218 protein-coding genes, 4 tRNA genes and 3 pseudogenes (1 of these 225 cut by a window edge) are annotated in these 227,749 nt (G+C 69.0%); 93 read left to right on the top strand and 132 right to left on the bottom strand.

Translation table 11 applies throughout. From position 1 onward, the window contains the following. Positions 1-102: the end of a MogA/MoaB family molybdenum cofactor biosynthesis protein gene (locus QM708_RS11105; protein WP_415108188.1), read on the top strand. 411 nt of this gene lie to the left of the window's left edge; 102 of the gene's 513 nt are visible here — the last part of the coding sequence; the start codon falls outside the window, past its left edge; the stop codon is at positions 100-102. Between the two features lie 79 nt (positions 103-181). Here QM708_RS11105 and moaC read toward each other — a convergent pair whose 3' ends face one another. The 14 genes from moaC to moaA all read right to left on the bottom strand — a co-directional run bounded on the left by moaC (position 182) and on the right by moaA (position 15,798). Further along, positions 182-649 carry a cyclic pyranopterin monophosphate synthase MoaC gene (gene moaC, locus QM708_RS11100; RefSeq protein ID WP_415108185.1) on the bottom strand — a complete coding sequence of 156 codons (468 nt, stop codon included), beginning with the start codon at positions 647-649 and terminating at the stop codon, positions 182-184. Positions 650-1,585: 936 nt separating this feature from the next. Next, positions 1,586-1,741 (bottom strand): hypothetical protein, encoded by a 156-nt coding sequence (locus QM708_RS11095; RefSeq protein WP_415108182.1) that lies wholly within the window; start codon positions 1,739-1,741, stop codon positions 1,586-1,588. Then, positions 1,738-2,937, bottom strand: coding sequence for a gephyrin-like molybdotransferase Glp (gene glp, locus QM708_RS11090; RefSeq protein ID WP_415108179.1), 1,200 nt, complete (start codon positions 2,935-2,937; stop codon positions 1,738-1,740). Before glp (QM708_RS11090) ends, QM708_RS11095 begins: the two co-directional genes overlap by 4 nt. Before the next feature lie 7 nt (positions 2,938-2,944). Beyond that, a complete protein-coding gene (locus QM708_RS11085) occupies positions 2,945-3,685 on the bottom strand; it encodes a HesA/MoeB/ThiF family protein (protein WP_415108176.1) in 741 nt (246 codons plus the stop codon). Further along, positions 3,676-4,113: a molybdenum cofactor biosynthesis protein MoaE gene (locus QM708_RS11080; RefSeq protein ID WP_415108173.1), complete on the bottom strand. Its 438-nt coding sequence runs from the start codon at positions 4,111-4,113 to the stop codon at positions 3,676-3,678. Before QM708_RS11080 ends, QM708_RS11085 begins: the two co-directional genes overlap by 10 nt. Positions 4,114-4,181: 68 nt before the next feature. Beyond that, entirely contained in the window at positions 4,182-5,570 is a 1,389-nt protein-coding gene (locus QM708_RS11075; RefSeq protein WP_415108170.1) for an MFS transporter, read from the bottom strand. Then, complete coding sequence (locus QM708_RS11070; protein ID WP_415108167.1) at positions 5,567-6,907, bottom strand: MFS transporter; 1,341 nt, start codon at positions 6,905-6,907, stop codon at positions 5,567-5,569. Before QM708_RS11070 ends, QM708_RS11075 begins: the two co-directional genes overlap by 4 nt. Before the next feature lie 33 nt (positions 6,908-6,940). Beyond that, a complete protein-coding gene (gene narI / locus QM708_RS11065) occupies positions 6,941-7,711 on the bottom strand; it encodes a respiratory nitrate reductase subunit gamma (protein WP_415108164.1) in 771 nt (256 codons plus the stop codon). Position 7,712: 1 nt separating this feature from the next. Then, on the bottom strand, positions 7,713-8,387 hold the full coding sequence (narJ, locus tag QM708_RS11060; protein ID WP_415108162.1) for a nitrate reductase molybdenum cofactor assembly chaperone: 675 nt from the start codon (positions 8,385-8,387) through the stop codon (positions 7,713-7,715). Continuing rightward, the gene (gene narH / locus QM708_RS11055) at positions 8,384-10,003 is read right to left on the bottom strand and encodes a nitrate reductase subunit beta (RefSeq protein WP_415108159.1); all 1,620 of its coding nucleotides are present in this window, start codon (positions 10,001-10,003) and stop codon (positions 8,384-8,386) included. The genes narJ and narH overlap by 4 nt, the downstream gene beginning before the upstream one ends. Then, positions 10,003-13,722, bottom strand: a complete 3,720-nt coding sequence (locus tag QM708_RS11050; protein WP_415111392.1) for a nitrate reductase subunit alpha — start codon at positions 13,720-13,722, stop codon at positions 10,003-10,005. Before QM708_RS11050 ends, narH begins: the two co-directional genes overlap by 1 nt. 105 nt (positions 13,723-13,827) lie before the next feature. Continuing rightward, positions 13,828-14,484, bottom strand: a complete 657-nt coding sequence (locus tag QM708_RS11045) for a molybdenum cofactor guanylyltransferase (protein ID WP_415108156.1) — start codon at positions 14,482-14,484, stop codon at positions 13,828-13,830. 4 nt (positions 14,485-14,488) lie between these two features. Next, positions 14,489-14,725, bottom strand: coding sequence for a MoaD/ThiS family protein (locus QM708_RS11040; RefSeq protein WP_415108153.1), 237 nt, complete (start codon positions 14,723-14,725; stop codon positions 14,489-14,491). 53 nt (positions 14,726-14,778) lie between these two features. After that, positions 14,779-15,798 (bottom strand): GTP 3',8-cyclase MoaA, encoded by a 1,020-nt coding sequence (gene moaA / locus QM708_RS11035; protein WP_415108150.1) that lies wholly within the window; start codon positions 15,796-15,798, stop codon positions 14,779-14,781. Between the two features lie 102 nt (positions 15,799-15,900). Between moaA and QM708_RS11030 the strand changes: the two genes are divergently transcribed. The 4 genes from QM708_RS11030 (at position 15,901) to rpiB (ending at position 18,830) form a co-directional block, all read left to right on the top strand. Beyond that, complete coding sequence (locus tag QM708_RS11030) at positions 15,901-16,554, top strand: helix-turn-helix transcriptional regulator (protein ID WP_415108147.1); 654 nt, start codon at positions 15,901-15,903, stop codon at positions 16,552-16,554. A 4-nt stretch (positions 16,555-16,558) separates the two neighbouring features. Continuing rightward, positions 16,559-17,200, top strand: a complete 642-nt coding sequence (locus QM708_RS11025; RefSeq protein ID WP_415108144.1) for a LysE family translocator — start codon at positions 16,559-16,561, stop codon at positions 17,198-17,200. A 128-nt stretch (positions 17,201-17,328) separates the two neighbouring features. Further along, positions 17,329-18,270, top strand: a complete 942-nt coding sequence (locus QM708_RS11020; RefSeq protein ID WP_415108141.1) for an alpha/beta hydrolase — start codon at positions 17,329-17,331, stop codon at positions 18,268-18,270. Positions 18,271-18,344: 74 nt separating this feature from the next. Next, positions 18,345-18,830, top strand: a complete 486-nt coding sequence (gene rpiB / locus QM708_RS11015; protein ID WP_415108138.1) for a ribose 5-phosphate isomerase B — start codon at positions 18,345-18,347, stop codon at positions 18,828-18,830. 90 nt (positions 18,831-18,920) lie between these two features. Here rpiB and QM708_RS11010 read toward each other — a convergent pair whose 3' ends face one another. The 5 genes from QM708_RS11010 to QM708_RS10990 all read right to left on the bottom strand — a co-directional run bounded on the left by QM708_RS11010 (position 18,921) and on the right by QM708_RS10990 (position 24,479). After that, the gene (locus tag QM708_RS11010) at positions 18,921-20,066 is read right to left on the bottom strand and encodes a SufD family Fe-S cluster assembly protein (RefSeq protein ID WP_415108134.1); all 1,146 of its coding nucleotides are present in this window, start codon (positions 20,064-20,066) and stop codon (positions 18,921-18,923) included. Positions 20,067-20,117: 51 nt separating this feature from the next. Then, positions 20,118-20,849: an ATP-binding cassette domain-containing protein gene (locus QM708_RS11005; protein ID WP_415108131.1), complete on the bottom strand. Its 732-nt coding sequence runs from the start codon at positions 20,847-20,849 to the stop codon at positions 20,118-20,120. A gap of 101 nt (positions 20,850-20,950) precedes the next feature. Continuing rightward, complete coding sequence (gene crtI / locus QM708_RS11000) at positions 20,951-22,552, bottom strand: phytoene desaturase family protein (RefSeq protein WP_415108128.1); 1,602 nt, start codon at positions 22,550-22,552, stop codon at positions 20,951-20,953. Beyond that, positions 22,549-23,412, bottom strand: coding sequence for a phytoene/squalene synthase family protein (locus QM708_RS10995; protein ID WP_415108125.1), 864 nt, complete (start codon positions 23,410-23,412; stop codon positions 22,549-22,551). The genes crtI and QM708_RS10995 overlap by 4 nt, the downstream gene beginning before the upstream one ends. After that, positions 23,409-24,479: a polyprenyl synthetase family protein gene (locus QM708_RS10990; RefSeq protein ID WP_415108122.1), complete on the bottom strand. Its 1,071-nt coding sequence runs from the start codon at positions 24,477-24,479 to the stop codon at positions 23,409-23,411. The genes QM708_RS10995 and QM708_RS10990 overlap by 4 nt, the downstream gene beginning before the upstream one ends. Positions 24,480-24,616: 137 nt before the next feature. Here QM708_RS10990 and QM708_RS10985 point away from each other — a divergent pair, with 137 nt between their 5' ends. From QM708_RS10985 to QM708_RS10970, 4 genes are read left to right on the top strand one after another with little or no spacing between them, the layout of a single operon-like run. After that, on the top strand, positions 24,617-25,192 hold the full coding sequence (locus QM708_RS10985) for a MarR family winged helix-turn-helix transcriptional regulator (RefSeq protein WP_415108119.1): 576 nt from the start codon (positions 24,617-24,619) through the stop codon (positions 25,190-25,192). A 38-nt stretch (positions 25,193-25,230) separates the two neighbouring features. Further along, positions 25,231-25,599: a lycopene cyclase domain-containing protein gene (locus QM708_RS10980; RefSeq protein ID WP_415108116.1), complete on the top strand. Its 369-nt coding sequence runs from the start codon at positions 25,231-25,233 to the stop codon at positions 25,597-25,599. Then, positions 25,592-25,966, top strand: a complete 375-nt coding sequence (locus tag QM708_RS10975) for a lycopene cyclase domain-containing protein (protein ID WP_415108114.1) — start codon at positions 25,592-25,594, stop codon at positions 25,964-25,966. The genes QM708_RS10980 and QM708_RS10975 overlap by 8 nt, the downstream gene beginning before the upstream one ends. After that, entirely contained in the window at positions 25,963-27,534 is a 1,572-nt protein-coding gene (locus QM708_RS10970) for an FAD-dependent oxidoreductase (RefSeq protein WP_415108111.1), read from the top strand. The genes QM708_RS10975 and QM708_RS10970 overlap by 4 nt, the downstream gene beginning before the upstream one ends. Here QM708_RS10970 and QM708_RS10965 read toward each other — a convergent pair. Further along, positions 27,506-28,726, bottom strand: coding sequence for a cytochrome P450 (locus QM708_RS10965; RefSeq protein WP_415108108.1), 1,221 nt, complete (start codon positions 28,724-28,726; stop codon positions 27,506-27,508). The two genes, QM708_RS10970 and QM708_RS10965, sit on opposite strands and share 29 nt — an antisense overlap. 228 nt (positions 28,727-28,954) lie before the next feature. On the opposite strand from QM708_RS10965, the gene QM708_RS10960 reads away from it, so the two are divergent. The 4 genes from QM708_RS10960 (at position 28,955) to QM708_RS10945 (ending at position 31,991) form a co-directional block, all read left to right on the top strand. After that, positions 28,955-29,392 (top strand): hypothetical protein, encoded by a 438-nt coding sequence (locus QM708_RS10960; protein WP_415108106.1) that lies wholly within the window; start codon positions 28,955-28,957, stop codon positions 29,390-29,392. Positions 29,393-29,576: 184 nt separating this feature from the next. Further along, positions 29,577-30,338 (top strand): helical backbone metal receptor, encoded by a 762-nt coding sequence (locus QM708_RS10955; protein ID WP_415111389.1) that lies wholly within the window; start codon positions 29,577-29,579, stop codon positions 30,336-30,338. A 375-nt stretch (positions 30,339-30,713) separates the two neighbouring features. Next, positions 30,714-31,346: a hypothetical protein gene (locus QM708_RS10950; RefSeq protein WP_415108103.1), complete on the top strand. Its 633-nt coding sequence runs from the start codon at positions 30,714-30,716 to the stop codon at positions 31,344-31,346. A 54-nt stretch (positions 31,347-31,400) separates the two neighbouring features. Beyond that, positions 31,401-31,991 (top strand): tyrosine-type recombinase/integrase, encoded by a 591-nt coding sequence (locus tag QM708_RS10945; protein ID WP_415108100.1) that lies wholly within the window; start codon positions 31,401-31,403, stop codon positions 31,989-31,991. A gap of 197 nt (positions 31,992-32,188) precedes the next feature. Here QM708_RS10945 and QM708_RS10940 read toward each other — a convergent pair whose 3' ends face one another. Beyond that, positions 32,189-33,805 carry an Eco57I restriction-modification methylase domain-containing protein gene (locus QM708_RS10940; RefSeq protein WP_415108097.1) on the bottom strand — a complete coding sequence of 539 codons (1,617 nt, stop codon included), beginning with the start codon at positions 33,803-33,805 and terminating at the stop codon, positions 32,189-32,191. Positions 33,806-33,909: 104 nt separating this feature from the next. Between QM708_RS10940 and QM708_RS10935 the strand changes: the two genes are divergently transcribed. Beyond that, positions 33,910-35,163, top strand: coding sequence for a hypothetical protein (locus QM708_RS10935; protein ID WP_415108095.1), 1,254 nt, complete (start codon positions 33,910-33,912; stop codon positions 35,161-35,163). Positions 35,164-35,273: 110 nt separating this feature from the next. Here the strand turns inward: QM708_RS10935 and QM708_RS10930 are convergent, their stop codons facing one another. From QM708_RS10930 to QM708_RS10920, 3 genes are read right to left on the bottom strand one after another with little or no spacing between them, the layout of a single operon-like run. Continuing rightward, positions 35,274-36,737, bottom strand: a complete 1,464-nt coding sequence (locus QM708_RS10930; RefSeq protein ID WP_415108092.1) for a ThiF family adenylyltransferase — start codon at positions 36,735-36,737, stop codon at positions 35,274-35,276. Further along, complete coding sequence (locus tag QM708_RS10925) at positions 36,734-37,099, bottom strand: hypothetical protein (RefSeq protein WP_415108089.1); 366 nt, start codon at positions 37,097-37,099, stop codon at positions 36,734-36,736. The genes QM708_RS10930 and QM708_RS10925 overlap by 4 nt, the downstream gene beginning before the upstream one ends. Next, entirely contained in the window at positions 37,099-37,548 is a 450-nt protein-coding gene (locus QM708_RS10920; protein WP_415108086.1) for a hypothetical protein, read from the bottom strand. The genes QM708_RS10925 and QM708_RS10920 overlap by 1 nt, the downstream gene beginning before the upstream one ends. Positions 37,549-37,681: 133 nt before the next feature. On the opposite strand from QM708_RS10920, the gene QM708_RS10915 reads away from it, so the two are divergent. The 3 genes from QM708_RS10915 to QM708_RS10905 all read left to right on the top strand — a co-directional run bounded on the left by QM708_RS10915 (position 37,682) and on the right by QM708_RS10905 (position 40,518). Further along, the gene (locus tag QM708_RS10915; RefSeq protein WP_415108083.1) at positions 37,682-38,215 is read left to right on the top strand and encodes a helix-turn-helix domain-containing protein; all 534 of its coding nucleotides are present in this window, start codon (positions 37,682-37,684) and stop codon (positions 38,213-38,215) included. Then, on the top strand, positions 38,212-38,772 hold the full coding sequence (locus tag QM708_RS10910) for an ImmA/IrrE family metallo-endopeptidase (protein ID WP_415108080.1): 561 nt from the start codon (positions 38,212-38,214) through the stop codon (positions 38,770-38,772). The genes QM708_RS10915 and QM708_RS10910 overlap by 4 nt, the downstream gene beginning before the upstream one ends. A 189-nt stretch (positions 38,773-38,961) precedes the next feature. Next, complete coding sequence (locus QM708_RS10905; RefSeq protein WP_415111386.1) at positions 38,962-40,518, top strand: recombinase family protein; 1,557 nt, start codon at positions 38,962-38,964, stop codon at positions 40,516-40,518. A 167-nt stretch (positions 40,519-40,685) separates the two neighbouring features. Here the strand turns inward: QM708_RS10905 and QM708_RS10900 are convergent. The 4 genes from QM708_RS10900 to glp (QM708_RS10885) form a co-directional block, all read right to left on the bottom strand. Then, positions 40,686-40,758, bottom strand: a tRNA-Ala gene (locus QM708_RS10900). Positions 40,759-40,819: 61 nt separating this feature from the next. Then, positions 40,820-41,590 (bottom strand): hypothetical protein, encoded by a 771-nt coding sequence (locus QM708_RS10895; protein ID WP_415108078.1) that lies wholly within the window; start codon positions 41,588-41,590, stop codon positions 40,820-40,822. 76 nt (positions 41,591-41,666) lie between these two features. After that, positions 41,667-42,281 carry a GNAT family N-acetyltransferase gene (locus tag QM708_RS10890; RefSeq protein WP_415108075.1) on the bottom strand — a complete coding sequence of 205 codons (615 nt, stop codon included), beginning with the start codon at positions 42,279-42,281 and terminating at the stop codon, positions 41,667-41,669. Further along, a complete protein-coding gene (gene glp, locus QM708_RS10885; RefSeq protein WP_415108073.1) occupies positions 42,278-43,594 on the bottom strand; it encodes a gephyrin-like molybdotransferase Glp in 1,317 nt (438 codons plus the stop codon). Before glp (QM708_RS10885) ends, QM708_RS10890 begins: the two co-directional genes overlap by 4 nt. Before the next feature lie 18 nt (positions 43,595-43,612). Here glp (QM708_RS10885) and QM708_RS10880 point away from each other — a divergent pair, with 18 nt between their 5' ends. From QM708_RS10880 to QM708_RS10860, 5 genes are all read left to right on the top strand, one after another. After that, positions 43,613-44,251 (top strand): 5-formyltetrahydrofolate cyclo-ligase, encoded by a 639-nt coding sequence (locus QM708_RS10880; protein ID WP_415108070.1) that lies wholly within the window; start codon positions 43,613-43,615, stop codon positions 44,249-44,251. Between the two features lie 55 nt (positions 44,252-44,306). Continuing rightward, positions 44,307-44,582, top strand: a complete 276-nt coding sequence (locus QM708_RS10875; RefSeq protein WP_415108067.1) for an FmdB family zinc ribbon protein — start codon at positions 44,307-44,309, stop codon at positions 44,580-44,582. 59 nt (positions 44,583-44,641) lie between these two features. Next, positions 44,642-45,241, top strand: a complete 600-nt coding sequence (locus QM708_RS10870; RefSeq protein ID WP_415108064.1) for an SAF domain-containing protein — start codon at positions 44,642-44,644, stop codon at positions 45,239-45,241. A gap of 88 nt (positions 45,242-45,329) precedes the next feature. After that, positions 45,330-45,713, top strand: coding sequence for a large conductance mechanosensitive channel protein MscL (mscL, locus tag QM708_RS10865; RefSeq protein WP_415108061.1), 384 nt, complete (start codon positions 45,330-45,332; stop codon positions 45,711-45,713). 345 nt (positions 45,714-46,058) lie between these two features. Then, positions 46,059-46,352 carry a DUF1540 domain-containing protein gene (locus QM708_RS10860; protein ID WP_415108058.1) on the top strand — a complete coding sequence of 98 codons (294 nt, stop codon included), beginning with the start codon at positions 46,059-46,061 and terminating at the stop codon, positions 46,350-46,352. Positions 46,353-46,562: 210 nt separating this feature from the next. Here QM708_RS10860 and QM708_RS10855 read toward each other — a convergent pair whose 3' ends face one another. The 3 genes from QM708_RS10855 to QM708_RS10845 form a co-directional block, all read right to left on the bottom strand. Beyond that, positions 46,563-46,925, bottom strand: a complete 363-nt coding sequence (locus tag QM708_RS10855) for a hypothetical protein (RefSeq protein WP_415108056.1) — start codon at positions 46,923-46,925, stop codon at positions 46,563-46,565. Next, positions 46,922-48,298, bottom strand: coding sequence for a UTP--glucose-1-phosphate uridylyltransferase (locus tag QM708_RS10850; protein ID WP_415108054.1), 1,377 nt, complete (start codon positions 48,296-48,298; stop codon positions 46,922-46,924). Before QM708_RS10850 ends, QM708_RS10855 begins: the two co-directional genes overlap by 4 nt. A gap of 202 nt (positions 48,299-48,500) precedes the next feature. Beyond that, positions 48,501-49,376, bottom strand: a complete 876-nt coding sequence (locus QM708_RS10845) for a MurR/RpiR family transcriptional regulator (protein WP_415108051.1) — start codon at positions 49,374-49,376, stop codon at positions 48,501-48,503. A gap of 135 nt (positions 49,377-49,511) precedes the next feature. On the opposite strand from QM708_RS10845, the gene murQ reads away from it, so the two are divergent. The 3 genes from murQ (at position 49,512) to QM708_RS10830 (ending at position 52,991) form a co-directional block, all read left to right on the top strand. After that, the gene (murQ, locus tag QM708_RS10840) at positions 49,512-50,408 is read left to right on the top strand and encodes an N-acetylmuramic acid 6-phosphate etherase (RefSeq protein WP_415108048.1); all 897 of its coding nucleotides are present in this window, start codon (positions 49,512-49,514) and stop codon (positions 50,406-50,408) included. Between the two features lie 30 nt (positions 50,409-50,438). Then, positions 50,439-51,893: a PTS transporter subunit EIIC gene (locus tag QM708_RS10835; protein ID WP_415108045.1), complete on the top strand. Its 1,455-nt coding sequence runs from the start codon at positions 50,439-50,441 to the stop codon at positions 51,891-51,893. Positions 51,894-51,962: 69 nt separating this feature from the next. After that, positions 51,963-52,991 carry a MupG family TIM beta-alpha barrel fold protein gene (locus QM708_RS10830; protein WP_415108042.1) on the top strand — a complete coding sequence of 343 codons (1,029 nt, stop codon included), beginning with the start codon at positions 51,963-51,965 and terminating at the stop codon, positions 52,989-52,991. A gap of 136 nt (positions 52,992-53,127) precedes the next feature. On the opposite strand, the gene QM708_RS10825 is transcribed toward QM708_RS10830, so the two are convergent. The 6 genes from QM708_RS10825 to QM708_RS10800 form a co-directional block, all read right to left on the bottom strand. Then, positions 53,128-53,203: transfer RNA gene (locus tag QM708_RS10825), tRNA-Arg, on the bottom strand. A gap of 379 nt (positions 53,204-53,582) precedes the next feature. Further along, a complete protein-coding gene (gene trxA / locus QM708_RS10820) occupies positions 53,583-53,978 on the bottom strand; it encodes a thioredoxin (protein ID WP_415108039.1) in 396 nt (131 codons plus the stop codon). A gap of 74 nt (positions 53,979-54,052) precedes the next feature. Beyond that, entirely contained in the window at positions 54,053-54,835 is a 783-nt protein-coding gene (locus QM708_RS10815) for a class I SAM-dependent methyltransferase (protein ID WP_415108036.1), read from the bottom strand. Next, on the bottom strand, positions 54,832-55,872 hold the full coding sequence (locus QM708_RS10810; RefSeq protein WP_415108034.1) for a hypothetical protein: 1,041 nt from the start codon (positions 55,870-55,872) through the stop codon (positions 54,832-54,834). Before QM708_RS10810 ends, QM708_RS10815 begins: the two co-directional genes overlap by 4 nt. Further along, a complete protein-coding gene (locus QM708_RS10805; RefSeq protein WP_415108031.1) occupies positions 55,872-56,552 on the bottom strand; it encodes a metal-dependent transcriptional regulator in 681 nt (226 codons plus the stop codon). Before QM708_RS10805 ends, QM708_RS10810 begins: the two co-directional genes overlap by 1 nt. Before the next feature lie 111 nt (positions 56,553-56,663). Further along, positions 56,664-57,614: a hypothetical protein gene (locus QM708_RS10800; RefSeq protein WP_415108028.1), complete on the bottom strand. Its 951-nt coding sequence runs from the start codon at positions 57,612-57,614 to the stop codon at positions 56,664-56,666. Between the two features lie 53 nt (positions 57,615-57,667). On the opposite strand from QM708_RS10800, the gene QM708_RS10795 reads away from it, so the two are divergent. Continuing rightward, positions 57,668-58,315, top strand: a complete 648-nt coding sequence (locus QM708_RS10795; RefSeq protein WP_415108025.1) for a hypothetical protein — start codon at positions 57,668-57,670, stop codon at positions 58,313-58,315. 11 nt (positions 58,316-58,326) lie between these two features. On the opposite strand, the gene QM708_RS10790 is transcribed toward QM708_RS10795, so the two are convergent. The 3 genes from QM708_RS10790 to QM708_RS10780 all read right to left on the bottom strand — a co-directional run bounded on the left by QM708_RS10790 (position 58,327) and on the right by QM708_RS10780 (position 61,062). Further along, complete coding sequence (locus tag QM708_RS10790; RefSeq protein ID WP_415108022.1) at positions 58,327-59,808, bottom strand: NCS2 family permease; 1,482 nt, start codon at positions 59,806-59,808, stop codon at positions 58,327-58,329. A gap of 91 nt (positions 59,809-59,899) precedes the next feature. Beyond that, positions 59,900-60,673: a DUF3027 domain-containing protein gene (locus tag QM708_RS10785; protein ID WP_415108019.1), complete on the bottom strand. Its 774-nt coding sequence runs from the start codon at positions 60,671-60,673 to the stop codon at positions 59,900-59,902. 2 nt (positions 60,674-60,675) lie between these two features. Next, positions 60,676-61,062 carry a cold-shock protein gene (locus QM708_RS10780; RefSeq protein WP_415108016.1) on the bottom strand — a complete coding sequence of 129 codons (387 nt, stop codon included), beginning with the start codon at positions 61,060-61,062 and terminating at the stop codon, positions 60,676-60,678. Between the two features lie 118 nt (positions 61,063-61,180). Here QM708_RS10780 and QM708_RS10775 point away from each other — a divergent pair, with 118 nt between their 5' ends. The 3 genes from QM708_RS10775 (at position 61,181) to QM708_RS10765 (ending at position 63,709) form a co-directional block, all read left to right on the top strand. Next, positions 61,181-62,125, top strand: coding sequence for a hypothetical protein (locus QM708_RS10775; protein ID WP_415108014.1), 945 nt, complete (start codon positions 61,181-61,183; stop codon positions 62,123-62,125). Further along, positions 62,122-62,697, top strand: a complete 576-nt coding sequence (locus QM708_RS10770; RefSeq protein ID WP_415108011.1) for an NUDIX hydrolase — start codon at positions 62,122-62,124, stop codon at positions 62,695-62,697. The genes QM708_RS10775 and QM708_RS10770 overlap by 4 nt, the downstream gene beginning before the upstream one ends. A 61-nt stretch (positions 62,698-62,758) precedes the next feature. Continuing rightward, on the top strand, positions 62,759-63,709 hold the full coding sequence (locus tag QM708_RS10765; protein WP_415108009.1) for a cation diffusion facilitator family transporter: 951 nt from the start codon (positions 62,759-62,761) through the stop codon (positions 63,707-63,709). A gap of 18 nt (positions 63,710-63,727) precedes the next feature. Here QM708_RS10765 and QM708_RS10760 read toward each other — a convergent pair whose 3' ends face one another. From QM708_RS10760 to QM708_RS10750, 3 genes are all read right to left on the bottom strand, one after another. Further along, positions 63,728-64,435 (bottom strand): copper homeostasis protein CutC, encoded by a 708-nt coding sequence (locus QM708_RS10760; protein ID WP_415108007.1) that lies wholly within the window; start codon positions 64,433-64,435, stop codon positions 63,728-63,730. A 227-nt stretch (positions 64,436-64,662) separates the two neighbouring features. Beyond that, positions 64,663-66,294: a chaperonin GroEL gene (gene groL, locus QM708_RS10755; protein WP_415108005.1), complete on the bottom strand. Its 1,632-nt coding sequence runs from the start codon at positions 66,292-66,294 to the stop codon at positions 64,663-64,665. A 161-nt stretch (positions 66,295-66,455) separates the two neighbouring features. Continuing rightward, positions 66,456-66,740 (bottom strand): DUF3263 domain-containing protein, encoded by a 285-nt coding sequence (locus QM708_RS10750; protein ID WP_415108002.1) that lies wholly within the window; start codon positions 66,738-66,740, stop codon positions 66,456-66,458. Between the two features lie 152 nt (positions 66,741-66,892). Between QM708_RS10750 and manA the strand changes: the two genes are divergently transcribed. From manA to QM708_RS10730, 4 genes are all read left to right on the top strand, one after another. Continuing rightward, positions 66,893-68,080, top strand: a complete 1,188-nt coding sequence (gene manA / locus QM708_RS10745) for a mannose-6-phosphate isomerase, class I (protein ID WP_415107999.1) — start codon at positions 66,893-66,895, stop codon at positions 68,078-68,080. Between the two features lie 3 nt (positions 68,081-68,083). Further along, positions 68,084-69,103, top strand: coding sequence for a DUF808 domain-containing protein (locus QM708_RS10740; RefSeq protein WP_415107996.1), 1,020 nt, complete (start codon positions 68,084-68,086; stop codon positions 69,101-69,103). A gap of 55 nt (positions 69,104-69,158) precedes the next feature. After that, positions 69,159-69,231 (top strand) — tRNA-Thr (locus QM708_RS10735). 1 nt (position 69,232) lies between these two features. Beyond that, the gene (locus QM708_RS10730; RefSeq protein ID WP_415107993.1) at positions 69,233-69,835 is read left to right on the top strand and encodes a class I SAM-dependent methyltransferase; all 603 of its coding nucleotides are present in this window, start codon (positions 69,233-69,235) and stop codon (positions 69,833-69,835) included. 7 nt (positions 69,836-69,842) lie between these two features. Here the strand turns inward: QM708_RS10730 and QM708_RS10725 are convergent, their stop codons facing one another. After that, positions 69,843-70,565 (bottom strand): DedA family protein, encoded by a 723-nt coding sequence (locus QM708_RS10725; RefSeq protein WP_415107990.1) that lies wholly within the window; start codon positions 70,563-70,565, stop codon positions 69,843-69,845. Between the two features lie 253 nt (positions 70,566-70,818). Here QM708_RS10725 and QM708_RS10720 point away from each other — a divergent pair, with 253 nt between their 5' ends. The 4 genes from QM708_RS10720 to rlmB are packed head-to-tail and all read left to right on the top strand — an operon-like array spanning position 70,819 to position 75,859. Continuing rightward, positions 70,819-71,916, top strand: coding sequence for an ABC transporter ATP-binding protein (locus QM708_RS10720; protein ID WP_415107987.1), 1,098 nt, complete (start codon positions 70,819-70,821; stop codon positions 71,914-71,916). Positions 71,917-71,972: 56 nt separating this feature from the next. After that, the gene (locus tag QM708_RS10715; RefSeq protein WP_415111383.1) at positions 71,973-73,385 is read left to right on the top strand and encodes a DUF4032 domain-containing protein; all 1,413 of its coding nucleotides are present in this window, start codon (positions 71,973-71,975) and stop codon (positions 73,383-73,385) included. Between the two features lie 22 nt (positions 73,386-73,407). Then, positions 73,408-74,853, top strand: coding sequence for a cysteine--tRNA ligase (gene cysS, locus QM708_RS10710; protein WP_415107984.1), 1,446 nt, complete (start codon positions 73,408-73,410; stop codon positions 74,851-74,853). A gap of 1 nt (position 74,854) precedes the next feature. Then, positions 74,855-75,859, top strand: coding sequence for a 23S rRNA (guanosine(2251)-2'-O)-methyltransferase RlmB (rlmB, locus tag QM708_RS10705; protein WP_415107981.1), 1,005 nt, complete (start codon positions 74,855-74,857; stop codon positions 75,857-75,859). A gap of 996 nt (positions 75,860-76,855) precedes the next feature. Here the strand turns inward: rlmB and QM708_RS10700 are convergent. Continuing rightward, positions 76,856-78,172, bottom strand: coding sequence for a S49 family peptidase (locus tag QM708_RS10700; protein ID WP_415107979.1), 1,317 nt, complete (start codon positions 78,170-78,172; stop codon positions 76,856-76,858). A 147-nt stretch (positions 78,173-78,319) separates the two neighbouring features. Here QM708_RS10700 and QM708_RS10695 point away from each other — a divergent pair, with 147 nt between their 5' ends. Then, positions 78,320-79,762 (top strand): glycine hydroxymethyltransferase, encoded by a 1,443-nt coding sequence (locus tag QM708_RS10695; protein ID WP_415107976.1) that lies wholly within the window; start codon positions 78,320-78,322, stop codon positions 79,760-79,762. Positions 79,763-79,876: 114 nt separating this feature from the next. On the opposite strand, the gene QM708_RS10690 is transcribed toward QM708_RS10695, so the two are convergent. The 4 genes from QM708_RS10690 to QM708_RS10675 all read right to left on the bottom strand — a co-directional run bounded on the left by QM708_RS10690 (position 79,877) and on the right by QM708_RS10675 (position 83,201). Next, complete coding sequence (locus tag QM708_RS10690; protein ID WP_415107973.1) at positions 79,877-80,971, bottom strand: hypothetical protein; 1,095 nt, start codon at positions 80,969-80,971, stop codon at positions 79,877-79,879. Positions 80,972-81,447: 476 nt separating this feature from the next. Further along, the gene (gene ispF, locus QM708_RS10685; protein ID WP_415107970.1) at positions 81,448-81,918 is read right to left on the bottom strand and encodes a 2-C-methyl-D-erythritol 2,4-cyclodiphosphate synthase; all 471 of its coding nucleotides are present in this window, start codon (positions 81,916-81,918) and stop codon (positions 81,448-81,450) included. Next, positions 81,915-82,709, bottom strand: coding sequence for an IspD/TarI family cytidylyltransferase (locus QM708_RS10680; RefSeq protein ID WP_415107967.1), 795 nt, complete (start codon positions 82,707-82,709; stop codon positions 81,915-81,917). The genes ispF and QM708_RS10680 overlap by 4 nt, the downstream gene beginning before the upstream one ends. A gap of 6 nt (positions 82,710-82,715) precedes the next feature. Then, on the bottom strand, positions 82,716-83,201 hold the full coding sequence (locus tag QM708_RS10675) for a CarD family transcriptional regulator (RefSeq protein WP_415107964.1): 486 nt from the start codon (positions 83,199-83,201) through the stop codon (positions 82,716-82,718). Positions 83,202-83,420: 219 nt separating this feature from the next. Between QM708_RS10675 and QM708_RS10670 the strand changes: the two genes are divergently transcribed. After that, the gene (locus QM708_RS10670) at positions 83,421-84,005 is read left to right on the top strand and encodes a hypothetical protein (protein ID WP_415107961.1); all 585 of its coding nucleotides are present in this window, start codon (positions 83,421-83,423) and stop codon (positions 84,003-84,005) included. 82 nt (positions 84,006-84,087) lie between these two features. Here QM708_RS10670 and QM708_RS10665 read toward each other — a convergent pair whose 3' ends face one another. Continuing rightward, complete coding sequence (locus QM708_RS10665) at positions 84,088-84,765, bottom strand: response regulator (RefSeq protein ID WP_415107958.1); 678 nt, start codon at positions 84,763-84,765, stop codon at positions 84,088-84,090. Continuing rightward, the gene (locus tag QM708_RS10660) at positions 84,762-85,901 is read right to left on the bottom strand and encodes a sensor histidine kinase (protein ID WP_415107955.1); all 1,140 of its coding nucleotides are present in this window, start codon (positions 85,899-85,901) and stop codon (positions 84,762-84,764) included. Before QM708_RS10660 ends, QM708_RS10665 begins: the two co-directional genes overlap by 4 nt. A gap of 160 nt (positions 85,902-86,061) precedes the next feature. Between QM708_RS10660 and phoU the strand changes: the two genes are divergently transcribed. Then, positions 86,062-86,727, top strand: coding sequence for a phosphate signaling complex protein PhoU (phoU, locus tag QM708_RS10655; RefSeq protein WP_415107952.1), 666 nt, complete (start codon positions 86,062-86,064; stop codon positions 86,725-86,727). Positions 86,728-86,796: 69 nt separating this feature from the next. Here phoU and QM708_RS10650 read toward each other — a convergent pair whose 3' ends face one another. Both QM708_RS10650 and QM708_RS10645 read right to left on the bottom strand, forming a co-directional pair. After that, a complete protein-coding gene (locus tag QM708_RS10650) occupies positions 86,797-87,546 on the bottom strand; it encodes a phosphoglyceromutase (RefSeq protein ID WP_415107949.1) in 750 nt (249 codons plus the stop codon). A 78-nt stretch (positions 87,547-87,624) separates the two neighbouring features. Continuing rightward, complete coding sequence (locus tag QM708_RS10645) at positions 87,625-89,811, bottom strand: ATP-dependent DNA ligase (RefSeq protein ID WP_415107946.1); 2,187 nt, start codon at positions 89,809-89,811, stop codon at positions 87,625-87,627. 229 nt (positions 89,812-90,040) lie between these two features. Between QM708_RS10645 and QM708_RS10640 the strand changes: the two genes are divergently transcribed. From QM708_RS10640 to dapA, 6 genes are all read left to right on the top strand, one after another. Beyond that, entirely contained in the window at positions 90,041-90,994 is a 954-nt protein-coding gene (locus tag QM708_RS10640; RefSeq protein WP_415107944.1) for a Gfo/Idh/MocA family protein, read from the top strand. A gap of 19 nt (positions 90,995-91,013) precedes the next feature. Next, complete coding sequence (locus tag QM708_RS10635; RefSeq protein ID WP_415107941.1) at positions 91,014-91,772, top strand: SDR family NAD(P)-dependent oxidoreductase; 759 nt, start codon at positions 91,014-91,016, stop codon at positions 91,770-91,772. 11 nt (positions 91,773-91,783) lie between these two features. Continuing rightward, complete coding sequence (locus QM708_RS10630) at positions 91,784-92,548, top strand: DeoR/GlpR family DNA-binding transcription regulator (RefSeq protein WP_415107939.1); 765 nt, start codon at positions 91,784-91,786, stop codon at positions 92,546-92,548. A gap of 274 nt (positions 92,549-92,822) precedes the next feature. Further along, complete coding sequence (locus QM708_RS10625) at positions 92,823-94,244, top strand: Nramp family divalent metal transporter (protein WP_415107936.1); 1,422 nt, start codon at positions 92,823-92,825, stop codon at positions 94,242-94,244. Continuing rightward, on the top strand, positions 94,241-95,197 hold the full coding sequence (locus QM708_RS10620; RefSeq protein WP_415107933.1) for a phosphoglycerate dehydrogenase: 957 nt from the start codon (positions 94,241-94,243) through the stop codon (positions 95,195-95,197). Before QM708_RS10625 ends, QM708_RS10620 begins: the two co-directional genes overlap by 4 nt. Before the next feature lie 14 nt (positions 95,198-95,211). Further along, positions 95,212-96,111: a 4-hydroxy-tetrahydrodipicolinate synthase gene (gene dapA / locus QM708_RS10615; protein WP_415107930.1), complete on the top strand. Its 900-nt coding sequence runs from the start codon at positions 95,212-95,214 to the stop codon at positions 96,109-96,111. Positions 96,112-96,723: 612 nt separating this feature from the next. On the opposite strand, the gene pdxA is transcribed toward dapA, so the two are convergent. From pdxA to QM708_RS10600, 3 genes and pseudogenes are all read right to left on the bottom strand, one after another. After that, the gene (pdxA, locus tag QM708_RS10610; RefSeq protein ID WP_415107927.1) at positions 96,724-97,731 is read right to left on the bottom strand and encodes a 4-hydroxythreonine-4-phosphate dehydrogenase PdxA; all 1,008 of its coding nucleotides are present in this window, start codon (positions 97,729-97,731) and stop codon (positions 96,724-96,726) included. Between the two features lies 1 nt (position 97,732). Then, positions 97,733-98,287 (bottom strand): nucleotide-binding domain containing protein, encoded by a 555-nt coding sequence (locus QM708_RS10605; protein ID WP_415107924.1) that lies wholly within the window; start codon positions 98,285-98,287, stop codon positions 97,733-97,735. A gap of 172 nt (positions 98,288-98,459) precedes the next feature. Then, positions 98,460-98,987, bottom strand: a pseudogene (locus QM708_RS10600) (four-carbon acid sugar kinase family protein); the annotation flags it as partial. A gap of 216 nt (positions 98,988-99,203) precedes the next feature. On the opposite strand from QM708_RS10600, the gene QM708_RS10595 reads away from it, so the two are divergent. Both QM708_RS10595 and QM708_RS10590 read left to right on the top strand, forming a co-directional pair. Then, positions 99,204-100,196, top strand: a complete 993-nt coding sequence (locus QM708_RS10595; protein WP_415107921.1) for an aldo/keto reductase — start codon at positions 99,204-99,206, stop codon at positions 100,194-100,196. A 241-nt stretch (positions 100,197-100,437) separates the two neighbouring features. Further along, positions 100,438-100,791 carry a helix-turn-helix domain-containing protein gene (locus QM708_RS10590; protein WP_415107915.1) on the top strand — a complete coding sequence of 118 codons (354 nt, stop codon included), beginning with the start codon at positions 100,438-100,440 and terminating at the stop codon, positions 100,789-100,791. Between the two features lie 5 nt (positions 100,792-100,796). On the opposite strand, the gene QM708_RS10585 is transcribed toward QM708_RS10590, so the two are convergent. Further along, a complete protein-coding gene (locus tag QM708_RS10585) occupies positions 100,797-101,255 on the bottom strand; it encodes a hypothetical protein (RefSeq protein ID WP_415107918.1) in 459 nt (152 codons plus the stop codon). A gap of 213 nt (positions 101,256-101,468) precedes the next feature. Here QM708_RS10585 and QM708_RS10580 point away from each other — a divergent pair, with 213 nt between their 5' ends. Further along, positions 101,469-101,822, top strand: a complete 354-nt coding sequence (locus QM708_RS10580) for a helix-turn-helix domain-containing protein (RefSeq protein WP_415107915.1) — start codon at positions 101,469-101,471, stop codon at positions 101,820-101,822. Positions 101,823-101,827: 5 nt separating this feature from the next. On the opposite strand, the gene QM708_RS10575 is transcribed toward QM708_RS10580, so the two are convergent. The 5 genes from QM708_RS10575 to QM708_RS10555 all read right to left on the bottom strand — a co-directional run bounded on the left by QM708_RS10575 (position 101,828) and on the right by QM708_RS10555 (position 110,981). Continuing rightward, complete coding sequence (locus QM708_RS10575; RefSeq protein WP_415107912.1) at positions 101,828-102,286, bottom strand: hypothetical protein; 459 nt, start codon at positions 102,284-102,286, stop codon at positions 101,828-101,830. Between the two features lie 8 nt (positions 102,287-102,294). Further along, entirely contained in the window at positions 102,295-105,921 is a 3,627-nt protein-coding gene (locus QM708_RS10570; RefSeq protein WP_415107909.1) for an RHS repeat-associated core domain-containing protein, read from the bottom strand. Positions 105,922-105,997: 76 nt separating this feature from the next. Further along, a complete protein-coding gene (locus QM708_RS10565; protein ID WP_415107906.1) occupies positions 105,998-108,679 on the bottom strand; it encodes a hypothetical protein in 2,682 nt (893 codons plus the stop codon). A 50-nt stretch (positions 108,680-108,729) separates the two neighbouring features. Then, the gene (locus tag QM708_RS10560) at positions 108,730-110,802 is read right to left on the bottom strand and encodes a hypothetical protein (protein ID WP_415107903.1); all 2,073 of its coding nucleotides are present in this window, start codon (positions 110,800-110,802) and stop codon (positions 108,730-108,732) included. A 44-nt stretch (positions 110,803-110,846) separates the two neighbouring features. Beyond that, on the bottom strand, positions 110,847-110,981 hold the full coding sequence (locus QM708_RS10555; protein WP_415107900.1) for a hypothetical protein: 135 nt from the start codon (positions 110,979-110,981) through the stop codon (positions 110,847-110,849). Positions 110,982-111,197: 216 nt separating this feature from the next. Between QM708_RS10555 and QM708_RS10550 the strand changes: the two genes are divergently transcribed. Together QM708_RS10550 and QM708_RS10545 are read left to right on the top strand one after the other, a co-directional pair. Next, complete coding sequence (locus tag QM708_RS10550) at positions 111,198-112,256, top strand: sensor histidine kinase (RefSeq protein ID WP_415107897.1); 1,059 nt, start codon at positions 111,198-111,200, stop codon at positions 112,254-112,256. A gap of 3 nt (positions 112,257-112,259) precedes the next feature. After that, on the top strand, positions 112,260-112,976 hold the full coding sequence (locus QM708_RS10545) for a response regulator transcription factor (protein WP_415107894.1): 717 nt from the start codon (positions 112,260-112,262) through the stop codon (positions 112,974-112,976). 215 nt (positions 112,977-113,191) lie between these two features. Here QM708_RS10545 and QM708_RS10540 read toward each other — a convergent pair whose 3' ends face one another. Genes QM708_RS10540 through QM708_RS10525 form a run of 4 tightly spaced genes read right to left on the bottom strand, consistent with a single transcriptional unit; the run spans position 113,192 to position 117,947 of the window. After that, complete coding sequence (locus QM708_RS10540; protein WP_415107891.1) at positions 113,192-114,526, bottom strand: lanthionine synthetase LanC family protein; 1,335 nt, start codon at positions 114,524-114,526, stop codon at positions 113,192-113,194. 9 nt (positions 114,527-114,535) lie between these two features. Then, positions 114,536-115,447, bottom strand: coding sequence for a T3SS effector HopA1 family protein (locus QM708_RS10535; RefSeq protein ID WP_415107888.1), 912 nt, complete (start codon positions 115,445-115,447; stop codon positions 114,536-114,538). A 36-nt stretch (positions 115,448-115,483) separates the two neighbouring features. Continuing rightward, complete coding sequence (locus QM708_RS10530; RefSeq protein WP_415107885.1) at positions 115,484-116,362, bottom strand: phosphotransferase enzyme family protein; 879 nt, start codon at positions 116,360-116,362, stop codon at positions 115,484-115,486. 1 nt (position 116,363) lies between these two features. Continuing rightward, positions 116,364-117,947: a hypothetical protein gene (locus QM708_RS10525; protein ID WP_415107882.1), complete on the bottom strand. Its 1,584-nt coding sequence runs from the start codon at positions 117,945-117,947 to the stop codon at positions 116,364-116,366. A gap of 205 nt (positions 117,948-118,152) precedes the next feature. On the opposite strand from QM708_RS10525, the gene QM708_RS10520 reads away from it, so the two are divergent. Genes QM708_RS10520 through QM708_RS10505 form a run of 4 tightly spaced genes read left to right on the top strand, consistent with a single transcriptional unit; the run spans position 118,153 to position 123,142 of the window. After that, positions 118,153-119,682 carry a S8 family peptidase gene (locus QM708_RS10520; protein WP_415107879.1) on the top strand — a complete coding sequence of 510 codons (1,530 nt, stop codon included), beginning with the start codon at positions 118,153-118,155 and terminating at the stop codon, positions 119,680-119,682. 5 nt (positions 119,683-119,687) lie between these two features. Next, complete coding sequence (locus QM708_RS10515; RefSeq protein WP_415107876.1) at positions 119,688-120,272, top strand: RNA polymerase sigma factor; 585 nt, start codon at positions 119,688-119,690, stop codon at positions 120,270-120,272. Beyond that, positions 120,269-120,760, top strand: a complete 492-nt coding sequence (locus QM708_RS10510; protein WP_415107873.1) for a hypothetical protein — start codon at positions 120,269-120,271, stop codon at positions 120,758-120,760. Before QM708_RS10515 ends, QM708_RS10510 begins: the two co-directional genes overlap by 4 nt. Positions 120,761-120,775: 15 nt before the next feature. Further along, entirely contained in the window at positions 120,776-123,142 is a 2,367-nt protein-coding gene (locus QM708_RS10505; RefSeq protein WP_415107870.1) for a CHAT domain-containing protein, read from the top strand. Here the strand turns inward: QM708_RS10505 and QM708_RS10500 are convergent. The 4 genes from QM708_RS10500 to QM708_RS10485 form a co-directional block, all read right to left on the bottom strand. Next, entirely contained in the window at positions 123,127-124,575 is a 1,449-nt protein-coding gene (locus tag QM708_RS10500; protein WP_415107867.1) for a GH32 C-terminal domain-containing protein, read from the bottom strand. The two genes, QM708_RS10505 and QM708_RS10500, sit on opposite strands and share 16 nt — an antisense overlap. Before the next feature lie 100 nt (positions 124,576-124,675). Further along, positions 124,676-125,512 carry a carbohydrate ABC transporter permease gene (locus tag QM708_RS10495; RefSeq protein WP_415107864.1) on the bottom strand — a complete coding sequence of 279 codons (837 nt, stop codon included), beginning with the start codon at positions 125,510-125,512 and terminating at the stop codon, positions 124,676-124,678. A 12-nt stretch (positions 125,513-125,524) separates the two neighbouring features. After that, positions 125,525-126,448: a carbohydrate ABC transporter permease gene (locus QM708_RS10490; protein WP_415107861.1), complete on the bottom strand. Its 924-nt coding sequence runs from the start codon at positions 126,446-126,448 to the stop codon at positions 125,525-125,527. Continuing rightward, on the bottom strand, positions 126,448-127,830 hold the full coding sequence (locus QM708_RS10485; RefSeq protein ID WP_415107858.1) for an ABC transporter substrate-binding protein: 1,383 nt from the start codon (positions 127,828-127,830) through the stop codon (positions 126,448-126,450). Before QM708_RS10485 ends, QM708_RS10490 begins: the two co-directional genes overlap by 1 nt. Before the next feature lie 172 nt (positions 127,831-128,002). Here QM708_RS10485 and QM708_RS10480 point away from each other — a divergent pair, with 172 nt between their 5' ends. Next, positions 128,003-129,037 carry a LacI family DNA-binding transcriptional regulator gene (locus tag QM708_RS10480; protein ID WP_415107855.1) on the top strand — a complete coding sequence of 345 codons (1,035 nt, stop codon included), beginning with the start codon at positions 128,003-128,005 and terminating at the stop codon, positions 129,035-129,037. Here QM708_RS10480 and QM708_RS10475 read toward each other — a convergent pair. From QM708_RS10475 to QM708_RS10460, 4 genes are read right to left on the bottom strand one after another with little or no spacing between them, the layout of a single operon-like run. Continuing rightward, positions 129,034-129,396 (bottom strand): biotin/lipoyl-containing protein, encoded by a 363-nt coding sequence (locus tag QM708_RS10475; RefSeq protein WP_415107852.1) that lies wholly within the window; start codon positions 129,394-129,396, stop codon positions 129,034-129,036. The two genes, QM708_RS10480 and QM708_RS10475, sit on opposite strands and share 4 nt — an antisense overlap. 17 nt (positions 129,397-129,413) lie before the next feature. Beyond that, positions 129,414-129,680, bottom strand: a complete 267-nt coding sequence (locus QM708_RS10470) for a hypothetical protein (protein WP_415107849.1) — start codon at positions 129,678-129,680, stop codon at positions 129,414-129,416. Between the two features lie 11 nt (positions 129,681-129,691). After that, positions 129,692-131,251, bottom strand: a complete 1,560-nt coding sequence (locus QM708_RS10465) for an acyl-CoA carboxylase subunit beta (RefSeq protein WP_415107846.1) — start codon at positions 131,249-131,251, stop codon at positions 129,692-129,694. A gap of 5 nt (positions 131,252-131,256) precedes the next feature. Next, on the bottom strand, positions 131,257-132,750 hold the full coding sequence (locus QM708_RS10460) for a methylmalonyl-CoA carboxytransferase subunit 5S (protein ID WP_415107843.1): 1,494 nt from the start codon (positions 132,748-132,750) through the stop codon (positions 131,257-131,259). 94 nt (positions 132,751-132,844) lie between these two features. Here QM708_RS10460 and QM708_RS10455 point away from each other — a divergent pair, with 94 nt between their 5' ends. Genes QM708_RS10455 through QM708_RS10445 form a run of 3 tightly spaced genes read left to right on the top strand, consistent with a single transcriptional unit; the run spans position 132,845 to position 135,897 of the window. Then, a complete protein-coding gene (locus QM708_RS10455) occupies positions 132,845-134,779 on the top strand; it encodes a DUF6541 family protein (RefSeq protein ID WP_415107841.1) in 1,935 nt (644 codons plus the stop codon). Between the two features lie 60 nt (positions 134,780-134,839). Next, complete coding sequence (locus tag QM708_RS10450) at positions 134,840-135,550, top strand: glycosyltransferase family 2 protein (protein ID WP_415107838.1); 711 nt, start codon at positions 134,840-134,842, stop codon at positions 135,548-135,550. Continuing rightward, positions 135,550-135,897, top strand: a complete 348-nt coding sequence (locus tag QM708_RS10445; RefSeq protein ID WP_415107835.1) for a DUF2304 family protein — start codon at positions 135,550-135,552, stop codon at positions 135,895-135,897. The genes QM708_RS10450 and QM708_RS10445 overlap by 1 nt, the downstream gene beginning before the upstream one ends. On the opposite strand, the gene QM708_RS10440 is transcribed toward QM708_RS10445, so the two are convergent. Then, positions 135,873-136,988, bottom strand: coding sequence for a glycosyltransferase family 4 protein (locus QM708_RS10440; RefSeq protein ID WP_415107833.1), 1,116 nt, complete (start codon positions 136,986-136,988; stop codon positions 135,873-135,875). The two genes, QM708_RS10445 and QM708_RS10440, sit on opposite strands and share 25 nt — an antisense overlap. Next, the gene (locus QM708_RS10435; RefSeq protein WP_415107830.1) at positions 136,985-137,848 is read right to left on the bottom strand and encodes a glycosyltransferase; all 864 of its coding nucleotides are present in this window, start codon (positions 137,846-137,848) and stop codon (positions 136,985-136,987) included. Before QM708_RS10435 ends, QM708_RS10440 begins: the two co-directional genes overlap by 4 nt. Before the next feature lie 378 nt (positions 137,849-138,226). Between QM708_RS10435 and QM708_RS10430 the strand changes: the two genes are divergently transcribed. From QM708_RS10430 to QM708_RS10390, 9 genes are all read left to right on the top strand, one after another. Beyond that, on the top strand, positions 138,227-139,111 hold the full coding sequence (locus tag QM708_RS10430) for a glycosyltransferase family 2 protein (protein ID WP_415107827.1): 885 nt from the start codon (positions 138,227-138,229) through the stop codon (positions 139,109-139,111). After that, a complete protein-coding gene (locus QM708_RS10425; protein ID WP_415107824.1) occupies positions 139,108-140,280 on the top strand; it encodes a hypothetical protein in 1,173 nt (390 codons plus the stop codon). The genes QM708_RS10430 and QM708_RS10425 overlap by 4 nt, the downstream gene beginning before the upstream one ends. A gap of 10 nt (positions 140,281-140,290) precedes the next feature. Further along, complete coding sequence (locus QM708_RS10420; RefSeq protein WP_415107821.1) at positions 140,291-141,172, top strand: glycosyltransferase family 2 protein; 882 nt, start codon at positions 140,291-140,293, stop codon at positions 141,170-141,172. A gap of 138 nt (positions 141,173-141,310) precedes the next feature. Continuing rightward, on the top strand, positions 141,311-143,038 hold the full coding sequence (locus tag QM708_RS10415; RefSeq protein WP_415107818.1) for a phosphotransferase: 1,728 nt from the start codon (positions 141,311-141,313) through the stop codon (positions 143,036-143,038). Continuing rightward, on the top strand, positions 143,035-143,970 hold the full coding sequence (locus QM708_RS10410; protein ID WP_415107815.1) for a DMT family transporter: 936 nt from the start codon (positions 143,035-143,037) through the stop codon (positions 143,968-143,970). Before QM708_RS10415 ends, QM708_RS10410 begins: the two co-directional genes overlap by 4 nt. Next, the gene (locus tag QM708_RS10405) at positions 143,967-144,845 is read left to right on the top strand and encodes a LicD family protein (RefSeq protein WP_415107812.1); all 879 of its coding nucleotides are present in this window, start codon (positions 143,967-143,969) and stop codon (positions 144,843-144,845) included. The genes QM708_RS10410 and QM708_RS10405 overlap by 4 nt, the downstream gene beginning before the upstream one ends. A gap of 26 nt (positions 144,846-144,871) precedes the next feature. Next, positions 144,872-146,116 (top strand): lipopolysaccharide biosynthesis protein, encoded by a 1,245-nt coding sequence (locus QM708_RS10400; RefSeq protein ID WP_415107809.1) that lies wholly within the window; start codon positions 144,872-144,874, stop codon positions 146,114-146,116. A gap of 163 nt (positions 146,117-146,279) precedes the next feature. Further along, positions 146,280-148,145, top strand: a complete 1,866-nt coding sequence (typA, locus tag QM708_RS10395; protein ID WP_415107806.1) for a translational GTPase TypA — start codon at positions 146,280-146,282, stop codon at positions 148,143-148,145. Positions 148,146-148,158: 13 nt separating this feature from the next. After that, complete coding sequence (locus QM708_RS10390) at positions 148,159-149,157, top strand: Gfo/Idh/MocA family protein (RefSeq protein WP_415107803.1); 999 nt, start codon at positions 148,159-148,161, stop codon at positions 149,155-149,157. A gap of 119 nt (positions 149,158-149,276) precedes the next feature. Here the strand turns inward: QM708_RS10390 and QM708_RS10385 are convergent, their stop codons facing one another. The 3 genes from QM708_RS10385 to QM708_RS10375 all read right to left on the bottom strand — a co-directional run bounded on the left by QM708_RS10385 (position 149,277) and on the right by QM708_RS10375 (position 151,596). Then, positions 149,277-149,969 carry a DUF4240 domain-containing protein gene (locus tag QM708_RS10385; protein WP_415107800.1) on the bottom strand — a complete coding sequence of 231 codons (693 nt, stop codon included), beginning with the start codon at positions 149,967-149,969 and terminating at the stop codon, positions 149,277-149,279. A gap of 110 nt (positions 149,970-150,079) precedes the next feature. Then, positions 150,080-151,093 (bottom strand): YgfZ/GcvT domain-containing protein, encoded by a 1,014-nt coding sequence (locus tag QM708_RS10380; protein ID WP_415107797.1) that lies wholly within the window; start codon positions 151,091-151,093, stop codon positions 150,080-150,082. 8 nt (positions 151,094-151,101) lie between these two features. Then, complete coding sequence (locus tag QM708_RS10375; RefSeq protein ID WP_415107795.1) at positions 151,102-151,596, bottom strand: FABP family protein; 495 nt, start codon at positions 151,594-151,596, stop codon at positions 151,102-151,104. A 271-nt stretch (positions 151,597-151,867) separates the two neighbouring features. Between QM708_RS10375 and QM708_RS10370 the strand changes: the two genes are divergently transcribed. The 5 genes from QM708_RS10370 (at position 151,868) to QM708_RS10350 (ending at position 158,865) form a co-directional block, all read left to right on the top strand. Further along, a complete protein-coding gene (locus QM708_RS10370; protein WP_415107792.1) occupies positions 151,868-152,803 on the top strand; it encodes a DUF559 domain-containing protein in 936 nt (311 codons plus the stop codon). After that, complete coding sequence (locus tag QM708_RS10365; RefSeq protein WP_415107789.1) at positions 152,800-154,386, top strand: hypothetical protein; 1,587 nt, start codon at positions 152,800-152,802, stop codon at positions 154,384-154,386. Before QM708_RS10370 ends, QM708_RS10365 begins: the two co-directional genes overlap by 4 nt. A gap of 17 nt (positions 154,387-154,403) precedes the next feature. After that, positions 154,404-154,844, top strand: a complete 441-nt coding sequence (gene dtd / locus QM708_RS10360; RefSeq protein ID WP_415107786.1) for a D-aminoacyl-tRNA deacylase — start codon at positions 154,404-154,406, stop codon at positions 154,842-154,844. Between the two features lie 81 nt (positions 154,845-154,925). Next, positions 154,926-155,609 carry a response regulator transcription factor gene (locus QM708_RS10355; RefSeq protein ID WP_415107784.1) on the top strand — a complete coding sequence of 228 codons (684 nt, stop codon included), beginning with the start codon at positions 154,926-154,928 and terminating at the stop codon, positions 155,607-155,609. Positions 155,610-155,694: 85 nt separating this feature from the next. Beyond that, the gene (locus QM708_RS10350; RefSeq protein WP_415107781.1) at positions 155,695-158,865 is read left to right on the top strand and encodes an SNF2-related protein; all 3,171 of its coding nucleotides are present in this window, start codon (positions 155,695-155,697) and stop codon (positions 158,863-158,865) included. A 100-nt stretch (positions 158,866-158,965) separates the two neighbouring features. On the opposite strand, the gene QM708_RS10345 is transcribed toward QM708_RS10350, so the two are convergent. Beyond that, positions 158,966-159,826 (bottom strand): EamA family transporter, encoded by an 861-nt coding sequence (locus QM708_RS10345; RefSeq protein ID WP_415111380.1) that lies wholly within the window; start codon positions 159,824-159,826, stop codon positions 158,966-158,968. 281 nt (positions 159,827-160,107) lie between these two features. Here QM708_RS10345 and mshD point away from each other — a divergent pair, with 281 nt between their 5' ends. The 4 genes from mshD to QM708_RS10325 all read left to right on the top strand — a co-directional run bounded on the left by mshD (position 160,108) and on the right by QM708_RS10325 (position 163,801). After that, entirely contained in the window at positions 160,108-161,028 is a 921-nt protein-coding gene (gene mshD / locus QM708_RS10340; RefSeq protein WP_415107778.1) for a mycothiol synthase, read from the top strand. A 93-nt stretch (positions 161,029-161,121) separates the two neighbouring features. After that, the gene (locus QM708_RS10335) at positions 161,122-162,516 is read left to right on the top strand and encodes a mycothione reductase (RefSeq protein ID WP_415107775.1); all 1,395 of its coding nucleotides are present in this window, start codon (positions 161,122-161,124) and stop codon (positions 162,514-162,516) included. Further along, positions 162,516-162,983, top strand: coding sequence for a hypothetical protein (locus tag QM708_RS10330; RefSeq protein WP_415107772.1), 468 nt, complete (start codon positions 162,516-162,518; stop codon positions 162,981-162,983). Before QM708_RS10335 ends, QM708_RS10330 begins: the two co-directional genes overlap by 1 nt. A 26-nt stretch (positions 162,984-163,009) precedes the next feature. After that, on the top strand, positions 163,010-163,801 hold the full coding sequence (locus QM708_RS10325) for a glycoside hydrolase family 3 N-terminal domain-containing protein (protein ID WP_415107769.1): 792 nt from the start codon (positions 163,010-163,012) through the stop codon (positions 163,799-163,801). A 3-nt stretch (positions 163,802-163,804) separates the two neighbouring features. Here the strand turns inward: QM708_RS10325 and QM708_RS10320 are convergent, their stop codons facing one another. The 17 genes from QM708_RS10320 to QM708_RS10240 all read right to left on the bottom strand — a co-directional run bounded on the left by QM708_RS10320 (position 163,805) and on the right by QM708_RS10240 (position 178,434). Further along, complete coding sequence (locus QM708_RS10320) at positions 163,805-164,710, bottom strand: DUF2510 domain-containing protein (protein ID WP_415107766.1); 906 nt, start codon at positions 164,708-164,710, stop codon at positions 163,805-163,807. A 73-nt stretch (positions 164,711-164,783) separates the two neighbouring features. After that, complete coding sequence (pstB, locus tag QM708_RS10315) at positions 164,784-165,563, bottom strand: phosphate ABC transporter ATP-binding protein PstB (RefSeq protein WP_415107763.1); 780 nt, start codon at positions 165,561-165,563, stop codon at positions 164,784-164,786. 19 nt (positions 165,564-165,582) lie between these two features. Beyond that, positions 165,583-166,647, bottom strand: coding sequence for a phosphate ABC transporter permease PstA (gene pstA, locus QM708_RS10310; RefSeq protein ID WP_415107760.1), 1,065 nt, complete (start codon positions 166,645-166,647; stop codon positions 165,583-165,585). Then, positions 166,647-167,615, bottom strand: coding sequence for a phosphate ABC transporter permease subunit PstC (pstC, locus tag QM708_RS10305; RefSeq protein WP_415107757.1), 969 nt, complete (start codon positions 167,613-167,615; stop codon positions 166,647-166,649). The genes pstA and pstC overlap by 1 nt, the downstream gene beginning before the upstream one ends. A 34-nt stretch (positions 167,616-167,649) precedes the next feature. Further along, positions 167,650-168,750 (bottom strand): phosphate ABC transporter substrate-binding protein PstS, encoded by a 1,101-nt coding sequence (gene pstS, locus QM708_RS10300; RefSeq protein ID WP_415107755.1) that lies wholly within the window; start codon positions 168,748-168,750, stop codon positions 167,650-167,652. A 204-nt stretch (positions 168,751-168,954) separates the two neighbouring features. Then, on the bottom strand, positions 168,955-169,854 hold the full coding sequence (locus tag QM708_RS10295; RefSeq protein WP_415107752.1) for an NUDIX hydrolase: 900 nt from the start codon (positions 169,852-169,854) through the stop codon (positions 168,955-168,957). Positions 169,855-169,960: 106 nt separating this feature from the next. Next, positions 169,961-170,818, bottom strand: a complete 858-nt coding sequence (ccsB, locus tag QM708_RS10290; RefSeq protein WP_415111377.1) for a c-type cytochrome biogenesis protein CcsB — start codon at positions 170,816-170,818, stop codon at positions 169,961-169,963. A gap of 23 nt (positions 170,819-170,841) precedes the next feature. Beyond that, complete coding sequence (locus QM708_RS10285; protein WP_415107749.1) at positions 170,842-172,401, bottom strand: cytochrome c biogenesis protein ResB; 1,560 nt, start codon at positions 172,399-172,401, stop codon at positions 170,842-170,844. Beyond that, positions 172,401-173,180, bottom strand: a complete 780-nt coding sequence (locus QM708_RS10280; RefSeq protein ID WP_415107746.1) for a cytochrome c biogenesis CcdA family protein — start codon at positions 173,178-173,180, stop codon at positions 172,401-172,403. The genes QM708_RS10285 and QM708_RS10280 overlap by 1 nt, the downstream gene beginning before the upstream one ends. Beyond that, the gene (locus tag QM708_RS10275; RefSeq protein ID WP_415107743.1) at positions 173,177-173,734 is read right to left on the bottom strand and encodes a redoxin family protein; all 558 of its coding nucleotides are present in this window, start codon (positions 173,732-173,734) and stop codon (positions 173,177-173,179) included. Before QM708_RS10275 ends, QM708_RS10280 begins: the two co-directional genes overlap by 4 nt. Before the next feature lie 4 nt (positions 173,735-173,738). Beyond that, positions 173,739-174,389 (bottom strand): histidine phosphatase family protein, encoded by a 651-nt coding sequence (locus QM708_RS10270; protein ID WP_415107740.1) that lies wholly within the window; start codon positions 174,387-174,389, stop codon positions 173,739-173,741. Between the two features lie 18 nt (positions 174,390-174,407). Continuing rightward, the gene (locus QM708_RS10265) at positions 174,408-174,674 is read right to left on the bottom strand and encodes a glutaredoxin family protein (protein WP_415107737.1); all 267 of its coding nucleotides are present in this window, start codon (positions 174,672-174,674) and stop codon (positions 174,408-174,410) included. Further along, a complete protein-coding gene (locus QM708_RS10260) occupies positions 174,671-174,772 on the bottom strand; it encodes a 30S ribosomal protein bS22 (protein ID WP_002550589.1) in 102 nt (33 codons plus the stop codon). The genes QM708_RS10265 and QM708_RS10260 overlap by 4 nt, the downstream gene beginning before the upstream one ends. A 168-nt stretch (positions 174,773-174,940) precedes the next feature. Then, the gene (gene proC, locus QM708_RS10255) at positions 174,941-175,744 is read right to left on the bottom strand and encodes a pyrroline-5-carboxylate reductase (protein WP_415107734.1); all 804 of its coding nucleotides are present in this window, start codon (positions 175,742-175,744) and stop codon (positions 174,941-174,943) included. Continuing rightward, positions 175,741-176,778: an aspartate-semialdehyde dehydrogenase gene (locus QM708_RS10250; RefSeq protein WP_415107731.1), complete on the bottom strand. Its 1,038-nt coding sequence runs from the start codon at positions 176,776-176,778 to the stop codon at positions 175,741-175,743. The genes proC and QM708_RS10250 overlap by 4 nt, the downstream gene beginning before the upstream one ends. A gap of 58 nt (positions 176,779-176,836) precedes the next feature. Continuing rightward, complete coding sequence (locus QM708_RS10245; RefSeq protein ID WP_415107728.1) at positions 176,837-177,604, bottom strand: CPBP family intramembrane glutamic endopeptidase; 768 nt, start codon at positions 177,602-177,604, stop codon at positions 176,837-176,839. Beyond that, a complete protein-coding gene (locus QM708_RS10240; protein ID WP_415107725.1) occupies positions 177,601-178,434 on the bottom strand; it encodes a sugar phosphate isomerase/epimerase family protein in 834 nt (277 codons plus the stop codon). The genes QM708_RS10245 and QM708_RS10240 overlap by 4 nt, the downstream gene beginning before the upstream one ends. A gap of 144 nt (positions 178,435-178,578) precedes the next feature. On the opposite strand from QM708_RS10240, the gene QM708_RS10235 reads away from it, so the two are divergent. The 5 genes from QM708_RS10235 (at position 178,579) to QM708_RS10215 (ending at position 184,867) form a co-directional block, all read left to right on the top strand. Continuing rightward, positions 178,579-179,217: a VOC family protein gene (locus tag QM708_RS10235; RefSeq protein WP_415107723.1), complete on the top strand. Its 639-nt coding sequence runs from the start codon at positions 178,579-178,581 to the stop codon at positions 179,215-179,217. 170 nt (positions 179,218-179,387) lie between these two features. Further along, complete coding sequence (locus QM708_RS10230) at positions 179,388-181,298, top strand: hypothetical protein (RefSeq protein ID WP_415107720.1); 1,911 nt, start codon at positions 179,388-179,390, stop codon at positions 181,296-181,298. A 91-nt stretch (positions 181,299-181,389) separates the two neighbouring features. Continuing rightward, entirely contained in the window at positions 181,390-182,796 is a 1,407-nt protein-coding gene (gene radA, locus QM708_RS10225; RefSeq protein WP_415107717.1) for a DNA repair protein RadA, read from the top strand. A gap of 110 nt (positions 182,797-182,906) precedes the next feature. After that, entirely contained in the window at positions 182,907-183,950 is a 1,044-nt protein-coding gene (gene disA / locus QM708_RS10220; protein ID WP_415107715.1) for a DNA integrity scanning diadenylate cyclase DisA, read from the top strand. A 2-nt stretch (positions 183,951-183,952) separates the two neighbouring features. Beyond that, on the top strand, positions 183,953-184,867 hold the full coding sequence (locus QM708_RS10215; RefSeq protein ID WP_415107712.1) for an A/G-specific adenine glycosylase: 915 nt from the start codon (positions 183,953-183,955) through the stop codon (positions 184,865-184,867). A gap of 107 nt (positions 184,868-184,974) precedes the next feature. Here the strand turns inward: QM708_RS10215 and QM708_RS10210 are convergent, their stop codons facing one another. The 9 genes from QM708_RS10210 to ftsH all read right to left on the bottom strand — a co-directional run bounded on the left by QM708_RS10210 (position 184,975) and on the right by ftsH (position 193,934). Beyond that, entirely contained in the window at positions 184,975-187,485 is a 2,511-nt protein-coding gene (locus QM708_RS10210) for an ATP-dependent Clp protease ATP-binding subunit (RefSeq protein WP_415107709.1), read from the bottom strand. Between the two features lie 176 nt (positions 187,486-187,661). Beyond that, complete coding sequence (locus tag QM708_RS10205) at positions 187,662-188,003, bottom strand: histone-like nucleoid-structuring protein Lsr2 (RefSeq protein ID WP_415107707.1); 342 nt, start codon at positions 188,001-188,003, stop codon at positions 187,662-187,664. A gap of 247 nt (positions 188,004-188,250) precedes the next feature. Then, positions 188,251-188,931 (bottom strand): hypothetical protein, encoded by a 681-nt coding sequence (locus tag QM708_RS10200; RefSeq protein ID WP_415107704.1) that lies wholly within the window; start codon positions 188,929-188,931, stop codon positions 188,251-188,253. 5 nt (positions 188,932-188,936) lie between these two features. Next, positions 188,937-189,449 carry a DUF3180 domain-containing protein gene (locus QM708_RS10195; RefSeq protein WP_415107701.1) on the bottom strand — a complete coding sequence of 171 codons (513 nt, stop codon included), beginning with the start codon at positions 189,447-189,449 and terminating at the stop codon, positions 188,937-188,939. Next, positions 189,446-189,955: a 2-amino-4-hydroxy-6-hydroxymethyldihydropteridine diphosphokinase gene (gene folK, locus QM708_RS10190; protein ID WP_415107698.1), complete on the bottom strand. Its 510-nt coding sequence runs from the start codon at positions 189,953-189,955 to the stop codon at positions 189,446-189,448. Before folK ends, QM708_RS10195 begins: the two co-directional genes overlap by 4 nt. Further along, the gene (gene folB / locus QM708_RS10185) at positions 189,952-190,329 is read right to left on the bottom strand and encodes a dihydroneopterin aldolase (RefSeq protein WP_415107695.1); all 378 of its coding nucleotides are present in this window, start codon (positions 190,327-190,329) and stop codon (positions 189,952-189,954) included. Before folB ends, folK begins: the two co-directional genes overlap by 4 nt. Next, a complete protein-coding gene (folP, locus tag QM708_RS10180; protein ID WP_415107692.1) occupies positions 190,326-191,135 on the bottom strand; it encodes a dihydropteroate synthase in 810 nt (269 codons plus the stop codon). The genes folB and folP overlap by 4 nt, the downstream gene beginning before the upstream one ends. Before the next feature lie 11 nt (positions 191,136-191,146). Then, positions 191,147-191,710, bottom strand: coding sequence for a GTP cyclohydrolase I FolE (folE, locus tag QM708_RS10175; protein WP_415107689.1), 564 nt, complete (start codon positions 191,708-191,710; stop codon positions 191,147-191,149). A 1-nt stretch (position 191,711) separates the two neighbouring features. Next, positions 191,712-193,934 (bottom strand): ATP-dependent zinc metalloprotease FtsH, encoded by a 2,223-nt coding sequence (ftsH, locus tag QM708_RS10170; protein ID WP_415107686.1) that lies wholly within the window; start codon positions 193,932-193,934, stop codon positions 191,712-191,714. A 331-nt stretch (positions 193,935-194,265) separates the two neighbouring features. Here ftsH and QM708_RS10165 point away from each other — a divergent pair, with 331 nt between their 5' ends. Next, the gene (locus tag QM708_RS10165) at positions 194,266-194,499 is read left to right on the top strand and encodes a hypothetical protein (protein WP_415107683.1); all 234 of its coding nucleotides are present in this window, start codon (positions 194,266-194,268) and stop codon (positions 194,497-194,499) included. Between the two features lie 11 nt (positions 194,500-194,510). On the opposite strand, the gene QM708_RS10160 is transcribed toward QM708_RS10165, so the two are convergent. Continuing rightward, complete coding sequence (locus tag QM708_RS10160) at positions 194,511-195,797, bottom strand: IS110 family transposase (RefSeq protein WP_415107680.1); 1,287 nt, start codon at positions 195,795-195,797, stop codon at positions 194,511-194,513. Positions 195,798-196,078: 281 nt separating this feature from the next. Between QM708_RS10160 and QM708_RS10155 the strand changes: the two genes are divergently transcribed. Next, positions 196,079-196,516, top strand: coding sequence for a hypothetical protein (locus tag QM708_RS10155; protein WP_415107677.1), 438 nt, complete (start codon positions 196,079-196,081; stop codon positions 196,514-196,516). Continuing rightward, a complete protein-coding gene (locus QM708_RS10150) occupies positions 196,513-196,821 on the top strand; it encodes a winged helix-turn-helix domain-containing protein (RefSeq protein WP_415107675.1) in 309 nt (102 codons plus the stop codon). The genes QM708_RS10155 and QM708_RS10150 overlap by 4 nt, the downstream gene beginning before the upstream one ends. An 85-nt stretch (positions 196,822-196,906) precedes the next feature. Here QM708_RS10150 and hpt read toward each other — a convergent pair whose 3' ends face one another. The 4 genes from hpt to dacB are packed head-to-tail and all read right to left on the bottom strand — an operon-like array spanning position 196,907 to position 200,837. After that, positions 196,907-197,458: a hypoxanthine phosphoribosyltransferase gene (gene hpt, locus QM708_RS10145; RefSeq protein ID WP_415107672.1), complete on the bottom strand. Its 552-nt coding sequence runs from the start codon at positions 197,456-197,458 to the stop codon at positions 196,907-196,909. A gap of 10 nt (positions 197,459-197,468) precedes the next feature. Then, positions 197,469-198,404, bottom strand: a complete 936-nt coding sequence (tilS, locus tag QM708_RS10140; RefSeq protein ID WP_415107670.1) for a tRNA lysidine(34) synthetase TilS — start codon at positions 198,402-198,404, stop codon at positions 197,469-197,471. Further along, the gene (locus QM708_RS10135) at positions 198,404-199,402 is read right to left on the bottom strand and encodes a zinc-dependent metalloprotease (RefSeq protein ID WP_415107667.1); all 999 of its coding nucleotides are present in this window, start codon (positions 199,400-199,402) and stop codon (positions 198,404-198,406) included. The genes tilS and QM708_RS10135 overlap by 1 nt, the downstream gene beginning before the upstream one ends. A 10-nt stretch (positions 199,403-199,412) precedes the next feature. Next, positions 199,413-200,837, bottom strand: a complete 1,425-nt coding sequence (gene dacB, locus QM708_RS10130) for a D-alanyl-D-alanine carboxypeptidase/D-alanyl-D-alanine-endopeptidase (RefSeq protein WP_415107664.1) — start codon at positions 200,835-200,837, stop codon at positions 199,413-199,415. A gap of 118 nt (positions 200,838-200,955) precedes the next feature. Between dacB and QM708_RS10125 the strand changes: the two genes are divergently transcribed. Continuing rightward, complete coding sequence (locus QM708_RS10125; protein WP_415107661.1) at positions 200,956-201,561, top strand: inorganic diphosphatase; 606 nt, start codon at positions 200,956-200,958, stop codon at positions 201,559-201,561. A 208-nt stretch (positions 201,562-201,769) separates the two neighbouring features. After that, entirely contained in the window at positions 201,770-202,816 is a 1,047-nt protein-coding gene (locus QM708_RS10120) for an adenosine deaminase (RefSeq protein ID WP_415107658.1), read from the top strand. 149 nt (positions 202,817-202,965) lie between these two features. Here the strand turns inward: QM708_RS10120 and QM708_RS10115 are convergent, their stop codons facing one another. The 8 genes from QM708_RS10115 to QM708_RS10080 form a co-directional block, all read right to left on the bottom strand. Then, a complete protein-coding gene (locus QM708_RS10115) occupies positions 202,966-203,580 on the bottom strand; it encodes a DNA-3-methyladenine glycosylase (RefSeq protein WP_415107655.1) in 615 nt (204 codons plus the stop codon). Then, positions 203,546-203,827 (bottom strand): DUF2277 domain-containing protein, encoded by a 282-nt coding sequence (locus tag QM708_RS10110; protein WP_415107652.1) that lies wholly within the window; start codon positions 203,825-203,827, stop codon positions 203,546-203,548. The genes QM708_RS10115 and QM708_RS10110 overlap by 35 nt, the downstream gene beginning before the upstream one ends. A 39-nt stretch (positions 203,828-203,866) precedes the next feature. Then, positions 203,867-205,702: a DUF2207 domain-containing protein gene (locus QM708_RS10105; protein WP_415107649.1), complete on the bottom strand. Its 1,836-nt coding sequence runs from the start codon at positions 205,700-205,702 to the stop codon at positions 203,867-203,869. Between the two features lie 55 nt (positions 205,703-205,757). Next, positions 205,758-206,468 (bottom strand): ABC transporter ATP-binding protein, encoded by a 711-nt coding sequence (locus QM708_RS10100; protein WP_415107646.1) that lies wholly within the window; start codon positions 206,466-206,468, stop codon positions 205,758-205,760. Continuing rightward, positions 206,461-207,264, bottom strand: coding sequence for an ABC transporter ATP-binding protein (locus tag QM708_RS10095; protein WP_415107644.1), 804 nt, complete (start codon positions 207,262-207,264; stop codon positions 206,461-206,463). The genes QM708_RS10100 and QM708_RS10095 overlap by 8 nt, the downstream gene beginning before the upstream one ends. Further along, the gene (locus tag QM708_RS10090; protein WP_415107641.1) at positions 207,261-209,042 is read right to left on the bottom strand and encodes a branched-chain amino acid ABC transporter permease; all 1,782 of its coding nucleotides are present in this window, start codon (positions 209,040-209,042) and stop codon (positions 207,261-207,263) included. The genes QM708_RS10095 and QM708_RS10090 overlap by 4 nt, the downstream gene beginning before the upstream one ends. Then, positions 209,039-209,998, bottom strand: a complete 960-nt coding sequence (locus tag QM708_RS10085; protein WP_415107638.1) for a branched-chain amino acid ABC transporter permease — start codon at positions 209,996-209,998, stop codon at positions 209,039-209,041. The genes QM708_RS10090 and QM708_RS10085 overlap by 4 nt, the downstream gene beginning before the upstream one ends. A gap of 82 nt (positions 209,999-210,080) precedes the next feature. Further along, the gene (locus QM708_RS10080; RefSeq protein WP_415107635.1) at positions 210,081-211,298 is read right to left on the bottom strand and encodes a branched-chain amino acid ABC transporter substrate-binding protein; all 1,218 of its coding nucleotides are present in this window, start codon (positions 211,296-211,298) and stop codon (positions 210,081-210,083) included. A gap of 415 nt (positions 211,299-211,713) precedes the next feature. Between QM708_RS10080 and QM708_RS10075 the strand changes: the two genes are divergently transcribed. From QM708_RS10075 to QM708_RS10065, 3 genes are all read left to right on the top strand, one after another. Continuing rightward, on the top strand, positions 211,714-211,905 hold the full coding sequence (locus QM708_RS10075; protein ID WP_415107632.1) for a hypothetical protein: 192 nt from the start codon (positions 211,714-211,716) through the stop codon (positions 211,903-211,905). Continuing rightward, positions 211,896-212,441, top strand: a complete 546-nt coding sequence (locus QM708_RS10070; protein ID WP_415107629.1) for a transposase — start codon at positions 211,896-211,898, stop codon at positions 212,439-212,441. Before QM708_RS10075 ends, QM708_RS10070 begins: the two co-directional genes overlap by 10 nt. Positions 212,442-212,692: 251 nt before the next feature. Then, positions 212,693-213,187, top strand: a complete 495-nt coding sequence (locus QM708_RS10065; RefSeq protein WP_415107626.1) for a hypothetical protein — start codon at positions 212,693-212,695, stop codon at positions 213,185-213,187. Between the two features lie 79 nt (positions 213,188-213,266). On the opposite strand, the gene QM708_RS10060 is transcribed toward QM708_RS10065, so the two are convergent. The 3 genes from QM708_RS10060 to QM708_RS10050 are packed head-to-tail and all read right to left on the bottom strand — an operon-like array spanning position 213,267 to position 215,761. Then, entirely contained in the window at positions 213,267-214,223 is a 957-nt protein-coding gene (locus tag QM708_RS10060) for a hypothetical protein (RefSeq protein ID WP_415107623.1), read from the bottom strand. 47 nt (positions 214,224-214,270) lie between these two features. Then, complete coding sequence (locus tag QM708_RS10055) at positions 214,271-215,506, bottom strand: ATP-binding protein (RefSeq protein ID WP_415107620.1); 1,236 nt, start codon at positions 215,504-215,506, stop codon at positions 214,271-214,273. A gap of 6 nt (positions 215,507-215,512) precedes the next feature. Further along, positions 215,513-215,761: a hypothetical protein gene (locus QM708_RS10050; RefSeq protein ID WP_415107617.1), complete on the bottom strand. Its 249-nt coding sequence runs from the start codon at positions 215,759-215,761 to the stop codon at positions 215,513-215,515. Between the two features lie 335 nt (positions 215,762-216,096). On the opposite strand from QM708_RS10050, the gene QM708_RS10045 reads away from it, so the two are divergent. Further along, positions 216,097-216,777: a PIG-L deacetylase family protein gene (locus QM708_RS10045; RefSeq protein WP_415107615.1), complete on the top strand. Its 681-nt coding sequence runs from the start codon at positions 216,097-216,099 to the stop codon at positions 216,775-216,777. 18 nt (positions 216,778-216,795) lie between these two features. On the opposite strand, the gene QM708_RS10040 is transcribed toward QM708_RS10045, so the two are convergent. From QM708_RS10040 to tmk, 5 genes and pseudogenes are all read right to left on the bottom strand, one after another. After that, positions 216,796-217,290: an NUDIX hydrolase gene (locus tag QM708_RS10040; protein ID WP_415107612.1), complete on the bottom strand. Its 495-nt coding sequence runs from the start codon at positions 217,288-217,290 to the stop codon at positions 216,796-216,798. 68 nt (positions 217,291-217,358) lie between these two features. After that, positions 217,359-217,434: transfer RNA gene (locus tag QM708_RS10035), tRNA-Thr, on the bottom strand. Between the two features lie 84 nt (positions 217,435-217,518). Continuing rightward, the gene (locus QM708_RS10030) at positions 217,519-218,280 is read right to left on the bottom strand and encodes a DoxX family protein (protein ID WP_415107609.1); all 762 of its coding nucleotides are present in this window, start codon (positions 218,278-218,280) and stop codon (positions 217,519-217,521) included. A gap of 80 nt (positions 218,281-218,360) precedes the next feature. After that, a complete protein-coding gene (locus QM708_RS10025) occupies positions 218,361-219,542 on the bottom strand; it encodes a DNA polymerase III subunit delta' (protein ID WP_415107606.1) in 1,182 nt (393 codons plus the stop codon). 140 nt (positions 219,543-219,682) lie between these two features. Then, positions 219,683-220,306: pseudogene (tmk, locus tag QM708_RS10020) on the bottom strand (dTMP kinase); the annotation flags it as partial. Between the two features lie 134 nt (positions 220,307-220,440). Between tmk and QM708_RS10015 the strand changes: the two are divergent. After that, complete coding sequence (locus QM708_RS10015) at positions 220,441-221,892, top strand: catalase (protein ID WP_415107603.1); 1,452 nt, start codon at positions 220,441-220,443, stop codon at positions 221,890-221,892. A 171-nt stretch (positions 221,893-222,063) separates the two neighbouring features. Then, positions 222,064-223,191: pseudogene (locus QM708_RS10010) on the top strand (NUDIX domain-containing protein); the annotation flags it as partial. Positions 223,192-223,281: 90 nt separating this feature from the next. Here QM708_RS10010 and QM708_RS10005 read toward each other — a convergent pair. The 5 genes from QM708_RS10005 to QM708_RS09985 form a co-directional block, all read right to left on the bottom strand. Beyond that, positions 223,282-225,498 (bottom strand): FlgD immunoglobulin-like domain containing protein, encoded by a 2,217-nt coding sequence (locus QM708_RS10005; protein ID WP_415107600.1) that lies wholly within the window; start codon positions 225,496-225,498, stop codon positions 223,282-223,284. Between the two features lie 160 nt (positions 225,499-225,658). Beyond that, complete coding sequence (locus QM708_RS10000; RefSeq protein WP_415107597.1) at positions 225,659-226,045, bottom strand: type II toxin-antitoxin system death-on-curing family toxin; 387 nt, start codon at positions 226,043-226,045, stop codon at positions 225,659-225,661. Then, entirely contained in the window at positions 226,045-226,242 is a 198-nt protein-coding gene (locus QM708_RS09995; protein ID WP_415107594.1) for a hypothetical protein, read from the bottom strand. The genes QM708_RS10000 and QM708_RS09995 overlap by 1 nt, the downstream gene beginning before the upstream one ends. Before the next feature lie 57 nt (positions 226,243-226,299). Next, a complete protein-coding gene (locus QM708_RS09990; RefSeq protein ID WP_415107591.1) occupies positions 226,300-227,298 on the bottom strand; it encodes an SRPBCC family protein in 999 nt (332 codons plus the stop codon). After that, positions 227,295-227,540 (bottom strand): helix-turn-helix domain-containing protein, encoded by a 246-nt coding sequence (locus QM708_RS09985; protein ID WP_415107588.1) that lies wholly within the window; start codon positions 227,538-227,540, stop codon positions 227,295-227,297. Before QM708_RS09985 ends, QM708_RS09990 begins: the two co-directional genes overlap by 4 nt. Between the last annotated feature and the right edge of the window lie 209 nt (positions 227,541-227,749).

Genomic DNA, 227,749 nt, shown 5'->3' with positions numbered 1-227,749 from the left:
GGCGCCCGGGATGCCCTGGCGGTGCTCTCCCCCTTGCTCACCCATATCGTCGAGCAACTGGACGGCGCCGACCACGACCTCAACCGCCCCGCATCGAGCTAGCGCCGAAACATCGGGCTCGCTCCGCTGGCATCACCCGGCCGAGCACATACCCACACCACAGGTCACGCCCCGGCATCGTCTATTCGCGGGACCAGTCGCCCGAGCGTCCTCCGGACTTCGAGGTGACGCGGGCCGAGGTGATCTCGGCACTGCGGTCGACTCCCTTGACCATGTCAACCACGGCCAGGGCGGCGACGGTGACCGCGGTGAGTGCTTCCATCTCGACGCCGGTGCGGTCGGCGGTCCTGACCTCGGCCCGGATCTGAACGCCGGCATCGACGACCTCGACGTCGAGCACCACCCCGTGAACACCGATCACGTGCGCGAGCGGTAACAGGTCGGGCACCTTCTTGGCTGCGGCGATGCCGGCGACCCGAGCGACGGCGAGGACATCCCCCTTGGGGACCGTGCCCGAGCGCAACGCGCCGACAACCTCAACCGAACACGAGACGAAAGCCTCCGCGCTCGCGGACCGAACCGTCGGCTGCTTGGCGGTGACATCGACCATGCGGGCGTGTCCGCGCGCATCCAGGTGGGTGAACTCCATGCCTCCATCCAACACCCTCGCATGCGCGTGTCCCACTCGGAAGCGCTCGCCTCCCACTCGGTGCCGCCGCCAACACCTCGCTCATCACAGATCACCGTGGACGGCCTCTCGTGGCCGCGCGTCACGCACCGCCCTACCCCACCCCGCGCTCAGGCGCACGAGTTGCACGGATGCGCACGAAATTCCGTAGGCAACGGTGCAACTCGTGCGCAACAGCGAAACCCGACCGCTCCAACCGCCAGGCAGACGCGCTGAGACGGTGAGGCCCGCGGCCGCCGAACACGGTGGCGGCGTTCACGTCGACCCACCTCGGCGAGGGCGACGGAGCGTACGCTCGGTGACGTTGCCCTGCTTACCGCGGCGTGGCGCATGCTGCAGCATGCGCGCAGCGACCCTTTCCCACGCGCGGCGACGGAGCGTACGCTCCATCACCGGTCAATCGGGCGGATGCGACCACAGCGGCAGCAAGGCGGCGCCCCAGACGCCGACGCCCTGGTCGGACGTGTTGAGCGCCGCCCGGTCTCCGAACCGTCGCCCGGTTTCCTACCAGGGCGACGGCGACTACACCGGGCGCCTTGCCGGGCGAACGTGACTAACCCAGGCGGCATGGCCGGACCCTTGGTCGTGAACATTCCATCAACAGCCAGCTTCGGCCAACCCGGGCGACATGGTCGGACCACTTGTCCCAGACCGAGTTTGCGATGACCTCCTGGACGTGGACCACGAAGTTGTCGTTTTCACGGTGGTGATCGCGCGGAAAACAGTGATGGGCTGAGAAGTGGTCGCTATGAGACGGCCTGGAGGCCTGAAAACGACCACTTCATAGCCCGAGCCGAGTTCAGCGCCGACGACGCCTCTGAAAACGACAATATCTTGGCCCGATCCTCCGAACTGCCCGCCGACGATGATCGAGAGCGCGAACTCATGCCTGCGGGGCTATCGAATCGGGAACACGTCCACCAGGCCACCGGCAGCGACGGTCCCGGCCTCGGCCGGAATGACCGCGAGGGCCTCGGCGAGGTGCAAGGACGCTACCAGGTGCGATCCCGAGCCCAAGCGGTTGGCGGGACGCACGCCCTCGGGGGTGATCACCACCGGCATGTACTGCCGGCGCCCGGGCGGGGTCTTCCATCCCTCCGCGACCGGGAGGCGGCGCGGCTCCCAGGGGCGTCGACCCCTTGAAAGGCCGCCAGCAGCGGGCGCAGGAACACCCAGGCCGACACGAAGACGCTCACCGGGTTGCCGGGCAGCGCCAGCAAAGCCTGCTCGCCAAGACGCCCACACGCCTGGGGTTTGCCGGGTTGCATCGCGACCCGCACGAACTCGATCTCTCCCTCGACGACCTGGCGCACCACCTCGAAGGCGCCCACCGAGACGCCGCCGGAGGTGACGATCAGGTCGGCGCCGGAGGCATCCGCCAAGGCGTCGCGGAACTCGCCGGGATCGTCGCCGACCGCGCGCGAGACCACGACCTCGCCGCCGAAGCCCTCGATCAGGCCGGCGAGCAGGATCGAGTTGGAGTCCGGGATCTGGCCGAAGCCGAGCGGCTCCCCGGGGGCGACGAGTTCGGATCCGGTAGCGAGCACCGCGACCCGCGGCCGCCGGCGCAGCCGGACCGTTGCATACCCGATCGAGGCCGCGGCACCCGCCGCGGCCGGAGTCCAGATCTGACCGCGACGAAGAACCACCTCGCCGACGCGAACATCCTCGCCAGCCCCACGCACATTCCGCCCAGGGGCCACCGCTGGCACTTGAACGAACCCGGGAAGCGGCGCGTCGCCGAGCGGCTGATCGGTGTCCTCGACCGGCACCACCGTGTCGGCGCCAATCGGCATCGGCGCGCCCGTCATGATCCGGGCGGCCTCCCCCGGCCCGACCTTCGGAGCACTCGATGCGCCGGCCGGGATGTCGCCAACCACCCGCAACATCACCAAGCCGGCCGGGCTGTCATCCCCCACCGAACTATCGGCGCTACCTACCCTCCGTTCCGTCGCCGAGTCCACGTGCGCCAAGCGAGTATCCGCCCTCACGGACGTATCGGCGCTACCCACCCTGCGTTCGGTCGCCGGGTCCGCTTGCGCGAAGCGAGTATCGGCGCCCGCCGAGGTGTCGGCGCTGCGCACGGCGAAGCCGTCCATCGCCGAGTTGTCGAACGGGGGCACCGCGAGGCGGGCGACCAGGTCTTCATCCAGCACCCGGCCGAACCCGGACGCAACCGGGCACTCCTGGGCCGGCAAGGGCGTCGCCAGGGCGAGCACCCGTTCCAGATATTGCTCGACGGTGATCATCAGACTCCTAGGATTTGCGCAGCGGCAGGACCGACCAGCGGGCGGTGCGGGCGTCCAGCACCATCACCCGCCCGACCAAGGGTTCGCCGAAACCGGCCAGCAGTTTGATCGCCTCGCATGCTTCCAGGGCGCCGATCTGGCCGACCATCGCGCCGAGCACGCCGATCTCGGTGGCCATCGGGTAGTCGCCCGCGGCGGGTTCTTCCGGGAACAGGTCGCGCAGATACAGCCGGTCACCGAAGGCATCGGGGACGCCGAACACCGAGCACTGGCCCTGCATGCCGACCGCCGACGCCCACACCAGCGGCACCCCGACGGCGGCGGCGGCGTCCGAGAGCAGGTACTTGGCGCCGTAGGTGTCGGTGCAGTCGAGCATCAGGTCGTACTCGGCGAACAGGGTGCGGGCACGGCCGGGCGTGAGGTACTCGGGATAGGCCGCCACCTCAACGTCCACATTGAGCAGCCGCAGCCGCTCAGCGGCAGATTCGGCCTTGTTGCGGCCCAGGTCGGTGTGCAGCACTTGGCGCTGCATATTCTTCAACTCGACGACATCACCATCGACGACACCGATCCGCCCCACTCCGGCGGCGGCCAAGTAGGGCAACGCCGCCGATCCGAGCCCGCCGGCGCCGATCACCAGCACCGAGGAGTTCAGCAGCCGCAGCTGCCCCTCCTCACCCAGTCCGACGACATCGACATTGCGCAGGTAGCGCTCGCGCTGCTCGCCGGTCAGTTCGGTCACGGGCATTGCGACCACTCGTAGCTTCCGTCGGCGAGGTACTGCTTCTTCCAGATCGGCAGGCGTTCCTTCACCGCGTCCACGAAGTCGGACGCGCATCCGAAGGCTTCGCCGCGGTGCGTGGCGGCGACCGCGACGAACAGGGCGATGCCGCCGATGCCGAGCGAACCGACCCGGTGCTGGGCGACGATCGCATGGACGCCGTCACGCCCGGCGAACTCCGCCACCACGTCTTTCAGCACCTGATCGGCCGAGGGATGCCCGACGTAGTCGATGCCGGTCACCGACTTGCCATGATCGTGGTCGCGGACGACGCCGGCGAAGGTCACCACCGCCCCGGCCCGGCGGGAGGCGACCGCGGCCTCCACGGCGTCCGGGTCGATGTCGGACTCGACGACACCGCTCAACTCCAGCAGCGGCAGTTCTTCTCGACTCATGAGTTCCTCCCGGGTCGTGAACTCTTCTCGAGTCGTCACCTCTTCTCCGATGAGTATCCCTGGTGCCATCAGCTCTTCTTCGGTGCGCCGGGTCGCGCGTAGCGGGTCCAGGTGATGGCGATGCACATGACCGCCCAGACGGCGCCGATGATGTAGAAGGTGGTCGGCGGCATCAGGGTCAGGCCGACGCCGAACAGGAACGGCCCGAAGGCGGCGATGGCGCCGGTCCAGCCGATCACGCCGCCGGCCTGGCGGCGCTCGAAGATCATCGGCATCTGCTTGAAGGTGCTGGCGTTGCCGATCCCGGAGAACAGGAAGATCGCCAGCATGCCCCACAGGAACTGGTTGAACCCGGCGGTCAGCGCCTCGGCGCTGCTGGTGTCGGGCACCAATCCACCCAGGGTGTAGAGGATCGAGGCGAGGATGCCCACCCCCGAGATCAGGCTCCACACGGCCCCGCCCATCCGGTCGGTGAGCGGCGAGAACGCCACCCGCGCGCCGGCGCCGATCAGCGGGCCGAGGAAGACGTATTTCACCGGGTCGGGCAGCGCGTAGCCGTCCACCAGCAGGGTGGCGGACGCCCCCGCGCCCTGGACGATCTCGGGGTTGCCGGAGCCGTACAGGTTGCTCATCAGCAGGCCGAACTGGGCCGAGAGTCCCGAGAAGGTGCCGAAGGTCATGATGTAGAGCAGCGTCATCCACCAGGTGTCCTGGTTGGAGAAGATGTCGAACTGCTGCTTGATGTTGGCCTTGACCGGCACCGACTTGAGCACCAGGTAGGCCCAGATCGCGCCGACGACGATGAACGGGATGTAGACCAGCGCCGAGTTCTGGTACCAGACGATCACCGACTCCTTGCCGGGAACCGCCATCTGCTGCGAGCCGAGGAAGCCGAACATGCCGAACGAGATCAGCCACGGCGTCAGCAATTGCACCAGCGAGACGCCGAAGTTGCCCACACCGGCCTGGACGCCGAGCACGGTGCCCTGCATCCGCCGCGGGAAGAAGTAGGAGGTGGACGGCATGAACCCGGAGAAGGCGCCGCCGCCGATGCCGGCCAGGAAGGCCAGCCCCATCAGCCGCCAGTACGGCACATCGGGGTTGGTCACCTCGAAGCCCCAGCCCAGCACGGGCAGGATCAGCAGCAGCGTGGTGAGGGTGACCATCTTGCGGGTGCCCATGATGGGCGGCACCACCATCCACACCAGGCGCAGCAGGCCGCCGGACAGGCCGGGCATCGCCGCCATCCAGTACAGCTGCGATTGGGTGAAGGTGTAGCCGAGCGCGGTCAGCTTGGGCACGATCGCGCTGGGCAGGAACCAGGCGACGAAGCACAGCGTCAGCGTGAACGTGGTGACGGTCAGCGTGTTGTAGGCGAGTTTCTTGTCCCATTTCTGCGGATCTTCGGGATCCCAGGATTGGAGCCAATCGCCCTTGGTTTCGAGTGCGGCGCTCACGTAGCTGCCTCCAGTTCGGGTTCGATGAGCCCGGCCGTCTCAGGAGTGGCCCGGGTCATCATGCGGTGGATGGTGACGTGCATCCAGACGGCGCAGATGGCCACCAGGATGAAGACGCAGAAGAAGGTGGAGCTCGGGAATCCCGACCAGGTCTTGGTGTAGGCGAACATCGGCGGCAGGAAGAATCCGCCCAGGCCGCCGAGCATGCCGACCAGCCCGCCGACCGAGCCGACGTTGTCGGGGAAGTATTCGGGGATGTGCTTGAACACCGCGGCCTTGCCGAAGCCCATCGCGCAGCCGAGCAGGAAGACCAGGATCACGAACCAGACCAGCTGGATCTCATAGTGCAGGTGGGTGGTCTGGGCACCGTCGGGGTGGGTGATGGTGATGAAGCCGTTGGGCATCATCAGGATGCCGCTGGTGACCAGCATCAACCCGAAGGTGAAGTACATCACCCTGCGCGCGCCCCAGCGGTCACTCATCCAGCCGCCGACCGGCCGCAGCAGGGACGCCGGGAAGATGAAGGTGGCGGTCAGCAGACCGGCCACGGTCAGGTCGACGCCGAAGTTGTCGACGTAATACTTCGGCAGCCAGGCCGACAGCGCCACATAGGCACCGAACACGGCCACGTAGTAGAGGCTGAACCGCCACACCCGCAGGCTGGACAGCGGCGCCGTCATCTGGCGCAGCGTCCGCGACGAGCCGGGCGCACGATCCACGCGCGGCACGATCACCCAGGTGAGGACGCCGACGATGACCAGCAGCACCGCGTAGATGACCGGGATCAGCCGCCAGCCGCCCTGGATGCCGAGGATGTAGGTGCTGCCCGCGGTGGCGGCGATCAGCGGCGGCCCGATGAACTTGGTCACCGAGGCGCCCACATTGCCGGCGCCGAACACGCCCAGCGCCAGCCCTTGGCGTTCCTTGCTGTACCAGGCCGAGTTCCAGGTGGTGCCCACCGAGAACAGGTTGCCGGCGAAGCCGACCAGGAAGGCGAGCACCAGCAGCCACATATAGCTGTCGGCGAAGCTGACCAGGTAGGCGGGGATCGCGGTGGCGAACAGCAGGAACAAGGTGACCTTGCGCCCGCCGATCCGGTCGGCGATGATGCCGGCCGGCAGCCGCCACATCGAGCCGTTCAGCACCGCGACCGCCGAGATCCAGGACAGTTCTTCGTCGGTGAGGCCCAACTCTTTCTGGATCGGGATGCCGAGGATGCCGAACATCAGCCAGACCGCGAACATCAGCGTGAACGCGATGGTCGACATGGTCATCACCCGGCCGGCGCCCTTGCCGGTCTCGTGGACGGGCGGGACCTCGATGAGGTTCTTGCTCACGGGAGTGGTCGTTTCCTTCGTGTGGGGACGCCGTCAGCGCCGGTTCTGGTGGGGGTTCTTCTGGTTGTCGGGGGTGCCGATCGGATCCCAGCCGCGTCCCTTGACCGTCTGGGACTGCCGGTTCTGGTCGTCCCGGGAGCGATAGACGATGTAGGGACGGAACAGGTAGTGCAGCGGCGCGGAGAAGGCGTGCACCAGCCGGGTGAACGGGATCATCGCGATCAGCAGCAGCGCGATGACGATGTGCGCCTTGAACTGCCAGGTGGCCGCGGCCATCGCATCGATGTCGGGCTGGAAGGTGACCAGCGAGCGGAACCAGATCGACACGGTTTCGCGGTAGTTGTGCTCCTCGCCGGACGGCGTCTTGTCACCGGTCAGCGTCGCGACCATGCCGAGCCCGACGGCGAGCGCCAGGATCAGGTACATGATCTTGTCGTTCCAGGTGGTGGCCCGGAACACCGCCGACTGGGTGCGCCGCCGGTAGATCAGCAGCCCGAGCCCGACCACCAGCGCCACCCCGGCCAGGCCGCCGCCCCAGAAGGCGCCCAGGTGGTACATGTGCTGGTCGAGCCCGACCCAGTCGGTGAACGCCTTCGGGATGATCAGCCCGACCACGTGCCCGAGGAAGACCGCGAGCAGCGCGAAATGGAACAGCGGGGACGCCACCCGCAGCATCCGCGATTCGTACAGTTGCGAGGAGCGGGTGGTCCAGCCGAACTGGTCGTAGCGGTAGCGCCAGACCAGTCCCCCGACCAGGATGAGCGCCACGATGTAGGGCAGCACGCCCCAGGCGAAGACGTCCATGTCAGCCTCCTTGCTTGACGGTGGCCGGGGATTGGCCCACCGGGAACGGAGTGGTGGAGATGAAGGAGTCCAGGCCGACGAGTTCGGTCGGCGGGGAGTCGACCAGCTTCTGCACCTCCGCGCGGGTCTGCGGCGAGGGCCCGCCGAGGGTGTCGCAGACCGCGGTCAGGACGCCGACCTGCGGCAGTTTGTCCTCGCGCAGGCCGATCCGGAGCAGTTCCAGCGAGGCCCGGTAGGTGTTCAGCAGCGCCACCCCCAGCGCGGGCGCGCCGTTGGCGGCGAACTCCAGCACCATCGGCAGGTAGTCGGGCAGTTCCCCGTCCAGATCGACGACCAGCCCCGAGTCGCGGTAGGTCTGCTTGATGGACGCCAGCACCTCGCCGCGGCGCCGGGTGTCGCCATCGGTCCAATAAGTGAGGTGCAGGGCGTGCCGGCGGGACAGGTCGAACTCCTGCACATGCCAGGCCTGCACCTCCATCAGCGGCATCGAGCGCAGGTGCGCCAAGGTGTCGGCGAAGCCGTCGAGCGCGCCGGCGTCCGCCAAAGCCTGTTCGACCAGCGGCAACCGGTCGATCACCTCGGCGTCGGGGTAGGACAGCACCACGGACGCCGCCGCGTAGATCACGCGGGCCCGCTTGCTGGGCGGCACGGTCAGGTTCAACGCGGCCGGACTCATGCGCTTTGCGCCTTCTCGCGGTCGGTGCCCTCGCGCCCCGCCATTTCGCGTTCGGCTGCCTCGCGCTTGGCCTTGACCGCGGCGAACGATTCGATCGCGACCGGCACCAGGCGCCCGGAGGATTCACCGAAGCTGCCCGGCATGCTCGGGTCGTCGTCGAAGTTCACCGAGCAGCCCATCTCCTCCAGGTTGTGCGCCTGCTCCCGGTGCGCCTTCGGGATCACGTAGCGCTCGTCGTATTTGGCGATCGCCAGCAGGCGGTACATCTGTTCCATCGCCGCCCCGGTCATCCCGACCGCGGCCGCCAGTTGCTCATCGCGCGGACGCCCCAAGGTGATGTCGCGCATATAGGACCGCATGGCGGCCAGCTTCTGCAGCACCAGCCGCACCGGCTCGACATCGCCGGCGGTGAACAACTCCGCCAGGTATTCCAGCGGGATGCGCAGCGCGTCGATGGCGCCGAACAGGTTGCCGCCGGCCTCGGCGTCATGGCCTTGGGATTTGAGCAGGTCGACCACCGGCGACAGCGGCGGGATGTACCAGACCATCGGCATGGTGCGGTATTCCGGGTGCAGCGGCAGCGCGACCTTGAAGTGCTTGATCAGCGCATACACCGGCGACTTCGCGGCGGCGTCCAGCCAGTCCGACGGGATGCCGGACGCGCGGGCGTCCGCGATCACCTGCGGGTCGGACGGGTCGAGCATCAGATCGAGCTGGGCCTCGTAGAGGTCCTGGTCGTCGGCGAGTGCGGCGGCGGTCACCTTGTCGGGGTCGTACAGGATGATGCCGAGGTAGCGCAGGCGTCCGACACAGGTTTCGGAGCACACCGTCGGCAGGCCGACCTCGATCCGCGGGTAGCAAAAGTGGCACTTCTCGGCCTTGCCGGTGCGGTGGTTGAAGTAGATCTTCTTGTACGGGCAGCCGGTGATGCACTGGCGCCAGCCGCGGCATTTGTCCTGGTCGACCAGCACGATGCCGTCCTCGGCGCGCTTGTAGATCGCACCCGAGGGGCACGACGCCATGCAGGACGGGTTCAGGCAGTGCTCGCAGATGCGGGGCACGAAGAACATGAAGCTCTTCTCGTACTCCATCTTGATCTGCTGGTTGGCCTCCTCGCGCAGCTTGCGCAGGATCGGGTCGCCGGCCTCGGTGGCGGCGACGCCGCCCAGGGAGTCGTCCCAGTTGGCGGAGGCGCCGATGGCCATGTTCTCGCCGGTGACCAGCGACTTCGGGCGCGCGACCGGGAAATCGTCGCCGAGCGGCGCGGTGACCAGGTTCTCGTAGTCGTAGGTCCACGGCTCGTAGTAGTCGTCCATGCCCGGCTGCACCGGGGAGGCGAAGATGGTCAGCAGCTTCTTGAACCGGCCGCCGGAGCGCAGCTTGAGGCGTCCGCTCTTGGTGCGGACCCAGCCGCCCTGCCACTTCTCCTGATTCTCATACCCGCGCGGATACCCCTGGCCGGGGCGGGTTTCGACATTGTTGAACCAGACATATTCGATGCCGGCCCGGTTGGTCCAGGCCTGCTTGCAGGTGACCGAACAGGTGTGGCATCCGATGCACTTGTCGAGGTTCATCACCATGGCCACCTGGGCCATGACGCGGCGTTGCTTCGCCATCAGTACTGCACCTCCTGCGAGCGGCGGCGCACCGTGGAGACGATGTCTCGCTGGACGCCGGTCGGGCCGATGTAGTTGAAGGCGTACGCCTGGTGCGCGTAGCCCCCGATCAGGTGGGTGGGTTTGAGCAGGATCCGGGTGACCGAGTTGTGGATGCCGCCGCGGCGTCCGGTCGCCTCCGACTTGGGCACGTCGATGGTGCGCTCCTGCGCGTGCTGCACGTAGCAGATGCCGTCAGGCAGCTTCGAGGTGACGACGGCGCGGGCGACGAAGACGCCGTTGGCGTTGGTCAGCTCGATCCAGTCGTTGTCCTTCACCCCGATGGACGCCGCGTCCGCCACGCTCAGCCACGCCTGAGGACCACCGCGGCCCAGCGACAGCATGAACAGGTTGTCCTGGTATTCGGAATGGATCGACCACTTGTTGTGCACCGTCAGGTAGCGCAGCGTGATCGTCTTCTCCCCCGAGGGGCCGAGTTCGGGCTCGCCGTAGGCCTTGGTCATGTCCAGCGGCGGGCGGAAGGTGGGCAGCTGCTCGCCGGCGTCGATCATCCAGTCGTGGTCGAGGAAGAAGTGCATCCGGCCCGACAGGGTGTGCCACGGCTTGAGCCGTTCGGTGTTGATCGTGAACGCCGCATACCGCCGTCCGCCGGTCTCCGAGCCGGACCATTCCGGCGAGGTGATCACCGGTTGCGGCGCCTGCTGGGTCTGGGCGAAGGTGATCAGCTTCTCCTCCGATCCCTCGGCGAAGTCGGCCAGCTTGCGGCCGGTCTTCTTCTCCAGGTCGTGGAAGCCCTGGGTGGCCAGTTCGCCGTTGGTGGTGCCGGAGAACATCAAGATCGCCTCGGCCAGCCGCTGGTCGGTGTTGATCGCCGGACGCCCCTCGGCGGGCCCGCTCGGGTAGACGCCGTGCAGCTTGCCCAGCTTCTCGACCTGGTGGCCGACCCGGTAGGTGATGTTCTTCACCGTGAAGCCGAGTTTCTCGGCCAGCGGACCGACGGTGGCCAGCTTGTCGGCGATCGCGGTGTAGTCGCGCTCGACCACGGCCAGCACCGGCATGTTCTGCCCGGGCACCGCCGGAATGTCGGTGCCCTTCCAGTCCCGGACGACGCCGCCGGGCTGCTGGATCTGGCCGGGGGTGTCGTGCTGCAGCGCGACCGCGACCAGGTCCTTGCGGGTGCCGAGGCGTCCCTTGGCCATCGCCGAGAGCCGGTGCGCGAGTTCGGTGAACACCTCGAAGTCGGTCTTGGCCTCCCAGGGCGGGTCGATCGCCGGCGAGAAGGAGTGCACGTAGGGGTGCATGTCGGTGCTGGACAGGTCGTGCTTCTCGTACCAGGTCGCCGCCGGCAGCACCAGGTCGGACAGCAGCGTCGAGGAAGTCATCCGGAAGTCGGCGGTGATCAGCAGATCGAGCTTTCCTTCCGGAGCCTCGTCGTGCCAGGTCACGTCTTTGGGCCGCTCGTCGGCGCCGTGCTGGTTCGGCAGCAGATTGTGATGCGTGCCGAGCAGGTGCTTGAGGAAGTACTCGTTGCCCTTCGCGGAGGAACCGAACAGGTTCGAGCGCCACAGGATCATCGTCCGCGGCCAGTTCTGCGGGGCGTCCACGTCCTCCATCGCGCTCTTCAGCTCGCCGCTCTTCAGCCGGGCGGCGACGTATGCCTGGACGGTGGGCGCCTCGCCGCGGTCGACCGCCGCCTGCGCCTCGTCGGCCAGGTCGAGCGGGTTGACGTCGAATTGCGGGTAGAACGGCATCCAGCCGAGCCGGTTCGACTGGGCCAGGGCGTCCGCGGTGTGCATCCCGTCCAGCGCGCCGGTGGACAGCGGCGACTTGACCCGGTCGGCGGAGAAGCCGTCGGTGCGCCACTGGTCGGTGTGCATGTACCAGTAGGCGGTGCCGATCATGGTGCGCGGCGGACGCTGCCAGTCCATCGCGTTGGCCATGTTGAACCAGCCGGTCATCGGACGGCACTTCTCCTGGCCGACGTAGTGCGCCCAGCCGCCGCCGTTCTTGCCGATGCAGCCGGTCATCATCAGCAGCGCGATGATCGAGCGGTAGGTGACGTCGGCGTGGAACCAGTGGCAGATGCCGGCGCCGATGATGATCATGGTGCGGCCCTTGGATTCCTCGGAGTTCGCCGCGAACTCGCGCGCGATCCGCAGGCAGGCCTCGGCGGGCACCGAGGTGATCTCGGCCTGCCAGGCCGGGGTGTAGGGGGTGTTCACGTCGTCGTAGCCGGACGGCCACTGCCCCGGCAGCCCGTCGCGCTCGACCCCGTACTGGGCCAGCATCAGGTCGAACACGGTGGTGACTAGCCGGTCGCCGACCCGGCGGGCGGGCACGCCGCGCCGGATGATCGAGCCCTCGCCGCGCGGATCCTCGAAGCAGGGCAGCGCGACCTCGACGGCCTCGGCGTCCGCCTCGCCGTGGAAGGTGAGGGTGGGTTCGATGTCGCCGAGATCCAGGTTCCACTGGCCGGCGCCGTCCTCGGAGTAGCGGAAGCCCATCGAACCGTTCGGCACCGCCGTCCGGCCGGTCGCCTTGTCCCACATCACCGTCTTGAAGGCGGCATCGCTCAACCCGGCATGCTCGGGCAGATCGGCGGCGGTGATGAACTTGCCCGCGGTGAGGCCGTGGCCGTTCGGGTGGTCGACCAGGGTGATCAGCATGCCCAGATCGGTGTACTGCTTCACGTAGGAGTCGAAGTACTCCACCTTCTTGTCGACGAAGTTCTCCTTGAGGATGACGTGCCCCATCGCCATGGCGAGGGCGGCGTCCGTGCCGGCCTGGGCGGGCAGCCATTCGTCGGCGAACTTCACGTTGTCGGCGTAGTCGGGGCTGACGGTGACCACCTTGGTGCCGCGGTAGCGCACCTCGGCCATCCAGTGCGCGTCCGGCGTCCGGGTCAAGGGCACGTTCGACCCCCACATCATCAGGTAGGACGCGTCCCACCAGTCGCCGGATTCGGGCACGTCGGTCTGGTCGCCGAACACCTGCGGGCTGGCCACCGGCAGGTCGGCGTACCAGTCGTAGAAGCTGGTCATCGCGCCACCGATCAGGTGGGTGAACCGGGTGCCGACCGCGTGGCTGACCATGCTCATCGCCGGGATCGGCGAGAACGACACGCAGCGGTCGGGACCGTAGTGCTTGATGGTGTTGACGTAGCTGGCCGCAGCGATCTCGAGGGCCTCGTCCCAGGAGATGCGGACCAGGCCGCCCTTGCCGCGGGCCTGCTGGTAGCGGCGGCGCTTCTCGGGGTCGGTGGAGATCTCGCGGAACGCGGCCACCGGGTCGCCCAGCCGCTTCTTGGCCTCGCGGTACATCTCGACCAGGACGCCGCGGGCGTACGGGTAGCGGACGCGGGTCGGCGAGTAGGTGTACCAGGAGAAGGCCGCGCCGCGGGGGCAGCCGCGGGGCTCGTACTCGGGACGATCAGGGCCGGTGGTCGGGTAGTCGGTCTGCTGCGACTCCCAGGTGATGATGCCGTCCTTGACGTAGACCTTCCACGAGCAGGAGCCGGTGCAGTTGACGCCGTGGGTGGAGCGGACGACCTTGTCGTGGCTCCAGCGGTCCCGGTAGAAGACGTCGCCGGCCCGCCCGCCGTGCCGGAAGACGGCGCGGCCGTCGTCGGTCTCGTCCCACTTGGTGAAGAACCGGCCGAGCTTCAGCAGAGCATCCGAGGCAGTGCCGTCGAGTCGCGCAGTCTGATTCATGCCGCACAGCTTTGCACAGATTTTTCGGAGAAATAACCGAAAGTGGGGGTGCCTACGACAACTCGTCGGAGAGGGTCGCGGCTGCTTCGCACCTGCGGACTCTGACTAGCCCATTTACCGCAGATGCGGAGCCTTTGCGCCCCATAATTTCGCAACTTCGGGAGTATCTAAATCGGTCAGCGCGGGCTGCGGCGCCCGCACCCGGGCCAGGTCGAGCCCGCCCAGCAGCCGGCGCACCGAGACGTCCCGGCACTGCGCCAGATCCCGGACGGCCGCGGCCAGCGCCTCGGTCCGGTAGCGGCCGGCGAGGTACTGCGGCCAGCCCTCGTCGTCCTCCAGGACAACGCCGTCGACGCCCGGAGCCGCGCCGGCGAGCAGGTGCACCACGGCGTCCGGATCGGCCAGATCGCCGGCCAGCAGCATCACCTCACCGGGCCGGACGCCGCCGAGCGGAGCCTCCTCGGCACCGGGCTTCGGCAAGCCGCCCTGGCCTCGCCCGACCCGGCCCGCGATGCGCCCCTCCCAGATCTCCAGCGCGGCGGCGATGCCGGCCACCGGCCCGCCGAACGGCGGATCCTCGCGCCGGAATCCGACTCGCGCGTCGTCGCGCCAGCCGTCAGGACGGTCGCCGGCGATCACCACCGCGTCCGCCCAGCCGAGCGCGGCGGTGACCACCCGCTCCAGCACCGGCCTGCCGTCGAGCAGGAGCGCGAGCTTGTCGGTGCCCATCCGGCGGGAGCGCCCCCCGCCCAGCACGATGGCCGCGCGCACCGGCCTACCCGCCGGCGAAGGGCGGCAGCACGTCGACGCAGGCGACGCCCTCCAGGCTGGCCGACGGGTCGGCGACCCGGGCGCCGTCGGCGAGCAGGGTGCTGACCCGCAGCACGGCGGCCAGCCGCTCGTTGCCCTCGCCCAGGCGTGCGAGAAGGGCGGACGCCGTGGCCACCCCGTCCACCGAGGTGGCCTCCATTCCGGCCGCCTCGGCGGCACCTGCGAAGAATCTGACCTGCATGCGCTCTCTCCTTGCCTCGTCCACTTCGTTATACCGCTACCTCGCCGTAGCGCTCAGCCGCCGATGGCGCTCATAGTGCGGGCCGGCTGCACGAAGCCGGCCTCATCGATGCCGTGCGCGCGCGACTTGCCCCATTGGGCCACGCTCCACGCCTCGGCCAGGTCGTCGTCGCTGCCCCCACCGCGCAGGATCGCGCGCAGGTCGGATTCCTCGCGCGCGAACAGGCAGTTGCGAATCTGCCCGTCGGCGGTGAGCCGGGTCCGGTCGCAGGCCCCGCAGAAGGGGTGCGTGACCGACGCGATCACGCCCACCGAACCGGCCGGACGATCGCCGCGCGCCTCGATGCGCCACAGTTCGGCGGGCGCGGCGCCCCGGGGTTCGACCGCGGGCGCGAGGTCGAACGCCCCAGCGAGGGCGGCGAGGATCTCGGTGGCGGTCACCATGTCGTCACGGCTCCATTCGCCGGACGGGCCGAGCGGCATCTGCTCGATGAACCGCAGCTGGTAGCCGTGGCGCAGGCAGAACTCGGTGAGCGGCACGATGTCGCCCTCGTTGACGTCGCGCATCACCACCGCGTTGATCTTGACCGGCAACAGGCCCGCCCGTTCGGCGGCTTCGATGCCGGCGAGGACGTCCGGCAGCCGGTCGCGGCGGGACAGCCGGGCGTAGCGGGCCGGATCGAGCGAGTCCAGGGAGATGTTCACCCGGTCGAGGCCGGCGCGGCGCAGCCCGTCGGCGCGGCGGTCCAGGCCGAGGCCGTTGGTGGTGAGCGCGAGCTCGGGGCGTCCGTTCGGCCCGGCCAGCGCCGCGGCGACCGCGACGATGCGCTCCAGGCCCTTGCGCATCAGCGGTTCACCGCCGGTGAACCGGATCCGGGTCACGCCCAGGCGGGTGACCGCGACGCCGAGCAGCCGCACCACCTCGTCGTCGGTCAGGGTGTCTTCGGTGGGCAGCCACTGCAGCCCGTCGGCGGGCATGCAGTAGCTGCACCGCAGGTTGCAGCGATCGGTCAGCGAGACGCGCAGATCGCGCGCCACCCGCCCGTACCGGTCGGCCAATTCTCCAAAGAACACGGGCAAACCCTACCCCGGCATCTCCGGCGGCCGGCAGAGGCCGGAGGGTCATCTGACGATTTCCTCGGCGAAGAACGTTATCGGAATGACACAATGGCTTGCGTGACCGCCACCCAGCCCCATGGCTTGGGACCAACTCGCGCTCAGGTCCTGGCACTGCTGCAGGGCGCCACCGACCCGGTCTCGGTCAACGAGATCGCCGAGAAACTCGGCGTGCATCGCAACTCGGCCCGCTTCCACCTGGACGCCCTCGTCGCCGCCGGCTACGCCGAACGCGCCTCGGCGCCCGCCGGGGCCCTGGGGCGTCCGCCGCTACTGTACGGGCCTACCGCGTCCGCCCCCTCACTCACCAACAGCCACCTGCTCGAACTCGCTGACACGCTGCTGGCCTATGTCACCACCACGGCCTCCGATCCCGTCGCGGCCACCGAAGAGGCCGGTCGCACCTGGGGAGCCCGCGCTGTACCGGCCGGCGTGCCGCCCTGTGCGGTCCGCGAGGGCCTGACCCGGGAGTTGCGCGAGCGCGGCTTCGGCACCGAACGCGACGGAGACACCCTCGTCTTCCGGCGCTGCCCGTTCCGGGGATCGATCTCGCCCGAGCAGATGCCCCTGGTGTGCGCCATCCACCAGGGTTTTCTCGAGGGCTATCTGGCCGCAAGCGGCGACGAGTTCCACGCGGGCAAGCTGGCCGTCGGCCCGGCGCTCTGCACGGTCACGGTGACCCCGGACGCCGCGACCACCGCCGTGGTCGCCTGACCCCATGACGATCACCGAAGCCCTGCTCGGGTTCGCGATGATGGTGGCGCTGCTCACCGTCATTCCCGGCATCGACACCACCCTGGTGCTGCGCAGTTCGCTCACCCGCACGCGCGGCTACGCGTGGGCGACCGCGCTGGGCATCTCGACCGGCACCGTCGTGTGGGGCGTCGCCGCAGCGGCGGGGGCCACCGCGTTGCTGGCCGCGTCCTCGCTCGCCTATCAGGTGGTCAGCCTCGCCGGGGCGCTCTACCTCGCCGGGCTCGGGGTGTCGTTCATCCTCACCAGCTTCCGGACGCCGCCGGCGTCCGAAGCCGAGGCCCGGTTGCCCGAGCCGACCGGGGGCGCCTGGCGCGCCTGGACGATCGGCCTGACCACGAACCTGCTCAACCCGAAGGTGGGCGTGTTCTACCTGGCCACCATCCCGCACTTCATCCCGCCCGGCACTTCGCCGCTGTTGATGGGCGCGCTGCTCGCGCTCACCCACGCGGTGCTGAACCTGCTGTGGAGCGGCGCGATCATCCTCGCCGGTTCGGCGATCGGACGCCGCATGCGCACCCCCGGCGTGCTGCGCTGGCTGGATCGCGTCACCGGCGGCGTGCTGCTCGCCTTCGGCGTCCGGATGGCATTCGACTCCCGGGCGTGACGAACGCGACGGCCCGGCGGATGCCCGGCCCGTCCTGCCTGGCCGAGGTGCGGCGTCCTCCCCGAGAATGGGAGGTATCGCCGGTGCGCTTGGCACCGACCGCCCCATCCCGAACAGGAGCGAGGACCATGGCAGAGGCCACCATCAAGCACGTCACCTTCCGCAATGCCGACATGTACTGGGATATCGCGGCCGACCTCTACTTCCCGCCGAACTTCGATGAGGGCTCCAGCTACCCGGCCGTCGTGGCGGCGCACCCCATCGGCAGCTGCAAGGAGCAGACCGCCGGCAACGTCTACGCGACCGCGCTCGCCGACGCCGGTTTCGTGGTGATCGCGTTCGACGCGAGCTTCCAGGGCGACAGCGGCGGCACGCCGCGCCGCCTCGAAGACCCCAACCAGCGGGTGGAGGACTTCAGCCGTGTCGTCGACTATCTGGTCACCCTGCCCTACGTCGACGCCGACCGCATCGACGTCCTCGGCGTTTGCGGTGGCGGCGGGTACGCGTGGGCGTCCGCGAAGACCGAGAAGCGCTTCAAGGCGGTCGCCTCGATGACCGGCGTGAACTGGGGACGCCTCTCCCGCGACAACTCCGCCCAGCAGGGTGGGCCGCTCGCCGCGCTCGCGGGCATCGCCCGGCAGCGCAGCGCCGAGGTGCGCGGTGAGACCGGCGGCGCAGTGAGCGCGGCGTTGCCCCCGTCGGCCGAGGTGGCGCAGCAGATCGGTGACATCGACGTGATCGAGGCCTACGACTACTACTGCACGCCGCGCGCGCAGCACCCGCACGGCACCGCAACCTTCGACATCGCCCACGGCGCCACCGTGATGAGCTGGGACGCCTTCCACCTCGCCGAGGAACTGCTCGACCAGCCGCTGCTGGTGGTGATCGGCGACAAGAAGGGCGCCTTCGGCGCCTACGGCGACGGCCAGGAGATCTACCGCCGCGCGAAGTCGGAGCACAAGCAGCTGCTCGAACTCGAGGGCGTCTCGCACTACGACCTCTACGACCAGCCGGTCGGCGCAGGCCAGGCACTCCAGACGGCAATCCCCTTCTTCCAGAAGTACCTCTGATCCCGCCGGCCTCGCTTCGGTGCGCACGGGCATCCGAAGCCGCCCCGGTCTCCGCGGCGTCCTAAGGTGAATCCATGAAGATCGTTGCGCACAGCGACCATGCCGGGATACGGATCCGACTGGAGATGATCGAGCAGGCCCGTGAGCTCGGACACGAGGTGGACGACCTGGGTCCGGTCGAGGGTGAGCGGGTCGACTATCCCTACGCGGGCGCGGTGGTCGGGCACAAGGTGGCCGCGGGTGAGTACGACCTGGGCATCCTCGTCTGCGGCACCGGCGTCGGCATCTCGATGGCGGCCAACAAGGTGGCCGGAGCGCGTGCGGTGGTGTGCTCGGAGCCCTACACCGCGCGGCTGTCGCGGCAGCACAACGCCTCCAACATCGTCGCGGTGGGTGAGCGCGTCGTGGGGCCGGGCGAGGCCCGGATGATCGTGGAGGCGTTCCTGACCACCGAGCCGGCCGGCGGACGCCACGCGCAGCGGGTCGAGATGCTGAAGGCACTCGACGCGAGCATCGACCTGGAGGAGCTCCGGAAGATGGGGCCGGCCTGCGCCGGCTGAACGGGACAACGTCGGGTGCACCCCGCGGGGCTTTCCCCCGGGACGCACCCGACGTTTCTGTCGGCGCGGCGCGATCACCCCGGCGTTGTGTCACATTTCGGCACTGCGCGCCTGGGCGACCAGGTCGGCAACTCTCTCCTTCAGCGGCGCGGGCAGGGACTGCTCGTCGAGATCGAGGAATCCCTGGACGATCAGGTCGCGTGCGGCGTCCTCGTCCATGCCGAGCGCCATCAGGTAGTCGACCTTCTCGTTGTCGACCATGCCGACCGAGGCCTCGTGAGACAGTTCGGCGCGATCGGTGCGGGCCTGCAGCGAGGGCACCGAATCGATCGATCCTTCACCCGACAGCATCAGGCCGTCGCATTCCAGGAACCCGCTGCACCCGGGTGCGGTGCCGACGAGCGTGGACGCGTTGAGGATGTGACCGCCGTCGGAGACCATCCGGGCCACCTGTTCGGCGTGGGCTCCGTCACCGGCGAGATCGGTGGTCAGGTGCATCTCGCGGTGCGTGCCCTTCGGGGCGAAGACGACCGAGTGGGCCGACTCCACGCCACGGGCCGCGACTTCGGTGGTCGAGGTCGACACATGCCGGCGAATCGCTGAGACCGCCACCGATACGCCTGACACCACGGCGTCCTCGCCGATCCTGGTGGCGCCGTAGCTGTGCACCTCCATCTCGCGGCCCCAGCGCTCGACGCTGAGCGAGCGCATCCGCGCGCCCTTGCCGACGAAGGTCTCCGAGATCGACACGTGCTTACCGTGGGTGAGCTTGGGCGTGACACCGGATCCACTCAGGCAGTCCACCTCCGCCCCCTCGCCGATGACGGTGATCGAGTGCACGAACTGCCGTTCCTGCGGCACCGTCATCAGGTCGAAGGATTGCAGCGGGCGGGTGAGCCGGGCGCCGTCGTGCACCCAGGTGAACACACCGAACGGACGCCGCGACGACTCGAACGCGCGCCGCAGCGTCTCGTCGCTGGTCGGGTCGATCAGCGAGAACATCAGGTCTTGCACCCAGGGATAGGTGACCAGGGCGTCCGCGAGCGGCATCACTTCGACATCGCCGTCGTGCGACACGATGCGCTCGAAGTGGTGATCGACGAGCACGGTGGTGGCGCTCGCCTGATCTTCGGAAACGTAGCCGATGCTCTCCAGCAGGTCGGCGGTGACCGAGAGGTGGCCGAGTCCCGCGATGGGCGTGATCTCGGTACTGGTGGGTGGTGCGTAAGTCGTCATCGTTCTTGTCCCTTCACAACGGTGTGATGCCGGATCGCTGGGCAGGTCGCGCTACGCGGCGAAGCCCTGCCGCCGCATCCGCTCGAACATGGAGTGCGCGTCGCCGGTCTCGACGATGCGGCCGTCGGTCATCGTGTGACCGATGGCGGTGTCGAGATGGTCAAGGATGAATCCGGTGTGCGTGATGATCAGCGCGCCGCGCGGACGTCCGTCGGCCGTCGGCGTATCGAGGAGTCCACGGATGGCCTTGCCGACCACGGCGACGTGTTCGAGATCGACGCCCGATTCCGGTTCGTCGAAGAGGCAGAGCGTGGGCTGCTGCAGCAGCAGCTTCATCACCTCCCAGCGCTTGGTTTCACCTCCGGAGAAGCCGACGTTGACGTCGCGGGGGACCAGCTGGCCGAGCCTCATCGTCTCGGCCGCCGCCTGCAGGTGTTCGTCACGGCCGATCGCGTGCGCGAGCTTGGCGACGGTCACCCCCGGCAACTGCGGCGGACGCTGCGCGGCCATCCCCAGCCCGAGCCGTGCCCGTTCGGTGACGGACGCCTCGGTGATGTCGATGCCCGCGAACTCGATCCGGCCCGAGCTCACCTGGAACGGCCCGGTGCCCATGATCGCGTTGAGCAGCGACGACTTGCCCGAGCCGTTGTGGCCGAGCAGGACGTGGGTCTCCCCTTCTCTGACGGCGATGGACACCTCGTGGCACACCGTCGTGCCACCGACGTTCACACTGACGCCGTCAAGGCGCAGCAGCGGATGCTTCCCGGTCTGTTGCTCGGTCATCGATCTGCCGTTCTCGTCGTTCGTCGCGCCCAGCGCGAAAGCGCCGAACGCCTTCCCACGACCTCACCGCCAAGCCTCCCGTACAGCGAGGTAAGGCAAGCCTAACTCTGATGCCGCGGGTTGTCCGGCGTTTCATCCCTCTCGCGGGAAGGCTCCGGCAGCGGCCCGGCGGTGCGGTCGCCGCGGAGCCGTTTGATGACGAGTTCGGCCGAGATCAGGCACATCGGCAGCCCGATGCCGGGCAGCGTCGTCGCGCCCGCGTAGAGCAGTCCCTGCACCGTGCGGGAGGCGTTGCGCGGCCGGAACGGGCCGCTTTGCGGGAGCGTGTGCGCGAGCCCGAGCGAGTTGCCGCGCCAGGCGTGCAGGTCGGCGGCGAAGTCGGCGGGTGCGACGGTGCGGCGCACCACCACGCGGTCGGCCAGATCGGGGATGCCGCACCAGGTCGCGAGTTGCGCCAGCACCCGGTCGGCCGCCTGCTCGATCACCGGGTCGCCCGCGCCGTCCACGCCACCTCGACCCAGACCAGGGTCGGCCGGGACGGGGACGAGGATGAACAGATTCTCATCACCCGGCGGTGCGACGGAGGGATCAGTGGCGCTGGGCCGGCAGACGTAGACCGATGCCGGATCGGGAATGCGCTGCTCCGGGCCGAAGATCGCATCGAAGTTGGCCTGCCAGTCGGCGGCGAACAGCAGCGTGTGATGGGCGAGTTGCGGCAGTTCGCCGCGGACGCCGAGCATGAGCAGCAGCGCGCCGGGGCTGGGCGTGCGGCGATCCCACCATCGTGGCGGGTAGGTGCGCTCCGCCTCGTCGAGTAGCACGGTCTCGGTGTGATGCAGGTCGGCGGTGGAGACGACGAGGTCGGCGGGGACCTCACGGCCGTCCGCCACGCGCACGCCGCGGACGCGTCCGCCCTGGGTCAGGATGCGGATGGCGGGAGCGTTCGTCTCGATCTGCACCCCGGCCGCGACGGCGAGGCGTTCGATGGCGGCGATCACGGTGGTGAAGCCGCCTTGGGGGTATAGCACGCCCTGGTTCAGATCGAGGTGGCTCATCAGGTGGTAGAGGCTCGGCACCCGGTCGGGGGAACCGCCCAGGAACACGGCCGGGAACCCGAGGATCTGCCGCAGCGCGGGGTCGGTGAATCGCCGGTCGATGTGCCTGGCGAGCGGCCGGAGCAGCAAGGGGGCCAGGGCGGGCAGACGCCGGATCAGGCGCGGGTCGAGTAGGCCGCGCATCGTCTCGTAGCTGTCGTACAGCAGCCGCGAGACGGCCAGATCGTAGGCGTCGCGGGCTGAATCCAGGTAGGCGTCCAGCCGGCGCCCCGCGCCGGGCTCGATGCGTTCGAACAGGGCGGTGGCCTCGTCCCGGCCGGACAGCACGTCCACGGCTTCGGCGGCGCCGCCGGACGCCGGCTCGCGATAGACCCGGTAGGCGGGGGTGAGCCCGATGAGGTCGAGCTCACGGTCGGCGCTGGTTCCCATCAGGCGGAAGAAGTGCTCGAACACCTCCGGCATCAGATACCAGCTCGGGCCGGTGTCGAACCGGAAGCCATCGGCCTGCCACGATCCAGCCCGGCCGCCGGTCTCATCCCTGGCTTCCAGCACGGTGACGGCGAGGCCCTCCCGGGCGAGCAGCGCCGCGGTCGCCAGACCGGCGATACCTGCCCCGATCACCACCGCACGACGGCCCGGCGCGCTCACGACGCACCGCCCGTGAACGGATCGAGCAGCAGGACGCGGACGGCGAGCAGCGCCTTGTGCGGGGTGCTCACCCGGACGCGTTCGTCGCCCCCGGCGGTGGCCAGGCGGGCGGCGAGCGCGGAGAACAGCGCGTGGGCGAGTGCGACGGCTCGCCGGCAGTCGGGAGGAAGGAGCGGGATGCACCGGGCCGCGGCGTCGAGGTCCTGCTCGATCCGGGCCAGCGATGCGGCTCTGGCTCGGGGCGTGGCGGAGGTGCCCAGATAGTCGCGTCCGAGCCGGCTGCGGTCATCCGCGGCGTCGCGCAGGAAGTTGATCTCCTGGAAAGCCGCGCCGAGCCTGCGCGCCCCCTCCCGGACCAGCCGATCCGGCAGCACCCGATCGCGACGGCCCGCGTTGACGAAGACCTGCAGGCACATCAGCCCGACGACTTCCGCCGAACCGTAGATGTAGCCGATGCGGGACGCCTCGTCGTGCTCACGAGTGTCGAGGTCGGTGCGCATCGAGGCGAAGAAGGGCCGCACCAGATCGGCGCCGATCCCGCACTCGCGTGCGGTCCGGGCAAAGGCATGCACGACGAGGTTGGCGCTGAACCCTTCGTCGAGGGCACGCAGCGTCTCGGCCTCCAGGTCGTCGATCGCCCGGCGCGTTGCGTCCCGGTCGAGGCCCGCTTCGGCGGCGGGGCCGTCGACGATCTCGTCGGCGATGCGCACCAACGCGTAGATCACCCGCACATGGGTGCGCACGCGGCGTCCGAGCAGCCGGCAGGCCAGGCCGAAGGACGTCGAGTATCCGGCGATCACCGTCGAGGCGGCACGGTCGGCCGTCCGGTCGTAGAGGCTAAGTCCGGTCGCGGCGGTCATGGGATGCGTTTCCGGATCGATACGGCGATGTCGTCGAGTATGTCGCGCGCCGCGGCGGGCAGCGCAGCCGTGGTGGATGGGTCCTGCGCCGCCTGGAGGTTGTCATCGATCAGTGCCCGGACGACCGAGCGTGCGCCGGTCGCCTCGACGGCCGCCTGCGCGACCCTGACCGCCGCCGGGCCGTTGCCGGCCAGCGCCACCGCTGCTCTCACCTCGGGCCAAGAATCGTCCTGGCGCGCAAACGCGATCAGCGCGGTCTGCTTGCCTTCCCGCAGGTCTGCCCCCGGCTCCCGGCCGGCCTGTTGCGTCGTGCCGAAGGCACCGATCAGGTCATCGACGAGCTGGAAGGCGAGCCCGAGCAGGCGTCCGGTCTTCGCCAACGCCTCCAGAGCATCGTCGGGAGCGCCGCCGAGCAAGGCCCCGGCCCGCAAGGGGGCGCTGAAGGAGTAGAGGGCGGTCTTGTCCCGGGTCGCGGCGAGCACCGCATCCGCGGCTGCCTCATCCGGCAGCGTCGCGTGTTCGACGTCCGCGAGCTCACCGGTGGCCGATACCAGGATGGCCTCATCGAGCAGATCGAGCAGGCGATGTCGCTGCCCCTGCAACACCTCGGCGCCGGCGATAAGCCGCGTCGCTTCGTGAAGCAGGATGTCTCCGGCAAGGATCGCTGCCGCCTCCCCCAGTTGCGCGGCCCGGTCCGGATCCGCCCCGGCCTCGCGCGCCCGCTCCCGGAAGAGGCCGGACACGTTGGGTAGTCCGCGACGTTCCACGTCCCGGTCGATCACATCGTCGTGAAGCACGAACGCCGTGTGCAGCAGTTCGAAACCGGCCGCCACATCGGTCACCGCACTCGTGAAGGGGGCGCCGTCGCTGAATGCTTGGAAGGAGGCCAACACCAGCCGGGGACGAAACCGTTTCCCTCCCCTGGCGGCCTCACAGGCGGCACGCACGATCCGGGCGGCGCCAGGACCGTGGCGCTCGGCACGCTCGGACAGTCGCCGCAACGCGCTCTCGACCGCCTCGTCAACGGCGTCCCCCGCCAACGCGGGCAGATTGGTCAGCGCGAGCATGAGTCGTCCACCGCCGTCACCCTCCTCGACCGATCCACTCACTACAAGTTAGAAGAAGGATACTGTCACCTTCAAGCGATAGTAACCCTGAGTTGAATATCTACCAATCTTCAGTGCTTGGGCTTACCATGTCTGCCATGGAGGAGCAGGACGCACGGTCGGCTCACGACCCGATCGTGGAGCGCCTCTACGATCTCGACGCCAGGTCGCCGGCCCGCTCGGTCGTCGAGGGGACCGACCTCTCGGAAGGGGATCTCGCCCAAATCACCCGCCTGATGAGGGCGCTGGCGGAACTGCGAGAGACAGAGAAGGCGATCATGGAGGCGTCCGAGAAGTACATGAAGCTCAGCGCCCAAGACATGCGCGCGCTGCACTACCTGATGGTCGCCAAGAGCCGTGGCGAGACGGTCACCCCCGGCATGATCGCCGCATTCCTGAAGATCTCCGCGGCGTCCACCACGAAACTGTTGAACCGGCTGGAGCGCGGCGGTCATGTGGTGCGCCGGGTGCATCCGACCGACCGGCGCGCGTTCGCCATCGAGATCACCCCCCACACCGAGGAATCCGCGCAACGAACCGTGGGCAAACAGCACGCCAAGCGCCTGCATGCCGCCGCCCGCCTGACCAGCGAGGAACGCGAAACCGTCACCCGCTTCCTGCAGGAGATGGCCCGCGACATCTCCATCACCAATGCGGAGTGGGCTCATGATTGACGCGCACCCCGCCGGCCCGCACCAACCAGGGGCCTCCGATGACCTTCGCCTGGGACCAGTGGCAGTATCTGATCCTGATGGCAGGATGCCTCGCCATCACCCTGCCGCTGGAGTGGCTCTTGGACGCCCGCGTCTATCGCCGCCCGCTGCGGGCATTCCAAGCCGTCCTCGTCACCGTGATCGTGTTCTCGGTGTGGGATGTCATCGCGATCGGGTTCGATCTGTGGACGTACAGCCCTCGGTTCACCACCGGGATCATGCTTCCCTTCGACTATCCGGTCGAAGAGCTCGTCTTCTTCGTGGTGATCCCGCTGTGCTCGCTGCTCACCTACGAAGCGGTGGGCACCGTGCTTGCCTGGCTCTCGAAGCGGCGCCCCTCACGCCGGAAGGAGGGCGACGATGCCTGAGTACACCGTGGCCACCCTGCTCAGCATGCTCGCGGTCATCGCGATCGAGGTCTTCTGGCTGCGCACCGGCGTGTTCGGCAGCCTGCGCTACTGGATCTCGATGGGGATCATCTTCTTCTTCCAAGCCCTGGTCGACGGTTGGCTGACGAAGCTCTCCGACCCGATCGTCCTCTACCACCCCGACCGGATGACCGGCATCCGCTGGCCCTGGGACATTCCGATCGAGGATTTCGGCTTCGGCTTCGCCATGGTCACGCTCACGATCATCGTGTGGAGGTTCTTGACCCTGCGCGACACCCAGCAGCAGGCCTCACCGTCCGAGCAGCACCGCGCCGGACGCCGGACCTCGAAGAGGAACCGCACATGACACCTCCCTACCCCGGCCGGGACACCCGGGCCGTCCGGCTGCGAGCCGAGACCGGCGCCGACCACGTCGGCAGCCCACGCTCAGTGCTGGTCGTCGGCGGCGGCATCGCCGGCCTGGCCGCAGCGATGGGCCTGGCCGAACGCGGCGTGCAGGTACGCCTGGTGGAGCGCGAACACGAACTCGGTGGTCGGGTCCGCGCCTGGCGCACCCAGATCGGTGCCGATCCGGTGACGATGAGCCGGGGCTTCCACGCCTTCTTCCGGCAGTACTACAACCTGCGCGCCCTGCTGAGCCGAGCAGGGTCACTCGACAGCCTGCTACGCCCGATCGAGGACTACCCGGTGGTGAGCGGTGGCGGCGATCGCGACTCGTTCACCAGCATCCCGCGCACGCCACCGTTCAACTTCATCACCTTCGTCGCGAAGAGTCCCACCTTCCAGATGCGCGAATTGCGCCGGGTGAACCTCGACTCCGCACTCTCCCTCCTCGACGTCTCCTTCCCCCAGACGTTCCGAGAACTCGAGAACCAGAGCGCCGCGGAGTTCCTCGACCGGCTGCGTTTCCCGCCGCGTGCCCGGCATCTGGCACTGGAGGTCTTCGCCCGGAGCTTCTTCGCCGACCCACGGGAGTTTTCCGCCGGCGAGCTGGTGGCCATGTTCCATAGCTACTTCCTCGGCTCGGCCGAGGGCCTGCTCTTCGACGTGCCCCGCGACGACTACGACACCTCGCTGTGGTCGCCGCTGGGGAAGGCGTTGGAGCGCGAGGGTGCGCAGCGCGTCACCGGCGAGGTCGTCCGGCTGGAACGATCGGACGCCCGCGACCTGCCCGGAGCATCCCCCAGATGGCGTGCGCTGCTGGCCGACGGCTCCCCTCTCGAGGCGGACGCGGTGGTGCTGGCCGCGGGCCCGGATCAGACCCCGGGCATCGTCGCGCGCTCACCGGAGGTCGGCGACCAGGACTGGCGCCGCCGGGTTGCCGGCGTCCGGCTCGCCCCTGCCTTCGCCGTGTGGCGGCTGTGGATCGACCGTCCGCTGCACCCGGATCGTGCCCCGTTCCTCGGCACGGCGGGCTTCGGCCCGCTCGACAACATCAGCGTGCTCGATCGCTTCGAGGACGGAGCTGCGGCGTGGGCCCGTCAACGCGGCGGCAGCGTGATCGAGCTGCACGCCTACGCCATTGCTGAGGATCGCGATCCGGAGGCGCTGCGCACCGAACTACTGCATCAGCTCGCGCGGGTCTACCCCGAGGCGGCGCAGGTGCGCGTGCTCGGCGAGCAATGGCTGGTGGAACGTGATTGCGCGCTCGCCGGGATCGGCCCGTGGGATGACAAACCCGGCGTCTCGACACCCGAGCCCGGCATCAAACTCGCCGGTGACTGGGTGCGCAGCGATCTGCCGATCGCGCTGATGGAACGCGCCGCCACCACCGGCTGGATGGCGGCGAACCAGCTGCTCACCGGCTGGGGCGTCGCCGGGCACGACCTGTGGAGCGTGCCGCTGAATGCCCGCCAGCAGTGGCCGGGTCAGCTGAGGAGGCTGCTCACGCACCGCTCGCGAAGCCGATCCTGAACTCCCGCAGCTGATAGCCCTCCAGCAAGGTGTCCCACTGCACGACCGGCTCCGTCACCACCGTCGCGCCGGCCGCGAACAGCTCCAGCAGCAACGCATCGGTCTCCAGCAAGGCCAGCGGCGCCCCCGGGCAGCGGTGCGGGCCATCGCCGAAGCTCAGCCCTGAACGGTCGGACGCACGCAAGTCGCGGTCGGGACAGATCACGCCCGGACGCTCCCCGAAGCGCTCGGGATCAAGGTTGGCCGCGCGCACGTCGATGTCCACCAGGGTGCCCGCGGGGTAGGGGCAGCGCTGTGGCTCGGCGCGCGCCTCGTCCGGACCGTCATCTGCGACGACGCGGCGGTAGAGGTGACCGACCGGCGGCTCGACACGGATGATCTCGTGCAGCAGCCGATGCCTGGTGCGCTGGTCGGCGCCGAGATAGCGATCTCGGAGCGGCTCATTCCTGGCGAGATGCCAGAACGCCGCGCAGATGAACTCCCGGGTCGTCACCATGCCCGCAGTGCCGTAGGTGAGGCATTCCATCAGCACTTCGCTCGGGCGGTAACCCTGATCGAGCAGGAAGCTGATGATGTCGTCCGCTCGTTGTTTCCGGCGTCGCTTGATCGCCGGGCGGACGTCGCGCAGATGGAAGTCGAGCAGCGGGACGAGCGCCCGCCGCGCGGCCTCGATCCACTGCTTGGTCGTGCGACCATGACCGAGCTTGGTGTGATCGACCGGCGGCTGCTCGAAGAAGCGGGTGAGCCGCTGCGCCAGTTGCTCGACCGGGCTTTCGGTCAACCCGACGATCGCGGACGCGACCGCCACCGAATAGTGCAGCGCGAGTTCGTCCAGCAGGCAGCCGCCGGCCGCGCGAGCGCGCCCGACCCGCTCCTGGGCGGTCTGCCGGATGAACGATCCATGCCGTCGTTGCAGGACCTGTGGGGCGAAGAAGCGCGCCAGTTCGCTGCGATGGCGGTCATGAGCCTCCCCATCATCGAAGAGAATCGGACGCCGCCGGAACATCCAGTGCGGGATCCGCTCTGAGGTGAACCCCGCCTGCCTGGTGCGCGCGGCATCGCGCAGCACCCGAGAGGCGGACTCGATATGGTGCAGCCGCACCAGCCGCGGCTCGTCCTCACCGTCCATCGCGGGCACGTCCGGCCGGGTGATCAGGCGGTCGCTGTCGGCGTCCCACCGCCCTGCGCTCATATCGCCACCTATGCGCGTCCGTCCGCTTGCCGCGAGCCAGTCCCGAGACTTCGAAAGCCCCGAGAATACCCCTCCCGCCGAAGTGGTTACCATGCAAGCGCGGCACACTGCTCGACGAGATCAAGGCGAGGCTGGCCCCGCCACCCGCACCCTCGCTGACAGAATGGAGAGAGTCGAATGAGCGGAACCCATCCCACTCCCGTCCGGCCTCGGGCTGAGTCCTGGCGGATGACGAAGAACCGTTTCCTGCTGATCCAGATCTTTCGCGCCGGCCTATGGCTCCCGGTGATCCAGACCATTCTTTGGGTCGCCGGCGGGGTGCGTGACGGCGATTTCGTCGAATGGGCCACCGGCGAACTCGGCCCTCGCGGGGACAATACCGCCCTCCTTGTCTTGGCAGGGATGTTCGCCGTGCTCGCGCTGCTACCCGTGCTGATCGCCGCCAGCGATGCCCGCCCGGTCCGGATCGCGGTGTTCGTCATCAGCATCGCGTTGGTGTTGTTCGCCACGAAGGACTGGATCGGCTACCAGAGCCCGCTGCCCTACCAGCTCTTGCTCAAAGCTCTTCACACACCGCTGGCGCTGCTCGGCTGTTGGATTGCCTGGTCCTGGATGCGAGAAGGCGCCGAAGACTCACCCCACCGCAGCCCTGGATCTGCGCGGTGAGCGTCGTAGCGACATCCTGATCGGGTCGCCCCCGAAGAGACCTTGCGACTGATCGAGACAAAGTCACCGACAGAGTCGGCCAGGCCAGGCCAGGCCCCAAGCGGCGCGGCCACACACGACACCGTGACGCGCGACGCGACAGCCTGCCCGTCTGAGGGCGGCACGTATCGTGATCTGAGTGACGATGTTCGACGACCTGGGCGTGCCGGTTGAGGTGCGGACCAGCCCGCGACGGGTGGTCAGTTTGGTGCCCTCACTCACCGAGGCGATCGCGGCAACCGTGCCCGGCGTGCTGGTGGGGGCGACCGATTGGTGCACGCACCCGGACGGCCTGGACGTCGAGCGCGTCCGCGGCACGAAGAATCCCGACCGGGCAAAAATCGCCGCCCTGAAGCCCGATCTGGTGATCGCCAACGAGGAGGAGAACCGCAAACTCGACGTCGAACGACTCCGGGACGCCGGCATCACGGTGTGGGTGACGAAGATTGACAGCGTGGACGAGGCATTCCGAAGCCTTGAGCGACTCTTCCGTGACGCGTTCGGGCTGACGGCGCTCCCCCACTGGCTGCACCAAGCCCGCGACGTCTGGGATGCTCCGCCGAGGCGTCCGGGACTGCGGGTGGCCGTGCCGATCTGGCGCGATCCGTGGATTTGGGTGGGCGCGCACACCTACGCGGGCGACGTGATGGAGCGCCTGGGGTGGACGAACGCCGCCGCCAGTCTGGGCGAACGCTATCCACACGCGGACCCAGCGCGGACCGTGGCCGCATCGGGCGGTATGGACGCCGTCCTACTGCCCGACGAGCCGTACGCGTTCGGTCCTGACGACGGACCCGATGCCTTCCCGGCAACGCTCCGGACGGTCGCGGTCCCAGGGCGAGCGCTGTTCTGGTATGGCCCGGCGATGATCGAGGCCCGCGAAACCCTGGAGGCATCAATCAACTGAGCACCTCGGTTAACACCTCGGTTTCCATCTTCCGAGCGCCCGTGCCGCAAGGATGAGGGCAAGAACCAGCATCGCCGAGGAGGTCAATGCGTAGGCTCCGAGCCCGGCGCCGCCGGTTCCTGCAAGGGAGATGACAAGAGCGGCGAGTGGTGTGCCGATGCTTGCCGCGGGTGGCGTCGCGAAGAGACCCTGGGCTGTGTCAGCCGCCACGTGGTTCTTCATTGTCAAGTCCCCGGGAAACGGCTACTTGTGGATGGCATTGGACTCTTGTACTGTCGAACCATAGTTCCCCACCGTCCCTCGCGGGATTGGTGGGGTTTTTTCGTAGGAGCCCACGTGACAGCCGTACCTGGACCGCCGCCGCTCAAGACCGCGGTGATCATCGACTACCAGAACGTGCACCTAGTCGGACACGATGCCTTCCCGTCCACAAGGTACCTGGAGCGCCACACATCCCTGATCGACCCCCTCCTGTTCTCCTACGAGTTGATCAAGCAGCGCAACGCACGCCAGCGACCCGGCTACTCGAGCGCGATCCTGCAGGAGGTGTGGGTGTACCGAGGCTTGCCGTCGAGCGAGTACGATCCGGACGACAACGCGCGCAGCATGGCCCAACAACACCACTGGGAACGGGACCGTCGCGTCCACGTCCAACTCCGTCCGCTGCGGTACCGGCTGGAGCGCGATGCCACCGGCCGGCCCATGTTGGACGTGAACGGGAACGTGACCATTGTGGAGAAGCGTGAGAAGGGCGTCGACGTTCTGTGCGCGCTCGCCGTCGTTCGCGAGGCAGCCAGGCAGGACATCGACCTGGTGATCCTCGCCTCCCACGACAGCGACCTTGAGCCTGCGATCGATGAGGCGCGCGAACTCACGCAAGCCAAGATCGAGACCTTCCGGTGGAACTCGCCGGATTCGTTCGTCTACCAACTGCGGTCCGGCGATCGATCTCGTCCGATTTGGTGCACGAAGCTCGATGAGCGGTCATTCAGGCCAGTTGGGATCTGACGCCCTACTGACCCGTCGCACGCGGCTGCGCCGCGAGGACCGCACAGGAACGGGGTGCGCAGCGGACCGCAGCGGTGCCGGCATCAGCCGGCGCCTTGGCTGGGGGGCCACTGCTGCTGGCCGCCGTACCACGACCTACGACACACGGCTGCCTGCCTGTGGTTGGCCCGCGGAGTGAACCCGGGGACCGTTCAGGCATGGCTGGGGCACGAGTCGATCGCGACCAGGAACCGGTACCTGCATTACCTGGGCACGGGTGCCCATCGGGCCGGTCTGGAGCGCCTCAACGCCCCGCGGGGCAATGCGGGGGCAATGGGGACAAGCAAAACGGACACCCGAAAACGAGTGTCCGTCCTTGTGGACTCTAAGGCACCCAACTTGAACCACATGCGCAGGCTGGATCGCCTTGATTCCGCGTGGATACAGGGATCTCCGACTCTCCTGGCGTCGCCGCCACTCGCGTTCGCCGAGGGTTTCGATGTCGTCGAGAACCCTAGTAGACCCAATAGAACCCCTCTGACGGAGAAGGAAGTAGAAGCTATTCAAACCGCTCGGGCGGGCGGCGAGAGCGTGCTGTCGATCGCCAAGCGATTCGGTATCCATCGCGCGACGGTGTGGACGCACACGAGGCACTCAACTAAGTGATCTGTCGCCTCCTCCGTGGGTTCCGCACACGCGGCCTTGACAGTCCACTCATCGGGGTCAACGTGGAGTGGGCTTGTGATTTCAATCGTGACAGCAACACCGGCGGCAATACGGCGGCCGCCCGCTACCCGCCCGATCCGACGCCGGTGCGAGCCCGAGCCGGGTCAATTGCCTGCGAACAGCCTGAGGTGCAATGCCTATCCGTAGAACTTCAGGTTCGTCCGCTGGAGTCGGCGCTCCATGAGGTCGTGACGAGCTTCGCTCAGCTCACCGAGGACCTCGCGGTCCAACGCGGGCATCAGGCGCGACAGCATCTCGTCCGTGGCGGTGATCAATGCTTCGGGATCCTCGGATGACCGTGAGATCTTGTCCAGTCGACCCAGTTCAGCGTCCGCGTGAGGGGCGATCGGGACCAGTAGTGAGTTGACTTCGCTCGGGACGAGCTCCAGCACCCCACCGCCAAAGCTGCGGCCCTCTACCTCGGCCGAGAGCATCGTGAGGGAGTTGTGGAACGCAGCGGTGAAGGCGTCTGGAGTCGTGGGCGATCCTGCGAGCACCTGGCCCCGGTAAATCGTGTCGGTCGTGATGACTTCGGCGTGGTTCGAGATCACTCGCGGGAAGCGGTTCGAGCGCTTGGACAGCAGGAGGCTTCCGGCCGGAACGACGGGGACGCGGTACCAGGGAGTGCGCACCCGGCACTTGAAGCGCTGGTCGATACCCTGCTCGACACCAGAGGCGAGATACTTGCGCGGACGCGGACGGGATTCGGGCGAGGCTTTGTCGGCCGAGAAGCTGAGCAGCCAGGCGGGCTGGCCATCATCGACGAGCGCCTGGTGCTCTTCCTTGGTGAAGACGAGCCCCTCGGCATTGCGCGAGCGCGGTAGGAGCGGAACGGTCCAATCGTGGAGTGCGAAGGCTCCGGCCTGATCCTCATCGACGCAAAAGTACCCGTTGGCTCCCGTGACCGTCGAGACGCTGAATCTCGCCACTTCACTGAGACGCTTAACGTCGATGATCGAACGGGCCGCATCGAGCGCGCTGTTCTGACCTGGCGTGAGGAGGAAGTTCGTCCATGTCCCCGTCCCCGGGTTGACCTCGTGAGACCACGATCGCGTGCCGCCGTTGTGGTCGTGGAAGTCGATCGTCCTCGCCGCTGCGGCCGCGTGAGCTGCGGCACGACCGCTGAGGATTAGGACCTCCTGGAGGACGGAGGGGAACGACCCCGGCTTGAACAGGTCGATGGTGAGCTCGGTCGTGTTGGCCAGGAGCCAGTTGCGGACCGCGCTGGCCGAGATTCCGGTGAGGAACTCCGTCGGAAGGATGATCGAGAACACGCCGCCGTCACGAAGCTTGGAGATGGCCAGCAGGAAGACTGGGATCCAGAGGTTCGACACGGCGGTCCCGGCCGTCCCGAGCTCGGCGCTGATCGCCTTGGCCCGGTGCTTGTCAGCTTCGGCAATGAACTGGAACCTCACGTAGGGAGGGTTCGCCAGCACCAGGTCGAAGTCGGCCGCTCGGCCCTGGGACCAGTTGAGGACGTTCTCATTGAGGACGGTGCCTGGCAGACGAAGTGAGCGGAGGGCGTCCTCCGCCTTGCTTGCTTCACCGCCGAGCAACTCAACCGCCTCGACGTGCTCGATGTCGTGGCTCAGACCGTTGCGCTCAATGCCACGGAGGAAAGCCCCGTCTCCGGCGGCAGGCTCCAGCACGCGGAGTCGACTCCTTCCCCTGAGCAGCGCTTTGGCTCGCCTGAGGCACATGTCGACGAGAACGTCGGGTGAATAGAAGCCTCCACGCAGCTTCTCGTCGCTCACTTCGTCTCGGGTACGCACATCGCTCCTAGTACTTCAGTTACTGAAGCAGTATACTCGGGATGTCTCGTCTCGTCCACCGGGAACACGCATGCGATCCTGAAGGCATGCGAACCCGCTTCATCGGCCAGCCCTTCGCCGAGCACTCCAACCTGATTGACTTCATCGAGCACGCCAAAGGCGGCGGTTTCGACGAGCTCAAGATCGCGGTGGCCTGGGCGAAGCGTTCTGGGCTGGGTCGCGTGTGGGATTCTCTCGGCGAGTTCCGCGATCAGGGCGGCAGGATCGTTCTGATTGTCGGAGTCAGCGAAGGCGGGGCCACCAAGGAAGGCCTGGAACTCGCGCTCGACGTCGCCGACGAGGGTTACGTCTTCCACGATCCGCGCCGCACGTTCCATCCAAAGGTATACTTCGCCTCCTCTGTGTCCGGCGATCGTTCGCTGCTCACCGGCTCGAGCAACCTCACGGCAGGCGGGCTCAGCTGGAACTATGAGGCATCGATGTGGATCGACTGGAACGCCGGCGAAGGGGAGGACGTCACCGGCAGTGTCAATGCCTGGTTCGACGCCCTGATCGCGGCGAGCGAGACCTGCACGCCCCTCACGGCCGACCTCATCAAGAAACTCGAGGCCAGCCGCGACATCGCGCTTGGATCGGAGGCCAGGGGCCGGCGAGTCCAAAGGAGAAAGTCGGACGCGCCGGAGGACAACGACAGCGCGATCACGGCAACGATCAGCGGGTTGTTCAAGCCAGTTCTCTCTGGACTCCGAAAACTGCCCTCGCTCAGCACCAAGATCGCTGCATCGAGCGCGTCGCCTCCGCCCGGCGCACCCGAGCGAACAAGCAGGGGCACGTCGTCCAGCGGAACGGTAGATATCGGGCAGCCTGCCCTCGCCGGCGCGGCTCCATACCCGCTCGATGACGTGCAGCGTCGCTGGGTGAAGAAGTTGGACCATACGGCAGCACAGCAAGTGAAATCGCCCCGGAGCAACCCAACCGGCAACCTCCGGTTGAGCCAAGAGGACGCTGCTATCGATCATAAGGTCTACTTCCGAGAGGACTTCTTCGGCGACCTCCCATGGACGCCGACTGAAGGCAAGGAGTCGGAGCAGGAGGTCGTCGTCGGCTTCCGTACCTGGATCGACGGCCAGGACCTGGGCATCCAAGACCTGCGTCTCAGCCACGACCCGCGGCGTATCTCCGGCCAGGGCAACGTCCCGACGCTCATTCACTGGGGAGTCCTCGGCAGTACCCTGCGTGACACCAACTTCATCGGCCTATACGTCAGCATCGAGCGCACAGTCGAGGGTGAATACAACCTGATCATCTCCGAGCATCCTCGCGGCGACGTCCAGGTCTAGACGTGGGGTGCCCTGGGCACGCATGGACGTGAACATCGATCCACCGCCGCGTGCTTCGGCGGGGTCGGAGGACGCACGAGGCGCGTTCCAGCGGGGCAGAGAGAAGCATCTCACTGCCGCTGACGGACGATCGCGCCTCTGATGAAGGCTGTAAGTCGCTGCCATAGTGGTGACTTTGCTGCGTTTGACGCGTGTGGGGGCAGGCGAAGGTCGTCAGCGAGAGCGGGGCGCTGGTCACCGCGGGCGGTCTCGTTCTCGTAGACGCAGAAGGCGCCGCTCTTGGCAGGGATGTGCTCGAGTTGATGGATGGCGAGCATGTAGCGGAGCGGTGCCGGTACGCCCATTCCGCCGGGCGCGGCGACCAGGCTGACGAACTGAGCGAGTAGCCCCGCGCTGACCGACGCGGCGAGCGCAGCGACGTTCGGGCTGCCCGTGCCGGGGTTGATCCCGGATTCGCGGATGTACTCGGGATCGTCGAGGAGGCCGGCTCGGTCGAGGCTGAGCTCATTGAGGCGAAGCTGTCCGCTGCACACCATGCATGGACGTCCGGGGACGAGGGTGTGGGCTCGCCATGTCCCGCCTCGCATCTCGCCCGTGGGCAGGGTGTCGAGAGCGATACCGCCGTCGATGACCGGGATGAGATCTGCGTAGGCGACGGCGTTCAAGACTCCACGGGGCCAGGGGCGGTCAACGCAGGAGAAGATGATGTCGTAGTCAAGAGCAGCTGCTAGTCCCTGCGGTGTCGTGACGCTGAGGTCATGCACTGCCACCGTGAAGTTGGCGGCCGTGGCGGCCTGTCGGGCGATGCGCGCGGCGACCTCGGTCTTGCGTCGACCAGCGCGGGCGTCCTCGCGTGTGGCGCCGATCATGCGGTCGAGGTTGAGGTCTTCGACGATGTCGATGTCCATCACGCCGACGTGCTCGATGCCTGTGGCGGCGAGACGTGCGACCACGTCAAGCCCGACGCTGCCAACTCCTATCACGAGGATCTTGAGGCGTGCGATGCTCGCGTGCCGGCGATCGCCCCAGGCGGCGATCGTTCGACGCTGGAAGGCGGTGGCGACCGGGCGGCGACGAGCCTTGTCGTTCCAGGTCACGTTGAGCCGCTCTCCGACAACACGCACGGATTCGGCGAATGTCGGCGTGGTTCGGTCGTACCAGACCCGGGCTGACCATGCCTGTTCGGCGGTGGCGAGCGTCATCCCGACGAGGGGCATTCCTGTGATCGCGCGAGCTACTCGTTCGTACTCGGACTCGGTGTTGTGGTCGGGGCCGCTGAGCCCTTGCCAGCCATGCGCCCCCGGATGCGAGTGGAGAAGGACGATGCCTTCGCCCCGCTCACGCGCCTCAGTAGCTGCCCTAACCACGTATGCCCCGGTGAACTCGGCGTTGCCGCGCACGAACCGCTCGCCGTCACGGGGCAGGATGATGTCGCGGATCAGGGCCGACTTGCGCTCAGTGCCGGTGGACCAGACATAGGTGGCGATGCAGACGTCTTCTTGGCCGTCGTCGCGATTGAGGTGATGGTCGAGTTCGGCCACCGCCTCGGAGGTCATGGCGACGGAGAGGTTCATGCGATTGCGTCCTTGATCACGCCGCGCACGTGTGCGAGCCAGTTGACGATGGGTGGTCGATCGGTGCTCCAGGCACCGATGTCGCGAGAGTGGCGAAGCCAGCCCTCGAGACATTCGAGAGTGTCGGTGTTGGTGGTCGCAAACCGCACGGTGTTCTCGAAGTGAAGCCAGTGCGGCGGCACGGCGGGCCATCCGGCAAGCTCACTCGCACTGACCGCCGTGGGAACCTCCGTTCCCGCGAGCGCTCCGGCTACGGCATACACCGAGTAGACGACGGCGAGTCCCTCAACGCTGGCCTGGATCCCTTCGCCAGCAAGGTCAGCGATGAAGGCTGCAACCGGAGCGATCAGTTCGGGAGACATTAGGCGACAGGACTGCTCTGCTTGACGGAAATGAAGGTGTCGCCCTCGCGGAGATCGAGGACCTTCTCGTCCTTGAAGACTTTCGGTTCCTGCCCGGGACGGACGCGGGCGAGGTCGTACTCGTCGGGGTTGAGGCCCGCGAGGCGGAGAAGCGCGGCAGCTTCCTGATCGTCGTCCTTGGTGCTGTAGCTGACGCCGTCGATCGTGAAGGTGATCTTGGTGCGCTGCTTGATGGAGATGAACGCGTCGCCGTCCTGGAGGTCGAGGACCTTGCCGTCCCTGAAGACCTTCGGCTCGCCGCCCGGACGAAGGCGGGCGAGGTCGTACTTCTCAGGGTCACGTCCGGCGAGACGGAGCAGGCTCGCAGCTTCCTGGTCGTCGTCGCGGGTCGTGTACTCCTTCCCGTCGATCGAGATCCGGAGCTTCTTGCGGATGTCAGTGGCGCTCATAGTCGCCTCCTTTCTGCCCGCGGCGCGGGCTGTTGCTGTCTTCTAACTGTATCAGCAAAGCGGCAATGACAAACTACAGGCGCGCGTGTCTGAATCATCGAAGCGTCACTCAGTGCTATGCTGGGGGTATGCCATGGACCGATCGAGCAAGACGGAAATGAGCAACGAGGGCCTTCCCCAAGCGGCCGCCGGAGAGATCGAACGCCTCGATCTGGCGCGCCTCGGAGCCATGCTGCGGGAGCGCCGGGGTTCGCTATCCCTCCGCCAGGCCGCCGCGGATGCCAACGTGAGTTTCAGCACGTTCTCCCGAGTCGAGGGCGGATCGCAGCCCGACCTCACATCCTTCATGCTGCTGTGCGCGTGGCTTGGAGTACCCCCAAGCGACTTCTTCGCGCCAATCGCGCCCCGAGAGCAGAGCGGCGTCGACGCCGCCATCTCCCACCTTTCGTCCGATCCACGGCTTGCACCCGAAGCCGCAGGAAAGATCGCGGACGTGCTTCGGACGATGTACGACGCACTCGCTCAGAACATCGCCGGCCCGCCTGTCGTCGCGTGCCATCTCCGCGCCGCAAGCGTTCTTCGTCCTGGAGTTCCCGAGCGCCTGAACAAGATGCTGAGCTCCATGAACTCGGAGCTCGAGCGGCTGGTGGACGCGGGAAGACTTTGACTCTCAAACACGGGTTCAAGGCGAACGCAGAACGAACGGCCAAGCGCTACCGCCAGGAGCTCTCCCTCTCGCCGGCCGATCCACTGGACCCGCGCACGCTCGCGGGGCACCTCAACGTGGCGATCGTCGATGCCGCGACGCTCGTGTCCATGGCTGAACTCGAGGAGCTGGAGCGCATCCAGGCATACGCCTTCTCAGCCGCGACGTTCGAGGTGCGCCATCGCAAGATCATCGTCGTCAACCCCATACGGGGACGAGGGCGCCAGAACAGCGACATCGCCCACGAGCTCTCACACATCATCTTGGAACACGACCTGTCCGAGGTCCGAGAGATCGCCGGTATGCCCTTTCGAACCTGCAAACCGGACGAGGAGGAAGAAGCGACCGCGCTGGGTGGAACACTCCTTCTTCCGCGCGATCTGCTCGTGTCCGCTGCCCGTCGCGGCGCCAGCATCGACGCGATCGCTGAGCAGTACGCGGTGACCATTGAGATGGCCCGGTTCCGGTACAACACCACCGGCGTCGCCAAGCAAGTCGCTGGCGCGGGCCGTCGCTAATCTACAGTGAGCAACTCTTGGGTGGTTCATGCTGCCCTTCTCCTGAGTCATCTGTTACGCGAGGCGTGAGGCAGACCTCGCGGGAGCAGATGACTCTGATGGCATCATGCCTGGATCCTGTGTTCAGCCAGGGTGACGCTGCTCCCCCTTGCCAGTGACACGCGTCTGCGCTCCACGAGCGTTAGAGGCATGACTACTACAACAACAGATTGTCCGTTGTGTCCGCTTCGGGCCGTGTCCTATGTCCGTGTCTCCACCCTCGATCAAGCCCGGCGGGGTGCTGAGCCGGAGGGGTTGTCGATCCCAGCGCAGCGGGAGGCGAACCGGCGGCGAGCGTTGGAGATGGGCGCCCTCGTGGTCGCGGAGTTCGTCGAGCGTGGCCGCTCGGGCAGATCGCTGGAAAGGCCAGAGTTGCAGCGGATGTTGGAGTACATCCAGAACCGGCCGGTGGACTTCGTGATCGTGCACAAGATCGACCGTCTCGCCCGCAACCGGGCCGACGACGCGGCCATCACGAAGACGATCCAGGGAGCGGGCGCGTACCTGGTCTCTACAACTGAGGCGATCAGCACGACACCGAGCGGGAGGCTGCTGCATGGGATCATGGCGTCCATCGCGGAGTTCTACTCCCAGAATCTCGCTACCGAGGTGATGAAGGGGATGCGGCAGAAGGCCATCCAGGGAGGAACGCCGGGGCGGGCGCCCCTCGGCTACCTCAACGAGCGTCGCTTCGACGACGGCCGTGAAGTGCGCACCGTCACGGTCGACCTGGAACGCGCCGAGCACGTCGTCTGGGCATTCCACGCCTACGCCACCGGTGAATGGAGCGTCACCCGCCTGACCGCCGAGCTAGGGTCTCGTGGCCTGACGACCAGGCCGGGACCGGACACGCCGGCGGGGCCGTTGACGGTGAACGGGCTACACCGCCTGCTCCGGCATCCGTACTACAAGGGCGTGGTCACCCACAACGGCGTCGAGCATCCCGGACGGCACGAACCACTGATCGACCAGGTCACCTGGGCAACAGTGCAAGACATCCTCACCAGTCGTCGTAACGGGGAACGCTCACGCGAACACGACCACTACCTCAAGGGCACCGTGTTCTGTATCGAGTGCGGCAGGCGGCTGATCGTGCAGCACACCCGCACCAAGAGCGGCCGGGTCTACGAGTACTACGTCTGCCACCGACGCCGCGATGCCACCTGCCAGCAACGCAAGGCCCTGCCGATCGCCCTGGTCGAGCAGCGGGTCGAAGATCTGTACAGCACGACCGAGCTGAATCCCGGCCAGCGTGAACGCATCGAACAGATTGTGCTCATGAAGCTCTACCGACAGCAGGCAGTCAACGACGACCGGCTCGAAGCGATCACCGTCGAGGCCCAGACCGTCGACGCGAACCAGCCCAAGCTGCTCGAGGCCTACTACACCGACGCCATTCCTCGCGAGCTGTTCCTCACCCACCAGCGACGGCTCAATACTGAACAGGCGAGCCTCGTGCGCGAGAGGGCGAAGCTGAAGTCTGAGAACACCGAGATTCGGCAGCGCGTCCGCGACGCCCTCGACCTGCTGCAGGACGTCCACGCTACCTACGCCGATGCGCCAACGACCGCGCGGAAGCAGCTCAACCGCGCCATCTTCGCCGGGATCTTCCTCGGCCCAGATCTCGCCCAGATCCGCGCCGAGCTCAACGAGCCCTTCGCCAGCATCACCCAACCAGGACGAGACCTGGCAACCAAGGCGCCGTAGTAGAACCCCTCCGGCGATGAAGCAAGGAGAACTTACTCAAACCACGTGCTGTCGCCTGCAAAACTCCCGGTCAGCCCAGGGTTTCCCGCGCGTCCGGAGACGACTGAGGCCGCTCTCTCGGGCGGCCTCACAAGCGTCGATCTGCACTTTTGATAAGAGCAACTGGGTGGAGCTAAGGGGATTCGAACCCCTGACCTTCTCATTGCGAACGAGACGCGCTACCAACTGCGCCATAGCCCCATGCTCGATGAGCGTGAACGATCTTAGCACGCAGCGAGCCTTCTGGCGAACGAGCGAGGGGCTACTCGCCGACCGCGCGGGCGCGTTCGTCGGGGTTTCCCCACTCGCCGGACGCCTCCGCGGAGGCCTCGGCGTCCTCGGGCAGATCGGCGGTGATGGGCACCGCCGACACCGCGGGAACGGGGGCGGCCAGGTCGATCGTCCGTACCGTGCGCGAGGCCAGCGGACGGCTCACGTAGGTGGGCGCGGTGATCGGGATGGGCTCCCACAGCGAGCCGGTCACGATCGGCACGGTCAGCTCGACCGAGTGCTCGTAATCGTCCAGCGGAGCCTCGTCGATCATCACGATCGGGACGGTGTCCTCGTTGACGCCCTCGCCGCCGCGGATGATAGTGGCGCGGGCGTCCAGGTTGCGGCGCATCGTGCGCACCGAGAAGCGCGCGATCAGCAGGAAGACGCCCATCAGGCCGACCGGCACCGCGAGCGTCCACCATGCGGCCCAGCCGATCACGGCGAACACGGCGACGACGGTGGCGGTCACGCCGAGGAAGGCCAGCACGAGGCGGCGGCGGCGGGCGGCGCCGCGGTCGAGTTCGTTGAGTTCGCGCAGGGCGGCGCGGCGGTTGAGCGGGGTCGACACGAGCGCGGTGCCGTTCTCGGCCGAATCCAGCGGATGGCCGCGGCGCACGATGGTCACCGACGGGCTGAACGGTTCGCCGGGCTCGACCTCGTCGAGCAGCCCGTTCTCCTTACGGTTGAGGATCAGGGGAACGAGATAGATCAGCCAGAACGCCGCGAGACCACCAAAGATAAGACCTGTCACATCCCCCATGGGTCGAACCTTAAGGTGCCCGCAACCACGGGCGCGTGAGACGCGCCGTCCGCCTGAGAAACGGCGAAAAAGACGCTCAGCCGAGGCGTCCGATCAGCCCCTCGGGGCCGACTTCCTCAGCGTGCAGCGCGAACATCAGATGGTCGCGCCAGGCGCCGTCGACGTGCATATAGGACTCCCGCAGCCCCTCGCAGCGGAAGCCGAGTTTCTCGACCACGCGCAGCGAGTTGTGGTTCTCGGGACGGATCGCCACCTCGAGCCGGTGCAGCCGCAGCGGGCCGAACATGTGGTCGCCGGCCAGCGCGAGCGCCGTCGGCGCGATCCTCCGCCCGGCCAGCGCCTGGTCGACCCAGTAGCCGGCCATGCCCCAGCGGGCGGCACCATAGACGATCCCCGAGATGGTCATCTGCCCGGCGAAGACCGGACGCCGCCCGGCCTCGGTCCAGGTGATCGCCCACGGCAGAGCACGGCCCATCCGGGCCTCCGCGCGCCCGCGGCGCACCATGTCCTGGAACGACAGGCCCTCCCCGGACGCCTCGGGCGGCCGGGTGGCGTCCCAGGGCGCCGTCCACGCCATATTGCGCGCGCGGGACTCGTTCCATTCCCGGAAGTCGCGCGGCCGCAACGGACGCAAGCCGATCGGCCCGTGCCTCAGCGTGACGGGCCAGCGGCGCGACCCGAAGTGCCTCACCGAGCGGCGGGGGGTGTGTGCGCGTCGTCCAGCACCAGGCACTCGAGCAGGCTGCCCGGCTCGGCCCCACCCCAATGCTCGGGAATCAGGGCGAGCACGTTGGCGCGCGCCAAGTCCCAGGCGAGTTCGGAGTCGGTGCCGGCCACCGCGCGCACGACGCCCTCGGCGTCCAGGACCCCGGGCACGAAATGGGTGATGCCTTCGGACGACTCCAGCCGGTCGGCCAGCCGCGCCTGCACCCGCGGCGCCCCCAGCGGGTCGACATCGTTGAGCTTGTTGATCACCGGACGCACCAGCGCGTGATAGGCCACGTACGAGCTGACCACGCCCGAGGGCAGGCTCAGCAGCGGCGTCCGCTCGGCACCGAGCCCGGCGTACGTCACGCGCGCCTCGCCGTTGATCGCCACCTCGGCCTCGTCGACCTCGCCCAGGCTCGCGACCGCGTCGCGCACCAGGTCGCCGCCGCCGACGACCACGATGAGGTCGGCGCGGATCTGCTGGTCGGCGATCGTCTGGCGGACGACCTCGGGCGAGGACTCGACGATGCCCAGCGGGTAGACGGTGGCGCCGTCGGCGCGCGCGGCCGAGGTGAGCAGCGCGGTCGCGGCGTCGTAGCGCTGCTGGGGTGCGGTGAGCGGACGCCCGGGCGCGACCAGGGTCTCGCCGACGGTGAAGACCACGATGCGCGGACGCGGACGTGCGAGCACCTTGTCGAGGCCGACCTCGGCCAGGACGGCGACCGAGCGCGGCGTGAGCACCTCGCCGGCGCGCAGCAACGGCGTGCCGTCGGCCAGCTCGGAGCCCGCGCGGCGCAGGTTCTGGTAGAGCCGGGTCTCGGTCTCGAAGTCCACATAACCGTCGGCGGCCAGCGTGCCCGCCGAGGGCGGCAGCACGGCGTCCACGCCGTCGGGGACGATGGCGCCCTTCTCGATCTCGATCACGGCCCCCGCCACCAGTGGACGGCTCACCCCGTCGGACACGCTGATGCTGTCGACCAGGAACAGCCGGCGCGGATCACCGGGGCGCGCGCCCACCAGATCGGATCCACGCACCCCCCACCCGGCGATGCGGGTGGTGGTCACCAGGGGAAGGTCGAGGTCGGAGACGATGTCTTCGCACAAGACGAGCCCGGGCACGTCCCAGATCTGCATGCCGAACGGACGCAACGCGTTCACCCGCCGGAGCAGGAATTCCCGCTCCTCCTCGAGCGAGCGACGGGTGGGAACGACCACCGGGGCGGGCGCCGCCACCGGTGCTTCGGGTTCGACGTCGACGACGTCGACGTTGCTCGTGTTGCGTCCAAACAGGGCCATGAAGCCTACGATAAGCGAATGTGCCCATCGACTCCGGGACCGGTCTCGCGAGCCTCGCAAAGTGACGCGCCGGCCGCGAAACGTGCCCTGCGCACGCGCATCGCGAACGCCCGGATTTCCGATCCGCAGCGCGCGTTGGCGGACGCCGCACGCCTGGCTCGCGCGCTGGAGGCGTGCGCGGGCCACCGCGTGCTCGCCTGTTACGCCTCCACCGCTCCCGAACCCGACACGCTCGCCCTGATCGAGGCGCTCGCGGACGCCGGCGCACGCGTCCTGCTGCCCGTGCTGCGCTCGGCGCGGGAACCCGCCTGGGCTTGGTACCAGGGGCCGGATTCGCTCCGGCCGGGCTGGCGAGGCATTCCGCAGCCGCGCGGCCCCGTGCTGCCGGCGCCGGCCCTGGCCGAGGCGACCTTCGTGTGGGTGTCGGCGCTGGCCGTCACGCCCGCGGGCGTCCGGCTGGGCACCGGCGGCGGCTGGTACGACCGAGCCCTCACGCATGCGTCCCCACGGGCCACCCTGGGCACCCTGGTGGGTGACGACGAGGTGGTCGCCGCCCTTCCCGCCGAGCCCTGGGACATCCCGGTCGACCTCGTGGTGACACCCACCCGGACGCTGACCACCACGGCGCGGCGTCCGGCGTCCGCACCGCCGGAATAGGGCGCGCGGAGGCGGCGTTAGAATCGGTGGCCGTCACCGGATCGCAAGGAGACCCATGCCCACCTATCAGTACCGCTGCGCCGACTGCGCCCGCGAACTCGAGGTCGTTCAGCGGTTCACCGATCCCTCTCTCACCGAGTGCCCCACCTGCGAGGGAAACCTGCGCAAGGTGTTCAACGCGGTGGGCGTCGTGTTCAAGGGCTCGGGCTTCTACGCCACCGACAACCGCACCAAGGGCAAGACCGAGGCCGCCAAGGGCAAGACGGACGCCGCCAAGCCGGCGCCCGCGGCGTCCACCCCGGCCCCTGCCGCGAAGGAATCCGCCGCCTGATTCCGCCCCACCGGGCCCGATCTGGGGCCGAGGTGACAGGCCGTGCCTAATGCCTAGGTATGGCTACTCGTTCCGCACCCGCGACGATCCGTCGCGTCTTCCACCTGCGCCGCCGCACGCTGGCCGCGGCCTTCACCTTCCTGGCCGTGCTGGCCTGCCTGCTCACACTGCGTCCGCCTCAGGGTGAGACCGCCAGCGTGGTGACTGCCTCCCGGCCGCTGGCGGCGGGCACCGTGCTGGCCTCAGCCGACCTGGCACGGGTCGAGTTTCCGGTCGGTACCGTCCCTGAGGGAGCCTCCTCCGACGAGGCCGCCCTCCTCGGGCGCACCCTCGCCGGCCCCGTCGACCAAGGGGCGCCCCTCACCGCCGCGACCGTCGGTGCCGCCGAGCGGCTCGCTCGCCCCGGCCACCTCATCGTGCCTCTGCCTCTGCCCGGGGATGCCGTCGGCTCGCTGCTGCGTCCCGGCTCACGCCTGGACCTGCTGGCGCCCGACGGCAGCACACTGGCCGCGGACGTCCGCGTCGTCGGGCCTGCCGCCACCGACGTTGGCCCGGGATTCACCTCCGCCTCACGCTCGGCATTGGTCGAAGTACCGGACGCCGTCGCCGCCGACATCGCCGCCCACGGCGGATCGGGCGTGACGATTGCGCTGCGCTGACTCAGGGAGCAGGCTGGACTCAAGAGGCGGCACGCCCGGCGCCCGCTCGCACGCCGGGCCGCCGCACCCTACAGAGAGGACATTTTCCATGAAGGGTTTCCGCGACTTCCTCATGCAAGGCAACCTGGTCGAACTGGCCACGGCCGTCATCATCGGCACCTCGTTCGCCGCCGTGGTGGAGTCCTTCACCCAGTTCATCCTTGACTTCATCGGCATGTTCGGCGGCCAGCCGGACTTCAGTCAGGTGACCATCCCCTTCACCGACCTCAACATCGGCGTCTTCCTCACGTCGCTGCTGTCGTTCATCATGGTCTCCGCGATCGTCTACTTCTTCGTGATCAAGCCCTACACCGCGATGAAGGCGGCCTCCGACGCACGCCTGAAGGCCGACAAGGCCGCCGAGCCGGCCGCCCCGACCACGGACGAGCTGCTCGCCGAGATCCGCGACCTGCTCAAGGCCCGCAACGGCTGAGCCGGTGCGCCCCGCAGACGGCCCGCCCCCTCGGGGACGGGCCGTCTTCACGCTCCCAGCCATTCATAAATAGGCGATCTACGTGTTTCGTAAATGCTATTGTTGCTTTTGTCAGCGCGAGCCGCCAAACCGGACTCCGCATCTTCGAGGCGACAAGGCCGGACGCAATAAAACCTCGCTGACAAGCCATGACACAGTTAGGCAACCCTCACACCCCTCAGGCTCACCTCAGTAATATCGCTCAGGAAAAACTGGGCTTAATGGACGCCTGAGAGCGTTGTGTAAACACGGATCCGGTGTTTCAATTGTTGTTGTCAAGGTCACTGACAACCACAGGAGGACACAATGACTGAGCTGCGTGAGCTGCCGACCGTGAGCGAGTGCTCCGTCGCAGGTTGCTCCTACAACGATCACACCCACTGCAAGGCGCCCGCCATCACCGTTGGCCAGCAGGCCTCGTGCGTCACCTTCATCCCGCTGGCCACCATCAGGGGCGGCATGGACAAGGTCGTCTCGCACATCGGTGCCTGCCAGCGTGCCGAGTGCACGCACAACTCGCACCTGGAGTGCACGGCCGCGTCCGTGATGATCGGTTCGGCTGCCGACAAGGCGGACTGCCTCACCTACAGCCCGCGCTGACGCTGCACCTTTCGGGCCCGCCCGTGTTTCGACCGCCAGGTCGGGGCGCGGGCGGGCCCTCGCATGCGTGGGGACGCGACCCGCGCCCACGGCGAGGTCGCCACGGACGCTAGCCGCGCCCACGGCGAGGTCGCTACGGACGCTAGCCGCGCCCACGGTGCTGGTCGCTACGGACGCTAGCCGCGCCCACGGTGCTGGTCGCTACGGACGCTAATCACGCCCGTAGTGCGGCGGGACGTCCGCCAGCAACCGGCGCTCGTCGGCGTTCAGGCTCGTCCGGCGCGAGGGCGCGCGCACGCTGAGCACCGCCAGGCCGAGATGCTCGCGCGCGCTCCGGATCGCGGCATGCAATTGGGCCGCACCCAGGCCGGCGCGGACGGCGTCCGGGATCGGATGCGGCCACACCCCGGACGCGGACGCCTCGCGGGCATGCTCGGCGAGACGGGCCTCGTCCCAACCATGATCGGCCAACCCGGCCGCCAACGCCTCGGGATCGGGAGCATCCTGGTCACCCAGGTCCATCGACTCCCCGGTCAGCGCCCAGGCGATGGCGGCGTGCCAGCGTCCGCTCATCGCCGCCCGATGACCTCGTCGGTGACCACGCTCGGCTCACCGCGATCGGGCAGGTGCGCATCGCCGACGACCGTGACCGGATCGGGGAAGGACCAGTCGCCCTCCACCGTCAGCGAACGCGCCTCTCGCAGCGACGGGACGTACTCGACGCGCCGGTCGAAATCGGGAAGCAGACTGTAGAACCGCTTGTCGAGGGAGACCTCGGGCAGCCGCTCGGTCGTCGCCAGCAGCCGGGCATCACCGTCGAGCGCGAAGGCGTCCGAACGAACCAGCATCAGCTCATTGGTGGTCTTCACCGGCAAGAACCGGTCCCGCTCGACCGCGATCGCGCGCGCCCCCGGGAACACCTCGATGGCCGCGCCCATTGCCGTCTCCAACTGCACCACCGGGGTGGACGCCTTGTCGGCGGGATCGACGGTCTTCAGGTTGCGGATCAGCGGCAACCCCAGCACGTTGCGGCGCTCGGCCATCAGCCGCTTGAGCGCCTGCAGGTCGACCCACAGGTTGTTGGCATGGAAGTAGGGGTGCCGGTACTCGTCGGTGAAGTACTTCATCTCCTCCGGCGCGGTCTGCGCGGTGTCGCGCAGGATCAGCTGGCCGTCCGCCTTGCGGATCGCCAGGTGGCCGCCCTTGCGGTCATTCGGCGTCCGCGGGCACACCTCGGCGGCGTACGGGGCGCCCGATTGGGCGAACCAGCCGGCCAGCGCCGCGTTCGGGCCGGCACCGAGGTTGTCGCCGTTGGCGATGCTGACGTAGCGGAATCCGGCATCGAGCAGCTGATCGAGCAGCCCCGTGCCCACCAGCGAGGTGTAGATGTCGCCATGGCCGGGCGGGCACCACTCCAGCGCCGGGTCGGCCGGCCACGACACCGGCTCCAGCCCATCGACGGTGAGCTTGGGCTCGAAGCCCTGCAGGAAGTCGACCGGGAGCCCCCCGACGGGGAGTTCGTCGTAGCGGGACAGGTGATCCAAGGTGGCTTCGCGGGTGCGGAAGCTGTTCATGAACAACAGCGGCAACCGCGCCTCGTAGCGCTCGCGGGCGCGCAGCACCTGCGCCACCAGGATGTCGAGGAAGGTCTTGCGTCCCCGCACGGGGAGCAGCGTCTTGGGTCCGTCCAGGCCCATCGAGGTGCCGAGCCCGCCGTTGAGCTTGATCAGCACGGTGCGGGCGAGGGCGTCGCGGGCGGCGTCCGGATCGATATCGACCGAGGCCAGGCGCGGCGGATCGGTCAGCGCCTCGATGTCGTCCTCGCGGATGTAGGCGCCGGACTCGTCGCCGGCTTGGGCGTAGTAGTGCGTGAACACATCGATAGCCGCATCGGTGGCTCCCGCCTCCGCCATCTTCGTCCGGGCACGGTCAAGACCAGTTGTCATGGGTCCGACTCTAGCGGCGGATGCGCCGATCCCCCCAAGACGTTAAAGAGAGCGACGCCGGTCGAAGGGCTTGAAGCCGTCTACCCACCCCCAGGAGACATCATCTACCTGGCGTCGCTCTCATTCTTTAGTATAGGCGACTCGGACGAGGTTGTACCCCACCGGGATGACCGGTTTCTCTCATACCCCTCGTCCTAACTCTTCAATCCCTAGTCCCAGGCATATGCTGCGGCCGGACAGCATCCCTGGTCCGCTCCAGCAACGGGTCTAAAGTGCTACCCAGCCTCTGGGCGACGAGCACGAAGAGGAAGTCGACGACGGCGAGTTGCGCCGTACGGCTGGCCAGGGCACCGACCCGCAGTTCGGCCTCACGCGCGCTGATCAGCAGCACCTTCTCGGCGGCCTCGGCGATCGGCGACAGCCCACTGCCGGCCACCGCCACGGTCAACGCACCCCGCTCACCGGCCAGCACGAGCGCCCGGTGCACCTCGGTGGTCCGGCCGCCGAAGGAAAACGCGATCACGACCGCCTGCCCGCCGGCCAGCGCGGCATGGGTGAGCTGCATGTGCGTGTCAGGCGAGAACGAGCTCACCAATCCGATCCGTTGCAGCTTCTGGTTCAGGTCGGACGCCGCCAGCGCGCTCGCGCCGACGCCCAGGCTCACCGTCGGGCGTCCGGAGGCGATCGCGTCGGCCACCTCGCCGAGAACCTGGTGGTCGATGAGGCGTCCGGTCTGCTCGATCGAGCGCGCCTCGTGGAAGGCGAGCTTGGCGACCACGTCGGCCAGAGTGTCGGCCGGGTCGATCCGCCCGTGCGCGACGCTGGAGCGCTCCAGTTCCATGGCACGGCGGGTGAGGTCTTGGGTGAGCGCCACCCGCAGGTCGGGCAGTCCGTCGAAGCCGAGCGCGCGGGCGAACCGGACCACACTCGCCTGGGACACGTCCGCCTCGTCGGCGAGCCCGGCCACCGTCGCGATGCTGGCCGATTCCGGGTCCTTCAGCACGGCCGCGGCGACGCGCCTCTCGGCCGGCCTCAGCGTGGGCTGCGCGGCGCGGATCCGCCCGATGATGTCGACCATGCACACCTCCTCGTCGCCCCCAGTGTGCCGAACGACAACGCCGTGTTGCAACGCTTCACAAATACTCTTTGTTGTGTAATGATGCGCCATCGACGTTGTGCGACAGACCGACGTCGTCAGACAGGGAGGATCTCGATGACGGACGCCATGGCCACCACCGAGGCGCGCAACCCGGCCACCACCCAGCTCGACGAACTGACGACGCTCGAGGTGCTCCGGGTGATGAACGACGAAGACCGCCGCGTCGCGGACGCGGTGGCCGAGGTACTGCCCACCATCGCCGCCGTGGTGGACGCCGCCGCCGAGCGAATCGCCACCGGCGGACGGCTGATCTACGTGGGCGCCGGCACGTCGGGACGCCTCGGCGTCCTGGATGCGGCCGAATGCCCGCCCACCTTCAGCACCCCACCCGGGCAGGTCGTCGGGCTGCTCGCCGGCGGCGAGGGGGCGATGTTCACCGCGGTGGAGGGCGCGGAGGATTCGGTTCAGCTCGGCGCCGATGACCTGGCCGCGATCGGTGTGACCGAGCGCGACCTCGTCGTCGGTATCGCCGCCTCGGGCCGGACGCCGTACGTAATCGGCGCCCTCGACCATGCCCGCGCGGTGGGGGCGGCCACCGTCGCCTTCTCCTGCAATCGCGGCGCCACCATCAGCGGGCACGCCGAGGTGGCGATCGAGGTCGATAACGGACCCGAAGTGGTCACCGGCTCGACCCGGCTCAAGGCGGGCACCAGCCAGAAGATGGTGCTGAACATGATCTCGACCGCCACGATGGTGCGCCTGGGCAAGGTGTACGGCAACCTCATGGTCGACGTCTCGCCCACCAACGAGAAGCTGCGCGACCGGGCCGTCCGGATCGTCCGCAGCGCGACCGGCTGCGACGAAGCCCAGGCCCGCGCAGCCCTGGCCGAGGCCGGCGACCACGCCAAGACGGCCATCGTCATGATCCTCTGCGGCGTCGATGCCGACGGCGCCCGCGACCGGCTCAGCTCCAGCCACGGCTTCGTCCGCGCAGCCGTCGGCCCCCGCTGATCACACATCCCGCATGAAACGGAGACTCGCATGGACTACAAGGCCCTGAGCAGGGCGATCCTCGATCTGGTGGGCGGCAACGACAACGTGGCGTCGTTCACCAACTGCATGACCCGCCTGCGCCTCAACCTCATCGACACCGAGAAGGTCGACCTCGACGCGATCAAAGAACTCGACGGCGTCCTCGGCGTGGTTCCCGGCGACCAGCTGCAGATCGTCGTCGGTCCCGGCCACGCCGACCGGATGCGCGCCGCGTTCGCCGAGGTCAGCGACGCCGCACAGCTCAGCTTCGACGGGCCGCAGCCCGAGGACGACCTGGTGCGCGACGTCGCCGACGAGACCCGCGCCAAGGTGAAGGCCCGGCAAAGCACCTCGGTGCATGCCGGATTCCGGCACATCGGCAACATCTTCATCCCGATCATCCCCGGCTTCATCGCCGGCGGCCTGATCGCCTCCATCGCCAACTTCTGGAAGATCGCCGACCCGTCCATCGTCAAGAACCCGTGGTTCCTGGCGTTCGCCGCCCTCGGCGGCATCGTCACCGGTGCGCTGCACCTGATCGTCGGCCACAACACCGCCAAGGAGTTCGGCGGCACCCCGGTGCTGGGCTTCATCGCCGGCGGCGTCCCCTATATGCCGGCCCTGGCCGGCATCGCCGCGGTCAAGGCCGCCGACGGCAGCATCACCACCGCCGCCGCACCGCTCGTGGTGCCGCTGTTCGGCCAGCTCAGCCCGGCGCTGGGCGGCGTCATCGGCGCCATGATCACCGCCTGGCTGTTCACCGTGATCGAGAAGTGGCTGCGCCGGTTCATCCCGGCCACGCTGGAATTGTTCATCATCCCCGTCGTCACCGTGCTGCTCGGCGCGGTCGCGGCCGTCCTGGTGATCATGCCGATCTCGGCGCTGCTGATGCGCGGCCTGACCTGGCTGCTGGTCGACTTCGGTCTGGAGCAAGGCGGCATCGTCGGCGGCTTCCTGATGTCGAGCCTGTTCCTGCCGATGGTGATGCTCGGCGTCCACCAGGGACTCACCCCGCTGCACGCCCAGTTGATCGCCGACCACGGCTACACCCAGCTGCTGCCGATCCTCGCCATGGCGGGCGGCGGCCAGGACGGCATGGCCATCGCGGTCTACCTGAAGACGCGCAGCAAGAAGCTGCGCACCATCATCAAGAGCGCCCTGCCGCTGGGCTTCCTCGGCATCGGCGAACCGCTCATCTACGGCGTCTCGCTGCCCCTGCTCTACCCGTTCATCACCGCCTGCCTCGGCGCCGGATTCGGCGGCGCGTTCATGGCCTGGGGCATGCAGGCCGGCGGACCCTTCGGCGCCCAGGCCCTCGGCCTGTCCGGTCTGTTCATGACCGGCGTCATCTCCCCCGGAGGCGTCGCCTGGTACCTCGGCAGCCTCGGAATCGCGGTGCTGATGGGCTTCGTGCTCACCTACTTCTTCGGTTTCAAGGAGTCCATGGTCGAGCGTCTCGGCTGACGATCTCGGCGGGTCCGCAGCAGGAAAGCGGGCCCGCCTTGTCGTTTCCTCACTCTCTCGGAGGTCGCGTTGCTGTTCTCGCTGTATCCCACCGACTCCGCCGAGGTACGCACCTCGGTGCTGGACGCCGCCCGCCTCAGCAGCGAACGCACCTTGTTCACCTCGCTGCACATTCCCGAGGCGGACGGCCTGCGCACCTTCGTCGATGAACTGCGTACGCTGCACGAGGCCGACGGATTCACCTTCTGCGCCGACATCTCACCGCTCACTCTGGACCGTCTCGGTCTCGGTATCGAGGAGGTCGGACGCCTCCGCGAGGCCGGCGTCCGATGGGTGCGGATCGACTTCGGGTTCGACGCCATCCAGATCCGGCGGATCGCCGACACCAGCGGGCTGACCATCGCCGTCAACGCCAGCACAGCGGACGCCACCCTGCTGGACTCACTCGCCGGGCTGGAGGTGGCCGGATGGCACAACTTCTACCCGCGTCCCGAAACCGGCTTGACTACGGATTTCTTTCGCGCGCAGAACGCTTTGTTCGGTGAACGTGGGCTGGGATTGTTCGCGTTCATCCCCGGTGAGCTGACCTTCCGGGCGCCGCTGCATCTCGGATTGCCAACGCTAGAAGGTCAGCGCCACCGCAACGGGTGGATCAACTATCTGCAGATCGCCTCGCTGTGCCCGCGGGCAAAGATCGTCGTCGCCGAAGGCACCATCCACCCCCGGCACCTGGAGTGGATCGACCACTACGAACACACCGGAGAGATCACGGTGCCGCTGTCCGAGGCCGAGGACGCCGCGTCCTTCCTGCTGGACGGCACCTGGGGCGTCCGCGTGGAACAAACGGATTTCTCCGAACGCCTGGAGAACACCCGTGGCGCCCCCACCCCATCGTCCTGGATCAACGCGGACGTCCGCGCCCGCGGCAGCCTGCAGATGGATCTGCCCGCCCTGGGCCGCTACGCCGGCGAGGTGCACGTGATCATCCGCGATCTACCCCTGCACCCTCACCAAGCCCGCATCGGCCAGATCGCCAGCCCCTACATGGCCCTCGTCGACCACGTCCGGCTGACCCGCCGCGTCCGCTTCATCACGTGAACGCCGGACGCCGCCACTCCCGCGCACGACTTGCACCGTTGCCTACGAGATTTCGTGCGCAACGGTGCAAGTCGTGCGCGGGAACATCAGCAAGGGCGGGCGGACGCGGCGAGCGCGCCGGGCGGGGTAGTGGTGGTGGCGGCCCCAGCAAGATTCGAACTTGCGACACAAGGTTTAGGAAACCTCTGCTCTATCCCCTGAGCTATGGGGCCAGCGACGCATCAGGCTACTCGCCCAGTGCGATACCCGACAAACACGCACCATACGGAGGCGGACGCCCCTGACACCGACGACGATCACGGCGTCCGGGCCGGCACGCATCAGATCGGCGCACGAGGCACCCGGGCGACCGACCGGCGCACGCAAGTGAAACCGTACGCTCACAAGTGAAAACGTAGCGCCGTCGCCACCACCAAACTAATTGACACCTCAACCATCTGAGTGGTGAGATTAAGTCATCCCGGGTGACGGGGCCTTGATTCTGGGGGGAATACACAAGGCTCGACGTCCCAGGGCTCACACGGGCGGCGGTCCCTCATCTTCTGGGGGGAACATGCGGTGACCGCGCCCGGTAAGCCCTCACGAGATATCTCAGTTGGCCTCGGCGGCCTGCGCCGCTTCATGCGCTGCGCGGGCCTCCGCGGCCTGCTGACGAGCTTCCTCGATGTCGATCGCCTTCACGGCCTCGACGAGCTGGTCGAAGCTGGATGCATTCATCGCGCCGGCCTGGCGGAAAACAAGGACGCCACCGCGGAACGCCATCAGCGTCGGGATGGACTGGATCTCCAGCGCCATCGCGATCTCCTGGTTCGCCTCGGTGTCGAGCTTGGCGAAAATCGCGTCGGCATGCTTGTCGGACGCCGCCTCGAACACGGGCGCGAACTGGCGGCAGGGGCCGCACCAGGCCGCCCAGAAATCGATGAACAGGGTCTCGGTACCCTCGATCAGCGAGGCGAAGTTGTCGGCGTTGAGTTCAACGGTGGCCATGGGGTTCCTCTCGTGCGTTGCGCCCACCTCAACACAGCCGGTGCCGTCCCCATTCCCTCCGGTCCCACGCGCGCTCAGCGACGCGGCGGCTTCAGCACCACGAACCGGCGCATGGCGATCGAGATGCTGACCGGACCCTCGTCCGCGGCCCGCCCGGCGAGCCAGCTGATCGCCGCCCGCCGGCGCTTCCACGAAGTGGTGGGCAGGTACAACGCGCCGACGATCGCCTCGGCGTCCGCCAAGGTGGCGACCTCGAAGTGATAACGCTCGCGGGCGTCCTCGACCTTGCGCAGTCCGGTGCCCACCAGAGCATCGACGTAGCCGGTCACCTCGGTGGGCCCGGGGAACTTGGGCAGGCTGCGGAGCCGGCCCACGATGCGCAGCGAAGTCACCAGGTCGCGCGGGTGCAAGGGCACCACGGTGGGTGCGGTGAAGGCGAAGACGCCGCCAGGCTTGAGCACGCGCGCGACCTCCAGGAACAGGGCCCGCACCGGCTGGATGACCACGGTGCCCATCGAACTCACCACGGCATCGACCGACTCGTCGGCGAAGGGCAGGTGCAGGCCGTCCGCGCAGATCCACGGGCCGGACGAGCGCTCGGCGGCGAGCGCCAGCTCGGACTCGGCCAGGTCGACGCCCAGCACGGTGCGGCCGGGGCGTGCCAGTTCGCGGGTCATGGCGCCCGATCCGCAGGCCAGGTCGATCACCAGGCTCGCCCGCGGCGAGACGGCCCGCCCCAGCCAGCGGTAGGGCGTATGCCCGCCCGACAGCGTCCGCGACAGCACGGACTCGGTGATGCCCGGGCGATTCTGGTGGAAGGCGGCCAGATAGCCCTCCCAGTCGAATTCACCTCTCATGTCAGACCCTTCAGCGCGGCGATCTCAGCTCCGATGGTACGCAGCAATCGCCCCGGTCCGAGGGGTCGCCCCGCCACCGCTGAGACGAGATCGGCCATGCCCGGCAGCGCCTCGGTGGGTTCTGGACGCCCCACGACATCGCCGCGCAGCAGCGGATTGGAGCCATCAGGCCACGGCGTGACCAGCCGCTCCCAGGTCGCCAGCCAGGCTGCGGAGATCTCCGAGGCGCTCGGCACGCCGAAGAAATGACCCACCGGCGCGTGATGACGCAGGCCGACGATCGGCGAACTCTTGTAGATCAGCGCGAGCCGGACGCGGGCGTCCAGGTCACGCTGCTGGGCCCGGTCGCCGCGCAACGCCCACGAACAGGGATGCGGGCAGGTGTCGCCCACATCCGGACGCTCCCCCGCCTGGGTCGCCTGGTGGTGCATGGCACACACCGCCAACGCCGCCCCCTGGCGGGAGTGGAAACGATCCAGATAGGCGGTGTACCCCGGCACGTCGCCCGCACAGGCGTGCACCGCGCGCCGCGCGGTGGCGCGCAGCCCCGGGGTGTGCGCGCACGCGGGATCGTCGCTGCCCCAGCGCTCCCCCACCTGGTCGCGCAGCAACAGCGGATCCCCGCCGTGGCCCAGCGTCGACTCCCAGGCGAGTTGCGGCAGGTATTCGCCGATCAGATGCGCGGTCACCACCACCTGCAGCGGCTCGGTGCGCATCGCACGCAGGTCGAGCACCTCGAGCATCAACCCGTACAGCGGCATCAGCGAGGCGAGCGCGCCCCGGTTCGGGTCGCGCGGCTGCAGCGGGAAGCAGGCCCCGTCGAGATCCCGCCGCCACCGGGCCCGCGGAAAGGACTCCGCGATCACGCCGAAGTCCTCGGCGTCCAGGTCGAGAACGCGTTTAGCGGCCACCGCCAACTCCCGCGCGGTGACCAGATCCGGATCGTCCGCACCGCTACGGATCTCGGCGTCCAGGACCGCCGCGAGGGCGTCGTACCAGTGACCGGTCAGCAGGGGCCGCAGCAGCGCGGCATCCATCACGCGAGCCGGACGAACAGGTGCGCAGCCGCCTCCACCGGCAGCCAGTGCTCGTGACCGGACGCCTCCAGCCGGACACGCCGAGCCACCCGCTGGGCGCTGAACGACGCGCCGGGCGTGATCGACGCGGCCACGAGTGCCGCCATCGCCGGCGGATCGTTCTGCAGCACCTCGCCGATCCGCTCCAAGATCACCTCGGCGGCATCCTCGCCGTGCAGCGCATCGGGCAACGCCAGCAGACCGTCGTCGGCGGCCGGGCGGGGCCGGACCGCCCCCTGCCCCGGGATCGGATTGCCGTACGGCGATGTCGCCGGTGCGTTGAGGAGTTCCATCAGGCGCTGCTCCACGGCGTCGGAGATCACATGCTCCCAGCGGCAGGCTTCGGCGTGCACCAGGTCGAGCGGCACGCCGATCACCTCGGTGAGCAGCACCTCCGCCAGCCGGTGCTTGCGCATGACCGAGGTCGCCTTCTCCCGTCCGGACGCCGTCAGCACGATCTGCCGGTCGTTGGCCACCCACAGCAGGCCGTCGCGCTCCATACGCTGCACCGTCTGGCTCACGGTCGGCCCACTCTGGCTCAACCGTTCGGCGATACGTGCCCGCAGCGGCGCAATGCCCTCTTCCTCCAACTCGAAGACAGTACGCAGGTACATCTCGGTCGTATCGATGAGGTCGCTCACCCTGCGCCCCTTTCCCATTTCAAAGAATCGATTAACTCGCCCGCCGTCACCCTATCGGCAGCGACCACCCCAGGGAGAAAAGGAAAGGATAGGGATACGTAACGAAAATACTCAGCGCCGGGCGAGCACGGTGATCCCGGCCAAGACGGCCACCACGAGCGCGGCGACCAGCGACAGGACGGTGCCGGTCTGTTCCAGCGGGCGGACACCGGGCGGCGTCCCGCCCGGCGGGCTGGCCGGCGTCGGGGTTGGCCGTGGCTGGCTTGGCGCCGGAGCCGCGCCCGGAACGGCGACGGCGCTCACCGTTCCATCCGCCGCGGCGGCGAGGAGCACCTCGCCCGCGGTCAGCGCCTCGGTCAGCGCGAACCCCTGCTGCGTGGGTTCGGCCGGCGCCTCGCCGAGGACGGCGAAGTTCGCCGGGTCCACGGTGATCACCGACGCCTGCGTGCGCAGCACGACGCGGCCGTCGCGGAGCGCCGCGGCGTCCGTGACCCCGTCGGGAGCGTCGGCGACACGTTCCAGCATCCCCGGCTCGCCGTTCGCGAGCTGGGCCGGCGCCCGGTACACGCCCGCGCCGGGCCCGTTCGTCACCAGATGGATCCGGCGCCTGCCGTCGACGAACAGGGCGGCCGCATCGTGGGTGCCGTCGGGATAGCTCAGCGGGTAGGCCACCGCCCTGAGGATGTCGGTGCCGGGCCAGGGCTCGGTCACGTCGTAGACCGTCACGGTGGCACGGTGTCCGCCGATGTCTCCGATGTAGGCGTGCCCGTCCAGGTAGGCGAGCGCCTGCGGGCTGCCGAGACTGTCCTGGGAGACGAACTCCCCCTCGACGACGCCGGCCTTGACCGCGGTCAGCCTGAGGCGTCCGGGCGTCGAGCCCAGCACCCAGTACCGCTCACGCGCGTGGTCGGTCGCCATGCCCGCCGGCACCAGCCTGGCCGGCAGCTGGAACGTGTCGGCCGCCCGCGCCGGCAGCACGTTGAACAATGCCCCCGCGACGACGAGCAGGACCAGGAGCAGCAGAGCCGCGGTCACGATCCGGGTGCGCGTCCTGAGATTCACCGATCCAGTCTATCCGGGCTTCGCGTCGCCACCGGCGCTGTAGTGTGCCGGGCATGGGCACCGTCAGCCTCCACGCGCTCGGGATCGACGAGTTCCGCGACGTGTTCGCGGGTTCCGAGGCCGTCGCCGCTCGCCTGCGCGCACTCGCCGCCGCCACCTGGCCGCCCTCCCCTGAGCCGCGCACGCTGCTGGGCAAGCTCGGTCCCTTCTCCCGCCGGGGGGTCGGCGCTCCGGTGATGCGTCCGGGTGTCCCCACCGGTCACGACCTCGACGATGTGGTCCACGGACGCGACGTGTCTCCCGCACGACTGAGCGCCGCGTGGGCTCTGGTCGACCTCTGGCTGACCAACGCCGCGTGGAGTGCGGTGACGCTGACCGCGACCGAGGCCGACTTCGACGCCCTCGACTTCGCCCTGGCCAAGGTGGGCGTGCCCGCGCGCCTCGGACTGCGGAACCTGTTCAACGACGCGGTCGGCGTCCCCCTGAAACGCCAACCCGGGCAGGCGACCGGCTACGTGCGCGGAACGCACGCCACGGCCATGGCCTCGGCGTGGGCCCAGGCGCTCCCCGACCTGGAGGACGGTCCGCGCGCCCACGCCGAACGCCTCGCCTCCTGGCTGTCGGGATTCCCCGAGTGGGCCCGCAAAGCCGAGGAGGCCGGGCGCACCGCGCCCGACCTCCTCGCCGACTACCGTCCCTGACGGCCGGGGCCTCAGCCGATGGCCGCGTTGATCAGCCCCTGGGCGAAGTAGACGACGAACGCCGCACCGACCACCCACAGCAGCGGGTGCACCCGGGAGGCCTTGCCGCGGACCACCTTGATCAGCACGTAGAAGATGAAGCCCGCACCGATGCCGGCGGTGATCGAGTACGAGAACGGCATCACGACCATGGTGAGGAAGGCCGGCACGGCGTCCTCGGGGTCGTCCCAGTCGATGTGCACGACCTGGCTCAGCATCAGGAAGCCGACGAACACCAGCGCCGGCGCGGCCGCCTCGGACGGCACCAGAGCGACCATGGGCGCCAGGAACAGGCTCAGCAGGAAGGCGGCACCGGTGACGACGGAGGCGAAACCGGTCCGTGCCCCTTCGCCGACGCCGGCGGCCGACTCGATGAACGAGGTGTTCGACGACACCGAGCCCACACCGCCCGCGATCGCCGCGACGGAGTCGACGATGAGGATCTCGCGGGTGCGCTCGGGATGGCCGCTCTCATCGAGCAGGCCGCCCTCGGCGCCGACCGCGACGATGGTGCCCATCGTGTCGAAGAAGTCGGCCAACAACAGCGCGAACACCGTCATCAGCATGGCGATCATCACGTCCGGCCCGGCGGAGAAGGCGCCGAACAGGTCGACGCGGCCGATCAGGCTGAGATCGGGCAGGCTGACCAGGCTGCCGGTGATGGCCGGCACGTTGAGCGCCCAGCCGGTCGGCGTCTCGCCCATGTTCTGCCCGCCGATGCCCAGCACGGCCTCCAGGACGATCGCCAGCACCGTCATCGACACGATCGAGATCAGCATCGCGCCCCGCACCCGGCGGACGTAGAGCAGGATCAGCAGCAGCAGGCCGACGACGAAGACGGCGATCGGCCAGCCGAGCAGATGCCCACCGACGCCCATCTCCAGCGGCGTGCCGGCGCCCTTGCGGACGACACCGGCGTCCACGAAGCCGACCAACGTGATGAACAGGCCGATGCCGACCGCGATGCCGGTGCGCAACGCCGGCGGCACCGCGCGGAAGACGGCCTCGCGGAAGCCGGTGAGCACCAGCAGAAGAATGATGACGCCTTCCCACACGACCAGGCCCATCGCCTGCGGCCAGGTGACGCGGGGCGCGATCACATAGGCGAGCATCGCGTTGAGGCCCAGGCCGGTGGCCAGGGCGAGCGGGAAGCGCCCGACGACGCCCATGGTGATCGTCATGATGCCGGCGACCAGCGAGGTGGCGGCCGCGACCATCGCGATCGTGACGCCGACGTTCGCCGGATCGGCGGCGGACAGGCCGCTGATCAGGTTGCCGTCACGGTCGGGCGTGGTACCGATGATGAGCGGGTTCAACGCGATGATGTAGGCCATCGTGAAGAACGTCACGAGGCCGCCGCGGACCTCGTTGGCGATGGTGGAGCCCCGGCGAGTAATCCCGAAGTAGCCGTCGATCCCAGACGGCGCGGGCGGAGCGGAGGTGCTGGAAGACATACCGTCAGGCTAGGGCGTTCACCCGGACGCCACCGGCGGCGTCCACCCAATCACCCTCGGGCACCGCCGAGGGTCGCACGTGCGAGGATCGTCAGTCGAACAGCAGCTCGTCGGTGGCGATCGTGTCCCACACCGGACGCGGCAACTCGACGCCGCGCGAGGATTCGACGACATCCGAATGGGCACCGCAACCGTGGTCGATCGATACCACCCGGCCGTCGCTGGGCGAATGCTCGTTGGCGCAGGCACCGAACTGGCGTCCGAGCGTGCCGGACAGCCGGACGAAGTAGGCGCATTCCTGGCAGACGCCGGGCGCCTGCTTGGTCATCGCGTTGCGCGGCCCGCCGTCGCCGTCGATCCAGCGCTCCGCGGCCTCGTCGCGGCCGTAGACGCTGAGCACCCGCTCGCGGCCCAGCCCCAGTTCGGCGACCACGGCGCGGGTGGCCTGATACTGGGCCGGGTCGGTGTCGCGGGCGCCGTCGCCCCCGGTGAATCCCGGCTCGACGCGCGGGTCGTTGTCGGGGGTCGGCACCAGGACGCCGGGGGTCAGGTCGTCGGGTTCGATCCGGTCGGCCCACGGCACCCAGACGGGCGCCACCAGCGCACCCTCGCCGGGCAGCATCACCACCTCGGACACCGTCACGACGCGAGCACGCGAGGCCCGGACGACCGTGACCGCCCAATGCCATCCGACGTAGCCCGGATGCTCGGCCACGAAATAGTGGGTGGCGACGCGCGCGCCCTCGGCGACGACCCGGACGTGCTCGCCCACGCCGATCACGTCGGCGCGCCGCATCGCCGCATCACGCGCGATGTCGACCGCGGCAGCGCAGGCCGCGTCCAGTTCGGGGGTCTTGACCGCCACGCTCACAACTCCAGTTCGTCGGCGACGGCGCGCAGCACCTGCGCGGTCTTGGCGGCATGCTTCGGATCAGGGTGCCGGCGGTGGCGATAGCTGTTGCCGACGCCGTCGAGCATCTTGATCAGGTCCTCCACGATCACCGCCATCGTCTCGGGCGACTTGCGCGCCGCCTTCGACAGCGACACCGGCGTCTCCAGCAGGCGCAACGAGATCGCCTGGGCGCCGCGGCGTCCGTCGATGATGCCGAACTCGACGTGCTGGCCCTTCTTCAGGCCGGGAAGGCCTGCGGGCAACGCGGAGGCATGGACGTAGACCTCGTCACCGCCACCATCGGGGGCGATGAACCCGAAGCCCTTGTCGGCGTCGAAAAACCGCACGCGGCCGCTCGGCATGGCACTCAACTCTCTCGATCGGCGGGAACCTGGACCGCACCAGCCTAGCCGACGCGGGGCCGCGCCGGGCCTCGGGTAGCCTGGGGGCCCCGACTCCAGCAGCGCGAAGGAGGCGCCCGTGGCCGATTGGACCGACGGACCCGAGTACGCGCCCATCCAGCGCCCGATGGCCTTCGTCGAGCCGGACGCCGCTCCGCTCGACGCACCCGCCCACGGTGACTCGGCCGTGGGCGCGCCCGCCGCCCCGGGCCGTCCCGACTACGCCCCCGTGCAGGCACCCGAACTGGAGGCGCTGGCCGCCCCGCCGCCGCCCGGGCGCGATCCGCGCGAGGCGTTCGAGGTGGTCGCCACGCCGATGACGTCCTGGACGCCGCCGTCGGGGCACCTGCCCCGATCGGTGCCGACCGACCCCGCGGCACTGCCCACGGATGCGCCACCGCCCGCGTTCTCGGTTCCCGGCTCCTCGGCGCCGGCGGCCTCGCCTTGGGGTGCGGCGCACGCTGCACAGACCCCGCACGGCGGCTATCCGCCCCCGTCCGGGCCGGCGCCGGCCTGGACTCCCCAGAGCCCGTTCCCCAGCGCGCCCCCGCCGGCGGTCTCGCACATTCCCGGGCCGCAGGCGCATCCGCCGTCGGTGAATCCGCCCGGGTTCCCCCAGCCCGGCCCGCCGCCCTGGCAGCAGCCCGCGCCCCCGGCCCCGTTCACCCCCGTCACGCTCAAGGACGCGGTGACGGCCGCGACCCCCGGCGTTCTGATCTGCCTGCTGCTCGGCGGGCTGATCGGCCCGCTGGCGATCCCGATGCTGGCGGTGGCCTCGCTGCTCGCTCAGCGCATCCGCTACCGCCGGCGCGCGGTACGGCGGGCGTTCTCGTACGCGTTCTACGCCGCCGTCGGGCTCGGGCTGATCGGCTCGATGCTCGGCCCGGGCGCCATCGGCAACTTCCAGATGTGGGACAGCATCACCGGCGTCGCGCGCTGGGGTTGCCTGGTGCTGCTCATCGCCATCCCGCTGATCGTCGGCGACGCCCTGCGCCGCCGCGAACGACCCGAGGACCTGCCATGACCTCCGAACCCTTCCGCACCCGCACCTTCGCCGCGGTGCCGGCCCACCTGCGCCCGCACAAGACGCGCCGGGGCGTCCGCGTGGTGGTGACCGATGGGGCGAGCGTGCTGCTGTTTCACGACACCGATCCGGGCGTGCCCGGTTCCCGCTGGTGGATCACGCCGGGCGGCGGGATGGATCCGGGCGAGACCGAAGCGCAGACCGCTGTGCGCGAACTGGCCGAGGAGACCGGGCTGATCGCTGAGGAGTCCGCGTTGATCGGCCCGGTGATGCGGCGGGTGGTGCTGCACGGATACTCCGACCAGGTCTGCGAGCAGACCGAGTCGTTCTACGTGCTGCGGGCCGAACGCTTCGAGGTCGACATCTCGGGGCACACGGCCGATGAGCAGCAGACCATCGCTGGGCACGCCTGGCTGCCGCTGGACGAACTCGACCGGCAGTCCGAGCCCGTCTGGCCGGCAGGCCTGGCCGCACTGGTGGCGTCCGCCCCGGACCCTCAGTCCTGGCCCGGCGACATCGGCCTCGTGGAGGAGTCGACGGTCCCGGTGTCCCCGCCGCGACCGCTCCCCTAGGCTGGCGGTACGCCCCCACCGTCCGTACGTCCGCCGAACGCACCGTGAGGAGGAATCAGCCATGACGGCCTCCGAGGGCAGCACCCCGGTCTCGACGCGGTACCTGATGCGCTTCATCGCCCTCTCGATCGCCGCGGCCGTGATCACCGTGACCACCAAGGCCGTCGCCGCCTGGCTCACCGGATCGGTCGGCCTGCTGTCGGACGCCTTGGAGTCGGTGGTCAACCTGGTGGCGGCACTCGTCGCGCTCTGGGCGCTGGCGGTGTCGGCCAAACCGGCCGACCACAACCACGACTTCGGCCACGGCAAGGCCGAATACATGTCGAGCCTGGTCGAGGGCGGCCTCATCTTCGTCGCGGCCTTGGCCATCGTGATCTCGGCGATCCAGCGATTCATCACCCCGCAGCCGATCGAGGAGCTCACCTGGGGCCTGGTGTTGTCGGTGGTCGCGAGCGCGGTGAACCTCACCGTCGGTCTGGTGCTGATCCGGGCCGGGCGCCAGCACCGCTCGATCACCCTGGAGGCGGACGGCCACCACCTGCTCACCGATGTGTGGACGACGGTCGGCGTCATCGCCGGCCTGGGCCTGCTCGTGCTCACCGGCTGGCAGTGGATCGACCCGCTGATCGCCTTCGTCGTCGGCCTCAACATCCTGGTGACCGGCGCCAAGCTCGTCCGCCGCTCCGCGGTCGGCCTACTGGACGCCGCCCTGCCGCCCGAGGACGTCGACGTGATCCGGCGGGCGGCGTCCTCGGTCACCGACGACGCCCGCGTCGTGCTGAAAGACCTGCGCACGCGCGAGTCGGGCCGTCAACGTTTCGCCCAGGCGACGGTGGTGGTGCCCGGGCACTGGACGGTGGCGCGCAGCCACGACCTGGCCGACGCGATCGAGGACGCCGTGCGCGCGGCGCTGCCGGAGACGGTCACCGTGGTGCACATCGAACCCGGGCCGTCCTCGTTGCCGCCCTCAGGCCCGTTCGGTCCGCACGGCGACGGCCCGGATCCGGTCTGAGCCGGACGCCGCGACCGCTCAGCCGCGGGCGTGCCGGACCTCGGTGTCGATCAGCCGGCGCCAGGAACGCACCAGCGCCTCATCGACGTAGGCCTTCCGCGAACCGCCGGGACGCACCTGGTCGTCCACGTGGAAGGCGCGCACGCCGGCACGCGCCAGCCAGGGGACATGATCGGGGTGCAGATCGCCGTCGGCGACCATCAAAGACGCCACCGCCGGCTCCTCCCGCGCGCGGCGCACCAAGGCGTCCAGGCCGTGCTCGAGGTCGCGGGCCGAGCCCGCGGTGCGGACGCCGTCCAGCCCCGGCAGCCGGCGGGCCGTCCGCCAGGCCGCGTCGGCGTCCAGGATCGCGTCGAAGGCCCGCGAGAACGTCCACGGGCAGGTGAAGCCGTCGAGCAGGGCGCCGATCACCTCGGCGTCCACCTCACCCAGACCATTGAGGAAACCGAGGGTGAGCCCGTCGGCGCCCGCATCCAGGTAGGCGGCGATCAGCCCGCGCAGCCGGACCAGCTCGCCGCCGTCGGTGGAGAACCCCTCGCGCAACCGGACCACGGGGCGCAGGTGGATGCTGGTGCGTGACCGCACCGCGGAGACCAGGCGGGGTTCGGGCGACAGCGGCCCGTCGTGGGTGAGTTCGCCGACCAGTTCGAGGCGGTCCGCGCCGCCGGCTTCGGCGGGGGCCGCGTCAGGGGCGCCCAGCGCACGCACCTGGAGTACCGCGGTCATGCCCCCATGATGCCGTCGCTGAAGGCGGACGGCCAGGACGCCACGCGGCGCCGCGCCGGTCGATTCCCCCGGCGCCCTGCGCATCGTCCGCGGCCTGGCCGGCCTGCTCGGCGCGCTGCTGATCACCCTCGGCGCCGTCGCGTTCGGGTGCGCCGCCTGGCCGGGGTGGCGAACAGGGCGCCCCGCACGAATGCGGGACGCCCTGTTTCGACCTGGGTCGCGGTGGATCAGAAGTCCATGCCGCCCATGCCGCCGTCGCCACCGGGAGCGGCCGGAGCCTTCTCGGGCTTGTCGGCGATCACGGCCTCGGTGGTCAGGAACAGCGCCGCGATGGACGCCGCGTTCTGCAGCGCCGAACGGGTCACCTTCGCCGGGTCGGGAATGCCCGCCGCCAGCATGTCGACGTACTCGCCGGTCGCCGCGTTGAGGCCCTTGCCCGGCTCGAGGCCGGCGACCTTCTCCGCCACGACGCCGCCCTCGAGGCCGGCGTTCTCGGCGATCTGCTTCAGCGGAGCGGACGCCGCGGTGAAGACGATCTGCGCGCCGATCTTCTCGTCGCCGGACAGCGCCTCGGTCACGGCCTGCTTGACCGCGGCCGCGGCCTGCAGCAGCGCCACGCCGCCACCGGCGAGGATGCCCTCCTCGACGGCCGCCTTCGCGTTGCGCACGGCGTCCTCGACGCGGTGCTTGCGCTCCTTCAGCTCGACCTCGGTGGCCGCGCCGACCTTGATGACGGCCACGCCGCCGGCCAGCTTGGCCAGCCGCTCCTGCAGCTTCTCGCGGTCGTAGTCGGAGTCGGAGTTCTCGATCTCACGGCGGATCTGCGCCACGCGACCGGCGATCTGGTCGGCATCGCCGGCACCGTCGACGATGGTCGTCTCGTCCTTGGTGACCAGCACCGAGCGGGCGCGGCCCAGCAGCTCGAGGGTGACAGCGTCCAGCTTGAGGCCGACCTCCTCGGAGATGACCTGGCCACCGGTGAGGATGGCGATGTCGGTCAGCATGGCCTTGCGGCGGTCGCCGAAGCCGGGAGCCTTGACGGCGACCGACTTGAAGGTGCCGCGCAGCTTGTTGACGATCAGGCCGGCGAGCGCCTCGCCGTCGACGTCCTCGGCGATGACCAGCAGCGGCTTGCCCGACTGCATGACCTTCTCCAGCACGGGCAGCAGGTCCTTGAGGTTGCTGACCTTGCCGTTGACGATGAGGACGTAGGGATCCTCCAGCACGGCCTCCATCCGCTCGGCGTCGGTGACGAAGTACGGCGCGATGTAACCCTTGTCGAAGCGCATGCCCTCGGTCAGCTCGAGGTCGAGCCCGAAGGTGTTCGACTCCTCGACCGTGATCACGCCCTCCTTGCCGACCTTGTCCATCGCCTCGGCGATGATGTCACCGACGATGGTGTCGGCGGCCGAGATGGACGCGGTGGCCGCGATCTGCTCGCGGGTGTCGACCGAGGTGGCCTGGGCGGCCAGCTCGTCGGCGATGGCGGCGACGGCCTTCTCGATGCCTCGCTTGAGGCTCATCGGGTTGGCGCCGGCGGTGACGTTGCGCAGGCCCTCACGGACCATCGCCTGCGCGATGACCGTGGCGGTGGTGGTGCCGTCGCCCGCGACGTCGTCGGTCTTCTTGGCGACCTCCTTGACGAGCTCGGCGCCGATCTTCTCGAACGGATCCTCCAGCTCGATCTCCTTGGCGATGGAGACGCCATCGTTGGTGATGGTGGGGGCTCCCCACTTCTTCTCGAGGACGACGTTGCGGCCCTTCGGGCCGAGCGTCACCTTCACCGCGTCGGCGAGGGTGTTCATGCCCCGCTCGAGGCCACGGCGTGCCTCGACGTTGAATTCAATCAGCTTTGCCACTGCGGCAATCCTTTCGGATGTCTGCGTACGCACCCGTCGGTGCCCGCGACGGACGGCCTGATCGGCAGGCCTCACCTGGGATGCTGGTAGCACTCGCCTGCGGAGAGTGCTACATCATGTTTAGCACTCGACCCCTGCGAGTGCAAACACCCGGGGTGATCTCAGACGGTGGAGCGCACGCTCAGGTGGCGTGCCGAACGGTCGCGCTGCCGGCGCTCGCGCAGGCGGCGCATCCTCTTGACCAGCAACGGCGCGTACGCGAGCGCCTCGGGCCGGTCGATCAACGCGTTGAGATGCTGGTAGTAGCGGGGTCCGGACAGGCCGAACCGGGCCAGGATCTCGGCGTCCTTGGAATCGGACGCCGACCACCAGCGCGCCTCGAAGTCGAGCATCGCCGCGTCGGCGGCGCTGAGGCCGGCTTCGGGCTGAATCATCGCTTCGGACATGCGCCCATGGTAGGCGAGAAATCACAGCCATGTCATTTGCCCGGCCGTCCCAGTGATCAACACATCGGTTTGTCCAGGACCACCGCACCGGGTTGAATAGAATGAGCGCCCGCTGCACCCCAGGCCACCCACCGACAAAGGAGGCGCACAGCATGGACTACCTACGGGGAGCCGTCGTCAATTACCCGTGGGGAACGTTCGACGCCATCCATCGTCTGCTGGGAACCGAGCCCGACGGGGAGCCCGTCGCCGAACTATGGCTCGGCGCCCACCCGTTGACTCCGTCCACGATCGGAGACACGACGCTCGACCGCCATCTCGCCGCGCACCCCGACCTGCTCGGCCAGGCCAGCGTGTCCGAGTTCGGTCAACAGCTGCCGTTCCTGATGAAGGTGTTGTCGGCCCGCCATCCTCTGTCGTTGCAGGCCCATCCTGACCGTGTCCAGGCCGAAGAGGGATTCGCCGCGGAAGAGGCGGCAGGCGTCCCCCGCACGGCCCACCACCGCACCTACAAGGACAACTGGCCCAAGCCCGAGATCCTGGTCGCTCTCGACGAATTCCACACCCTCGCCGGGTTCCGCGACCCGCACCGCACCGCGCTGCTGTTCAGCGCGCTCAACGCCGGTCCGCTCGTCGAGAGGCTGGTCGCGCCGCTGCGCGGACGCGGAGGCGAGGCGGCGCTGCAGGAGGTCTTCCTCGACGTCCTGGCCCTGCCGGTCGACAAGCGCCAGGTCGTGGACGCCGTCCTCGCCGCCGCCGAGGCCCGCCGCGATGACGAGGACGAGGTGGGCGCGCTCGCCCGCACGGCACTGGAGCTGAACGTCACCTTCCCCTCCGACCCGGGCATCCTCGCCGCGCTGCTGATGAACCGCGTCGAATTGCAGCCCGGCCAGGCGATCTACATGCATCCGGGCACGATGCACGCGCACCTGCACGGCACCGGCATCGAGGTGATGGCGTCCAGCGACAACGTGCTGCGCGGCGGCCTCACCAATAAGCACATCGCGGTCGACGAACTCGTCCGCGTCGTCGACTTCTCCTGGGGCGAGCCCGAGATCCTCACCGGCATCGAGACCACCCCGGGCGTGTGGGACTACCCCACCTTCTGCCACGAGTTCGATGTGGCGCGCCTCGAGGTCAGCGAGCACGCCCCCGTCGCGTTGCCGCCGGCGCACAACGCCCGCATCGCGCTGGTCACCCGGGGCGAGGTCGCTCTGACCAACGGCACGCAGTCGCTGCCGATCAAGGCGGGCCAGTCGGCCTTCCTGCCCGCGGAGGACGCCCAGGTGACCGCCACCGGCGACGCCCAGGTGTTCCTCGCCTCGACCGGGCTGGGCTGAGGCGTGGCGGGCGGGCTCGCCGCGCTCCTCGACGACATCGCGGCGCTCGCCAAGGCGGCCGCGGCGTCCGTCGACGACGTGGCAGCCGCGGCGGGACGGGCCAGCGCGAAAGCGGCCGGCGTGGTCATCGATGATGCGGCCGTCACCCCGCGCTACGTGACCGGCATCACGCCGGCACGCGAACTGCCGATGATCAAGAACATCGCGCTCGGATCGCTGCGCAACAAGCTGGTCTTCATCCTTCCCACCATCCTGCTGCTCAGCCAGTTCCTGCCCTGGGTGCTGACCCCGCTGCTGATGTGCGGCGGGCTGTACCTGTCCTTCGAAGGTGCCGAGAAGATCTGGGAGAAGGTGTCGGGTCACGGCCATGGCCACGCGCCCGCCGCCGGCGCGGCCACGCAGGTGGCACACGCCACCGAGGTGGACGATCCCGCGATGGGGCCCCATGACGATGAGGGCGAGCCCGCGGCGTCCACCGATCACGACACCGAGAAAGCGATGACGGCAGGTGCCATCCGCACCGACTTCATCCTCTCGGCCGAAATCATGGTGATCGCCCTCAATGAGGTCGCCCAGGAGCCGCTGCTCAGCCGGGCGATCATCCTGGTCGGAGTCGGCATCGCGATCACCCTCGGCGTCTACGGCGTGGTCGCGCTGCTGGTCAAGACCGACGACATCGGGCTGCACCTGGTGCGCGACGGACGCGCCCGCGCCCTGGGCCACGCGCTGGTCACCGCCATGCCGAAGGTGCTCACCGCGCTCGGCATCATCGGCACGATCGCGATGCTGTGGGTGGGCGGCCACATCCTGCTGGTCGGCGCCGATACCCTGGGCTGGCATGCGCCCTACGCGTTCGTGCACCACGCCGAGGAATGGGTCGCCCATGCCACCGGCGCCCTCGGCGCCTTCCTGGGCTGGACCACCAACACCTTCTTCTCCTTCGTCGCCGGCCTGGCCGCGGGCGCGGTCGTGGTGGCCGTGATGCACCTGATCCCGCGCCCACGTCCGTCGGCGCAGCACTGACCGGCGTTCGCGCCGGTCGTACGGCACAATGGCCTTTCGGGCCGCCGTGCCCAACGCCTCCGTAGCTCAGCTGGTAGAGCGTCCGCCTTGTAAGCGGAGGGTCGCGGGTTCGAATCCTGTCGGAGGCTCGTGAATCACCGCAGCAAGTGGGCCGACGCCGTCGCCGCCAATCCCGGCCATTCGTCCTGGTACGTCGAACGGTTCCGCCAGATGGCCGCCGGCGGTGCCGACCTGGTCGGCGAAGCGCGGCTCATCGACGCGATGAACGCCCGGGCCGCGACCATCCTGGACGCCGGGTGCGGTCCCGGCCGGCACGCCGGGCATCTGCACGCGGCCGGGCACACCGTGGTCGGCATCGACCTGGACCCGGTGCTGATCGAGGCTGCCGAACAGGACTTCCCGGGGCCGCGCTACCTGGTCGGCGACCTCACCCACGTCACCCTTCCCCCCGATGCGCCGCAGTCGTTCGACGCGATCCTGTGCGCCGGCAACGTGATGGGCTTCCTGCACCCGGCGACGCGGCGTCCGGTACTCGCGCAGTTCGCGCGCTGGCTCAACCCCGAGGGCCGCGCGGTGATCGGCTACGGCGCGGGCCGTGGCTACGACTTCGCCGAATTCTTCGCCGACGCCGAGGCGTCCGGCCTGGCGCTGCACCAGGCCTACTCGACCTGGGATCTGCGGCCCTACACCGAGGGGTCCGGCTTCCTGGTCGCGGTGCTCGGGCGCGCCTGAGCGCGGGTCAGGCGTCCGCCTTCTTGCGGCTGCGGTACCAGAACACGGCCAGCATGCCGACCAGGATCGCGATCGACACGTACCACAGGTAGCGGCCGTAGGTGTCGACCACCTGCACCGCCGGCTCACCCAGCCAGTAGCCGAGCGCCAGGTAGCCGGCCGTGCTGGCCAGCGCGCCGACGGCGTCCACCAGCAGGAAGGTGCGCAGCCGCGTGCCCGCCGCCCCGAGCGCGGCGTAGATGACCCCGGCGGGCAGCGGGAGCGGCAGATAGGTGAGCAGGATCGCCGGCACCGCGTAACGGCGGGCGCCGTCCCAGACCCGCTGCCAGTAGCGCTGGGTGCGCGGCGAGCGGTTGGTGGCCCAGACGTCCATGATGTTGCGGCCCCACAGCTTGCCGGCCCACCAGTAGATCCAGTCGAACTTCATCGCCGCCGCCGAGGCGAGCACCAGCACCAGCGGCCACCACGGGTCGCCCGTCGCCGCGAGCGCACCCACCAGCACCATGCCGGTGCGGTAACCCAGCGAGCCGAGCAGATGCGGCGCCAGGCCGAGCATCACCGGGCGCAGCGGCAGCATCACCAGCCCGTAGATGGCCACCACGCTGAGCCCGCCCATGCAGATGAAGTCGGCGCGTTGCGGCTCGTGCCGCCACGGCAGGGCAGGGTCGTCCCACCACTCGGGTTCGGGGGTGGTTGCCTCCGGCTCGTGCGGGGACGGCGCATTCGTCACCCGGCGAGGATACCGGCCGCGCCTGGCCCGGCCCTTGCCCTCTCCCCTGCCGGCAACGCGGCCCAGGCGCCCAGGAGTCGGGAAAACCACACGTTCGCGTCCGCACAACACAGTTTCGCGTCCGAAAAGCGCGCGTTCGGTTGCGGCAGATGCCCGGTACCTGTTGAATGCGGGGTGTAGCCGCAACGACCGCGGCCACAATTTCCACAACGGATCGTCGGGCACGTACCTGCCCGTGGGAAGGATGTGTGGCATGGCCACCGTTTCGTTCAAGGACGCTACGCGCGTCTACCCTGGAGCCGATCACCCGGCTGTCGACAAGCTCAACCTCGAGATCGGTGACGGCGAGTTCATGGTTCTCGTCGGCCCCTCCGGCTGTGGCAAGTCCACCTCGCTGCGCATGCTGGCCGGCCTCGAAGAGGTCAACGCCGGTGCGATCCACATCGGCGACCGCAACGTCACCGACCTGCCGCCCAAGGATCGCGACATCGCGATGGTCTTCCAGAACTACGCGCTCTACCCGCACATGACCGTCGCCGACAACATGGGCTTCGCCCTCAAGATGCAGAACGTGCCGAAGGCCGACCGCGATGCGCGCGTCGCCGAGGCCGCCAAGCTGCTCGGCCTGGAGTCGTTCCTCAACCGCAAGCCGAAGGCCCTCTCCGGTGGCCAGCGCCAGCGCGTCGCGATGGGCCGCGCCATCGTCCGCCAGCCGCAGGTCTTCCTGATGGACGAGCCGCTGTCGAACCTCGACGCCAAGCTCCGCGTGTCCACCCGTACCCAGATCGCCGCGCTCCAGCAGCGCCTCGGCGTCACCACCGTCTACGTGACCCACGACCAGGTCGAGGCCATGACGATGGGTGACCGCGTCGCGGTCATGAAGGACGGCCTGCTGCAGCAGTGCGACTCGCCGCTGACCCTCTACGATTCGCCGAAGAACCTCTTCGTCGCCGGCTTCATCGGCTCCCCGGCCATGAACCTGCTCCAGGGCAAGGCCGTCGACGGCGGCGTCCGGATCGGTGACTACACCGTCCCGGTGTCCCGCGAGGTGCTGGCCAAGGCCGGCAACGACACCGACGTGACGTTGGGCATCCGCCCCGAGCACTTCGAGAGCAGCCACGACGGCCAGGGCATCGCCATCGACATCGCCGTGGTCGAAGAGCTGGGTGCGGACTCCTACCTGTACGGCACCCTCGCCGGCCTCTCGCCCGACGAGAAGCTGACCGCGACGCAGATCGTGGCCCGCCTGCAGTCGCGCCACCCGCTCAGCAAGCAGAGCGTCGTCCGCCTGCTGCCGGATCTGGAGAAGATGCACGCCTTCAACACCAAGACCGGCGAGCGACTGAGCTGACGCTGTCTGACCGACACTCGTGACGGCCCGCGGCACTGCGCTGCGGGCCGTCACGCATTTCTGGGAGGATTTCCGTCATGCCCCGCTTCTTGGCCGCCCAGCCGGACGCTCGACTCCTACCCCTGCCCTGGCACCTTCCGCTGGCCGAGTGGCCGCTCAAGCACCTGGTCGCCCTGCCGCGCGGCATCTCCCGCCATGTGGTGCGGTTCATTCAGGTCGGTGGTGAGGTCTTCGCGGCCAAGGAAGTCCTGGAGCACGCCGCGCTGCACGAATACCGGATGCTCACCGACCTCAACCGGCTCAACACTCCGGCGGTCGAGCCGACGGGCGTGATCACCTCGCGATTGTCGGCAGACGGGGAGCCGCTCGACTCCATCCTGCTGACCCGTCATCTGCAGTTCTCGCTGCCGTACCGCTCGCTGTTCTCCAAGGGAGTGCGGCCCGAGACCGTTACCCGGCTGATCGACGCCATGGCGGTGCTGCTGGCGCGCCTGCACCTGGTCGGCTTCCTGTGGGGCGACGTGTCGCTGTCCAACATCCTGTTCCGCCGTGATGCCGGCGAGTTCGCCGCCTATCTCGTCGACGCCGAGACCGCGGAGATGCACGACCAGCTCACCGACGGCCAGCGGCTGCACGACCTCGACATCGCCATGGTCAACCTGTTCGGCGAATTCACCGACCTGGAAGCCGGCGGGATGCTGGACGAGGCGCTCGACCCGATGGTGCTGGTCGAACAGATCTCGCACCGCTACCGGGCGCTGTGGCACGAACTCACCGGGGTGGAGGAATTCTCCGGCAGCGAGCTGGCCCGGATCGAGAGCCGCGTCCGCCGGCTCAACCAGCTCGGCTTCGACGTCGCCGAACTCGACATCCGCACCTCCCCCACCGGCGACACGGTCACCATCCAGCCCAAGGTCGTGGACGCCGGCCACCACAGCCGGCGCCTGCTGCGGCTCACCGGCCTCGACACCGAAGAGAACCAGGCCCGCCGCCTGCTCAACGACCTCGACACCTACCGGGCCCGCACCAACCAGACCCACGTCGAGGAATCGGTGGTGGCCCACCAGTGGCTCACCCAGTCCTTCGAGCCGGTCGTCACCGCGGTGCCGTCCGACCTGCGCGGCAAACGCGAGCCCGCCCAGATCTTCCACGAGGTGCTCGACTACCGCTGGTACCAGAGCGAACGCGAAGGCCGCGACGTCCCGCTCACCGAGGCCGTGCACGGCTACATCCGCGACGTGCTCAGCGTGCTGCCCGACGAGGTGCTGTCCTCGACCGCGCTGGCCCCGATCGAGGAGGGTGGCCGGGCGCTGCTCAACCCGTTCGACCCGTCCCAGGGCTTCGCCGACGAGGACGACGAGGGATTCGCCGACGATCCGTGGGAGGCGGAGGCCTACGCGCCCGGCTCCGAAGTGCTGCCCGACCATCTCGACATCGAGGCGCTGCGCAGGCGCGCGGCCAAGGAGTGACCCACGCCGCTACGATGAGCGGGTGACTTTCCGCCTCTACGACAGCGCCCGGCGCGCCACGGTCGACTTCACCCCCCTCGTCGAGGGGCAGGTGTCGATCTACTGCTGCGGGCCGACCGTCCAGTCCGCGCCGCACCTGGGGCATGTGCGCAAGGAGGTCAACTTCGACGTGCTGCGCCGCTGGCTGGAGGCGTCCGGCTACGCGGTGACGCTGGTGAGCAACATCACCGACATCGACGACAAGATCCTGATCAAGGCCGATGAGGCCAAACGCCCCTGGTGGGCGCACGCCTTCTTGTTCGAGGGCGTGTTCAACACCGCCGCCGCCTCGCTCGGCGTCCGCCCGCCCAGCTACGCGCCGCGCGCCACCGGGCACATCCCCGAGATGCTGGAACTGGTCGCCGAACTGATCGAGGCCGGGCACGCGTACCCGGCCGAGGACGGCACCGGCGACGTCTACTTCGACGTCGCCAGCTGGGCGTCCTACGGTGAACTGTCCGGCCAGAAGGCCGACGACATGGAGCCGTCCGAGGACGCCGAGGCTCGCGGCAAGCGCGACCCGCGCGACTTCGCGCTGTGGAAGGGCACCAAGCCGGGCGAGCCCGCGACGGCGTCCTGGAACTCGCCGTGGGGCCCCGGACGCCCCGGCTGGCACCTGGAATGCTCGGCGATGGCCGGCAAATACCTCGGCGACTCCTTCGACATCCATGGCGGCGGCCTCGACCTGCGCTTCCCGCATCACGAGAACGAACTCGCCCAGTCCCGCGCGGCCGGGCGAGGCTTCGCCTCGTACTGGATGCACAACGCCTGGGTGACCATGAAGGGCGAGAAGATGTCCAAGTCGCTGGGCAACACCGCCGACGTGGCGGGCGCCGTGGCGACCTACGGTGGGCGCGCCGTCCGGCTCTACCTGGCCGGGCCGCACTACCGCTCGATGATCGAACTCTCCCCCGAAGCGCTGGAGGAGGCCGCCGCGCAGCTGGCCCGGATCGATTCGTTCCTGGTGCGGGCCAAGAAAGAACTGGACGCCGCCGGCCAGGCTGATACCGCCGCGGGAACCCCGGCCGAATCGAAGCACCGGGACGCTTTCGCCGCGGCGATGGACGACGACCTGGCCACCCCCGTCGCGTTGGCCACCATCTTCGGACGCGTGCGCGAAGGCAACCAGGCCCTCGCTTCGGGCGACCTCGCCGCCCTGAAAGCGACCCTGGACGACGTGGTGTGGATGCTCGACATCTTCGGGCTCAACCCGTGGGCGCCCGAATGGGCGGACGCCCAAGCCTCGGCGTCCGACGACCTCACCGGCGTCGTCGACGCCCTCGTCCGCACCCTGCTCGACGAACGCGCCGCTGCACGCGCCGCCAAGGACTGGGGCCGCGCCGACGCGATTCGCGACTCGCTGGCATCCGCGGGCCTGAAGATCACCGATACCCCCGACGGCGCCCGCTGGTCGCTGGACAGGAGCTGACATGCCCGGAAACAGCCAACGCAAGGGAGCCGTCCGCAAGCGCGGCAAGGGCACCGGTAACCAGGGCAACACCGCCGGCTCCGGCGGGCGCGTCCGCCGCGGCCTCGAAGGCAAAGGCCCCACGCCCAAAGCCGAAGATCGCCCGTACCACAAGGCCTATCGCAAGCGTCACCCCGACGCGAGCCCCATCTCGGACGGCAAGCCGCGCGGACGCCGCCACGTGCCCGGCGAGGAACGCGTCCGCGACCGCTCCGCCAGCAAGGGTCCCGGCGCCGAATGGGTGATCGGGCGCAACCCGGTGCTCGAAGCCCTGGAGGCCGAACTGCCCGTTCGGCGCGCCTACCTGATGGAGGGCGCCGAACGCGACTCGCGCGTCTCGGAGATCCTCAAGATTGCCGCCGCCCGCGGCATCACCCTGCTGCAGGCGTCCCGCAGCGAACTCGACCGGCTCACCAACGGCGCCGTCCACCAAGGCGTCGCGATCCAGCTGCCGTCGTATGAGTACGCGCACCCCGGCGACCTGCTGGCCGACGCCCTCGCCGACCAGGAGGCGCCCATCGTCGTCGCCTGCGACTCGATCACCGACCCGCGCAACCTGGGCGCCATCATCCGCTCCGCCGCCGCCTTCGGCGCCTGCGGCGTGATCGTGCCCGAACGCCGCTCCGCGCACATGACCGCCGCCGCCTGGAAGACCTCCGCCGGCGCCGCCGCGCGCATCCCCGTCGCGCTCGCCACCAACCTCAACCGGGTGCTGCGCGAATACGCCGAAGCCGGGTTCATGGTGGTCGGGCTGGCCGGCGAAGGCGAAACCGACATCTCCGAAACCCCGGGCATGGACGGGCCCTTGCTGCTCGTCGTCGGCTCCGAAGGAGAAGGACTCGCCCAACTCGTCCGCAAGAACTGCGACGTGCTGGCGTCCATCCCGATCGCGTCCGAAGTGGAAAGCCTCAACGCGTCGGTCGCCGCATCCGTGGCCCTCTACGAGATCTCCCGCGCCCGGCGCTGACTGATAACCGTGGTGCACCGTCTCGGGCACCACGGTTCCAGCGCAGTCCGTCTCCGGCATCCCGCTTCCGGCGCAGTCCGTCTCCGGCATCCCGGTTTTCGGCGCAGTCCGGCCCGAGCACCACAGTTCCGGCGCGGTCCGGCTCGACATCCCGGTTCCGGCGCAGTCCTTCTCCGGCATCATGGTCCGGCCTGAGCACCACAGTTCCGGTGCTGTCCGGCGGGGTGGGAGCAGGATCGGCCGCCGCCAACCACCCTGCAGCGCGCAAGCGCGCCGCAGGGGGCCAGGCCCATCCACGGCTGCGGCCGGTCCTGCTCCCACCCCGCCTCGCTTGTTTGGTGCGGTCGGTGCCCGGTCCGTGTGCTGGGGGTGCGGTCGGTGCCCGGTCCGTGTGCTGGGCCAAGTCCCCTGGCGTGGTGGGGTTCTACCCCACCGCCCGCCTGCCGGAAACGTCACACGAATCGTTCCCCGACGCGGCTCACCGCGCGATTTGTGTGACGTTTCCGGCGTTACGGACGATCGGCGTGCCTGCACGCCCTCAATCCGACGCTCGGTCGCGGGGTCGATGCCGCTCGAGCTCTGGTCGGTGGACCAATGTCGCCGAGATTCCACGACATAGCACCGTGCTGCCCAGGCCGGCGGACCGCTGGCCGAGGCGATCACGAGGGCGCGTGCCTTTCGCTTCCACGGGATCACCTCGTGCACCGTCTCGCGGAGCACGTCGTGTCTTTGCCCGCCCCGTTCGATCACGAGAATCAACCACTCGACGTCACCCAAGCGGTGTCACCCAAGCGGGGGCTTGTGGCCCTTGAGTGGCAGATCCTTGCGAATCCGGAGGCCAAAGCATCGGCGTCCGGCGGACCGTGACTGCGGAGAGGGAAGGACGGCACCGGCCTGAGCCGACGCGGGCGTCCTGGCGGGACTCGGCGTCCGGGCTTCAGCTTCTTGTGTCTCCGCGCCGACGCGGGCGGCCTGGCGGGCGCCCGCGTCCGGAGGTCAGCCGCAGACGCTGTCGAGGGTGCCGTGCAGGACGAGCGGCGTCGTCGGATCGGCGCAGAGCTTGGCGGTGACCTTCGGGGTCTGGCCCGCCGGGGCGGTCGCTGCCGGCGAGACGCCCCACGGGCGCTGCTGGATGCCGAACAGGCTCGTCCACGAGGCGGGACCGCTCGACTCGACCATGTTGGTGTTGGCCGGGTCGAAACCGGCCTCGGTGGCGAAGTTCCGCAGGGCTTCGTCACGATCCATGATCGCGTCGAGGTAGCCGATGTCGATGGCGCGCTGGCCGGTGAACATGGCCGCGCCCGCCTCACCGACGATGCGCTCGCGCGGGATGTTCCGCTTCGTCAAGACATGGGTGACGAAATCCTCGTACATGTCGTCGACGATCTGCTGCTCCCGGGCGCGTTCCTCAGGGGTCATGTCGCGGAACGGATTACCGGCGTCCTTGCCCTTGCCTGCGGTGATGTACTCCGACGTGATCTCCCGCGCGGTCACCGACCCGCCCAGCATGCTGCCGCTGCTCGTCACGTCGCGGTAGCGCAGGTACGGTCCCGACCTGACGCCGATGCTGCCCACCAGGCTGCCGGGAGCGCCGATGATCTTGTCGGCGCCCGCCATCGTGTACATGCCGCCGGAAGCCGACATGTCTTCGACGAACGCAAAAACCTTGTGCCCGGTGCGCTCGCGGTACCGGTCGATGGCCTTGGAGATGGCCAGCGATCCCGGAACCGAACCGCCGGGGGTGTTCATCATCAACACGACGCCGTCCGCATCGTCGGTGGTCAGCGCGTCCAAGACCTCCGCGACCTCGTAGCCGTAGACGCCGCCTGAGGAGAACAACCCGTCGCTACCACTGGCCTGGATCGCGCCCCGGACGGGGATCGCACGGAAGGTGCTGGCGGCACCATCGGCACCCCACACGGTCTTCAAGCTGTCGACCGAGCCGGGCGAGGAAGACGCCAGGGAACTCGCCATCGCGCCGAACGCCATCATCGAGATCATGCCCAGCACGGTGCTCACCACCGTGAGCACGAGCATGGACGCGCCGAAGCCGAGCCCCACGCCGGCACCCAGCCCGAAGCCGTGCTTGAAGCCGGACGGCCGCTTCCCTGCGGCCTGCGGAGCGGAAGGGAACTGCGACGGCACCGGCGGATAGCCGAAGGGCGGCATCGGCGGCAGGGCGGACGCCTGCGCCGACGGACGAGCAGCGGCCTCCTCACGCCCCGGCACGCGCTCGGGTTCGGGCCTTGGAGTAGGCACGGGATCAGGCTGCGGGGTGGGCGTGGAGTCCTCGGGAGAGGATGGGTCAGACATGGAGTGCCTCCTGGCAGGGGGGTGAACTACTTCGAACCTACCCCACGGCGTCCACTCGCCCACCTGTTTTCGCCGGGCCCACCCGGGAACGACGGCAGGCGTCCGGAGCGGTATCTTGGGGGAACGCCGATCCAAGGAGACCCTTCCGTGAGCGACCTCGCCGCCACCGCCTCGAGCGCCTTCAGCCAGGCCCTGTCCGTCATCGCCAGCGTCGAACCGCGCATCAGCGACGCCATCCGTTCCGAACTGGACGATCAGCGCGCCTCGCTGAAGCTGATCGCGTCCGAGAACTACGCCTCACTGGCCACCCTGCTCTCCATGGGCAATTGGATGAGCGACAAGTACGCCGAGGGTACCGTCGGTCACCGCTTCTACGCGGGTTGCCAGAACGTCGACACCGTCGAGGCGGTCGCCGCCGAGCATGCCCGCGAACTGTTCGGCGCCGAGTACGCCTACGTGCAGCCGCACTCGGGCATCGATGCGAACCTGGTCGCCTACTGGGCGATCTTGAACACCCGCATCGAGTCGCCGGCACTGGCCCGCCTCGGCGCCAAGAACGTCAACGAGCTCAGCCACGACGACTGGGAGGCGCTGCGCCGCGAGTTCAATTCCCAGCGCGTGATGGGCATGAGCCTGGACGCCGGCGGTCACCTCACCCACGGATTCCGGCACAACATCTCAGGCAAGATGTTCGAGCAGCACAGCTACGGCACCGATCCCGAGACCGGGCTGATCGACTACGACCAGTTGCTCGCCGACGCCCGCGAGTTCAAGCCGCTGATCATCGTCGCCGGCTACTCGGCCTACCCGCGCCGGGTCAACTTCGCGAAGATGCGCGAGATCGCGGACGCCGTCGGCGCCACCCTGTTCGTCGACATGGCCCACTTCGCGGGCCTGGTCGCCGGCAAGGTGTTCACCGGCGAAGAGGACCCGATCCCCTACGCCGACGTCGTCGCCTCCACCACCCACAAGAGCCTGCGCGGCCCGCGCGGCGGCTTCGTGCTCGCCACCAAGCAGTACTCCGACGCCGTTGACAAGGGCTGCCCGATGGTGCTCGGCGGCCCGCTGTCGCACGTCATGGGCGCCAAGGCGGTCGCGTTCGCCGAGGCGCACACCCCCGACTTCCAGGCGTACGCGCAGAAGGTCGCCGACAACGCCAAGACCCTCGCCGAGGGCCTGATGAAGCGCGGCGTCAAGGTCGTCACCGACGGCACCGACAACCACCTGGTGCTGCTCGACGTCACCACCTCCTTCGGCCTCACCGGACGGCAGGCCGAGTCGGCGCTGCTCGATTCCGGTGTGGTCACCAACCGCAACTCGATCCCGCGCGACCCCAACGGCGCCTGGTACACCTCCGGCGTCCGCGTCGGGACGCCGGCGCTCACCTCGCGCGGCTTCGGCGCCGCCGAGTTCGACCGGGTCGCCGAGCTGATGGTCGACGTCTTGAAGAACACCACACCCGTCACGGCGTCCACCGGCAAGCCGGGCAAGGCGAAGTACACCCTCGCCGACGGCGTGGCCGACCGCACCAAGGCGGCTTCCGCCGAGTTGCTGGACGCCAACCCCCTCTACCCGGGCCTGGAGCTCTGAGGGTTTCTTCAACCATCCCGATTCCCGCGCACGAGTTGCACTGTTGCGCACGGTATCTCGTGCGCAACAGTGCAACTCGTGCGCGGGAGTACGTGATGGCCCTCGCGGTCGGGGTCAGGGGGTGACGAGCCCCGCCGGGTAGCGGTGACCGACTCCCCGCGGTCTCGGAATGTCAGTCCGCGACCTCAACTCCATGGTGCCGGCGTCATACACCAGCAAAGACACCTGCTCCGCGTTGTCATCGGCCGTGCCGAGGACGAACAGCGTGGTGTCGGTGGCGGCGATCGTCATCACGCCGAGACCTGTCGGTGTCCCGATGTCGAACGTCTGCTTCTCGCCCGTCGACGGTACGTAGCGGGTGACCCAGACGTACTGGTTCATCGGACGGAAGCTCGGGTTCATGAACGTGTGACCGACGATGATCGCATCCCGGCTCGCCGCGAGCAGGTAGGGGGAAGAGGCGTCCAAGGCGACCTCGACCGACCGGAGCGTGGCGAGGTCGATCATCCCCAGGCGCTGCCCCTCACGGGAACCATCGGAGGGACCCGGGAGCGGGTAGTAGAGCGTGCCATCCCTAGCCAGGGCGTCCATGATGAAGCCGGCATCCTCCGGCAGTGGCATCCGGGCGATCTCCTCGAGCGTGGTCGCATTCAGGACGAGCAGCCAGGGGGCGTCGGCGGCGTTCATGTCGTTGGCGAACGCGTAGACCCGGCCGTCGTGCACCACCGGTTTGTTCACCATCCAGTCCGGGAAGTGCGCCGCGGCGGTGACGACCCCGCCGCGATCGTGTCCGCGAACCCAGCCGACGCCGTTCAGCCAGCCCGTGGTGAACACCACCTCGGGTGAAGCGTCCATGCCCATCACCGCGATCTCGTCGACCCTCACACCCGTCACCGCACAAGTCGCGGAGACGGTGACGAGGTGAGTCTTATCGCGCTTCATATTGCCGTTGGAGACCATCACCGTCTCGTCCCCGCGGCGTGCCACGGTGCCCAGTCCCGCGGACGAGAAGCCGATGTAGGGCAGGTCACGTTCCTCGATCGAGCCGTCCGCGGCCACGTAGGACAACGTGCTGACCATCCCGTTCTGCGTCGACCACACCACCGCCGCCTGCCAGTCCCGCGGGCACGGCCCGTTGGTTCGCACCGGCCGTGGCAGAACACTGCAGGCGGCCAGCATCATCACCGCCGACGCCGCGAGGATCCGCATCCCTCGGCGCGTTCTGGTGCTCGTTCCGCCGCCCATGATCCTGCCCTTCGCTACGGGCCCGCCCTCGCCGGCGCGCCGGTCGATCAGGTGATCTCTTCAGCATGTCACCAAGACCGCGCCGCCGCGGCAAGTTGGGCGCCTGATCGTGTCCGCCAGACGTGATGGCCGGGTGCCCAATAGTCGATTTCTATGTCCAGATTCGAACCTGCCCGCATCACCCCTTGTCACAACGGCCCCCCTCCGAACTGGACATAGAAATCGACCACCGATGGACGGACTGCGACCGTCACCAGGCAGAATCCGTGACCGTCGCTGGGAAGGGGGCGGCCCTGCCCGCAGGCACAAGCCGATCGCCTTCGAGGCCGTCAGGAAGCAACACACGGGGCCATCCACCAGAGTCAGCCTCTAGGCGGTCTTCGGCCTCGCGTGTGAGCAGAACATCATCGGTGCGTGCGGCCGACACCGGCGCGGTGCTGCTAGCGCGCGAGCGTCACCAGGGCGGTGGCGATGGCGGCCACGCCCTCACCTCGGCCGGTCAGGCCAAGCCCGTCGGTGGTGGTCGCCGACACGCTCACCGGGGCGCCGAGCGCCTCCGACATCACCGTCTCGGCTTCTGCGCGGCGGGCGGCCATTCGTGGCCGGTTGCCGATCACCTGGACGGCCGCATGCTCGATCTCGAATCCCGCGGCACGGACACGGCGCGCGGTCTCCACCAGGAAGGCGACACCCGAGGCTCCCGCCCAGACCGGATCACAGGTGCCGTAGTTGGAACCCAGATCACCCAAACCGGACGCCGACAGCAGCGCGTCGCAAACGGCGTGCGCGGCGACATCACCGTCGGAGTGACCCGACAAACCCGCGGGCTCGTCAGGAAAGAACAAGCCCGCGCAGTGCATCGGCACCCCTTCGACCAAGGCATGCACGTCGGTGCCGATCCCCACCCTCATCGGCGTTGCTCCCCGGTCGAGGCGGCGAATGCTTCGGCGATCAGCAGGTCGAACGGATCGGTCACCTTGAAGGAATAGCGTGACCCCTCGACCAAGGTCACGTCGTGACCCAGATACTCGGCGGCGGCAGCATCATCGGTGACGATGGTGCCGGTGTCGGCCAAGGCGGCATGCGCTTCAACCAGGACGCCGCGGGCGAATCCCTGCGGGGTCTGGATCGCGCGTAGCCGGGAGCGGTTCACCACCGTGGAGCCGGCATCGTGAACCTCGCGGATCGAGTCAGACACCGGGATCACCGGAACCACCGCAGAGGACCCTGAGCGAACCGCGTCGATCACGCGCGCGACCACGGCGGCGGGCACGAAGGCCCGTGCGGCGTCGTGCACCAGCACCACCAGGTCATCGAGCGGGTCACCGCTCGCGTCGGGCAGAGCCGCAGCATCAGGCAGGACACGGGGCGAGGGCATACCGGCGGGGCTCGAGGCATGAAGGGAGTCCAGCGCGGCGAGACCGTTGGCCACCGAATGCTGGCGCTCGGCGCCACCGGCAACGATCGTCACCGGGATCGGCGCCGACGCCAGCACGGCCTCGAAGGCCGCGCGCTCATCAGCGGGAACGACCACCACCACGGCACCGACGCCACCCGCCGCCAATTGCCGCACGGAGCGGACCACCAGCGGGACGCCCGCGACCTCGACGAGCGCCTTGGGCATGCCGGCGCCCAGCCGGGAACCGGAACCGGCCGCCACCACGATGGCGACGGCCGGCTGAAGAACAAGCGGTTGAGGCATGTCTGGCTAGGAGGCCAGCACCTCGTCGAGCATGATCTCGGCGCGATCGTCCGACACCTTCTCGGCCAGTGCGAGCTCGGAGACGAGGATCTGCCGTGCCTTGGCCAGCATCCGCTTCTCGCCCGCGGACAGGCCACGCTCACGCTCACGGCGCCACAGGTCACGGACGACCTCGGCAACCTTCATCACATTGCCCGAATGCAGCTTCTCGAGATTCGCCTTGTAGCGGCGTGACCAGTTGGTCGGCTCTTCGGCGTGCGGCGCGCGCAGGACGCTGAAGACCCGTTCCAGGCCGTCGGCGTCAACGACGTCACGCACACCCACCAGGTCGAGGTTGCAGGCGGGAACCCTCACCACCAGATCAGTCTGGCCGACGATGCGCAGAACCAGATACAGTCGTTCCTCGCCCTTGATCGTCCGGGTTTCGATGTCTTCGATGACGGCCGCCCCGTGATTCGGGTAGACAACCGTTTCGCCGACTGAAAAAGTCATATCGTTGACCCCTTTCCCAGCTGCCATCATATCATGTGCCTGCGACCGCAGTCTGAGCGTCCTCCCTTGCCAGGCGGACCTCAGCAGTCTTGACATCCGTCGGGATCTGTGATCCGCGGGGTGCGCACCCCACGAGGGGCGCCATCGGCGCTAACGCTTGCGGTCGCCGGTTCGTTATTGTGTGCGCCAGCGAGACGTTTCGATCGAGGAGGCTCCGACATGGAATCCAGCACCCGCCGCCGTCGCCGGGCTGTCCGGGCACTGATCGCGGGCGTGGGCGCCACGCTCGTCCTGACCGGGTGCGGTTTCGACATGCAGACGCTCCAGCCGTACACGCCGGCGCACGGCGTCAACATCGACGTCAAGACCGACGACAACAACCGCCAGTTGAAGGTGCGCAACCTGCTGGTCATCTCCGACACCAAGGGCCAAGGGGTCCTCTCGGCGTCCATGACCTCACCCGTCACCGACCGCCTTGTCTCGGTGAGCGGCACACCGTTCAAGGCCGACAACAGCGCGGGGACGCCGCTGACCGTGACCCAGGGGGCCGCGGTGGAGCTCAAGGCCGACCAGATCGCCGTGCTGACGAATCCCGCGCCGGTCATCAAGGTGTCCAGCCCCGACCTGCGTCCGGGCCTCACGGTCGACCTCACCCTGACGTTCGCCTCGGGCCGCACAGCCCACGCCGTCGCGCCGGTCATGTCGTACGACGACCCGATCTACACGACGGTCAGCCCGGCCCCGGCGTCCGCCTCCGCGACTCCAGCACGCACGGCCACACCGACACCCACCGCGACGCCGTAACGACCACCTCGACGAAGCGAACCGCCGCGACGCCCATCCGGGTATCGCGGCGGTTCTGTCTGTGGCCGGTGCTGGCCTGCGGTCAGCCCTCGAACTTGTAGCCGAGCCCACGCACGGTGAGTAGCCGCTGCGGATTGGCGGGGTCCTTCTCGATCTTGCCGCGCAGCCGCTTGACGTGAACGTCGAGGGTCTTGGTGTCGCCCACGTAGTCGGGGCCCCAGATCCGGTCGATGAGCTGCCCGCGGGTGAGCACGCGCCCGGCGTTGCGCAGCAGCATCTCGAGGAGTTCGAACTCCTTCAGCGCCAGCTTCACCGGCTCGCCGTCCACCGACACCTCGTGCCGTTCGACGTCCATCCGGACGCCGGCCTCCTGGATGACGTCGGGCAGCAACTCCGCCTCCACCCCGCGCCGCAGGACGGCGCGGATGCGCGCGACCAGCTCGCGATGGCTGAACGGCTTGGTCACGTAGTCGTCGGCACCCAGTTCCAGGCCGACCACCTTGTCGATTTCGGAATCCCGGGCGGTGACCATGATGATCGGCACCGTGCTGATCTGGCGCAGCCGCCGGCACACCTCGGTGCCGGACAAGCCCGGCATCATCACGTCCAGCAGCACGATGTCGGCGCCGTGGCGCTCGAACTGGGCCAGGCCCTCGGTGCCGTCCGCCGCCAGGATCACGTCGAAGCCCTCACGGGTCAGCATGAACCGCAAAGCGTCGCGGTAGCTGCCTTCGTCCTCGACGATCAGCACCACACTCATGAAGCGTCCTCCTCGGTTTGTTCATCAAAGACCGCCAGCGGCAGGCTGATGGTAAAGGTCGATCCGGAACCCGGTTTGCTCCACACGGACACCTCGCCGCCGTGCACGTCCACGATCTCGCGGACGATCGACAGGCCCAGGCCCGTGCCGCCGGTTTGCCGGCTGCGCGCGTAGTCGACGCGATAGAAGCGCTCGAAGATCCGTTCCTGGTCGTCGGGATGGATCCCGATGCCGTTGTCGGTGACCGCGATCGCGACCCGGTCGCCCGCCTCGGCCCGGGCTCGGAGCACGGTGACCACCACCCGGGTCTTGGCGTCGGAGTAGGCGATCGCGTTCTCGATCAGGTTCACCACGGCGGTCACCAGGGACTCACGCGAGCCGCGCACGCGCATCCCGGTCACGCCGCCACAGGTCAGGCTGATCTGGCGCTGCTCGGCGGCGACCCGGCAGCGATCGAGCGCGTCGCCCACGACGTCGTCGACGTAGACATAGTCCGGGTGAAGCGTCGTTCCATTCTGCAGCTGTGACAGCTGGACGATCTGGGCCACCAGTTCGGTCATCCGCCGGGCTTCCTGCTGCACCAGGCCGCTGAAGTGCAGGACGGCCTCGGGGTCGTCCGCGGCCTGTTCGGTCGCTTCGGCCAGCAGCGTGATGGCCCCGATGGGCGTCTTCAGCTCGTGGGTGGCGTTGGCCATGAAGTCGCGTGCGGACGCCAGCACGCGCAGCGCGGCGCTGCGGTCGTCCACCACGACGAAGACGGTGCCGTCATCGAGCCTCAGCACGCGGGCGGCGAGCTTCTGCTCCACGCGCCCGGGGCGACGCTGGTCGATATTGGCCGAGGCGTCCTCACCAGTGCGGCGCACGTGACGCACCAGATCCAGCAATTCGGCGACGGCGATCCGGTCGCCGCGGACGACACCCAGGTCGACCGCCTGATCGTTGGCGGCGAGGATCTCGTCCATATTGCCGACCAGCGCCGCAGCGCTGCGCAGCGAGTCGAGGATGCGGCGGCGCTCCGGCAACGGATCAGGCGGCGGGACGGCGGCCATCCGGCGATGCACGATCGTCGCGCCCGCGGCCATGCCGATCAGCGCGCCGAAGACCAGGCCGGCCAGAGCTGCGATCGCGGGAGACACGCCGCCAGCATAGGGTTCTCCACGCGGGACGGAACGCGACGGGCGTAGGTTCATCGACTGTTCACCACACGTTGGCCTCGGTGCCCGCCTATGCTTCCACCGAGCCGTAGTGTCCAGGTTGGTCCTACCCCGGGCCGACCTACGAATGCGAAGGAGCGCTATGCGCGCGAGTTACCACGAGGCATTGTCGTCGGTCGTGGACGACTTGGTCACCATGACCCAGAAGGTGCAGGTCGCCGTCGGCGACGCCACGCAAGCCCTGCTGTCGGCCGACCTGGCATCCGCCGAGCGGGTGATCACCGACGACGCCGAACTCGACGCCCTGCACGACGACCTCGAGAGCCGCTGCTTCAACCTGCTCGCCCGGCAGGCGCCCGTCGCCGGCGAGCTCCGCACGGTCGTCGCGGCGCTGCGCATGGTGGCCGACCTGGCCCGGATGGGCGACCTGGCCGCCCACGTCGCCAAGATCGCCCGGATGCGCTACCCGCGCCAGGCCGTGCCGGAGTCGATGCGCGGCAACTTCCAGCGGATGGCGAAGCTGGCCGCCGAAATGGTCGAACTGGCCGGGCGCACGCTGGACGAGCGCAATGTGCTGGACGCCGAGAAGATGGCCGACCACGACGAAGAGATCGACGACCTGCGCACCCTGCAGTTCCGCGTCATGCTGGACGATTCGTGGGAGCACGGCGTCGAGGCCGCGATCGACTGCGCCCTGCTGGGCCGCTACTACGAGCGCATCGCCGACCACGCCGTCCTGATGGGCAGCCGGGTGATCTACCTGGTCACCGGCCTGCACCCCGAGGGCGACAACTGGACGATCGCCTGATCACCTCCCCACGAAACCGCTGATGCCCGGCCCCCTGGAGGGACCGGGCATCGTTGCGTGGTAGCTGATCTACTTCTTGCCCTGATTCTTCACGGCCTCGATCGCAGCCTTGGCCGCCTCGGGATCGAGGTAGCGACCACCCGGCGTGACCGGGTTGAAGTCCTCGTCGAGTTCGTACAGCAGCGGAATGCCGGTCGGGATGTTGAGCCCGGCGATGTCGGCGTCCGAAATGTTGTCGAGGTGCTTGACCAGCGCGCGCAGCGAGTTGCCGTGCGCGGTGACCAGGACGACCTTGCCGTCGGCGAGGTCGGGCTTGATGTCGGACTCCCAGTAGGGCAGCATCCGCACGACGACGTCGGCGAGGCACTCGGTCTGCGGGCGCTCCTCAGCGGGGATGTCGGCGTAGCGCGGGTCGTTGTACTGGCTGTACTCGGCGTCCTGCTCGAGCACGGGCGGCGGGGTGTCGTAGCTGCGGCGCCACAGGGTGAACTGCTCTTCACCGTACTTGGCGAGCGTCTCGGACTTGTTCAGGCCCTGCAGACCGCCGTAGTGGCGCTCGTTGAGCCGCCACGAGCGCTGCACCGGGATCCAGTGACGGTCGCAGCCGTCGAGCGCCAGGTAGGCGGTGTGGATCGCACGGCGCAGCAGCGACGTGTGCAGCTTGTCGGGCAGCAGGTCTTCGGACGCGAGCAGTTCGGCGGCCTTCTTCGCCTCGCCGATGCCCTTCTCGTTGATGTCGACATCCACCCAACCGGTGAACAGATTCTTCTGGTTCCACTCGCTCTCGCCGTGGCGCAGCAGGATCAGCTTGTACGTCATGGGCGTGAGCCTAGCGTTCCGGGGCGAATCAGGAGGCCGGTTGCCGACCTCCGTCTCATCGGCTCCGATTCCGCCCGGTCAGGCGCCGGCGTCCGGCACCGCCAGGACGTCGGCGAGGTCGTAACTGACCGGCTCCTCGAGTTGGGCGTACGTGCAGGTGTCAGGGGTGCGATCCGGACGCCAGCGCACGAACTGGGCGGTGTGCCGGAACCGGACGCCCTCCATGTGGTCGTAGCGCACCTCGACGACGAGTTCGGGCGCGAGCGGGATGAAGGAGAGATCCTTGCTGGCGTTCCAGCGCGAGTGCGCGGCGGCGGTCGGCGTCCGCGGGATGGACTGGTCACGGTTGTCGGGCGCGACCTCCTCGGGCTGCGCCCACGCCCATGGATGACCCTCGAAATCGGTGACCAGCGGCTGGAGTTCGGTGAACAGTTCGCGGCGGCGCGCCATCGGGAAAGCGCCGATCACGCCGACCGAATTGAGCACGCCTTCGTCGGTGAACAGGCCGAGCAGGAGCGAGCCGATCGCGTCGGTCTCGCCCCGGTAAAGCCGGTAGCCGGCGACCACGCAGTCGGCGGTGCGCTCGTGCTTGATCTTGTACATGACCCGCTTGTCCTCGGCGTACGGGGCGTCCAGCGGCTTGGCGATCACCCCGTCGAGGCCGGCCCCCTCGAACCGCTCGAACCACTGCTGCGCGGTGCTGCGATCGGCGGTGGCCTGGGTAAGGTAGATGGGCGGACGGGCGCCGGCGAGGGCACGTTCGAGGGCGGCGCGGCGTTCGCGGAACGGCTTCTCGGCATAGTTCTCGGGGCCGAGGGCGAGCAGGTCGAAGGCGACGAAGCTGGCCGGGATCTCGGCCGACAGCCGCTTGATCCGGGACGCGGCCGGATGGATGCGCTGCTGCAGCAGGTCGAAGTTGAGCCGGTCGGCGGCGTCCGGGTCGATCATGATGATCTCGCCGTCGATCACGCACGGATCGGGGAAGTTCTGCTTGACCGCCTCGACCAGTTCGGGGAAGTAGCGGGTCATCGGGCGGGAGTTGCGCGAGCCGAGCTCGACCTTGTCGCCGGAACGCCAGATCAGGGTGCGGAAGCCGTCCCACTTAGGCTCGAAGAGCATGTCTCCGGCGGGGAAGTTCTTCACCGATTTGGCCAGCATCGGCCCGAACGGCGGCACGATCGGGGTGCCCCATTCGGCGTCCCGTTCGGCCTTGGGCGCAAGATAGTCGGCCTCGGCGCGGTCGGCCTTGCGCTTGCTCGGCGGCACCCGCGGCGGCTCGCCGGGCATCTTCGGGTAGTCGGGCGGGAAGTTGAGTTCGCCGAGACCGCGGGCCAGATCGGCCTCCCAGAGGGCGAGCGCACCCGTGACGTCGCCGGGTTCGTCGCCGAAGGACGCCCACGCGCAGCCGCGCTCGGCCAGGATCGCCGGCACGGTGTGCACGGTGAAGGCCTGCGGGTCGGCGCCGGCGAGATCGTCCCAGCGCAACGGCATCGAAACCGGCGCACGCGGGGCCCGGCGCGGTGAGTAGGCGCCGGCGATGGTGCGGTCACGGTTGGCCTGGTTGAAGTCGACGAAGACGCGTTCGCCGCGCTCCTCCTTCCACCAGCTGGCGGTGACCAGATCGGGCAGCCGTCGTTCGAGTTCGCGGGCGATGCCGATCACGCCGTGGCGGACGTCCTGGAATTCGTGGGTGGGCTTGATCCGCGCATAGACGTGCACGCCCCGGTTGCCGGAGGTCTTCGCGTAGGCGGTCAGGCCGGCCTCGGCCATCACCTCGCGCAGCGCGAGGGCGGCGCGGGCGGCGTCGGTAAAGGTGCGTCCCGGCTGCGGGTCGAGATCGATGCGCAACTCGTCGGGATTGTCGAGGTTCGCGGTGCGGACCGGCCAGGGATGGAAGGTGATCGTTCCCATCTGCGCGGCCCAGGCGAGCGCGGCCGGCTCATCGAAGACGAGCTGATCATGACGGCGCCGGCTCGGATAGGTGCAGGTGACCCGGCGCAGGAAAGCGGGCGTGCCCGCGGGCGGGCGCTTGGAGAAGAACTCCTCCCCCTCGACCCCTTCGGGGAAACGCTGCAGCGTCATCGGCCGATCGCCGTTCAGCGCGAGGAACGGCCCGGCCACCGCGAGCAGGTACTGGGCCAGGTCACGTTTGGTGACCGCCACCGAGGTATCGGTGGCAGGCCACAGCACCTTGTCGGGGCTGCTCAGCTTGATCGCCCGCAGGCCGTCCGGCCCGGGCACCTCGATGGTCTCGGCCTCGCTCATGGTGGGTAGTAAACACCGGCCGCGCACGCCAGGGAACGGGGATGCGTAGTCGTTTTCTATGTCCAGATCGACACCACCACGCATTACCCCTAGTCGCGAGACATCGCCTTCCAACTGGACATAGAAATCGACCACCACCCGCCGCCAGGGCCACGCACGACGAGGCCCCCGGCCCATGCCTGCAGCGACCTGGAGGCCAAGAGGGGCCCCGCGATGCAAAGATGGGGCCATGCGATTCGGGATCATCGGGACCAACACGATCAGCACCTGGTTCGTCGAGGCATGTTCGAGCACCGACGGTCGGGCCCAACCGGTGGCGGTGCTCTCCCGCGATCTGGACCGGGCACGCGCCTTCGCCGACCAGTACGGCATCGAGCATGCGGTCGACGATCTGGACGCCCTGATCGAACTGGTCGACGCGGTTTACATCGCGAGCCCCATCTACGCCCATCACGATCAGGCGATGCGCGCCATCCAGGCCGGGCGTCATGTGCTGGTCGAGAAGACGATGGGCGCCTCCGCCGCCGAGGTCCGCGCTCTGCTGGAGACTGCCCGCGCGCGGGGCGTCGTGGCGATGGAGGCGATGCGCAGCGTGCACACCCCTTATCACCGGGTGATCCGCGACGCGCTCCCCCGCCTGGGAGCGCTCCGGCACGCGCACATCGAGAAGCTGCAGTATTCCTCGCGTTACGACGCCTTCCGCAACGGCGAGATCCTGAACGCGTTCAACCCCGCTCTCGGCAACTCGGCGCTGGCCGACATCGGTGTCTACTGCCTGGAGCCCGCGCTCGACTGGTTCGGACGCCCCCGCGGCGTCAGCGGCGCCAGCGTGTGGCTGCACAACGGCGTCGAGGCCGGTGGCTCGATGACGCTGGCCTATGACGGTTTCGTCGCGACGCTCACCTGGTCGAAGATCGCCACCGGGGTCGCCCCGAGCACCATCGCCGGCGAGGACGGCGCGCTCAGCTTCGATGACCCCTCCGAGCCCAGCTACATCCGCTGGCATCCGCGCGGCGGCGAACCCGAGACCCTGTGGGAGTGCCCGCGCGGCCCGCTGGCCGGAACCATGCACCACGAGGTGCTCGACTTCGTCGACCAAACCGACGCCGGCGCGCTCGACGAACGCTGGGCCACCCTCACCCTGACCGCCCGCAGCCTGATGGACGCCCATCTCGCCCGCTGACGCCGATACGATCGGCTCCATGAATAGCCGCATCGCTGTCGTGACCGGCGCCTCGGGTGGGATCGGGGCCGCTACCGCCCGGAGGCTGGCCGCCGAGGGGTTCACCGTGGTCTGCGCCGCGCGCCGCCTCGATCGGGTCACCGCGCTGGCCCACGAGATCGGCGGCATCGCGGCGGCCTGTGACATCACCAGCGACGCCGACGTGGCCGGGCTGGCCGAGGCAGCGGGCGAGCGGGTCGATCTGCTGGTCAACAACGCCGGCGGCGCCGTGGGCCTGGAGCCGATCGCGAACGCGGACATTGACGCCTGGACCACCATGTATGCCACCAATGTGCTCGGCACCGGCCGGGTCACCCAGGCGCTGCTTCCCGCGGTCAAGGCCGCCGAGGGAACCATCGTCTTCGTCACCTCGACCGCCGCGGACGCCGCCTATGAGGGCGGCGCTGGCTACAACGCCGCCAAGGCCGGCGAGCGGATGCTGGCCGGGGCACTGCGGCTCGAACTGTGCGGCGAACCGGTCCGGGTCTGCGAGATCGCGCCGGGCATGGTGCACACCGAGGAGTTCTCGCTGGTCCGCTTCGGCGGCGACCAGGCCAAGGCGGACGCCGTGTACGACGGTGTCGCCGAACCGCTGATCGCGGAGGACGTCGCCGACGCGATCGCCTGGATGGCGACACGTCCGTCGCATGTGAACATCGACCGCATCGTGATCCGCCCGCGCGCGCAGGCGGCGAACCACAAGGTGCACCGATCTCACCCGGCACCCGGGGCGCGCTGAAGGAGTCTGCGGTGAAGGCATCCCAGCGGCGCGACGCCATCGTGCGGATGGCGCGCAACAAGGGCCTCGCGAGCGTCGAGGAACTTTCGCGCGCCTTCGAGGTGACGCCGTCCACGATCCGCCGCGACCTCGCCCTGCTCGGCCAGAACGGCCAGCTGGCGCGCACCTACGGCGGCGCGATCGCGGTGTCGACCACCCATCACGAGGCGACTTTGCAGGAGCGCTCCGCCGAGGGTCATCTGGCCAAGGAGACGATCGGGCGCTGGGCGGCGCGCCAAGTCGAGCAGGGCGAGACGGTCCTGCTGGACGCCGGCACCACCACCGCCCGCGTCGCCGCTCATCTGCGCGCGCTCACGCCGCTCACGGTGGTGACGAGCGGGCTCACCCCCTTCATGGAGCTGGCCGGCGCGACCGGCATCGAGCGGGTCCTGCTCGGCGGCTCGTACCGCGAGGTGTCCCAGGCGTTCGTCGGGTCGCTCACCGAGGCCGCCCTGGAACGCTGGACCTTCGACCGCGTCTTCCTGGGCGCGGACGCCGTCACCGCCGATCGCGGGCTGTGCGAGGCGTCGCCGGCCCAGACCCGGCTGAAGGAACTGATGGCGCGCGCCGGCGCACGGGTGTACCTGCTCGCGCACGCCGACAAGATCGGCGCCACCCCGTTCAACGCCTGGGTACGCCTGCCCGGGCACTGGACCCTGGTGACGGACGCCGGCGTGACGGACGCCCAACTCGACCCGTTCCACCGCGCGGGCATCCCCGTCGTCATCGCCGACTGACGCTTCCCTGCCCGGCTCGCACCCACATCCGGGCACGAGCAACCCCACGTCAAGTCCGAACTACGCGACCGGACCGGGGTGCGTAGGGCACCACGACGAGCAGAGCCACCGGCTGGTACCCAGATCCGGCGCCGTCGGTCGCGCACATCGCGCAACACTGCACACTTCGCGCAGGAATTCGGCCGAATATCGTCCATCTACTTGCGCAGTTAGCGCGTTGGGGTTTCAATAGTGCGTACTACACGCAGTACAACGCTGTACGAAAGGCCCAACGATGAGCTCCGCACCCGCCGCGTCCGCGGCCGCAACGTCGGCGCCTCCCGCCGACCTCTACGCCCTCGACCCAGCCGAGGCGATGAATGCTCCCGCCACGATGAAGGAGCGCTGGCGCTACCTCGGCCCCGGCATGATCATGTCGGCCGCGGTCGTCGGATCGGGTGAGTTGATCACCACCACCACGATGGGCGCCACCGTCGGCTTCGCGCTGCTGTGGCTCATCGTCATCTCCACCACCGTCAAGGTGTGGGTGCAGATGGAACTGGCCAGCTACACGATCATCAAGGGCATCCCGGCGATGCAGGCCTATGCCCGGGTGCCGTTCAAGATCGGCAAAGCCAGCTGGATCAACGTGCTCTGGTTCATGATGGACGTCTGCAAGATGTTCCAGCGCGGCGGCATCATCGGCGGCGCGGTGGTCGCCTTCTCGATGCTAGCACCCGTCTTCGGCGAGGCACTCAGTCACGAGTCGATCATCTTCTGGCTGGTCACGCTGGTGATCATCACCGTCGCGCTCAACGTGGCCAACCGGTACAAGCTGCTCGAACAAGGCTCGTTCATCATGGTGCTCGTCTTCACGCTGATCACGCTCGGGCTGGCGCTGTCGCTGCCGTTCACCAAGTTCGCGTTCACCCTCGGCGATGTCCTCGAAGGCTTCAGCTTCCAGATCCCGGCCGGCGCGCTCGCCATCGCCATCGCTGTCTTCGGCCTGACCGGCGTCGGTGCCGACGAGATGACCACCTACACCTACTGGTGCATGGAGAAGGGCTACGCCCGCTGGACCGGTCCCGACGACGGCTCCGAGGAGCGCGCCCAGCGCGCCGAGGGCTGGATCAAGGTGATGCGCCTGGACATCTTCGTCTCGTGGGTCGTCTGCACCACCTGCACCATGTCGTTCTACGCGATCGGCGCGGCGATCCTGCACCCGCAGAAGCTGGTCCCCAAGGGTAACGACGTGATCGCGACCCTGTCGCGGATGTACTCCGACATTCTCGGCATGCCCGGCTACTACATCTTCCTGATCGGCGCCATCGCGGTGCTGTGGTCGACCTTCGTCGCCTCCGGGGCGTCCGTGCCGCGGCTGTGGGCCAACAACCTGGCCACCTTCGGCGTCTTCGACTGGCACAACGTCAAGCTGCGCAACCGGCTGATCCGCATTTTCATGATCGGCATGCCGGTTATCTGGTCGGCCACCTATCTGGGCCTGAAGTCCCCGGTGATCATGGTGATGATCGGCGGCATCGGCGGCGCGATCTTCCTGGTCGCCGTGGTGATCGCCACCTGGGTGCTGCGCCGTGAGCTCGACGCCCGCTTCCGCTCGAACACCTTCCTGACGCTGATGCTGGTGATCAGTTCGCTCGCAGTCGGCGCGCTCGCGGTGTTCTCGCTGCTCGACGTCTTCGGCATCAAGATCGGATGACGATGACCGGTCACGACGTACTCGTGCTGTCCCCCAGTTTCGGCCAGTGGTCGCCGGCCCCGCGCGCCCGCATGGACGCCCTGGGCCTGACCGCGCGCGCCACCATCGCCCGTTCCCCGCTCACCTCGGCGCAGCTTCAGGCCGAGATCGGCACCGCCGAGGCGCTCATCGTCGGCCTCGACGAGGTGGACGCCGCGGCGATCGCGGCCGGCGAGCACCTGAAGGTGATCGCCAAGCACGGGGTCGGCGTCGACAACATCGACGTCGCGGCGGCGAAGGCGCACGGCATCACCGTCGTCAACGTGCCAGGCGCCAACCATGCGGCGGTCGCCGACCTGGTGTTCGGGCTGCTGCTCGGCCTGGCCCGGCACATCGTCGAGGCGCACCGGTCGGTGGTCGCCGGCGAGTGGGCGAAGTTCCACGGACCGGAGCTGTCCGGCAAGCAGCTGGGCATCGTGGGCCTGGGCCGGATCGGCTGCGAGGTGGCCCGCCGGGCGCGCGGTTTCGGCATGACGCTGCTCGCCTACGACCCGTACGCACCCGCCGAGCGGTTCGAGGCCGAGGGGGCCGCCCGGGCCGATGACCTGGATGCCCTGTTCGCCTCCAGCGACATGGTCACCCTGCATTTGCCGTCGTCCGGCACCACCCTGGTCGACGAGCGCCGCCTGGCGCTGATGCGGCCCGGAGCCCTGCTGATCAACGCCGCCCGCGGCGATCTGGTCGATGAGGACGCCGTGGCCGCGGCCTTGGCGTCCGGACGGTTGGGCGGCTACGCGGCGGACGCCTTCGCGTCCGAACCGCCGGTGGGCAGCCCGCTGCTCGCGGCGTCCAACGTGCTGCTCACCCCGCACATCGGCGCCTTCACCGACCGTGCCAACGAACTCATGGGGGTGTCCGTCGTCGAGGACATCGCGGCCGTCCTCGATGGCCGCAGCCCCCGCAACCCCGTGTGAACAACAGGAGCGACATGAAGACCAACCAGATCCGGGGCATCATTCCCGCGATCGTCACCCCCTTCCACGACGACGAGTCGCTGAACGAGGCCGAACTGCGCGCCCACACCCGGCGCATGCTGGACGCCGGCGTGCACGGCGTGTTCCCCGGCGGCACCAATGGCGAGTTCTTCGCCATGTCGGCGTCCGAGCGGCTTCGGGTGCTCGACGTCGTGCTGGACGAAGTGGACGGGGCGGTGCCCGTCTATGCCGGCACCGGCGCGGTGACCACGCGCGAGGCGATCGAGCTGTCGGTAGCCGCCGAGAAGGCCGGAGCCAGCGCGTTGTCGGTGATCACACCCTATTTCGGTGCCGCCTCGCAGCCCGAACTGATCGCGCATTTCACCGCGGTCGCCGAGTCGGTATCGATCCCGGTGATCTTGTACAACATCCCGGCCCGGACCGGGAATGCGATCGCGCCGGCCACCCTCGGCGAGCTGAGCAAGGTGCCGAACATCGTCGGCATCAAGGATTCCTCGGGCAACTACGACACCATCCTGCAATACCTCGACCGCGTCGAGGGCCAGGATTTCGCGGTGCTGTGCGGCAACGACGCCCTCATTCTGTGGGCGCTGCTCGCCGGGGCGTCCGGATCGATCACCGGCGTCGCGAACGTCCACCCCGAGACCATGGTCGGCATCTACGAGTCGTGGAAGGCCGGCGACCTGGAGGCGGCCAAGCGCTACCAGAGCAGCATCCGCGCGCTCCGCACCGTGTTCCGGCACGGCAACCCGAACACGGTGGTGAAGATCGCCACCGGTTTGCTCGGACGCCCCGTCGGGCCCTGCCGTCGTCCGTTCTCGAGCCTGTCGGACGCCGGCCTGGCCGAGTTGCGCGAGGTGCTGGACGCCGACCAGGCGCGCGGCATGCGCTAACGCTTTCCTGGTGGGGAAAAGCGAGAGGGGGACGCCTGCAGGCGTCCCCCTCTCGTCGTCCTTTCGGCGTCCTCATGCCTCCAACCCCCGAGCGGATCATCGACGGCTGCCTTCTTCTCCGGCGTCCGGGCACGGTGATGACGGGGCGTAGGCTCCGTCGCCTGGCGTAGGAAGTTGTCACCGCGCGAGTGTTGCAGCATGTGCGCGACGACAGTTGGATGCGCCACGTCACCGAGCCTACGCTCCGTCACCCGTGGTCACCGCGGGCTGGACCTTGGTCACCGCCACTGGGGTGACGCTAGCCGCTGGGTACCGCTCGTCGCCCGGGCAAGTCACCGTCGCCCGGGTTAAACACAGTCCCCCGGCCTGTCGCCCGGGGTACGCACCGTCGCCCGGTTAGCGCCCCGGGCGACGGTGCGTACCCCGGGCGACAACGTGTGAAGGGGAGGCTCGGGGCTTGTTCGCGGACGACCTGACCGCGAAAGCCGTCGAGGACTTCGAAGCCCACATGACCGACTGTCTCTGACCACACTCCCCGCCGTGAAGGCGGACGACACCGGCAGCGCCATCATGGTGACGGAACGACACGACCGCCCCCACCGTGATGACGGGCTACACGGCGGCGAGGGTGACCGCCTGGCGCATCGCCTCGATCATGCTGGCGGGGTTCACGATGCCCCGGCCGGCGATATCGAAGGCGGTGCCGTGGTCGACCGAGGTGCGGATCACCGGCAGTCCGACGGTGATGTTGACGCCTTCTTCGATGCCGAGCACCTTGATCGGGCCGTGGCCTTGGTCGTGGTACATGGCGACGATCAGGTCGTAGTCGCCGCGTCCGCCCAGGTAGAAGGCGGTGTCGGCGGGCAGCGGACCGACCGCGTCGATGCCGTCGGCGCGCACCACCTCGATCGCGGGGGCGATCTTGGTCTCCTCTTCGCCGTAGCCGAACAGTCCGTTCTCGCCGGCGTGCGGGTTGATCGCGCACACGCCGATCTTCGGATTCTCGATGCCGACGCGGCGCAGCGCCTGCCAGCCGCGGCGGATGACCCGTTCCACGAGCCCGGGTTCGATCATGGCGATCGCATCGATCAGGCCGACATGCGTGGTGACGTGGATGACGCGCAGTTTGGGCGAGGACAGCATCATCGACACCTCCGGCGTCCCGGTCAGGTGCGCGAGCAGTTCGGTGTGGCCGGGGAAGGCATGGCCGCCCAGCTTGAGGGCCTCCTTGTTCAGCGGCGCGGTGCAGATGGCGCTCACCCGGCCGTCCACGGCGAGTTCGGCGGCCACCTTGATGTAGTGGTAGGCCGCGTCGCCGGCCACCGCCGACAGTTGCCCCCAGGGCAGGTCGGCGGGCAGCAGGCCGAGGTCGATCACGCAGACGCGTCCGGGTGCGGGCGCCACCTCGTCGACGCCGGCGATGCTGACGATCTCGGCGTCCACCCCGAGGGCGGCCGCGGCCTGGCGCAGCCGTTCGGCGTCGCCGATCACGAAGGGACGGCACCGGGCCAGCACCTCGTCCGACAGCGCCGCCGCCACCGACACTTCGGGCCCCACTCCGGCACCGTCGCCCATGGTGATCGCGATCAGGGGCAGCGCGCTCGTCTCGGTCTTGGTCATGTCAGTCCTTCGGGTCGGGCTCGGGGTGAGCGGAGGATAGTGCGGAACGGAGGCGGACGAGGGAGTCGGGGCCGCCGAAGCTGCCCGGCCGGGTGCCGATCAGGCGTCCGCCGTCGGTGCGGCTGACCACCGCGCCCGGTTCGGCCTCGGCGACGACGCGCAGGCTCCGGACGCCGAGGGCGGTCAGCACGGCGCGCGCGGTTTCGCCGCCGGTGAGGATCAGGTCGGCCGTCGGTCCGCCGGCGGATGCCACCGCGCTGCGGGCCACGATGCCGGCCAGGGCATCGGTGAGGGCGCGCCTCGGCGCCGGACGCCCCGAGGCGAGCGGCGCCAAGGTCACCAGCACGTCGCCGCGCGCGAGCGCTTCGGAAATGCGCCCCGCCCACTCGTCGCGCCGGGATTCGTCGAGGACGGCATCGATCGGCGCATGCACGCGCGCCGCGCCGGTGGCGGACGCCAGACGCTCGGCCTGCACCACGGCGCCCGGGTGCGCGGTGCCGACCACCGTCACGCACCGGGCGCCCGCGAGATCGGGTCCAGGTGTGGCCGCCGGCATGCCCGGCGGATGCGCGCACCGGCCCGGACGCCCGCACGCCCTTGGCGTCCGGCTCGGCCCGGTCACCCCCCTCGGCGGGCCTGTCCGCATCGGAGGCCGAGACGGCCGCCACCGCATGACACAGGGCGGCGGATCCGGCGAGCACCACCTCGTCGAGCACGGACGCCGCCCGCGCGATCGCGCGCAGGTCGGCGTCGGTCTCGGCGTCGCAGACGATCAACCGGGCGCGGCTGCGCTGTTCGCGCAGGATCGCGGCCAGCTCGGCGCTGCGGACGGCGTCCAGGCCGACCAGCGCCGACGGCAATCCGGGCACGAGTGAGGCGACCGTGCGCGGTGGCTCGGCGCCCTCGGCGTCCCACAACCCGGTGCCGGCCAACGGGACGCCGTCGATGAGCACCGCGCCGTGGCGGGTGGTGCGGTGTAGCGCGGGCAGGGCGGGGCAGAGCACGATCGTCCGGTCGCCCACGAGCGCGGTGAGTTCGGCGCCGAGGTTGCCGCGCAGCAGCGAGTCGATCTTCTTGACCAGCACGCCCGGACCCGCCAGGTGTGCGAGCGCCGCGCGGGTGACGGCGGCCGCAGCGTGCGGCGTCCGCACGCGCGTGTCGAGGTCGATGACGGTCACCGGGCCGGTGGGTGAGGGCACGGTGCCCGCGGAATCGGCTGGCCAGAGCAGCACCTGGGTGCCCGCGCCGAAGGCCACGGCGGACTCTGCGGCACCCGAGAGGTCGTCGGCGAGCACCAGCTGCGGTGCGCTGCCGGCTGCATATTTCACGGTGGCCCCTGTGACGCGTGAGAAGGGTGGACTCGACGATGTCCGCTGGCCTCAGCGTAGCAGTTTGTGCGCAAATCACGCTATTGGTTGCGCGAAACACGCAGTTCTGTGAAACTGGCCGTGCCGCACAGAAAGGCCAGCATCATGGGCGTATCCACCGCACTCCCCACCTTCCGGCTCCCGGGCGTCGACACCCCGCTGACGAGCGTCGTCATGGGCACCATGTCGATGGGCGACACCGCGGACGCCGCCGCGTCCGAGGCGCTGCTGGAGGCGGCGATCGAGGCGGGCATCACCGGCATCGACTGCGCCAACGGCTACGCCCGCGGCACCACCGAGGCCCTGATCGCGCCCTTCGTGGCACGGCACCGCGACGAGATCGTGCTCGCCACCAAGGCGGGCATGCCGCACCCGGACGCCGGCGAGCACGCTCCACTGTCGTCCGCAGGATTGACCGCCTGCGTCGAGGGATCGCTGCGCCGCCTCGGCGTCGAGACGATCGACCTGTTCTACCTGCACCAGCCCGACCGCCGCACCCCGATCGCCGAGACGATGCAGACGATCGCCGCCTTGCACCAGGCCGGCAAGATCCGTGCGCTGGGCGTGTCCAACTACGCCGCCTGGCAGACGCTCGACGTGATCCAGGCGGCGCGTGAGATCGGCACTCTCGTCCCGGTGGTCGGCCAGAACGTGTACAACCTGCTCGCCCGCCGCATCGAGGACGAATGGGTCGAGTTCGCCGCCACCCACGACGTGATCACCATGTGCTACAACCCGCTCGCCGGCGGGCTGCTGGTGCGCGTGCCCGACGAGGCCGCCACCCCCGCGCGCTTCGCCGAGGGATCGAGCCTCGCCGAGATGTACAAGAAGCGCTACTGGACGCCCGAACTGCTGGCCGCCGTCGCCCAGATCGGCGAGATCGCCGCCCAGGCGGGTTTGAGCATGCCCGAGTTGGGCATGCGCTGGCTGCTCAGCCAGCCGGGTGCTAACGCGGTGCTGGTCGGCGGCGATCAGGTTGAACACCTGCACGCCAACCTCGCCTCGCTCGCCCAGGGACCGCTACCCGCCGACGTCCTCGACGCCTGCCAGCGGATCAGCGAGCCACTGAAGGGCGTCATGCCCGCCTACAACCGCTGAAGATCCGGATCGCAGGCGATTTGGCCAGCCCCCGAGTCGGATTCATGCCGTCAACCGGGCCAGCTCGGCGTCAGGGATGCGTGCCACGCCGACCTCCTCAAGAATCTCCGACTTACACTCGCAGGCAACATGATATGCTAGATAGTGCATCCTTGCGCAAGGCGACAGGACAGCGGAGGCAACCACGACCGTCATCGACGCAGCAGAATGGGCATCCCCACCCCCAAGCGGAGGACACCAGATGCCCAGCCCCTTCCACGGCGACCGCCTCAAGGCGCTGCGTACCGAAGCCAGCTGGTCCCAAGCCGAACTCGCCGCCAAGATCGGCTCCGACGCCCGCCAGGTTTCTCGCTACGAAAACAACAAGGTCGCCCCCGGCCTCGAAGCCGTCATCCGCATGGCCCAGGTCTTCAACGTCACCGTCGACTACCTCCTCATCAACGACGCCGAACGCAGGCCCCTCAACGCACCCAGCAGCCATGTCGACGTCCGCCTCGCCGACCTCGACCAACTCACCGACGACGAACGCGCCACCATCACCAACGTCATCGACGCGATGGTGACCAAGGCCAAGCTCCGCCTCATCACCGGCTGAGCCGGCTACGCGATCAAGCGCGCACCGTCGACTCGTAGCTCGAGGATCTCGCCAGCGGCATCGCGTACCTGCAGGACGCCACCTTCCCATCTGGCAACCTCGACCACGTCGCCCAGTTCAACTCGAGCCGTTTCGACCTCGTCGACGAGCAGGCGAATCGATGTCTCACAAACCAAGAGCCAACCCTCATCAACGCGGAACACAGACAGCAGATCCTCGTCGACACTGATGACCTGCAGCTCCGCCTCAGCGGCGTGGGGCAGGACGGCCAACTGCCGAGCGGACCACAGGTAGCCGATCTCGCCCGAAGCGCCTAGGGACACCGCACGCCAACCGGGGGCCGTCAGTGACCACTCGAACCGCCCGTCCAGCGTCACGGTGACAACCGCCGTGCGCAGGTCTTCCGCGGGCGACACTCGGACCTCGTAAACACGGTCTCGAAAGACGAAGGTCTCGTCAGTCATGACGGCGCTCATGGCGTTGCCGTCAACCGGGCCAGCTCGGCGTCAGGGATGCGTGCCACGCCGACCTCCTCAAGAATCTCCGACTTACACTCACAGGCAACATGATATGCTAGATAGTGCATCCTTGCGCAAGGCGACAGGACAGCGGAGGCAACCACGACCGTCATCGACGCAGCAGAATGGGCATCCCCACCCCCAAGCGGAGGACACCAGATGCCCAGCCCCTTCCACGGCGACCGCCTCAAGGCGCTGCGTACCGAAGCCAGCTGGTCCCAAGCCGAACTCGCCGCCAAGATCGGCTCCGACGCCCGCCAGGTTTCTCGCTACGAAAACAACAAGGTCGCCCCCGGCCTCGAAGCCGTCATCCGCATGGCCCAGGTCTTCAACGTCACCGTCGACTACCTCCTCATCAACGACGCCGAACGCAGGCCCCTCAACGCACCCAGCAGCCATGTCGACGTCCGCCTCGCCGACCTCGACCAACTCACCGACGACGAACGCGCCACCATCACCAACGTCATCGACGCGATGGTGACCAAGGCCAAGCTCCGCCTCATCACCGGCTGAGCCGGCTACGCGATCAAGCGCGCACCGTCGACTCGTAGCTCGAGGATCTCGCCAGCGGCATCGCGTACCTGCAGGACGCCACCTTCCCATCTGGCAACCTCGACCACGTCGCCCAGTTCAACTCGAGCCGTTTCGACCTCGTCGACGAGCAGGCGAATCGATGTCTCACAAACCAAGAGCCAACCCTCATCAACGCGGAACACAGACAGCAGATCCTCGTCGACACTGATGACCTGCAGCTCCGCCTCAGCGGCGTGGGGCAGGACGGCCAACTGCCGAGCGGACCACAGGTAGCCGATCTCGCCCGAAGCGCCTAGGGACACCGCACGCCAACCGGGGGCCGTCAGTGACCACTCGAACCGCCCGTCCAGCGTCACGGTGACAACCGCCGTGCGCAGGTCTTCCGCGGGCGACACTCGGACCTCGTAAACACGGTCTCGAAAGACGAGGGTCTCGTCAGTCATGACGGCGCTCATGGCGTTGCCGTGATCAGCCGTACGGTGCCATCGACATCGACGCCCCACGCTGTCGTGATGTTCCAGGTCTGACCGCTTGGACCCGTGAGCGGCCCTCGAACGACGAACTTCGTCCCACCGCCAGTCATGGGCACCGACGCTGAGGCATTCCCGAAATTGGTCGTCAGGTGACTTCGGAGAGCAGAATCAAGACCCGCTTGGTCGAAGCCCATCGAATCCTTGAAGACGCCCGACTTGCTCGGATTCTTGAGCAGGTAACCGAACTTACCCTCGGGGATCGTCACCCGTGTCGTATCGAGAATGCCGCCGGCACTGTTCCCGATGAACCGCGGAGCTGCGCCGTTTGTGGCAGTGTAGCTTGCCGGTGACAGCGCTTTACCAGCCCCAGCGCCCGCGACTGCTATGAGGATGCTTCCTCCGGTATCGCCCACTGTGTATCCGACCTCTGTGGGCTGGATACCCATGCTTCGGGCGAGGTTGTCGAACCACTGCTCGACCGGGCCGGCGAAGGTGGCGGCCGCCCAACTGTCGGACTGACATTCCTCTTGGAACTGGTTCCCCATGCACGCCCCGAAAACGATCGCACGTGGTGGCGCCATCACCATGCTCTTCATGACGCCTGCATGTACCGCGGGATCGCCGTGATCCAATGTGCCACCCCACGCCTTGAGGAACGTCGCGCCAGCGTCGAAACGTGGCTTGGATCTCCCGCCAGAACTAGGGGGCTTGCTGTTCGATGCCGCATGCCCCTTCGACGGGCCTGACGAACGCCCACTCCCAGCGCTCTTGCTTCCGCCTGCCACCAATGACGCCAAGTACCGACCTGCCTTGACCACCGAGCCGATTGGATCCTGGAAAAATGCGATAACTCCGTTGATCACATCACCGATCGTCGGCCAAAGCCCGGTGGGATCACTCAAAGTGGTCGGGTTGTTGTTCGCGTAGCTGTACGCGTTCAACGACGGCACGACGAACGGATCGATCAGCGGATCCGTCGTAATGAAACGGTTCAGATGCGCATCGAAATCGCGCGCACCGATATGAATCAGCCCGACAGCGTCATCTTTCGTTCCACCCACGAAATCACGCTCACCAGACCATCCGCCGGTCGTGCCCCGCGGCACACCATACGGAGCCGACCACCGCGTCGACGTCACACGCGTCTGTGCATTCACCTGAATATGCGTCGTGCCCTGATGATCCCCCAGCGTGTACGTCACCTTGTCCAACGACGCCCCCGACCGGAGCGCGACCACCTGACCGTTGAACGAGTAATAGCGATTCGCCGACAACGCGCCCGACGCGTGAGCCACCGTCAACTCACCCACCGGCGTGTACAACGTCGTCCTGCCCGACTCACGACGCAGCACCCGCGCACCACCGGCGTCATACACGTTCGTCTCCAGCGCGTTGCCGGCCACGGACACGGAACTCAACTTGCCCTCGGTGTCCCATGCCAGCGTCTGCGTCTGCCCGGCCTCAGCCCGCGAGATCGTGTTCCCGACAGCATCCGCACCATACGAACGCGTTGCCGCCACAGAACCCGTGCTCACCGCGCCAGTGGTGAAGTGCGGGCGCGGCTGCCCCGCCGCCCCATACGCGAACGCGGTCGTGGTCGACGTCGACACCGTCCGGTCAATCCGCTTGGTGATGTTCCCCACCACATCGGCAGTCCACGACTTCCAGTACGGCGACGGCCCGCCCAGACCCGCCTGAGTCGGATTCGTGGCACAGTTACCATTCGCGGGCGTCCACGCCTCCGACAACTGCTGCAACGAGTCGTACCGGTAGCACTGCGTATCAGTCGCACTGCCCTGCTTCGCGGTCGCCTTCGTAATATTGCCCGCCGGATCATAGGCCAGGGTGCCCAACTCAAGATCACCGACGCTGTCGAGCACCGCATTCATCGTCGTCAACCGGCGCGTCGACGCCTCGTAGAACGTCTGCTGCCCCAGCCAACCATGAGAACTCAAACCGAACCACACCGTGTCCGGTTCCCCCAATGCGGTGTAGTACGCATCGGTCACATACTTCGTCGACGCACCAGTCGCCGGCTGACCAGTCAGACTGAACGGGTTGTTTCGCGCGTCATATCCGTGCGTCAGCGTCTCCGCGGGAACCGGACCCAACGCGGGCAAACCCTGCGTCTTCGCCGAACCATCGACGTTGAACGCCTGCGTGGTCGTATACGTTCCCGCCAACTGTGATGGCACCAGATTCGTGATCGCCGGCACCACCATGCTGTTACTCGTCGCACGCCCCGCTGCGTCGTAGCTGTTGACCTTGCTGACGATCGCCGCTCCCTGAACATGCCGGGTCGAGGAGGTCACCAGCCCTTTCTTCACCGTGTCCCACACCGTGCTGGTCAGCGTGGTGCTGCCGGCAAGATTGGTGGTCTTGATCGACCGGTTCAGGCCGTCGTAGGTGGTCTTCACTCCCTGGCCGCGCGCATCCGACGACGACGTCACGTTCCCCAGCAGATCGTAGGTTGACGTGCTCAACCCCTTATCCGGATCGCTCGACGTCAGCCGGTTCCCGGCCAGATCGTAGGTGTAGGTCCACACGTTGCTCTGCGCGTCGGTCACCGTGCGCAACTGCCCCGCAGGCGTGTACGTGTACGCCGTCGTCGTACCAGTCGCCGCCGGGCTGGCGCCCATGTGCCTGGTCAACGCCGTCGTCCGGCCGTGAACGTCCACCGCGGTCGTCGTCGGCACACCACCCGCAGGCGGTGTGACCTTCACCAAGTCACCGGTGTACTCCATGCTCGTTTTCGACTTCTCATGACCGTATTCCCGCAACGTGGCCACCAGTGCACGCTCCAAAGCATCGAACGTCATCTGCGTCACTGCGGGAATATCCGCCAACTGCTTCGGCTCGACCAACTTGCCATCCGGAGAGCCCGACACCGTCCAATAGCTGGAAGCAAAAGTCGGCAAGCCACGCGAGTCATACCGCTGGTCGGTGATCACTCGGCCGCCGGCCTCGTTCGCGGAAAGCTTCTGCGACTGCCTCTCGCGAAGCAAACTGTCAGAGATCGCGTAGCTCACCGCGTAGCTGCTGTCTACCCGCAAAGACTCAGTCTTCACCCAGTTGACCCCGTTGATGTTCACGCCGTAGCTGAACTTTTGCGAAGCACTCTCGCTACGAGCTCGTCCCGGCGCCCACACGCTGGTCGTCCGGCCCAAAGCATCCGGCACAGCTTCCGTTGTCTGTCCGCCTGCCTCGACACGCTTGATGGCCGTACCCCAGCGAGGGTCGTATGCCGTTGTCGACACCAGCGGCGTTGCGGGCCCAGCGCCGTCCGGATCGGCCGAGGTACTGGTCACCGACGTGACCGGTCCTGTCGCCGGTGCATAGGCGACGCTGTTGACTTGGCCGAGCGCGTTGGTCGTAGTAGTGGGCCGGCCATGCTGGTCGAACCCGCCCGTGGCCGTCGTCGACCATACCCGGGTCGACGAACCGGTCAATTCATCCACTCTGGTCGGCAGACCACGCGTCGGCGCCTGGCCCAGAGCCGTCGAACCGTCGTAGAAGGTTCGTTTGCGCGCAAGAAGGGTTGAGTCGCTCAACGGCGTCGCACACAAGTTCGGCATCGTGCTCGACTCTGCGACCAGGCCGATCATCCATGACCCCGCGTTCGAGGCAAAGCTCGATCGAACACACGTCTCATCACCGGTCACGTCCAGGTCACCAGTGTTCTCAGCGGAGGTGACCAACCAGGGGTAGGTGGCGTCGCGTGAGACGACCTTGCTGGTATGCTTCCGCGCGGGCTTGCCAGTGATCGTTCTGACGCGAGCGAGACTCAGCGACATCAACCACACGCGCGGCCGAGCGACCGTCGTTCGCGGTGGGCCCGCTCACGTAAGGGTCATGAATCGCACCGCTGAGCTCACTTCCGCCGCTGGCCGCGGTGAGTTGCCGGGACTCGCGTACCGCACCGGCCAGATGATCCTCATCCGGCCAGGTGGCGCCTGTTGAGTCGGTGACCGACACGGACTTGGTTGCCGATGTGGCGGTCTTGTCGCCGTTCATGCCGCGGAAGAACAGGGCCTCGCTCACCGTCTGCGTGGAGCCCGGGTCTCCAACCGCGGTGACCACCTTCTCGAATCCGCGCCAAATGTTCCAGGTTCGGTACTTCGCCGGCGTGAGCAGAGAGTCGTCGTACCGCCAAGCCGGAGCGCCCTGGTAGGTGTAGGTGGTCCGCTCGGCTACCGCACCCGCCGCCGACACCTGATTGTTCTGGTCGACCACCTGCGCGGTGTCCTGCTCAAGCACCGTCTTCACGACGTACTTGTTGAACCACTGCAGCGTGGGCGGGCTGCCGTTCTCGGAGTAGTAAGCCGGGAAGCAACGCTTGCCGTTCGTCGCCGGGGTCGGCAACGAACTCGAGGTGCAGTCGGATGCCTGATAGCCGACCTCAATCTTGCCGCCGCTCTCCAGCTTGATGGTGGTCAGACGGGCACGGGTCAGCGGTGTTCCGTAGTTGAGTCCGGTGACGCGGTTCACCATCATCGACGGCGTGAACGTCGTCTCCGGCAGTGTGATGCTGCCCCCACCGAGGCCGAGGTGTTGCACCTTCTCCAGCCACAGCGCGTTCGGGGACCCGTCACCGGAGTCCGGATAGCCGGCCGTGAGCACCCAACGGTCAACCGGGTCGTATCCGCTGGCGGCATTCCGGATGAACGTGTTGATCTGCGCGAGCCGCTTACGGGTGAAGAACGTCGGAGATACCTGCCCAACCGCACAGGTCGTGCCCGTGCAGATCGAGTCCACCGGAACGTCCGGCCAGTGATAGGCGTTCGTCGCCGTCGGAGTCGCCGACGCACAGTTGGAGAGCTTGCCGTCGTCGAAGCAGCGCTCATCCACTGTGAAGGTCACCTTGCCCGCCGGCGTCGCCGTCTCAACTCCACGCCGTTCGCCGTACCGGATCTCGGTGAGGTGCCCGCCGCGGGTGTAGCTGGTGACCGTCGACAGGTTCTGCTTGTATTTGTTCGACTCCGCCGCGTAGTAGTAGGTCATCGAATCGCCGTGCGGCGACACCACATAGTCGAGATTCCAGCGCCACGGCACCGAACGGAATGATGCCCCGAACGATGATGCGCGGGCCGGTTCCCCGGCATGGTTTCCGGCCACCGGCACCGTCCAAACAGAGTTGGTCGGCGTGCCGGGTTGCCCATCTGAGGCACCCTTTCCGAAGAAGTACTGGGTGCCGTCGGTGATGGTCACCTTCCACGACTCACCACTCGCAGCGCCCGCCGTGCCCAGCTTTTCCACCCGGGTTCCGTCGTCGGCCTTCAGTCGCCACACGGCAGAGTTGCCGATGCGCACCAACTCGCCCGAATGCCCTGCCAGGCTCAACGTCGCGTTGTCCCACTTCGCGTCGTTCGTCCGCGCACTATCGGTAAGCCAACACAGATCTCCCGTCTTCTGGGTGTTGTTGGCACCCGACGTGCCCACCTCGTCGGAACACGAGACGTACTTGCGCTCGATGAACCCGACCCCGATATCGAAGCCCTCCCCGAGCCAGGACGGTTGATTGTTGCTGCCCGAAGTGCGACCATCGGCCTCCTCTGACGAGTAGCTGAGGCTGAGACCCGGAGCCAGTCCGCCGGGCATCGGCGGCGTACGCATCGGATAGCTCCACGAGAACCCGCCGGACTGCCCGCCCGCAGTCCACGATGATGCCGACGACAAGCCGGTCGCCGTGAAGTCGCCCCCGGCACTCGTCGGTGCACCGGCCGCCATCACCACGACCGAGCCATCCGTCAATGTCACGTCCGCGGATACCGTCTGCGCCTCAGTGTCATTACGCGAATCGAGAAGCCGCACCTGCTGGCACTCGGGCGCGTCAGGCCGCTCGAGCACGCATGCCGGCGCGGCCACCCACCGCAGCCGGCCCGACCAGTCGGCACCGACAGCCTTCGCGAACGGGGCGTAGTCGAGCTCAACGTGCAACGCACTATCGGGCTCGCCCTCCAACAAGTAGCCAACGCCCATGCCGGACAGCCCGCCGGACTCGGCGCCCTCCAGCGGGCGAACCTTGACCGGCTTCCCCTTGCCAACCTCAGAAAGTGCCCCGATCCGCAGAGGCGTGCCAGTTACCTCCGTCGCCTGCGCGGCAGGGGTGAGCTCAGAGACGCGCGCCATGCGGCCTTCCGGCCACGACACCTTCGGCGCGGCGACCTGCTTCACCTGTGGCACGTCTTGGCCGGCGGCGCGAACCGCGGTGACGTCGACGCTGGTCAGCACCTCACCGGGCCGCGCGGTCGGCCGCGCCTTGGTCGGTGCCGCCGCCGCGACCGTCGCCGCCGAGCCCCAACTCGCCATCAGCACCGCCATCGTGACGATCCCCGCGAGGATCGTCCTCCACAGACGAGTCATAGCAATCCGGCCTTTCCTTCAGCAGTTCACACGCGACCTGACAAGGCCACTTAAGGGATGTGGGGGTAGACGTTCACCGGATTGCTCGCCCATGCCCATTCTCCGGTGGCGTACTGGACGCCCACCTGGACCGGCCGGAACCGATGGGTGGCATCGAACGTGAGAGGCCCGGCCGACAGCGTCTTCTGTTGGCTGGTACTGGCGACGCACTGGTTGGAAGGAAGCAAGTTCCCTTCGATCTGCCCGGTGCCCACAGCCCAGCAGTACTTCGTCACATACGGGGTCGTGGTGGCCGCAGTCACCGACCAGCGCCCGGAAGCATCGGCGCGTCCGCTTCCCGCGCCATGTTCGGCGAAAGTCAGGGTCGGTTTGGCGGGCGGCCCGATCGACACACGCACCTTCTTGGGCGCAGACACGGCGGTTTCGGAGCGCATCCAGTAGTGGGTGTTCTCCACCCAAGCACGCACCTGATAGGCGGTCCCCTCCGCAAGCGTCATCGATGTGGCCTGAACGGTGGCACCGGGTGCTGCGACCGGGGACAGCCCCCACCAGAGCATCGATGTTCCCGCCTCATTCCAGATCTCGAAGACGGCTCGCTGACACAGGCCGTTGGGGCAATCCGCACTCGTGGGCATCACCGCTTGCAGCGTGGGCGTCTTCGTCGGCGTGAAAATCGCCTCGGAGGTCTGGGTCAGAATGCTCGACGAGGCCAGCGACACCGACTGCGCCGCAGCCGGACGTGTGACGTACTCGATCGACAAGAGCGGTCGCGAAGCGGATCCGGCACCGAACTGGTTGTAGAACTCCCGCCAGGTGTACTTGTCGTTGCCACCAGTGCCTCGCATGCCGATCGTCAGATCCCAGTCCATGTGGATCGACCCATGGATCGACTGGAAGGGGCCCGTCAGGTCCCAAGCCACCGTCGCCCGCGCCGCACAGGTGCTTTCGTTCCCGACGCCATAGTCGTTGGCGATCGGCCACCCAAGCCAGGCTGGACGATTCGACCAGCTGGTGTTGGCATCCACCCAGTTGGTGATGCCGACCTCGATCGGATGCCCGTAATGCTCCATGTAGCACGGCGAATACTGGACCGAATGCACGTTGTCGTGCCGGAAGACGAGGCTGCGCACCGCACCGGTGTCGAGAGAACCGACGCCGAACCGGTAGTACATCTCGGAGGGGTAGTACGGCGACGACCACCCGTTGTAGCCGACGCGCGCCGCGTCGCCGGTGTGGTTCGTCTGCGTGAAGCTCGGCGTGACCCGCTGCGACAACGTGGCGCTGTTCGCATAGACCACCGGGTCGATGGTGACCGGGTATACGGTCGCCGGATCGTCCAGGAAGGCCGCGTCCGGAACGACCGCCAGTTCCCGCGTCGTCGCCGACAGTTCCATCTTCCGCATCCGCACATCAGGCCCCGGCTCGACCAGTTCGGCCGGCTCGGCCCCCATCTCGCGGCCGGTCGCGTCCCACATCGTCGCGACCGAGACACCGAAAGCGGCCTGCCCGGAGGCGGTGCGATAGGCAACACCCCCAGCGTCGTCCGCACGCACCTCCGGCAGGCCGCTCGTCTCGACATCGAGCACGACGCGGCGCACCTCCGGGTTCGCAGCCGCGGCCCGGTCATGCACGATCAAGTAGGTGCCGACCATGTCGGCCCCCACCCGCACCACCAGGTCCACTCCCGGATAGACCCCTTCGTAGGTGGCGGTGTCACCATCAACCACAGGCTCGGGCAGCGAACCGCGCCAGCCCAACGCCAGCCGCTCGGCTCCCGACTCGAGCGAAGCCAACGCCGCCTCTCCGCCCGTCGATACCGAAATCGGCACCCGCGACGCCACCGGGCTCAGACGGCCGTCCGGGCCCCGGCGCAGAGTCGGATCGGGGTCTCGCCAGCTACCTCGCCCGTCACGCACACGCGCCACCCCGACCGTGTACTCACCCGACAGGACGCCGGACGGTCGCGCGACCACCCGTCGCCATTCGTTCGTGAGACTGGTCACCTCGACGTCCTGCGTCAGCGAACGGGCACGCACCAGCGCGTCCTGCTCGCCCAGCATGCTCGGTGACTCCGCGTGCGCCGAGCGAATCCCGGGCACGCACAGCCCGAGCATCACCGCCACAGCCACCACCGCAGTGAGAAGACGATGTGCGCCCCCAGCCCTGATCATCGAACGATCGCCGCCGGCGGACGGCACCCCGGTGCCCACGGGAAGAAGTCGCAGAACCCCTGCGGCCCGACCGATCCCGACAACAGGATGCTCACCAACGACACCACACCGACAGCCACCACACGACGCATCTATCCGACTCCTTCATCAGCGCTCACCGCGCTCCCCCGGCGAGTAGATTCCCGTGATGCCAGAGCATCCTCGACCTTTTGGACACCTCTCCGTCCACATGGCCACCCAATTCCGTCCACTTGGCCGGGAGAAGGAGCCGCCGGGCATCGTGTGTCACCCTGTTCCCCGTGCGGAAACTCCTCGACCGGATCAACACGGCCAATCCGGGCGCAACGATGCAGACGCTGCTCGCCGTCGCGATGGGAATAGCCTGCATTTCGCTCCATGCCGTGCGGGGAGCGCCGTGGCACACCTTCTTGTTCGATGCCGTCTCGTTCGCCTGGGTTGCTCTCACTCCTCGCTGGGCGGTGCGGTCGGCCTGGATTCTTCTCGCGGCATGGGGAGTCCAACTGGCCCTTGCGCCCGTCGGTGCTTCGCTCGGCGAATACTCGTTACTGCTGCCGATCCTGGGCGGCGTTCCCGAAGGCTCGCGGCGCCCATGGGCCGGATACAGCGTCGCGGTGGTCGTCCTGCTCACCGCGCTCAGCGTCCATCACGACGGAGCGGACGTGCTCGTTCCGGCCGCCGGGCTATGGGTCTTCCTGGTCTTCGCGATGTGGATCATCGCCTACGGCTTCCGGGTAGTCAGGCAAGTTCACGACAACACCGTGCGCCGCACCGTGGCCGAGGACCGTCTCGAACTCGCGCGCAACCTGCACGACACCATCGCGCACGACCTTTCCCTGATCGTGATGCGCACCGAGGAAGCGAAGATCCGGGGAACAACGGAGGACGACCTCGACTACATCGCACACAAGGGGCGAGAGGCGGTCAGCGACATCCGCGCGCTCCTTCACCAGCTTCGAGGCTCCACCCCTGCCATCGACTCCACCGACACGGCACCTGCTCTCACGCAGATCCTCACCACAGCCCAGACCCGCCTTGTGGGAGGAGGTTTCTCACCGGACATCGCCTCAGACGACGTTGTCGCTGATCTGCCCGCCAACGTCAGAACGACGCTCGCGGTCATCCTGCACGAGGCCATCTCGAACATACTCAGGCACGGCGATGCGCAGCTTCCGTGCAGCCTGCTCGTGCAGTCAGACGGCACACGAACCGTTGTCGTACTCACCAACGTCGCCCGCCGAGCGTCCGCCAGCAGCGGGGGCGGCCTGGGCATCGTCGGCATGACCGAGCGCGCAGCCGACTCCGGAGGCGTCCTTCACTCAGGCCGGGACGGGCACCTGTGGCGTACTGAGATCGCGCTCCCCCACCACCGCGCCCAGAAGGAGTAGACCATGACCCGCGGAGAACCGGATCCTCGCCCCATCCATGTTCACGTCGTCGACGACGATCCCCTCGCGCGCCAATCGATCATCGCCTACCTGAAGACAGCTCCGGAGATCATCGCCACAGGTGCCACCGCGGACGGCGCCGAGGCCCGCAGAATCCTCGACGCCTCACCTGCCGACGTCGTGGTCATGGACCTTCGCCTGCCCGGTCTGGATGGAATCGAAACCACGAAGCTGATCCGCGCCGCCCACCCGGACACCCGCGTGCTCCTCATGACCGGCATGGATGATCCGACAACCCTCAACCGAGCGATGACAGCGGGCGTCAGCGGATACGTGTTGAACACCATCACCCCTCAGGCGCTCATCCAGGCGGTTCGAGGGGTAAACGCCGGCCTTCGCGTCATCATGCACGATGTCGTCGACAGCACATGGCGCGATCCCCGCCTGTGGCAACTCGCACCCAGCCCTCCTGTGCCTCGACCTGTTCCCGAGATGACCGTGCGCGAACGCGAAGTGCTCAACCTTTTGCTCACCGGCGCCAGCAACACGGACATGGCCAGCCGGCTGTTCGTCTCCACGACCACGGTCAAAGACACACTCAGCAGCCTGATGCGCAAGTTCGACGCCAGGTCACGCACCCAGTTGGCGATCATCGCGATCGGGCGGGGCGTACCGGCGCCCTCGGCGTCCGAACCCCCATCGTCGGCGGAACAGTCCTGAGTTTCAGGTGTCACAATCACCTCCGTAGTGACCGAAAGGCCGTCAGTGATTTTCGGCGCGTGATTCGACCCGGATGTGAGAAGAACCGGGTCGGTAGTCCGGCCCGGTTCTTCTCACATCCGAGGGCGGTCATCGGAAACCACGCGAGCCAGGGCTCGGATGCCGGCGCATCGGCGTCCGAGCCACCATCTCGACAGACAGCGGACTGAACGGCGCTAGCGCAGCAGCACCACCGACGAGGCGGCGTCCGGGGCGGCCAGTTCGGCGAGCAGCAGGGCGGTGCCGGCCAGGCCGTTCGCCCAGGACAGGTCTCCGTCGGCGCCGCGCAGGCCGCAGGGCCAGTCGCTCGGTTCCTCCGGCAACACCTCCAGCACCGCACAGCAGGCTTCGCGTGCCGTGCGCAGGTGCCGGGGCTCATCCAGCACGCGGGCGGCCAGCGCCAGGACGCCGAGGGGGCCGCCGGTGCCATGGCAGAGGGTCAGCCCGAGCGCGGGAGCCTCACCGGCGCGGGCGGCGTCCGTCACCTTGACCACCTCACGGCCGCACGCCTGCACCGCCACCTCGGCCTCGGCGCGCACCGAATCCAGCGGCCAGGGAAGGGGCACCCGATCGGCGAGTTCCAGCATCCGCAGCCGGACCGCACCCGCCCCGGCGGAACCATGGCACCACAACGCCGGATAGCTGATCCCGCCCTCGCGCAGATCGGGCCAGCCGCCACGCTGCGGATCGAGATGGGCGGCCTCCCAGCGCCACGCCTGGTGGGCCAGCGCCAGCGCCTCGCCGGCCAGCGACGGCCACGCCGCGGACGCCTCGACCAAGGCGAGCAGCATTCCCGAATTGCCGTGGCTGAGCCCGCACAACGGGCGCTCGCCCAGCGCCCGCTCGGGCCAGCAGACACCCCACGGGTGCGGCACGGCCGCCTCCGTCAGCGCGGCGAGTAGCGCCGTCGCGTGCTCGTACCCGTCCGCCCCGCTCCCCGCCGCCCCGCTCCCCGCCGCTCCGTTCCCAGCCGCCCCGCGCTCAGCCGCCAGGCGCGCCCACGCCAGCAGCGAGCCCGCGGTGCCCGCGGTCAGGTCGGTCAAGACGGACGCCTCGGGCGCCGGCCACTCCAAGCCTGCGGCGTCCAGCGCCAGCGCGACACCGCCACGCCCAGACAGCAGTCCCCCGGCCTCCACTTGCCCGGCCAGCCGCGCCACCCGGCGCGCGCCACGCGCGGCGGCCCGGCCGGCGTCCGGGCGACCGAGGGAGGCCGCGAGCTTGCCCAGCGACCAGACGATGCCGGCGTCCGCACCGTAGAACCCGATCGGGCCGGTGACGACGCGCTCGGCACCCTTCTCGCCGATCTCCCAGGACGGCCACAACGTCTCGTTGCCGATCTCGATGCCCGCGGCGAGCAGGACGTCCACGCACGCGTGCGCGGCGCGGAGCAGTCGCGCCGACCGCGGATCGGCGGCAGGACCGGACGCCGGTGCAGCATCGCGCGGCGTTCCCGGGCGGTTCGTCGGTTGTTCCGGACGGTTGAACGGTGCAGGACGGAGGACGGCGGTCATGGCGGGCTCCTATCGGTCGGCGCTAGAGCGCAGGTGCGGGGCGGACGGGTCGAGGCCGTGGTCGGCGAACACCCGGGCGGCGACCGCCACAGGGTCGGCGCCCGAGCCGCGTAGGCGGTGCGCCCGGGCGAGCAACCGGCAGCGGGATTCGCCGAAGCTGAGCTCGCCACCGGGGTCGTCGGCGAGCCCGATGCCGGGTGCGACGGGCGAGGTCAGCGGCGGTACGGCCGGGCGCAGCAGGTCCGCACAGGCGGGCACGAGCAGCGGGGCGACCGCGTCCCAGGCGCCCGTGGGCAGGTAGGCGACCGCGGCGTCCGCGCGGGCCAGGGTGGCGGCGTCGACGCCGATCTTGAACGCCCACGGCTCGGCCGAGCGCACCAGCACCCCGGTGACGCGGGCGACCAGTTCGGGCGCCTGGGCGAGCCGGGCGGCGAAGTAGACCCGGACCAGCCCGGGCGGCGTGCTTCGCCGGTCCCAGGCGGGGCCCCAGGTGCGCCACCAGCCGTCGGCGACCATCGCCCCGTGCCGGGCACAGGCACGCACGCGCGAGCCGCGGCGGGGTGCGAGCCCGGCACCGCCGGCGCTGACGTAGTCGCCTTGGCACAGTGCCCGCGGGCCGGACGCCGATCGCACCACGGCGACGCCGGCGATCCCGCCCGTGACCACCTCGGCGTCACGATCGGCCCACACGGTCCCGCCGGCGTGCGCGGCGCGAAACATGCCCGCCAGCGGCGGCCACCATTCCTCGACCGGTTCGGGCGTGACCGGGCCGACGTACCAGTGCCGGTAGAGCGCCAGGGCGAGATCGTCCTCGGAGAGCGGCGCCCCGGCGGACGCCTCGATCTGCTCGGCGCACGCCAGTGCCGCCCGCACCTGCGCGGCGGTCGCGCCGGCGAAGGATGCGTGGGTCGTGATGGTCATCGAGCACTCCTCACGGATCAAGAGGGTGGCAAGGGGTCAGGCGGCGAGGGCACGCGCCCGGTCGAGATAGTGCGCGGACAACTCCTCGTCCGGGTTCGCGGCGGCCAGCTGCCAGGCGGTCATCACCGTGCGCAGCGTCCACCACACCGGGGCGGGTTCCGGCCGGCCGTAGGCGTCCAGGAAGACTGACGCCGCGGGCGCCTCCGGGCGCGGATCGAGGCCGGCCAGGGTGTCGAGGGCGCACACAACATCCCAGTCGGGATGGCCGAGTCCGGCGTCCTCCAGGTCGATGAACGTCACCCGGGGGCCGTCCACGAACACGTTCAGCGCGGACACGTCGCCGTGCACCCAGCCCCGTGGGGTCCAGGCGGACGCCGCGGCGGCGAGTGCCGAGCGCAGCGGTTCGGCGCCGAGCGCGTCCAGCACCGCCGCGACGCCGGGCGTCCGGACCGCCCCCACCCACGCCGGGCGGCGGGATGCGAGCGGCCACGGAACCGTCGCGGCGGGCGCGGCATCGACCGGAAGGCCGTGCAGCCGGGCCAGCGCCCCGCCCAGGCCCCGGGCCGCCGCGTCCAAGGCCGCCACCGAAGAGACGGCCTCGAGCAACGGACGCCCCGGCGCGGGCCGCGTCCATACCGTGCGCGGATCGCGCTGCGGAAGGAGGGCGGGCACCAGGCCGGAGCCGGCCAGCAGGCCGAGCACCCGGGATTCGACGGCGACCGGATCGGCGCCGGCCAGCCGGGCCGCGAGCCCGGCCTGCTTCACGAAGGCCACCGGGACGCCGCCGGCGTCGATCCGGTGGACGGGATTACTCCGTGCCGTGCTGGCCACACCGATCTGTCCCCGACCAGCCAGGTCGACCGGCACGAGGCCCGCGTGGATGGCTGCGGCCAGCAGGCACGGAGCGCTCACCATCTCAGGACTCCGCGCCCTGAGCGCCGGAGGGGTCCACGCCGAGTTCTTCCAGCGCGGCCAGGTAGCCGGCCCAGAAGGCATCGTCGTACTCGTTGCCCCCGGTGTCCTCGCCGTAGCCGGTCTCCGACTTCGGGCCGACCACGATCTCATCGATCGGGGGCAGCTCGAGGAAGTCGCGGATCTTGATCAGCGGCTCGCAAAGCTGCCGGATCCGGGTGAACCGGGTGGAGTAGATCAGCTTGGTGAACCGCAGACCGTCGACGAAGGCCGCTTCGAAGTCCAGTTCGGGCTCCGGCTCGTCCTGCCCCAGGCCTTTGATCGGCCCGGGCAGATCGCACGCGCGGCTGACCAGCTGGTCACCGCAGATGCGCGTGTTCAGGTCGCACAGCGGACGGGTCACTTCCGGGCACAGCGGACGAGTCGGCGGCAGCTTGATGCACGCCGAGATGGGACGCGTGCACACCGACAGCCGCGAGTCGCAGATCACCTGCTTGGTGATCAGCGGGCAGTTGACCACCGGGCGGGTGAAGCACCGCAGCTGGCGCGTGACCAGCGGCGGGCAGCCGAGATCGCGGGTGACCAGCACCGACGGCCGGGTCTGCATCGTGATGTCCAGCTCCGACAGCGCGGCCGCGATCGGGTTCGCGAACGTCGCCGTCCCGTCGTTCGCACCGGCGAACAGCAGGCCGACGGCGTTGCCGTGGGAGTCCATGATCACCGAGCCGGAGTCGCCACGATCGGAGAAGCGGGCGTTCCGCGCGGTGTCGGGACTGATCCGCACCTGGTTGCGCAGCGTCCGGTTGCCGATGGTGCCGCCATAGTTCACGGTCACGGTGGCATCCACCGAATGCACCGTCCCGAAGGTGTGATCGGTGGTCCGGCCGCGCTTCTGGACGGCCATGCCGGCCGTCGCCGTCGCCGTGCCGGTCACCCAGCCGACGTCCTGGACGCGGGCTTCCCAGGCCTGGCCGGCATCGAGGGTGACGACGGCACCGTCCACGTTCTCCGACAGCACCGCACGGGTGAGGGTGCCGAATTGGGCTCCGGTGTTGCTGGAGTCGGGCATGCTCGGCTGCGTCATCCGGTCCGCGGTGGTCCAGGCCAGGGTGCGGGCCGCGACGTGGAAGTTGGTCAGCGCCATCGTCGCGCCGGTGGCGTTGTCGCGCACCAGTGCGCCGAGGGTGCCCGAGCTGTTGTAGTAGCCCGCGGTCGGCACCTCGGGCGGGGTGAGGTAGATGGGCGCGTGCGGGCCCATGCTGATGCCGCCGACCAGGGTCGGATAGGCGGACGGGTCGAGCTGGAGGGCGCCCGGTTCGACCGGGGTGAGCACCTGCAGTTCGATCACCATCTGCTGCACGTCGGTCTTGATGCCGTCGATCTCGACCGGGACGCGATCGGATTCGGCGATCGTTTCCAGGGGCCGCTTCTGGTCGACGTAGACGACGATGCTGAGCTCGCCGGTGGGGACGCCGTCGACGATCTTCTCGGCGATGTCGACGCCGGTGACGCCGTTGCGGCCGAGCAGCTCGTCCTCGATGCGCTGCTTGACGGGACGGATCTGTTCCCGCGTGAGATGGGCAGCCATGATTGCTCCTTCTGCGATCGGTTCGCCCCCTTGGATGCGGGAGCCGAACGGTTGTGATGAAGGACGCCGCACGCCGGCCCGGTGATACATCGGGCCGGCCATGTATCAAGAGGGAGGATTCGTGCTCCTGTTAACTGTCCGAGGTCCGCCGTAGGCTGACCGCCACCATCTCCGGAGCCCCGCTCCACGCCCGCAGGAGACGCCGATGAGCACGTCAGCCCCCATGCCCGCCTTCCCACCTGGCGCCGCTCGTGCGCTTAACGCCCGCGTCCTCGACCCGGCCACCGCTCGGCCGGCCGCCAGGAGCACCCTCAAGAAGGGCAGCCTGCAGCCGACCGCCTACGTCGCCGATTCCCTGCTCCTCCACGGAAGCTCCGCAGATCATGCGGTGACGCTGAGAATGATGAACGCGGTCGGCTCTGAACTGGGGCTCGTGCTCCGAGAGCCGGATCGATCCCCGGAGGATCCGGAGCGTCCGCAGACCGTGCGGACGGCCCTCGAGCCGGCCGAGCCTGCCCAGGACGCCGTTCAACCCGTGATCGTCGACGCCTGGACGCTGATGCAGCATGCGCTTGAGCGGTATCCGGAGTTGGAGGGAAAGGTCTTCCTCAACCACATCGTGTCGATGACAGCCCCCACCTACGGCTCCGTCGACATGTGGGTGTACGTCGGCGGCATCTCGGGCCACGTCGGGCGCGGACTGTCCGAATACGGCCCTGGCTTCGGCGGACGGACCCCGTTGGCCTACTGCGGCCCTGACCCGCGATCGCTGGCGGCCGAGGTGGGCGAGAACGCGCCCGTCGTCGCGATTCTCGACACCGGCATCGGCGTCCACCCCTGGTTCACCGACAGCCATCACACTCCGCTCCCCGGCGTCCTGATCAACCCGGATCTACCGGGCGGGAAGGCCTGCGCCGGCTTCCTGCCTGAGGAGGATCCCGAGAACACCGGCGTGGTGAGCGATCGGCTCAACGGCGCGCTCGACAACGCCGCAGGGCACGGCACCTTCGTCGCCGGCATCGTCCGGCAGCGCTGTCCGCAGGCAAGCATCCTGGCGATCCCGCTGCTGAACTCCTGGGGTCTGTGCGAAGAAGCGCAGGTGATCATCGCGCTCGAACGCCTGGCCGCGGCTCGGCGGGCCTTCAATGAGGAGCACCAGAAGAACGCCTATCGCGTCGACGTGGTCAATCTCTCGCTCGGGTACTACCACGAGTCATTCGACCCGTTCGTGCCCCTGGACCCAGCCAACCCGTTCGATCCTTTCGATCCGAACACCCCGCTGGCGCCGGTAGCGCCGCTGGTGATGGCGCTGCGAGGGTTGACCGATCTCGGGATCGAGATCGTCGCGGCCGCGGGCAACGATGCCACCGAGGCACCGTTCCTTCCTGCCGCACTCGCCCCCGCGTTCGCCGCGATGAGCGAGCACACCCAGGGAACGCTGCATTCGGTCGGCGCGCTCAACCCGGACGGTGAGACCGTCGCGCTGTTCTCCAACGGCGGGGCATGGGTGCACGAGTACGCCCCCGGCGCGGCCGTGGTCAGCACGGTTCCGGTGACGCTGAGCGGTTCGGCCCAGCGGAGCGTGGCCAGCCACGACCCGGTGCACCAGGCCCATCCCGTCCGGGCCACGATCGATCCCGACACGCACACCTCGGGATTCGCGCTCTGGTCAGGCACCTCGTTCGCCGCACCCCACGTCGCCGGCGATCTGGCCGCGACGATCGTCAGGGGGTAGAAGTCATGACCGAGCCGTTGACCAGCCCCGCCACTCTCGCCGCGCGCGCGGGCCAGGCCTTCCAGGCCTACCGGGACGATCCGGGAACACCGATCGACGACTTGGTCCGCCTGGTGACGCCCATCCTGTGGCACTGCGCCCGGGGACAGGGGCTGGATGAGGCCAGCGCCGGCGATGTCGTCCAGACGGCCTGGATGCGCCTGGTCGAGCGGGCGTCCACCATCGCCGATCCGCAGGCGGTGCTCGGCTGGCTGCTGTCGACCACGCGCCGCGAGGCCTGGCGGGTGGCGGCCGCGCACCGGCGGGCGAGGGGCGAACTCGACGAACGGACGCCCGCCACCACCCCCGATCCGGCGGCCCAGGCCGGCCTGGACGAACAGAGCCAGGTGCTATGGGCCCACGTCAGCGCATTGTCCGAGCGCTGCCGCGCGCTGCTGCGCGTGATCGCTCATGCCGACCGCCCCGACTACGCACTGCTGAGCGAAGCTCTCGGCATGCCGGTCGGGAGCATCGGACCCACCCGAGGCCGATGCCTCGCCAAGCTGCGCGCGGCACTCGCCGCCGATCCTCGATGGGAGACCGCATCATGACCCGACCCGACATCCCCCCTGACGCGGGGGCCGAACTCGACGCGGTCGATGCGGCGCTACTGTCCCAGATCGCCGCGCTGTACGACCGGATCGATCCCGCCCCGGCCACATTGGCCGACGAGATCTGCCTGGCCCTCGCTCTGGCCGAACTGGACGCCGACCTGGCCGCTTTCGAACGGTCCGACCAGGGTGTCGGCGTCCGCTCGCACGACTACCAGCGGGTCAGTTCGCTCACCTTCTCGGTGGGCACCTGGTCGATGCTGGTCACGGTGACGCCGCTGGATGGCACCTTCGTGCGGCTCGACGGCTGGCTGACCGGTGACGCGTCCGCCCGGGTGGAGTTGCGCGAGCGCGCGCGCAGCACGGCGTTGACCGCCGATGAGGGCCGCTTCACCTTCGGGCGGGTCGAGCGAGGGCTGGTCCAGTTCCTGGTCACCAGTTCGGATCCGGGCGCCCGCCCGGTGATCACCCCCCACGTCGAGGTCTGACCTCCGCGGCTGCCGATGACCGCTCCCTCGACTCCGGCCGATGCCGTCGCCACGCTCGTCCAGCAGGCGCTGGGCGAGCTCGGGTCTGGGCGCGTCGCCACCGCGCGCCGGCTGCTGCGCCGCGCCGTCGACCAGGCCTCACGCGCCGGTGGCGACGAGGCCCGGGTGCTGCGCGGGCGCACGCTGGTCACCCTGGCGGCCGCCGAGCACGACCGGATCGGCTTGGACGGGGCGTTGGCACTGCTGGACGAAGCCGAAAAGCTCGCCGTCATCGGACACGCCCACCCCGAGGCGGCAACGGTCGGCGTCCTGACCCGCGTGCAGCGTGCCGCGCTGCTCGGACGTTCGGGCCGCTGGCAGGAGTCGGTGACGCTGTACGACGGGCTGGCCGGCCACCCCCTGCTGCCGTCGCGCGCGGCCTGCGCGGTCGAACTCAACCGCGGGCTGGGCCGCCAATTCCTCGGAGACGAGTCAGCCAGCGAGGAGCCGCTACGGCGCGCGGAGGAGATGGCCGCCTTGTACGGCCACCTCGACATACAGGTCGCCGCCTTGCACAACCGTGGTGCGCTCGCCCTGAGGCTCGGTGACGTGCCGACCGCACTGGAGTTGATGGCGCGGGCCTCCGCACTCGCCCCCGACGTGCAGCCGGTCGCCGCGCTGCTCGGCCACGCCCGGGCACTGATGGAGGTCGGCCTGACCGACGAGGCGGGCCCGTTGCTCAGCGAGGCCGCGGGCGTGGCCTCCGCGTCCGGCGGGCGGCTCGACCTGGCTGAGACCTGGATGGAGCAGGCGCGGCTCGCCCTGTTACGCGACGACCCGGCGCACGCCCGCGCCCTGGCCCGCCGCGCCGCACGGTCGTTCGAACGCCTGGGCGCCTCCACGTGGGCACGGCGCGCCCGCCTGGTCGCTCTGGAGGCCGGCTTGATGGACGCCGAACGCCCCGGATCCCGTGCCGGCAGCAGCCGGCTGGTGGCCGAAGCCAGGAGCCTCACCGACGGCAACGACCCGATGGCACGCGCCTTGCTGGCCACCGCGCTCGTGCACGCCGGGCAGGACCAGGCCGCGGCCGTGGCGCTCGGCCGGTTCTCACGCGGCGCCGCACCGCTGAGCGACACCCTGCGCACCGGCCTGGCGCGGGCACGCGTCCATGCCGCGCTCGGACGCCGGCGCAGCGCCGACGCCGCCCTCGCCGCGGCGGCCGAACTGCTGGCCCGGCATCAGGCCGGGCAGAGCGATCTCGAGTCGCGCACCGCGCTCGCCGTGCACGGCCGGCGGCTGCGGGAGCTCGACGTGGCGCTCGCGCTCGCTGACGGCGGCGTCCCCGCGGTGTATCGGGCCAGCGAGCGCTGGCGCAGTGTCGCCCGGCGGTTGCCGTGGATCGTGCCCGGGGCGCCGGTGACCGAGACCGATCTGCGCCCGGCCTCTCTGGCGGCGATGCGCGCGGCGCTGCGCAGCCGGCGCACCGGGCTGATCAGCCTGATCCGTCATCGCGGCGAGGTGCTCGCCCTCACCCTGGGCGACGGACGCGAGCGACTCAGCCGGCTGGGCACCGAGGAGTCCTGGCGCGAGGCGGCCTCCCGGATCGCCGCGGACGCGCTGGCGCTGTCCCGGGTGGCCGATCCCGCGCTGCACGCCGTCGTCCGGGCCTCGCTGGAGGCCTCGGCCCGGCACCTGGGCGATCTGCTGGCCCCGGCCGTTCCGGCGTCCGCCTGTGACCAGGTGGTCGTGATTCCCTCCGAGATCCTGGGACCGGTGGCCTGGCGTCTGGTGCCCGGCCTGGCCGGGCGGCCGATCGTGGTGGCGCCGGCGGCGACCGCCTGGCTCGAACGGGCCACCACCCCGGCGGCAGGCCCGGACGCCCGCACTACCGCCCTGGCCGGCCCCGGCCTGGAGCGGGCGAGCGCCGAGGCGACGGACGTCGCCGCGCTGCGCGGCGGGATGCTGCTCACCGGCCCGGACGCCGACCGGGCTGCGCTGCTGGACGCGGTCGCCGCGCCCGGGGTGGTGCACGTCGCCGCGCACGGCACCCATCACGAGCAGAGCCCGATGTTCTCCTCCATCCGCCTGACCGACGGGCCCGCCTACGCGCACACCATCCAGCGGGTCGGGGTGCGGGCCGGGCTGATCGTGCTGTCCGCCTGCGAGGTGGGCCGGTCGCAGCCGCGCCCGGGCGATGAGGCGCTCGGGCTCACCGCCGCGTTGCTCGCCTGCGGTGGCCGCACCGTGGTGGCGGCCTGCGGGCCGGTTCCGGACGCGACCGCCGCCGCGATGATGCCCGCGCTGCACGCGGGCCTGCTGGCCGGCCTGGACGCCGCGACCGCGCTCGAGCGGTGCGCGGGCGACGATCCGGCCTGGCTGTTCTGCGCCTACGGCGCGGCGTGAGCCCCGGCGGTGGCCTTCTCAGCGGTGGCCTTCTCAGCGGTGGCCTTCTCAACGGACGCCGCACGCGGGCGTCCCCAGCGCAGCGACTCGATCGCCACGTCGCCCGCGGCCGCGCCGAGCGACGCGGACCGGTGATCGGCCTGGGGCAGGATCAGGCTGGTGATCGACACGGTGCCGCCGTCGGCGAACACCTCCAGTGAGAACTCGCTGAGCACCACCAGCAGGTCGGCCTCGGCGCCGGCGCGCGGGCGCGGCACGCGGTGCACATTGGTCCAGGCCGGATAGACGCCGCCGGCGGCGTCCGTGCGATCGAGCAGGATCTCATCACGGGTCACCGTCACGACCACGCCCCCGGAGCCGTCGGGTGCGGTCCGCAGCCGGAGCTCGGCGCGGGCGTCCGCCCCGAGGCGCAGCCGTGCCTGCAGCACCCGATCGCCTTCGACCGGTTCGGGCGCTGCCCACCGATCGGACGCCACCGCCTGCGCCCAGTCCAGTGCGGGCAGCACCGGCAACTGGGTGACCCGCGGCCCTGAGGGCGTCGAGGCCAGGGCCAGCCGGCGCGCCAGCGTCATCGCCCCGCGGGTGGCGTTGCGCAGCGGGGCGTCCCGGGCGTAGACCCAGTTGTCCATCCAGGCGATCAGGGTGCGATGTTCGGCGGGCAGGTTGTCGAAGGTGACGCCCGCGTAGTAGTCGGGGCCGTGATCGAGCCACCGGTGCCCGGCCTCGTCGGCGGTGAAGGTCGTCCCGTCGAAGTCGCCGACGAAGTACTGCATGCCGGGCACGTCCGGATCGCCGGTCGGCCCGAGGCTGACCAGCAGCACCCAGCGGGTCTCGCCGGTGCCGTCGATCTGCAGCGGGAACAGGTCGGGGCATTCCCAGATGCCGTTGACCGATCCGGCCGGGCCGAAGGCCGACAGGTAGCTCCAGTGCAGCAGGTCGTCGGAGCGGTAGAGCACCACCTGGCGGTCGATCGCCTCCACGGCCAGCATCACCCAGTAGGAGCCGGTCTCGCCCTGCCAGCGGAAGACCTTCGGGTCGCGGAAGTCGGTGGAGCCACGATCGGCGACCGGGTTGCCGTCGTACATCGTCCAGGTGAGACCGTCGTCGAGGCTGTAGGCGATCGACTGCGCCTGGTGCCGGGGCTCGCGGCGGTGCGCGGTGTAGATGGCGACCAGCGCGGGATCGGCCGCGGTACCCAGGCCGCTGGTGTTGCCGTGGTCGACCACCGCCGACCCGGAGTAGATCTGCTCCTCCTCGGTGCACCACAGCGCCACCGGATGGTCCTGCCAGGTGACCAGATCGGTGCTGGAGGCGTGCCCCCAGCTCATGTGCGCGTGGGTGTTCCCGTACGGGTTGTACTGGAAGAACAGGTGATAGCGGCCCTTGTGGAAGACCAGACCGTTGGGGTCGTTCAACCAGTTGGCAGGCGGCACGTAGTGCATGGCGGCGGAAGGCTCTCTCGATCAGGAACAGGGGAGGGAAACAGCGACGGAGGCCCGCCGGAGCACATCCGGCGGGCCTCGTCAGACCACTTTACTTGCCGACGCCGGCGGTGAGGCCGTCGCGCAGCGGCTTCTGGCCGAACACGAAGACCACCAGTGCCGGGATCATCGAGATGATGACGCCCGCGAGCACGGTCGACACGCTGCCGGTGCCCAGGTTGCCCTGCAGGGTGACCAGGCCGAGCGGCAGGGTGAAGTTCTGGTCGCTGATCGTCATGATCAGTGGCCGGAAGAACTCGTTCCAGTGGTAGTTGAACGCCAGGATGCCGACGATGGCCAGACCCGGGGTCGACAGCGGCAGGTAGATCTTGAAGAAGGTCCCCCACGGACCGGCTCCGTCGATCTCGGCCGCCTCGCCGAGTTCGGCCGGCAGACCCATGAAGTACTGCCGCATCAGGAACGTGCCGAACGCGGTCGGCAGCGCCGGGATGATCAGGGCCAGCAGTGTGTCCGCCAGGCCCATGCCGCGGATCAGCATGAACACCGGGACGATGGTGACCTGCATCGGCACCATCATCGTCGCCAGGATCAGGCTGAACAGGATCTTCTTGCTGCGGAACTCGAACCGGGCGAACACGTAGCCCGCCATGGCCGCGCTCAGCATCTGCCCGACCGCGACGATCGCGGTGACCAAGGCGCTGTTCCAGATGTACAGCCACACCGGGATCTTCTTGAACACGTCGGCGAAGGCCGCCAGGCCAAAGGTCGTGACATTGGTCTCGACGTCGCTGGGGGTCAGCGACACCCACAACGTCCACACCACGGGGCCGAGCGTCAGGAAGGTGCCCAACGCCAGGATCAGGTACTTGCCTGCGGTGCCGACGGCGTACAACGGAGAACGCTTCTCAACTGCTTCGATGCTGCTCATTGGTTCTCCACCTCACCCGTAGAAGACGTAACGCTGGCTGAGCTTGAACTGGATCCCGGTGACCACCATGATCAGCAGCGTGAGCACGATGCCGATGGCGGAGGCGCCACCGAAGTTGAGCTCACGGAACGCCGATTCGTAGATCACCATGACCGCGGTCCGGGTCTCGTCACCTGGGCCACCGCGGGTCAGAACCCACGGCTGATCGAAGATCTGCAGCGCGTTGATGATGGCCATCACGGACGCCACCAGCAGCGTCGGGCTGATCAGCGGCAGGGTGATGTTGCGGAACTGCGCCCAGCCGGTCGCGCCGTCGATGGACGCCGCCTCGTAGACCTCCTTGGGGATGCCCGCGATGCCACCGATGAACAGCAGGAAGGTCAGCCCGAAGTTCTGCCACACGTACACGATCAGCACGACGACCTTGGCACCGAAGCCGGTGGTCAGCCAGCCGACCTTGCCGATGCCCAGCAGGCCGAGGAACTGGTTGATCAGGCCGAACTCCTGGTTGAACAGGTAGGCCATGATCAGCGAGACCGAGGCGGCCGACAGGATCAGCGGGAAGAACAGCGCCGAGCGGAAGAAGGTCCGCAGCCAGTTCGGCATCTTGGACTGCACCAGCAACGCCAGCAAGAGCGCGACGGCCAGCTGGACGATGACCGCGACGACGACGAAGCCGATGGTGTTCAGGAACGATGTCGCGACGGTCGGGTTCGTCACGAGTTCGGCGAAGTTGTTCAGGCCGACGAACCGGGGCGCGGTGATGATGTCCCACTGGAAGAACGCCAGCACGGTGGAGATGATGATCGGCAGGAAGTTGAACAGGCCCAGACCGATCACGGTGGGCGCGAGGAAGACCCAGGTCAGCGTGCGGTTCTTCCTCGACAGCGGATCGGAGCCGGGCTTGGAGGCCTTGGGGGTTGGGGTAGTGGACATCATCGTCCCTTCAGTGCGAGTTCGAGGTCACGCTGCATCGTCTCCAGACCGCGACGGACGCCGTCGGGGCCGTTGGTGATCGTCGTGACGACGTTCTTGATCAGCGCGGATTCGACGGCAGCCTGCTGCGGCGGTGCCGGCATGGGTCCGGTGTCGGGGAACTTCTCCAGCGTGTCGTAGAACACCTGCCAGTGCTTGGGACCGACGCCGGCGTTGTAGCGCTCGGTGTTCAGCGACCGGCGCGGAATCGACGAGTCCGGGTCGGGGTGGGCGATGGCCATGCCCTCATACGACACGCAGTACTTCAGCCACTGCCAGGCCTCGTCCTTGCGCTCGGAGGTCGCCATGATGGCGTAGCCGCCGGCACCGAACTGGTGCCGCTGGCCGCGCATCTTCGGGAAGAAGGTGACGTCGTAGTCGTCGTTGCCGACGCCGGCCTCCTTGAGGCCCTTCACCCAGAAGCCGCCGGCCGGGGTCATGCCGACCTGGCCGGTCGAGAACAGCGCCACCAGCTCGTTCCCGCCGCCCTGGGCCGGGTTGGCCGCCAAGCCCTCGGAGACGAGCCGCTGCAGCACCGAGAAGCTCTCGACGGTGCGCTCGTTGAGCGCGTCCGCGTTCTCCCACAGGTAGCCGCCGCCGCGCGGGGGGATGCCGGGGTAGAACTTCTCCCAGAACCACTCGCCGCCAGGCGCCTTCTCTTCGGTGAGGAAGCTGGTCTGGTTGACATAGAGCCACGGCACCACGCCGCCCCACAACCGGTTGTTCCAGAAGTACGGCAGGAAGGTGCCTGAGGCCCCCTTCTTCATCGCCCGGGCGAGGGTGAAGAAGTCGTCGATGTCCCAGTTCTCGTCGGGGCGCCCCATGCCGGAGCGCTCCAGTGCCTGGGTGTTGTAGAACACGTTCGCGGCGTTGAAATTGTCGGGCAGCTGGTACAGGTGACCCTTGTAGAGGAACGACTCGATCAGTGAGGGGTGGACGTCGTCGAAGTACTCCTTCATCTCGTCGGCGTCCCGCTGGACGTACTCGTCGATCGGGTGGGCCATCCGCGAGGCGAACAGCTGCGTTCCCTCGGTGGCCACGGTGACGACGTCCGGCGGTGTTCCGGCCGCGATCATGGTGAGGATCTTCGCGAAGTACTCGCTCCAGTCCTGGCCCTGGATCGCCACGATGCGCACAGCGATGCCGGGGTTCTTCTTCTGGAAGCCGTCGACCAGCTTCTGGCGCGCGAGGGCGTCCTGCTGGGTTCCGAACAGCGCGACGGTGAGCGCTTTCTGCCCCCGTCCTGGAATATCGGCGCCGGTGAGGCGTGGCCAGGAGACGGCCGTGCCTATCGCGCCGAGGCCGGCCAGCCCGATGACTGCCCGGCGACTGAGATCAACCACTATGTTGCTCCCCTGCGGGTGGAGGCTCCGTGCCCGGTCGCGGGTTACGACGGGCCGGTTGCCACGGATGCTAAATCCTTTTAGCAGCGGAACGTTAACACCACCCCGCGCGCGGCGACAAGGCTATGTGCTGAAATGGGCCCCGGGTTCTCAGCAAGGGAGATGATTCGCGATGCGCAGAAAGTCCGGCTCGCGCGTGACCCTCGCCGACGTGGCCGAGCGCTCGGGGATGTCGAAGTCCGCGGTGAGCATGATCCTCAACAACAAGCCAGGCTCGCGGTTGTCCGCCGAGGCCATCGAGCGGGTGCGCGCGGCGGCGTCCGAACTCGACTACCGGCCCAACCCGGTCGCCCAGAGCCTGCGCTCGGGCAAGACCCGAGCCATCGGGTTGATCAGCGATCAGGTGACCATCACCCGCTACGCCACCAATATGATCGTCGGCGCGCTGAACGCCACCCGGGAGCACCGCCACACGGTGTTCATGGCCGAGACCGGCAGCGAACCGGACGCCCTGGGCGAGGCCATCTCGGCCATGCTCGACCGCCGCGTGGACGGCATCGCCGTCGCCCTGATGGGCGCGCGCATGGTCGACGTTCCCGAGGTGCCGACCGACACCCCCCTGGTCATCATCAACGGCACCACCTCCGACGATCACCCCAGCATCCTGCCCGACGAGGCCGGCGCGGGGCGCGCGGTCGCGCAGAGCATCCTGGACGCCGGGCACCGGCACATCGGCGTCCTGGGCGAACTCGATGCGACCATCACCGTCGATCCGCGCCGCACCGTCACGATCGGTTCCCGCTTCCGGGCCATCAACGAGACCCTCGCCGCAGCGGGAGTCGAGCCGGCCTGCGCACCGATGGAGCTGTGGTCGCCGCCGACCGGGTACGAGACGACGCTGCGGCTGATGGCCGAGCGCCCCGGCCTCACCGCGCTGATCGCCGCCAACGACAATGTGGCGTTCGGCATCTACCAGGCGCTGACCGAACTCGGGCTGCGGATTCCCGAGGACGTCTCGGTGATCTCCTTCGACGACGAAGAGGTGGCGGCCTACCACCGGCCCGGACTGACCACCGCGCGGCTGCCGTACGAGGAGATGGGCAGACTGGGCGCCGAGATGCTTCTCGGCGCCCAGGAGCTGCGTCACGCCGTCCTGCCCATGCCGCTGATCTGGCGGGGCTCGGTGCGCGACCTGTCGGCGAACTAGCCCAGTTCGATCAGGGCCTCGCCACCGGCGACGGAGTCGCCCTTCGCGACGAGGATGCGTGCCACCTTGCCGTCGGCCGGCGCGGTGATCTCGGTCTCCATCTTCATGGCCTCCAGGACGCACAGCACCTGGCCGGCGCTGATCTCCTCACCCTCCTCGACCAGGATCCGCGACACCGAGCCCGACAGGGGCGCGGTCACCGCGTTGGCGGAGGTCGCGCGCACCGACGCCGTGGTCGCCACCGGCGCACCGGTACCACCGCCGCCGATCACGATCGCGCCGACATCGCGCTTCTCTTCTTCCTGAACGTCGACCTCGATGGAATACGGGATCCCGTTGACGGTCACCTTCAACTTCATGGGTTGTGCCTTTCAGATCACCGCAGGTGCAGCGGTGCGTGGACGTGCTGAGAGCGACGGGTCGTCGACTGCCAGGCGGAGGACTGGGTGAAGTGCGCCTGGCGGCGCTTGGCGCGGTGACCGAGGTAGGCGGCCACCGCGGCCGCGATGGCGACGATGGTCTCCTCAGGCACATTCTGCGCATTCAGCAGCTTGATGCCCTTGATCTCGGTCTCCAGGGTCACGACCCGCTCGGTCAGCAGCTTGACCGCTGCCAGCAGTTCGGCATTGACATCGTCAGACATGAGCGCTCCGATCAGACCGGGCCGAGGCCGTGCTTCTTGGCCGGCCGCAGTTCGCGCTTGTTGATCAGCACCTCAAGGGCCATCGCCACCTTGCGGCGGGTGTCCTCGGGGTTGATGATGTCGTCGACCAGGCCGCGGGATGCGGCGACGAACGGCGTGGAGAAGGTGTTGCGGTACTCCTCGACGAGTTCCTCGCGCTTGGCCGCCGGATCCTCGGCTGCCTCGATCTCACGGCGGAACACCACGTTGGCCGCACCCTCGGCACCCATCACCGCGATCTCGGCGGTCGGCCAGGCGAACACCTGGTCGGCGCCCAAGTCCTTGGAGCACATCGCCAGGTAGGCGCCGCCGTAAGCCTTGCGCAGCACGACGGTGATCTTCGGGACGGTCGCCGCCGAGTACGCGTACAGCATCTTCGCGCCGTGGCGGATGATGCCGCCGTGCTCCTGCGCGACGCCGGGCAGGAAGCCGGGGACGTCGACCAGGGTGACCAGCGGGATGTTGAACGCGTTGCAGAAGCGGATGAACTTGCTCGCCTTGTCGGAGGCGTTGATGTCGAGCACGCCCGCCATCACGTTCGGCTGGTTCGCCACCACGCCGACGCTGCGGCCGTTGATCCGGGCGAAGCCGATCACGATGTTCATCGCGTAGCCGGCCTGCACCTCGAGGAAGTCGCTGTGGTCGACCAAGCGGGCGATCACCTTACGGACGTCGTAGCCCTTGGTGCCCTCGACCGGGACGATGCCCAGCATCTGCTCGTCGGGGTCGACGTAGGGGTCGGGGTCGATGACCGGCGGATCCTCGGTGTTGTTCTGCGGCAGGAAGCTCAGCAGCTTCTTGGCGATCAGGATCGCCTGGGTGTCGTCGTCGGCCACGAAGTGGTTGACGCCCGAGACGCCCATGTGCGCATCCGCGCCGCCCAGGGCGTCCTGGGTGACCTTCTCACCGGTGACCGAGGCGATGACGCCGGGGCCGGTGATGAACATGTGCGCCTTGCGGGTCTGGATGATGAAGTCGGTCAGCGCCGGGCTGTAGGCCGCGCCACCCGCGCACGGGCCGGAGATGATCGAGATCTGCGGCACCGCGCCCGACAGCTTCACATTGCTGTAGAACACCTGGCCGTAGCCGGACAGCGAGTCAATGCCCTCTTGGACACGCGCGCCGCCGGAGTCATTGACGAACACGAACGGGGTGCCGCACTTGAGCGCGGACTCCATCATGTCGACGACCTTCTTGGAGTGGGTCTCACCCGCGGAGCCGCCCACGACGGTGAAGTCCTGGCTGGCGATGTGCACCGGACGCCCCAGCACCGCGCCGGTGCCGGTGATGACGCCGTCGGCCGGCATGTCCGCGACATCCATACCGAAGGTGACGGTGCGGTTGCGGCGGAACAGCCCGATCTCCTGGAAGGTGTCCTCGTCCAGCAGCGCGTCGATGCGCTCGCGCGCGGTCAGCTTGCCGGCGTCGCGCTGCTTCTGCAGCCGCGCCTCGCCGCCGCCGAGCCGGTCCTTGTTGCGCCGCTTGTGGACGGCCTCGACCTGCTCTTCCATGCTCAATGGCTTCTTGGCCATGACTGTCACGCCCTTTCCACGGTGACGGAGTGGTCGCGTCCACCGAGGGACACCTTGTACGTGATCGGACCGCGGACCGCGCGGTCGGAGTCACCCTTGGCAGCGGCCTGCTCGGCCATCTGCTCGGCGGTCTTACCGACGTTCTTGGGGCCTTCGCCGCGCTTGGCGAAGAAGCCCGGCGCCACCGACGGGAACATGGCGTAGGTCAGCACGTCCTCATCGGTTCCGTCGGCACCCTCCAGCTTGGCGGCGTCGGCCACCAGCGTCTCCCACTCGGGCTCGAGCAGGTCGGCCGGGCGGACCTCGATCGGCTCCTTCTTGGTCTGCGCCTGCGCGATCTCGATGACCTCGGCATTGCGCTCGCCGATGCATTCGCCGTAGTAGCCGAGCATCAGGTCGGCGAACTCACCGGTGAGCACCTTGTACTTGCCCATCAGCACGTTGAACACGGCCTGGGTGCCGACGATCTGGCTCGACGGGGTGACCAGCGGCGGGTGGCCGGCGTCCGCCTTGACCAGCGGCACCTCCTCCATCACCTCGCGGATGCGGTCGCCCGCGCCCTGGGCCCTGAGCTGGCTCTCCATATTGGAGAGCATGCCGCCGGGGATCTGGCTGGAGAAGATGTCGGTGTCGACCAGGGTCGCCGACTCGAACTCGGCGTACTTGGGGCGCACCTTCGCGAAGTGGTCACGGATCTTCAGCAGGCGATCCATGTCGAGGTTCGTGGTGTATTCGGTGCCCTCCAGCATCGCCACCAGCGACTCGGTCGGGTTGTGGCCCGGGCCCAGGCTCATCGAGCTGATCGCGGTGTCGACCACGTCGGCGCCGGCCTCGATCGCCTTCATCAGGCTGACCAGCGTCACGCCGGTGGTGGAGTGGCAGTGCACGTTGATCTGCACGTCGCCGTAGGTGTCCTTGATGCCCTTGACGATGTCGTAGGCGGGCTGCGGCTGCAGCAGCGCGGCCATGTCCTTCAGCGCGATGGACTCAGCCCCCATGTCGAGCAGCTGGCCGGCGAGCTTGATGTAGCCCTCGGTGGTGTGCAGCGGGGAGATCGTGTAGCAGATGGTGCCCTGGGCGTGCTTGCCGGTCTTCTTGACCGCCTTCATCGCGCGCTCCATATTGCGCGGGTCGTTGAGGGCGTCGAAGACGCGGAAGACGTCCATGCCGTTCTCGGCGGACTTCTCCACGAAGCGGTCGACGACGTGGTCCTCGTAGTGGCGGTAGCCGAGCAGGTTCTGGCCGCGCAGCAGCATCTGCAGGCGGCTATTGGGCATCAGTTCACGGAAGGTGCGCAGGCGCTTCCACGGGTCCTCGTTGAGGAAGCGGATACAGGAGTCATAGGTGGCCCCGCCCCAGCACTCGACGCTCCAGTAGCCGGCCTGGTCGATATCGGTACAGGCATCGACCATGTCCTCCATGGCCATGCGGGTGGCCATCAAGCTCTGATGCGCATCGCGGAGCGCGACCTCGGTCACGCCGATGGTTCGTGCAGTCATGGGGATCATCCTGCCACCTTTCCTCCTACAATGCGTAGGAGAGACCAATAACCCAGGAATACCGCACTAAAAATTGTCTGGGAAGATGGACGTCATGTCTTGGCTCGCCTTCGCTGGCCCGCTGCTGTTCGCGGTCGCGCTCGTCCTCCTGCCGGGCCTGGCGATCGCGCTGGCCGCCGGACGCCGCGGTTTCGGCGCTGCCGCCCTGGCCCCCGCGCTCTCGTTCACCGCGATCAGCGTGGGCGCGATCGCCGGGGCCGCCGCGGGTATTCCGTGGGGGTGGTGGACGCCGCTGGCCACCGCCGCCGTTCTGTCCGGCCTCGCCTGGGCGCTCCGCCGGGCGCTGGCCCGCTGGCTGCCGCCCGCCGAGACCCGCACCCCGCTGCGCGAGCAATGGCCGTGGTGGGCCGCCGCCGCGGTCGCCATGGTGCTGTGGCTACGCCATCTGCGCAACGTGTTCGACCGCCCGGACGCCTTCTCGCAGACCTTCGACAACATCTATCACCTGTCCCTGACCCGCTTCATGGCCGCCAGCCACAACGGCTCCTCCCTCGCCGCCGGTGGCCTGGAGGGCCCAGGCGTCCACACCTTCTACCCGGCCGCGTTCCACGATCTCGCCTCGCTGGTGCTCCTGGCCTTCCCCGGCAGCATCACGGTCGCGCTCACCGCCGCGGTATGGGCGATCGTGGCCGTGGCCTGGCCGCTGGGGGCGCTGTTCCTGGTCCGGACGCTGGCCCCCACCGGCCCGGCCGCCGCCCTGGGCGCCGGCGTCCTGGCCGCGTCCTTCACCGGCTTCCCGCTGCTGCTGATCAAGTTCGGCGTCCTCTACCCGAACCTGACCGGCCTGACGCTGCTGCCCGCGGCGGTCGGGCTGACGGTCGAGGCACTCGGACTGGGACGCGAGGCCCGCTACGACCCGCGCGCGCTGCTGCTGGGCGGGCTGGCACTGCCGGGGCTCTTCCTGAGCCACCCGTCCGCGGTGCTCTCCCTGTTCGCCATCGCCACGCCGATGCTGCTGGTCCAGATCGTGCGCGAGACCCGGGCACTGGTCGCGAAACAGGTGGCGCCGGCGGCCGGCTGGCTCCGGATCGTACTGATGGTGGCCTGCCTGCCCGTGTTCGGCTACGCCTGGCAGGTCGGACGTCCCGACGATCTGCCCTGGCCGCCGCGGATGCCCCGCACCGACGCCTTCGGCCAGGCGTTGCTCAACGCCCCGCTCGGGTGGGGGCCGGCCTGGGTGGTGAGCCTGCTCGTGGCGCTCGGGATCGTGGCCGCATGGCAGCGCCGCCAGGCCTGGCTCGTCGCATCGTGGGCGGTCACGCTCGTGCTGTGGCTGGTCGCCGCGAGCGGCCCCGAGGGCGACCTGCGCGACCTGCTCACCGGCGGCTACTACAACGACCCCTTCCGTCTGGCGGCGTTGCTCACCGTGGCTGCCTTCCCGCTGGCGGCGGTGGGGCTGGAGGCCGTCACCGGCTGGCTCGCCGGCAGGTTCACGGCGGCGTCCGCCGGCACGAGCGCGACCGCCACGGTCGTGGCGGGAGTGCTCGTCGTCGCCACGGTGGCCGGCACCACCCAGCGCACCCGTTACCTGGACGAAGCCGTCGACGAGACGTCGTCCACCTACGCGCTCACCGCCGACGCGCCCCTGATCAGCACCGACGAGTACGCGCTCATCCAGCGGGTGCCGTCTCACGTCGAGCCCGGGGCCGTGGTCGCGGCCAACCCGTGGAACGGCTCGTCACTGCTGTACGCGTTCACCGGCGTCCCGACCACCACCAAGCACATCTTCTACGCCTCCGGGCCTGAGCTCGACCTGCTCAACCTGGCTCTGGACGACGCCGCCACCGATCCGGCGGTCTGCCCCGCCGCGCGGGCTCTCGGCGTCCGCTACGCCCTCGACTTCGGCGACCGCGAGGTGCACGGCGCGCACCACCCGTTCCCTGGCCTGGAGGACCTCGCGGTCAACCCGGGCGTCACCGAGGTCGATCGCGAGGGCGAGGCGGTCCTGTACCGCATCGACGTCTGCTAGGCGCCTCACCCGAGCACACCGCTCACGGCTGCGGACGCCCGATCCGCTAGGGTGGGCGCCGTGGCCGGCGACAACCAGGCGCATTCCGCGCGCGACGATGTCGTATTCGTCATCCCCGTCTACAACGAGGGCCAAGTCGTCGGTGAGGTGATCGAGCGGGTACGCGCGCACTACACCCATGTGGTGTGCGTGAACGACTGCTCCAGTGACGACTCGGCGGCGCAGATCGTCGCGGCCGGAGGCTACCTCGTCGATCATCCGATCAATATGGGCCAGGGAGCCGCCCTCCAGACCGGCTTCGAATTCGCCCGGGTGATTCCCGGCATCCGTTACGCGGTGACCTTCGACGCCGACGGTCAGCACCGGCTGGAGGATGTCGCCCGGATGCTGGAGGTCATCGAGGAGAAGGGCACCGACTTCGTGCTCGGATCGCGTTTCCTCGGCACCGAAGCCGTCGGCATGTCCGGCGGCAAACGCTGGCTGCTGCGCGCCGCCATCGCCTTCAGCAACGCCACCTCGGGCGTCCATCTGACCGACACCCACAACGGCCTGCGCGTGTTCACCAAGCGCGTCCTGGATGAGATCCAGCTCACCATCCCCGACATGGGGCACGCCTCGGAGATCCTGGAGATCATCCGCAGCCACCGCTACACCTACACCGAGGTGCCGGTGGAGATCATCTACACCGATTACAGCCGGGCCAAGGGCCAGTCGATGATCAACGCCGTCAACATCGCCTTCGACACGCTGTTACGGAAGGTGAGCCGCTGATGTTGGTGCAGGTTCTCGTCGTCCTGGTGGCGCTGTGGCTGCTCTTCTTCGCCGCCCGCCAGAAGGCCAGCGCGGTCAGCGCGCTGAAGAAGATCGGCATCAGCCTGCTCGCCGTGGTCATGGTGATCACCGTGCTGTTCCCCAGCCTGACCACCACGCTGGCGAACCTGCTCGGGATCGGGCGCGGCGCCGATCTGCTGCTCTACGGCCTGGCCGCCACCTTCGTCGTCTACGCGATCACGCAGTACGCCCGCGCCCAGGCGAACCGCCGGGTGCTGTTCGGCCTGGCTCGCCGGATCGCGCTGCGGGACGCCCGCGCCCGCTACTTCCCCGGCGACCGTCCCTGACCCACGCCGTCGGCGGCGGCACGTTCGAGCGAGGCAATCGTGCCGCGCGCGGTGGCCTCCCATGAGAACTCCGCCGCCCGCGCGATCCCGGACGCCGACAGTTCCGCCCGGCGCGGGGCATCGGCCAGCAGCGCGGTGATCGCCTCGGCCAGGCGTTCCGCCGAGGTCGTGTCGACGTAGGCGGCGGCGTCCGCACCCACCTCGCGCAGCACCGGAAGGTCGGAGCACAGCACCGGGCAGCCGGCCGACATCGCCTCCAGCACCGGCAGGCCGAAGCCCTCGAACCGCGTCGGGAAGACCAGCGCGGTCGCCCGCGCATAGAGCCGGTCGACCTCGGATTGGGCGAGCCAGCCCGCCAGGCGCACGCTGCCGCCCAGGCCGAGCCGCTCGACCAGCGGCGCCAGCGGATCCTCCGCTCCCCCGCCGGGCAGCACCAGACCAGGGCGGGCGGACGGCTCGATCAGGGCGAGCGCCTCCAGCAGCAGCGGGAAGTTCTTGTGCGGCAACCGGTTGCCGAGACTGAACAGCAGCCGGTCCTCACGCTCGCCTGGCTCCGCGTGGCGTCCGCTGCCGGCCGGCGGCACCACGTCGATCTTCCCGGGCGCGACCCCGAGATAGCCGACGATGTCGGCGGCCGAGGCCTCGCTCACGGTGATCACCCGACTCGCCGCGCGCGCGGTGCCCCGGAGCAGGGCCCGCTGCACGGCGGCGAGGCGTCCGGGAACGTACTCGGGGTGCCGGAAGCTCAGCAGGTCGTGGATGGTGACCACGCGCGGTGCCCGCGTCAGCCAAGGACCGAAGTTCGCCGGGGAGTGGATCACGTCCGGCCGCACCCGCCGCTCCCAGGCGCCGGCCAGCAGTTCGGCGACCGCCCAGACCGGCGCCGAGGAACTCGGGATCCGGGAGTCGATCAGCTCCCCGGGAAACCAGTCCGCTCCCTGCCTGGCGAGTTCCCTCGACGCGAGCCCGACCAGTTCGACCCTCCCGAGGACGTCGTCGGGCAGCGAGGAGTAGAGCCGGCGCGCGACCGTCTCCATGCCGCCGCGCGTGCCGGTGAAGAACAGCAGGTCCACCAGGATCCGTGTGCTCATCGGCGACGTTTCTCGAGGGCGTCCAGGATGCCCTGCGCCGTCCGGGCGATGGTGCGGGTGCGGATCGCGTCCTCGTACCAGGCGCGCGTCGAGCGGCGCAGCGCCTCACCGCCGGCGTGCACGCGGCCGATCGCCTCGGCGAGGTCCTCGGGCGAGGCGGACGCCGCGACGAACCCGTTGACCCCCTCGGCGATCAGCTCGGTGGAGGCGTTGGCGGGGTGGGCGGTGACGATCGACGGCGTCCCGTGCGCGGCCGCCTCGACGACGACCAGCCCGTACCCCTCCCGCCGTGACGGATTGAGCAGGCAGGACGCCTCGCCCATCATCCGGGCCAGCTCATCCTCCGCGACGAACCCCGGAAAGCTGACCGCGTCCTCGACACCCGCCGCGCGCGCGGCGCGCTTCACGGCGTCCGTCTCGGGGCCGCTGCCGCCGATGACCGCCCGCAGTCCGGGCTGGTCGCGGCGGGCCAGCGCCAGGGCTGGCGGGATCGTCTCGACCCGCTTGTCTTGGATGTGACGACCCACGAACAGCACCGGGCCCGGCTCGGCGGCGACGCCGAGGCGAGGCGTGACCTGGTCCATCTCGGGGACAAGCCCCGGGCTGCGCAGGAACCGGCCCGCCGGCAGGCCGCTGCCGAGAATGCCGTCCTGAGTACGGCGGCTGTGCCCCGTCGCGAGCGGCGACAGCCGGATGGCCAGCGCCTGCAGCAGGTTCGCGACCCGCCCGACGAGCGGGCCGGAGTACTCCCGCCATTGCCCCGGTGTCCACACCTCGAGCCAGTCGGCGGCGAGCACCGTGCGGGTGCCGGCCAGCGCGGCCCGGGCCGCGAACACGTTCAGCACTGGCGTGGCGGACACCACGACCGCGTCGTAGTCACGACGGTGCGCGAGCAGGTAGCGGCCGAGCCGGGCGGCGAAGAGGGCGGCCGTGGACGGGATACGGACGCCGTCGGCCCGGTACAGGGTCAGCGGCCCGCTGACATCGACGGCACGGACGCCGTCCAGGACCGGTGCGGGACCGTCCCATTGGCGGCGGGTGAGGTAATCGACCTGGTGGCCGGCTTTTCACGAACTCGCGCGCGAACTGCATGTACTGCTTCTCACCACCGCCGGTGGTGAAGGGGTACAGGCAATCGAAGGCCACCGCGATCTTCACGCCTCGATGCTAGCTGGCGGCCCCGCGCCCACCTCCGCCGGGGTGCCTAGACTGAACCGAGCCGAATCTGGAGGACCCGCATGTCACCCGCCGTCACCCCGCTCGCCCTGGTGGTCACCACCCTCGGGCGCGTCGGGGCCCTGCGCACCCTGCTGGAGTCCCTGGACGGCCAGCTGACCGCCGACGATCAGGTCGTCCTCGTCGCACAAGACCATGCCGACGAGGTGCGTGCTCTCGCCCAGGAGTACCGCGGGCGCGGCATCCCGGTCTCGGCGATCACCTCCCCGCGCGGGGCGGCGCGCGGCCGCAATGCCGGCGTGCGGGCATTGCGCGACGGCGATCCGCTGCTGCTGTTCCCCAACGACACCACCTGGCTGCCCAGCGGCGGTGCGGACGCCCTGCGCGCCCTCGGCCCCGCCCTGGTGACCGGCGCCCTGACCGTGATCGATGAGCACGGCCCCAAGTTCACCCTGCCGGCCCCCGGCACCCCCGTGGACCAGCGCACCGTGTGGTCGGTGATCGAGATGGGCCTACTGGTGCGCCGCTCGGCGTTCGAGGCGGTCGGCGGCTTCGACGAGCAGATCGGCACCGGGGCCTCGACGCCCTGGCAGGCCGGTGAGGTCACCGATCTGCTGCTGAGGCTGCGCCGCGACGGCTACACCGACGCGTTCGTGTGGTGCCCGCCCGAGGTGCACGTCCGCGGCATCGGCGAGGCCACCGGCCTGTCGGACGCCGAACGCCGCCGCAAACAGCGCGGCTACAACCGCGGCACCGCCCGGCTGCTGGCCCGCTGGCACTACCCGTGGTGGTGGCAGGTCGCGTTCCTGGGCGCGGGGCTGCTCAGCGGCGTCCTGCACCCGGCCACGCACCGGATCACCGACGGCTGGTGGGTCTTCCTCGGCCGCCTCGAAGGCCTGCTCGGGCGCACGTTCGGGGCATCCCAGGCGACCGCGGTGGCGCGGTGAGCGCGCGCTCACCGCTGGCCGGGGCGCTGCTCAGCGCCGGATCGATGGCCGGCGGCGCCGTGCTCGCGATCCTGCCCACCGTCGCGCTGGCGGTGTCGGCGGGGCTCGCCCAGCGCGGGCTGATGACGCCGCAGCAGCAGGGCCTGATCGCGAACGCCGTCACGATCGGGCTGTATACCGGGCAGTTGTTGTTCGCCTGGATCGTCGAGTCGCGGCTGAGCTCGACGGGCACCGCGCGCCGGGTGGTCGTGCCGCACGCCGTCACCGCGATGGGACTGGTGGCGGGCGCCCTGATGGCCGCCTTCCCCACTCAGGGATGGGCGATCATGCTCGCCGTGCCGCTGGCCCTCGGCTGCTTGGAGGTCGGGCGAGGCGTGTCGGTCGCCGAACGCCGCGACCACCGCGAGATCCTCAGCTCGGCCGCCGTCGGTCTCGGCGCGGCGGCCGGCCTGGGCGCATCGATCCTGGCGGGCCAGTCGTGGGGTTTCGTGCCGGTCGGTATCGGCATCGCCGCGGCGGCGCTGGTGCGCGGGCGTCCGGTGGGGCACCGGGCCAGCCCGGTGGTGCCGCAGATCCGGCGCTGGGTGGTGGCCGACACCGCGATCACCGGGGCGGCGCTGCCGGCGATCAATATGCTCACCCTGTTCCTGCTCGGACCCCAGGCGTCGGTGCTCTTCGCGGCCGTCAGCACCGTGACCGGGCTGCTGGCCATCCCGCTGACCTTCCTGCGGCTGCGCCTGCTGAAGGCGCATGCCGGCCGCGACATCGTGCTTGCGTCCTCGGCAGTCGTCGCCGCCACGGTCGCACTGCTGATCCTGGACGTCACCGGCGTGTTCGGCCTTCTGTTCGGCGCGGCCTGGCAGGCCCAGTCACTGCTGGCGCCGCTGCTGGTCGCCTCCGCCTGGCGCGCCGCCGCCTTGGCGACCACGCTGCCGTTCGCGGCCTTGCGCCGCGCCGGCCGCGCCAAGCTGCTCACCTTCCTGCGCGCGCTGGTGACGCTGATCACCCTCGGGCTGTGCGTGCTGGGCGTTCTCGCGGGGGCGCTGGTATGGGTCTTCGCCGGGCTGCTGGCCTCCGAACTCGCCTCGGCGGCGATCTACGAGGCGGCCCACCGCCGAGTGGCCGGCGCCTCGTCGTGGCGCTCGGATGGCGAGGCGCGGGTGCGCTAGTCTCGCCCGCATGACTGTCGACATCCTGTTCCCCTTCTACGGCGACGTGGAACTGATGAAGCTCGCGGTGCAGTCGGTGCGGCAGCAATCCGATCCCGACTGGCGCATGGTCGTCGTCGACGACGGCTACCCCGACGCGTCCATCCCCGGCTGGTTCGCCTCGCTGGGCGACGACCGGATCACCTACCTGCGCAACGAGGTCAACCTCGGCGCGAACGGCAACTACCGCAAGGCACTCGGCTTCGTCGAGCACGAACTGGTCGTGGTGATGGGCGCCGACGACATCATGCTGCCCAACTACGTGGCCTGGCTCGTCGACCGGGCCGCCCGGTTCCCCGAGGCGGACGTGTTCCAGCCCGGCGTGTTCGTCATCGACGAGAACGGCGCCCCGTCGCGCACGCTGGTGGAACAGATCAAGGACGCCTACCGCCCCAAAGGCCGCGGCCCACGCCTGCTGCGCGGCGAGAAGCTGGCAGCGTCCCTACTGGCCAGCAACTGGCTCTACTTCCCCTCGATCGGCTGGCGCGCGGAACGGATCACCGCGGTCGGGTTCCGCGAGGACTACCACGTGGTGCAGGACCTCGCCCTCGTCCTTGACATCGTCAGGCAGGGCGGCTCGCTGCTGCTCGACGACACCGCGGCCTTCCTGTACCGCCGGCACTCGGGTTCGGACTCGTCGGTCAAGGCGCTGGACGGCGTCCGGTTCGAAGAGGAACGCCGCTTCTTCTACCAGATGGCCGAGGAGATGGCCGCGAACGGATGGCCGAAGGCGGCCAGGACGGCACGCGCACACCTCACCTCGCGCCTGCACGCGCTGACGCTCCTGCCCAAGGCGGCGTTGCACCGCAGGACCGCCGGCGTCCGCAACCTCGGCGAGCACCTCGTCCGCTGACCCCCGCCTGGAGGGGCCACCTGCGCCTCGACACACAGGTCGTGGACAGCCAAACCACAGAAAACTGTTCATCTTCCGTTAGCCTTTGCTCGGCGTCGGGGACGCCGATCGATATCTTTTCGGCGAAACGGACGTGAGATGACACTGACACGCGAGGAATTCGCGACGCTGCGCGCCGCGATGGCCGAGCGCGAGCTCAGCGACGACGAACTGAGCGCGCTGGCTCCCTACCAGGTGGACAACGCGGTCATCATGGCCGCCGGCATGTCGGAGCGGTTCGCGCCCATCTCGTACGAGAAGCCGAAGGGACTGCTGCGGGTGCGCGGCGAGGTGCTGATCGAACGGCAGATCCGGCAGTTGCACGAGGCCGGCATCACCGACATCACCGTGGTCGTCGGCTACAAGGGCGAATACTTCTTCTATCTGGCCGCCGAGTTCGGCGTCAGCATCATGGTCAACCCGGTGTACGCGACCCGCAACAACCACTCGACGCTGTGGGCGGCCCGCGCCCGGCTGGGCAACACCTTCGTGTGCTCCTCCGACAACTACTTCGCCGAGAACCCGTTCGAACGCTACGTCTACGAGGCGTACTACGCCACCCGGTACGTCGAGGGCGACACCGACGAATGGTGCGTCACGACCGGCGACGACGAGGTGATCACCGAGGTCACCGTGGGCGGGCGCGACGCCTGGGTCATGCTGGGCCATGTCTACTTCGACCGCGCTTTCTCGGCCACCTTCCGGCGCATTCTCGAAGAGGAATACGACCTGCCGACGACCGCGCCCAAGCTGTGGGAGTCGCTCTACCTCGACCACATCGACGAGTTGCGCATGATCGCCCGCCGCTACCCGTCCACGGCCATCCACGAATTCGACTCCCTCGACGAACTGCGCGGCTTCGACGACACGTTCATCGAGAACGTCGATTCCGAGGCGCTCGACAACATCGCCGCGACCCTGGGGTGCGCCAAGACCGAGATCTCGGACTTCTACCCGCTCAAACAGGGCATCACCAACCTGTCCTGCCACTTCTCCGTCGACGGCGCCGAGTACGTCTACCGGCATCCCGGCGTGGGCACCGAGAAGATGATCGACCGCAAGGCGGAGGTGAAGGCGCTCAAGCTCGCCCGCAGGCTGGGCCTGGACAGCACCTTCCTGCACGCCGACCCGAAGCGGGGCTGGAAGATCTCCCGATTCCTGCCCGACGTCCGCACCCTCGACCCGCAGGATCCAGGCCAGCTCCGCGCCGCGATGCGAATGGACCGGCTGCTGCACGAGAGCGGCAAGAAGCTGAAGCGGCGCTTCGACTTCTTCGACGAGGGCGAGGCCTACGAGCGTCTGCTGGCCTCGCACGGCCCGATCGATGTGCCGGGCTATTTCGAGCTCAAAGAGAAGGTGATCCGGCTCAAGCGGCACGCGGACGCCGACGGCTACCCGCAGGTGCCCAGCCACAACGACTTCTTCCCGCAGAATCTGCTCATCGACGCCGGCGGCGATATCCACCTGATCGACTGGGAATACGCCGGCATGTCGGACATCGCGAACGACTTCGGCACCTTCGTGGTGTGCAGCCAACTGCCCCTCGACGCGGCGTCCGAGGCGCTGGACGCCTACTTCGGGCGTCCGGCCACGCCCGCCGAGCGGCGGCATTTCTTCGCCTACATCGTGCTCGCCGGCTGGTGCTGGTACGTGTGGGCGCTGGCCAAGGAGGCCGAGGGCGACAACGTCGGCGAGTGGCTCTACATCTACTACGTGCACGCCGCCCACCACGTCGACCGGGTGCTGGCGTGGTACGAGCAGCCCTCGGGCGACTGGTTTGAGGATCTGAGCGGCCAGGCCGCCTCGACGAAGGGTGTCACCGCATGAAGTTCGGTCTGGCCAGCGGCATGCTGTGGGGCCTCAGCACCGTGGTCCTCAGCATCGCGCTCGGCATCGCGCCGTTCCTGGACGCCCCCGAGGCCGCCGTGGCGAGCGCGTTCCTGCACGACGCCGCCTGCGCGATCATCCTCTTCGTCTACATGGGTGCACGCCGCCGGCTCAAGGACACCTGGGCGGCCGTCAAGACCCGCAGCGGCCGCGCCGTCATGCTCGGCGCGATCCTCGGCGGACCGCTCGGCATGACCGGCTACCTGATCGCCATCAACAACATCGGCCCCGGCTACACCGCGGTGATCTCGTCGTTCTACCCGGCGGTCGGCTCGCTGCTGGCCTATGTCTTCCTCAAGGAGAGGATGCGCGTCGGCCAGATCGTCGCCCTGTTCGTGGCGCTCACCGGCGTCATCGTGATGAGCTGGAGCTCGACGGACGCCGCCTCGGGCGGTGCCGCGCTGCTGGGCGTTGCCGCGGCCCTGCTGTGCGTGGTCGGCTGGGGTTCGGAGGCCGTCATCCTCGCCTGGGGCATGCGCGACGAAGCCGTCGACAACGAGACCGCGCTGCACATCCGCGAGACGACCTCCGGCGTGGTGTACGCGCTGGTCGTGCTGCCGATCTTCAGCGTGGCCGGATTCGCCGTCAAGGCCGGCACCTCGCCCGCGATGGGCGTCGTCGCGCTGGCGGCCGTCGCCGGCACGGCGTCCTACCTCTTCTACTACAAGGCGATCGACACGATCGGCGCCTCGCGCGGCATGGCGCTCAACATCTCCTACTCGGCGTGGGCGGTCCTGTTCGGCCTGATCCTGATCGGCACCGTCCCGACACCGCTGGTGATCGTGTGCTGCATCGCCATCCTGATCGGCACGGTGCTCGCCGCCTCGCCGAACTGGCGGGAGCTGAGCTGGCGGGAGCTGAGCTGGCGATGACGACCTCATCCCGACGCCCCCAGGGTCAGTACAAGAGCTACGACCCGGCCGTCCTGCGGCAGACCCAACTGGCGCTGACCCGGATCCTGGCCGAGGTCGACCGGGTGTGCCGGCTGCTCGACATTCCCTACGTCGTCTACGGCGGCACGGCGATCGGCGCGGTGCGGCACGGCGGTTTCGTGCCCTGGGACGACGACGCGGACGTCTGCATGAGCCGCGCCGCCTACGAGCGGTTCCTGCGCGAGGCGCCGGCGGTGATCGGGCCGGAGTTCACCGTCGACAGCATGCGCACGCACGCCGACTTCCCGGCCACCTACGCCTACCTCGGGCAGAAGGGGACGGCGTTCGTCCCCGAGTTCTACCGCACCCTCAGCTACCGGCGTCCGCTGGCGGTCGACATCTTCCCGCTGGACAATATGCCCGGCGATGAACGCGCCTACCGCCGGCAGAGCCGGCGCACCTGGCTGTGGGGACGCCTGCTGATCCTGCGCGCCACGCCGACGCCGCACGTCGAACTGTCCGGGCCCAAGCGCGCCCTGGTGTTGACCGCGACCCGGATCGCGCACTGGGGGCTGCGGACCCTCCGGGTCTCCCCGCGCTTCCTGCAGGCTCGGTGGGAGCGCGCGGCCCGTCAGTACGAACACGAGTCCACCGCGCAGATGGCCGACTACTCCGACCGCGACCCGCGCGCCTGGGCGGCGAGCACCGACGATCTGTACCCGGCGTCCGATGCCCCGTTCGAGGACATCACCGTCAAGCTGCCCCGCAACGTGGACGCCGTGCTGCGGCGCGGCTACGGCGACTACATGACGCTGCCGCCCGCTGACAAGCGGAAGAACCACTATCCCTATCTGCTGGAACTGCCCGAGGGCTGACCTGCGGCGTCGCGTACGCTGACCGGGTGCAACTCACCTCGCAGGTCGGGCGGGACTACTTCTGGAACACGGCCAGCAGCGTCATGGCGGCTGCCTCCACCGTGATCATGCTGCTGGTGGTCACCCGGCTGCTCGGCGAATACGCCGCCGGCACGTTCGCGTTCGCGTTCGCGCTCGGCCAGCAGTTCCAGATGCTCGGCGCCTTCGAGGTCAGGCCGCTGCATGCCACCGATGTGGAGCACCGGTTCGGCTTCGGCAGCTACCACGCGGCACGGCTGGTGACCACGGGGCTGATGATCGCCGGCATCGTCGTGTTCGCACTGGCCTCCAACGGGTTCACCCTCGACTCGCTGCTCATCGTGCTGGTCGGCTTCCTGCGGGTGTTCGATGCGTTCGAGGACGTCTTCCACGGCGAATTCCAGCGGCTGGGACGCCTCGACGTGGCCGGTCGCGCCTACTTCTACCGGACGCTGATCACCACGGTGCTGTTCACGGCCGCGCTCGCCGCCACCGGGGACCTGCTGGTCACCTGCGTCGTCACCATCGCCGGCTCGTTCGTCGCACTGATCGCACTCAACCTGCCGGCGGCGCGCGCCCGGTACGCCATCGCTCCCACCTTCGTGGCCAGCGCGGTGGGCTCGCTGCTGCGCACCTGCCTGCCGCTGTTCTTCGGCGCCTTCTTGTCGGTATTCCTCAGCAGCGCGCCCCGGTTCGGCATCGAGCACTTCCTCTCGCGGGAGGAACAGACCTACTACGCGATCCTGTTCATGCCGGCCCTGGTGATCAACCTGCTCGGCCTGGCCATCTTCAAGCCGCTGCTGACCACGATGGCGGTGCACTGGAACGGCCACGACCGCGCGGCCTTCCTCGGCGTCGTCCGCCGGGGCCTGCTCGCGGTCGTCGCCGCCACCGCGGTCACCTTCGGGATCAGCTGGGCCATCGGCCTGCCACTGCTCGGGTTCATCTACGGCGTGGACCTGTCCGCATTCTTGACCGAACTGCTCGTCCTGGTCGCGGGCGGCGCGTTCAACGCGGCGGGCGTCGTGCTCTACTACGCCCTCGTCACCATGCGCAGCCAGCGCCACGTGTTCGTGGGCTACGTCGCCGCCGCGGCGGCCGTGGCCGCGATGGTGCTGCTGCTGATCCCCCGCCTCGGCATGCTCGGCGCCTGCCTCGCCTACGGCGGCGCGATGGCGCTGCTCGCGGCCGTGTTCGCCGGGTTCTTCGTGGTGGGAATCGGGCGTTCCCCCGCCTCGGCCTCCGCCCGCTGATCCCCCGCGCCTCGGCATCCGTCCGCTGCCCCGGGCGTCCGCACGGGAGGCCGGAGGTGCCCCGCGGCGTCCGATCGGTGGAGACCGACGGGGCCGGTTAACGTGTTGACGGCGTCCGCGCGTAGAGTGAAGCGTCTCCCACTGTCGCCCAGAGAGTTCTTGCATGCCCACACGCGCCGACCTGCGTAACGTCGCCATCATCGCCCACGTCGATCACGGCAAGACCACGCTGGTCGACGCCATGCTGTGGCAGTCGGGAGCCTTCCGTGAGAACCAGGACGTGGAGAAGCGCGTCATGGACTCGATGGATCTGGAACGCGAGAAGGGCATCACCATTCTCGCCAAGAACACCGCCGTCGAGCACACCATGGCCGACGGGCAGACGGTGACGATCAACATCATCGACACCCCCGGCCACGCCGACTTCGGCGGCGAGGTCGAACGCGGCCTGGAGATGGTCGACGGCGTCCTGCTGCTGGTGGACGCCTCGGAGGGCCCGCTGCCGCAGACCCGCTTCGTGCTGCGCAAGGCGCTGGCCAAGAAGCTGCCGATCATCGTGGTGATCAACAAGGTCGACCGTGCGGACGCCCGGATCAGCGAGGTCGTCGACGAGGTCTACGCCCTGTTCATGGATCTGGTCGATGACGACCAGGCCGACCTGCTCGACTTCCCGATCGTGTACGCCGCCGCCAAGGCCGGGCGCGCCTCGCTCACCCAGCCCGCGGACGCCGGCATGCCCGACTCGGAAAACCTCGAGCCGCTGTTCGAGGTGCTGATGCAGAACATCCCCGCACCCACCTACACCGAGGGCGCGCCGCTGCAGGCGCACGTCACCAACCTGGATTCCTCGCCCTACCTGGGCCGGCTCGCGCTGTGCCGCATCGTGGAGGGCACCATGAAGCGCGGCCAGCAGGTGGCCTGGATCCGCCGCGACGGCAGCACCGCGACGGTGAAGCTGTCGGAGCTGCTGATGACCAACGCGCTGGAGCGCGTCCCGGCCGAATCGGCCGGCCCCGGCGACATCGTCGCGATCGCCGGCATTCCCGAGATCACCATCGGCGAAACCCTGTCCGACCCGGCCAACCCGCAGGCCTTGCCGCTGATCCATGTCGACGAGCCGTCCATCTCGATGACCATCGGCATCAACACCTCGCCGCTGGCCGGCAAGTCGGGCAAGAAGCTCACCGCTCGCCTGGTGAAGGCCCGCCTGGACGCCGAACTGATCGGCAACGTGTCGATCAAGGTGTTGCCCACCGAGCGTCCCGACACCTGGGAGGTGCAGGGCCGTGGCGAACTACAGCTGGCCATCCTGGTCGAGATGATGCGCCGCGAAGGCTTCGAGTTGACGGTCGGCAAGCCCGAGGTGCTCACCCGCACCATCGACGGCAAGCTGCACGAGCCCGTCGAGCGGCTCACCGTCGACGTGCCCGAGGAGCATCTGGGCACCGTCACCCAGCTGATGGGCACCCGCAAGGGCCGGATGGAACAGATGATCAACCACGGCACCGGCTGGGTGCGCCTGGAGTTCGTCGTGCCCGCGCGCGGCCTGATCGGCTTCCGCACCGAATTCCTCACCGAGACCCGTGGCACCGGCATCATGCACCACGTCTTCGAGGGCTACGAGCCGTGGGCCGGCGAGATCAAGACCCGCCTCACCGGTTCGCTGGTCGCCGACCGGATCGGCGCGGTCACCGCCTACGCCCTGTTCAACCTGCAGGAGCGCGGCGTCCTGTTCGTCGCGCCCGGCGAAGAGGTGTACCAGGGCATGATCGTCGGCGAGAACCCGCGCCCCGACGACATGGACGTCAACCCGACCAAGGAGAAGAAGCTCACCAACGTGCGCTCCTCCACCGGTGAAGAGCTCGAACGCCTGGTGCCCCCGCGGCTGCATTCGCTGGAGCAGGCCCTCGAATTCTGCCGCGCCGACGAATGCCTGGAGGTCACCCCGTCCGCGGTCCGGATGCGCAAGACGATCCTGGACGCCCACGAGCGCGCCCGCACCCGCAACCGCGCCAAGAAAGACGCCTGAGTAGGCTGACCGGATGGATCGTGTGCGGTGGGGCATCATCGGCGTCGGCGACGTGACCGAGCGCAAGAGTGGGCCCGGGTTCCAGCAGGCCGAGCGGTCAGCGTTGGTGGCGGTCATGCGCCGCGACGGTGAGCGGGCCCGCGACTACGCGCGGCGCCACGGCGTCCCCCGGGCCTACGACGATGCCGACGCGCTGATCGCCGATCCCGAGGTGGATGCCGTCTACATCGCGACACCGCCGGATTCCCACTGCGACTACGCCGTCCGGGTCGCCCAGGCAGGCAAGCCGGTGTACGTCGAGAAGCCGATGGCGCGCACCGGCGCCGAGTGCCGGCAGATGCTGGAGGCGGCGTCCGGGGCGGGCGTGCCGGTGTTCGTGGCGTACTACCGCCGGACGATGCCCCGGTTCGAGTTGGCGCGCGAACTGATCGCGACCGAACTCGGCGAGGTGCACGCGGTCGCGGTGAAGCTGGAGCAGACCGACCGGACCAGCACGCCGGGACCGCTGCCCTGGCGGCTCGACCCGCGGGCGGCCGGCGGAGGGCTCTTCGTCGACCTGGCCTCGCACACCCTCGACTGGCTCGACCATGTGTTCGGCCCGATCAGCCGGGTCAGCGGGCATGCGGGGCACCCGCTCCGCGGCCGCGGTTCGGCCGAGACCAGCGTCGCGGCGTCCTTCACGTTCGCCAACGGCGTGCTCGGGACCGGACTGTGGGAGTTCGCGTCCTCGCGCCGCACCGACATGATCGAGGTCATCGGCACGGCAGGCACCCTGCGGATGCCGTGCTTCGGTGAGGACCCGATCCAGTTGATCCGCGGCGGCGAGTGCACCGCGATCCCCGCGCCCTACCCCGCGGTCGTGCAGTTGCCACTGATCCAGCAGATCACCGACGTGCTCACCGGCCACGCCTCAGCGGCGTCCAGCACCGGCGCGACAGCCCTGCGCACCGCCGATGTCGTGGACGCCGTCCTCGCGGACTACCGAGCCGAGCACGGCATCGTTTTCTCCTGAGCCCGCGACCGACACCTCATATCATCGACCATCACCTACCGCCGTATATCATCGACCATCACCTACCGCCGTGCGTCGGCCGATCAAGGGTAGTACCGGAAGCGACCTTGTGATGAAGATCAGGCTTCCAACTCAGCCAGCCACGAACCATCAAACTCCGGCTCCCGTTCTTCAAAGACCGCTAGCTGTTTGACGAGCGCCGCCTCATCCTTGACGAACCGGTGGTACTTCCGCTCGCCCTGTAGCACCAGCCAAACCAGAATGTCCTCCCACACGTCATCACTGATGAACCCGAGAACACTCTCTCCGCACGCACGATGACGCTCGGTGTCCAGCCCCGCCATGAGAAGTCGGCACCTCTCAGAGAAACGCGCCCCCGCAGCGCTTGGCCGAGGCGAAGGGAGCCGATGCTCATCGACACGTCGCCAGAACTCCGCCGCGCTCATCAGACGTGGCTGTGGCACGATCGTGATGTCGCGGGGCTCGGGAGCACGTTCCGGACGCGAGTATCCAGCCTCGCACTCACGCTTCGTCCGCCCCAGAAACCAGGGGCACGGCGGCGACGTCGTGCGCTGTACGGATACCAACACCTCCTCAAGCAATTCGACAGCCCGCGCCGTGAGCCTTGCCCCCGACAGACCCTCGAACCGCCTCACCGAGACGCAGAGATCCACCTCCACGACGTCGTGCCGCACACGAAGCCGTGGCTTCGCGTGATCTTCACGAAATGAAACCATGAGACTCAGGAATCCCGAGCCGAAGGAGTGCTTCCACCTCACCCAGTCGCCGTCCGTGGCAGCGAACTCGCGCACCACCGCATAACGTTGACTGACAGCGACCAACTGTTCTCGGGGGAAAAGACTCCGCCCATCGCCATCAAAACTCAGCGCCAACGCTCGATCAGACATCTGGGGAGGCCGCTTCAGGTGAGACGCGCCCGGAAGTGCTGGCCGACGTCCGGATCGACGACCACCTCTTGCGAGGCGGCGATGCCGTCGACCGTCAGCGGCGCGTCGACCGGGGTGTTGCGCTTGAACAGCGCCAACCCGATCGGGCCAAGCTCGTGGTGAATCGCGGCGGTGCCCATCCGGCCGACCACGCGACCCTCGGCCAGCACGTCGGTGCCGACCTCCGGCAAGCGCTCGTCCGAGCCATCCAGGTGCAGCAGCACCAGGCGGCGCGGGGGACGTCCGAGGGTGTGCACGCGGGCGACCGTCTCCTGGCCGCGATAGCAGCCCTTCTTCAGGTGAACCGCGTCGCCGAGTCGATCCCCGTCGGGCACCGCGATCTCGTTGGGGATCGCGCGAGCATCCGTGTCGAGGAAAATCCGGGGTTGACCGGCGGCGATCCGCAGCGCCTCGACGGCCCAGGTTCCGGCGCGAACCTCGCCGAGCGCCGCCTCCAGTTCAGCGCGTGGCACCACCCGGTATCGCAGCGGTGCATGCGCGGTGCCGAGTTCGCGCGTGGCGTTCGAGGCATCGTCGGAATCCTCGACATCGGCCCCAGCTGCACCGTTCATCAGGACTGTCCCGATGACGCCATAGGTGTCGCTCACGTCGGCGATCTCGACGCGGGAGGCGAACACCATCCGCCGCAGCCATGCGAGCAACGGCTCCAGGCGACCCGGCTCGGTGTGCGCCCAGAACGTCTCCCCGTCATCAATGCCCGCAAAGGCGTGCTCGATGTGGCCCTGCGGGTCGAGGATGAACGCGGACACCGGCGTTCCGGGCGCGAGGCCCTCGAACGCCTGCGAGGTGATCGCGTGCAGCCAGGTCAGCCGGTCGGGGCCGCCCACGGTGAAGACGGGCCGGTGCGAGAGGTCGGCGGCCGCCTTCCCCGCCTGCAACAGGCGCTGCTCGCGCAGCGGATCGCCGTAGTGCCAGATCGCTCCCGCGTCGGGGCCGTCGGTGTGGGCGACCGCGCCGTCGATACTCACGGGTCGCCTCACATCCGCCGCAACGTCGCCCACATGTAGGGGCGCAGCGGCTGATCGGTGGTGGCCCGGTCGAAGCTGTACATCAGCTGACCGTCGACGTTGCCGTACAGGCGCCGGCCTGCGGTGTACTCGACGGTCGCCAGCGGGGAGCGGACCACCGCGTCGGTGGTCAGGTCGAGCCGGCCGGGCGTGACCGGGCCGTACCAGATCTCGGAGTAGCCGTCGGGGCTGCACATCACCACGTCGGCCTTCGCATCGGGCGTGGCGCGCCAGAAGCCGGTCTCGATCGTGAGCGGGCGCTCGGGGCGGCCGTCGGCATCGAGGATGAACATCTGCGCGAGATAGTGCAGGTAGTCGCCGCCGTTCTCGGTGAAGTCGATCTGCACGCCGAACTGGATCTTCTCCTCCCCCGGCCATTCGCGGTAGCCGGTGCCTTCCCAGCGGCCCCGCAGCCAGGCCAGGCCGGCGAGGGCGGGGTTCAGGTCGGCGGGAATCTCGAACACGGTGTCTCCTTGCGTCGTCTCGGGTGCTCAACACTCAATCGGTCCCCATTCTTCCCCGTACCTATGCCTGATGCCGTCGCCCGACCTCAATGCGGTCGGCTGCGGGTCTGCGGGCATCGATGGTCGATTTCTATGTCCAGTTGCCGGCACCCCTCCCACGACAAGGGGCGATGCGTCGGCCTGTGGATCTGGACATAGAAATCGACCACCATCATCCACAGCCACCGACAACGAGTGCCTCGATCGAGCACTGCCCGCCGACCGTCAGGGCATGAATCACCGTTTCGATGACCTCGCCGACGACCACGGACTCGTGGTCGCGCGCACCGCGGCTGACCGACGCCGTCTCGTCAGGGCGGTTCGCGCGGGCCGCATGATCGAAGTCGCCCCCGGCGTTCACGCCGCCGCCGATCGCAGCATCACCCCGGCGCTTCGCGCACTCGCCTTGAGCCGGCGCGATCCCGACGGCGTGATCGTGGGCGCCGCCGCGGCGCAGTTGCTGTGGTGGCCGGGGGTGTCCGCCGAGGAGATCGTGGTGTCACGGTCCACGGTTCACCCGCCCTTCCCGGGGTTCCGGTGGACCCAGGCCGGCGTTCCGGCCGAACTGATCGCCGAACGGCACGGCCTCCGCCTGGCCAGTCCGGCGCTCAGTGCACTCCAGCTCGCCTCCACCCTGGGAGGCCGGGCGATCGACGAGGCATTCCGGCGCCGCGCCTGCTCCCTCGCCGACCTGCACGGCGCGCTCGACCTGATCCCGGGCCGGCCCGGCAACACACGCCTGCGGGCACTGTTACGCGATTCCCGCGACGAGCCATGGTCGGAGGCTGAGCGGGCGCTGCACCACGAATACCGGAGCCTCCGCCTCGGACTGGAGTACCGGACCAATCACCCGGTCGCGCTCCTCGACCGATCGCGCGCCTACCTCGATCTCGCCCTGCCCGCGCTCATGCTCGCCCTTGAGGTCGATGGCTACGCCTTCCATCACGACCGGGTGGCGTTCGAGCGCGACCGCGACCGGGATCTGCAGCTCACCTGCCTGGGCTGGCAGGTGGTGCGGATCTCCGCCTCCGCCTTTCTCGACGATCCCGTCACGACACGCGCGCGCATGCTCCAGGTCATTGGGGTCCGCGCCGAGACGCAGGGCTTGCGGATCGCCGCGCGCAACGCCCGGAAGGCTGCCCCACATATGACAACCTGGACGCCATGATCTCTCGCCGCCTCCTCCTCACCGGAGCCACCTCGGGCGCGGCACTGACGATCGCCGGGTGCACCCTGCAGCCCCGCGATGACGACACCCCGCCCCGGCTCCCTCCCAACGAACATCGCATCGTGGCCTCCCGGCTGACCGCCGACCTGGTCCTGCCACCGGGCCCCGACGGGGCGCTGGCAACGAGCCGTGCGCTGCTGGCCGCGGCCACTGCCGTCGTGGTGATCGGGCCCGGGGCCGGCACCACCACCCCGACCCCGGCGACCCCCACCCCGACAGCCAAACCTGCGCGCACCGCGACACCGGCCGCGAGTCCGAGCGCGCAACCGGCCCGGCCCGACCCTCACCTCACCGCCACGGCCGCGCAGGTCGCGCGCGACCTGGGCCTTCCCTTCTTCGCCTGGTCGCCCGGCCTGATCGCCGAACTCGACCGGCTGCAGACACGCACGGTGATCGCCTACGACGCCGAAGGTCTCGACTTCGGTTCCCGCGAGGTGATCCCCGGCCCGGCCGAGGCCGCCGAGGTGTCGCTGCCGGGCCTGCCCGCGACGCCGCCCGGCAGCGACGGGCTGTCGTTCGCCCACGGCGAGATCGCCGCACCCACGGCGACCACCCTGGCCGCGGCCGGCCTGCGGCCCCTGGGCATTCCGGTACCGCACCCGGGCGCCGACCTCACCTCGACCGCTCACGTCCGCGCCCACCAGGGACCGGTCGTCGCGATCGGCGAGGGATTCGGCGACGACCAGCAGTTCGCCACCCAGGTAAAGGTCACCCGCACCGCGCCAGAGTTCCCCGGCGGCGGAGTCGTCCCCTTCCCCGGCCGCCACATGATTGCGCTCTACGGCCACCCGTCGACGCCGGCGCTCGGCATGATGGGCGAGCAGCCGCCCGCCGCGGCCGTCGCCCGGCTCACGAAGCTGGTCGATCAGTACAAGCCACTGATCACCGACGACGAGGTGATGGGCGCGTTCGAGATCATCACCACGGTCGCCTCGGCGCAAGCCGGCGGCGACGGCGACTACTCCCACGAGACCCCGATCGAGCAGCTGATGCCGTGGATCGAGGCCGCCGAAAAGGCCGGGATCTACGTCGTGCTCGATCTGCAGCCGGGCCGCACCGACTTCCTCACCCAGGCCAAACGCTACGAGGAGCTGCTGCGCCGCCCCCGCGTCGGCCTCGCGCTCGACCCCGAGTGGCGGCTGCGCCCCGACGGGCGCCATCTGGTCAGCATCGGCCAGGTCGGCGTGGACGAGGTGAACCGGGTCGGCACCTGGCTGGCCGACCTGGTTCAGGCGCACGAGCTTCCGCCGAAGGTGCTGATCCTGCACCAGTTCCAGACCCGGATGATCACCGAGCGCGCCCGCCTCGACACCACCCGGCCCGAAGTGCAATACCTCGTGCACGTCGACGGCCAGGGCAGCCAGGGCGACAAGCAGAACACCTGGGCGGCGATCCGCGCGAACCTGCCCGCGCGCACCTGGCTGGGCTGGAAGAACTTCGAGGACGAGGACGCCCCGATGCTCACCCCGGCGCAGACCGTCGCCCAGGTGCGCCCCACCCCCCAGTTCATCTCCTACCAGTAGCCCGCAGAGAGGGACCCATGAAGCTCGTCATTCAAAGGGTGGCCCGCGCATCCGTCCGCGTCGGTAACGAGATGGTGGGCGCCATTGACGGCCCCGGCCTGTGCATCCTGGTCGGCGTCACGCACGGCGACACCGCCGCGGACGCCGACAGGCTGGCCGAGAAGGTCTGGGGCCTGCGGATCTTCGAAGGCGAGGTGTCGGCGTCCGATCTCGGGGCACCGATCCTGGCGGTCAGCCAGTTCACCCTGTACGCCGACGTGCGCAAGGGACGCCGCCCGTCCTGGTCGGCCGCCGCACCGGGTCCGGTTTCCGAGCCGCTGGTGGACGCCTTCGTCGCGGCGCTGCGTGCCCGGGGCGCCACGGTCGAGACGGGACTTTTCGGGGCGCACATGCAGGTCGAACTGGTCAACGATGGCCCCGTCACGCTCATCCTCGACAGCACCGTTTGGTCACGCTGAACATTCCGGGGATGGTCCGCACGACCTGACAACGCGGGACGGGCATAGAATGTCCGCGATCGAATCCCGCAAGGAGGGCCGATGGGACGCGTGCTCGCCGTGAGTTCCCGCGCAGCATCCGGCATCGGTGAGGCCGCGTTCGCAGCGCTCGGACTGCTGCCCCATGCTGTCCGCGAAATATTGCCCGATGCCCAAGTCGCAACCGAGGCAGGCAAGGTCGACATCGTCGTCCTCGACGGACGATCGGATCTCACGGTCGCCCGGCAGATGTGCCGCCTGCTCGCCGCCGCCGGCAGCGAGACCCCGATTCTGCTGGTGCTCAGCGAGGGCGGATTCGCCGCGGTCAGCCCCGATTGGGGGGTGACCGACATCGTGCTCGACTCCGCCGGACCGGCCGAGTTCGACGCGCGGATCCGGCTGGCGTTGCGCTCGGCGAAGGACGACGGCGTGGTCAGCGCCGGTGGCCTCACCATCGACGAGACCACCTACCACGCCTCGCTGAACGGGCGTCCGCTCGACCTCACCTACACCGAGTTCGAGTTGCTGAAGTATCTCGCGCAGCATCCGGGCCGGGTGTTCAGCCGCGAGACGCTGCTGGCCGACGTGTGGGGCTATGAGTACTACGGCGGCACCCGGACGGTCGACGTGCACGTACGGCGGCTGCGCGCCAAGCTGGGCGTCGAGCACGAGTCGCTGATCGGCACCGTCCGCAACGTCGGCTACCGGTTCAGCCCCGAGGCCTCGCGCCAGGACGCCAACGCTTGAGCACCCCGGCACGGCCCCCGGGCACGGGCGTCCACACGCGGGCGCACGCCGGAACTGTCGGAGCCCCGAGCTACGATCGGACGCCATGACATCGTCCCCCGCGTGGGTCGCCACTTTGAGCGACACCGATCTGTTGCGGCGCTTCGGCGCCGAGACGATCGCGCGCGGCCAGGCGTACTGCGACGAGAACAGGGTGGGCTCGATCAGGGCGGCGGGCAGCCTGGTGATGGCCACCGTCAGCGGCAGCCGCGCGAACCACTACCAGACTTCGGTGGTGTGCACCGCGGGCCCGGCCTCGCTGGTCGCCACCTGCACCTGCCCGGTGCGCCGCGACTGCAAGCACGCGGTCGCCCTGCTCGCCCGCCTGCGGCGCAGCAACGATCACCAGGCGCCCGCGTTGTGGCGCCAGGCCTTGGCGCCGCTGGTGCCACAGGCGTCCGGACGCCGTGGCGGCACCGCGCTGGCCCTGCAGTTGAACCTCAGCTACCACGAGTACTCGCTGCGCCCGCTGCGGCGCGGCGCCCGCGAGGCGTGGGTGAAATCGGGCGCGACCTGGGACGACATCCGCCTCAGCGTCGACACCTTCGACCCCAAGCAGCGCGAGGTGCTGCTCGCCCTGCTGGAGTCGCGGCGCCGCAACGAGTTCGCCTGGGGTCACCGCACCGACGCCCTGCCGCTCGGCGAGCTGCGCCCGGACGCCTGGGCGCTGCTGCGCCGCGCGCGGGATCTCGGCATTCCGCTGCTGTCGGGGGACAATTCGACGCGCTCCCTGCTCGCTGAGGAGGTGCTGCTCGCCGAGCCCGCCGAGCCCGCGGTGAGCCTGCAACCGGCGGGCGGCGGCGTCCGGCTGACCACCTCGATCCTGGTCGACGGCGAGCCGGTGACGGTGCCCCGGACGAGCTGGCTCGGGCGTCCGGCGCACGGGGTCGCCCTCGAGCGCGACGGACGCCTCGTGCTCGCGCCGCTCACCCGCCCGCTGGATCAGTCCGAGCACGGGCTGTTCGTGCACACCGGCGCGCTCGACGTGCCCGGCGCCGACCTGCCGTTGTTCGCGGCCGGCTACCTGCCGGCGCTGCGTCGCCGGGTTCATGTCGAGGTGGATCCGGCGGTCGATCTTCCCGCGGCGGCGCCGCCGGTGCTGGTGTGCCGGGTCGAGTTCGGCGAGGGCTCGGCGACGCTGCGCTGGAGCTTCCGCTACCGGCTCGGCGACACCGCCCACGAGTTGGGGCTCACCCCAGCCGCCCACGAGCCGCCCCTGCGCCAGCCGGACGCCGAGGCCGCACTCGCGGCGTCCGTACCGCCCGGACCGTGGGTCGAGGCGGGCGCGCAGGACGCCCCCGAACTGCGGCCGGCGTTCCTCACCGGGCGGGCACTGTTCTCGTTCACGGGGCGCACGCTGCCGCAGTTGGAGGCGCTCGACGGTGTCGAGGTGATCCTGGCCAGCGAGGCGCCGGTCTACACCGAGGCCGCCGAGGCCCCCGAGGTGCTGGTGCGGATCACCGAGCCCGAGGCCGGCGACTGGTTCAACCTCGACGTGCAGGTCGTCGTCGACGGCGAAGTGGTGCCGTTCGCGTTGCTGTTCGGCGCCCTGGCCACCGGCCGTGATCACCTCCTGCTCGACTCGGGGGTGTGGTTCAGCCTGGACCGTCCGGAGTTCGACCAGCTCCGTTCCCTGATCGAGGAGGCGTCTCAGCTCGTCGACCGCGACGGTGACACCTTCCAGCTGCGGCCCGAACATGCCGGCCTGTGGGCCGAACTGGTCGAACTCGGCGTGGTCACCGAGCAGTCCGAGGCCTGGCAGCGCGCCGTCGGCGCCCTGCTCGATCTCGACCAGCTGCCCGAGGTGCCCACCCCGGCCGGCCTGCGCGCCACGCTGCGCCCCTATCAGCAGACCGGGTACGCGTGGCTGTCGTTCCTGTGGCGCACCCGGCTGGGCGGCATCCTGGCCGACGAGATGGGTTTGGGCAAGACGGTCCAGGCGCTCGCGCTGGCCCAGTCCGCCTACGAGTCCGGCGAACTGGACGCCCCGCTGCTGGTGGTGGCGCCCACCTCGGTGCTGGGCACCTGGGCGTCCGAGGCGGCGCGGTTCGCACCCGCGTTGCGGGTGGTGAGCATCACCGAGACCCTCGCCCGGCGCGGCACCGAGCTGGCCGAGGCGGTGGCGGGCGCGCACATCGTGCTCACCTCCTACACTCTGCTGCGCCTCGAGGCGGACGCCTACATCGACCTGCCCTGGTCGGCGGTGCTGCTGGACGAGGCGCAGTTCGTGAAGAACCACGCCTCGAAGGCGTACCAGGCAGTCCGCAAGCTGCGGGCCCGGGTGAAGGTGGCGCTCACCGGCACCCCGCTGGAGAACAACCTGATGGACCTGTGGTCGCTGCTGTCGATCACCGCACCCGGGTTGTTCCCGCAGCCGAAGGCGTTCACCGAGACGTTCCGCAAGCCGATCGAGGGCGGGGACGCCGAGGCGCTCGGCCGCCTGCACCGCCGGATCCGGCCGCTGATGCTGCGCCGCACCAAGGCGGCGGTGGCCTCGGAATTGCCCGACAAGCAGGAGCAGGTGGTCGCCGTCGAACTGACGCCGGGGCACCGCAAACTGTACGACCGGCATCTGGCGCGCGAGCGGCAGAAGGTGCTCGGCCTGGTCGGCGATCTGGGCCGTAACCGGATCACGATCCTGCGCTCACTCACGTTGCTGCGCCAGTTGTCGCTGTCGCCGGCGCTGGTCGACGACGACTATCCGGGCACGTCGGCGAAGATCGACGCGCTGATCGAGATGCTGGGCGAGGTGATCGCCGAGGGCCACCGGGCGCTGGTGTTCAGCCAGTTCACCGGGTTCCTCTCCTTGGTGCGCCGGCGCATGGATGACGAGGGCATCAGCTACGCCTACCTGGACGGCCGCACCCGCGACCGGGCGGCACGCATCGACAAGTTCAAGTCCGGCGACGACCCGGTGTTCCTGATCAGCCTCAAGGCGGGCGGCTTCGGCCTGACCCTCACCGAGGCCGACTACGTGTTCATCCTCGACCCGTGGTGGAACCCGGCCGCCGAATCGCAGGCGATCGACCGGACCCACCGCATCGGGCAGGACAAGCCGGTCAACGTCTACCGGCTCGTCGCCGCCGACACGATCGAGGAGAAGGTGGTGGCGCTGCAGGAATCCAAGCGCGACCTGTTCGCCTCGGTGGTCGGCCAGGCATCCGACATGGCCGCACCGCTGTCGGCCGACGACATCCGCGGCCTGCTGGAGCCCTGAGCACGGCACCTGGCCATCGCCGCGGGCGGGAGCGTCATGCCACCACCACCAGCGAGGATCTGCGCCTGAGCACGGCCCCGGCCATCACCGCGGCGCGTGGTCAGATCAGCATGCCGAGGGTGCCCGCGACGATCAGCGCGAGCCCCGAGGCGGCCCGCCGGGGAAGGCGCTCGCCGAGGACGACCGCGGCGAAACCGACGGTGACCAGGATGCTGAGCCGGTCGATCGGGGCGACCAGGCTGGCGGGCCCCTCCTGCATCGCACGCCAGTAACACAGCCACGACGCCCCGGTCGCGACACCCGAGGCGGCGATGAACGCGAGGTCGCGGCGCGGGATCGCCCGTAGCACGCGCTGCTCGCCGGTGATGAACACGACGACCCAGGCCATCACCAGCACCACGACCGTGCGGATCGCCGTGCCCAGGCTGGATTCCACCTCGGTGATGCCGACCTTGCCGAGAATCGCGGTGAGCGCCGCGAAGCCGGCCGATCCGAACGCCCACGGCAACCAGGATCCGCCGCGGGCCACTCCTGACCAGGCTGAGCGCTCCACCATGAACCAGGTGCCGGCCACGATCAGCACCATCCCCGCGAGCCGGGTGAGCAGGTGGTCGGTCTCGCCCAGGAACACGATCGCGAACAGCACCGTGAGCACGATGCTCGACTTGTCGACGGCCGCCACCGTGCCTGCCTCGCCCAACTGCAGCGCCCGGAAGAAGCACAGCCACGATCCCCCGGTTGCCAGCCCGGACAATCCGAGGAACAGCCAGGCCCGTGGACCGATCGCGCCCAGACCCGCCTGCGACCCGACCACGAACACCATTCCCCACGCGCAGGCGAGCACCACGATGGTGCGCAGCGCGGTGGCCAGGTGCGAGGGCGCGTGAGCGATACCCACCTTGGCCAGGATCGAGGTGAGGCCGGCGAAGAAGGCGGCGCCGAGCGCAAAGACGATCCACATCAGCACGCGCTCCCGTTCACACCACCACGCTAGCCCGCGGCGGGCCCCCGTGGGCCGGCCGCCACTGCGCGAACGGCGTCGCTCGGCGGCACGCTGATCTGCGATGTGGTCGTTTTCTATGTCCAGATTTTCCTCTCTCCGCATTTGCCCTTGTCACGAGAGACCCGGTTTCATCTGGACATAGAAATCGGACATCCGGGCCCGCCGACCCACGAGCACACCCTCGCAATCTGCCTTGAGGCGAACCTCGAACGGCGCCGACGCCGGGCTAGGGTGAGCCAATGGAGACCAGCACGACCCTGACGCCCGGCCAGCGCGAGGCGGTGCTCGCCCTCGCCGAGGCCGCCGAGGCATCGGACGGCGTGGACCCCCTCAACGAGGAAGCCCGGCTGCAGTTGCGCACCGGCGAGGCGCGGCATTGGATCGCCGTGGCCGGCGACACGGATGCGAGCGGCACAGATGCGGGCGACGCTGAACCGGAGGGCAAGACCCCACCCGAGGAGAGCGGCGGCCATGCCACCGTCGTCGGTTATGCGACCTGGCAGCCCGCCAACGCGACCGGGCAGATCGTGGTGCATCCCGCGCATCGCCGCCGTGGCCACGGCACCCGGCTGTGGAAGGCGCTGGCCTCCTCGGCCGAGGCGCCCGCGGTCTGGGCGTTCGGCGACCTGCCTGCGGCGCAGGCGTTCGCCCGGGCCCGCGGGCTGGCACCCACGCGCGGCCTGCACATCATGGAGCGCGCGCTCACCAACACCGAACCGCCGGCCGCACCCGAAGGGGTGACCCTGCGTGGATTCACCGACGCCGACACCGAGGCCGTCCTGGCCGTCAACGCCGCCGCGTTCGCGAACCACCCCGAGCAGGGCCACTTCAGCGCCGCCGATCTGGCTGCCCGCCAGGCCGAGGACTGGTGGGACCCCGACGGCCTGATCCTGGCCGAGGACACCTCCGGCGTGGTCGGCTTCCACTGGACCAAACGCCACGACGCCACCACCGGCGAGGTGTACGTGCTCGGAGTCCACCCGCGCGCGGCCGGCCGCAAACTGGGTGCGCTGCTGCTGGACGCCGGCCTCGCCCGGCTGGCCGCCCACGGCAACTCCCGGGTGATCCTCTACGTAGATGCCGGCAACGACGCGGCGGTCCGGTTGTACCAGCGCGCAGGCTTCACGATCGTGCACACCGACACGCTCTACCGGGCCTGACAGCGCCGGTCTCGGCGAGTGGGGAAGTCCCCGCTCCTCCAGGTCGCGCCGCAGCATCGCCGCACCGGGCGTGAGGTGAGCGACAATGGTGCGGTGCGCCACTTCGACCTGATCATCATCGGCTCCGGCTCGGGCAACACCCTCGTCGACGAACGCTTCGCCGACCAGAACGTCGCCCTCATCGATGATGGTGCCCGCTTCGGCGGCACCTGCCTCAACGCGGGCTGCATCCCGACCAAGATGTTCGTGCTGCCCGCCGACGCGTTGCGCGCCCCCGCGGACGCCGCGCGCATCGGCGTGCACGCCCCGCAACCGACGGCCGACTGGAAACAAGTCCGTGACCGCATCTTCGGCCGCATCGACCCGATCAGCGCCGGCGGTGAGCAATGGCGCGCGCAGGCACCGAACCTCACCCTCTACCGCGACACCGCCTGTTTCGTCGGCGAGCGCACCCTCGAGGTGGCCGGCCAGACCATCACCGCCGACCGGATCGTGATCGCCGCCGGCTCGCGCACCGTCTGGCCCGAGACGATCGAGGGACTGCACGCGGCCGCCGCGACCGGCCGGGTACACACCTCCGACACGATCATGCGCATCGACGAAGTGCCGAAGCGGCTGGTGATCGTCGGCGCAGGCTATATCGCGGCCGAGTTCGCGCACGTCTTCAGCGCCTTCGGAGCCCAGGTCACCGTGCTGGCCCGGTCAGGGGCGATGCTGCGCAATGAGGACGCCGAGATCTCCCGCCGGTTCACCGAAGCCGCCGCCGAGTACCTCGATCTGCGCCTGCATCACACCACCCGGGCCATCGAGGCGGACGCCGGCGGAGTCCGGGTGCGCACCTCCACCCCGGACGGCACCGAGCACGTCATCGAGGCCGATCTGCTGCTGCTCGCCACCGGGCGCCGCCCCAACAGCGACCGGATCGATGCCGCCGCGGGTGGGCTCACCGTCGATGACGACGGTTTCCTGATGGTCGACGAGTTCCAGCGCACGAACGTCCCCGGGGTGTGGGCGCTCGGCGACGTCGCCTCGCCATGGATGCTCAAGCACGTCGCCAACCACGAGGCCCGCGTCGTGCAGCACAACCTGCTGCACCCCGACGCCCTGATCGCGAGCAACCACCAGGCGATCCCGCACGCCGTGTTCGCCCACCCTCAGGTCGCCTCGGTCGGCCTCGCCGAGGACGCCGCCCGCGCGGCCGGTCTCGACCTCGCGGTGGCCGTGCAGGAGTACGGCAGTACCGCCTACGGCTGGGCGATGGAGGACACCACCAGTTGCGTCAAACTGATCGCCGACCGCGCCACCCGCTCGATCGTCGGCGCGCACCTGATCGGCCCGCAAGCATCCACCCTGATCCAACCGCTCATCCAGGCGATGGCGACCGGATTGGACGTGCCCACGATGGCCCGCGGCCAGTACTGGATTCACCCCGCGCTCACCGAGGTGGTCGAGAACGCGCTGCTGTCGCTCGGTCTGGACGAGTCGTGATGCGCGGCCGGACCAATGCTCCTGGAGCGACATCCCCCGGAATCAACCAAGCGCCGGCGCGGCGCCTCGCCGCGACGCTCGGCTTGTCGGCTCTGGTGATCGTCGGCTGCGCGCAGGTGCCCCCAGTACAAAGCGGCGGTGGCGACCAACCCACGTATGCGGCAACCGGCACCCCGGCCCACCCCACCGGGACCCCCGGCTCTCCGCACGCCACCCCCGACAGTTCCGCGTCCCACCCGCCACAGGCCTCCACCTGCACGGACGCCGCCGCGGCGCTCCCCCTGCGCGAGCGAGCGGGACAGCTGGTGATGCTGGGCGTGACCGGCGAGTTGGATGCGGCCGAGTCGAAGGCGATCACGACGAGTGCCGCCGGGTCGGTGATCCTGATGGGCAATACGACCGGCGGCGTGGCGGCGACCAAGGTGCGCACGGACGCCCTCGCGAAGCTGGCCGGGCCGGCCTGCTGATCGCGGTCGACCAGGAGGGCGGCACGGTGCAGCGTCTCAAGGGTCCCGGCTTCGACACCATCCCGTCCGCGCGCGAGCAGGCGCACCGGTCGGCCGCCGAACTGGCGGGCGACGCGAAGCGCTGGGGCCAGCAGCTGGCACAGGCCGGCGTCCATCTCACCTTCGCTCCGGTAGCCGATGTGGTGCCCGCCGATCGCACCTCGAGCAACGAACCGATCGGCAAGCTGGGACGCGGCTACGGCTCGACGCCCGAGGCCGTGTCCGAGCGTGTGGTCGCCTTCGTCGGCGGGATGAAGGCCGCCGGCGTGGCCACCTCGCCCAAGCATTTCCCGAACCTGGGGCGGGTCACCGGCAACACCGACTTCGTTGCCAAGGTCGTCGATGAGGAGACCACCGCCAACGATCCGGCGCTGGAACCGTACCGGCGCGCGATCGCCGAGGGCGTCGAGAGCGTCATGGTCGCCACCGCGTTCTATACCAAGATCGATCCGGACGCCCCGGCGGCGTTCAGCCCGAAGGTGGTCGGCATCCTGCGCGACGATCTGCGTTTCGGCGGTGTGATCGTCAGCGACGACCTCGGCGTGGCCAAGGCGGTCGCGTCGGTGCCGGCATCGGAGCGGGCGACCCGGTTCGTGCGCGCCGGCGGCGACCTGGCGATCAGCGTCGACCCGGCTGTCGGTGCGCGGATGATCGAGGGCTTGGCGTCGGCGGCGGAGTCGGACCCGGATCTGGCCGCGCGGGTCACCGAGTCGGCCGGCCGGGTGCTGGCGCTCAAGGCCGCGCGCGGGTTGACCTCCTGCGAGGCCGTCGTCGGCTGAGGCCTACGACTCCACGCGCAACTGGGTCTGCAGCTGACGGGCCGTCTGCAGCAGGTCGGGGCGGCTGTCGGGGATGGAGGCGTAATACAGGCTGGAGGACTCCTCGCTGGTGTTCACGATCACCAGGATCGCGGTCTCGCCGGTCTCGGGCAGGTTCGGGATGTCGAAGCTGAGGTGCATCTCGATCACCCAAGCGGCGTGGCCGTCGATGGTGGTTGCCTCGTTGACGCGATCGGTGCGCTGGACTTCGGCGTTGCCGTAGAACTCGCCGAGCACGCACCGGCTGACGATCTGGGCGCCTTCCTGGGGCGAGAAGAATCCGTCGCCGGCGACCAGTTCGGCGACCAGCACCGATGCCACCCAGGAAGAGAGGCCATCGTTGTTGTAGTTCGGGTAGAGCATGACCGACTGCCCCCAGGCGTCCGCACCGAACGGCACCCGGAAGTCGGGCTGCACCCTCTCCCATGGCGAGTCGAGCTGCGGATAGGACAGCGCGCCCCCCTGCACGCGACCCGGGGCGGCGGTGTGCGGACGCGGCGATACCTGGATGGTGCGCGGCGGGCAGAAGTTCTCGGTCGGGTTGGTGCCGACGCTGGGACGAGGGTTGAGCAGGCCTCCGCCGAGCAGCGAGGTCACCCCCCAGATCAGTCCTGCCAGCAGGACGCCGACGATGACGAGCACGAGCAGCGGACCACGGCGCGAGCTGCGCTGGGTCTCGGCCTGCCGGTAGGCGGCATACGGGTCGCCGGACGCCGTCGCGGCGTCCTGCATCGGCAGAAGTCCCGCCGGCGGTGCAGGCGGCGGCGAGTACGGGTTCGCGGTGAGCATCGGCGTCCATGCTTGACCGTCCCACCAGCGGTACATGCCCGCTTGTCCGCCGGGATCGGGGTACCAGCCTGCCTTGCTCATTTGTCCGAGTGTAGAAGATGCGCCCGAAGCCGAGGCTCCGGGCGCATCATGGTCCTGCGGGATGGGCAGACGATCAGCCGAAGCGGCCGGTGATGTAGTCCTCGGTGGACTTCTCCGCCGGGTTGTGGAAGATCTTCTCGGTGCGGTCCATCTCGATCAGCTTGCCCGGGTGACCGGTGCCGGCGATGTTGAAGAACGCGGTGGTGTCGGAGACGCGGGCGGCCTGCTGCATATTGTGGGTCACGATCACGATCGTGTAGTTCGCCTTGAGCTCGCCGATCAGGTCCTCGATGGCGAGGGTGGAGATCGGGTCGAGCGCCGAGCAGGGCTCATCCATCAGCAGCACGTCGGGGGCCATCGCGATCGCGCGGGCGATGCACAGGCGCTGCTGCTGGCCGCCGGACAGGCCCGAGCCGGGCAGGTCGAGGCGGTTCTTGACCTCTTCCCACAGGTTGGCGCCGCGCAGCGCCTTCTCGGCGATGTCGTCGGCCTCGGACGCCGAGATCCGCTTGTTGTTCAGCTTCAGCCCGGCCAGCACGTTCTCCTTGATCGACATGGTCGGGAACGGGTTGGGCCGCTGGAACACCATCCCGATCTGGCGGCGAACGTTCACCGGGTCGACGCCGGGGCCGTACAGGTCTTCACCGTCGAGCAGCAGCTGACCCTCGACGTGCGCGCCGGGAATCACCTCGTGCATGCGGTTCAGCGAGCGCAGGAAGGTGGACTTGCCGCAGCCGGACGGCCCGATGAACGCGGTCACCGAGCGGGGCTCGATGGTCATGGAGACGTCTTCGACGGCTTTGAACGAGCCGTAGTAGATGTCGAGATGCTTCGATTCGATGCGCTTGGACATGGGTGTGGTCTCCTCGGGCTCAGCGGCCGGTCTTGGGGGCGAAACGCTTGGCGATGACCCGGCCGAGCAGGTTGAGCGCCATGACGATCAGGATCAGGGTGAGGGCGCCCGCCCAGGCCCGGTCGACGAAGGCCTCCGGCGGCACGCCGCGGTAGGCGTACTGACCGTAGACGAAGGTCGGCAGGGTCATCATCGGGCCGCTGAAGAAGTTGTTGTTGATGCTCTGGGTGAATCCCGCGGCGAGCATCAACGGTGCGGTCTCGCCGATGATGCGGGCGATGGCGAGGATGACGCCGGACACGATGCCGGAGATGGCGGTGGGCAGCACGATGCGCAGGATCGTCCGCCACTTGGGCACACCGAGGGCATAGGACGCCTCACGCAACTCGTTCGGGACGATCTTCAGCAGTTCCTCGCACGAGCGGACGACCACGGGGATCATCAGCACCGACAGCGCGAGCGATCCCGAGAAGCCGCTGACGAAGCCCGGCTTGAGGATCAGCCCCATCAGCGCGTAGGCGAACAGGCCGGCGACGATCGAGGGGACGCCGGTCATCACGTCCACGAAGAAGGTGATGCCGCGCGACAGCGAGTTGCCCTCGCCGTACTCGGACAAGTAGATGGCGGTCAGCAGCCCGATCGGGACCGAGATCAGCGTGGCGACGCCGGTGATCGACAGCGTGCCGTAGATGGCGTGCACCGCACCGCCACCAGGACCAACGATATTGCGCATCGAGTTGCTGAAGAAGGCCGCATCGAAACGGGCGGCCCCCGCCATCACCGTGGTGACCGACACCCAGATCAGCGGCACCAGGGCCAGCAGGAAGGCGCCGACGACGAAGCCGCGCATCAGCCGGTCGGTTGCACGCCGGGTGCCCTCGACCGCGGCGGACGCCCCGAAGACGCCGGCCTGGAACAAGACGAACGCGAGCACGGCGGCCAGGGCGATGTTGAACGAGCCCAGCAGCAGCGTGATGAACGCGCCGGCGGCGATCGCCACGACGATGCCGGCCGGCACCGTCCACTGCGGCAGTTGACCGGCGGTCAGTGAGTTCTTGGGTGGGACAGGAGTCACGGCGGTCATCAGTTCGCTCCCGAGAAGGCGGCGCGGCGGCTCACGATCCAGCGGGCCACCATATTGACCGCCAGGGTGATGATGAACAGGACGAGGCCGGCCGCGATGAGCTGGTTGATCCGGATGCCGGACGCCTCGGGGAAGTCGAGCGCGATGACGGCTGCGATCGAGTTGGGGTTCTGCTGCCCCAGCATCTCGAACTTGATCACCCCGGCACCCGACAGCACCATGGCCACCGCCATCGTCTCGCCCAGGGCCCGGCCCAGGCCGAGCATGACGGCTGAGACGATGCCGGCCCGGGCGAACGGGAACACCGCCATCCGGATCATCTCCCAGCGGGTGGCGCCCAGCGCGAGTGCCGCTTCCTCGTGCAGCTTCGGGGTCTGCAGGAAGACCTCCCGGCACAGCGAGGTGACGATCGGCAGGATCATCACCGCGAGCACCAGCGAGGTGGTGAGCAGGGTGCGTCCGGTGCCCGAGGGGTCACCCGAGAACAGCGGGATCCAGCCGAGGTAGGTCGACAGCCACACGTGGAAGGGCTGCAGCGCGGTCGCCAGGGTCAGGCCGCCCCACAGGCCGTAGACGACCGACGGCACCGCGGCCAGCAGGTCGATCACGTAGCCCAGCGGGGCCGCCAGACGACGCGGCGCGTAGTGCGAGATGAACAGGGCGATCCCGATCGCGACCGGGACGCCGAAGACCAGCGCCCAGAACGACGACCAGACGGTGCCGAACGCGTACGGCAGCACCCAGGACCAGAACGCTCCGTAGCCCTGCTGCTGCAGCACCTCCGGCGAGGAGGTGAGCGCCGGGGCCGCCATCGCCAGCAGGAAGGTGGCGACGGCGCCCAGGATCACGAAGATCAGAATGCCCGAGCCGGTGGACAGGCCCTTGAAGACCTTGTCCCCCCGGCGTGGCTTGCGCGGGACGAGCGAGGATTCCTCGTCCGGCCGCGGGGTGTTGGTGGTGAGGCTCACAGGTGCCTTCCTTACCTACTCAGGCTCTCGGGCGTCACTTGATGGACGCGACGGCGGCCTGAACCTTGGTCACCATGTCGGCCGACAGCGGGGCGCTGCCTGCGGCGGTCGGGGCGGCGGCGAGGGCCTGGCCATCAGCCGAACCGATGAATCCCACGTATTCCTTGACCAGCTTGGCGACCTGGGCGTCCGCGTAGGTCTCGCAGACGATCACGTAGGAGATCAGCGCGATCGGGTACTGGCCCTCGGCCTTGCGGTCGAGCTTGAGCGCCCAGTCGTGCTCGGAGCGGCCTTCGAGGCGCTGCGCGTTGTCGACCAGCTTGGCGGCGGCGTCCGCGGTCGGGCCGAAGAACTCGTTGCCCACCTTGATCTTGGCCATACCGACCTCGCGGGCCTGCGACGCGTCGGCGTAACCGATCATGCCGTTGCCCTTCTTGACGGTGTCGACCACTCCCGAGGTGCCCTTGGCCGCCTCACCGGCGATGGATGCCGGCCACTCATCCGAGGACGCCTCGGTCCACACCTCGGGGGCGTTCTGGGCCAGATAGTCGGTGAAGTTGCCGGTGGTGCCCGATCCCTCGGAGCGGTGCACCGCAGTGATCGGGAGATCCGGCAGGGTCACGCCGGGGTTCAGGGCGGCGATCTGCGGAGCGTTCCAGTTCTTGATCTCGCCGGTGAAGATGCGTGCGACGGTGTCGGCGTCGAGGTTCAGCTCGCTCACCCCAGCGATGTTGAAGATGACCGCGATCGGGGAGATGTAGACCGGCAGGTTCAGCGCGTTGGAGTCAGTCGAGCAGCCGGCGAACTTGCCCACGCCCATCTCACTGTCCTTCAGCGCCCGGTCGGAGCCGGCGAAGTTGGCCGCGCCTGCCTTGAAGGCGTCCCGGCCCGGGCCGGACCCGTCGGGGGAGTAGTTGACGGTCACGCCGCCGTGGGCCTTCTGGAAGCCGGCGACCCAGTGGGTCTGGGCCACGTTCATGGAGGAGGCGCCCTTACCGGTGAGAACGCCGCTCAATCCGCTAGCGGAGGACGAACCGCCGGGGGCGGCCGGCTGTTCGTTCGCGGCGCACGCGGAGAGCGCGAGAGCAGAGGCGGTCACGAGGGCGAAAGCGGTGCCGATCTTCGTGAGCTTCACGATGGTTCCTTTTCGAGTCAACATCCGCCGAGCAATCCCCCGCGGACGGACCGGTGGCCCGGTCTCCGTCGATGACGGTAAGGAAGCGTCGTGACGTGCTTCGATCAGGTGCGTGAACGGCGGATGAACGGCATCCGTCGCTTCGCTCCGTTCTCACGGCGTCCGCTCAGACGCCCCAGCCCAGGCGGGCGCGGGCGGGCCTGCTCAGCAACGCGGCCGGTGGAACTCGGTCGCGACGACCTCGCCCTTGACGTTCAGGTGGGCGATCACCGCGGCCGCGGTCTGCATGGCACGCGGCGGCAGGCCGAGCTCGGCGAGCATGACCGGCAGGACGGGACGGTGCCCGCACACGGCCGCCGGCACGCCGGTGGACGCCGCCTCGCGCGCCAGCCGGCGGATCAGCTTCGCGACGCCCTTGGGGTTGTCCTCGCCGATCTCTTCGGACAGGATCGCCCACGGGTCGACCTTCAGCCCGGCGCTGGCCGCATACGGCGCCAGCGTCTGCACGCAGCGCGCCGAGGAACTCGACGCGAGCGAACCGACGCCGAACGCCTCCAGCAGCGGGATCAGCCGGGCCGCCTGCTTGCGCCCCCGCGCCGTGATCGGCCGGGACTGGTCGCGGCCCGACCAGTGCTTGCGATCCATCGCCTTGGCATGCCGGACGATCAGGAACGGCGTCGTCTCCTCCAGCGCGAGTGCGGTGCGCAGCACACCCTTCTCGTCGTCGTAGGTCATTCGCGCGAACGCGTTCGACGGGGTCAGCCAGGCGACCTTGTCGACCTCGCGGTCAGGCTTGCGCGCGGTCACCTTGGGCGCCTTGGCCACCCAGTAGTGCACGATCTTGGTGCCGCTGCCGACCGGGTAGGAGATCACCCCGGCGGGCTGGTGCAGCACAACGCGGCTGCCGCCCTCCTCCCAGGTCTCGCGGGCGGCGGCGACGGCCTCGTACTCGTCGGGTTCGAGGTGCCCCTTGGGCAGCGTCCAGTCGTCGTACTTGGGACGGTGCACGAGCAGCACCTGCGGTTTCTTGCCCTCGCGCTCGTGCAGGGCCACGGTGCCTGCGGCCAGCGTGATCTTGCGGCGTTTGGCCGTTCTCGCGCTCACGTCAGCGTCCGCCTTTCTGCCGGGTGCGGGGCGAGGGACAGTATTCCATGCGCGGGTAACGACCTCGCCAGCACGGCAGCACAGACCACATCACCCCTGGCCAACCTCAGATTCCCGCGTAGGAGTGCAGGCCTTGGAAGAGCAGGTTGACCCCGACGAAGTTGAACCAGAAGCTGGCCACGCCGATCAGGCACAGCCACGCGGCCCGCACCCCCTTCCAGCCCGCGGTGACCCGCGCGTGCAGGTATGCGGCGTAGACGACCCAGGTGACCAGCGACCAGGTCTCCTTCGGGTCCCAGCCCCAGAATCGTCCCCAGGCGTAGTCGGCCCAGATCGCGCCGGCCAGGATGACGAACGTCCACAGCGGGAACGCGAACCGGGTCACCCGGAACGAGAAGTCGTCCAGCGCGGCCGCCTGGGGCAGGCGTCCGAGATAGCCTCCGGTGCGCCCGGACGCCTCCGCGCGGCGCCGGAGCAGATAGAAGATCGCGGCGATGCCGGCGATGTTGAACGCCGCCCCCGCGGTGACGGCGGCGACGATGTGGATGATGAACCACACCGAGTGCAGCGCGGGAACCAGCGGTGCGACCGCCACATAGAACACGGTGACGGCCAGCCCCTGGCCCACCGACAGCAGCAGCGTGACCGGCAGGCCGAGCCACACCCAGCCGCGCCGGGCCACCAGCACCAGGTAGATGAGCACCGTGATGCCCAGCGAGCTGGTCACGAACTCGTACATGTTGCCCCACGGCAGCCGCTGCGCCGCCACGCCGCGCAGCACGACGCCGGCCAGGTGGCTGAGCGCGCCGACCGCGGTGAGCGCCACGCCGATCCGCCCGAACAGTTCGACGCGCCCGCCGGCCGCCCCCGACGCCTCCGCACCGGGTTCGGGCTTGCGCGCGGACGCCCATTCGAGCGCGTGCGCGGTCATCGCCAGCAGGTAGATCACCGCGGAGCTGACCATCGCGAGGCTGGAGTAGGTGGCGATCACGAAGCGTCCTCCTGGTCGTCCTGGTCGTCGTCGGGTTCGTTCTCGTCGGTGCCGCGCAGGCCGGCGTCCGTCACCCCGGCGGACGCCGCGAGCGCGGCCACGGCCTCGGCCAGCCCACTCGACGCCTCGGCCCGGTCCAGGCCGCCTGCCTCGACCACCAGGACGCCGTCGGCGCCGCGCCTCACCCGCAACCACATCCGGCGGGGGCGAACGTACAGGCTCACTGTCATGCCCGCAACGGCGAGTCCCACGCCGGCGATGATCAGCCACTGGCCCGGGTTCTCGCTGACCTGCAGCTTGGTCCAGCGCTTCCAGTCGGTGAAGGTGAGGGTGGAGCCGTCGGGCAGTTCGACGTATTCGCCGGGCTCGATCTTGAAGGTGACCGGGACGCCCTCGGGCGTGGTCATCTGTTCCAGGCCGGCCTTGGACAGCGAATAGACCGACTCGGGGCGCCCTGTCTCCTCGCGCGGCGGACCGGTCCACACGTTGACGAACATCGACGGCGACAGCGCGTCGGGGAACACCGAGCGCGGCCCCTGGTCGTCGACGATGGTGGTCGGCAGGAAGAACCCCTCGAAGGCGATGAAGCGCGGGCGGGCGTCCGGCACCTTGATCACGCCCATCGAGGTGAAGTTGCCGTCCTGGGGCAGGAACACCACCGGCCCGGAGAAGGCCAGGTCGCCGTGGGGGTCCTTCACCTCGACGACGGGCGCGTAGCCGTGGCCGGTCAGGTGGATCTGGGTGCGGCCGACCCGCAGCGGCTGGTTGACCTCGACGCTCTGGGCGCGGACCTCGCCGTCGGCGCCCGCCCAGCGGACGTCGGCGCGGAAGACCCGGGCGGCGCCGCGCTGAACTTCGCCGGTCTCGAACTTCGCGGTGAACCGGTCGACCCACACGGTGACGGGTTCCAGCGCGCTCGGGGTGAAGGCCGCGCCCGCGCGGAAGTCGTCGTACTGGGTGAGGTTGTTGGAGAACGCCTGGCCCTCGACGACGATCACGTCACCGGTGTAGCTGGCCAGCTGGTTCCAGGCCACCCCGCCGAGGGCGAACACGAAGGCGAGGTGGAAGACGATGTTGCCGAATTCGCGCAGCCGTCCACGTTCGGCGGCGACCGAGTCGCCGGTGCGCCGGGTGCGGAACCGCTTGCCGCGCAGGTAGGCCTCGCCCGCGGCGAGCGCCGTCTCGGCGTCCACGCCGGTGGTGCCGGTGGCGCTGGCGGGCAGCCGGTCGAGCCGTTTCGGGGTGCGCGGGGGCGGCATCCGCAGCGCGCGGGCGTACACGCCGATGCGCGGGATGATGCAGCCGACCAGCGACACCAGCAGCAGCAGGTAGACCGCCGCGAACCACGGCGATCCGTACACGTCGAACAGCCCGACCGCCTCGTACAGGTCGGCCAGGGCCGGGTTCGCCTCCTTCCAGTCGCTGACCCGGATCGGCGCGACCGGGCGCTGCGGCAGCATCGATCCGGGGATGGCGACCAGCGCGAGGATCAGCAGCAGGATCAGCGCGGTACGCATCGAGGTGAGCTGGGTCCACAGCCAACGCAGCGTCGCCATCAGATCACCACCCCGAACGAGGACGCCCACTGCCGGAACAGACCCATCAGCGCGTCCCAGATGCCGGTGACGAGCAGGACGCCTACGGCCACCATGATCGCTCCGCCGGCCTTGCTGAGCGCCGCATGGTGCCGGCGCACCCAGGCGGTGGTGCCGGCGAACCTGTCGAAGGCCAGGCCGGCGATCAGGAACGGGACGCCGAGGCCGAGCGCGTAGACGGCCGACAACACGGCCCCGCGCAGCGCGGTGCCCTCGTTGGCGGCCAGCGTCATCACCACACCCAGGGTCGGCCCGATGCACGGCGTCCAGCCGATGCCGAAGACGATGCCCAGGACGGGCGCGGCGGCCAGGCCGAACGCGGGCGCCCGGGAGATCCGCCAGGTGCCCTGACCGAAGCCGAGCACGCCGGCGAAGACCAGGCCGAGCACGATCGCGACCACGCCGCCGGCGATGGACAGCGGGCGGCTCCAGGCCTGCAACAGCCAGCCGAGCCCGCCGAAGATCGCCCCGGCCGAGACGAACACGAAGGCGAAGCCGAGGACGAACAGGCTGGTGCCCAGCACGATCCGTCCGCGATGGCCGCGCGCCTGCGCCCCGCCGGCGGACGCCCCGGTGATGTCGGCGGAGGTCAGCCCGGTGGCATAGCTGAGGTAGCCGGGCAGCAGCGGCAGCACGCAGGGGCTGAAGAACGACACCAGCCCCGCCAGCGCGGCCACCGGCAACGCGAGCAGCATCGAGCCGCCCACGGCCTGCTCGAACCAGGTCTCCAGCGGGATCATCGGCCCTCCGCGACGTCTTTGACGAGTTCGCGCAGGGTCGTCTCGGTGGTCTCGCCGAGAATGCGGGCCGCGATCCGTCCCTCGCGGTCGACGACGACCGTGCTCGGGATCGCGGAGGCGGGCAGGTGCGAGGCGAACTTGAGCAGTTCGCGTCCGTCGGGGTCGAAGACGCTGGGGAAGGTGATGTCGAAGGCGCGGACGAACGCCCGCGCGGGCGCCGGGTCGAGGTCGCGGGTGTTGATGCCGACGAAGCGAGCGATGTCGGCGGTGTCGCGCGAGGCCGCCTCGAGCGCGGGCGCCTCCTTGCGGCAGGGGGCGCACCAGGAGCCCCACACGTTGTAGACGATCACCAGGCCGGCGAATTCGCCGGAGTCGAACGGCGTGCCGTCCAGCAGGGTGCCGGTGATCTGCGGCGCGGGCCTGCGATCGGCGGGGGAAACCAGGGTCAGTGACCCGTCCCCGCCCACGAAGCCGCCGTCGGCTCCCGGTGTTGCGCCGCAACCGGCGAGCAGCACCGACGCCGCCAGTCCGGCGATCAGACTCCTGCGCCGCACCGCCTCACATCCCCGGGCGGAACAGCTTGGTGTTGGTCGGGTACAGGTCGGCGCACGGCTCTTCGTAGGTGACCTTCACCACGCGGCCGTCCAGGACGTGGAAGCTGGTCACCGAGGCCAGCCGGCATTCGCGGTTGGCCGGGTTGTGCACGAAGCTGCGCCCCTCGGCGTCCAGCCGTGCGATGTAGATCGGCAGCTGGTGGGCCACCACGAGCGCCTGCCCGCCCGCGGGCACGGACGCCGCCATGTCGGCGATGGCGGCGCGCATCCGGACGGCGATCTCCCGGTAGGGCTCGCCCCAGGACGGCCGCAGCGGGTTGCGCAGGTACCACCAGTTGGTGGGCAGCAGCAGCTTCTGGTTGAACCGCCCGAACTCGCGGCCCTCGAAGGCGTTGGCGGCCTCGATGACCCGGGGCTCCTCCACGATCGGCAGATGCGGATGGTTCGCCGCGATCGGCGCGAGCGTCTCTTTGGCGCGCTGCAGCGGCGAGACGCGCAGGTGATCGAGCGGCACGTCGGCGAAACGCTCGCCCAGCCGCTCGGCCATCGCCCGGCCCAGTTCGCTCAGCCCGTAGCCGGGCAGGCGTCCGTACAGGATGTGGTCGGGGTTCTGCACCTGGCCGTGGCGGCACACGTGGACGATCGTCGGCTGCATGAGGGCAAGGATAGGCGTTCAGGCGAGCGCGGCCGCCAACCGTTCCGCGTCGACGAACCACAGCGCATGCTGGACGCCGTCCACGAACGTGACGGGGACGTGATCGGTGTAGCGGGCGCGCAGGTCAGGGTCGGAATCGACGTCGACGGTCTGCCAGGAGGCGTGGGCGTCCCGGCAGACCGGCTCGATGATGGTCAGCGCGTCGTCGCACAGATGACACCCCTGCCGCACCAGGACCACCACGCGGGCGTCCGGCAGCGGCGGCGGGGGCGTCCGGCTGCTCACTTGCCAGCGCGGCGGCGCTGGATACGCGTCTTCTTCAGCAGCTTGCGGTGCTTCTTCTTCGCCATCCGCTTGCGACGCTTCTTGATGACCGAACCCACAGGTGTCTCCTCTGCACGCCCCCGGACCTCGGAGGCGGGGATGAATACATGAAATGCGCGGGCCGAAGTGCCCGCAAGCACAGCATCTTACCGGCTGCCGCCTGACCCGGCCAAACGAACGAGACGTTCGCAGACGGGTCAGGCGTTCAGCTCACCGACGCCGCACGCTCAGCCGCGGCCGAGCTCGAGCGACCGGTCCCGGGCGGCCTCGGCGGCCGCCAGGAAGGCTGCCTTGACCGCGCGGTCCTCCAGCGTGCGCAACGCCGCCGCGGTGGTGCCGGCGGGCGAGGTGACCCGTTCGCGCAGCACGGCCGCGTGATCGTCGGATTGGGCCAGCATGGTGGCCCCGCCCAGCAGCGTCTGGTTGGCCAGGGTGACCGCGGTGTCGCGGGGCAGGCCGAGCAGGACGCCGGCGTCCGCCAGCGCCTCGGCGATGTAGAACACGTAGGCCGGGCCCGACCCGGAGATCGCGGTGACGGCGTCCTGGTAGCGCTCGGGCACGACCACGGCCTTGCCGACCGCCTCGAGGATGTGCACCGCGCGGGCCAGCTGCTCGTCGGTGACCGCCTCGCCCGGGCTGAGCGCCGCCATGCCCTGCCCGACCAGGGCGGGCGTGTTCGGCATCACCCGGACGACCGGGGTGCCCGCGGGCAGCCCGGCCTGCAGGGTGGCCAGCGTGACGCCGGCGCACAGCGACACCACGACGGCGCCGTCGGCCAGCTGCGGGCCGATCTCGGGCAGCACCGAGCCGACGTCCTGGGGCTTGACCAGGATCAGCACCACCGCGGCACCCTCGACCGCGGCGGCCGAATCGGTGGCGGTGGCGATGCCGTACTTCTGCTCCAGTTCGCGGCAGCGCTCGGCGCGGCGGTCGGCGCCGACGATGTCGGCCGGGGCCCATCCGGCGGCCAGCATGCCGGCCATCAGGGCTTCGCCCATCATGCCGGTTCCAATCACTGCGACACGGCTCATGACCGGCCTCCTACCAGTAGTTCTGCAACCTGGATCGCGTTGAGCGCCGCACCCTTGCGCAGATTGTCGCCCGCGACGAAGAGCACCAGGCCCCGGTTGCCCGGCACCGCCTGATCCTGGCGGATCCGGCCGACGAACACGTCGTCGGCGCCGGCCGCCTGGCGCGGGGTGGGCACGTCGGCCAACTGGACGCCGGCGGCGTCCGCCAGCAGCGCGGTGGCCTGCTCGGGGGTGATCTCACGCTCGAACTCGGCGTGGATCGCCAGGCTGTGGCCGGAGAAGACCGGCACCCGCACGCAGGTGCCGGAGACGGCCAGCTCGGGCAGGTGCAGGATCTTGCGCGACTCGTTGCGCAGCTTCTGCTCTTCGTCGGTCTCGCCGGAGCCGTCGTCGACGATGCTGCCGGCCAGCGCGACCACGTTGTAGGCGATCGGCGCCACGTAGGGGCCGGTGTCGCCGTCGGGCACCTGCGAGCCGTCGAGGGCCAGCACGGTCGGGTTGTCGACCGCGGCGACCTGCTCGGCCAGCGTCGAGACGCCCTTGACGCCCGAGCCGGAGACGGCCTGGTAGGTGGCGACGGTGAGGCGAGTCAGGCCGGCGGCGTCGTGCAGCGGCTTGATCACCGGCATCGCGGCCATGGTGGTGCAGTTCGGGTTGGCGATGATGCCCTTGGGCGGATTGACCGCGTCCTCAGGGTTGACCTCGCTGACGACCAGCGGCACCTCGGGATCCTTGCGCCACGCCGAGGAGTTGTCGACGACGACCGCACCGGCGGCGGCGACCTTCGGCGCGTACTCGCGCGACATGGTGGCGCCGGCCGACATCACCGCGATGTCGATCCCGGAGAAGTCGGCGGTGGCCGTGTCCTCGACCGTCACATCCTTGCCCTTGAACGGCAGGGTCTTGCCGGCCGACTTGGCCGAGCTGAAGAACCGCACTTCGTCGAGGGGAAACTCGCGCTCCTCCAGAAGAGTGCGCATGACCTGACCGACCTGACCGGTCGCACCGAATACTCCAACAAGCATGGTCGCCATCCTACGGGACCGCCACCGCCGGATCGTGGGCCGTCTTTGTGGGCGTCCGGCCCGGCCGTCAGAACCAATCGGTGTAGGGCGCCACCAGGGCGTAGCCGATGAAGCTGACCAGATCGAGGATCGTGTGCGCCACCACCAGCGGCATCACCCGGCCCCAGCGCCGGTACATCCAGCCGAACGCCAGGCCCATGATCACGTTGCCGACGAAGCCGCCGAAGCCCTGGTAGAGGTGGTAGCCGCCGCGGATCACCGCGCTCACCGCGATGCCCGTCCACGGGCGCAGGCCGAGCTGATCGAAGCGGCGCAGCAGGTAGCCGAGCATGATCACCTCCTCCAGGAGGCCGTTCATCGCGGCATACCCGGCCAGCACGGGGATCGTCCACCAGTGCGCGGCCAGGTTCGCCGGCGCCACGTTGGTGTTGAAGCCCAGTTCGCGCGCCGCCACGTAGAACACCAGGCCCGGGATGCCGATCACCGCCGCAGCGAGGAATCCGCGGCCCAGATCGAAGCCCGGACGCCTCCGGTCGAAGCCGATCGAACCCCGGTCGCCGGACAGCCGCAGCAGGTAGACCGCCAGCAGCATCGGCATCAGCCCGAACCCGATCCCGGCCAGCTGATAGGCCAGATCGAGCCAAGAACGGTCCGGGGTCACCGAGTTGTTGATGCTGGTGGTCTGCTCGTTGAGCGCCGGGCCGCGGCTGAGCTTCTCGATGATGGACAGCACCGAATAGATCGCCGACTGGCCCAGCGAGATGCCGAGCACCACCGCGACCTCCGCAAGGTGCCGCGGACGGGCCGGCGCGGCGTCCGGGGTGAGGTCGGTCATGGGCGGACGGGCACGGCCAGCGCCTCGCGGGTGAAGGCGAGCACCTTGGCCAGCGCCTCCTCGCGCGCCGAGCGTGACCCGATGGTGCGCGTGTTGACCTCGATCACCACGTCGCCGGCGAACCCGCGCGAGGCCAGCGTGGTGAGGACGCGGTGGGCGTCCTGGTCGCCGTCGCCGGGCAGCAGATGGGAGTCGGCGAAGGAGCCGTCGCCGTCGGTGAGGTGCAGGTGGGTGAGCCGCTGTCCCCAGGCGTTGACCAGATCGAGGGAGTGCTGCCGCGCCGTGGAGGCGTGCGAGAGATCGAGGGTGAGATGGTCGTAGTCGCGCTCGGTCGGATCCCAGCCGGGGGAATAGGCGCGCACCTCGGTGCCGCGCGGCCCCCGCCACGGATACATGTTCTCGACCGCGAAGATGATGCCCGTGCTGCGCTCCAGGCGCCGGATGCCGTCCACGAAACCCTGCGCGTAGCTGCGCTGCCAGCGGAACGGCGGATGCACCACCACCGTGCCGGCGCCGAGCCGGTGCGCGGCGACCGCGGAGCGCTCCAGCTTGTCCCACGGGTCGTTGCCCCAGGTGCCCTGGGTGACCAGCAGCGTGGGCGCATGGATGGCGAGCACCTCGATGTCGTGGTACTCCTGCAACTGGACCAGGGCGTCCACGTCACGGCTGATCGGGTCGATCCCCACCATCACCTCGACGCCGTCATAACCCAGGCGTCCGGCCAACTCGAAGCAGCTGCCGGTCGATTCGGGGTAGACCGACGAGGTCGACAGACCGATCCTGTTGGCGCGTGCGACGCCGTCGGTGGGCCACGCTGGATTCGCGTTCACGCCCCACATCATAAGACCCGCAGGCAACGCAGACCGCTCCTGTGACGAGCATCCCGGGAGTATCTCCATATCGTGATACCCCTTCTAACTGGGGGTTTCCCGCTCGATTCGCGTCGGCGTCCGGGCATGGGTTTCAATGTTGGCATGCGCCTGTCGAATCTCACCTTCGCCGCCGGCCCGGACGGTCTCACCCCCGCCGTGCGACGTCTCGAAGACTCCCTGGGCGTGCCCTTCCGCGATGGCGGATTCCACCCCAGCTTCGGCACGCGCAACAACATCCTGCCCTTGGCGGACGGCCGCTACATCGAAGCGGTCGAGGTGCTGGAGCACCCGGCCGCCGAGAAAGCCATCTTCGGCCAGGCTGTCCGAGCCCGCTCGGCGCTCGGCGGTGGCTGGTTGGCCTGGGTGATCCAGGTCGACGACATGGCCCCGCTGGAGGAGCGTCTCGGCCGCAAGTCCGCGCACGGCACCCGGCAGTTCCCCGACGGACGCCGCCTGGAATGGGATCAGATCGGCGTCAAGGGCCTGATGGCCGACCCGCAGCTGCCCTTCTTCGTGAAGTGGACCAGCCCCGACGAGCTACTCCCGTCCGCGTTGCCCCCGCGTGAGGTCGAGGTGCTGGAGATCCGGATCTCCGGCTCCCGCGATCGCGTCAGCGAGTGGGTGGGGCGCGATATCGGCCCGGTCTTCGACGGCGTCGGACTGAACTTCGACTCCCCCAACGGCAACCCGGGCATCGAATCGGTCACCTTCCGCTGCCCCAAGGGCATCGTCACCGTCTGAGTTCCACCGCCCGGTTAGGAAACCGGGCGACTGTTCGGAGCCGGGCGGCATCGGTGCTGCACCCGAGTTCGCCCGATTCGGGGCCGCGCCGCGTAGCCGAGACCGTCCACGAGAGGGGCGCGGGCCTCCGGCCCGGTCGGGGGCCGGTGCGGCGCGACTAGGCTGCACAGATGACCGGCATCCGACGCATCGACGACGAGCGGGCGGCCGCCGCGCTCGCGGGCCTGCTCAACGGGAATGCGCGCCGCCGGCCCGTCGTGGTGGTAACGATTCCGGCCAGCCGCACCGAACCGTGGATCGACGTGGACGAGATCGTCCGAGAGGCGGGCGATCTGGCCGATGTCTACCTGATGCCGACCAGCGACGCCTCGTGGGAATTCTCCCGCCGGATGGCCGACGGCACCCAGGTCTACGGCGGCGCCGGCCGCGTCTACCCGGTCGGGCACGCGTGGGCGTCCGATCTGGCGGCATCACCCCTGCGCTTCGCCTGGAGCGAGGCGGACGGCCAGCGCGCCACCGAGTTGTTGATCTCGGACATGTTCCGGATGGCCGCCGCGGCCGGATTGCTCCGGGTCACCCCGAACCGGTCCGGCCGCGCCTGCGACGGGACCGTGACGATGCTGATCGCCGGCCGCGGGCTGGTCGGTATCGGGAACTCGATGCCGGCCACCGTCGCCGAGGAACTCACCGCCAAGGACGTGCCCATCGAGCGCATCCTCACGGTCGGGCAGCGCGTCAGCGGATGGTACGACCCGGACACGAACCGGCTCGATCTGCGCCGGGCGCTCCGTACGCCCAACGCCGCGCTGTCGGCGTACACGGTGGGGGATGTCGTGCTCGCCGCGGTGGCCACCGTGGCCAAGGACACTGCGGAACTCATGCTCTACCCCGAGACGAACGCCCCCGCGGTCATCGCACGCGCCGGTATCGCCGAGGTGACGAGCAACCCCTTCGACGACCTGCGCACCCTGATGACCGCCGGCGAGGTCGTCCGCGCCCGCATCACCTGCACCGGCCCGCGCTGGGCGCTAGCACTCGACGACGTCGACGACAACGAACCCGTCATCGAGGCCCCCTCGCTGTTGACCGGCGGACCTTCCTGGCTGGTCGAGACACCTCTCACCACCGAGCCCGCCGAACAGGAACACCCCGGCCCGGGCGCATCCGGCATGCCGGTTCGGGACGCTTCGCCGGCGGTCTTATCACCCGATCAGGGCACCGTCGCCCCTGGTCAGCCAGGATCTGATCGGTCTGGTTCCGGCTTTTCAGTCCCGGCGCCGGCGACACCCGAACCCGCCCGCCCGAGTCCGGCGCTGTTCGATCGCAAACGGCCCCATCCAGACACCCCGCCTCTGGCGTCCGGCGCCATACCCTCGGCGCCGATACCGGCCGCTGCACCTCCGGCGTCCGTGCCCGCGCCCGCCTCGGAGGGGACGAAGGGGTTGTTGCTGAAGATCGACGGGCTCAACGCGGAGGTGAGCCGCCTCACCCGCGAGAACGAACGGCTGACCCGCGAGGAACGTGCGAGCACCGACGAACGCAGACAACTGCATGACCTGCTCGTTCAAGCCGAGCAACGAGCGAACCGCGCCGAGGAGGAACTGACCCGAGCACGCTCCCGGCTGCGCAAAGCCAAGAGCGCACGGAATGCCGCCCGGCCTGCCGAGATTCCGAGCTTCGCCGATCCGGAACAGGGATTCCGCTATCTGGTGCTCACCCAGTGGGCGAAGCGCACCATGCCGGGCGAGCAGGCGAGCCGTCCGTTGCCGGACTACGTGATCGGCCCCGGGTTCCTGGATTCCCTCGCCAAACTCGAGGGGATCAGCGAGGAGAAGGTGGCCGACGTCGTCTTCGAGGTGCTCACCGGGATCGCGGCACAAAACAGCAGCCGTCGCGTCCACCAACTCCGCTCGGGCCTGGGCGGCGACGATCCGCAGCGCGTGCGTCCCGACGGCGCCCGGGCCTGGCGGGTCAGCCTTCAGGTGAACACCCCGTCGGCACGGCGCCTGCACTACTGGCTGCTCCCCGACGGGCAGGTGGAGTTGGCCCGCGTCGCCACCCACGACGACTACGACGCCTGATCCGAACACCCGCCCCACCGACGACCGAGCGTAGGCTCCGTCGACGCACGCGGAGCAGGAAATGTCGGTGCCGCGGTCTAGCGTGTGCGGCATGGCGAAGAGTACGACGACCTACCGCTGCACCGAGTGCGGCTGGACGACCGGCCGATGGGTCGGCCGCTGCGGGCAATGCCAGGCCTGGGGCAGCATCGCCGAGGCGGACGCGCGACCGGCGGCGTCGGTCGCCACCCAGCGGCCCACCCAGCCGGCGATCCCGATCACCGGGGTGCCCGCGCACTCGGCACGCGGCGTGAGGACCGGGATCGGCGAACTCGATCGCGTACTCGGCGACGGGCTGGTCCCGGGCGCGGTGGCGCTGCTCGGCGGCGAACCCGGGGTCGGCAAATCGACATTGCTGCTCGAGGTGGCGGCACGGTGGGCGTCCGGGCGGCGGCGGACGCTGTACGTGACCGCCGAGGAGTCCGCGGCCCAGGTGCGGCTGCGCGCCGACCGGACCGGCGCGCTGCACGACGAGCTGTTCCTGGCGGCCGAATCCGATCTCGGCGTGATCCTCGGCCATATCGAAGAGCTCTCCCCCACCCTGCTGGTGCTCGACTCGGTGCAGACGGTGCAGGCCGGCGGCATCGACGGGGTAGCCGGCGGCGTCGCCCAGGTGCGCGAGGTGACCAACGCGCTGGTGCGGACGGCCAAGCGGCGCGGCATGGCGGTGCTGATCATCGGGCACGTTACCAAGGACGGGGCGCTGGCCGGCCCGCGCACCCTGGAACACCTGGTCGACGTGGTGCTGAACTTCGAGGGCGAGCGCCATGGCGGCTTCCGGATGGTGCGGGCCACCAAGAACCGCTACGGACCCGCCGACGAGGTCGGCTGCTTCGAGATGACCGAGACCGGCATCCGCGAGGTGCCCGATCCCTCGGGGCTGTTCACCTCGCGGCACGGGCCTGCCGCCGGCACCTGCGTGACCGTCAGCCTGGAGGGGCGGCGTCCGCTGGTGGCCGAGGTGCAGGCGCTGGTGGCGCCCACGCCGCTGCAGCAGCCGCGCCGGGTGACCAGCGGGCTCGATTCGTCACGGGTGACGATGACGCTGGCGGTGCTGCAGCGACGTGCCGGGCACAAGCTGCACACCCGCGACGTGTACGCCTCGACGATCGGGGGCGTTCGGCTGACCGACCCGGCCGCCGACCTGGCGCTGGCGATCGCGGTCGCCTCCGCGCTGCGCGACGAACCCCCGCCCGGGCGGTTGATCGCGCTCGGCGAGGTCGGCCTGTCGGGCGAGGTGCGCCGCGTCCCGGCGCTCGGACGCCGCCTCGCGGAGGCCGCACGGCTCGGCTTCGACCGGGCCGTCGTGCCCGACGATGCGGGCATCGAAGCACCGGCCGGCATGACCGTGCTGCCGGCGTCCTCACTCGCGCGGGCGCTCGAGTTGGCCTTCGGCACCGATGGCGCCGCCGTCATTCCCTTGACATCACGACGCTCGCGCGCCGGCACGACCCCCTGATCCGATGCCCCACACCACCACGACCACGAGGGCACGAGCACCCGGCGACGGCCGCGACCCAGACCGGGCCGGTAGACTGGCTGCACCCCGTCCCGCCCGAGGAGACCCGTGTGATCACCAGCAGGCTGCCTGCCGACATCGTCAAGTTGGCCCCGGGCACCGACCTGCGCGAGGGGCTCGATCGCATCGTCAGCGGGCATACCGGTGCCCTCGTCGTATTGGGCAGCAACCCTGAGCTGGAGGCCATCTCCAGCGGGGGTTTCGCGATCGACGTGCCCTTCAGCGCCACCGGGCTACGCGAGCTCGCGAAGATGGACGGCGCCATCGTCCTCAGCAGCGATCTGACCCGGATCCTGGCCGCCTCGGTGCACCTGTCGCCGTCGGCGTCCTACCCGACCAGCGAAACCGGCACCCGGCACCGCACCGCCGAGCGGGTCGCCCGCCAGATCGGGATCCCGGTGGTCACCGTCTCGGCGTCCATGTCGACCATCTCGCTGTTCGCCGGCGACGGCCGCCAGGTCGTGCCCCGGCCCGATCAGCTCCACGACCGCGCCGCCCAGGCACTCGCCGCGATCTCCGGCCATCGCAAGCGGCTCGACGAGTCGCTCGAGCGGCTCACCACCCTCGAGGTGCACGATGCCGTCACCCTGCGCGATCTGGCCCACGTCGCCCAGCGTTTCGAGATGACCGACCGTCTCGCCGACGAGGTCGCCAGCTATGTGACGGCGATGGGCGCCGACGGACGGCTGGCGGCGCTCCAATTGCGCGATCTCGTCGACGATCTCACTCCGATCGCCTCCCTCGTTCACCGCGACTACGCCCCCGCCGACGTCGAGACGATGGCCTTCGTCGGTCTGGCGCTGCTCGACGACCACGAACTGTTCGACATCGTGCTGGTCGCCCGCGCCCTCGGTCTGCCGTCCGGCATGCACCTGGACTCCCCGTTGAGCGTGCGCGGCTACCGCCAACTGAGCAGCATCCCGCGCCTCCCCCAAGGGGTCGTGGGCCGGGTGGTCGCCCACTTCGGCGGGCTTCCCGCGATCTATGCCGCCTCGGTGTCGGACCTGCGCGCCGTCGAGGGGGTCACCCCCGCCCGGGCGACCCTGATCCGCGAAGGCCTGGCGCACATCGCCGAGAGCGCGCTGTCGATCTGACCGTGCCGCCCACGTCCCTCGCAGCGCCGGCGCACGGCGTCCCGCTCGACCGGCCCGCGATCGTCGACTCCGTGCTGGGCTGGTACGCCACCCACGCCCGGCCGCTGCCCTGGCGCGAACCGCAGGCGGGCCCGTGGGGCGTGATGGTGAGCGAGTTCATGCTGCAACAAACCCCGGTCGCTCGGGTGCTTCCGGCCTGGACGGCGTGGATGGAACGCTGGCCGAGCCCCGCCGCGCTGGCCGCCGAACCCGTCGGTGAGGCCGTCCGCGCTTGGGGACGCCTCGGCTACCCGCGGCGGGCGCAACGGCTGCACGCGTCGGCCACCGTGATCCGCGACGAGTACGACGGCCGCGTTCCCGACGATGTCGAGGCGCTCCGCGCGCTCCCCGGGGTCGGCGAATACACCGCCGCCGCCATCGCCGCCTTCGGGCACGGACGCCGCACGCTCGTCCTCGACACCAACGTGCGCCGCGTGCTCGCCCGGATCGAGACCGGCCGCGCCTTCGCCCCCGACCATCTCGCCCGGGCCGAACGCGAACGAGGCCAGGCCTGGGTGCCGCGGGCGCCGGACGCCGCCGCGGCCTGGGCGGCGGCCTCGATGGAACTGGGCGCGCTCGTCTGCACCGCCGAGCGCCCACGCTGCACCGACTGCCCGGTGCGCCCCCACTGCGCCTGGTTCGCGGCGGGCCGGCCCGCCTGGGACGGCGCTCCCCGCAAGGGCCAAACCTATGCGGGCACCGACCGGCAGTGCCGGGGCGTCCTGCTCGCCGGGCTACGCGAAACCGAGGCCGCCGTGCCCGCCGCGGCCCTGCTGGCGCGCTGGCCGTCCGACCCCGCGCAGGCCCGCCGGGCGCTGGACTCACTGCTCGCCGACGGCCTGGTGCGAACCGACGCCGCCGGGAACCTGCGGCTGTGACGCACGAAGGTGAATGCGGCACCACACAGGTGCGACGCAGCGCAGAAGTGCCCCGGCCGAAGCCGAGGCACTTCTGCATGCGATCCTCTGATCGGCTCCGCGGCCGGTCAGCCCTCGCTGGGGCCAGCCAGTTCGGCGGGAGCGTGATCGGGCAGTTCAGCGCGCGGTTGACCGACGAAGGTGAACGGAAGCTCCGAACCCTCGGGAGCCACGTCGACCACCACGATCTGACCGGGGTGGAGATCCCCGAACAGGATCCGTTCGGCCAGGATGTCCTCGATGTCGCGCTGGATCGCGCGGCGCAACGGCCGGGCGCCCATCACCGAGTCGAATCCACGCTTGGCGATCAGGGTCTTGGCGGCGTCGGTGAGGACGATGCCCATGTCCCGGTCGGCGAGGCGCGCCTCCACCTGGCCCACCATCAGGTCGACGATGTGCTCGATGTCGGCCTGCGTCAGCTGGTGGAACACGATGATCTCGTCGACGCGGTTCAGGAACTCAGGGCGGAAATGCTGCTTGAGTTCGTCCGACACCTTCGCCTTCATCGCGTCGTAGCCGCCGACCGGATCATCGCTGCGGCTGAAACCGAGGTTGACCGAGCGGGAGATATCGCGCGTGCCCAGGTTGGTCGTCATCACGATGACCGTGTTCTTGAAATCGACCACCCGGCCCTGGGCGTCCGTGAGCCGGCCCTCGTCCAGGATCTGCAAAAGTGAATTGAAGATGTCGGGATGGGCCTTCTCGATCTCGTCGAACAGCACCACCGAGAACGGCTTGCGGCGCACCTTCTCGGTGAGCTGGCCGCCCTCCTCGTAACCGACGTATCCCGGAGGCGAGCCGAACATCCGCGAGGCGGTGTGCTTCTCGGAGTATTCGCTCATATCCAGCGTGATGAGCGCATCCTCGTCGCCGAACAGGAACTCGGTCAGCGCCTTGGTCAGCTCGGTCTTGCCCACGCCGGACGGGCCGGCGAAGATGAACGAGCCCGAGGGACGCTTGGGGTCCTTCAGGCCGGCGCGGGTGCGCCGGATCGAACGCGACAGCGCCTTCACGGCGTCCGCCTGCCCGATGTAGCGCTTGCCGATCTCGGCCTCCATCTGGAGCAGGCGCGCGCTCTCCTCCTCGGTGAGCTTGAACACCGGGATGCCGGTCGCGCTGGAGAGCACCTCGGCGATCTCCTCCTCGCCGACCTCGGCCTGCACCGAGGAGTCGCCCTTGCGCCACCGCTCCTCGAGCTGGTTGCGCTCGGCGATCAGCCGCTTCTCGTCGTCGCGCAGCCGCGCGGCACGCTCGAAGTCCTGACCGTCGATCGCGGCCTCCTTCTCGCCACGGGTCACCGCGATGCGCTCGTCGATCTCGCGCAGGTCGGGCGGGGCGGTCATCCGGCGGATGCGCAGCCGGGCGCCGGCCTCGTCGATCAGGTCGATCGCCTTGTCGGGCAGGAAGCGATCCTGGATGTAGCGGTCGGCCATCTGCGCGGCCGCGGTGAGCGCGCCGTCGGTGATGGTGATCCGGTGGTGCGCCTCGTAGCGGTCACGCAGGCCCTTGAGGATCTCGATGGTGAGCGCGATGGACGGCTCGGCCACCTGGATCGGCTGGAAGCGGCGCTCCAGCGCGGCGTCCTTCTCGATGTGCTTGCGGTACTCATCCAGCGTGGTGGCGCCGATGGTCTGCAACTCGCCGCGGGCCAGCATGGGCTTCAAAATGGACGCCGCGTCGATCGCGCCCTCGGCGGCACCCGCACCCACCAGGGTGTGGATCTCGTCGATGAACAGCACCACGTCGCCGCGGGTCTTGATCTCCTTGAGCACCTTCTTCAGGCGCTCCTCGAAGTCGCCGCGGTAGCGGGAACCCGCCACCAGCGCACCCAGGTCGAGGGTGTAGATCTGCTTGTCACGCAGCGTCTCGGGAACGTCGCCGCGGACGATCTGCTGAGCCAGGCCCTCCACGCAGGCCGACTTGCCGACGCCGGGCTCGCCGATCAGCACCGGGTTGTTCTTGGTGCGACGGCTCAGCACCGTCATCACGCGCTCGATCTCCTTCTCGCGCCCGATCACCGGGTCGAGCTTGTTCTCGCGCGCGGCCTGGGTCAGGTTGCGGCCGAACTGATCGAGGATGGTCTGGTTGCCCTGCTGCTGCGGCGCCTCCGGCGCACCGGCCGTCGAGGGCTTCTGCTCACTCTGGAAACCGGACAGCAATTGCAGCACCTGATTGCGGACGCGGTTCAGGTCGGCGCCGAGCTTGATCAGCACCTGGGCCGCGACCCCCTCGCCCTCACGGATCAGGCCGAGCAGAATGTGCTCAGTGCCGATGTAGGGATGGTTGAGCTGCAGCGCCTCGCGCATGGACAGCTCGAGGACCTTCTTGGCACGGGGCGTGAAGGGAATGTGCCCGGTCGGGGCCTGCTGGCCCTGGCCGATGATCTCCTCCACCTGCGCGCGCACCGCCTCCAGCGAGATGCCGAGAGATTCCAGCGCCTTGGCCGCGACCCCCTCGCCCTCGTGGATCAGGCCAAGGAGCAGGTGCTCCGTACCGATGTAATTGTGGTTGAGCATGCGCGCCTCGTCCTGGGCGAGGACGATCACGCGCCGCGCACGGTCGGTGAACCGATCGAACATGGGACTCCTTCACTCCGGCCGGTAGCCGGATCGCCGCAAGGGTGCGGGCTCGATGTCAGTCTAGTCAACGCCTGAATGCGTTTCGGTTGTTCCCCGTTCGCCCACAGCGCACGCGGCCAATGAAAAAGGGGGCCCGCCGCTGCCGCGCGACGGACCCCCCAGTGCTCTGCCTTCGATCAGGCGTGCGCCGCCTCGTAGGCCGCGCGGATCTCGTCCTTGACGCGACCCCGGTCGGAGACCTCCATGCCCTGAGCACGCGCCCAGGCCCGGATGTCGTTCGCGGAACCCGCCTCGGAGCGACGACGCGACGAGTTGCCGCGGCTGGAAACCTTGCGCCCCCCGGCGCGACGGGCCGCCGCCACCCACTGCGCGAGGTCGTCGCGCAGCTTCTGGGCATTCTCGTCGCTCAGATCGATCTCGTAGTTGACGCCATCGAGCGCGAACGTCACCGTCTGGGTCGCGAGAGTCCCATCCTTGGCAAGGTCGTCGGTGAGCTCGATACGCACACGCTGTGCCATGTATATAGCCTTTCGGTCATTGCGGGCATCTCAGCCCGCTCAGTAGATATCCCCCCGGATAGATAATCGTTAAACTACACGGTTGGCGCCATCGGGGCAACGCGTAGAGCCTGTTTCTCACCCTGGCGCCCCTATTCAGCCGGGTTTTCCGGGTGATTCCATGCCCACACGGGGCCAGGACGCAATTGTGCCCGGCGGGAAGAACCCACCGGGCACAATTGTGAAGACTGTCAGAAGTGAACGATCGTTAGTTGGCGTGGCGCTCGCGCAGTTCGCTGATGAATGGCGCGGCGAGCCTGGCCAGATCCAGATCGACCACCGTGGGCGCCGAATCCAGATCCCATTCTCCGTCGCGGGCCAGCGCCCGCCGGCGCGGCAGCGTGACCACTTCGGCCTCCGGCGCCTCACCGGATGCGCGCAACTGGCGATTCTCGGCCCACAGTTCCTCACCGACCGTGCGCAGCGCGTCATTCTCGATCCGCAGCGCCTCGTTGTCGCCGCGCAAGCGCGACACCTGCTGACGGGTCTCGCCGTAGGCCTTGTTCACCTCCGCGAGCGTCGACTCGGCGCGGGTCAGCGACTCTTTCGCGACCACCAGCTCACCGCTCAGCGACCGCACCCGTCCATGCACGGCGCCCAGCACGCGGCGCTGCGCGGCGTGCAGCTCCTGAGTGCGGTCGCGCTCCTCGGCGCGGGCGCGGGCGGCGTCCGCCTGAGCGCGTTCGCGCCATTCGCGGAACTCGACCAAGGCAGCCCAGGTGGCCAGGAAACCGGCCAGCAGCGCCACGATCAGCGCCGGCCAGGCCAGAAGCGTCATCCATTGCGCGGCCACCATCAGGGCCACGGAGGCGGCGGTGCCGACCGCCAGGGACGTCACGAGAAGAATCCGGCGGCGGCTGCGCGGTGCGGAATGCGTCTGCTGGGTCACGGCGGTCAGCCTACCGGTCCGTCCGGCGAAGACGCGGGATCATCGCCGTCGGAGGAGTCGTCGTCTTCCGGAATCCGGCAGGCGCGTTCCAGCGAGCGGCCGGCGAGCATCCATGCCCCGCAGGCGAGCACCGACAATCCGGCGTGAATCACCCGCTCGATGGCGAGCGGAGCCGGCCAGGCCCGCGCCGCCACCACGATCAGCGCCGCGTAGACGCCCAGCAGCAGGACGCCCGCGAGCCGGCTGGTCTTGCCGAGCACGATCCGGGTCACCGCCGCGGCCGGGTCGAGCGCGGAGCGGTCCGCGGCGAGGGTGCGCCGGGTGACACGGGCGAGCCAGCCGATGCCCGCCGCGAGCAGGGCCACCCCCACCCACGACATCCATCCCGGGATCGGCAGCGAGCCGCCCCGGTCCTGCCAGAACACGAACGCCGCGGCCGATACCACCGTCGCCCCGCCCCCGGCGAGCGCGAGCACGCCGGGCCGGGTCGGTCTGACGGTCGGTCCGTGCGGGCTCACGGCACCGCGATCGTGAGGCCGTCGACGCGGACGACGCCCGAGGCGTCCAGGGCGCCGAGCAGGGCGCGCACCGGGCCATGGCCGGGCAGCTGAGCGCCGGGGTCGGCGTCCAGCCAGGGCACCAGCACGAACGCGCGCTCGTGCGCGAACGGGTGCGGCAGGCTCAGGCGGGCGTCCTCGCGCACCTGGTCACCAACGACGACCAGGTCGATGTCGATCACCCGCGGCCCCCAATGCTCGTGCCGGACCCGGCCGAGTTCGTTCTCGATCGCCTGGGTGCTATCGAGAAGCTCCTCGGGGCTGAGCGTGGTCTGCCCCAGCACGACGATGTTGAGGAAGTCGGGCTGATCGGTGCGGCCCCAAGCCGGCGTCCGGTACACCGCCGACACCCGCCGCACCCTCACCCCCGGCACAGCGCCGAGCAGCGCGACCGCCCGCGCCAGCGCGGCGGCGACATCACCGACATTGCCGCCCAGCGACAGCACGAACGGCACCGTGGAGCTCACGCTCGCTCCTCGGCACGGCGCCGGGTGCAGGTGACCGCGACATCACCGAACGGCACGGTGATCGGCGCTTCAGGCTTGTGCACGGTCACCGTCGCCTCCTCGACCAGCGGCGAAGCCAGGCAGACCTCGACGAGACGCCCGGCGAGGGTCTCGATCAGGTCGACCGGGTCGCGCTCGATCGCGGCGACCAGGGCGAGCGCGAGCGCGCCATAGTCGACGGTGGTGTCCAACACATCAGCGGTCGAGGGACGCAGCACGCTCAGCACCGCGTCCACCACGAAGGTCTGCCCTTCACGGCGTTCGGCGGCGAACACGCCGTGGTAGCCGCGGGCGCTCACGCCCTTCAGCGCGATGGTGATCCGTTCGGCGTTCATCTGTTCCCCAATCGATCGGCCACGGCGATGGCATCGGCGCTGGCCCGCACATCGTGGACGCGGACGCCCCATACCCCGCGGGCAGCGAACACCCCCGACAAGTGGGCGGTCGCCACATCGCGTTGTTCGGGCGGGCGCGGCGCCTCGCCCTCGGCGAGCAGCGCCCCCAGGAATCGCTTGCGGCTGACCGCCAGCAGCAGCGGGAAGCCGAGCGCCTCGAAGGCGTCCCAGCCGCGCAGCACCGCCCAGTTGTGGGCGGCGTTCTTGGCGAAGCCGATGCCCGGGTCGAGTACCAGCCGCCCGGGCGCGATCCCGGCGCCGAGGGCGGCGTCGCGGCGGCGTCCGAGCTCGTCGCAGACCGCGGCCACCACATCGTCGTAGACGGCCCGCTCGGCCATCGCGCGGGAATGCCCGCGCCAGTGCATCGCGATATAGGACGCCTCCCGCTCGGCCACCACCGGCAGCATCGCGGGGTCGGCCAGTCCGCCGGACACGTCGTTGACCCACCGAGCGCCGGCCTCGATCGCGGCGGCCGCCACCGATGCGCGCATGGTGTCGATGCTGACCGCGACACCGTGCTCGGCGAGCGCGGTGACCACCGGAAGCACCCGGCGCAGTTCGGTGTCGGCGTCCACGCGGCCGGCGTCCGGGCGGGTGGATTCGCCGCCGACGTCAATGATGTCGGCCCCCTGCGCGACCAGCGCCAGGCCGTGCGCGACGGCGGCGTCGGCATCCACCCAGCGCCCGCCGTCGGAGAACGAGTCGGGGGTCACGTTGAGCACCCCCATCACCAGCGTGCGGGCCACCGGGCCGTCCCCTAGCGCAGGATGAGGCTCATCGCCTCGGCTCGGGTGGCGGCGTTCACCAGCGCGCCACGGACGGCCGAGGTCACGGTCTTGCTGCCCGGCTTGCGGACCCCGCGCATGGTCATGCACTGGTGCTCGGCCTCGACGACCACCATCGCCCCGCGGGGCTTGAGGTGCTCGACCAGGGCGTCGGCGATCTGCCCGGTCAGGCGTTCCTGCACCTGCGGACGCCGCGCGTAGACGTCGGCCAGGCGGGCCAGCTTCGACAGCCCGGTGATCCGGCCCTCGGGGCTGGGAATGTAGGCGATGTGCGCCAGCCCGTGGAAGGGCAGCAGATGGTGCTCGCAGGTCGACCAGATCTCGATGTCCTTGACCAGGACGAGTTCCTCGTGCGCGATGTCGAAGGTGACGCTCAGGTGCTCGGCCGGGTCCTGGTCCAGGCCGGCGAACATCTCCGCGTAGGCACGGGCCACCCGCTCAGGGGTGTCCCGCAGGCCGTCGCGGTCGGGATCCTCGCCGACCGCGGCCAGCACCTCGCGGATCGCCGCCACCAGGCGTGGGTGGTCGACCGCCATCTCAGCGCTCCTGCGGAGGCTGGAACGGTGGGCCGGCCGGCGGCTGCTGGTCGCCCGGCTGGCTCCACGGATCGGCGCCCGGCTGCGGGGGCTGCGGCGGCATCGGGGGCTGGCCGGGCTGCTGCCACGGCGCGGGACCCTGCTGGGGCGGCTGGCCGTAGGGGCCCTGCGGCGGCGGGCCCCACGGCCCGGCCGGCGGCCCGGGCTGCCAGGGCCCCGGCTGCATCGGAGGAAGCGCGCCGGGCTGCGGGGGCATCGGCTGCCCCTCCCACGCGCCCTGCTGCGGGGCGACCGCGACGGGATCGGGGATCTTGCGTTCCGGCGGGTCGATCGGCGGCACGTCGGACGGCTGCCGGGAGTCCGAACCGGTCCAGGCCGGACGCCGCGGGCGGCGGCGCAGCGGCTCGAAGACGCGGGCGACCTGCTCCTTGTCGAGGGTCTCGTGCTCGAACAGCTGCCGGACGAGCTCATCGAGGACGTCGCGGTTCTCGTGCAGCACGTCGAAGGCTTCCTGATGCGCGGTGGCGATCAGCTCCCGGACCTCGGCGTCGATGGTGGCCGCGACGCTCTCGGAGTAGTCGCGCGACCCGCCCATGCCGGCCTGCATGCCCAGGAACGGCTCGGTGTTGTCGCCGCCGAACTTCACCGCGCCCAGCGTCTCGGTCATGCCGTACTGGGTGACCATGGCGCGTGCGGTCTTGGTGGCCTTCTCGATGTCGTTGGCCGCACCCGTGGTCGGGTCGTGGAAGACCAGTTCCTCGGCGGCGCGCCCGCCCAGCATGTAGGCCAGCTGGTCGAGCAGTTCGCCGCGGGTCTGGGAGTACTTGTCGGCGTCCGGCATCACCATCGTGTAGCCGAGCGCGCGCCCACGCGGCAGGATCGTCACCTTCTGCACCGGGTCGTTGCCGGGCATCGCGGCGGCCACCAGCGCGTGCCCGCCCTCGTGGTAGGCGGTGATCAGCAGTTCGCGCTCGTTCATCACCCGGGTGCGCTTCTGCGGGCCGGCGATGACCCGGTCGATCGCCTCGTCCAGGTTGGCCTTGGGGATCCACTGCAGGTTCTGCCGGGCTGTGAGTAGCGCGGCCTCGTTGAGCACGTTGGCCAGGTCGGCGCCGGTGAAGCCCGGCGTCCGCTTGGCGACCGACTCCAGGTCGGTGTCCGCGGCCATCGGCTTGTTGGCGGCGTGCACGCGCAGGATCTGCAGACGCCCCTTCATGTCGGGCGCCTCGACGGGGATCTGCCGGTCGAAGCGGCCCGGGCGCAGCAGCGCCGGGTCGAGCACATCGGGACGGTTGGTGGCCGCGATCAGCACCACGCCGCCCTTGACGTCGAAGCCGTCCATCTCGACCAGCAGCTGGTTGAGGGTCTGCTCGCGTTCGTCGTGGCCGCCGCCCATGCCGGCGCCGCGGTGGCGTCCGACGGCGTCGATCTCATCGATGAACACGATCGCGGGCGCGGCCTCCTTGGCCTGCTCGAACAGGTCACGGACGCGGCTGGCGCCGACGCCGACGAACATCTCGACGAAGTCGGAGCCGGAGATGGAGAAGAACGGGACGCCCGCCTCGCCGGCGACGGCGCGCGCGAGCAGCGTCTTGCCGGTCCCGGGCGGGCCGTAGAGCAGGACGCCCTTGGGGATCTTGGCGCCCACCGCGGTGAACTTGGCCGGCTCGGAGAGGAATTCGCGGATCTCCTGGAGTTCCTCGATCGCCTCCTCACAGCCGGCGACGTCGGCGAAGGTCGTCCGCGGGGTGTCCTTGCTGGCCACCTTCGCCTTGCTCTTGCCGAAGCCGAGGACGCGGTTGCCGCCCTGGGCCTGGCTGATCATGAAGAAGAACAGGACGCCGAGAAGCAGGAACGGCACCACGCCCCATAGGAAGGTCGAGAGCAGGCTGCTGCCCGGGTTCTCGCCGCGCCACTGCTCCAGCGTGCCGGCCGCCACCCGCGCATCGAGACGCTGGACGATCGTGTTGCTCTGCTGCCCGACCCAGGTGGCACGCATCCGCGCACCGCCGTCATCCTTGTACTCCAGCCGGATCTCCTGATCGCCATCGACCATCACGACCTCGCGGAGCGCCTCGTCGCCGTCGATGATCTTGATGATCTGCGACGTGGGCACTTGCTGATAGCGGCTGGAGGCCGAGAACAGGTTCATGCCGACGACGATCAGCACGAAGATGGCAAGAATCCACAGGAACGGACTGCGGAGCAGTCGCGGTGCCTTCATTCGACTCCCTGTCATGGATGAGTGGGTGCGCCGTCGAGAGTACCGGACCCCGCCAACCACCCGGAACACTCCGCCGTCCGTGACGCCCGCCCTTCCCCCGCCCCTGCCCACCCCGCCCCGGCCAGCCACCGCGTCCACGTCGGCCCTGCGGCACTCGCGCGCACGAGTTGCACCGTTGCCTACGAAATTTCGTGCGCGACGGTATCGATCGTGCGCGTGGGTCAGCGAGGAAAGAGGAATCTCTTATGCAACTACTTGTCGTTTTGGAAAGTAGTTGCTAGTGTCTTGGACACGAGGGGAACACCTCTCACCACCACCTGAGGAGGACACCATGACCCGCACCCAGCAGTCCCAGGCAGACAAGATCCGGGCGAGCATCCGTCTGGTGTGGATCGGCCCCGCGGCCGCGATCGCCTGGATGACCGGGCTGTTCGCCTACGCGCTGACCATCGAGTCCGCGGCACTGATGGTGGCTGCCAGTTCGGCCGCCGCCATGGCCGGCACGATCTGGGCCAGCGTGTACGCGTCGATGAAGGTCAAGCTGGCGAGGATGGAACAGGCGTGAGAAGCCCTATGTCAAGCCGCCTCGGTTTTTGGGGTGAGGTAGGGCTGGAGTGCGCGGTGTTTGGCGGGGTTGTAGGGGGCGTGGTCTTGCCAGCAGTGCCAGATGATGTGCAGCCATGCTCTGGCGAGGATGCGGACGGCGTGGGGGTGGTCGCATCCGCGGTCTCTGGCTCGCTGGTAGAGGTGCGCGGCCCAGGGGTTGGTTTTGACGGTGTCGGCGGCGAAGTCGGTGACGGCGTCGCGGAGTTGCTTGTCGCAGGACCATCGGAAGCCGACGATGTGGGAGCGCCCGGACTGTCTGGTCGAGGGTGCGGCTCCGGCGAGGCAGGTCAGCGACTCGGGGGTGGGGAATCTGGCTCGGCAGTCACCGATCTCGGCGAGCAGGCGGGCGGCGCGGACGCGGCCCGCGCGGGGCAGGCTGGTGAAGATGTGCGCATCGGCGTGGGCGTCCAGCTGCCGGTCGATCTCCTCGGCGAGAGCTTTGATCTGGTCGGTGAGGGTGCGCAGCACGGCGACGTAGCCGGCGGTGATGGGCGCGTGGGTGGTGCCGTGGGCGCCGGTGGCTCCTCGGGGCGCGTCCAGGATGCGCTGGTGCAGCACGGTCGGGCTGACTTTCCCGGAGTAGCCCTGGGCCGCCAGCCAGTGGCCGAGGCGTTTCGGGGAGAGCCAGTCGACCTTGTCTTGGGTGTCGAATCGTTCCAGGAACGTGAGGCTGATCTGCGAGTCGATGTCCTTGAACAGGCCGACCGCGGCGGGCAGTGCGCCCCGCAGGTGCGCGCGGAGCTGGTTCGCGGCGGTGACGCGCTGGTTCACCAGGTCTTTGCGGGCCCGAACGAGGTGACGCAACGCGACCGTGGGATCGGTATCGGGAATCAGCGGCCGCAGCCGTGCCCGGTCGGTGCGAAGCGTGTCGGCGAGAACGTAGGCGTCGAACCTATCGTCCTTGTTGCCTGCCGAACCGTATCGGCCACGGAGGTTCTTGACCTGGTTCGGGGAGATCACCACGACGGTGACGCCCGCGGCCAGCAGCGTGTCGACGACCGGCCCATCGGGGCGTTCGATCGCGACCTCGGCGGCGCCATGACGAGCCAGGAACCCGGTCAGCTCCCGCAGTCCCTGGGCCGTGTGTTCCACGATGGTGCGGGCGATCTCACGTCCACGGCCGTCGACGATGCTCACGGCGTGGTCGTCACGAGCCCAGTCCAGGCCCGCCGTCACATCACGGGGCGGAACGTCCGGCAGAGCCGTGGTTTGCGGGTGTTCGGGTTGTTCGGTGTTCGGTGTGTTGGCAGACTTCATGTCAGCCTCCTCGCTGCTAGTCCCAGTGGGGAGGCACCCTCGTCTCTGGGTGCCGCAGGTGCCGGGACGTGTCTGCCGGTTCGCTCACTGACAGGCGCTCGCCCCCACGCTCGGGTTTGGCGCTCAGCCCTATCGACGGTCCACACGTCCCGGACAACCACCAGACCTCGCGGATCTCACGCTGGACGTCCGAAGCGTCAAGCGAGCAGGGCGATGACCTGGCGGCACCCGGGGTGCATCGACGCTCCATCCGGGAACGCCGACACAAGGAAGGTAGTCCAGTGAGCGAGCAGAACCCCTCCCCCGACGAGGCCCGCCGCCTGCTGGAGCAGGCCGGTCAGCTCGGCGCCGCCGCCCAGTCCGGCGCCAGCTGGCCGCAGATCGCCCTGCTGCTCGGGCTGGGCGGGGTGTCGTCGATGGCGGTGATCGCCATCTGGCTGGTGCTCCTCGTCGACGTGCGGCTCCTCTTCATCCCGATGCTGGCCATGCTGGCGTGGACCGGCATCCTGCTCACCGTCACGATCGTCTTCACCCGGGCCACCAAGGCAGGTTTCGGACGCCGCTGGCTCCGCGCCATGCTGATCTGGGGCCTCACCTGGACGTTCTGCATGATCGGCGGCGCCGTGTGGTGGAAGGGCGAGATCTGGTTCACGGTGGCCTCGGCGCTCGCGCTCACGCTGGTCACGGTCGTCCCGGCCTGGAAAGAGGCCCGTCAATGACGGCGTCCGACGCCCAGCACCCGCGGCATCAACTCGTCGACGAACTCAGCCATCCGGTCCGGTTCTCGATGGTCGCGGCCCTGGCCACCACCGAGGAATCCGAGTTCGGCATGGTGCGCGACCACCTTCAGGTGAGCGACTCGGTGCTCAGCCGGCAGGCGTCCGCGCTGGAAGAGGCGGGGCTGGTCCGCATCCGCAAGGGATACGTGGGCAAGCGGCCGCGTACCTGGCTCAGCCTGACCGACGCCGGGCGCGCGCGATGGGCACAGCACCTCGCGGCGCTGCAGGCCATCGCTCGCGGGTAGCGACCACGCACCGCCCGCGAGCAGTGCAGGAGGTGCCGCCGCCTCGGCGACCGCGGCACCTCGAAGCCTTCAGCCGTCGGGGCCTTCAGCTGTAGATGTGCGGGGCCAGCGTCGCGACGTCGCGCAGGTTGCGGTAGCGGCCCGCGTAGTCGAGGCCGTAACCGACGACGAACTCGTTGGGCAGATCGAAGCCCACGTACTTCGCCTCGACCGGGCTCTGCAAGGCGTCCGGCTTGCGGAACATCGTCATGATCTCCAGGCTGGCCGGCTTGCGCGACAGCAGGTTCTGGATCAGGTAGGCCAGGGTGAGGCCGGTGTCGATGATGTCCTCGACGACCAGGACGTGGCGCCCCTCCAAAGTGGTGCTGAGATCCTTCAGGATCCGCACCACGCCGGAGCTCTGCGAGCCCGAGCCGTAGGAGGAGATGGCCATCCAGTCCATGTTGACGTGACTGTTGAGGTGACGCGACAGGTCGGCCATGACCATGATCGCGCCGTTGAGGACTCCGACGAGCAGCAGTTCCTTGCCCTCGTAGTCGGCGTCGATCTGGGCGGCCAGTTCGGCCAGCTTCGCCTGGATCTCGGCATCGGTGTGCAGGACGCGGGTCAAATCCCCGCTGATATGGGCGGCATCCACTCCCCACAGCCTAGCGGAGCGTGACGTACAGCCGCCCGTCTCTGCGCGAAACGCGACCGCCGGGTACGTCGACGCCTTTCTGCCCTCTCCATGCCATGACGAGGCGTTCGACGGCGTCCACGTGCACGGTGGCCACGTCGCGGACGCCTTGGTCGCGCAACCATTCGAGGATCAGTTGCCGCCGCACGCCGGGCGCGAGCCCGGCCAGGTGGCGGCAGTCAGCCTCACATCCGGGCTCGGTCTCGTCGGCCAGCACCGCGATCAGGCTGTGCGTCTCGCCGAGCAGCCGCGCCGAACGCGCCAGCGCATCGCGAATGCCGGGCCCGAGTTCGGCCTCCAGCACCGGCAGCACCACCTCGCGCACCCGCACCCGCGCGTAACGCCGGTCGGCGTTCATCGGGTCGTGCCACGGCTCCAGGCCCAGTTCGGCGCAGGCGTCCGCGGTGGTGGTGCGGGGGAGATCCAGCAGCGGACGCCGGAACGGGCCGCGCTCGGCGCGCATTCCCGACAGCGCCGCCAAGCCCGCGCCGCGGGCCAGGCCGAGCAGCACGGTCTCGGCCTGATCGTCACGGGTATGACCGAGCAGCACGCTTTCGCCGGGAGAAATGGCGTCCGACAACGCCTGATAGCGCGCCTCACGCGCGGACGCCTCGGGCCCGGCCCTGCCTTCGGGCACGGTGACGGCGGCCACCGACGCCTCCAGGCCGAATCCGGCCAGGCGCGCACGCACGGCCGCGGCGACGGCGTCCGAACCGGGCTGAAGGCCATGGTCGACGACCAGCGCACGCACCGGCGTGCCGCGGCGGGAGGCGACATGCCGCGCCGCCCAGGCCAGCGCGAGCGAGTCGGCCCCGCCCGAGCAGGCCACCAGCCACGGCTCACAGGCGAGCGTCTCGACCGCCTGGACCACCGCGAGCGTCGCGGCGCCCAGCGCGCGGCGGGCCATCAGCCGTGCACGCGCGCCATCCAGCGCGCGGGGTCGGCGATCTCCTGTGGGCTGGGCAGGTGCGCAGGCGCGTCATAGACGACGTTGAGCCCGTCCACGCCGACCCGGTCGATGACGGCGCGGCAGAACCGGGCACCGTCGCGATACTGGGCGAGTTTGAGGTCCATGCTCATCAGCCGGTTGAGCACCGCGACCCATCCGCCCCGGTGGCGGCGGCGCTCGAAGCGGGCCCGGATGCTGTCGACGGTGGGCACCACGGCCGGGCCGACGCGGTCCATCATGTCGTCGGCGTAGCCCTCGAGCAGGCTCATCGCGGCACCGACGCGTCCGATCACGCGCTGCTGCTCGGGGGTGGCCGCGAGATCCAGCAGGCTGCGCGGACGCTCCTTGCGGCGTTCGGGGCGAGCCTCTGCTTCAGCGTGGTCGTCGTCGGCGAGCAGCAGACTCATCTCGCCGATCAGGTGCCCGCGCAACCAAGGCGCGCGCGCGAACTGCAGCCGGTGGGTCTGCTCGTGCAGACACACCCACAGCCGGAAATCGGCCGGCCGGACGCCGAGCACCCGCTCGACCTGGGCGACGTTGGGGGCGACCAGCAGCAGGGACGGCTCGGCGGCGAACGGCAGGTATTGGCCGAGGATGCGGGTGCCGAGTGCGGCGAACAGCCCCCCGAGTTGGGCGCCGTTCGCGTGCGCTTCGGCCCTCTGCCACGCGGTCGCGGGCGGCGTGTCGGGGCCATCGCCCGCCTCGGCGAGCATGGTCAGCGTCATCTCGACGTTCGCGCGCAGCCAGTCGCGCCGGTCGACGACCCGCATCGGACCGTCCGCGATCGCGCCCAGCCCGGTCACCTCGGCGACCGGGCGCACCGACGCCAGCGCCGCGGCCCGCAGGCCGGCCACCACCTCGGCGGCCTCGGCCGGCGTGAGCACCGGGCCGGGCGGGATCACGCCCGCGCCGACCGCGATCGCGGCCCGCGCGTCAATGAGGGGAACGCTCGGCATGCGGGCCAGCCTAGGCGGCGACCAGGGCCGACGATGCGCGGTCGATCCAGGCCCGGGCGGACGACTGGGTGCCGCCGGAGGTCATGAAGGCGAACACCAGCCGCTGCCCGTGGTCGGTGACCACATAACCGGCCAGGGTGTTCACCCCGCGGATCGTGCCGGTCTTCGCCCGCACCACGCCGCGCCCGGCGGCCGCGTCGGCGGCCGTGAAACGCTCGTGCAGCGTTCCGGTCACCCCCGCGACGGGCAACCCCTGGGTGAGCGCGCGCAGCCCTGGTTCATCGAGGGAGCGCCGCACCGCGCCGACCAGCGCATCGGCGCTGACCTGGTTCGAGGTGGAGATCCCGTTACCATCGGCCACCGCCATCGCCTCGGTCCACAGCCCTAGCCGGGTCAGCTCGGCGCGCAGCGCCTGCGCGCCACTCGCGGGCGTCGCCGGCAGCCCGCGGGCCAGCGCGACCTGCCACAACAAGGTCTCGGCGGAATCATTGTCGGACTCGGCGAGCATGCGCTCGACCAACCCCGAGACGGGCAGCGACTCGACCTTGGCGATCCGGACCGGGCCCGCCTCGCCCGGCCCGTTCGGCGCGGTCGTAGGGGTGGCACTCGGCATGGGGGTCGCGTCGGGGGCGTCCGGGGCGCGGCCGGGCTCGATCCCGGACACGGTGATGCCCGCGGCGGTGAGCTCGCCGGCGAACCGTTCGGCCGCGAAACGTGCTGGGTCCGGGTGGCGCTCGAAGGCGGCCTGCCCGGGACCCACCCGGGCATGGTCGACGGTGAGCGCGGTGATCGGCGCCACCGAATAGGCGAAGGCATCCGGCCAGGCCGGGTTCCAGCCAGGCCCCTCGAAGAGGGTCGCGTCGTAGCGCAGCGCGATCGTCGAGACGCCACGCCCGGCGAGAGCGTCCGCCGTGCTCCGCGCGAGGTCGCGCAGATTGGCGCGCCCCGGTGAGCGATCGGACGGCACACTGGCCAGCAGCGGGTCACCGCCGCCGACGAGCGTGAGCGTGCCGCCGTCCAGGATCACCGAGGTGGCGAAGCGGCGGGTGGGACCGAGCACATCGATCGAGACCAGGCCGGTGAGCACCTTGAGGCTGGACGCCGGTGTGCGTGGCCCGGCACCGCTGCGGTACACCTCGGCGCCGGTGGAGGCGTCCACGACCAGCGCGACGACATCGCCCAGCCCGTCGCGCGGCACGGCATCGAGGCGTCCGGCCAGCGCCGCGGCGTCCACCGGGGTTGCGGGCGCGGCGAGCGCGGGCAACACCGGGGCGGGGGTGGCGGCCACGCCCGGAGCGTCCAGGCGTCCGGCCCCCACCCGCGGATCATCGGCGAGCTGCGGACGCACCACCACCTGAAGCAGGACGATCCCGGCCACGGTGACCAGCACCCCGAGCCACACCAAAACCGCCGGGGCGGGGCATCGTGCACGCACTGCGTCCTCCCTCTGCCGGCGTCCGTTCGTCAGGATGCCATCATCGCCCATGAGGCGCCCGGTCGGCACACACGCTAGCCTGGGCATCACGCTGCACACACCGACGTTAAGGACAGCTATGCGCGCTAGCTTCGAGCGACCCAAGGTCAAGCCCCCGTTGCACTTCGACGTGACCGTTGAGATCCCGAAGGGCACCAAGAACAAGTACGAGATGGATCATCACAACGGCCGCATCCGCCTGGATCGCACGCTGTTCACGGCGACCGCCTACCCCAACGACTACGGCTTCATCGAGGGCACCCTCGGCCAGGACGGCGATCCGCTGGACGCGATGGTGCTGCTCGCCGAGGCGACCTTCCCCGGCGCCCTCATCGAATGCCGTGCGATCGGCATGTTCCGCATGCAGGACGAGATGGGCGGCGACGACAAGGTGCTGTGCGTTCCGGTGGCCGACATGCGCCAGGAGACGACGCGCAACCTCACCGACATCCCCGACCTGACCCTGCTCGAGATCGAGCACTTCTTCAGCGTCTACAAGGATCTGGAGCCCGGCAAGTCGGTCGAGGGCGCGGTGTGGACCGGCCGCGCCGACGCCGAGAACGAGATCCGCGCCTCGTGGGATCGTGCCCGCGGCACCTCCTTCGAGAACGAGTTCACCCCGCCCCCGGGTGGGGACGCCAAGGACACCATCGGTGGCCTGCACGACGACCAGTACAAGGGCTGACGCCACGCAGACAGCCGACCCCGGCCCCCGGGGCGCCCACGCCGATCGCCGGATGAGCGACCGGACGGCGCCCCGGGGGTCGTCGGTTCCATCGGACACGCGCGACATCGCCGCGGTCCCGACACCGACACACCTCGTCGATATGCCCGTTGCATCGTCATGCACGCGGGACGACGCTGCGGCCCAGGCACCGCCTTTCCTCGCCGACATGCCGGTTCCATCCCCCGGCGCGCGAGACATCGCCGCGCTGCCAAAAGCGCACCTGCACTTGCATTTCACCGGCTCGCTGAGCGTGCCCACACTGCAGCGCCTCGCGGCGACCCGCGGCGTCGAACTGCCCGAGTCGCTGGTCGACTCGATCGCCCTCGACGTACCTGCCGACAAGCGCGGATGGTTCCGTTTCCAGCGCCTCTACGACCTGGCGCGCTCGGTCGTCCGCGGTGAGGACGCCCTGCGTACCGTCGTCCGCAGCGCCGCAGAAGAGGACGCCGCGGAAGGATCGCGGCGGCTGGAGTTGCAGGTCGACCCCACCTCGTATGCCGCCTCGGTCGGCGGGCTCGCACCCGTCCTCGAGATCGTCTGCGACGAAGCGGCGTCCGCATCGGCCGACACCGGCGTCCAGGTCGGCATCGTGGTGGCCGCCTCACGCACCCGGCACCCGTTCGACGCCCGCACCCTCGCCCGGCTGGCGGCACGGTTCGCGGGCCAAGGACCAGGTGAGGTGTGCGCGTTCGGGCTGAACAACAACGAATGGGACGGCGACACACCCGAATGGGACGGCGCCTTCCGCATCGCGCGCCGGGCCGGTCTGCCGGGCGTGCCGCACGGCGGCGAACTGCGCGGCCCCGAACACCTGGCCGAGGTCGTCGAACACCTGCAACCAACGCGGATCGGCCACGGCGTCCGGGCCTGTGAGGATCCCGAACTTCTGGCGCGCATGGTGGACGCGGGCATCGCCTTCGAGGTGTGCCCGGCATCCAACGTGCACCTGGGCATCTATCCCACCCTCGCCGACGTGCCGGTGCGGACCCTGCTCGACGCCGGCGCGCGCATCGCCCTCGGCGCCGACGACCCCCTGTTGTTCCTGTCCCGCCTGGGCGACCAGTACGCGACCGCACGCCACACGCACGGCCTGTCGGACGCCGAATTGGCCAGCTTGGCGAAGGCATCCGTGCAGGCATCCTTCGCCCCCGACCCCGACAAGCGCCGCTGGATCGCGGACATCGACACCTGGTTGGCGACTCCCCCGCGTTGAGACCTCGGCGCGCCGCGCCACCCCAAGATTCGCGCTCCACGCGGGCGTCATCGCAAAAATCAGCCCCTCGGCGGGCCCATAGAGGCCTCCTGACACCGTCGAGTGGCTGATTCTTGCGATCAAGCGACCCACATCGAAGGTGACCGCACTCAGTGGGTCGCGCGCGCCGCCGGGTGGAGTGTGAGGGCGGAGACGCTCGGATGGTCGAGGGTGAAGCGCCACGGCCGGTCGAATGCGCGCGACACGTTGACCCGGACGCCTGCGCGCACCTCGCCGCGCTCACCGATCGGCGAGGTCAGCGTCACGCCGCTCGCGGCGTCCAGGACCGCGCCGTTGTCGTCGCGGGTGATGCCGAGCGCCCGGGTGAGGTTGCCGGGACCGCGGGCCAGCCAGGCGTCCCGCACGCCCGGACGCCGCTCCCGGGCAACCTCGATGCCCTCGACGAGCTCGCCGGCCCGCAACAGGACCGCGGATGCGATCCCGTCCGGACCGCAGACGATGTTCACGCAAGCGTGCCCGTGCATCGTGTACACGTACAGCCGCCCGGCCGGGCCGAACATCACCGCGTTCCGCGCCGTCGGTCCGCGCCAGGCGTGCGAGGCAGGATCGTCCGCGCCCTCATAGGCCTCGACCTCGGTCAGCCGGACGCCGACGCCACGCACCCGCAGCACGCAGCCGAGCAAGGCCGGCGCAACCGCGAGCGAGCGCGACGAGAGATCGGGAACCACCTCAGGCGGACGCCGCCGTGCCGAACCGGGCGGCATTGCGGGCGCGCGCCTTGGCGCGTTCGGCCTCGCGGTCCTTGGGTGCGGCCGAGGTGGTCAGCGAACTGACGAGCCGTTGGGTGGCGGCCTCGATCTCGGCGACGGCCGCATCGAACGCGGCCTGGTTGGCCAGCGACGGCTTGTTCATGCCCGAGATCTTCCGCACGTACTGCAGCGCGGCCTCATGCATTTCATCCGGATACGCCGGCGGCTCGAAGTTGAACAGCGGACGAATGTTGCGGCACATGACCCCACCCTGCCACGCCGCACACCCCTCGCCTAGAGGTCACCATCCGCCACCGCCGGTGCCGCCGAAGCCGCCGCCACCGGAGAAGCCGGAACCGCCCGACGAACCGGACGTGGACGCCGACTGAGCCGAGGCGGAGGCCATCATCGACGAACTGAGTTCGTGGCTCAGGTTGTTCATCGCGGCGGCGAAGTAGTAGCCGTCGAGCGACCCGTAGCCGACGTACCAGTCGCCGCGGTGGTAGCGGCCCTCACGTTCGAGCTGGGCGAACAGCTTCGCCCAGCGGTCGGCGACGCCGAAGATGGTCGCCCACGGCAGGTAGCGGGAGAACACGTCGATGCCCTCCTCGAAGCGGATCTGGTCGGCCTCGGCGGTGCGCAGGTAGAGCTCGAAGCCCTTCGCCTGGGCGAGCACGGCCGACCCCTCCGCGGTGCGGCGTCCGGCCTTGAAGGCGAGCGGGGCCAGCACGAGCCCGGCGATCACCGGGGCGAGACCCACCAACCCGAGCCCGAAGGCGAAGCCGAGCACGAGGCCGAGCAGGACGCCGCCACCGATCAACAGCAACGCCGTCAGGAAGGCGAGCACCTGGGCCACCCGCGGGCTGCCCTTGAACCAGTGCAGGTCTTTGGTGACGCGTGTCTCGAGGCGCTGCCGGGCGCCGGGCAGCAGGTTGTGGTAGCGCTTGTCGCGCAGTTGCTTGGTGGTGACCTCATTGCCTCGCTTGAACAGCGTCGAGACGATGTGCGCTTCGGCGGGCGTGAGCGGATCGTTCGTGGTCCGGCGGACGAAGCGCCACCTCTTGCCATCTTCGACGATCTGGTAGTGCCCGCGCGCGGCGAGATCGAGGATCGTCGCCGTCACGTCGACGTTGTCGGCCCGGGTATCGAGCAGGACGCCGACCTCACCGACCGCTGCGCCCTGGGGCGGGGTGAACTGGACGGCGACATCATCCTTGCCCAGGCGGCCCAGACCGACCGCCGTCGCCTGGCCGGGTGCGGGCCGGATGCCCGGGGTGAGCCCGAGGTAGACCTCGTCGCGCGACCAGCGCCGGTACTTGACCAGGACGGCGCCGATGCCGAGCGCGGTGAGGACGCCGGTGAGTCCGACGGTCAACGGGGTGACCGGAATGACATTGCCGGCGTGGTAGCGCTTGGTGAACCGGGGCTCGGCACCGACGAAGGTGCCGGCGGGGAAACCGGCGACCACCTGCATGCCGTCACCGCGGTCCAGTCCGGTGGCGGCGAAGGTCGTGGTGTCGCCGGCCGACGACGCCTGGCACGGCTGGTCGTATTGCCGCCCGGAGAAGCAGGCGGTGCGGCTGACGCCCACCGGGCCGGTGACGCTCACCTTGGCGCTGTCGATGGGAACATCCCACGCGCCGGCTCCGAGCGCATTCCAGTTGAACTCGTCGAGGCCGCTGGTCGCATGCCGGGGCGCGATCAAGCCGCGGGCGGTGAACACCATCCGGTAGGTCTGGACGCCACGCACGCGGGTTCCCTCGCGGCCCACCCGGATCTTCACCGCCCCGTCCTGGCGGGTGATCAGGGTCTCGGCGGGCGCGCCGCTGGGGCTGCTCACCTCGAGCACGTCCACATCGGTCATCCGCCACTGGTCGGGATTGCCGTCCACCGCCTGCTGGGTCCCCAGCACCAGGTACGGCCCATGACCGGCCTCGTTGGCGAAGTTGAAGGCGAGATCGAGCGTGACGGTGCTGGTGCCCTGCTCATCGACCTTGACGTCGGCGCTGAACTCGGGAATGCGCCACGACCGCGGAGTGTCGTCGTCGGCGTACGCGGGCAGGGCCATCCATGGCGCGGCGAGCACGACGGCGAGGACGGCGAACAGCGCCGTCAGCAGGCGGGACGTGCGGGTCATGAGCGCTCCTCGGCTTCGGGGATACCCCCACCGTAGCCACCAACTCCAGCGTCGGCTACAGATCCACACCCAGGTAGGTGTGCCGGACGCGGTCGTCGCGCAGCAGCGCCCGTCCGGTGTCGGTGAACATGATCCGGCCCACCTCGAGCACGTAACCACGGTCCGACAAGGTCAGGGCCGCCTGGGCGTTCTGCTCGACGAGCAGCACGGTGGTGCCGGAGGCCTGAAGCTCGGCGATCGTCCGCATGATCGTCTGCGTCATGATCGGCGACAGGCCCATGGACGGCTCGTCCAGCATCAGCAGCCGGGGCCGGCTCATCATCGCCCGGCCCATGGCGAGCATCTGCTGCTCACCGCCGGAGAACAGTCCGGATGGCTGCTGGCGCCGCTCCCCCAGCACGGGGAAGAGCGCGTACACCTTGTCGAGGTCCTCCTTGATGCCGGCGTGGTCGCGCCGGGTGAAGGCGCCGAGCAGCAGGTTGTCCTCCACGCTCATCCGCGGGAACAACTTGCGCCCCTCGGGCGAGTGGGCGATGCCCTTGGTGACGATGCTGTGCGCGGGCGTCCCGTCGAGGCGTTCGCCTTCGAACCAGATCTCGCCCGAGACGGGTTTGATCAGGCCCGAGATCGTCCGCAGCGTGGTCGTCTTGCCGGCGCCATTGGTGCCCAGCAGCGAGACCACCTGGCCTTGTTCGACGGTGAACGAGATGCCCTTGACCGCCTGCACGCGCCCGTAGGCGACCACCAGATCCTTGACCTCAAGCATCGTTGTCCTCCTGTGCGCCGGCAGGCGCGTCCACGTCGATCGGCGTCCCGATGTAGGCCTCGATCACCCGCGGATCGTTCTGGACGACCTCGGGTGGGCCGTCGATCAGCACCGCGCCGCGGACCAGACAGGCCACCCGGTCGCACAGGCTGAAGATGAACCGCATGTCGTGCTCGATGACGAGGATCGCCATGCCGAGCCCGCGGATCCGGGTGATCAGCTCTTCGGCTTCGCGGGTCTCCTGCGGGTTCATCCCCGCGGTGGGCTCGTCGAGCAGCAGCAGCTTCGGCTCCAGGGCCAGCGCCCGGGCGATCTCGAGGCGGCGCTGGTCGCCGTAGGGCATATTGCGGCTGAGCAGATCGGTGGCGTCCCCGAGCCCGACGAAGTCGAGCCATTCCTGCGCGATGCGGCGGGTCTCCGCCTCCTCGCGGCGATGCCGCGGCAGGCGGAAGATCGCCTCCAGCGCGTTGGTGCCGGTCCGCGCGTAGCGTCCGACCATCACGTTCTCCAGCGCGGTCATGTTCTGGAACAGCCGGATGTTCTGGAAGGTGCGCGCCACCCCGGCCACCGCCACCCGGCGGGGTTTGGGCGGCAACGTCTGGCCGTCGAACTCCACCCGTCCGCTGGTGGGCTGGTACATGCCGGTCAGGCAGTTGAAGAACGTCGTCTTTCCGGCGCCATTGGGGCCGATCAGCCCGACGATCTCGCCGGGGGCAACATCCAGGCTGACCTGGTTGACCGCCGTGAGGCCACCGAACTTCATGGTGACGTCACGGGCGCTGAGCAGGGCGGTCATGCTTGGTCTCCCTTGAGCTCGGGATCGGGGGCGCCGGCGAGCGACGGGATGACGTGCGCCTCGATGTTCTCACCGATCTCCTCGGCGAGGTCCTCGTCGTCGGCGTGGAACTCCAGCTGGCGACGCTCATCCGGCATCAGGCCCTCGGGACGGAAGCGCATCATCACGACGAGCAGGACGCCGAACAGCAGCAGCCGGTAGTCCTCGAAGAAGCGCAGCTTCTCGGGCAACAGCTTCAGGATGGAGGCGCCGATCAGGACGCCGCCGATCGTGCCCATGCCGCCGAGCACGATGCCGGCCACCAGGAAGGCCGATTCCATGAAGATGTACTGGTCGGGGGTCACCGACACGTCCACGTGCGCCTTCACCGCGCCCGCGATGCCGGCCAAGAACGCGCCGCCGGCGAAGGCGAGCAGCTTCAGCCCGAACACGTTGACGCCCATCGCCTCCGCGGCCCGCTCGTCCTCGCGGATCGCCACCCAGCCGCGGCCGATCCGGCTGTGGTTGAGGTTGGTGAACACGAGGATGATCACGGCGAGCACCAGCAGCATCAGCCAGTAGTAGTTCGCGAACCGGCCGATCTGGACGCCGAGGATCAGGTGACTCTCGCCGAAGTTGAACCCGAACACCTCCAGGTCGGGGATAGCCGGGATGCCGTTGGAGCCACGGGTCAGGTTCGGGCCGTCGACGCCGTCGAGGTTGTTCATCGTGATCCGGAAGATCTCGCCGAACGCGAGAGTCACGATCGCCAGGTAGTCGCCGGACACCCGCAGCGTCGGCGAGCCGATGATCAGGCCCAGGATCGCCGCGACGGTGCCCGAGATGAGCACGACCACCAGGAACGGCGGGCTCCAGCCGATCGTGGCGAACGCCGAGCGGGACAGCACGGCGGCGGTGAACGCCCCGGCACCCAAGAAGGCGATGTAGCCCAGGTCGAGCAGGCCGGCCAGGCCGACCACGATGTTGAGGCCCATCGCGGTGGCGGCGAAGATCAGGACGCCGGCCGCGATCGACATATTGGCGTCGGAGCCGTCCTGCGTCATCGGGAACATGAACGCCACCACGAAAGCGGCGAGCACGAGCGCATGCCGGTTGCGGGCGGCGGCCGCCGACAACCAGCCCATCACGCCGACGCGCACCGCCACGAACACCAAGACGCCGCACAGCACGCCGAACGTGACGAACCCGCCCGCGTCCTCTTGGCCCAGGCCGTAGGCGGCACCGAACAGGACGAGCGCCACCGCACCGACGATGCCGAGGATCTGGCCCCACGGGGGCGTCTTGACGAACTGCAGGCGCGGATCGTGCCCCTCGGGCAGCGCGCGGGTGGCGACCGTGGCGAGGAGCGCACCGGCCAGGCCGACCCAGGCACCGGGCTCGAGCGCGACGAGCCCGCCGAGTTCGAGCACGATCGAGATCGAGGCGACCGCGAAGTAGATCAGGGCGCCGGACGCCGCGGCCTTGGCGCCCCGGTTGAACGCCAGCAGGCGGCGCGGGCGGCGTCCGGGTTTCGGCTTGATCAGGTAGGGGGCGACCAGGCTGCCGAGCAGCAGGACGCCGAGCACGAGGGCGAACCATTGCAGCGTCGACGGCTCACCCCAGTAGCTGACGTCGTCGAGCGCGTTCGGCAGGTAGGCCCATGCCATGAAGGGGGCGGCCAGGACGCCGAGGGTGCCGGCGATCGCGACCACGCGCGCCGGCTTGGCGAAACGGACCCACCGTCCGGCCGGCGGCAGGGACGCGGCCGAGGCGTCCGTAGCAGACACGGTGGCGTTCATGCGCGGTCCACCACCTTCGCGCCGAGCAGGCCCTGGGGACGGAACACCAGGACCAGGATGAGCAGGGCGAACGCCCAGACGTCCTTCCAGGCCGACGAACCGAACTGGCCGGGAATGTAGGTGGTCGCCATCGCCTCGACGACGCCGAGGACGAGGCCGCCCACGACGGCGCCGTTGATATTGCCGATGCCGCCCAGCACGGCGGCGGTGAAGGCCTTCATGCCCGCCATGAAGCCCATCTGGAAGTCGATGTTGTTGTAGCGCAATCCGTGCGCCATGCCCGCGACGGCCGCCAGCGCGGCGCCGACGGCGAAGGCGGTGGCGATGGCCCGGTCGACGTTGATGCCCATCAGACGGGAGGTGTCGGGATCCTGGCTGGTGGCCTGCATCGCGCGGCCCATCCGGGTGCGGTTGACGAACCACCACAACAGGGCCGTGCAGAATACGAGCGCGATCAGCGTGAACGCGGTCGAGTACTGGACGGTGACGCCGCCGATCTGCCAGGAGCGCCCGGTGAAGCCGTCGATGACGGGGAACGGGACGGCGCGGCGGCTGTCAGGGAAGCCGGGGATGCGTCCGTAGAACAGGCGCACCGCCTCCTGCAGCGCGATCGACAAGCCGATCGCCGAGATCAGCGGTGCCAGCCGGGGCGCCCCGCGTAGCGGACGGTAGGCGAACCGCTCCATCAGCAGGGCCGTGCCGACCGCGGCCATCACGCCGCCCACCAGCATCGCGGGCATCAGGACGCCGAACGCGAAACCGGGTGAGAGATGGGAGGGGGAGCCCATCAGGATCCAGACCGTGTAGGAGCCGAACGCCCCCACCATGAACACCTCGCCGTGGGCGAAGTTGATGAGCTGGACGATGCCGTAGACGACGGTGTAGCCCACCGCGATCAGCGCGTACAGCGCGCCGAGGCTGAGTCCGTTGACGAGTTGCTGGGCGAAGAGATCCATCTGACTCCCTCGTGAACCGGGAAGGGGCCGGGCCGCGCCTGTCGGCCCGGCCCCTCACCTATGAGTGGCCTCGCGGCACCGACTACTTGTAGTCCTCGGTCCGGACGGCCTTCCACTCACCGTTCTCGACCTTGTAGACGGTCAGCGTGCGGGTGGTGTTGTCGCCGTACTGGTCGAAGGAGACCTTGCCCGAGGCGCCGGTGAAGCTGACCTTGTTCAGGGCCTCCACGGTGGCCTTGCGCGCGGACTCGGCATCGCCGGCGTCCTTCAACGACACCTTCAGCGCCTCGATGAGGGCAGTACCGGCATCGTAGGAGCCGATGCCGTAGGCACCGTAGCCGCCGGAGAACCCGGCCTTCTCATAAGCCGCCACGAAGGCCGCCGCGGTCGGCAGAGCCTCCGCCGGGGCGCCCACGTTCGTGGCCAGGTCACCGCTCGCCGACGCGCCGGCCAGATCGATGAAGGCCTTGTCGAAGATGCCGTCGCCACCCATCAGCGGGATGGTGAGACCGGCCGCCTTCATCTGCTGCGACAGCGGCGCCGCCTGCGGATGCTCGCCGCCGTAGTAGACGAGCTTCGGGTTGGCGGCCTTCACCTTGGAGATGACCGCCGAGAAGTCCTTGTCGTCGGGGTTGATCGTCTCGGCCGCGACGATCGTGCCGCCACCCTTGGTGAACGCCTCGCTGAAGGCCCCGACCAGGCCGGCGCCGTAGGTCTTCTTGTCGTGGATCGTCGCGATCTCCTTGATGCCCTCGTCCAGCAGGTACTTCGCCGCGAACGGCCCCTGCACGTCATCGGTGGCGCAGGTGCGGAAGTAGGTGGAGTAGGCGCGCTTGGGGTTGGCCAGGTCGGCGCCACGGGTCAGGGACGGATTGGTATTGGCCGAGGAGATCAGCGGGATGCCCGCCGACTCGAAGACCGGCTGCATGGCCTGGCCGACCGAGCTGTTCAGCGGGCCGACGACCCCGACGAGGGTCTTGTCGGCGACCAGCTTCGTCGCGGCGTTGCGGCCCGGATCGGGCTGGCCCTGGTCATCCTCGGCGACGAACTTCAGCTCCCAGCCCGGGATCGCGTTGGTCTCATTGGCCTGCCTCACGGCGAGGTCGACCGAGTTCTTGATGCCGTTGCCCATCGCCGACAGACCACCCGACAGCGGCGCGATGACACCGATGGTGGCCACCTTCTTCGCGGCACCACCCCCCGACGGCGCTGCCGGAGTGTTGCGCTGACCGCAGCCGGTGAGAGCCACGGACGCGAGAAGCAGGCCAGAAACACCTGCGAGAGCGATACGACGCTTCACGTTGAAGTACCTCCTGGTGAGTGCACACCGGCGGCCGGTCGGCCTCCGCGCATGGTGACGCTTATTAGAGCCGCATCCGCCCGCTCAGCGGAACGGTCTCGGGCCTCAGGGGGGACGCCTTTACCCAACTGTTGCATTGTCCGCGTCTCGATACCGCGTCCTACGGTGGATATGGCTGTTGGCCAGCGAACTGGGCTGACATCCGCCCGCGGCCCGGAGCGCCCGCTCCCCGCAGCAACTTGGCTCATGGCGTGGCCGTCATCCAGGCCCGTGCTCGGTTGAGTGCTGAGCCTTGTGGCGGCGCTGTTCGAGCGGGTCGCCAAGCCGATCGGTACCGATGCGATGCCGGGGGTGTGGCTGGCCGGGCGTCGTCTGGTCGCGATCGACGGCACATGTCGACGTTGCCGACACACCGGTGAATGCCGAGCACTTCGGCCGTCCCGGGGTCAACAAGGGCGAGCAGGCAGCGTTCACGCAGGCGCGTGTCGTCGCGTTGGCTGAGTGCTGCACGCATGCGGTGTTCGCCGCCGAGGCCGGCACCTGCTCACAGTCGGAGGCGGTCTTGGCCGATCGTCTCATCGAGCGGTTGGCGGCGGGATGCTGCTGACCGCGGATCGCGGGTTCTTCTCCTACGCCTTGTGGCGCAAAGCGATCGGGACCGGAGTGGACATGCTGCGGCGTATCCGTACCGACAAGTCCGGGCCCAAGCCGGTCCACGTCGAAGACCTGCCGGATGGCTCTTGGTTGGCCGACCTACGACAGACCCATTCCGCAGCGACACGGGCCGCGGAACCGATGCGGGTGCGCTTCACCGAGTACACCCTCGACGACGGCCGCGAGAACGCCACGAGTCATCGGCTCTTCACGACCATCTTGGATCCCGGAGAGGCCACCGCTACCGATCTGGCCGCGGCCTACTCGCGACGCTGGGAGATCGAGTCGGCCTTTGATGAGTTCAAGACCCACCAGCGCGGACCGCGCACCATCCTGCGCTCGAAGTCGCCGGACCTTTCGCAGAAACGGGCTTACAAGCCTGATCCTACCGGCCGATTAGTGCCCCAAACACCCCACCCAAAACCCTCCGACAAGGCACAACACATCAGAGATCCAGAAATCAGCCCGAGAGGTCCAACTCAGGCTTGAGCCTTAAGCGCGATCGCTGAGAGCGGGCACAAGCTCTCGTAGCGCCTTGGCGACCGCTTGTGTAGGTGACGTCGTCGTCACCTCATATACCGGGTCACACACCCAGCACCGTCCGGACCAGGGCACACGTCCACCAACAGAATAGACCTCGCCACATTGTCACAACGAACCCACCACCGAAAATCACCATAAATGACCTAGGCCAAGTGTTGTACTTGCCCTCCTCGGGACACAACGCGTAACATGCGTACATGCTGAAGAGATCACGTTCGGGAACCTACATTATTGCCATTGCGTGCAGCATTCCGGCCATTATGGTCGCCGACCTGATTCTTGAGCGAATTGGTGGCACCTTCAACAACTTAAGAGCAGACCCATCCGTATGGGGAACATATGGCGATTGGGCAGCCGCAATCATCCCAACACTGGCGATTCTAATCACCATCAAGATGTGGGCCGACGATCGCATCGACACAATTAAGTCCGCGACCTACCTCAACCCCAATGTTGAGCTTGAGAGACATGGCAACTGGATGCTCCTAAACAATTCAGGGCACCCATTGACCGAAATTTGCTGGAAGGGCCAGGACAAATATCACAGCATCCTCGAAAACGGAAAAGCGCAAGAACTCGACACGCCATCCGAGATCCAACCTCTTGAAATCCATTTCACAATATCAGGCGTGCGATACAAGGTGCAACCAGGGACGAATCCGATCCCCCTTGACCCAAACTGGAAACCTTAGCCCAATCCCACAACTCCAATAAATTCAGGGGATACAGCACCTGCTCCTTCCACACCGCGAGCCTTGACACCCAGCCCATTCAGAGGCCGTCGAACATCGGTGCTCCCGCAATCGAAAAAGCCTTCCCTGCAGCATCCGAGACAATATTGAAGGCATCCATGTTCTTCGCTACAATCATTGGCGGAATCAGCTTAACATTTCCCTCCAGGGCAACTTTATTGAAAAGCGTATTAAAAGCCCCTCCGTCTACAACCGTGCCATCGATCGTTCCTACGACCGCATCAGTCGCCGTGCACATCAACGTCCCCAGGGCATCCCAAGTGCACTGCGCACGCGTGTTCATCACTGCCGTGAGGTTTCCTAACGCGACATAGGGGGTGAACGGATTGCCACCCATGGTGAGAATATCCCAATCAGATAACTCTCTCATCAATTCCAGCGCGAACTTCCTATCTTGCTTCTTGTACCCATTAAACGCAAGCGAGCGCGGACGAACGTCCGTCTCCGGAACGGTGGACTGAATAAGATAATCATAGATTTCCGCCTCCGCATCCCCCTTACTTGCGGACGTCGGACCATAACAGAACTCTGCAGACTCTGCCGAATAGGTAAATGTATGAACGGGCGTGGAAATCACCGCACACTCAAGTGCGAGCCTTCTGTCCCTTCCAGCGAGGAGCGATAGTGCCGCAACACAGTAAGCCTGCCTAGCCATAGCCCACGCAGTCGATCCATCTAGCGGATCGACAACAATAACACGGGCGCCAGGAGTAAAGTACTTCGGCTGCTGAACTATTCGCTCCTCACCTACGACTCCCCAAATATTTAAGTCAGGCCAAAATTGGCTCTTACGAAGGCGTTCCTCAAACTGAAGATGGGTATCCTTATCCGCTATGATAGGATCGTCTCCCGTATGAAACTGACCTTCATGCTGCGCAATGCGCAGCATTCCTGTACTGGTTTCCAGGAACCGGATGACGTGCTTTGACGACTCTTTGAGCGCCTCCAAGCAGTCCAGCGTGTCCACAACAGCCACCCTTGCCCCTCTTCCTGCTTCACATCGGGTCGAATCCGGGATTGACTTCAGTCTAGCGCAGCCCCGCCCGGAAGTTCATGCAGACAGAGCGCACCCTTGGGAGTAATCGTATACGCATTGTATCTTTGGTCGCCCTCATGCGACGCTCGCGTCACTAGGGCAGCCGCTTCAAGATCTCGCAGGTACTGTCGGAATTTCGCTGCGGTTGCGAAGCCGAAAGAAAGATACATGTTTGCATAGATGCGTTCGGGCTCGAGCCGCTTGGCTTCACGAAGAATCGCCCAGTGACCCTCACTAACATGCCCGCTCAAGACATCTATCTTCTCTCTTGCCTGCCCACCTACCCAGACCTTGAGAAGTTTAAACATCTTCTCCCGGTCGGCGAACACCTGATTCCTCACGAGCATCTCTACGGAAAAGTTCTCGGCATAGTTCAGCGCAGCCCGAAGGTTATGACCCAGGCGCTTATAAAGGAAGGAAAATCCTTCTTCCTGGACTGGGGCGATTGCATCCGTACTTCGCCGGAACACCGAGATGCGCCGATTGATAAGGAGAGGCATTTTTTCCATCCCCAGTGGCCGCAGCTTCATCGGGGTGGCAAGGCGACCCTCCAGACGACTTGAGGAGGTACCATGCTCCACGACTCCCTTCGCCCCGCAAAGCACCCAACGAACACCGGGAAGAGCCAGAGCGTCATCTCGCATTTCTTCAAGAACCTGACGCGCTCTCGCCGACGTACGGACGAGCTCCAGGTTGTCAAGAACACAGATAAACCCTCCACCCAGATTCGATGGAAAAGCCCTCGACAACCAAGATCGAACAACACTTTGGAAATCATCACTTTGGACAGGGCGACTGACCCATGCCTCCAGCTCACCAACAGAAGGAAAGGGATTCCGCTGGGAGTCGATACGATGACGATGGTCGTTGAAAGCATGGGCCAGTTCCCGAATCACACTTGACGTAAACTCACGCGAAGTCGTTTCCGGGGTGAGTTGAAATGGATTGCGAACCAGGGCGAAAGGAGCCACCTCGACACCTCGTACAAACTCCTTTTGGAGTTGGTAACCAGCGACCGCAACCAGGCTAGTCTTCCCCACTCCACTTTCCCCCTCAATGCAGGGATGCAGAGTGGTGTTCCTCAATTGACTCTTCAGTCGCGCCAGTTCAGCGTCTCGCCCGACAAACATTCCGTTGCCATCCGGATCGGGAGAAATGGGATGTACGTAGTAGGGACTGCCATCAAACCCGATATCTTGCCAACGCACTGGATTGATAGACATGAGAGCTTACTTCGACGGTAAGGTGGGCCTTCGAGCCAGAAGCTTCTCAGCAAGCTCGTCATGCTCCCGGCGCAACTTCTCCTGCTTCCTCTCAACCTTCGTATGGAAATCTTCACTGGAGGTCTCCCTCTCAATGTAAGCCGCCACCGCCTTGCGAATCTCACTCGCAGTACTATCTTCGTGCAACGACGCCAGCAGTCGAAGCTTGTCGAGAGTATTTGAATCAAAGCGCACACTCGTGAGCTTGTCAGCCATGAGTTACATCCTCCCATCGACCCTCGGCGAGAGCCTGAGTTGACACTAGCACACGCATCCGCGCATCGCAATATCGCGCCATCGCGAGGGCGCGGATATTCAGGCGGACCCCCGAGGCCTCCGCGCGCCAGCCCGGCCAAGCTGCCTGCGCACATGCTTCGAGCATTCAGTTCACTCATCGTTTTTTCGCCATCCTCATCCTCGTTGCTGAGCGGGCCATGGCGAAGCTCGGCCTCCGTTGTCTTGGGCTCTGCTGGCCAGCTGGACCGGGACTACGCTGGGAAGATGACCGATCGATCCGTCATTCTGCCCCTGCCCGAGGAGGACTTCAGCCGGTGCTGGCCGTCGTCGCCCACCCCGACGACATGGAGTACGGCATGTCGGCGGCCGTCCACCGCTGGACGAGCCGCGGAGTGGAGGTCGGCTACCTGCTGCTCACCGCGGGCGAGGCCGGCATGCAGCGTCCGCCCGCCGAGGTGGGTCCGCTGCGCGCCGCCGAGCAGGCCCGGGCCTGCGCCGAGGTCGGCGTCGAGCGGCTGACCATCCTGCGGCATCCCGACGGGATGCTGATGCCGGATCTGGATCTGCGCCGGGACATCTCCCGCGAGATCCGCCGGTTCCGTCCCGACGTGGTGATCACGATGAACTGGGACGCCGAGGCGCCGTGGGGCCTCAACCAGGCCGATCACCGCGCCGCCGGGCTGTCGGCGCTGGACGCCTGCCGCGACGCCGACAACACCTGGGTCTTCCCGGAGCTGGCCAGCGGCGAGGGCCTGGCCAAGTGGGGCCCGACCTGGCTGCTGGTGGGCGGCACGGCCGACCCGACGCACGCGATCGAGGTGTCGGACGCCGACGTCGCCGCCGCGGTCGCCTCGCTCAGCGCGCACCAGGCCTACCTGGCCGATCTGCCCGGGCATCCGGCACCGGCCGACTTCATCCCCGCGATGCTCGCCGATGCGGGCGCGTCCGTGGGTCTCGGCAACGCCGTGCTGGTGCGCGCCCACCGCCTGCGCTGACCGCGCCGAACGGACGCCTCAGGCGTGGGGCAAAGCACCCAGGCCGCATTCGGGGGCGTCGGCGACCAGCACGGCCATGATCCGGGTGTGCTCGTCCGACAAGGGCGGGAACTCGCCCTCGGGGAAGAAGGCCACCTCGGTGTTCTCGCCGTCGACCGGCCGCGGGTCGCCGCCGAGCCAGCGGCAGCGGAAGATGTGGTTGATGTAGCGGGTCTGATCGCCGTTGGCGTAGGTGACCAGGTCGGTGACCGACTGCCAGACCAGCCGCTCGACCTCGACGTCGATCCCGGCCTCCTCGGACGCCTCGCGCACCGCCGCCTCGGCTGGGTGCTCGCCGGGGTCGACGATGCCGGTCAGCACCGACCATCGGCCGTTGTCGGCCCGGCGGACGAAGAGCCATTCGGTGCGCCCGTCCGCACTCAGGCGATGGATACCGGCCGCCGATCCGGACAGCCACAGCGGCATCGATCCGACGTGGGCGCGGAGCTCGAGGATGAAATCGGGAGTGGCCATGCGGGGATCACCTCGGGGTGTGCGGGGCCGCCGGCCGCGGCCAGGATGGGTGAAACAAGGGTGAAGCGTGGAGCCACCTTGGGGAATCGAACCCCAGACCTACGCATTACGAGTGCGTCGCTCTACCATCTGAGCTAAGGTGGCGCGGCCCGTGCGAGCGGGCCGGGGCCCAACTCTAGCAACGGGTGGGCGCTGGCGTGAAACCGGGCCGCTGGTGGTCGCGGACGCTCAGCCGTCGGCCCGATCGGCCGCCCGGCGCGCGGCGAAGCCGCGGTCCACCGACCAGCCGCCGGCGCCGACGAAGAAGAACACCAGACCGGCCGCGGCCAGCAGCAACTCCAGTTCGCCGAGGAACCCGGGCTGCCCGGCCGGGAAGATGCTCCACGGCCCCCACAGCACGAACCCGAGCGCCCCGCCGGTGACGAGGGCCACGCCGAGGCCCGCGACGCGGGTCAGCGCGCCGAAGAGCAGGGCGATCGCCGCCAGCACCTCGGCGGAGCCGATCACGATGGCCATGATGTCGGGCGCAGGCAGGACCGTGGTCGCCAGCATGGTGGCGGTGCCGGGAATATCGAGCAGCTTCTGGACGCCGTGGTACCCCATGATCGCCGCCACGACGAGCCGGAGCAGGAACAGCCCGAGCGAACCGGCGAACTGGTCGGTGCTGCGCTGGATCACCTTCACCGGCTCTGCCGCGACCTGCGTCGCTGCTGCCGCGGGCGCACCCGCCTCGGAGGAATGCTGCTGGTAGACGAGCGACGGATCCTCGCTGGCCGGTGAGAGCGCGGCCATCCGGGCCTCGCGGCGCGCCTGGCGCTCGGCGACCAGGCGCTCATGCTCGGCGCTCACCGCGGCGGGCACGAGCGCGGCGTCCGTGCCGGCGGGGGGTTCGCCCCCGTCCGGCTGCTCGGTGGCGCCGGGTGCTTCGGCGTCCCAGGTGTGAGACTGATCCGCAGACTCGGGGTGCTCGTCGGTGCGGTCGTCGACCATGAGGAAGTCCTTTGCTCGAAGGCGATGGGGTGTATCCATCGTCCCAAAGCTCGGGGCCGAACCCTCGCAGCGACACGGGTTCAGGCGGCGTGCAAGCCGATCATCAGCGACTCCATCGCCAACTGCGGGGCGACGTTGGTCTCCAGCGCCTGCCGGCAGGCAAGGATGGCGTCCAGGCTGGCGATGGTCTGCTCGGGCCGGGTGCGGCCGGCGACGGCGGTGAGATCGTCGATCACGTCGGCGTTGATCAGCCGTTGCGAGGCGTTGGTCTGCAAAGCGAACACGTCGCGGTAGTAGCCGGTGAACTCGGTGAGCACCCGGTCGAGCGCATCGCGCTGGAGGCGCTTGGCGCGCGCCTTCTGCTGGTCCTCCAGTTCCCGCAGGGCCGCCTGCGCATGCCGCGGCCGGGCCCCCTTGGCGCCCATGCCGAGGGCTTGCGAGAGCGCCTGTTTCTCGCGGGCGTCGAGGTCGGCGGTGGTCGCGGACGCCTCCTCGGACGCCGCGGCGACCACGCTCGCCGCCGCCTTCAGGCAGGCGCCGAGCGTGGACAGCTGGGCGGGAATGGCGAGGATCTCGGCGCGCCGGTTGCGGGCGTCCTCGCTGCGGGCGATCGCGCGCGCCCGTCCGATATGCCCTTGCGCCACCCGCGCGGCATGCCCGGCCATGTCGCCGGGGACGCCGTCGCGTTCGGCCAGCAGCCGCGCGATCGCCGCCTCGCTCGGGGTGGACAGTTCGACCCGGCGGCAGCGGGAACGGATGGTGACGATCACGTCGTCGGCGGTGGGCGCGCACAGCACCCACACGGTGCGGGCCGCGGGCTCCTCGATGGCTTTCAGCAACGCGTCCGCGCCACGCTCGGTGACCCGGTCGGCGTCCTCGACCACCAGCACCTGGTGGGGGCCCGAGGTCGGGTTCATCGCGGCACGCCGGACGAGGTCGCGCACCTCGTCGACGCCGATGGACAACTGCTCGGTGCGCACCAGCGTCACGTCGGGGTGGGCGCCCGACAGGCAGGTGCGGCACACCGTGCATGCGCCGCAACCACCCTGGGCGCATTGCAGTGCCGCGGCGAACGCCTTGGCCGCGTTCGAGCGGCCCGATCCAGGTGGCCCGGTGATCAGCCAGGCGTGCGTCATCGCGTGCGACTCCCCGCACACGGCCCGGCGCAGCACCTCGACCGCGCGATGCTGGCCGACGAGTTCGGCCCACACGCCCTGGCCCACCGGCGGGGACGTCTTCACACCCGGCTGCGTTGTCGTCATGGGATCAGTCTGCCCGGGGTGTCTGACACTTCGCCTCCGGCGAGATCCGGCACCGTGCCTCCGGCGAGATCCGGCACCGTGCCTCCGGCGAGATCCGGCACTGCACCTGAGGCGACATCCGGCACCGCGCCTGAGCCGCCCAGCAGCGCGGCGACGCGCGCCCGGATGGTCTCGTGCAGCGCAGCGATCGGCTCGCGGGCCGGCAGCACCAGGTAGCGCTCCGGGGCCTGGGCGGCCAGGTCGAGGAATCCTTGACGGACGCGGGCGTGGAAGTCGGTGCCGGCGGCCTCGATCCGGTCGTGCCCACCGGTTTCACCGGCCGACGCGAGGGCGGTGGCCGGTTCCAGGTCGAGCAGCACGGTCAGGTCGGGGGTGAGCCCCTCGGTGGCCCAGGCGTTGATCCGCGCGACCTCCGCGGCGTCCAGCACCCGGCCGGCACCCTGGTAGGCGAGCGTCGAGTCGACGTAGCGGTCGCAGACGACCACCGCGCCGCGCTGCAGCGCCGGGTGAATCAGGGCATGTACGTGCTGGGCACGGTCGGCGGCGAACAGCAACGCCTCGGCCTGCGGGCCTAGGCCGGTGGTGGCACGACTGAGCAGGATCTCGCGGATGCGCGCGTTCACCGCGCCGTCGCCCGGCTCGAAGGTGCGCACCACCTCGCGGCCCTGATCGGCCAGCCATCCGGCCAGCAGGCCGGCCTGGGTCGACTTGCCGACCCCGTCCCCGCCCTCGAACACCACGAAAGTTCCGCTCACGTAGGTCATCCTAAGCGCGACTACGGGGATGAGTGAGCGTCACGATTCGGGAACGCTGCCGGCGAAGGCGCACCGGACGGCGGAAACGGTGCCAGCCTGGTCGGGTATCGGCGTTTCCTGACTCGCACGGAAGGACATCTGACATGACTCATTCGCAGACCAGCGGCGGCGCACCGGTCGAGAGCGACGAGCATTCCCTCAGCGTCGGACCCAACGGCCCGCTGCTGCTCCACGACGCGCACCTGGTGGAGACCCTCGCGCACTTCAACCGGGAGAACGTGCCCGAGCGGCGTCCGCACGCCAAGGGCTCGGGCGCGTTCGGAAAGTTCACCGTCACCGACGACGTGTCCGCCTACACCAAGGCCGCGGTGTTCCAACCCCGCACCGTGACCCGCACCCTGCTGCGGTTCTCGACGGTGGCCGGCGAGTTGGGCTCGCCCGACACCTGGCGCGACGTGCGCGGCTTCTCGCTGCGCTTCTACACCACCCAGGGCAACTACGACCTGGTCGGCAACAACACCCCGGTCTTCTTCCTGCGCGACCCGATGAAGTTCCCCCATTTCATCCGTTCGCAGAAACGGCTGCCGTCCAACGGCCTGCGCGACAACACCATGCAATGGGATTTCTGGACGCTGTCGCCGGAGTCGGCGCACCAGGTCACCTACCTGATGGGCGACCGTGGCCTGCCGCGCACCTGGCGCCACATGAACGGCTACGGCTCGCACACCTACCAGTGGGTGAACGCCAAGGGCCAGCGCTTCTGGGTGAAGTACCACTTCCACACCCAGCAGGGGATGAAGTTCTTCACCAACGCCGAGGCCGCGAAGATGGCCGGCGAGGATGCCGATTTCCATCGCCGCGACCTGTGGGAGGCGATCGCGCGCAAGGACTACCCCAAGTGGACGCTGTCGGTGCAGATCATGCCGTACCAGGAGGCGAAGACCTACCGGATCAACCCGTTCGATCTCACCAAGACGTGGCCCCACGCCGACTACCCGCTGGTGCGGGTCGGCGTCCTGGAACTCAACGAGAACCCGGCCAACTTCTTCGCCGAGATCGAACAGGCCGCATTCGCGCCGTCGAACCTGGTTCCCGGCATCGGATTGTCGCCCGACAAGATGCTGCTCGGCCGCGCGTTCGGCTACGCGGACGCCCACCGCTACCGGATCGGGACGAATTTCCACCAGCTTCCGGTCAACCAGCCGCAAGGGGTGAAGGGCGGACGGGCCACTAATCAGTGGATGTTCGACGGCAACATGGCCTATCACCATTCCGGCCATGCCCCGGTGTACGCGCCCAACTCGTTCGGGCGTGAGTCGGCACAGGCGCAGGGCAAGGTCGCCGAAGGCTGGGAGTCCGACGGCGAGATGGTGCGCCAGGCCTACACGCTGCGCGCCGCCGACGACGACTTCGGCCAGGCGGGCATCCTGGTCCGCGAGGTGTTCGACGCCGCCGCGCGTGACCGCCTGGTCGAGACGGTCACCGGCGCGCTGGCCGGAGTGTCCGGCCAGGTGCTCGACCGGGCGATCCGGTACTGGAAATCGATCGACAAGAACGTGGGCGCGCGCATCGAAGCCAACGTGCGCAAACGCTGATCCGGACGCCGCGTGTGCGCTCTGGTGCTGCATTACCTATCCCCTGGGGTATGAAAAGCGACACCAGACCGCACCAGGCCGGTGCCCCGCTCGCGGACGGGGCGTCCGCGGCACCGGATCGTCCTTGAGACGTCTGTTAGCGTCCCAAGTGTGAATCTGTTCGTCGTGTCGATGGCCCTGCGCAATGCGGATGGGCATCTGCTGGTCGTCCGCAAAACCGGAACCTCCACCTTCATGCTGCCCGGTGGCAAGGTCGAACCGGGCGAGACCCACCTGGAGGCCGCCGTCCGCGAAGTCTCCGAAGAGGTCGCGTTGACGCTCGATCCGGCCGGGGTGGCTCTGCTGGACCGGTTCTCGGCCGATGCCGCCAACGAACCGGGCTGGACGATCACCTCCGACGTGTTCACCAGCCCATTCTCGGGCGAACCCGCGGCGTCCGGCGAGATCGAGGAGATCCGCTGGCTGCCGCTGGCGGACGCCGTGACCGCGGCCAACGGCGCGCCCGCGGCGTCCGGCGAGCGGTACGACGACCCCGGGTCGCCCTGGGCGCTGGCACCGCTGATCGTCGAGCACGTGATCCCGGCGCTGCTGGCGTCCGACACCCTCGCCCTCCCGGCTCCGGACGCCGGCACCGGCGCCTCGCCGTCCGGCTCCATTCCCGCCTCCGGTCTGCCCGCCGTTGCGCTGCCCGCGGCGGTGGCCGGCAACCCGCCGGCGTTAGGCGTCCGCACCCTCGTCGAGCACGGCCTGCGCGCCGCCGAGGCGAACGGGGTGGCGATGCCGACGGACGCCGCCATGCGCGCCTTCGTGCGCAAGATGCGCGACGACTTCACCCGGTTCATGATGGAGTACCAGTTCGCTGCGGACGAGGTGATGACGAAGGTCACCATCCTGCGCGAGGAGTTCCTGCACCTGCACCGCTACAACCCGATCGAGCATGTGAAGTCGCGGGTGAAGACGCCCGAGAGCATCCTCGACAAGGTGGTCAAGCGGGGCATCGACCCGTCGTTCGAGTCGATCCGGGCCAACATCACCGACATCGCCGGCATCCGGATCACCTGCAGTTTCATCGCCGACACCTACCGCATCCTGGAGGCGCTCACCTCGCAGCACGATGTGCGCGTGCTGAAGGTCAAGGACTACATCGCCAACCCGAAACCGAACGGCTACAAGAGCCTGCACGCCATCATCGAGGTGCCGGTGTTCCTGTCCACCGGCGCGGTGCCGGTCGCGGTCGAGGTGCAGATTCGCACCATCGCGATGGATTTCTGGGCCAGCCTGGAGCACAAGATCTTCTACAAGTACGACGGCGACGTGCCCGCCGACCTGGCCGCCGATCTCGCCGCGGCCGCCGCGGTCGCGGAGCATCTGGACCGCCGGATGGAGCAGTTACACACCCAGGTCCACGGCGATCCCTCGGCACCGGCCCCGGACGAGGCCGCATCCACCGTCGACGACGCCGTCTTGCGTCGGCTGTGGTCCCTGGCCCGCCGAAACGAAGACGGGAATTCGGACGACGCGTAGAGCACGCTTGGCCCCCGTACGCACCCCCACCTCGAGGACAGGCGCGTCCCGACCACCCGAAGCACTCGATGCGCGCGCCCGAACGGTGTACTTACCATCCGGCACTAACACGCCCTCGTCTGACTTACCGTCCCACGAGACCCAATGGTCAGGATCGGCCGCGCGCGACACCCCGTCCTCCAGCGTCCGCACGACCACACCGTCGGTATCATGCACCGTTACGGTCACCCGTGCAGGTTGCGACACGTTGTACATCCATGACGCTACGTCGTTCTGCCCATCACCATCGGGCGACAGGGATGAGGGCGAAGAATCCCACCACCACAGCACCGGCACAGTGGACAATTTCACCGGGACCTCGGGCAGCACCCACGCATGCGAGGCACCGAATTCATCCAAATAATACGCGGTCACAGCCAGACCATTGGCACCATCGAGACAATTCCGCGTGCCCAGAACGCCACTGAACGTGCCGTCCGCACGACGCGCCGCACCCAAAGAAGACCAGTTCATACTCGACCGGCACGACACACGCACCTGATTCACAGCAACACCCACAGTGGGGGTCACCACCCACGACAGACGCTCACCCGACAATACGTCACCCAGCGCAGGCGACGTCAGGACTGCTGGGATCCGCGTATCCACGCCCACTCTCAGCTCTCCCGCCTCGCCGTCCCCTGAAGCATTCGAAGGCTGAATTCGCACTCGATACACACCATCGGGAACGACCACACCCGCATCCGACTTCCCATCCCATTCAGACCAGTAGTCGGCAGTGTTCGGATGCCATACTTTGTTCTCCAAAGTGCGCACCACCGTGCCACTTCCGTCAACCACCGTCATCGTCACGTACGCAGGCTGCGAGAGACGATACCGCCAGGACTTCACGTCATCCTGACCATCGCCGTTCGGCGAGATATACGACGCAAATTGCATGATCTCGACCCCTGGGAGAGCCACTACAGTGACCGGAACTTCAGCGGCCTTCCCCACGATCTCAGAAGTGCCCCACACCTCGTTGCGGACATAGAGCGTTGCGATCAAAGCGTTGGCTCCGTCACGACATCTCGACACATCGAGAGTTCCGGAGAACCGTCCATCTGCATCCGGCGACCTTGACATGCTCCCGCCGGAGCCTGCCCGGCAACCCACACCCACTTCATCCACACGCACACCCGGCGTGATCTCCACCACCCATCGGACGCCGCCCGCCACGGTCACGCCGGCATCCGGCGAGACCAGAGCAGCAGGCACCCTCGCATCCACGCTGACCTCGACACGCGGCGCCTCACCAACTCCCATATCATTCGTTGCTCTCGCTCGTACGCCATAAACGCCGTCCGGCACGACCGTGCCGGAATCCGACATCCCGTCCCACGTCAACCAGTAGTCGAAACCGCTCTCACGCCGGACCTGGCTCTCCAACGTCCGCACCGTTCTCCCATCGGCGTCGACCACCACCACGGTGACGTCCGCCTGCCTCGTCACGAAGTAGCTGAAATGAACCAGATCACCCCAGCCGTCACCATTCGGCGAAAGCCGAGACTCCGCGTGAGCCCACAGCAGCGACGGAGCAATGGACACAACCACAGGAACGCTCGGCGACCTCCATCTCTTTTGCACACCAAATTGATCATAGAAATGAACGTCCATCACAACACCATTAGGGCCACCGTCACAGCTCCGCAAAGTCATTTCTCCGGCAAACGATCCGTCCGCGCGCGGGGTACCCGAATAGTCCCATCCAAGAGGCGACTCGCAGGACACCGATACACCGATCACCCGGATGCCCGGCGTGGGCTTCACCACCCACGGCGCCTCATCGGCCGACAATGTCACACCGGCCTCCGGTGAGATCAAGACGGCCGGAGGCCGGGTATCCACCCCCACCTCGACTTCCACTGAACCGGCTCCCGAATCATTCTCTACCAGCCCTCGCACCACGTAGACTCCATCTGGTACGACGACGCCATCGTCGGAGCGGCCATCCCACGAGAACTGATACGTCTGCCCGGGCGAACGAGACACCCTGCTTTCCAACGTCCGCACCACGGCGCCACCGGAATCGGTCACCGCCATGGTGACGAAACCCTTCTGAGAACAGAAGCCCCTCGTTGGGCATGCCAGAAAGCTTAAGAGAGCACACCGGCTCGGGGTGGGGAAAGTCCTTACTTCCCAAGCGCGAGGCCACGCCACGAAGTACAACCGCCTCTGAGTTCACTCATTCGGCGACGAGAAGTCAGCGAGGCGTGATCAGCCGCTCCAGCCGCCCAGCTATCACGGCGACATCTTGAAGGGAGCCGTCCGCGACCGCCAGAACGAGGGCGACCCGCTCATTCTCGGTGCCGCCCAGCTGCCAGCCGTTGAGGCCATAGAACAGTCGCACCGCTACCCAGCCCAGGCGCTTGTTCCCGTCCACCAGGGCATGGTTATTCACCACTGAATCCAGGAGCGCCGCGGCCTTCTCGTGGATGGTCCGGTAGGCATCCTCACCGAATACCGTGACCCGCGGCCGGGCGAGCGCGGACTCCAACAGCCCGATATCGCGGATCTCCAGGGAATCTCCGAGCAACGCCCGTGCCACCACCAGCAGGTCCTCCAGATCGAGATAATCGACCTGAGCCATCACTGCGCCAGGCGCTGGATGACGCCGGCGTCGTCCGCGATGATCTCTGCCAACAGCTCATCGCGGAGTCGCGTGCGGCGGCTCGCGTACTCATCGACGGCCTTGATGGCAGCCGCCTGCATCGACAGGCCGTCGTGCGCCGCCGCCCGTCGAAGTCGCTCCGTCTGGTCAGGAGAGAGTCGCAGTGTCATCGCCATAGCCACATGATACCGCCCGATACCATCTCTGCACTCATGGCTTCGGGTGGATACGGCTCACCGGAAGGCGCGGCTGATGGCGCCGGTCAGCTGCCCGCACTGCATCCATAGCGCGTAGCGGTACAGCGGGCGCATCACCCATCCCATCACGCGCCGCACCGGACGCCGGGCGGGGGCCGAGGTCAGTTCCCAGGCGGACCTCAGCCGCAGCTGGGTTCCGCCGGGTGCGGGGGCGAGCTCGATCCGGATCCGCCGGGTGTTCGCCTTCGGCGCGTCCATCCAGGCGAAACGCCATTCGAGATAGCGGTGATCCTCAAGGCCGGTGACCTCCACCATCGCCGTCTGAAACGCAGGCTTCACCCCGACGGGCTTGCCGTCGGGTCGCTGCTGGGGCGCGTGCGCCAGCCAGGTCGCCCCGACGCCGATCTGGTCCGGGGTGTCCTCGACGCTTCCGGTGCCCGGCTCCCATTCCGGCATCCGCGCGGGATCGGCCAGCAAGGCCCAGACCTGCTCGACCGGCGCCGGGACGAAGCTCTCCGAGGTACCGGAAAGGGGCTCCGGCTCGGCGGCGGGCGGCGTCTTCACCGAGGAACGCTCGGCCTCGTCCAGCCGCGCCAGGACCGCGCCGGGCGTGGTGCCGAGGCGGTGCAGTACCTCCTCGATGAAGCCGCTCGACTCGGTGACGAGTTCGCGCAATACCGCCGCCGCGTCGCCGCGCTTCTTACCCTCGGTGCCGCGCCTCATGATCTCCAGCGCCCGGGGGCCCCAGTCATAGGTGCCGGACTCGTGGAACCTGATCCTTCCCGGTGCCGGCGGCTCGGCCGTCACACCGAGGGACGCCAACTGCTCGGCATGCTGGGCGGCGATCGCCTCGCGTGCGCCCTCCAGGGTGAGGCCCAGGCTTCTCAGCGCCTGGCCCGCCACCTGCTCGTTGATCACCAGCGCGAGCAACAGGTGATCGATGTCGACCTCATGCTGGCCCAGGCGCGAGGCCTCCTCCATCGCCGCCACCGACAGCGTGTGACTGGTGGCTGCCGCCGCGATGAACTTGCTCATCTGTTCCTCCTTTGAACCGGGATCGACGGGTCGATCCGCTTGGCGTACTTCTTGTGCACGGCCTGCCGCGACACGCCCAGCGCATCCGCGACGCCCTGCCAGCTCATCCCCGCTCGCAGCCCGGCTTCCACCTGGGCCAGTTCGAGACGTTCGGTGAGCGCACGGAGCGAGGCGACGGCCCGCAACCCGGCACGCGGATCGCGGGTGTCCGCCGCGACTTCGACCACCTGCAATGACTCCATGCTGTCAACTTAGATTGCTAATGCGATGATGTCAACCTTGATTGCTAACAGGGCCGGGGAAGCCTTCGGACCAGGTTGTTGTCGTTTTCAGGCGGGTCTTCGGCCTCAGTCCGAGTCGGAACCACGTTGTGGTCGTTATACGTCCGATGAAGGGCTCTCATAACGACCACAACGTGGTCCTGACGTAGATCCGCCGCCGAGCACCACCT

Origin of the sequence: Propioniciclava sp. (assembly GCF_047602245.1) — a bacterium.
In the GTDB taxonomy this organism is placed as follows: Bacteria; Actinomycetota; Actinomycetes; order Propionibacteriales; family Propionibacteriaceae; genus Propioniciclava.
Note: the sequence above shows the minus strand (reverse complement) of the source record. Positions and strands in the feature narration are given on the sequence as shown.

Excerpts from the sequence above, each read along its gene's own strand:
- QM708_RS11010 (WP_415108134.1), bottom strand. The coding sequence starts at position 20,066 with ATGACGACTTACGCACCACCCACCAGTACCGAGATCACGCCCATCGCG.
- QM708_RS10540 (WP_415107891.1), bottom strand. The coding sequence starts at position 114,526 with ATGACCGCCGTCCTCCGTCCTGCACCGTTCAACCGTCCGGAACAACCG.
- QM708_RS10520 (WP_415107879.1), top strand. The coding sequence starts at position 118,153 with ATGAGCACGTCAGCCCCCATGCCCGCCTTCCCACCTGGCGCCGCTCGT.
- QM708_RS10845 (WP_415108051.1), bottom strand. The coding sequence starts at position 49,376 with ATGGTCGACATCATCGGGCGGATCCGCGCCGCGCAGCCCACGCTGAGG.
- dapA (WP_415107930.1), top strand. The coding sequence starts at position 95,212 with ATGAAGACCAACCAGATCCGGGGCATCATTCCCGCGATCGTCACCCCC.
- QM708_RS10545 (WP_415107894.1), top strand. The coding sequence starts at position 112,260 with ATGACCCGCGGAGAACCGGATCCTCGCCCCATCCATGTTCACGTCGTC.
- QM708_RS10645 (WP_415107946.1), bottom strand. The coding sequence starts at position 89,811 with ATGAGCGAGGCCGAGACCATCGAGGTGCCCGGGCCGGACGGCCTGCGG.
- QM708_RS10475 (WP_415107852.1), bottom strand. The coding sequence starts at position 129,396 with ATGAAGTTGAAGGTGACCGTCAACGGGATCCCGTATTCCATCGAGGTC.
- QM708_RS10490 (WP_415107861.1), bottom strand. The coding sequence starts at position 126,448 with ATGTCCACTACCCCAACCCCCAAGGCCTCCAAGCCCGGCTCCGATCCG.
- QM708_RS10795 (WP_415108025.1), top strand. The coding sequence starts at position 57,668 with ATGGGCACCGTCAGCCTCCACGCGCTCGGGATCGACGAGTTCCGCGAC.
- QM708_RS10330 (WP_415107772.1), top strand. The coding sequence starts at position 162,516 with ATGCGCGGCCGGACCAATGCTCCTGGAGCGACATCCCCCGGAATCAAC.
- QM708_RS11020 (WP_415108141.1), top strand. The coding sequence starts at position 17,329 with ATGGCAGAGGCCACCATCAAGCACGTCACCTTCCGCAATGCCGACATG.
- QM708_RS10895 (WP_415108078.1), bottom strand. The coding sequence starts at position 41,590 with ATGGGGGATGTGACAGGTCTTATCTTTGGTGGTCTCGCGGCGTTCTGG.
- QM708_RS10960 (WP_415108106.1), top strand. The coding sequence starts at position 28,955 with ATGACGAAGAACCGTTTCCTGCTGATCCAGATCTTTCGCGCCGGCCTA.
- ccsB (WP_415111377.1), bottom strand. The coding sequence starts at position 170,818 with ATGGTCAGCTCCGCGGTGATCTACCTGCTGGCGATGACCGCGCACGCG.
- QM708_RS10565 (WP_415107906.1), bottom strand. The coding sequence starts at position 108,679 with ATGACTCGTCTGTGGAGGACGATCCTCGCGGGGATCGTCACGATGGCG.
- QM708_RS10690 (WP_415107973.1), bottom strand. The coding sequence starts at position 80,971 with ATGCGGATCCTCGCGGCGTCGGCGGTGATGATGCTGGCCGCCTGCAGT.
- QM708_RS10270 (WP_415107740.1), bottom strand. The coding sequence starts at position 174,389 with ATGCAGCCGACGATCGTCCACGTGTGCCGCCACGGCCAGGTGCAGAAC.
- QM708_RS11005 (WP_415108131.1), bottom strand. The coding sequence starts at position 20,849 with ATGACCGAGCAACAGACCGGGAAGCATCCGCTGCTGCGCCTTGACGGC.
- QM708_RS10110 (WP_415107652.1), bottom strand. The coding sequence starts at position 203,827 with ATGTGCCGCAACATTCGTCCGCTGTTCAACTTCGAGCCGCCGGCGTAT.
- QM708_RS10480 (WP_415107855.1), top strand. The coding sequence starts at position 128,003 with ATGCGCAGAAAGTCCGGCTCGCGCGTGACCCTCGCCGACGTGGCCGAG.
- QM708_RS10525 (WP_415107882.1), bottom strand. The coding sequence starts at position 117,947 with ATGGCTGCCCATCTCACGCGGGAACAGATCCGTCCCGTCAAGCAGCGC.
- QM708_RS10160 (WP_415107680.1), bottom strand. The coding sequence starts at position 195,797 with ATGAAGTCTGCCAACACACCGAACACCGAACAACCCGAACACCCGCAA.
- rpiB (WP_415108138.1), top strand. The coding sequence starts at position 18,345 with ATGAAGATCGTTGCGCACAGCGACCATGCCGGGATACGGATCCGACTG.
- QM708_RS10995 (WP_415108125.1), bottom strand. The coding sequence starts at position 23,412 with ATGACCGCCGCGACCGGACTTAGCCTCTACGACCGGACGGCCGACCGT.
- QM708_RS10455 (WP_415107841.1), top strand. The coding sequence starts at position 132,845 with ATGTCTTGGCTCGCCTTCGCTGGCCCGCTGCTGTTCGCGGTCGCGCTC.
- glp (WP_415108073.1), bottom strand. The coding sequence starts at position 43,594 with ATGGCCCTGTTTGGACGCAACACGAGCAACGTCGACGTCGTCGACGTC.
- QM708_RS10680 (WP_415107967.1), bottom strand. The coding sequence starts at position 82,709 with ATGCCTCAACCGCTTGTTCTTCAGCCGGCCGTCGCCATCGTGGTGGCG.
- QM708_RS10720 (WP_415107987.1), top strand. The coding sequence starts at position 70,819 with ATGGCCACCGTTTCGTTCAAGGACGCTACGCGCGTCTACCCTGGAGCC.
- QM708_RS10700 (WP_415107979.1), bottom strand. The coding sequence starts at position 78,172 with ATGTCTGACCCATCCTCTCCCGAGGACTCCACGCCCACCCCGCAGCCT.
- QM708_RS10590 (WP_415107915.1), top strand. The coding sequence starts at position 100,438 with ATGCCCAGCCCCTTCCACGGCGACCGCCTCAAGGCGCTGCGTACCGAA.
- QM708_RS10530 (WP_415107885.1), bottom strand. The coding sequence starts at position 116,362 with ATGGTGAGCGCTCCGTGCCTGCTGGCCGCAGCCATCCACGCGGGCCTC.
- QM708_RS10985 (WP_415108119.1), top strand. The coding sequence starts at position 24,617 with ATGGAGGAGCAGGACGCACGGTCGGCTCACGACCCGATCGTGGAGCGC.
- QM708_RS10850 (WP_415108054.1), bottom strand. The coding sequence starts at position 48,298 with ATGACAACTGGTCTTGACCGTGCCCGGACGAAGATGGCGGAGGCGGGA.
- QM708_RS10465 (WP_415107846.1), bottom strand. The coding sequence starts at position 131,251 with ATGGCCAAGAAGCCATTGAGCATGGAAGAGCAGGTCGAGGCCGTCCAC.
- QM708_RS10870 (WP_415108064.1), top strand. The coding sequence starts at position 44,642 with ATGGCTACTCGTTCCGCACCCGCGACGATCCGTCGCGTCTTCCACCTG.
- QM708_RS10370 (WP_415107792.1), top strand. The coding sequence starts at position 151,868 with ATGAATCACCGTTTCGATGACCTCGCCGACGACCACGGACTCGTGGTC.
- QM708_RS10495 (WP_415107864.1), bottom strand. The coding sequence starts at position 125,512 with ATGAGCAGCATCGAAGCAGTTGAGAAGCGTTCTCCGTTGTACGCCGTC.
- QM708_RS10025 (WP_415107606.1), bottom strand. The coding sequence starts at position 219,542 with ATGACGACAACGCAGCCGGGTGTGAAGACGTCCCCGCCGGTGGGCCAG.
- trxA (WP_415108039.1), bottom strand. The coding sequence starts at position 53,978 with ATGGCCACCGTTGAACTCAACGCCGACAACTTCGCCTCGCTGATCGAG.
- QM708_RS10030 (WP_415107609.1), bottom strand. The coding sequence starts at position 218,280 with ATGGTCGACGACCGCACCGACGAGCACCCCGAGTCTGCGGATCAGTCT.
- QM708_RS10365 (WP_415107789.1), top strand. The coding sequence starts at position 152,800 with ATGATCTCTCGCCGCCTCCTCCTCACCGGAGCCACCTCGGGCGCGGCA.
- QM708_RS10050 (WP_415107617.1), bottom strand. The coding sequence starts at position 215,761 with ATGGCTGACAAGCTCACGAGTGTGCGCTTTGATTCAAATACTCTCGAC.
- QM708_RS10915 (WP_415108083.1), top strand. The coding sequence starts at position 37,682 with ATGGACCGATCGAGCAAGACGGAAATGAGCAACGAGGGCCTTCCCCAA.
- QM708_RS10975 (WP_415108114.1), top strand. The coding sequence starts at position 25,592 with ATGCCTGAGTACACCGTGGCCACCCTGCTCAGCATGCTCGCGGTCATC.
- QM708_RS10390 (WP_415107803.1), top strand. The coding sequence starts at position 148,159 with ATGGATCGTGTGCGGTGGGGCATCATCGGCGTCGGCGACGTGACCGAG.
- QM708_RS10150 (WP_415107675.1), top strand. The coding sequence starts at position 196,513 with ATGACGGCGTCCGACGCCCAGCACCCGCGGCATCAACTCGTCGACGAA.
- QM708_RS10535 (WP_415107888.1), bottom strand. The coding sequence starts at position 115,447 with ATGACCATCACGACCCACGCATCCTTCGCCGGCGCGACCGCCGCGCAG.
- QM708_RS10815 (WP_415108036.1), bottom strand. The coding sequence starts at position 54,835 with ATGAGAGGTGAATTCGACTGGGAGGGCTATCTGGCCGCCTTCCACCAG.
- QM708_RS10345 (WP_415111380.1), bottom strand. The coding sequence starts at position 159,826 with ATGTGGATCGTCTTTGCGCTCGGCGCCGCCTTCTTCGCCGGCCTCACC.
- QM708_RS10770 (WP_415108011.1), top strand. The coding sequence starts at position 62,122 with ATGACCTCCGAACCCTTCCGCACCCGCACCTTCGCCGCGGTGCCGGCC.
- QM708_RS10970 (WP_415108111.1), top strand. The coding sequence starts at position 25,963 with ATGACACCTCCCTACCCCGGCCGGGACACCCGGGCCGTCCGGCTGCGA.
- QM708_RS10510 (WP_415107873.1), top strand. The coding sequence starts at position 120,269 with ATGACCCGACCCGACATCCCCCCTGACGCGGGGGCCGAACTCGACGCG.
- QM708_RS10570 (WP_415107909.1), bottom strand. The coding sequence starts at position 105,921 with ATGATCGGCCTGGTCGCAGAGTCGAGCACGATGCCGAACTTGTGTGCG.
- QM708_RS11080 (WP_415108173.1), bottom strand. The coding sequence starts at position 4,113 with ATGAGTCGAGAAGAACTGCCGCTGCTGGAGTTGAGCGGTGTCGTCGAG.
- QM708_RS10095 (WP_415107644.1), bottom strand. The coding sequence starts at position 207,264 with ATGACCGCCCTGCTCAGCGCCCGTGACGTCACCATGAAGTTCGGTGGC.
- QM708_RS10460 (WP_415107843.1), bottom strand. The coding sequence starts at position 132,750 with ATGACTGCACGAACCATCGGCGTGACCGAGGTCGCGCTCCGCGATGCG.
- QM708_RS11040 (WP_415108153.1), bottom strand. The coding sequence starts at position 14,725 with ATGCAGGTCAGATTCTTCGCAGGTGCCGCCGAGGCGGCCGGAATGGAG.
- QM708_RS10935 (WP_415108095.1), top strand. The coding sequence starts at position 33,910 with ATGCGAACCCGCTTCATCGGCCAGCCCTTCGCCGAGCACTCCAACCTG.
- QM708_RS10670 (WP_415107961.1), top strand. The coding sequence starts at position 83,421 with ATGGAATCCAGCACCCGCCGCCGTCGCCGGGCTGTCCGGGCACTGATC.
- QM708_RS10055 (WP_415107620.1), bottom strand. The coding sequence starts at position 215,506 with ATGTCTATCAATCCAGTGCGTTGGCAAGATATCGGGTTTGATGGCAGT.
- QM708_RS10065 (WP_415107626.1), top strand. The coding sequence starts at position 212,693 with ATGCTGAAGAGATCACGTTCGGGAACCTACATTATTGCCATTGCGTGC.
- QM708_RS10040 (WP_415107612.1), bottom strand. The coding sequence starts at position 217,290 with ATGGCCACTCCCGATTTCATCCTCGAGCTCCGCGCCCACGTCGGATCG.
- tilS (WP_415107670.1), bottom strand. The coding sequence starts at position 198,404 with ATGGCCCGCCGCGCGCTGGGCGCCGCGACGCTCGCGGTGGTCCAGGCG.
- QM708_RS09995 (WP_415107594.1), bottom strand. The coding sequence starts at position 226,242 with ATGGCGATGACACTGCGACTCTCTCCTGACCAGACGGAGCGACTTCGA.
- QM708_RS10105 (WP_415107649.1), bottom strand. The coding sequence starts at position 205,702 with ATGACCCGCACGTCCCGCCTGCTGACGGCGCTGTTCGCCGTCCTCGCC.
- murQ (WP_415108048.1), top strand. The coding sequence starts at position 49,512 with ATGACGGACGCCATGGCCACCACCGAGGCGCGCAACCCGGCCACCACC.
- QM708_RS10920 (WP_415108086.1), bottom strand. The coding sequence starts at position 37,548 with ATGAGCGCCACTGACATCCGCAAGAAGCTCCGGATCTCGATCGACGGG.
- QM708_RS10250 (WP_415107731.1), bottom strand. The coding sequence starts at position 176,778 with ATGGCGACCATGCTTGTTGGAGTATTCGGTGCGACCGGTCAGGTCGGT.
- QM708_RS10070 (WP_415107629.1), top strand. The coding sequence starts at position 211,896 with ATGCTGCTGACCGCGGATCGCGGGTTCTTCTCCTACGCCTTGTGGCGC.
- dtd (WP_415107786.1), top strand. The coding sequence starts at position 154,404 with ATGAAGCTCGTCATTCAAAGGGTGGCCCGCGCATCCGTCCGCGTCGGT.
- QM708_RS10765 (WP_415108009.1), top strand. The coding sequence starts at position 62,759 with ATGACGGCCTCCGAGGGCAGCACCCCGGTCTCGACGCGGTACCTGATG.
- QM708_RS10355 (WP_415107784.1), top strand. The coding sequence starts at position 154,926 with ATGGGACGCGTGCTCGCCGTGAGTTCCCGCGCAGCATCCGGCATCGGT.
- QM708_RS10990 (WP_415108122.1), bottom strand. The coding sequence starts at position 24,479 with ATGCTCGCGCTGACCAATCTGCCCGCGTTGGCGGGGGACGCCGTTGAC.
- QM708_RS10585 (WP_415107918.1), bottom strand. The coding sequence starts at position 101,255 with ATGACTGACGAGACCTTCGTCTTTCGAGACCGTGTTTACGAGGTCCGA.
- QM708_RS10930 (WP_415108092.1), bottom strand. The coding sequence starts at position 36,737 with ATGAACCTCTCCGTCGCCATGACCTCCGAGGCGGTGGCCGAACTCGAC.
- typA (WP_415107806.1), top strand. The coding sequence starts at position 146,280 with ATGCCCACACGCGCCGACCTGCGTAACGTCGCCATCATCGCCCACGTC.
- QM708_RS10100 (WP_415107646.1), bottom strand. The coding sequence starts at position 206,468 with ATGCTTGAGGTCAAGGATCTGGTGGTCGCCTACGGGCGCGTGCAGGCG.
- QM708_RS10860 (WP_415108058.1), top strand. The coding sequence starts at position 46,059 with ATGACTGAGCTGCGTGAGCTGCCGACCGTGAGCGAGTGCTCCGTCGCA.
- QM708_RS10420 (WP_415107821.1), top strand. The coding sequence starts at position 140,291 with ATGACTGTCGACATCCTGTTCCCCTTCTACGGCGACGTGGAACTGATG.
- radA (WP_415107717.1), top strand. The coding sequence starts at position 181,390 with ATGGCGAAGAGTACGACGACCTACCGCTGCACCGAGTGCGGCTGGACG.
- QM708_RS10505 (WP_415107870.1), top strand. The coding sequence starts at position 120,776 with ATGACCGCTCCCTCGACTCCGGCCGATGCCGTCGCCACGCTCGTCCAG.
- QM708_RS10285 (WP_415107749.1), bottom strand. The coding sequence starts at position 172,401 with ATGGCGACGCTGCGTTGGCTGTGGACCCAGCTCACCTCGATGCGTACC.
- QM708_RS10675 (WP_415107964.1), bottom strand. The coding sequence starts at position 83,201 with ATGACTTTTTCAGTCGGCGAAACGGTTGTCTACCCGAATCACGGGGCG.
- QM708_RS10415 (WP_415107818.1), top strand. The coding sequence starts at position 141,311 with ATGACACTGACACGCGAGGAATTCGCGACGCTGCGCGCCGCGATGGCC.
- QM708_RS10550 (WP_415107897.1), top strand. The coding sequence starts at position 111,198 with ATGCAGACGCTGCTCGCCGTCGCGATGGGAATAGCCTGCATTTCGCTC.
- QM708_RS11085 (WP_415108176.1), bottom strand. The coding sequence starts at position 3,685 with ATGCCCGTGACCGAACTGACCGGCGAGCAGCGCGAGCGCTACCTGCGC.
- QM708_RS10135 (WP_415107667.1), bottom strand. The coding sequence starts at position 199,402 with ATGCCGAGCGTTCCCCTCATTGACGCGCGGGCCGCGATCGCGGTCGGC.
- QM708_RS10090 (WP_415107641.1), bottom strand. The coding sequence starts at position 209,042 with ATGAACGCCACCGTGTCTGCTACGGACGCCTCGGCCGCGTCCCTGCCG.
- QM708_RS10810 (WP_415108034.1), bottom strand. The coding sequence starts at position 55,872 with ATGGATGCCGCGCTGCTGCGGCCCCTGCTGACCGGTCACTGGTACGAC.
- QM708_RS10605 (WP_415107924.1), bottom strand. The coding sequence starts at position 98,287 with ATGCCGGCGGCCACACCTGGACCCGATCTCGCGGGCGCCCGGTGCGTG.
- QM708_RS10635 (WP_415107941.1), top strand. The coding sequence starts at position 91,014 with ATGAATAGCCGCATCGCTGTCGTGACCGGCGCCTCGGGTGGGATCGGG.
- QM708_RS10430 (WP_415107827.1), top strand. The coding sequence starts at position 138,227 with ATGTCACCCGCCGTCACCCCGCTCGCCCTGGTGGTCACCACCCTCGGG.
- QM708_RS10980 (WP_415108116.1), top strand. The coding sequence starts at position 25,231 with ATGACCTTCGCCTGGGACCAGTGGCAGTATCTGATCCTGATGGCAGGA.
- QM708_RS10350 (WP_415107781.1), top strand. The coding sequence starts at position 155,695 with ATGACATCGTCCCCCGCGTGGGTCGCCACTTTGAGCGACACCGATCTG.
- QM708_RS10650 (WP_415107949.1), bottom strand. The coding sequence starts at position 87,546 with ATGACGTACAAGCTGATCCTGCTGCGCCACGGCGAGAGCGAGTGGAAC.
- QM708_RS09990 (WP_415107591.1), bottom strand. The coding sequence starts at position 227,298 with ATGAGCAAGTTCATCGCGGCGGCAGCCACCAGTCACACGCTGTCGGTG.
- QM708_RS10925 (WP_415108089.1), bottom strand. The coding sequence starts at position 37,099 with ATGTCTCCCGAACTGATCGCTCCGGTTGCAGCCTTCATCGCTGACCTT.
- narJ (WP_415108162.1), bottom strand. The coding sequence starts at position 8,387 with ATGAGTCCGGCCGCGTTGAACCTGACCGTGCCGCCCAGCAAGCGGGCC.
- pdxA (WP_415107927.1), bottom strand. The coding sequence starts at position 97,731 with ATGACCAAGACCGAGACGAGCGCGCTGCCCCTGATCGCGATCACCATG.
- mscL (WP_415108061.1), top strand. The coding sequence starts at position 45,330 with ATGAAGGGTTTCCGCGACTTCCTCATGCAAGGCAACCTGGTCGAACTG.
- QM708_RS10640 (WP_415107944.1), top strand. The coding sequence starts at position 90,041 with ATGCGATTCGGGATCATCGGGACCAACACGATCAGCACCTGGTTCGTC.
- QM708_RS10445 (WP_415107835.1), top strand. The coding sequence starts at position 135,550 with ATGTTGGTGCAGGTTCTCGTCGTCCTGGTGGCGCTGTGGCTGCTCTTC.
- folE (WP_415107689.1), bottom strand. The coding sequence starts at position 191,710 with ATGGCGGTCGACCACCCACGCCTGGTGGCGGCGATCCGCGAGGTGCTG.
- QM708_RS10575 (WP_415107912.1), bottom strand. The coding sequence starts at position 102,286 with ATGACTGACGAGACCCTCGTCTTTCGAGACCGTGTTTACGAGGTCCGA.
- ispF (WP_415107970.1), bottom strand. The coding sequence starts at position 81,918 with ATGAGGGTGGGGATCGGCACCGACGTGCATGCCTTGGTCGAAGGGGTG.
- QM708_RS10665 (WP_415107958.1), bottom strand. The coding sequence starts at position 84,765 with ATGAGTGTGGTGCTGATCGTCGAGGACGAAGGCAGCTACCGCGACGCT.
- QM708_RS10015 (WP_415107603.1), top strand. The coding sequence starts at position 220,441 with ATGACTCATTCGCAGACCAGCGGCGGCGCACCGGTCGAGAGCGACGAG.
- glp (WP_415108179.1), bottom strand. The coding sequence starts at position 2,937 with ATGATCACCGTCGAGCAATATCTGGAACGGGTGCTCGCCCTGGCGACG.
- rlmB (WP_415107981.1), top strand. The coding sequence starts at position 74,855 with ATGCCCGGAAACAGCCAACGCAAGGGAGCCGTCCGCAAGCGCGGCAAG.
- QM708_RS10280 (WP_415107746.1), bottom strand. The coding sequence starts at position 173,180 with ATGATCCCGCTGGAGACCTGGTTCGAGCAGGCCGTGGGCGGCTCGATG.
- QM708_RS10625 (WP_415107936.1), top strand. The coding sequence starts at position 92,823 with ATGAGCTCCGCACCCGCCGCGTCCGCGGCCGCAACGTCGGCGCCTCCC.
- QM708_RS10125 (WP_415107661.1), top strand. The coding sequence starts at position 200,956 with ATGCGCGCTAGCTTCGAGCGACCCAAGGTCAAGCCCCCGTTGCACTTC.
- QM708_RS10405 (WP_415107812.1), top strand. The coding sequence starts at position 143,967 with ATGACGACCTCATCCCGACGCCCCCAGGGTCAGTACAAGAGCTACGAC.
- QM708_RS10620 (WP_415107933.1), top strand. The coding sequence starts at position 94,241 with ATGACGATGACCGGTCACGACGTACTCGTGCTGTCCCCCAGTTTCGGC.
- QM708_RS10005 (WP_415107600.1), bottom strand. The coding sequence starts at position 225,498 with ATGGCGGTGACCGATTCCGGTGGCGCCGTGGTGCGGACGTTGGAAAGC.
- QM708_RS10750 (WP_415108002.1), bottom strand. The coding sequence starts at position 66,740 with ATGTCCGAAGCGATGATTCAGCCCGAAGCCGGCCTCAGCGCCGCCGAC.
- QM708_RS10440 (WP_415107833.1), bottom strand. The coding sequence starts at position 136,988 with ATGAGCACACGGATCCTGGTGGACCTGCTGTTCTTCACCGGCACGCGC.
- moaC (WP_415108185.1), bottom strand. The coding sequence starts at position 649 with ATGGAGTTCACCCACCTGGATGCGCGCGGACACGCCCGCATGGTCGAT.
- QM708_RS10965 (WP_415108108.1), bottom strand. The coding sequence starts at position 28,726 with ATGAGCGCAGGGCGGTGGGACGCCGACAGCGACCGCCTGATCACCCGG.
- QM708_RS10470 (WP_415107849.1), bottom strand. The coding sequence starts at position 129,680 with ATGTCTGACGATGTCAATGCCGAACTGCTGGCAGCGGTCAAGCTGCTG.
- folB (WP_415107695.1), bottom strand. The coding sequence starts at position 190,329 with ATGAACGCCGAACGGATCACCATCGCGCTGAAGGGCGTGAGCGCCCGC.
- narH (WP_415108159.1), bottom strand. The coding sequence starts at position 10,003 with ATGGCGAAGCAACGCCGCGTCATGGCCCAGGTGGCCATGGTGATGAAC.
- ftsH (WP_415107686.1), bottom strand. The coding sequence starts at position 193,934 with ATGAAGGCACCGCGACTGCTCCGCAGTCCGTTCCTGTGGATTCTTGCC.
- QM708_RS09985 (WP_415107588.1), bottom strand. The coding sequence starts at position 227,540 with ATGGAGTCATTGCAGGTGGTCGAAGTCGCGGCGGACACCCGCGATCCG.
- QM708_RS10235 (WP_415107723.1), top strand. The coding sequence starts at position 178,579 with ATGCGCCTGTCGAATCTCACCTTCGCCGCCGGCCCGGACGGTCTCACC.
- QM708_RS10955 (WP_415111389.1), top strand. The coding sequence starts at position 29,577 with ATGTTCGACGACCTGGGCGTGCCGGTTGAGGTGCGGACCAGCCCGCGA.
- QM708_RS10205 (WP_415107707.1), bottom strand. The coding sequence starts at position 188,003 with ATGGCACAGCGTGTGCGTATCGAGCTCACCGACGACCTTGCCAAGGAT.
- QM708_RS10210 (WP_415107709.1), bottom strand. The coding sequence starts at position 187,485 with ATGTTCGATCGGTTCACCGACCGTGCGCGGCGCGTGATCGTCCTCGCC.
- QM708_RS10165 (WP_415107683.1), top strand. The coding sequence starts at position 194,266 with ATGACCCGCACCCAGCAGTCCCAGGCAGACAAGATCCGGGCGAGCATC.
- QM708_RS10515 (WP_415107876.1), top strand. The coding sequence starts at position 119,688 with ATGACCGAGCCGTTGACCAGCCCCGCCACTCTCGCCGCGCGCGCGGGC.
- QM708_RS10835 (WP_415108045.1), top strand. The coding sequence starts at position 50,439 with ATGGACTACAAGGCCCTGAGCAGGGCGATCCTCGATCTGGTGGGCGGC.
- QM708_RS10580 (WP_415107915.1), top strand. The coding sequence starts at position 101,469 with ATGCCCAGCCCCTTCCACGGCGACCGCCTCAAGGCGCTGCGTACCGAA.
- QM708_RS10555 (WP_415107900.1), bottom strand. The coding sequence starts at position 110,981 with ATGCGTCGTGTGGTGGCTGTCGGTGTGGTGTCGTTGGTGAGCATCCTG.
- QM708_RS10595 (WP_415107921.1), top strand. The coding sequence starts at position 99,204 with ATGGGCGTATCCACCGCACTCCCCACCTTCCGGCTCCCGGGCGTCGAC.
- QM708_RS10780 (WP_415108016.1), bottom strand. The coding sequence starts at position 61,062 with ATGCCGAGCGGCCGCGTGCGGTTTTTCGACGCCGACAAGGGCTTCGGG.
- QM708_RS10410 (WP_415107815.1), top strand. The coding sequence starts at position 143,035 with ATGAAGTTCGGTCTGGCCAGCGGCATGCTGTGGGGCCTCAGCACCGTG.
- pstA (WP_415107760.1), bottom strand. The coding sequence starts at position 166,647 with ATGACCGCCGTGACTCCTGTCCCACCCAAGAACTCACTGACCGCCGGT.
- QM708_RS10875 (WP_415108067.1), top strand. The coding sequence starts at position 44,307 with ATGCCCACCTATCAGTACCGCTGCGCCGACTGCGCCCGCGAACTCGAG.
- QM708_RS10000 (WP_415107597.1), bottom strand. The coding sequence starts at position 226,045 with ATGGCTCAGGTCGATTATCTCGATCTGGAGGACCTGCTGGTGGTGGCA.
- QM708_RS10855 (WP_415108056.1), bottom strand. The coding sequence starts at position 46,925 with ATGAGCGGACGCTGGCACGCCGCCATCGCCTGGGCGCTGACCGGGGAG.
- QM708_RS10320 (WP_415107766.1), bottom strand. The coding sequence starts at position 164,710 with ATGAGCAAGGCAGGCTGGTACCCCGATCCCGGCGGACAAGCGGGCATG.
- QM708_RS10880 (WP_415108070.1), top strand. The coding sequence starts at position 43,613 with ATGTGCCCATCGACTCCGGGACCGGTCTCGCGAGCCTCGCAAAGTGAC.
- QM708_RS10790 (WP_415108022.1), bottom strand. The coding sequence starts at position 59,808 with ATGTCTTCCAGCACCTCCGCTCCGCCCGCGCCGTCTGGGATCGACGGC.
- QM708_RS10230 (WP_415107720.1), top strand. The coding sequence starts at position 179,388 with ATGACCGGCATCCGACGCATCGACGACGAGCGGGCGGCCGCCGCGCTC.
- mshD (WP_415107778.1), top strand. The coding sequence starts at position 160,108 with ATGGAGACCAGCACGACCCTGACGCCCGGCCAGCGCGAGGCGGTGCTC.
- pstB (WP_415107763.1), bottom strand. The coding sequence starts at position 165,563 with ATGTCCAAGCGCATCGAATCGAAGCATCTCGACATCTACTACGGCTCG.
- QM708_RS10905 (WP_415111386.1), top strand. The coding sequence starts at position 38,962 with ATGACTACTACAACAACAGATTGTCCGTTGTGTCCGCTTCGGGCCGTG.
- QM708_RS11025 (WP_415108144.1), top strand. The coding sequence starts at position 16,559 with ATGACGATCACCGAAGCCCTGCTCGGGTTCGCGATGATGGTGGCGCTG.
- QM708_RS10760 (WP_415108007.1), bottom strand. The coding sequence starts at position 64,435 with ATGACCGCGGTACTCCAGGTGCGTGCGCTGGGCGCCCCTGACGCGGCC.
- QM708_RS10115 (WP_415107655.1), bottom strand. The coding sequence starts at position 203,580 with ATGCCGCCCGGTTCGGCACGGCGGCGTCCGCCTGAGGTGGTTCCCGAT.
- proC (WP_415107734.1), bottom strand. The coding sequence starts at position 175,744 with ATGAGCCGTGTCGCAGTGATTGGAACCGGCATGATGGGCGAAGCCCTG.
- manA (WP_415107999.1), top strand. The coding sequence starts at position 66,893 with ATGGACTACCTACGGGGAGCCGTCGTCAATTACCCGTGGGGAACGTTC.
- narI (WP_415108164.1), bottom strand. The coding sequence starts at position 7,711 with ATGGACGTCTTCGCCTGGGGCGTGCTGCCCTACATCGTGGCGCTCATC.
- phoU (WP_415107952.1), top strand. The coding sequence starts at position 86,062 with ATGCGCGCGAGTTACCACGAGGCATTGTCGTCGGTCGTGGACGACTTG.
- QM708_RS10120 (WP_415107658.1), top strand. The coding sequence starts at position 201,770 with ATGCCGGTTCCATCCCCCGGCGCGCGAGACATCGCCGCGCTGCCAAAA.
- QM708_RS10245 (WP_415107728.1), bottom strand. The coding sequence starts at position 177,604 with ATGACCGACCTCACCCCGGACGCCGCGCCGGCCCGTCCGCGGCACCTT.
- QM708_RS10085 (WP_415107638.1), bottom strand. The coding sequence starts at position 209,998 with ATGGATCTCTTCGCCCAGCAACTCGTCAACGGACTCAGCCTCGGCGCG.